We start from the raw sequence: 230,686 nt of genomic DNA, 5'->3' as shown, positions 1-230,686 counted from the left end.
ACGAGCAGCCATTCGATTAAACTGCCGGATTAAGCCGGCCATTTCAGAGGAAGAATTCCGGGGTGTTTTAAGCTTTTTCAGCGTACCATCTTCAAGCAATTTAATATGCTGGCGCAAACTTTCAATGGGCAAAACAAAAAGCCGCTGCCCCCAATGAAGGGCAAACATAGTCATGACGCCAGCAACGATCAGCATCACAACCAGCAGAACAACCAGATGACGGGATATCAGCGCATTGACTTTTGATTCGTCGATTTGAAAATACACGGGATAGTTCAGTAACGATTGCTCCAATGGTAGCCAGCTGGCCGACGAAATATTATCTGGATTAACAACAAAGCCGTCATTTTCAGGCTCACCCAGCAGCAACGGAATTTCTTGCAACGAATCCAATAAATTACTTTCAGAAATAACTCTATCCCAGGGTATGTGGGTCAATAAAAAACCTTCTGTTAAACCGTTGTATACCAGTGGCACAACCAACTCGAGATGAGTGCCCTTCGCTTCTTTAATAATGACTGACGCAGTTTGATCAGGGTTATCACTCAACAAGGTGAACCATGAGCGAGATGAATAATCAGCCAACCCTCCTGAGTAACGCTGATAAAGTACGCCACCCGAAAAATCCAGGAGCTTTTGTTGGTACAACTGCTGCTGCAGATACAACTCACTAAGCAAGTCGTCAGCGCTGGGCAGAAGGCTCTCGGGCTGAATAACAGTCTGGGTGAGCAGCGGAATTGAGCGTTGATCTAATAGCTGATTACTACGCACCTGTACATATTGGCGTAATGACAGAACCGCTTCCTGAACCCGCACATTCTGCTCACCTTTAAGATTTTCAATTAATAATCGCTGGACACTAGTACCGGCTACCGTCAAAACCAGCACCGTAAGAATCACCATGCTACTGACAATAAAACGACTGAAGGTTTTATTAATTTCGGGATATTGTTTATCCATGTTATTACTCCAACCGGATATTACCGTCAGGAGTAAAATAGCCCATAACGTAATCGTTTTGATTCAGTGCTTCATGGCCATCAATACCAACTTTCGAAAACGGCTGTTGGTAGTCTTTCACCAAACCCGGCTGAGACGTTTTTAATTGATACATGGCATCACGCAAAGCCAGCCGATCCTGATCAATATCACCGCTAAAGGTAATCTGGTTTGCTGCATTCAAAAACAAGGTCATCAGATCATAGCCATGAATAAACCCGGTTGGCGCTTTGATATCCTCAGGGCTTTCTATCTCTTCAAAATGCGCTTTAGCCGCCGAAAAAACGTCTTTTGCATACGGGGTTAACTGTCCGGCAAACGAGAACCGGGTTTGTATAAACTTAAGATCCAACCGCGACAACCCATCCTTCCCGATATCTTCGGCAAAATTCCCGCCGGTGATTCCCCAGTGGCTTCTGACAGGCAAACGTTGCGACTCAGGCAATGACAATAAAGCCCTGGAAATAGCCTTACCTTCCTGCGCGTTGGCTACCATAAAAATCACATCGGCGCCGCTACGATTAATATCGCGTAAAATTATTCTGGCTGAATCTTCACTGAGCCCCCAGTGAAACCAGTGCAAGCCAGCGGGTTGAAGGCCATGTTCTTTCAGTGTCAGCATCATGGTTTTATTGTTAGAGCGCCCCCAACCAGTATCTTCAAGTAATAAAAACGGAGATTTGAAACCTTCATTCAATGCATGATGAGTGATGGTTTGGCCAGCTTTTGTATCATCAATCGAGAGCCTGAAAATCCAGCGCTCATCGTCAAGACCATTCGTACCGCGACGGGTGATTGGTCCCGCAGCTGCCCATGGAGTGAGCATCAGAATGCCGCTGTTGTTAATAAAATCCTTGTGCGCTAATAACGGTGGTGAATGCAAGCCAGATACGACGGCAAGCCCCTGCTCATCTTTCAGAAAGGTTTTTAAATGCGCCAGACTACGACGGGAGTTTCCCCGGTGATCTTTAATAATGATCTCTACCGGCACCCCCTGAATTTGATTGTCCTGGCGACTCAGCGCCAGTGAGATTCCCTGCATAATTGAGCGTCCAGAAGCAGCCGCTCCGGTTTGATCGGCATCCAGATAAATGCGCAACCGCTCATACGGTGCAGCATGAAGCGACAGAGACAACAAGGGTAACTGCATTGCTAACAGCCACAACAGAGATCGAATACATAAGATCATGAATTAGCCATCCGTGTTCATTTTGTCCTGTTAACTAAAGCCTAAGCTGACACTGACCGCAACTTTCCAGGCGCAGGAACAGTCGGTATCATTTGCCCTGCTTTATCGGCATCACTTAAATCAGACATCAGGAATTTTTATGGCCAAAATCATCAGTTTCAACATCAATGGCATTCGTGCTCGCCAACATCAGCTTGAGGCTATTCGCGACACACTGGACCCGGATGTCATGGGGCTGCAGGAAACCAAAGTTCATGATGAACAGTTCCCGTTGGCGGATGTTGAAGGCCTTGGCTATCACGTGGAATATTTTGGCCAGAAAAGTCATTACGGTGTCGCGCTGGTCAGTAAAACAGCCCCTGTGTTTGTGCAAAAAGGCTGGCCCTGGGACGATGAGGAAGCGCAAAAGCGTCTGATTCATGCGCGCTATGAGATAGATGGCAAAATGTATGACGTGCTGAACGGTTATTTCCCTCAGGGTGAAAGCCGTGAACACGAAACCAAATTTCCAGCCAAGCAAAAATTTTATGCCGATTTGATGCGCTACCTGTCTGAAAATTTCACCACCGATGACAATGTGGTGGTGATGGGCGATCTCAATATTTCACCGGAAGATACAGATATTGGCATTGGTGAACCCAACCGCAAGCGCTGGTTAAAAACCGGTAAATGCAGTTTCCTGCCGGAAGAACGTGAATGGTATCAGACACTGCTTGATTGGGGGCTACAAGACACCTATCGCAAACACTACCCAACATCTGCTGACACCTTCAGCTGGTTTGACTACCGCTCTAAAGGTTTTAATGATGAACCTAAGCGTGGCCTGCGGATTGACCACATACTGACAACGCCGGGATTATATGAGAGCTGCACCGCAGCGGGTGTTAGTTATGATATTCGCGGCATGGAGAAGCCGTCGGATCATGCGCCTATTTGGTCTGAATTTTCCAAGTAAGCTACGAATACAGTAAAAGAGCCTCAAAATAACTGAGGCTCAGGCTCCAGTGTTACGCCAAACTTTCCAGCAACATCCTTCTGCACTGCTTTATAGGCACTTTCAACATCATCCAGCGTAGCGTGGCCATTGGTGGTCAACACCAGCGCCTGTTGTGCGTGCATGGTGATATTTCCTGATGTTTTGCCCTTCCAGCCCGCTTGCTCAATCAGCCATCCGGCAGCCAGTTTCATTGAACCATCCTGCTGCGGATAGCCTGGCACGCTCTCAAAACGCTGCTTTAATTCAGCCGCCTGTCCGGCACTAACCACCGGGTTCTTAAAAAACGAACCCGCATTGGCGATTTCGTCTGGGTCCGGTAATTTTGACGAACGAATATCACACACCTGCTGAATCAATTGCTGGGCAGTGAACCCAGGAAGCTGTTCCGCCCAGCTGGCCAGTGGCCCGTAGCTGACGTTGGGCTGAAATCGTTTTTGCAAACGAAACGTCACCGACGTGACAATAAAATCGCCGTTTAACTCGCGTTTAAAAACAGAATCGCGATAACCAAAGCGGCAATCATGGTTAGACAGCGTCACCAGCTGCAGGCTACTGAGACAAATGCCCTGAACACTGTCGATCACATCGGCCACCTCAACGCCATAAGCACCGATATTCTGAATGGGGGACGCACCAACCGTGCCCGGTATTAACGCAAGGTTCTCAATGCCATGGCCATACTCCAGGCTTTCCAGTACCCAATCATGCCAGTTTTTACCGGCATCCACTTTCAGCCAGACTGAATCCTGATCCTGACGCAGCAGCGTTACCCCTGCCATGCCGGATTGCAGCACCAGCCCTTCGACCCTTGGCGGCATCAATACATTGCTACCACCACCCAGTACTTTCACTTTGAGCTGCTGACGACGAGCATCATGCAGCAGAGAAATCAACTCAGACAGCGAGTTAAAACTCGCAAACTGCCGAGCGCAGCCCGGCAAACCCAGAGTATTAAAGGATTTGAGGTCTTTATTGAACTCATAGTTAAGACTGGAACCGGAAGAAGGTGTCATATCAGAATTGCTGGTCAGAGTTGCTGGCGGACATCGGTTAACAGATTGCTGCAGGCATCTTCCAGCAAATCCAGCACATGTTCAAATCCGGCATCGCCACCGTAATAAGGATCCGGAACTTCGATTTCAGGGAAGGCTTTGCCAAAGTCATACAGAAACAGCTGAGGTGCTGAGCGGCTGCCGGGCGGACAAATGGCCTGCAAATTCGTCAGGTTTTCTTTATCCATCGCCAGCACATAGTTGAATTGCTCAAAGTCGGCTGACACCGCCTGACGCGCTCTCAGTGGCGACAGGTCATAGCCACGTTTTGCGGCGGCGCTGGCAGAACGGGAGTCCGGTGATTTACCAATATGCCAGGCTGCAGTGCCAGCAGAATCCACCTCAACCTGATCACTCAGACCAGCATCATCTACCATTTTCTGAAACACACCGTGAGCGGTTGGTGAGCGGCAGATATTCCCCAGACAAACAAACAGCACCCGTTTCATGGTTATTCGCTGTCACTAGAAGTTTTAGAGGTCTGAGAAGCCTGAGCTTTTTCCAGCTTCTCTTCTTCGCTCATTTTACGCGCTTCACCGTCCAGCATCACCGGCACGCCATCTTTAATCGGATACGCCAGACCATCAAATGTGCATAACAATTCATTGGTGTCGTTATCCAGTTTTAATTTGCCCTGACACAATGGGCATACCAGCATGGCGACTAATTGTTTATCCATGGAGCTCTCACTACCTTTATTCACTATTAATTTTTAATCACGATTCATTTTAATCGCAAATGATCGCCTGCTTAATCAGAAACAACTGACTTATCAGAACCACTAAGCAGGCGTTGCAACAGTTGATGAGCCTGCTGCTGGGCCATTGTGGTTAACCGTGCATCAACCGCCAGATACCACATATTCTCTTGTGCAAAATCGGTACATTTCACCCAGTCTTTCTCGGTCATAATCACCGGAAGATCATCATTAAATTGCAGATCTGTCGCAACAAACTGGTGATGATCAACAAAACTGTGTTCGATAATATCAGCCCCGAGCTGCTGCAGGGTATCGTAAAAGCGCTGCGGATTACCGATACCAGCCACCGCATGACAACGCTGACCGGACAGACGAGTCAGCGCCTGTTGCTCACCGGTTTTGGCATTAATCAGTTGTGTTGCTTCAACACTGAAGTCTTCACCATTTTGCAGTACCAGGTCGACTGCTGCTGCACGTGAACGCGGTTCACGTAACGGCCCAACGGGTAATAACCAACCATTGCCGAATTGGCGTTTGGCATCGACGACCAGAATTTCAGCATCACGCCCCAGCCGATAATGCTGCAGGCCATCGTCGCTGAAAATAATATCCACCTGACCATCCAGTGCTTCAGCCGCCTGTCGCCGGTTTGGATCCACCACAACCGGACAACCTAATCGTTGCTGCAGTAATTTAGGCTCATCACCACACACCTCAGCGGTTGTGTCGCCCCCCACGAGGAGCGGGTAATCTGAACTACGGCCGCCATAACCTCGACTGATAACACCGGCGCGAAACCCCAGTGCCTGAGTGTATTCCACGAGCTGGGTAATCAATGGAGTTTTACCGGTTCCGCCAACGGAGAGGTTGCCAACCACAACAACCGGCGTGGCTAAGGTTGCGGTGGGGTTATTGAGTGCACGGTAGCGTTTCAGCCAGACCAGCGGCCAAACGATCAGCCACAGTGGCAGCAATAACCAGTTCCACCCCGGCCGGGCCTGATACCAATTATGCTCAATGGTGCGTGTCAGCCAGTTCAGCATCCGGCTTAATCCAGATCCTGAAGCTGATGCAGCTGGGCGTATAAGCCCTGCTGCTGCAATAACTCGTCGTGGCTGCCATCTTCTTTGATTTCACCTTTATCGACCACAATAATGCGATCCACGCTTTCGATGGTGCTCAGGCGGTGGGCAATCACAAAGGTAGTACGACCTTTCATAACTTCTTCCATCGCTGCCTGAATATGACGCTCTGACTGGGTGTCCAGCGCGGAGGTGGCTTCATCAAGAATCAGAATCGGTGCATCTTTCAGTAATGCCCGGGCAATAGCAATACGCTGGCGCTGGCCGCCGGAAAGCAACACCCCGCTCTCGCCCACTTCGGTATCAAAGCCGTCTTCCAGCTTTTCAACAAACTCGTCAACGTGAGCCGCTTTAGCCGCAGCAAAAATTTCATCATCGCTTTTAGTGCTTAAGGCACCGTAAGCGATATTGTCTTTAATAGAACCGTTAAACAGAGTGACATTCTGACTGACGATAGCCACCTGTTGGCGCAGGTTATCCAGAGTAAGATCACGAATGTCGATACCGTCCAGGCAAATACGCCCTTCACTTACGTCATAGAAACGTGGAATCAGGTTGGCCAGAGTTGACTTACCACTGCCGGATTTACCCACAAAAGCCACCGACGTACCGGCTTTTACATCCAGCTTGATGTTATTCAGTGCGTTAGTTTCGGCATTTTCGTAACGGAAGCTAACAGCGTCAAAACGCAAGTCGCCACGACAACAATCAAGCTGCTGATCACCCTTGTCGACTTCCTGATCGGTATCCAGAATGGTGAAAACGGACTCTGCTGCAACCACCCCTTTCTGAATCACCGAGTTGATATTGGTCAGCGCCCGAATTGGCTTGGCAATGAGTGAAGCGGCGGTGATAAACACCATAAACTCTTCACTGCTCATGCTGCCAGCGGATACCCGCTGGAACATAAAGTACACCATAGCACCCAAACCCAGTGCCACAATCTGCTGATTCAGCGGCACATTGACGGCGTTGGTCAGGGCGAATTTCAACGCTTGTTTGCGGTTGTATTCGCTGGTTTTCAGGAAGCGTTGCTCTTCATACTCCCGACCACCAAAGGTACGCACTTCACGAAAACCATTAATGGTTTCGTTGGCCACCTGAGTCACATTACCGATGGATTTCTGAATCCGGCGGCTGTATTTGCGGAAAAAGCGACTGGCCAGCCCAACTAAGGCACCAATCACGGGCACCAACGCAAGAAAAATAAAGGTCAGGGTGTAATCGAGGTAAATCAGGTATCCCATCAGGAAAATCACCGTCATACCTTCCTGAACCAGAATCGTCAGTGCCTTGGTTGAAGCACCGGTTACCTGTTCAATATCAAAAGTAATACGCGAAATCAGACGGCCACGGGATTCTTTGTCGTAGTAGCTGGTGGGCAGGCGCATCATCTGTTCAAACAGTTCTGTACGTAAGGTATGCACCACGCTACGACCAACAATCGCGGTAAAGTATTTACCCAAAAAGGTCGCTACTCCGCGATACATAAAAATACCTACCAGAGTGGCAATCAGCAGCAAAATGCGCTGTTGCTGAGGGTCATTAAGCGTGGCCTGAACTTCCCCCATCATCCACGCCATTGCTGGCGCGGCGGTGGCAAATAACATAAAGCCAAAAATGCTTACCGCAAAGGCAAATTTATGTGGCCACACATACGAAAGCAGGCGCTTGTATAAGCGCCCGGTGGTGTAATTTTCAGCCATGTCAGCAGTGGTTGTGATCGCGGGTTTAGCCGTGTTTTTCAAAGGGTCGGACATCTCAAATGGTCGGATATTTCAAATTATGGAGCTTCAGCAGGCTGACGCGTGGTAATGCTCAGATTAACCAGGCCTAACTGGCCGGCGGCGTCCATCGCTCTGACCACCGCTTCGTGTGGCGTTTTGGCATCCGCGGTAATAATAACCGGCGCCGTTTCGCGATCACCCAGCAGCTTTTGCAAACCGCGTTTGAGTGTATCCAGCTGAGAATTAATCAAGGCCTGATCGTTCACCGAGTATTCACCGGACGCTGAAATCAGAATTTCAAGCGCCTGCAGCGGTGCATCGCTTGCTTCGGCACTGGCCTCTGGCAAATCAATGCTCAGATGATTTTCTTTGGTAAAGGTGGTCGACACCATAAAGAAAATCAGCAGCAGAAACACAATATCAATCAGCGGTGTCAGATTAACCGCTATTTCTTCCCGGTTCTGACGTTTAAAGTTCACTTAAGCGGCCTCATCGTTATCGACAACTTCACGCTCGCCGTGCAACACATCAACCAGTTTAATGGCTTCCTGCTCCATAAAGACAACCACTTCATCAACACGACGCTGCAGCATGCGGTGCGCAATCAGTGCAGGAATTGCAACTACCATACCCGCTGCGGTGGTGATCAATGCTTCCGAGATACCACCTGCCAATAAATTAGCCTGACCGGTACCGGCAATCACAATCTCTGAGAAAACCTTGATCATGCCAATCACGGTACCTAATAAGCCCATCAATGGCGCAACCGCGGCAATGGTACCCAGTGCATTCAGGTAACGCTCCATTTCATGTACTTCATGGGAAGCGACTTCTTCAATGCTTTCTTTCATTATGGTACGGCCATGACGGGAGTTCAGCAGGCCAGCTGCCAATACGCGCCCAAGCGGAGAAGAACCACGTAATTCTTTGATGCGCGAACTGTCGAGCTGGTTATTCTTCATCCAACCCCAAACCCGCGCCAACAAATCATTAGGAGCAATTTGTTGCGGGCGCAATGTCCAGAAACGTTCGACGGTAATTGCCAGGGCTAAAATTGAGGCAATGATGATTGGAACCATCATCCAACCACCGCTCTGGATAATCTCCAGCATAAAGGCTACTCCTGCCAGTCAGTTTGCGCGTTACTGTATCACAGCGTTTAAAAATTCTTAACAAAATCAATGCTTACACTGATCAAAGGGATATTTACTCAGAACAGCAACCATTCAGAACTGCAACTACCAGGGATACAACTACTCAGTGATATAACCATGGCTTTTGCCAGCCCTGGCGCTCAGTCAACACATCTCCAGCGACATTCATCATCAGCGCCCCTGCATCAGCCGTGTTATGAATCTTTATGGATGCATTTTGATAACGTGCCCTTACCCGCTTGTGCGGATGTCCATAACGATGATTAAAGCCAGCGGAAAACCATACTTGTTGCGGCGCCACGACATCAATAAACAATTGTGATGAGCTGGTCGCTGAACCATGATGCGGAGCAACTAGGATGTCGGACTTCAACTCATTACCGTAACGAGCGACCAACTGAGACTCCACTGCCGCATCAATATCACCCGGCAGTAAAATTCGGTGACCAAACCACTCCAGCTGAACCACACACGATTGATTGTTATCGTTTTTTAGATCCAGCTTATAGAGCAAGAATCGATAATGCAGGTCATCGCTCAGGGATTGCAAATCTTGATTCTGATGGCAGGACTGTTGCCGTGAATCCGGCTGACCATAATAACGCTGAGAATTCGGATAACTGGCGAGTAAGGCAGCATCACCACCCGAGTGGTCGTTATCAGAATGACTGATCACCACCACATCCGGCTCAAGCCCATGACTTCTCAAAATGGGAATCAGAATACTACTGGCCGCATCAAATTTTGCCGAATACACCGGGCCGGTATCAAACATCAGTGTTTTATCACCATCGCTGGCTATCACACTCAACCCTTGGCCCACATCCGGCATAATCACAAAAGGTTTTGTACGAGTTGATTGGTTTAAAACGGGGAGCAACATTAACGGCACAAGGGCCAAAACCGCATTCATAGGAAAACTGACTGGTTTTAACCAAAGCCACACAAGAAACAGCCACAGAAGTCCGAACCCCGGATTGATGGTGGCTTGCAGCTGAGGCAGGTCCAGACCATCATTCCACTGCAACCAACTCCAGAATGTTTCCCCAGCCTGTTCGATAATCACAGCCAGCCATTGTTTCAACGTAACAGCCGGAACTAGTAAGGCCAGCAAACTCAGTGGCAGCAACACAAACGTCACCAGCGGGATCGCAACCAGATTCGCCAATACATGACCAACATTCAGCGGTGAATTCCAGTGCAACACCAGCGGAATGATGCCAATAAAGATAAACAATTGCGGCGCAGTCACCGACGACCAGAACCCGGTTTTCCGCCCTGAGAATGAAAGCAGTAAAACAGCCACGGAAATAATGGAATATTGAAACCCTGTTTGGGTAAAAATTAATGGCTTATGTAAAACAATCAGTGCAACAACCATCGTAAATACCACTGATACATTCACCTTGCGGGTTGAAAACCACAGCAACCATACGCCAGCCAACATTAAAAAAGCCCGATAAACCGCAATGCCGCCACCTGACACCAGAGCGTAGCTTCCACAAACCATCAATACCCAGGCCAGATACCAATACTTTTGCCAGCGCACGACATTCCTGCGTGGTAATAGCCAACGAAATACAGCCGTTATCAAACGCCAGCCAATGCCTGCCATCAGTAGCGCTATGACAGCGACCATCCCCATGTGTAAACCGCTCACTACCAGCAGATGCAGCGTTCCGGTTGACCCTGCCATTCGCCATTCCTGTGGCGTGAAGGCACTACCCTCGCCCAGCACCAGGCCTTTCAACCAAGCTGCGACAACTATCGGGAACTGCTCATCAACCTGCTTCATTAACAACAAACGAAGTGATTGTGGCGACAATGAGACAGATGGTGATTGGATAATGGCCAGCTCACGGATATAACCAATGGCATCAATGCCATTGAGTAGCATATAGGCCTCATAGTCATAAGGCAGTGGATTGGCAAAACGCCTCGCTGCCCGCAACACCACTTCTGCACGCACAACTGCACCAGGGACAAGATCATTTAGCCGCTCATCATCATTGGGATACCAGTTAAGTCGCACACGACGCACATGAACATCGTCAGGCGCCTCGATCACAGACTGAACAGCCATCATGAAACGCCAGCTACGCTCGGTTTGTTCGGCCTCTTCCACGATCAGCTCAAGCGTGGCACGACTGCGATCCAATTCCAGCGGTAGGCGATGCTCCAGTGAACTTTCCAGCCACAGTGCGCCTCTCATCAGCCCAATAACAATCAACAAGAAACACACGATAGCTGGCAGAAAATATGTTTTTTGGCGCATTCCGGTCAACATTGCCAACACCAGACCAATCAGAATCAAGGCACCCGGTGCCATAAATGCTGAAACCTGGGGTGCCATCAACACGCCCGATATAACAGAAAGAATTAACAGCAAGGCTGCCGTTTCAAGAGGTATTCTCATCCTTAAGTGCCTCTCACTGACAAGGCAGGCATATCCATACCCACCGCTGGTATTTTGATAGTTATCTCGGCATAATCCGCGCTCAGAATCCGGCCCCTGCCGGTAGGTTGTTTTTGAGCCGCTGGATATGCCAAAGAAGTTATTAAAAAAGCTTTTCCCAACGCCGGAGCAGGTTCAGGCCAATCCGTCATTGGGCTTCCTGCGCCCTTTGTTCAGCAAGCCTAACCTGTGGCACCTGAATCGTCGATCAGTCGCTCGTGCGTTTTTAGTGGGATTGTTCGCTGCGTTTCTTCCCCTTCCTTTCCAGATGGTTATCGCGGCCTTTCTGGCGTTTTATATTAACGGCAATGTGCCCATTTCTGTTGGCCTGGTTTGGATCAGCAACCCGTTCACCATTCCACCCTTGTTTTATGGCACTTATATTTTTGGCACCTGGTTGCTCGACAGCCCGGTGCGGGAATTCAGCATTGAATTATCGTTGGATTGGGTGCTGACGGAGCTGAATGCCATTTGGAAGCCCCTGTTTGTTGGCTCGCTAACTGTTGGGGTTTTTCTTGGAGTGCTGGGTTTTTTTGGCATTCACATCGCCTGGCGAATGCACGTGATGAGCAACTGGCAAAAGCGCCGCATTAATCGCGAACGACGCTCCTGACGCTGCCTCACTTCTTACATCACCTGCATCTCTTACACCATCAGCTGCAAGGTTTGATCTGTCAACAAGTACCGGCGCTTCATACGCTTTGCCAGTTCAACATCGTGCGTCACCATCACAAAGGCGGTGTCTGACGCATTCGCAAGATCCAGCATAGCATTCTCCACCTGCTGCGCAGTTTGCTGATCCAGGTTGCCCGTCGGCTCATCCATCAACACCAGTCGCGGCTTATTGACCAAGGCCCGGGCAATGGCCGTACGTTGGCGTTCACCGCCCGAAAGCTCTGCCGGCTTATGGCTCAGGCGATGTGATAAACCCATCTGGACCAGACTCGACTCGGCCTGCTGTGCCGCCAGCTTACGCTTCATACCACCTAATAACAGCGGCATCATAACGTTTTCAAGCGCCGAAAATTCAGGCAACAAGTGGTGAAATTGATAAACGAAACCGATTTGCTCATTGCGCAACCGGGTTCGTTCTTTTTCCGACAGGTCAGTAATGGACTGCCCGGCGATGGCAACCTGCCCATCATCCATCTCATCCAACCCTCCCAACACATTCAGCAAGGTAGTCTTACCGGAGCCAGAAGCACCAACAATGGCGATGCTTTCACCCGCGGCAACCTGCAAATTAACATCCTGCCATACGGTGACCTGCTGCGGGCCGGATTCATAGGTTTTACGTAAACCCTGCGCATCCAGAGCTAGATTGTTCGCATTAAAATTACTCATAACGTAACGCCTCCGCCGGCTGAACCCGGGACGCCCGGTAAGATGGGTATAAAGTCGCTAAAAAACTCAGCGTCAGAGAAGCTGACGTCACAATCGCCACATCCGACCACAACAGTTGTGATGGCAGGTAAGAAATAAAGTAGACATCGGCACTGAGAATCTGGAAGCCAAAGGCTTGCTCGACCCAGGCAATCAGCTCGGAAATGGATAGCGCACCCGCCACCCCGAGAACCGTGCCCAATACAACCCCCACAAGACCAATCGAAATGCCCTGCACCATAAAGATCGCCATCACAGTTGAGGGTTTTGCTCCCATGGTTCGCAAAATAGCAATATCAGCCTGTTTATCCGTCACCACCATCACTAGCGTCGAAATAATATTAAATGCCGCCACCGCAACAATGATCAGCAACAACAAACCAATCATGGTTTTCTCAAGTTTGATCGCCTGAAATAAATTGCCATGGGTTCGGGTCCAATCACTACCGGTAAAATACCCGTCCAGCTTGCTAGCCAGTGTCCAGATACCCCGGGGAGCATCAAACAGATTTTCAAACTTCACCCTGAGTGCTTGCGCCTCGGCCTTGAGCCGCGCCAGCTTGGCGGCATCCGCCAGGTGAATCACAGCGAGATTGGCATCTAGCTCAGCGCCCACCGAGAAAATACCAACCACATTCAGACGCTTAATACGTGGAATAACACCCGCTGGAGATAACGTCGCTTCGGGTAACATCAGCGTAATTTTATCGCCAACAACCACGTTCAGACGCTTGGCCAACAGATCACCGAGCAAAACACCATAACTTTTAGGCGTTAACGCCTCCAACTCACCATCCGTAATATGGTCTGGCAGAATGGATACTTTACTTTCTGCAGCCGGATCAATGCCGGTTACCATCACACCCTGCACCCGACCGGCATAACCCAACATGCCTTGCAGTCGAGTCAGGGGCGCAGCCGCAACAACCCCCGGCTGTTGCTCTACCTGCTCAGCAAGCCCTTGCCAGTCATTAATGCCGCCTCGCTCGTATAAAACACCGTGAGGCACCATGCCGAGAATCCGCTCACGCAACTCACGATCAAACCCATTCATTACCGATAGCACCAGAATTAACACGGCAACACCCAGTGTCATTCCAACCATCGAAGAGGCTGATATAAAAGAAATAAAATGATTGCGGCGTTTGGCCGCCAGGTATCTCAGCCCAATCCATAAGGGCAATGATTTGAAAATCCGCATTGATAAGTAGCTAATACTGAGAAATAAAGGGCGCAAGTTTGCACGACATCGTTAACGATAGCGACACCTGAAAGCGGCATTCGACAAAAATTTGCATAAAGCGCTACTACCCACGTGATTTCGAAATTAAAATCCCGCATCAATATCAGTACAAATTTGCACCCAAGAGAATCTGCTTTGAGCCAACTCAACAACACCTTGAATCCTCAATCGCCACTGCGCATGCCAGCAGAATGGGAATCCCAGCAAGCCGCACAGCTTACCTGGCCACAACAACAAAGCGATTGGGAAACAGTATTTTCAAGGGTTGAGCCGGTATTTCATGCAATTGTTGCCGCCATCAGCAATCACCAGAAAGTGATCATTGCCTGTGGCAACAGCACTGATTACAAACGATTAACTCACTATTACAGCAACATGGCCAACGTCGTCATATTCCGGGTTGATAGCGAAGATACCTGGGCCAGAGATCACGGACCAATTAGTTGTTATGAGAACAATCGACTATTACTCAGGGACTTCCAGTTTAATGGCTGGGGGAACAAGTATGCGCACCAAAACGACAATCAGATCACTCAAAAACTCAACACTCTAAACGCCTTTGGTAAAACAAACCTCCAGGCGTCCAATTGGGTATTAGAAGGCGGCAGCCTGGAAAGCGATGGCCATGGAACCTTACTCACAACCAGCCAGTGCCTGCTTAATCCAAATCGCAATCCCGGCCTCAGCAAAGAGCAGATTGAAGACAAGCTGAAACAGGAATTAGGATTCTCTCGTATCCTGTGGCTTGAGCATGGACACCTTGAGGGTGATGACACGGATGCGCACATCGATACTCTGGCGCGTTTCTGCTCTGCAAACAGCATTGCTTATTGCCAGGCATCACCATCTGACGATCACTTCGAGTCGCTTAATGCCATGGAGCAGGAACTGAGACAGCTCCGTACACAAGATGGAGAGCCCTACCAACTCATTCCGCTCCCCCTGCCCAGCGCTCAGTACAATGACGATGGTGATCGCCTGCCTGCAACCTATGCCAACTTCCTGGTCATCAATGACGCAGTGCTACTGCCAATCTACGGTGTCAACGAAGACCAATTGGCGGTTGAACAAATTGCTAACGCGTTTCCGAATCGCAAAATCTACCCAATCAATTGTCGCCCGGTGATTGAACAATTTGGCTCCTTGCATTGCCTGACCATGCAAATTCATACCGAAATCTCCACTCAGTACACAACTAAATGTTGAGAAACGCGATTGAGCGTAAATGGCTGTAAAGTCTGGTAAGTTGGCGCGAAAGAGCCTTGTGGTTAGGCTGGCAAGAACTAGGATTGAAGTGATATTTCAGAGATTGCCGCCATGAAAACCAGATTAACACTGAGCGTTCTTACCCTTGTTTCACTATCCATTTCCGTCAACGCCGATATTCGTGAAATTCCGAGCGAAGAGCTGACAGAGTCTTATATAGAGAATACAACGGTCATTGTACGAAAACAGGAAAAAGCGGAAACGACCAACGAAGCCAAACGGGTTATTAAAGTATCCCCTCTTGAGGATGATTTTTCGGAAGGGGAAGATCTGGCAACACGCACCAAGCAACCGCTCGACACCCTTCCGGCAAATGACGAATACCTGGGTGAGCGCCAGAGCAACGCACTGGCAAACCAGGCTATTTACAATTTTCAATCTCCGACTCTTGACCCATTGCAAGCAAGCCGTAATGAAGCCTTACAAGCAGCGTCTATCGAATTGCAGGCACTGACCGGAGAAACCATCGATCTGGCCAATCCGACATTTCCGTCACAAATACCAGAATCAATTGTTCCGCCCATCGGAACCGGAATCAGCAGCTCCCCGGGCAGTTTTGTATTCTCAATTCCTAATAGCAATGGCTACCCAAGCGATAATTTTTCCACCCCAGGCGGCGAATACCAAATCAATATCACACCCGACACCATCGACTTCCAGCTGAACGTACCACAGCAGTAAGTGGTACTTCAGTACAAATTAAACAATACAAAGAACAACTTTTTTCCCATCGACAACCCTCAAAAACCCAGGAGAAAACAAAATACCCTTAAAATTCAATAACTTAAAGCAAAATCCTCAAGTTAATTGTATTTTTAAGCGTTCTGGCCATTTGTTGTTAATTCCAGTATTGTTCATTTCACAATAATTATAATCTCACTCACCAGAGAGCCCAGAGTATGCAGTTCTTAAGCTTTTCAGCATCGGATCTCCGCACACCACCTCACACAGAACAACTCGGCCAATATCGGGTTGAATACAAAGCCTATTGCCTGCCGGAAAATCGTCAAAAAACACCTGTTGTGTTTCTCGGCGGAGCATTTCAGAGCTTTACCTCGTTCCGGAACGAAGTTGAGCTGGTTCATACAACCAATCCGGTCATTCTGATTGATCTCCCATCCCAGGGAAGCAACGAGCAATTGGCACCAGAACTATCACTGAATGACTATGGCCAATTGATTGCGGATTTTTTTGATCAAAAAGACATTCAGAAGGTGATACTCCTTGGTATCAGCTACGGGTCTGCCATGGCCACACTATTCGCGGCCGCGCACCCACAAAGAATTGAGCGCCTGCTCCTTTCTGGCATTACCTGCTTCCGCCGTGAAAGCCTGATTACACTACTAGAAGACAGCCTTAGTCTTTTAGCCGATGGAAACATGAAATCCTTTGCAACAACGGCTGTTTGCAATCTGATTAACCATAACCGCCTGCAAGAAACCGAAGTCAGTCCAACGTATCGCAAGGCAATGTATCGCCAAATCGCACGTCTGAATGAGAACGAACAGCAACGTTATGCTCAGAACACTCAGCGCCTGCTCGACTTCCCTGGATTTGATCACTTCCCGAGCTGCCCAACACTCATAGCGACGGGAGAGTTCGATAACTTCACACTGCCATCTGAGAATGCAGCCGTCGCACGCCAATGCAAGGCAGCAACCTTTGCCGTGATACACAATGCCGACCACCTGGCTCAATTCGAACGCAAAGAAGCCGCATGCAGTCTGTTTCATAATTACATGTTGGGAGAGGATATCGGCAACATTGATGGCGTGTCCGTTTACAACCCACTAGCCTATGACCCTGCTGACCAACGCCTGCAAGATCGCCAGCGCCCGCTTGAACAGCCTTTTGAATTAAAGGATTTGGAATCTGGTCAAAACTACACCGTCCGTATTCGCAACCTCAACTTTGCCGGATGCGAGCTGGAGCTTGTGACAGCAGACCTGGCCTTAAATGAAAACTGCCAGTCGCTATACCTGAATCTGCCTGAAACTGGGAATGACTATCACGTCCGAATTATGGATCGCAATAAGCGTAGCTTGCGCTGCCTGATTATTCAGCGCGATCTCAAGGCGGCGGATGCGTTATTAACCTACCTGAAAGAACATCTGTTGATGGTTCGTGAGCAACCATCAGGCACTATCGATGAATCTCTGATCGATAGTCAGCTGGCCTAACAAGCCAGCTGACTCGCATTACTTAACCCTAATAGAACAGCATTTAACCCGAACATCACCTGGCCCAAACGTCACTTAGCACGCACATCAAAACCCACCGCTTTGAGTCGATTCTGCAGCTCGTGACAACGCGATGGCACATTCACTTTCAGCTGAGGAATATCACGTCGCAAAGGATAGTTCTTACGCAAACGATCGAATGTTTCGCGCAAGCTTCCCCCTTCAGCCTTGATCATCGCCGAGCGCATCACACCATCATCCACGCGGATCTCATAGGCAGCACGAATGGCTGTTCGCAATGCCTGATACTTAGGCACCTGATCACTGAACGACACCATTTTAATACCCGGCTCCGGTAAAAATTGAGCCAGCTTGCGGCGCACCGGCAAACCGAAGAACTCGCACAACCCCTGATAAACAAACTCAGTGCCACGCATTTTGCCATCCAATGAATAACCAGCAATATGTGGCGTCGCTAACATACAGCGGTGCATCAGATTAATATCGAGTTCAGGCTCATTTTCCCAAACATCCAAGACAGATTCGAACTCTGCATTCTGCTTCATGTGAACAAGCAACGCCTGATTATCCACCACCGCCCCGCGACAACTATTAATCAGACAAGCATCAGGCTTCATCAGAGACAGCTTCTCATCATCAATCAGATGATACGTAGGATGCTCACCATCACGGGTCAACGGTGTATGCAGAGAAACCACATCTGCCTTAAGCGCCTCATCCAGGGAGACCAATTCTCCAACGTCTTGAGGATCTTTAAACGGGTCGACCGCCAGCACTGTCAGCCCCATCTCTTCCAGCCGACGGCGCAGAAGGCAGCCAACGTTTCCAACTCCAATAATTCCCACGGTCAAATCAGTAAACGCGATACCACGGGAATCAATCAGAACACTTAACGCACTCAACACATAGTCAACAACCGCCTGAGCATTACAACCAGGAGAGCTTTTAAAACCAATGCCCTGCTGTTGCAAATATGCCTGGTCAATATGATCGGTTCCTATGGTTGCAGTACCAACAAACTTAACCGGCGTACCAGACAACAAGGTTTCATTAACCTGCGTCACTGAGCGTACCAGCAGCACATCAGCATCGGCCAAATCCTGAGTCGACATAGTTCGACCAGCAACGCGGGTAATGGAGCCAATATCGGCAAAGAATTCTTCAACGAGAGGGATATTTTCGTCAGCAACAATGTGCACGGCGGGAAGCCTTTGTTTTTATGGGAGGCGTATTGTTGCAGGAGGATTGCGGGGAGGCAAATTTTGCTAACGAAGCGCTACTTCCACATTCTTTTTGCCGCGCTAACGCAACATCCTGTTGCTGCTTTCAAAAGAATCTGCAAGTAGCAGGGCGAGAAAAACAGATTTAAGCGTTAGCTTCGAGAACAGCGACAGGACGTCGCGGAGGAATCGAAGGTGCAGGGACGCACCTCCGATTCCGGTGGCAGAAGCAAACGGTTAAGGCTGTTTGCTTTTGCGGATAGAAAATGAATCAAGCCAGTTTGTCGGTTGCGACGCGGTAGCTCGGATCTTCAATCACATTCACGTCACACAAGTTACCCGCTTTCTTAAGCAGCACGCGACACTCTTCTGATAAGTGACGCAGATGCACTTCCTTACCCGCAGCAATGTAACGCTCAGCAATGGTGTCAATCGCTTCAATCGCCGAAGAGTCGGCAACACGTGAGTTTTTAAACTCGATAATCACCACATCTGGGTCTGTTTCAGGCTCAAAGATATCTTTGAACGCAGACACGGAACCAAAGAACAGCGGGCCAAATAAATCGTAAACCTTAGCGCCATCTTCCTGAATAATGGTGCGCGCACTGATGTGTTTTGCGTGTTCCCAGGCAAACACCAGGGCTGCCACAATCACACCGACAATCACAGCAATGGCCAAGTCCGTCACAACCGTCACACCCGACACCAGCACAATAATAAAGGCATCTTGTTTAGGAATTTTGCCCAGCATACGGAAGCTTGACCACTCAAAGGTGCCAATCACTACCATAAACATCACGCCAGTTAATGCCGCAATTGGAATTTGTTCAATCAGAGGCGATGCAAACAGAATAAAGCTCAGCAGGAACAAAGCTGCAGCGATACCAGACCAGCGACCACGACCACCCGAGCTGACATTAATCATACTCTGACCAATCATGGCGCAACCGCCCATACCACCAAAGAAACCGGTGGCCAGGTTTGCTGTACCCTGTGCCACACACTCTTTATTACCGCGACCACGAGTATTGGTCATTTCATCGATAACCGTCACTGTCAGCAAAGATTCGATCAGACCAATGGCAGCGAAAATCACTGAATACGGCAAAATAAACCAGAAGGTTTCCATCGTTAGCGGCACATTCGGAATGCCAAAATCTGGCAGGCCACCGGCAATCGACGCCAGATCACCAACCGTTTTTGTATCCAGATCAGCAACCAGAGCAATACCACTAACCGCAAGAATACCGGCCAATGCCGATGGGAATGCCGAAGTGATTTTTGGCAGGAAATGCGTAATCGCCATCGTCAGGCCAATCAAGCCCAGCATGATGAATAATTCAGAACCGGCTAACCAGGTGCCATCTGTCCATCCCCATTTACCACCGGGAGTTGCCGATTGCAGCTGAGGTAGCTGTGCCAGGAAGATCACAATCGCCAGACCGTTCACAAAGCCCAGCATCACAGGATACGGTACGATACGAATAAACTTACCCAGCTTAAAGGCCCCGGCCGTAATCTGAATAATGCCCATCAGCACCACTGCAGCAAACAGATACTGCGGGCCCATACCAGAGCCAAAGTCTCTCTCAGCCTCAGCGACAAGAGACACCATTACAACCGCCAATGCACCAGTAGCACCAGAAATCATGCCCGGACGACCACCCATCACAGCAGTAATCAGTCCCACCATGAAAGCGGCGTACAAACCGGTTAATGGGTGTACACCGGCAACAAAAGCAAAAGCCACCGCTTCCGGCACCAGCGCCAGTGCAACGGTCAAACCTGACAAGGTGTCGTTTTTAAGATTAGGAGAAAAAGTCTGCATAAATTCGCGCAGCAATAACATCAGAGAGGTTCCCTTCTGTTGGAGTATTTCGCAAGGGCCAGCCCCCCGCCATCAAGGGGCGCGACTATACCAGCTAGACCGCCCAAGCGGAAATGATCGTTATTCGCGTAAAAAAGCATAACGCTCTCGCATGGTATCGAGCTTTTGCTGAACCTCCGGGCGAGAAGCAGCAACCTCTTCAAAGTCACGCACCAAAAGCGCCAATGTCGATTCGGTATTAGCACTCAATGGCTTCCCATTCAAAGACAACTGCTCAAATAACTGGATCAATGCCTGTTCAGCACCCGGCAACAGCTCATCACGATTGTTTTTGATGATATAACGATAATAACGAGTAATGGGCTTAAGAAGATAAAGCGGCGCCTCCAATTGAGCACCCCGCTGTAAGTAATAATCTGCCATCAGTTCAGGTTGACGCACAGCAATGGCCTTTAACATTACCCGGAGCCATTCGTTATTATTAAGTGAAGGGGTTCCCAAGCGCTCAGAATCGACCAAATTCGAAAGCTCATTCAACTGAAGAACCAGCGTCTTTGCTGATTGTTTAACCTGTTTTTCATTATTTTTATTCGGCCGTTGTTCAGTGTGTCGAGAAAGCGCCACTGGTACCGAAGCGATATCTTTAGCAGGCATTCTTACAACTGCCTCAACAACCCTCTTCCACTCTTCAGGTTTTATGGGCTGCCCTTGTTGCTGGTCAGCAAACACAAAATCCAGCGTCTTAGGGATTAACGTATCCAGCTCCTGAGGGGCAACCACATCCAGCTGAGCAAACAACCAACGGCGATAATCCGCTGTTGGATACTGGCTGCCAGAGAGTGCATAAAGAATATTGTACTGCCAGTGGTTGCATTCACTATTGATAGCGGAGGATTTTGCCAACGTGACCAGCTCCTTATTCCAGGAAGCAGATGGCGTTCCTTTATTCACAACCTCTAAAACAGCTTTTCGCTTTTCCTGGCATGGTGTCAGGTCATGAGCAGCGGAAGGAAAAACAATAAGCAGGCCAAGTAAAGCTACGCAGCGCAGGAGAGCTGACATACAACATCCTTATTTAAATCAGAAAGAACACTGATAGTAATAACTCCCCTTATTATTCGCAACGCCATTCATTCGAACAAATCTCACAATGTAGATAACGGTATAACACAAGTAACATCTAACAAAGAATAAATTTGAACGGACACAGACCCACAGCATCTTAATAAAAAGCGCGGCATAATCCGCCTTAACCACACTGGCACACTATTTTGCAGCCCCCGGAGAGTCACCGCATGTCCGCACAAAGCAAACTCTTTTCCCGCTATGTGAACCATCTCCCACCCGGAGAGCTGAGTTGGATTGGTGTTCGACCTGGCCGACGAATGGCCATGCACTCACTGGAGCATGCCCGAGCGGTCGAAAGCCTGGGGCTCGAGGGTGATCATCGAATGGAAAAGACACCTGGCAGTGCACGTCAGGTCACATTAATCAGTGAAGAGTTTATTCAACAGATTGGTCATTATCTCGGTGGAAAATCGGTGGCACCGTCGCAATTACGCCGTAATCTAGTGGTGAAAAATATCAACCTGAATGCCCTTCGTTATCAGGTATTTCAAATCGGCGAAGCCGTATTTGAAGCAACCGCTCTTTGCCACCCCTGCAGTCGTATGGAACAGGAACTGGGCAAAGGCGGCTTGAGCGCCATGCTGGGACACGGCGGTTTATGCTGTAAGGTACTGGTTTCTGGTAACATCCGGTTGGGCGATGAAATCCGTCTCTACACCCCACAGCAATCGTTGTTATGACGTAACAACGGTTTCTTTTTTCACGGATAGCTTCTGCTGAACAGAATCCAATAAGACATAAATTGCTGGTAACACCAGCAAACAAACAAAGGTTGTGAACAAGATACCAAAGCCCAGAGATACCGCCATTGGCGTAATAAACTGGGCCTGACGCGAGCCCTCAAACACCATGGGTGCCAGGCCACCAAAAGTCGTGAGTGTGGTCAGCAGAATTGGGCGAAAACGCCGAACGCCAGCCGCCCTCACAGCCTGCAGTGCATTTAAGCCCTTTTGTCGCTGTTCGTTGGCATAGGTCACCAGAATCAGAGAGTCGTTAACCACCACGCCTGCCAGTGCTACAATACCCATAATACTCATAATCGACATTCCCATGTCTCGCCCTGCCAAATCCAGCAATACATGCCCGATAATCGCGCCCACGGCACCAAAAGGGATTACCATCATAATCAATAGTGGCTGGGCATAGCTGCGGAATGGAATCGCCAGCAATACGTAAATCAGCAACATTGAGAAAAATCCATACAGCTGCAAGCTACTGACGCTTTCCTGAGTGTTGGCCTGACGCCCCTGAAAACTGAATTCAACCGATGGGTATAACGACCTCAAATCATCAAACACCTCATCCGACAACACACTAATCACAGCAGGTATTTGTGATCGTGGCTCCACCTCAGAGGTCACTCGCACAATTTGCTGGCCATCACGGCGAGTAATGGTCGCAGGTGCTCGTTCTTTAACTAACTCAGCAATGTCACCCAGCAGCACATAACCACCAGCCGCGGTTTGAATTTGCAAACGCTCAATATCGGCTGCATAAGAACGTTCAGCCAACGGCAGCCTGACCAATACCGTGACTTCATTGCGCTCACGCTGCTGTCGTAAGGCCCTGGCACCGTACAATGCCGCACGAACCTGAGAGGCCACATCATTGGCGTCCAAGTTCAGGCTTCGACCCAGTGCATTCAGCTTGATATCCCACTGTGGCGATCCGGATTCAAAGCTGTTAGCCACATCCGTGACACCTGACAATTGCTCAAGCTGCTCAGCAAGCGCCGCCGATGCGGCTCTGAGGTCACCGGAGTTACTACCCCGTAACTCGACTGTCAATCCAGAGCCTCCGGATGGGCCACCACCGCGCTCAGCATCAAAGGTCAGACTTCGAATACCGGGAATTTCGCCAATCACCTCACGCCAACGCTTCACCGTCTCATTAGCACTAATGGGGCGCTGTTCGATATCCACCAGCCTTGCCTCAATTTCCACACTGGAACCACTGATACTGCCTTCGACACTAACCACCAGAGGGACACCCGCCGCTTTATACGGTTCAGCAATCTCATACAGGCTTTCTTCAAGGTGGGTACGAACGGCTTTTGCCTGTGAAAAAGGAGCGTTACTAGGCAGCTCAACAGTCGCCACCGCAAATTCGCCTTCAAGCCGCGGAAACATACTGAACCCCATTCGCCCACTCATGGGGTAAGAGAGCACAATCGCGCCAATCGCAAGCGCAATCGCGAGTGTCAGCCCCGGATTTTTTAACGCCTTATCCAGCACAGGCAAGTAAGAATTATTAATAAAAGCATGAAGTTTGTGATCGACCTTACCCTGTAAACGATCCAGCTTAAGACCAAGGCCCGACTTAGGCGTTTGTTTCAGGTTGGCCAAATGGGTAGGCAAAATAAATAATGCCTCCAGCCAGGAAATCATAAAGCAGCTGATTACCACAATCGGAATGGCGATAAACAACTTCCCCATAAACCCTGGCAAACTCAGCAATGGTAAAAACGCAGCAACATTGGTCAGAATGGCAAAAGCCAACGGCATGGCAACTTCGCGGGCACCCACAATTGCCGCATCATGGAATGGCATGCCCTGCTGCATGTGCTCGTAGATATTTTCTCCGGCAATAATGGCGTCATCCACCACAATGCCAAGCGCCACAATAAAGGCAAACATCGACACCATATTGATGGATACATCCCACATCGGCAGCAATAACAGCGCACCCAAAAAGGCGGTAGGAATGCCCATGGTGACCCAGAACGCCAAACGGTATTCAAGAAACAGGCTTAACAAAACCATCACCAGAATCAGTCCGATAGACGCATTCTTCAGCAATAACCCCACCCGCTGACGGTAAGTTTCACCATCATCATCGGTAACAATCAGCTCCACGCCAGGTGGTAGCTCCGTTCGGATTTGATCCAGTTTTTCGTATGCAGCCTCAACCACCGTCAATGGCGTCTGGCTTTCAGCGCGATGAATATCAAACCGAACGGAGGTTTTTCCGTTATAGGTGACCAGTTGGTTGGAGTCGGCAAAGCCCTCCTGCACAACTGCTATATCTCCGAGACGCAGCTGAACCCCTTGCTCATCCGTCAACAAAGGGATCTGCTTAAAATCTTCAGCCCAGTAGGCACGATCATTTAAGGTAACCAGAATATCTCCTGCACCCGTCTTTACCGCTCCGGCACTCTGCTCCAGTGCATTATCAGAGATTACACCGGCAATCTGGTTTAACGACAAACCATAACGCTGCAAATCAACCTGGCGAATATCAATCTGCACCTCCTCATCCGGCAACCCCTGAAGCTCAACTTTACTGATCTGTGACGACGTCAACAGCTGATCCTTGATGCGTTCAGCCAGCCGTTTTAACTCAAAGCGATCCAGCGGTCCGAACAACGCAAGTTCCATCACTTCAATAGAGCCACTCACCAGACTGACAATTGGCCGCTCTATCTGCGCTGGAAACGTGCTGATACGGTTAACAGCCTGTTGAATATCCTGGTAGGCCTGCTGTTTATCGACGCCGTTTTCAAGCTCGACACTAACACGTGCCGAACCTCGACTGATATTTGAGGTTACTTCTTTGAAACCATCCAGCGAGGACAGCTCATTTTCAATCGGCAGCACCACCCCCTGCTCCATTTCGGAAGGTGTTGCACCCGGGTAGGCGACGTAAACACTAACAGCATCGGCCTCGTACGGCGGGATAAACTCCTTCCTGATGGTCAGCGACATCAAAAAGCCGCCAATAATCAGAAAGGCCATCAGCAGATTGGGGGCAACCCGATGCTCAGACATCCAGGCAACCGGCCCCCGGCGCGAGGCACGCTTCTGATGATCAGTCATAACTCACACCTTCATCTTTGCCAGAATCAACATCATTGTCAGCAGCCTTATTTGTACTGCTATCGTCGCCCAACACACGAACCGGGGCACCGGCCACAGCCGCATCCACCTTACTGATCAACAGCTTATCTCCCGGCTGAACTCCTGACGCTTCATCACTATCTGCCAGATCGCTAGCCACCCAACTCAGCTCACGTCCGCGGTATAAAACATCCACCGTTCTTTGCTGTAACTGGCCATCATTTACCACCCAAATCTGGTTGTTATTGTCGATTAATTGCGCCGCAATTTCGTAGCTGGGTTGATTCAAACGACCAAACAGCTGCACTTCGACAAAGTCATTCAGCAATACTTTGGCTAATTCAGGGTTTTCCAACGCTAAAGGATCGGATAATGACAGCAACACCTTGACCTGACGGTCGGCACTATCAACGGCCGGCAATACATTCAGAACCTGTGCCTCACGCACTTCTGACGCCAACCAGCCAGATTGGCGAATAAGCGCAGGCTGTTGCGGATCAAGCAGAGGCAGGAAGGCCGCGGGGATTTTCACTTCAATCCAGAATTCATCGGTATTCACCAGTTCAAAAGCACGGCCCGATACCGATACCTGGCTGCCAACTGAAATGTGGCGTTGATTAATTTGTCCGTCAAATGGCATACGAATACGGGTTCTTTCCAGATTTAAAGCAGCCTGATCAAGGTTAGCTTTGGCCGTCTGAACTTCGGCTTGTGCCTGAGCAATCTGAGGCTCACGTAACACCAGAGCTTTATCTTCCGCCGACAATTGCGCTGCCGCCAACTCATACTCCTCACGGGCAAGTGACGCCTGCCCCTTCTCTATTTTCAACGCCGCTACAGCCTGAGCATAAGCTGCTTGCCGCTGAGCCATGGCCAACCGATAGTCACGCTCATCAATTTCGGCCAACAACGCACCCTTACTCAGCCGCGCACCCGGGATGGCATCCGCCGCAATGGACTTAATCCGGCCAGACACTTCGGGCATTAAGTCAACTTGTTGGGACGCCATCACACGCCCGCCGGCACTCCAGTAAGGCAGTTGTTGCGCCACACGAATATCCGCCACCTCAACCAGACGAGCTTTTACTTCCGGGGTCACTCGTTCAGGACGCGGGGCACTTTTGATAATAAATGCCGCAATGGCCAGACCAACAAGCAAGACAGCCACAACAATCATGGCGGATTTCAATGAAGATTTTTGTGGTGCACTCATGATGAAACATCTTCCTGTGTCTTAGGCATAACGGGAGAGTCAGAATCAGACGGTAAAAAACGACCATGACTAACGGATTGATACAATGCGATACGGGCCTGAACCGCTGATAGTTTGTTTTCCAGCACCTGACGCTCCAGCGACAACACATCTCGCTGAGCGGTCAGCAACGCTAAAAAATCACCCACCCCTTTGGCATAACGACTGGCCTGGAACGATTGCGTCTTACGCTCCAGTTCAAGTTGTCGATTCAGACTGGCGTTCAGGCTGACAAATTCCTGCTCACGAATCAGTTGCTGCTGAACCTCATCCGCTGCCGCCAGCAGAACCTGCTGATAGTCTGCCAGGGATACCTCAAGCGCCGCCCGTTGTGCAGCAACCCGAGCACGTCGCTCACCACCATCAATCAGCGGCAACACCAGATTGGCAGCTACATTAGCGACCCAGTCGTCAAACACATTGCTGAAATCAGGGTCCTGACCGCTATAACTGGCGGTCAGGGTAAAACGCGGGTAGCGATTGGCTTCCGCAATGGCGACACCGGCATTCGCAGCAAGCACATTAAACCAGGCTTGCTGTACATCCGGACGCTGCCCTAACGCCTCAACCGACACAGCGGTTTGTTTATGCTTATTTGGATTAAGCCCTTCACTTTGATTAAACCCTTCACCCGACTCAAACAGCGCCGGCAACACATTAACCGTTGAGTGACTGGCTAGTGCCTGCTGCAATACGTCGTTTACAGCATCACTGGATACAGCACCACCTAACCAGAGCTGCAATTGATTCAGGTAAATCTGACGGCGTGAATCCGTTCGATACACATCGGCCTCAATGGATTCGAGCAAGGACTGCTGCTGCCAGACATCCGACACCTGAGACCGGCCTCGCTGAAAGCGCGCATTAATCGCTTTTAAGCCAGATTCAACCCGTTGTTTTTGTTGCTGCAACAACTCCAGTTGGCGACTTTCTTTTAAGTAGCCGTACCAGGCATTGCTGATTTGACTGGCCACCGTATTCGACTGAATACGAGCCGCGGCCTGAGTCGCAGACAACTCAAATTCACCCTGTTCTCGGGCAGCCGCAACGGCGCCCCAGAAGTCAATTTCATAGGAAGCATTTAGCCCGGCCGTCCAGTTCTGTGTTACACGGTTACTGGTAAGCGCGCTGTTTTCATTTCGGTTACGACCCGCCTGGATATTCACATCCGGGTACTGGCCACTGGCATCGATACGCAATAGCGCCGCACTTTGCTCAATACGCGCCAGAGATGCCTGTAAGGAAAAGTTATTCGCCAGAGCGGTATCAATCAGCGAATTCAGTGCCGGATCATCAAATGATCGCCACCACTCGTCTGGCACAGATTGAGAAGGAGTTGTATCGGACCAATCTGATAACAACGGGTGATTTTCAAGCTGACCATCAGAACCAGGATTATCAATAACATCCAGCTGACTACACGCCATTAACGGCAATGCAACAAGCCCTGCAAACAGCTGTCGGCTTATAAACATAGAGGAATCTCATTTCAACAAGCCAGAAATGATAAGCAGCTGCGTACTCGCTGTTGATGCCTTTTACGGTACTTTACTGAGGTTATACAAAGCTTATTTCTTTACGCTCAATAGTCCTTGATAATCATTTGCAATTCATTACTATTCGCACCTCAAAGGATAATCAGAGTCTCTCACCGTTATGCCCATCGCCATCTTCCTGCTCTGGCCAGCACTGCATTTGATGTACGGCGTCAGCCAACACCGCAGCGATAAAATTGACCGCCGTCGCCGCATCGCCGGTCGCTTTTTGCTGGCCGCAGCATTTGCGCTTGCTTATTCACCGTATGGCTGGGAAAAGGGCTTGTTCTACGTGCTGTTCAGCCTGATGGGCGTGGCTGCAATTTTTACCCAAGTCAGAATCTGGCGACCGGTCGTTGTTCCGTTTCTGACAGTGGTCAGCCTGATTGTCGGCGGATTAGTGTTGGCAGAGTTACTAACGGGAGACGCTCATGGACTGGCTTAAATCCCGGTTAAACTCAACCGCCAGCCGCATAACCGCAGCGATTTTGGGCGCTTTCCTCACGACCATCACCCTGACCATTGCCATCACTTTGTCCTGGCCATTTGGAGACAAGGTGGAACAAATTTTTGCCGGTGGCGTTTTCTTTTTTGTGTTCTGGGCCAGCCTTTTTTATTGGGCGCTTTTGGCGACCAATGGCCTGAAAGCCTGGGCAAGAGTAGGTGGGTTATTTATCGCATTTGGTCTTTACGACCTTCTTTCACTGACCGTATTCAGCTGAGACAGAGATTCATGGAACAACGCACACACAAAGTGTTTTACAGTGCCCACACCTGGCTGGGCATACTGGCAGGCATAATGTTATTTGTCGTCACTTTTTCGGGCTTTCCGGCAATGTTTGCTCACGAGCTGGAGAATTGGCAATCAACCACGCTGAACAGTCTCAAGCCAGCTGAAACCATTGATCTTGATCGCTTACTGGCCGCCGCCAACAGTGAAGAGTTTGGTACCAAAACCTTCTTTGTCGCACCAGAAACTGATAAAGGTTACGGCATGGTAGCTCGCTTCGATGGTGAAGACTCGGTAATCCGTTATGTCGAACTGGAGAACTACCAACAGATCGACATTGGTGGCTCCGAGGTATCTCATATTTTTGAACACCTGCACACCGACCTTCACATCCCACGCCCATTCGGTCGTTATTTGGTTGGCCTGGCGGGTATGGTGATGCTGCTGTCAATCATTGCTGGCATCGTTATTCACACCAAATGGCACAAAGAGTTTGTCATGTTGCGCCCCAAACGCAGTTGGCGTTTGTTACTGACAGACCACCACAAACTACTGGGTTTATGGACTCTACCGTTCTCTTTTATCCTGGCGTTTACTGGCACCATTCTTGGCCTTTTGGGACTGATATCCCCCATTCTGGCACTGGCCAAATTCGATGGCGATGTAGAGAAGGCGACGGTTGCCGTATTGGGTCCGACTGCTGAAGTTGTTGGTGAAGCAGCACCTGCTGTTTCGTTAAATGAGCTGTACCAGCGCACATTAACCATTCAACCCGAACTGGATGTCACCTTTATTCAGGTTGATGGCTATGGTGACACAGGTGGCGTGGCGAAGTTCTCCGGCAATCACAAAGATGCCCTGAGCAACCTGCAAAGCATCACCTTTCAGCTCAAAGACGGCGCCCAGATCCACGAATTGGACGGCGTTGAAAAAGGTCCGTTCCAACGGATTTTCGCGGCCGTCACACCACTCCATTACGTGTTATTTGGCGACATTGCCCTGAAGTTCTTCTACGCCATTTCAACCCTGGCGCTGTGTGCACTGATCATCAGTGGCAATATGATTTGGCTGGCGAAGAAAAAACAAGGCCAGGCTAACATCGATAACAACGACAAACCTCATATATTGGCGCGCCTGACATTGGGTATCTGTGCCGGACTGGTCGTCAGCTGTGGCATTACCCTGGGGGCCAGCCAGTGGTTGCTGCCACTGAATCTGGGCGAAGAACAACACCACACCGAAGAAGCGATTTTCTGGGGCGCTTGGTTTATCGCCATCCTGCCAGCCATGATCGGCAGCAACCTGCATGCCCGCACAAGAGGCTACTTAGCTGCCATCGCGATTGCACTGCTATCGGTCATCGTTGCCGATGCGTTAATCAGCCAGCGCTGGCTGGGTGGTGGCAATGAAATTGTCGATGGCATTCATCTGACACTGATCGCTATGGCTCTGGTATGTGGCTATTTCTGCTGGCGCCTTCCCAAACCAGCCGCAAAAGTTAAACCTGGTCGCAAGGCTAAGGTAGCGGAAGAATCTGCTGAAGAAAAAGAAATACAGACTGCCTGAGCCCGATTCTGACAACTGAGAGTCTGACATCCGAGACTCTAATAGCTGAGACTCTGACAACTGAAGCTCTGACAGTTGAAATTCGGCCATAAAAAAACGCCACTGATGTGAGTCAGTGGCGTTTTTTTATATCTGGATAACGTACGGCGTTACAGGCCTTTTACCGCATAAATACCCGGCGCATTACGCCAGTAACCGCGATAGTCCATACCGCAACCAAACACGTAACGATCTTCAACATCCATACCCACGATATCGATGCACAGATCGGTATTTTTACGGTCATGCACCTTATTAACCAAAACGGCAGTAATTACTTCTTTTGCACCCTGCTGTTTGCAGGACCGGACCACTTCACACAGCGTATTTCCTTCGTCAAAAATATCATCCACGATCAGTACCGTGCGATCCGTCATATCAATTGACGGCGGTGCCTGCCATTGCAGATCGGTTGAGCCGGTCGTTTCACCACGATAACGCGTGGCGTGCATATAGCCCTGCTCCAGCGGGAAGTTCAGCTTAGGCAACAAACGACCAGCCGTTACCAGGCCGCCATTCATAATGCCGTACACCACAGGCATCGAATCTTTTAAACGATCAGTAATGGCATCCGCCATTGAAGATAATGCTGCTTCAACTTCCTGCTCGGACTTCAGCAGATCAGCTTCTTCCATCACCTTGTTTAATTCTTCCAGAGTCAGTGGCTGGCTCATCGTGTTACTACCTATGGAGTTATCAAAATTCAGAGGGCGCGTATGTTACCACCGCGAAAACGTGACGCAATTGCTTCAGGGACTATTTACAGGATTTAGCGCACTGTCGCGCTGTGATACTATCGCGCGCTGTAAAAAACCATCCTGAATGCGCCATTCTGATTACACAGTTTTAAATTAAGGTACTCACATGACAACCGATACAGCCAACAACCAGTCATTAACCCCCACACTGGAACTGGCTTTTGATCTGATCCGCCGCCACTCAGTGACTCCGGAAGACGCAGGTTGTCAGGCACTGATGATGGAGCGTCTGGCTGCAGCAGGCTTCAAAAACGAAGAACTACGTTTTGAAGAGGTTGATAATTTCTGGTCACGCCGTGGCACCGAAGGCCCGCTGGTGTGTTTTGCTGGCCATACAGACGTGGTGCCCACCGGCCCGGAATCAAACTGGGACAACCCACCGTTTGAACCCGCCATTATCGATGGCATGTTACACGGTCGTGGCGCCGCGGATATGAAAGGTTCATTGGCAGCGTTTTTGGTTGCCACCGAGAACTTTGTAAAAAAACATCCGAACCACAAAGGCTCCATCGCTTATCTGATTACCAGCGATGAAGAAGGTCCGGCCAAAAACGGCACTGTAAAAGTCGTTGAAACACTGGAAGCGCGCAACGAAAAAATCGACATGTGTATTGTTGGTGAGCCGTCATCCACCAGCGCTGTTGGCGATACCGTAAAAAACGGTCGTCGTGGCTCACTTGGCTGCGTATTAAAAGTGCACGGCAAGCAAGGTCACGTGGCCTACCCTCACCTGGCAGAAAACCCGGTGCACACAGCGGCCCCTGCGCTGGCGGAACTGGCAGCTGAACACTGGGATGAAGGCAATGACTTCTTCCCGGCGACCAGTTTCCAGATTTCCAACATCAACGCAGGCACCGGAGCCACTAATGTGATTCCGGGCGAGCTGGAAGTGGTTTTTAACTTCCGTTTTTCCACCGAACTGACGGCTGAGATTCTGCAACAACGTACCGAAGCCATTCTCGATAAGCACGGCCTGAAATACGACATCGAATGGAACCTGAGCGGCCAGCCATTCCTGACCGACTGCGGCCCATTAGTGGATGCCAGCGTTCAGGCAATCAAAGAAATTACCGGCCGTGATACTGAATTGTCGACGGCTGGCGGAACCTCCGATGGTCGTTTTATTGCCCCCACCGGCGCCCAGGTGCTGGAGCTGGGTCCTATTAATGCCACGATTCACCAGGTCAACGAACACGTATCTGCCGATGACCTCAACACCCTGACGACCGTCTACGAGCGCATGCTGGAACTGCTGTTAGCAGCTGATTGATATGACTGATGGCTTAGCTTCTCTTCTGATCTGCCCGGTGTGTCAGGCGCCACTGAGCAGTGACGACAACAAACACTGGTACTGTGCTAACAACCACAGCTTTGATCGTGCCCGCCAGGGGTATCTCAATCTATTACTGGCACATAAAAAACGTTCGAAAGCACCTGGTGATGATGCCCAGATGGTGGCAGCCCGTCAGCGCTTGCTGGATTCCGGTGTATATCAACCCATTTCAGACTTACTGAACAACGCCGTTCAGCAAGCAAGCGCAAACAGCCCCATGCAACTGTGCGATGTTGGCTGTGGTGAAGGGTATTACACCGAGCGACTGGCAAATCATTTAACATCAAACAACATTAACAATCGTTGCTATGGTGTTGATATTTCTAAAGAAGCTGTCAAAAGCGCGGCTCGCCGAAGCAAGCAGTCCGGCCTTAAAAGTGAGCAAGCGGAATGGCTGGTAGCCTCGGGTGCTGCACTACCATTTCAACCCCAATCACTGGATGCCATCACTTGTTTATTCACTCGCCTGATGCCCGAAGGGTTTCGCAGTGTATTAAAACCGTCTGGTACCGTGTTCACCATCAACACCGGATTAACTCACCTGCGCGAGATGCGCGACATCCTCTACCCGGAAGTGAAAGACAGTTGCTTTAACCCCACAAAGGTCATGTCGCAGCATGGCTTCATCTGCGTTAACGAGCAGCCGCTTAATTACACCATCGAATTGACATCCAGCCAGCAGATACACGACCTGCTACTGATGACCCCTCATGTCTGGAAGGCCAATACCGAAGCGCGCCAACGGCTGCTTGAACACGAACAGCTTTCCCTCAGCATTGATGTGGTTCTGCATCAGTTTGTACTGTCCGAAGAGCCGGACGATACCAACGGAGAATCGGCATGACCCAGGTGTATTTTTATATTCTGGGTGGGCAAAACATCACCGACCAGTGGCTGTTTGCTTGTCGCCTGACCCAGAAAGCCGTACGCAAGGGTAACAACATCCTGCTGCAGGTCGATAACGAACAACAGGCCAAAGAGCTGAGTGATTTATTGTGGTGTCACCACCCTGAAGCGTTTATCCCACATTCATTGAGTGGCAGCAGTCAGGCAAACCCAGACAATAGCCCAGGCCAGGTGTGCATCAACTGGCACACAGACCCGGAGCATCAGGACTTTCCAGCCCATCAACATGATGTCCTGATCAACCTGAGTGGAAAAATGCCTGACTTTTTTGGACGCTTTTATCGTTTTATCGAAGTCGTGGTACAACATGACGACGTACTGGACTACACTCGTAAACATTACAAATTTCTTAAAGATCGTGGTTATCCAATTACCCACGAAGATATGAGACTGCGTTGATGAGCACCACTGACAAGCCTCGCGACTTATTAGACGAACTGGAAACCCTGCAGCGTGTTCTTGACGATGCAGCAACGGATCAGGTTGACCAGGATAAAATCATACCAACACTCGACCCCATGACTGACATTCCGGTTCTGGATGATCTGTTTGGTATCGATGACACGGCCGACCTGACACTGCCAAGCCAAACTGACAGCCAGCCAACACCGTTGACTGCAGTGCCTGCGGTACAAAAACAGGATGCAGCACCGGCACTAAAAAGCGTCAACAGCGGCCCGGCATTGCGTGCTGTTCCGGATCCGGCTCCAGAGGCAAATACCAACAACGAAGCCCAATCCCCGATCCCCGAGCATTTCGACCGTAGCTCAGTCACCATTCCGAAAGACAATGTGACATCCACTTCATCGAGCAATCCATTCTTGCCCAAGGCCATTCTGGAAAAGCTGGCTCAGGAACGCGAGGCTGCGCAATACAGCGCCGAGCAAGCCCAGGCGACCATGGCCAAAATCATGAGCAATGCACCAGAAGAGCCGTTTCGCTTTGACCATGAAAAGCAGCGCGCCTCAACCGATGAAAACGGCATCAGCTCACTCGAAAAGGCCGCCGTTATTGATGAACTGGTGAAAGAGATGCTGCCCGAGATTGAAGCCCGGTTACGCAAGGCATTACACGATAAGCTTTAGAAGCAATCGACGATTCACCCTTCCTTTTAACAGCCTGCATTTTGCAGGCTGTTCCGTTATAATGCGGCCCATTTTTTGACAACACCAATTCGATTAAACGAACGAGTAGCAAACGAGCACTATGGATAAGACGTATCAACCCAACGCCTTAGAGCAAAACTGGTACCAGCAGTGGGAAGAGAAAGGTTACTTCAAGCCTTACCAAGACCACCTGACCGGCGAAGGATATTCCATCATGATTCCGCCGCCGAACGTCACCGGCTCGCTGCACATGGGTCATGCGTTCCAGCACACCATTCAGGATGCCCTCACCCGCTACAAGCGTATGAACGGCAACAAAACTCTGTGGCAGGTCGGTACCGACCACGCCGGTATCGCCACCCAAATGGTGGTTGAGCGTAAACTGGCAGCAGAAGGCCAGCCTGATCGTCACGCGTTAGGCCGTGAAGAATTCACCAAAAAGATCTGGGAATGGAAAGAAGAATCCGGCGGTACCATTACCCGCCAGATGCGTCGCTTAGGTAACTCAGTAGATTGGGAAACCGAACGTTTCACCATGGACGACGGTTTCTACAAAGCGGTTCAGGAAGTCTTCGTTCGTTTATACAAAGACGGCCTGATCTACCGTGGTAAGCGCCTGGTTAACTGGGACCCGAAATTACACACCGCCATCTCTGACCTTGAAGTCGAAAACAAAGACGTGAAAGGCAAGATGTGGCACCTGAAATACCCACTGGCCGACGGCTTAACCTACACAGACGAAGACGGTAACGAACACGCGCATATCGTAGTTGCGACGACTCGTCCGGAAACCATGCTGGGTGATACCGGCGTGGCCGTTAACCCGGAAGATCCACGTTACAAGCACTTAATTGGCAAAGACGTGGTACTGCCGTTTGTTGAGCGTCGCATTCCAATCGTTGGCGACGAACACGCCGATATGGAAAAAGGCACCGGCTGTGTGAAGATCACCCCGGCCCACGACTTCAATGACTATGAAGTTGGCCAACGTTGCAAGCTGCCAATGATCAACGTACTGACCTTTAACGCTGATATCCGCGACGAAGCTCAGACCTTTAACACTGACGGCAGCGTGAACAACGAACTGTCTGGTTTTATTCCTGAGAAATACCGTGGCATGGAGCGTTTCGCCGCGCGTAAAGCCATCGTTGCCGACTTCGAAGAAGCTGGCCTGCTGGTTGAAATCGTTGAAAACGACATGGTTATTCCATACGGCGACCGTGGCGGCGTGGTGATTGAGCCAATGCTGACCGACCAATGGTACGTTGACGCTAAAACCATGGCTAAGCCTGCGATTGAAGCGGTTGAAAACGGCGACATTGAGTTCGTGCCGAAGAACTACGAAAACATGTACTTCTCCTGGATGCGTGATATCCAAGACTGGTGTATTTCCCGTCAGCTGTGGTGGGGTCACCGCATCCCGGCCTGGTACGACGAAGAAGGTAATGTTTACGTTGCCCGTACCGAAGAAGAAGTGCGCGAACAAAACAGCCTGGCCGCCGACGTTGAACTGGTTCAGGACAACGACGTATTGGATACCTGGTTCTCCTCTGCCCTGTGGACCTTCGGCACCTTAGGCTGGCCCAACCTGGATGATCCCGAAGTACTGAAACGTATGCAGGACTTCCACCCGACTGACGTTCTGGTTACCGGTTTCGACATTATCTTCTTCTGGGTTGCACGCATGATCATGATGACCATGCACTTCTGCAAAGACGAAGATGGCAAAGCTCAGGTACCGTTTAAAACCGTTTACGTAACCGGCCTGATTCGTGACGAAGTCGGTCAGAAGATGTCAAAATCCAAGGGTAACGTACTCGACCCGCTGGATATGATCGATGGTATTTCCCTCGACGACCTGATGTATAAGCGCACCGGCAATATGATGCAGCCACAGCTGGCTGAGAAAATTGGCAAGCGCACGAAAAAAGAATTCCCGGAAGGCATTGCCCCACACGGTACCGACGCGCTGCGTTTCACCCTGGCGGCCATGGCTTCCACCGGTCGTGATATCAACTGGGATATGAAACGTCTGGAAGGTTACCGTAATTTCTGTAACAAGTTATGGAATGCCTCCCGTTATGTGATGTTGTCGGTTGCCGGCGAAGAAGCGGTTGATAAAGCGGCGGCTGACGGTACAACCATCGCCATCACTGACGAAATGAAAGCTAAGTGTGGCGCCAACGGCGAAGATGCGATGCTGTCTCTGGCGGATCGCTGGATTATTTCCCGCCTTCAATTTGCCGAGCAGGAAGTACGTCGTCACTTTGATCAATACCGTTTCGATATGGCGGCGTCTGCGCTGTACGAATTTATCTGGAACGAATACTGCGATTGGTACCTGGAACTGTCTAAGCCGGTTCTGTGGGACGAAAACGCGCCAATCGAAGCTAAGCGTGGCACCCTGGGTACTTTGGTTCGTGTACTGGAAGCGGTATTACGACTGGCTCACCCAATCATGCCGTTTATCACTGAAGAAATCTGGCAGCAGGTTAAAGAGCTGGCGGGTAAATCCGGCGACAGCATTATGCTGGCGGAATTCCCACAAGCTCAGGAAGCCCTGATCGATACCGACGCGGAAGCCGACGTAAAATGGCTGCAGGATGTAATCACTGCGGTACGTAACGTGCGTGGCGAGAAGAACATTCCACCAAGCAAAGCGCTGGAATTATTATTCAAAAACGGCGACGACGATGACTTCCGTCGTGCGGAAGAGAACCAGGCCTTCCTGATGAAGCTGGCCAAGCTGGAGAAGCTGACCTGGCTGAACGAAGGTGATGAAGAACCAATGTCGGTCACCCAGTTGGTTGGCGATATGGAAATTCTGATCCCAATGGCTGGCTTTATCGATAAAGACGCCGAAGTAACGCGTCTGAATAAGTCGATTGAGAAGCTGGGTAAAGATCTGGATCGTGTCACCAACAAGCTGGGCAACCCGGGCTTTACCGACAAGGCACCGGCTGCAGTGATCGAAAAAGAGAAAGAAAAAGCCGCTGATTTCGAGCGTGACATCGCCAAGCTGAAAGAGCAAATTGAGAAAATTCAGGCGCTCTGATGCAACTACCAGAGCCTCTGCTTCAACAAGTATCAACATACTTGCAACAGCAAGGGGTTTTGGCAGCTTGGCTTTATGGCAGTTTCGCCCAAGGAACTGCCAATCAACAAAGCGACATTGTCCTGGCCCTCCTGCTGCCGGAATCATCGAATTCCTGGCAGCAACTTCCAGAGTTTGACTCAGCCCTGAGTGACTTAAATCAGCGCACTGTTAACTCTATATCCATCATCGAAGCTCCTACACCACTGGCTTATGAAGCCATTGAGGGAAAGCGCCTTTTTGGTGAAGGTCAGGCTATGCTGATTGAGCAAAGAGTCTGGTCAAAATGGGAAGATTTCAAATACTGGAGTCAGCAAGAATGAACGAAGCTTATATCACCTCCATACACCAGCATGCGCAAGAACAACTCGAAACGTTGCAAGAATTGTCTGAATCTTGACTGGACTCGCATTGAAGCGGTTATCGTCAATCAGAACTACAAAATACTCGGCGAATTTATTGAAGCAGGCCTGAGCTACCTGAGCCGTTAAACCCTACCCTTATCATCCCTTTAACAAAAACTGCCCCACCCCCATATTTATTCCCGTATCAGCTGTCGATTTGCCACAAAAAGCGCGGTACACTCAACCGAGTAAAAACTCTAATAACATCAAAGAAGCTGATCTCCTATGACTCCTTCAGAAAGACTTCAGGCGACGTATAAGAAGCAATACGAAGCTTCACGTAAACATGCCTACCCAAGCATTCAAGAGCGCAAAGACAATCTTGAGAAACTGGCCCAGTTGCTGGAAAGCAACAAAGAGCGCATCTGTGAAGCCATCAACAAAGACTTCGGCGGCCGCTCCGTTAACGAAACCATGCTGCTGGAGCTGATGCCACTGCTTGGCTCGGTAACGTATGCCAAGAAGCGTCTTAAAAAATGGTCCAAGGCCAGAAGCCGCCATGTTGGCCTGACCTTCTTTGGTGCCAGCAACAAACTGATCCCCCAGCCAAAAGGCGTGGTTGGCGTTGTTACCCCGTGGAACTACCCACTATTCCTGGCATTAAGCCCAGCGATCAGCGCCATGGCCGCAGGTAACCGCTGCATAGTGAAGATGGCGGCCAACTCGCAAAACCTGTGTCGACTGATCGATGAACTGGTTTCAGCCTCGTTCGACGAAGAAACACTGGCGGTTATCCCGGGCACATCGGCCCGCGAATTCTCGTCCATGCCATGGGATCACATGGTATTCACCGGCTCTGCCGCCACCGGCAAAGTGGTGATGGAAGCTGCCTCGAAAAACCTGACTCCGGTAACACTGGAGCTGGGCGGCAAATCGCCAACCATTATCGCTCCTGACTATGATGTTGCCACGGCTGCTGAGCGTGTCACGTTCACCAAATTCCTCAATGCTGGCCAAACCTGTGTTGCACCAGACTACCTGTTTATTCAGGAAGGCAAAGTCGACGAGTTTGTGCAGCAGGCCAAAAAAGTGGTTGCCGGTCGTTATGACGGCGTGAACAACGACGATTTAACCGCCATCATCGATGAAGCAGCGTTTAATCGCTTAACCGCGACCCTGGCAGACGCCAAAGAAAAAGGCGCGGATGTCATCCAGCTGATTCAGGGCGCTGATCAAAACGTTGAAGGTCAGAAAATTGCACCACACATCGTTGTTAATCCAACTGACGATATGATTGTGATGCAGGACGAAATCTTTGGCCCGATTCTGCCGATCAAAACCTACAAATCACTGAATGAAGTGGTTGAGTACGTGAATGAGCGCGATCGTCCACTGGCTCTGTACATGTTCTCGAACAACAAGAGCACTCAGGACGACCTGTTATTCAGAACCCTGTCGGGCGGTGTGTGCATCAACGACTGCATGTTCCACGTTGCGCAACATGATATGCCATTTGGCGGTATCGGAAACAGCGGCATGGGCCACTACCATGGTGAAGAAGGCTTCAAAGAGTTTTCTAAACTGCGTCCGGTATTCAAGCAGTCCAACCTGACGTCTAAGATCATTTTGATGCTGTCGCCACCGTACGGTTCGCTGTTTAAAAATGCGGTTAATACCCTGCTGAAGTTCCGCATCTAGTTTACGGGCTTCTGACGAGCAATAAAAAACCGCGCAGTTTTTACAAGCTGCGCGGTTTTTTTATTGCCTGCACCCCAGCAAAGTTTATGAGGGATGCGATTTGGCGAAATGCTTATTTGTAGAAGGCTTCTACTTCGCCCTTCAGCTTCATCAGCATTGGGTTGCCAAAACGATCCTTAGCGGTAGGCGAAGACACTTTAATCCAGCCTTCGCTGATGCAGTATTCTTCGACGTTCGTGCGCTCTTTGCCGTTCAGGCGGATGCCTACGTCGTACTCGAAGAACTCTTCTGCGTAGAACTTGCTTTTAGGGTTAACAGACAGGTGGTCTGGCAGTGCTGGCTTGTCGCTCATCGTTACAACCTAGAGTTTAAGGTAATGGGATAGTGTAAAAACGAGTGGCATTGTAGGGGGGAGCAGTTTACGACACAAGGGACCACCCAAATAAAACACTACTCCTAACTACATAATTCCATCCATAGCGGTCACAAGAATCAACCCCCAGCTTTAAGAAACTCCCATATATCTTCAACCCACCCTAAGGGCTCTTTTTGACATATCGATATATATCGCTCCGCAAACTCACACTTAATTTGGGGGGATGAAAAGAACTTCTCTAGTTGTTTTCGTTCAGACACTCTCCAGTCCAGAGCAAAACCAGATGCTGATGCAGTAGTAATTTCTGGAGCTGACAGTATGTTTTTCACATCATCATTTTCACTACTATAAGTCTTTAGTGTTTCTAGAAATACCTTAGGATCTAACACATCTTCGATTTCTGTAGGAAGAGTACTCTTAGTATCTGAAGTTTTTTCCAATCTCGTAATATATTCGTCATCGTAGTTCTGAAGTCGCTTAATTACTATTTGTTTTATCGACTCCTTTGCAGTGTACTTTTCAAAACTTTCATCAGTATCAACTAAAAGAAACACTCGACCAACAATACTCTGACGCTCATCCTCCAGAGCCAAATACAAGTATTCATAGAACTGTTTTACGTATTTACTGCCGCCAACAGAAACAATTCGAACATCTTCATGATCAGAGAAAAAATGATCAAGGTATATTCTATCTGATGCTCCCTCACAAATAATCCACTTCATATTTGAATAGACAATCGTGGAAATTACCGATTGAACAGTATCATTTATTGTCTTTAGCTCAATATTAGAGGGCAAAGCTCCGCTAGTAGATTTTCGCAGCTCTTTAATATCTTCTCTATATCTCTTTAAATCGATATAGCTAGAGCTCCTCCCAGACTTTGAATCCGCAATATATACTGCACCACCGGCAGAAACCGATGGTAAATATCCGTACCAGTGGCTTGATACAATCGTCTGAACTCCACTTTTTGATATCCCCTCAATTTTCGAAAACTGATCAAAACAAGCAGACATGTGCAATGAAACTTCAGGCTCATCAATTGCTAATACTACCTTTTTTCCACTAGGATCCTTTCTTGCTTTTAGTATAAAGGCCTCAGCCAAATCAATAATAGCTCGACGTTTCTCACCTGAGCTACAATCATAAATTGGAGTTGACGCGGAACCAGATTTCAAATTTAGAACTTTTGAATCAAAGTATGTTTCAATAATTTTTGAGGATAAGTGAGATAGGTTAAATCTCGTCTGATACACAGACGGCTTCTTATACTGGTACTTACTCAAATATACCTCTATTTCCTTAAGAAACTCATCTAACCCTTTATTAATTCCCTTTAATACTCCATCGTCAATCAGATCCTTAATAATGTTATCGACTGTCGTCCCCATCAAGGCCTGAATTGTACTGCCCTCAATCTTAGTATACTGCTGATAGTCCAGTTCGGATGGAATGTATATATACTCTATATTTTCCCTTACGTGAGAAATCGCATCAGTGAGAACGTCATTTAGACTATAACTTTCTTGGCTTCCTTCACCGTCGTCTTCCTCCAAATCATTCCAATATGGAGAGTTATCAAAAAAAGCCATTGAAAACTCTGTCTGCCCCTTAATCTTTCTTACCCCACAAGGGAATAAAAAAAATCTTGAGCTGGAAAACCCTGCTTCCTTCAAGTGACTCACATGAGAAACCATTGGACTGAGCAATTTATGAAATGTTGGATTGTAATCATGAACATCTAATTTCCAAAGCAACTCATTTAAACGCTCCAGGCTCTTATACGTATTGGTTCTGTGATTGATCTTCCTCTTTTCGATGAGGAAGATTGGACAAACTTCTGGTGGTGACTTATCTAACCCACTTTTTAAAGATGTATGATTGTAATTCCAATTATGGACGTGTCGGTTAAAAAACAAGTCAAGCGCTTCAAGGATTGAGCTTTTTCCAACTCCATTATCACCAATAATCGAAGTAAAGTTATCACCGCGACTAATTGGCACATATGACCATCCACTATAGACTTTAAAGCTTCTAATCAATACTCCAACTATCATTCAATATTTCCTTAGCGAGATCTTTTCGCGATAATGAAAGGCAAAACTAATTTTGGCGCATAGCGTTTAATGTTACGATCATCCTTCCCCCACTCTAAAGCACGCCCGAAATTGCGTAATTCCGATTACTTTCCTACGTTGCTCTAAGGAAATAAATCATCGAAACACGATTAACTTGGATTGAGGAATTAGCCTGTATTTGAAGATCATCAAATACAGAACACAGGCTCGCCCCCCAATAGAGGCTACCCGCTTAATAGAGGTAAGTAGTGTGACCATCACACGAGATCCTTGTTATTCCCTGTCCACCTCTCCTCTCCAACCTCAAGAGCAGTACAACCTTGGCAGACTCATTCAATATTGACCTCGATACTACCAAAGTTTTGTATCAATAAAACAGTGACCAACATCAAAGCAAGCACAACTGGTCAAAGTAACGGAACATACCAATCTTCTCTGACACCTAATTCCCCCTTTAACAACACCAGCACTAACGACACAATAACGCTTCATTCTCACTAACAGGCCAAAACATGACTCTGCCAATTCTCACTGTACTGTTCGCCATCCTGTCGATCATCATCACCAAAATTCCTGTTTCGATTGCCATGAATCGCCAACAAGGCGGTTACGACAACCGCTACCCACGCGATCAGCAGGCACAACTCACTGGTTTAGGAAAACGTGCGTTATCTGCACACCTGAACAGCCTGGAAGCGCTGCCGGTATTCATTGCAGGTTTATTTTGCGCACTGCATTTTGAAGCAAGCGCGTCGCTGATTAATGCCTGCTGCATCCTGTTTATTATTGGGCGCGTGTTATACACCGTGTGTTATTGGGCCAATATTCATCTGATGCGAAGCCTCAGCTGGGGCATCGCCTTTGTGAGCAGTTGCGCCATGGTGGTTGCGCCGTTGCTCAACTGAATATTCCGACACTAAAAAGCCGCTCAGTGAGCGGCTTTTTAGTTTTCGCAGCAATCATTGTTGCTCTAAGGCGACTCAATAATTGCGGCACGGATATGAGTCTCAATGATTCGCTGCCATTCACCACTCTTTTTGAGCACTTTCAGCCGACGATTAAATTCAGGCAGCACCGCCGAACAAGGCGATGTTTTTGAGAACAGTGCGTACACATCGTTGATCACCACCGGCTGTGGCAATATCGAAATCACATCAGACAGCTCACTGCGCTGAACTTCCGCAAGGCCATCGAAGTACGCCAGCACAATAAAATCGATACGGCCGCGGTTTAACATCTGAAACATGGCGGAATAGCTGCCCGGTTCAAACAGCAGTAAGTGCTCTTTGGCGAACGCGTCAAACGCTTCACCATACGACGCTCCCAGCGGAATCGCACCCGCTTTGCCGACCAGATCATCAAGCGATTGAAATGGAAATTCGCGGCCTTTACGGACAAAAACCCGAACTTCATCCTGAAAAATCACATCACTATAGAGGTAGGTTTTTGCACGTTGGGCATTGCCATAAGCACCCGAGACAACATCGATTTTTCCTTTGGCAACACTTTCAAGCAGGCGCTTCCAGGGTTGCGGTGGTGCAACGTCAACCGCGTGACCCATTTGCGCTAAAGTGCGAATCAGAATGTCGGGAACGATACCGACCAATAAGCCTTCTTGCCGATAGGAGACCGGCTTCCAGACATCGGAGCCGTTAATAATAACGGAGTCGCAACTCTTTGCCTGGCTATAAGGCGTTAATAGAACGCCGGTCACAACCAACCAGACGAGGCTGAACCACCAGCGCCGGGGGTGTTTCACACAATCCATTGTTGTTATGCCCTCCTGCCACCATTACAGACTCAGCGCCGAAGCATCAGAGTTTGAATACATCATACGTCACACCCCACCACACTCAATGCCAGCTTTGCGTTTAATTCAACTCAGTCATTCCTTTTCTTACATTTTAAGAGAATCAAATCTTGCTGTTGGCGTGCTACATTCCTGCACCACCTATTCTGAGTATAAGAGACATCATGGACGCTGACATTCTGCAATTAGCCGAACATCCTAACGCTTTTGGTAAGTGCTTTACGGTAAAGGCTCAAGAGATCGATGGCTTTGGTCACGTTAATAACGCGGTGTATCTGCAATGGCTGGACGCTACTGTATGGGAGCACACCCGCAGCGTGGGATTAACCGAACATGCCTGTATGGAATTAAAACGCGGCATGGCCGTGGTTCGCCATGAGATTGATTATTTATCGTCGGCGTATCTTAACGATAAGGTTGTGGTGTTTGTCTGGCTGATCAATAACGATGGCAAGCTGCGCGCCAGCCGGGTATTTCAGGTGGTGCGCTTAAGCGATCAGAAAACCATCCTGCGCGCCAAAACTGATTACATCTGCACCAATCTGGAGAATGGCCGCCCTGCCCGGATGCCGGAGATTTTCAAAACGACGTACGCCGATACCCTTGAGGCCGAACCCGCTTAACACGCAGTTTTGATTAAAGCGTGAGTGAAAGTGGCATCGGTTGATACCACTTTCACAACACAGGTCGTTTACTGCTTAGTCACACCAGAGAGCGTTAAGCTGTCTGCATTCGAACTGTCACCAACACTGCCATTACAGTCCCATTTGGCTTCTCGCTCGTTATTCACAGACGTCAAACTCCACTCCAGGCCACATCCATTACTTGCATGAATATAAACATCGTTAGAATCCGCTTTGGTGGTTATCACCAGTGGGTCAGCATTACCCGCACAATCCCACTTAGCTTTTCGATCAGAGCCGCTGGTGACCCCACCCCACTCTAAACCGCAAGAACCACCATGAGAATACAGCTTACCACTGACCGAGGTGGTGCCGTTTCCGTTGTCGACCGGACTATCTGTTGCAATAAACTGAACCGGATCAGCACTGCCACTGCAATCAAACTTAGCAATACGTTCAGGCTCAGCAATAAAGCCTCCCCATTCAAGTCCGCAATGATCAACCACGGAGTGAATTGTCATGCCATAAGTATCACCTTGCTGCATGGTAGCTGGGGTAATGGCTTCCGGGCGCAGCTCAACCATGCTGAATGTGTCCCAGGATGGGTCGCAATCAAACTTGGCATCACGTTCAACACCCGAACCACCTTCCCATTGCAGGCCGCAGATATTGCTCACCGTCGTAATGATAACGTCATCCAGGCCGCCATCGGCATGACTGGTGAGGTAAACTTCATCCTTACCACTGCTACAATCCCATTTCGCGTTGCGCTCATTATCATCTTGCAGACTTCCATCCCACTCCAGACCACACGTTCCATCCAGGGTTAAAATGTAGCCACGAGTTGCCTGATAACCATTATGATCGACCCAGGGGTCGGCATTCACAACAAATGTCAGTTCATCACCCGCTGAGTTACAGTCAAATTTAGCATTACGCTCGCCATTTGATTCACCGCCATCCCATTCCATCTTACAAGTGGATGAGCCTATCTTAGTCGCCAGTTTAAATGAGAAGCGATCTCCAGATTTCATCTCATTAATCTTTATAGCAGAAAGCGCAGCTCCATTTCCTGCGAAGCTGATATCAGCCCAGATAGGAACATGGTCAGACATTACGTCACTGTTGCGACAATAATCACTGGTACACAATCCAGCATTCGACGTACTGCCATCTTTAGCAAAAATAAAGTCCAGAATCAGGGTCCAGTCACCGTCCAGCAATCCTGCTTCTGATGTGATTCGCCCAGAAGTCGACAGGCTATCGTGAGCATCGGCGTAACCTTTATCAAATACAGGATTGAGTGAAATATCGTGCAGGCCAATTGGATCTGCAAACACATGGCCAATGGCATTAAAATCGCCACCCAGAACTTTGCTATAAGGCTTACCTTCCGCATGCTGCACCATCTCAGCGTGTTGCTTCTTACGGATAGAATCGCCCTCAATGCCAAAGCTATGATGCGTGTGTATGGAATATACATGCACCACATCGCCACCAACATTAATATCCGCATAAACGGCATTACGCCCAGCCTGAGGGTTATTCGACCAACTACCATCCGATTGGGCATTAAAGCGGATCATACCGACATTCCCCATCGGGTAGCGGGAAACAATCGCATTGCCTGTCTGACAGCTAGAGCTCGGGCCATCTTCATTAGCATTCACATAATAACCATTGAAAGCTTTTGCGTACTCACGGGCGGTGTTGCGACCCGCACCGCAAGAAGCACCGCGCTGGGTTTCGCTCAATAAAATAACGTCTGGGCCCTGCGCACCATATTTATCCTTCAGCCACTCAATCTGGTTTTGGATATTCGCAGCGGAAGGTCGCTTAACGTTGTAGCTAACAACAGTCAGCTTGTCTTTTCTGGCAGGTGCGTTGTCAGTAAAAGCATCCCCCTCAACACAAGCACTACTACCATTACATAAGCGAGTATTTTCGTCCGTTCCGCTACCCCAGTTAAATTCCTTATAGGTATAGCCGCTCAGGTCATTCATGTTGATAACGTTTTCAATTAATTTTTTCCCGGGAAAATCAGCCATCACCATGCCAACAAAGCCAGCCTGACCATTAGCGATATAATCAGCCGTCAGGGTATTGGTACCTTCAAACGAAATAGTACAAATACCAATAAAGCAGCTGGTGCGCGGAAAATCTGGATACGAATTCGCCCAGCCCGGTGTGGTTAACCCTGTAGCCAACCTTGGGGCAGACGTGTCGGGGCTTGAGTGCCCACTGGCGACAAAATAAGGGAATGAGCCACCTGCGCCACTCAGATAATTCATGTACAGAGTATCGCGACTACCGGATTCAGACTTTTCCATATGGTCTTTAACGGCTATCCACTTGTCGTATAAATCCCAATTCGTGTCTAATTTATAGTCATCTTGCTTATCAATAGCGCCATACGACAAACCGTAAGTACCACCACTGAATTCTTGCAAAATCACGAATTTGCCACGGATTTCGTTCAGTGTTGGATTATTGTTAGTTGGAACCCAACGCTTACCGCCATGCTCAGCCAGATATTCTTCAAGTGTTTCTGCATAGCTACGGGTATTGTTTTCAGGAGTATGTTCTGAGCGCAAACGAAACAGGACCGTTTCCGTTGGATGGGCTTCAAGGAAACCATCAATATCTTTTAATACATCATCAAAGTAGGTGTCCTGAGCGATAATGCCGTGATGCATACGAAAGGTGTCGTTGATATGACGGGTACGCATATCGAATACCCGAACACCTGAATCCAACTGCTGACGTAAAGTCATCGTTTGGTTTTGCCAGATGTCGCCGGATTTAATCGACATCGTGTCATGAGTGCCTGGCAGGTTGATTTCACTCACTTTCAGGTTACCCGATAAACGGCTCATCCAGTCAACGTTATTAGCAACCGCTCCGGAGTCATGGCTGTAGCCACCATCATTGTGCGCCGTGCTGATCTGAGCAAACCCCACCAGCCCAAGCAATGATGCAGCAAGCATTGTTTTTTGTAGTTTCATGGTATTTCTCTCGGTTAAGTAACATCCATGATGTTCCATGCTGCACCTACACTCCCGTATTAGAACGAGCACGCCCTAATATCCATGCCTAAGTAGATTAATACAGCACTGATGAATGATGTGACGGCCGCATTCATTGATTGAATGCGGCGCAGTTTTCTTATTTTTGTTTTAACGGACTTTTAAAACTTAATCATTGCCAAAGGTCCATTGCTGGTTTGTGCCATTGTGAACACTCCATAACCCTGCGGCATCTCCATTTGATGAGCCAAATGCATCCAGCACGAAGTTGTGATTGAAGCGTGGGCGGAAGGTATCACCAATGCGATCCCATTTTTGATTGTCGCTCCAGCTGGCACATTGCCACATATGAGGACGTGCGCCATCACTGAAGGTACTGGCATGATCCAGGCAATAATCCGGATTTTGCTTGCTGCGCAACAAACCGGTGTTTGGCTCATATTTCCATTTCTGCCAGGCCACACCAGCACAGTCATGAACAATCGCCTTGGCACCATTTGCCGGATCAACTCCTTCAAAGTCCAGACATTGATTTGAACTGGCAACCCGCAGCTCGCGGTAATCGCTTGGGGCAACGACACCGTAGATTTTCAGCTCATCGTGAGCTGGGCCACAATCCCATTTAGCGGTACGTTCACCGTCGTCATCAGCACTGCCACCTTCCCACTGCAAGCCACAACCATTCGACGTGATAATCACCCGATCTGAGGTGCCATTTTCAAGGCTGGTGATGACCAGAGGGTCCGCATTACCATCGCAGTCAAACTTAGCATTGCGCTCGTTGTCACTTTGCAGGCTTCCATCCCACTCCAAACCACACAACTGGTCGCCAATCTGGGTTTTGATATAACCCGCGATACTGACATTACCATTGGCTTCGATCTGAGGGTCCGCGATTGCAGTGAACATCATCGGATCAGGCGTACTCTGGCAATCAAACTTGGCGTCACGCTCGGTTGCTGAACCTCCTTCCCACTGGAATTCGCAATCAACCGCCGTGGCTTTCATAAAGAATTTGTAGGTTTCACCTTGTTTCACGGCTTTCAGGTCTGCAACGCCGCCGTCGTAACTTAACTGGTGAGCCGAAGTTACCCAGGTGCCTTCACTCACGGTATCGCGGTAGTCAAGCCAAATAGCCCCGGTACCAACGGCCGCCTTAGCACGCTTAAGGGCTTCGTTTTGCTGAGCATTAGTAGGAACACCAAAGTGCCACTGGGAGCCCAGTGCCTGACATGCCGCCTGGCCAGCAGCATAAGTATTCTCTGTACCCATGCCCGATACTGCCCACTGACGACCGTCCATTGTTTTACAAGCGTATTTGCCATCATCAGCACAGTTAGAATCGCGGAAGCGACCGTCGGCACCATGATACGCACAATCGTGATTAACCTGGGCCGCTTGTGGGTAGCCTTGTGCCCAGCTCCAGATTGTTGCCGCAGCACGGTCATCACCAATGGTCAGATGATCCGCACCCAGTGCCGATGCACCACAACGTACCGCCTTAGCAGCCAAAGCAGGTGTGATAGTGCCTTCACCGACAAAGATGGCGCCGATATTGGTACCGTCATCAAATAAACGGTGATGGGTCTGCTGACGACTCATATCGTCAATACATTCCGATTCATCCAGCGCGGCAAAGTCATCTACAGCTCCCATGCCGTTGTATGAACCATCATGGGAATAATAGGTAAACGCACCCTTCGCGCCGCTCATAACCAACACTTGCTTGCCAGCCGCAAGAATGTCTTCCTCAGACAAGGTTTTAACCACTTCGTATGTGCTGCGCACTTCGTTACGTGGAGCTGCTTTATAAATCAGGTCATGCAGGGGTTCAAAGGCATCGACCAGCTCGTCGTATTCCCCTTCCGCTTCATCCTGCACGTAGATTGCGATCACTTCCTGAGGGTTTTTATTCAGCCAGTTACGAATCTCTTCGGTAGCGTCGCGCACGTAACGCTCCAGGCCGCTACAGCCGAAATGACTGGACTGGGCATGACACAACAACAGCGCCTTACCATTCGGAATGTCTTTGGTTTGCCAGATCCAGTGGGCATCCAGCTCAAGTTGTCGAACCCCGGCTTCCAGCTGCTCGGTAATACTCAGGCCATGATTAGGGTCGAGGTATACGATGGAACTGTAAGCAGAACTGTTAAAAGCATTGTGTGCCTGAAGTCGGAAGCCCTGACTGTATGGCACCGCATTATCCAGCAGGCTCTGACGAGTGAGTGTTTTGTATTCCCAGGTGGTGTGATAATTACTTAATTCGGAGTTATCGGTATCAACCGACGCCGGTGCGCCGCTCATGGCGATTGTGGCACTGCTTGCACTCAGCAATAAGCCACCAGCCAGTGCTTTGTTCAGGATGCTCATATTCCAGCCTTTTTATTGTTTTTATGAGAATAAAGCTACTGAGCAGTTGATTCACTGCTATAGCTTGATTCCGGGATTTTAGTCCGATCAACCACACAAGAAATATGGCCTATCCCGTCAATCCACTGGCCTTTCACGACAGTTTTGGAAACAACGGAGGCGAAAACCTTTAACAAAACGATACGAAAGTCTTTCTGCAAACACTCCGGCAACTCTCTAAGATAAGTACAAATACGTATAGGAATTTCCATTGACCCATCTACTGAGAGCAACAGTGTTTCTGGTCATGATGTCGATGCTTACGGTTCAGGCTGAGACGCAACGCAATACCATCCACATCGTCAGCGACTTGTGGCCCGGGGCAACACTTGAAGACGGCAGCGGCCTGTATTGGGAGCTGGTGAAACAGGCGTTCGCTCTGGAAGACATTAACGTAACAACATCCCATATGCCCTATGCGCGCTCAGTCGAACAAGTCGTGCATGGCAACGCCGATGCCTGGCTGGCGTCTTACCCTGATGAAGTGCAGGCAGCCGTTTATTCAAAACATCATATCGATGTCGATGAAATCCTGGCCATCAGCGACTGTGACATGCCACTGCATTCTCAGGATGATCTGCGCAATCGCACACTGGCGTGGCTCAGAGGGTACCGTTTTGATCGTTACCTGAACGTTCCGGTCGACATTCACGAGGTTGATTCGCAGGAGCATGCTTTAAAAATGCTGTTATCCGGCCATGGCCTGAATGCATATCTGACTCCAGCCACTCTGTATGAACCCTCCATACAAAAATCCGCCTTTATCGATGCTGAGCTCAAAGTAACGCCCTTGATGCAATTGCCGCTATTGATTGGCTTTCGCAACACCCAACGTGGCATCAGAATGCGCGATGCTTTCGATCGCGGTTTTGCACAGCTCTTACAACAAGGTGAAGTTGCACGCCTGTATCAACGATACAACTGGGGGCTCTATCAACCTCAGATGCCGGATGATTCACTCCGGTTAGCCAAACCATCCGATACCCACCCAGCTCATTAATAATGGCTGACATCTGCTTACAAACTTAAGACATAAGCCAGATATTCGTTATCGTACCCCCTGTCTACACTGGTTCTTAATCATCAGGAGAACCACGAATGCACCCACACAAAAAACAAAACCAAAAACAAAACCAAACTCTCAGACAGGCGTTAATCGCCGCTACTCTGTCTACAGCACTGGTCATGGTTGGCTGCGGCTCATCATCAAGCAGTAACGACAACAAACCTCAAGCGGGTCAGGGCAATGGCAACTCGAATAACAACAGCGACAACAATACCAACAACAGCAGCCCATTGTTTTCAGTGCGTGGCGACTGGGCCATTATGGACGGTGACATCACTTCAAACATTGTTAACCAGCTGAATAAACTGGTAACAGATTACCCTCAGGTGAAAACCATTGTGATGGCCAATGTTCCTGGCTCCAGCGATGACGAAATGAACCTGAAAGCCGGTCTGCGTTTGCGTGAATTGGGCTTAAATACCTACCTGCCACCCGGCGGTGAAATTGCTTCTGGCGGTGTCGACTTATTTCTTGCCGGAAAAGAACGTTTTGCGGCACCTGACGTACTGGTTGGTGTTCATTCCTGGGCCGGCGATGGTGTCAACGATGCCAGCACCCTGCCACGGGATCATGCGTCACATAAACCCTATCTGGATTACTACCAATCCATCGGTATTGATGAAGACTTTTACTGGTTCACCATTGAAGCTGCTACTGCCGAGAATATTCACTGGATGACCGCAGCTGAACGCACTCAGCATGGCATTACCACCCGCAACGCCAGTGATAAAGAACTGAATATGATCACTGACCATGCCAGTACGGACGCAGGCATCAAAGCCCTGTTCAACCAATACACCTGGGTGGAAACGGCGAATAAAAAGGCGATTCATATTTTTGCCGCCGATCAGGTATCACAGTTACAAATGGCCAAAGCCCGCGCCGTGATGCAACATTATTTAACGAATGTTTCCGGCCATACCAATAAAGATAAGATGAGCAGCAAGCTGGGAGATAACCAGGCCAGTTTGTTTGTATTTAATCGCCAATCGGATTCTGAGGCCGCTTTTGAGGGGCCTTTAGGGCAATCACCACTGGCACAACACGGCCAGGATTTGTATGCCACCGAGGTTTTTGTTGAAGGCAGCCATGGTTACCTGAAGCGCAGTGAAATTGATGCGCGCGATGCCACCTACGAAGAAGTGTTACACCTGATGCAGGGGCACGGCATGGCGCCCGCAGAAAAAGCACTGCAAGATCGCACCGTTACCCTGGCCAATCAAGCACTGGCTGATAAAACCTGGAACCCAACTCAGGAAGACGTTAACGAGTGGCGCGCTGAAACCGATGACAACGGCTACGACTCCACCAGTTACGAATACCTCGCCGCGGCTGTTGAAGGTTATTACGGTATTTGGGGATACTCAGATGCCGGACTGGACGGTTATGTCGGCACCAAGCGTAATGTGCAGCAACAACGTGATCCGCAGGGTTACGCCTTCATCGAGGAAGTCTGGCCGCCCTATATCACCACAACCATGCCGGTGAGCAGCGACTTTGGCGCAAATGAAACCTTCACCATGCAATACGATGCCAACCTGGAGTACACCAGCCAGTCACAGTATTTATCCAACGTGACGCTGACCGGTAGCAACAACAGCCATATTCTCGCTAACGCGTTAAACAACACCCTGAAGGGTAACGCCGGTGATAACCGCATTGATGCAGCCGCTGGCAGCAATGATGTGGTGGTGTTTAACGGCCTGAGAAGTGAATACCAGGTTTCACAACAGGGCGTTGAGCTGCACGTTGAAGATACCGTCTCTGGCCGGGATGGCCACGATGTGTTGTTAAATGTCGAGTTTATTCGCTTCAGCGATGGACAAGTCAGTGTAAACGACCTGTAATCAGGTCGTTCTTTCTCTCTTACAGGAATCCAGCAGTCAGTCATGAGCGAGTTTGCAGGCAAACACATTCTGGTGGTTGAAGACGATGCCGAAATCAGCCGTTTGTTGACGGTGTTTTTAAAAACCGAAGGCTTTCATGTGCAAGTCTGCCAGCGTGGAGATCAGGCGCCGAATATTGTGCGCCAGTCCTGTCCTGACCTGCTGATCCTGGATATTCTGCTGCCGGGCCAGGATGGCCTGGCAGTCTGTCAGCAGGTACGTTCTTTTTATCAGGGGCCAATTCTGATGCTCACCGCTTGCGAAGACGATATCTCCGAGCTCACGGCTTTTCGCAGTGGCGCTGATGATTACGTGCGCAAACCGATCCGCCCGGATGTGCTGCTGATGCGCATTCATGCGTTGTTAAAGCGCTGTAGCCACCAGAGCGTTCAATCGGAGCACTATCGCTGTGGTCCCATTGATATCATTCCAGGACGTCGTGAAGTATTGCTCAATGGTGAAGCCGTGGAGCTGCAAAGCGGCGAGTTTGACCTGCTGGAATTGCTTGCACGCCATCAAGGCCAGGCGGTCAGTCGCGATCGCTGTTACAAGAGCTTGCGTGGTATTGATTACGACGGTGTCGATCGCTCACTCGACATGCGCATTTCCTCTCTCAGAAAACGTCTCGGTGACCAATCGCCGCAACGCTGGATTAAAACCATCCGGGGTACCGGTTATATGTTGGCCAATGATGAAAACCGTTAGTTTTTTCCGCTATTTGTATGGCACCGTTGCCCTGGCGCTGGTGCTGACGTTAAGCGCCCTGTTTACCGCTATCTATTACCTGGAAGAACAAAACAGCTGGCAGGATTTTGCCCGCGATATTCAGCAGGTGCTGCTCATTTCGCAAATGAAATGCCAAACCGAAGACCTTACCAATCACTGTGTTCAACAGATCTTTGCGATAGAAGATTTTGATATCAACCAAGAGGCTCCTCCAACTCAACCTGAGACACTGGGGCACTGGCCCTATTTCGATAATCGTATCCTGGTGATGCCATTCCAGATGGGCTATCAGGCGCAGCTCGATAATCAGCCTGACATCTGGATTCGTGATGCGCTGGAGCACCTGCAGGAGTCGGCTGACGATGATCCATTCGCCGATATTATCAGCACCGCAGCGGCGATGGCGTTAATCCTGCTGCTGGCCATTGCTGTGTTTTTATATTGGCCGGTTAAGCGCCTTATCAACTGGCTGAAACAACTCGAAACTGCAGCTGACGCGTTGGCGCAAGAAGATTATTCCGTCAGCTTACCGGTACTGAATATTTCACCATTCGATCAACTGTCTCACCGGTTTAATCGTATGGTGTTGTTGATTCGCAGCAATCTGGAAGAAAAACGCCTGCTGGCAAACGCCATGGCACATGAAATGCGCACACCGCTGAGTCGCGCCCGACTGGCACTGGGATTACTGCAGCGCCAACCTGGCGACGAATTACAAACCGAGCTGCTCGGTGACCTCGATCGCTACCTGGATGAACTGGAAAAAGTCACCGATAACAGCCTGCAACTGGTGCGATTACAGAATTCTGAAACCAACATGACCAGCCTGTCACTCGATCAGTGGTTGCAGGAAAAATTGCATAGCAGACAAGGACAGGGGCAAAGCATTAGCTGGCAAGCCGACATCGATGCCTGCACCCTGGTTACCGATGAACGTTTTTTAACGCTGATCATCGACAATCTGCTGAGCAATGCGGAACGTTACACACACGACCAGATTCATGTGTCACTTAAGCAACGTTATGGTCGTGTTTCTCTGATTATTACAGATAACGGCCCTGGGATTCCGGCATCTGAAATTGAAAAAGCGCTGCAACCCTTCAGCCGATTGGATGAAAGTCGCGACCGACGCTCGGGAGGCATTGGCCTGGGGCTCGCGTTGGTCAGCACTGCCTGCCAACGCCTGGATGTTCAGCTTTCACTTAACGATGCCCAACCTGGCCTGCAAGTGGTACTGAATTTTCCGGACAATCGTTAATTGCCCGGCAACTGGGCTGGCGCTCACCCCACCATCAACTGGCGACTCCAGATCACCAGCAAATAACCAACACTGTAAGCAATCAGTAATAACGGCGTGTATTTCAGGTAATTGATAAAGGTCAGGCCTTTGACCTTGTTCATTGCTACCACGCCCGCAGCCGAACCAATTGACAACATAGCACCACCCACGCCGACCGAGAACGTCAGCCCAAGCCAATCATTGGTGGACATTTCAATGCCGGATTTCAGCAGCGCTGAAGTCAATGGCACGTTATCAAAAATAGCGGAAATAATGCCCAGCAGATAATTCGCCAGCGCCGGTGCCAGGTGCTGATAAATCAACAGAATAGAATCCAGTGCTTTCACTTCTTTCAGAATGCCCACCAGCAACAACACCCCTAAGAAGAACAGCAAGGTATCAAATTCAATTTTACGAATGTAATCCAGCAGCGGCTCTTGTTTGTCGATAAACTGAGCCACCATAAACATCAGCCCCAAGCCAAACAGGAAGGTTAATACCGGCGGCACCCCATAAAATACATTGGCAAAAATTACCGTCAGAATGGTTAAGAAAAACAACCCGGTAATGGTCCAGTCCACCACATCCAGATCGGCTTTATTTTTTTCGATCGCCAACTGTCCTGTTAAACCAAAACTCAGCAGGACACAAAGTGTCATCACTGAAATAAAAGCCGGAATAATCAATCCCAATAAATCGGCAATCGCTACCTTGCCCGCCAGGAAAATCATCAACGTTGTGACATCACCCGTGATCAGTGACACGCCACCGGCATTTACGCCATACACAACAACAACCGCATAACGTAATTTCTGGCTATTGCTTAAATTCAGGCTATTAATCAACGCCAGACAGACCAGTGTCGCGGTAATGTTGTCGGCCAACGACGAGAATAAAAAGGCAAACCCGCCAATAAAAAACAACAAGGTTTTTAAACCAATCTGACTGGGCAACAAAGCTGAGGCCATGGTCTGGATCACGCCCTTCTCTGACAAATACGCCACAAAGGTCATGGCCGCAAACAAGAACAACCATAACGAGGCGATATCCAACAGGTTTTCGTTAAAGGTATGGTGCACTCCCACAGCGAGCTCAGGATTACCAGCATCGTGGGTGCCGATAAAATACACAAACCAAGCCAGCGTCCCCCAAAACAAGGTGGACTTGGCCTTATCGATTTTAATGACTTCTTCAAGGATGATGGATAAAAAACCAATGGCGGCAATGATGATAATGGCAATCGTCATGAGTCTTCTTAATCTGAAATAAAAGCGGGAAAAGTCACCCCATTGCGAGGCGATGAAATAAGCGCACAAATTAGACGCCTATTTATCACGAATGGCAAGCAGCTCCTGCTTACCCCATTTTGATTACACGACTAAAGCATCGAAAGCGACGTTAAATAACCTGTGCTGCGCTGGTCATTCACGGCACAATTCGATCACTAATAATAAATACAGTTAGGGGCAAACTATGGGCTGGGCGTTAATTACCGGTGCTTCCTCGGGCATCGGTGCAGAAATCGCAAAATCACTGGCAATGCGACAATACAATCTGATTTTGGTGGCACGGCGCGAACATTTGTTGGCAGAATTAGCGTCTGAACTATCCTCTCAGTTCGGTATCAAAACGGAGGTAGTCGCTGCAGATATTTCGCAACCGGACTCTCGCGCTGAGTTAAAGGCCAGATTACAAAGCCTCAATATCAGCCCGGAGTTTCTGGTGAATAATGCCGGCATTGGTCAGGTCGGTCAGTTCGAGCAAACCGACATGGTCGACTATCAACGCACCATCGACTTAAATTGCACGGCGTTAACGGCGCTGATTGCTGATTATTTGCCCGCTATGCAGCAACAACGCCACGGCTATATTCTTAATATTTCTTCGGTTTCCGGGCTGATGCCCGGCCCTAATCTGGCGCTGTATCATGCCAGCAAAAATTTTGTGCAAGCCTTGTCGGAGTCACTGTGGCAGGAAAATAAATCAAAGGGTGTAATCGTCACCGCCAGCTGCCCCGGCCCAACCGAGTCCGAATTTCACCAACATGCAGGCTCTGACAAAATTGGTATGTTCCATCGTATTGGCCTGATGTCCGCCAAAACCGTGGCCGAACAAGCGGTTAACGCCACCTTAAAAGGCAAACGCCGTGTGGTTCATGGCTGGTTGAATAAGGCCATGGCCATCAGTGAAAACATAACTCCCCGAAAGGTATTTCTCCCGATTACGGCGATGGTGATGAGCTCATCGAAATAACGACTCGCCCATCTGGCACGCATAAAAAAAGCTTCCCTGACGACGCTAAACTAGCGACACCGGGGAAGCTTTTTTTATTAATGATTCATCAGCCCGGTGAACACACACAGACTGATCTCATTCACAACTATGGACGTACCAGTTCAAAGGTTTCCCAATCATCCGCAACAGAAGCACCAGCACTTAAACCCACACCACCCGCAAAGTCGGCACGTAAGAACTTACCGTTGTCTGCTTTTAGCGCAATTTTGCCGTTACCACGATCCACCAGCTCAAACTGTGCTGCTGCACCTTTGTCGTGGTTAGTCGCCTTCAGCGTGCCAACCAGGTAAGAATCCAACTCAACGTAGTGACCATCACGTGCACGCAGCAATACTTTACCGTTTTCTGTTTGTTCTAATACAAAGCTCTCCCAGGTACCAATGTCATCAGAACCTGCCGAGATAAAGCTGCCGCCACCACTCATGGCGCGCATGTAATGGCCGTTGTGAGTGCGCAGGTGCACCACATCACCAAAGTATGGGAATGGCGCACGCTCGACACCGCTTGCATCAAAGTGGAATTCACCAACCGCCGCATAGTGATCTGAAAGATCCCACTGGCCCCATAACGCATCAACGGTTGAGCGTGGCGCAATGATGGTTTGTGATGCCGACTCTGGCTGCTGATTATTGCGGCCAAACAAGGTGTAATCCAGATACTCCAGGTAAGGTGCTTCTGCCCAGTGATTGGTATTGGAATCAAAGGTCAGATTATGACCCTTATTCTGAGGCTCCTGGGCATCCAGGACTGCTTCCATAAAGTCACGATCTTCCGGCAGACCAATTTTATTAACGTTAAAGTCACCGGCCATGATCACTGGCTCATCGGCAGGCAGATTCAGGCTACGGATATAATCCCCCATTTGCTGCAGCTGAGCTTTACGGGCATTACGATTGTCATCGTCGTCCGATGATTGGGTGTGAGTCGCAAAGACGTGGTAAACCTTGCCCTGTTTCTGAATTTTGGCGTAAATCACACCGCGCGTAGCCGCACACTGGATTGCATTACACTCATCAAAAACCTCAGCATCTTCTACTTCAACTGGCCAGCGTGACACAATGCGCGTGCCGGATTGCAGTAACTTACCGCCTTTAAAAATGTCCCCGGTCTGGTACGGGTACTCATCACGCAAAGTGCTCAGCAAGGTATTACTGGGAGCCAGATCAAAGGCCTCGGTCAAAACCAATACATCGTAGCCAGCCATCACTTCCGGCATTTGTTGCAGGCGCGTGCTCACTTCTTTTGAGCCAAAAATGGTAGTCGCCCAGATGTTGTAGCTCAGAACACTGAAGTCACCCGCATCTCCTGGCGCTGGTTTTTGCTGTTGCGGTTGAATGGCGTACTGAAGTGAACCGCCGTCATCCAGATCGGTTCCTTTAACGGCTAACTGCGCATCGGCGGAGGCAAGGTTAACACTAAAACGGTGAATGTCTTCGTCGCTTTGTTGTGCCACTTGCCAGTCACTCGACTGGGCCGCAAAACTCAGATCGGTACCCTGAGTTTGTTGTGTCAGCGTGAAACTGTAATCCGCTGCGGATAAGCGAATATCCAAATCGGTATTGCTGTCGCTATCGCGACCTAATCTGGCCACTGTACGTGTCGCTAATGGCGGTATTTCACTGGCAACGGCCTCTACCCGTGCATCGCCCTGCAGGGTCACAGTTAACGTATCTAAAGTGCTGTTGGTGAGAACAACGTCGGTATCGAGGGCTTCAGGGGTATTGGACATCGCACCCGCCATCATCGACGCACACAGAATAGATGTCGTCAAAGCGGATTTAACCAGTACCGCGTGGTTAAAACGTTTCATGGGCTCCGGCCTCTTGTTTGATAATTATTCCTGTTTAGAGATACGAACTTTAACGTATTAGCTCACGCAATGTTACATTTTTATGACTTTTTTATTAATTTGACCCAAACCGACATATAGCCCTGAGCTATACCTGCGTTAATAAGGCTGGTATAACCCGCCCTGTCATACGTTTTAATTCAGATCAGGAGCCATGCTCGTGCCTCAAGCGCCACAGCCATTAAAAGCCTATAAAGTGAATGAATACCTGGTGTTTGCTACCCGTGGCACCGAAGCCAAGATACTGGCGGCCCCCTTAATTCGTCCGGTAGAAGAATGGCGCGAAGATGTCGCAGGCTGGGTCGCGTTGCGTGCCGAACGAGAGCCAGAGATGGATGACATGAAAGACCCACACAAAACCGAAGCCTATATTTACAATCCGCAGTAAGCTCCCACCTCAATAAACCTTACTTTTCATCGGGTGTTATCGCATTAACACCCCGCTATAATCCGCGCCCTCACAAAAACAACCCGATATTATTGGGTCGAATACAAGCACCGGATTTACGCTCCGGCCAGCAAGGTAAATGAAAATGACTGTTTCTTCTCAAACCGACAACACGCCTGTGGTTGTCTGCGCCATGTACAAATTTGTCACCCTCAACAACTTCGAGGCATTACGCCAGCCATTACTGGACGTGATGCTACAACACGACGTTAAAGGTACATTATTGCTCGCCAGCGAAGGCATTAACGGCACGGTTGCCGGCTCTCGCCCTGGCATCGATGCCTTACTGGCGTGGTTGCAACAGGATGAGCGCTTAGCCGGGATTGTTTACAAAGAATCCTACGATGAAAGCAATCCGTTTTACCGCACAAAGGTCAAATTGAAAAAAGAAATCGTCACCATGGGTGTGGAAGGCATTGACCCAAAACAAGTGGTTGGCACCTATGTCAAACCTCAGGACTGGAATGCGCTGATTTCAGACCCGGATGTAGTGTTGGTGGATACCCGCAACGACTATGAAGTGGAAGTGGGCACCTTCAAAGGGGCAGTTGACCCGAATACCAAAACCTTCCGCGAATTCCCTCAATACGTGAAAGACAATATGGACCCGAACAAACAGAAAAAAGTGGCCATGTTCTGTACCGGTGGTATTCGCTGTGAAAAATCGACCGCTTATATGAAAGAACAAGGCTTCGAAGAGGTGTATCACCTGGAAGGCGGCATTCTGAAATATCTGGAAGACGTTCCGGCTGAAGAGTCGATGTGGGAAGGCGAATGTTTCGTTTTTGATAACCGGGTAACCGTTGATCATCAGCTGGAAAAAGGCAGCTATGACCAATGCCACGCCTGTCGCCGCCCGATTACTGAAACCGATAAGCAATCAGAAAGATACACCCCGGGTGTGAGTTGTCATCACTGCTTTGACGAATACTCTGAAGAGCAACGCGCCCGCTTTGAACAGCGTGAACGTCAGATGCAACTGGCGAAGCAGCGCGGTGAAGATCACCTGGGTACTGATTTACAGCAAGTGATTGATCAGCGTCGCAAAGAAAAGCTGGCGCTGAAAGAACAACAGCGTAAGCTGAACAGCCAATAAAACGGTCTGATTTTTCACTGGAACGAACATGGAGCAGAAAAACGGATGAAACGGAATAACGGGCGCCTTGCACAACTGGCAACGTCAGTGTTGGCATTGGTAACAACATCCTTGTTAATGAGCGGCTGTGACAAGTCTGAGGTGGGCGATGTTTCCCTCGGACTGTTCACCACCAAAGATATCAAGATCAATGTGCTGCAGGACCCGGTCGTCACCGGGGTGACCTGTCATGTTGCCAGCATTGAGGCCGACCTGGATTTTTCGGACCCCAGTGATGCCTCGATTTCCTGTCGTCAGACCGGGCCAATTACCGCCAATATGATTGCTCAGATTGATCGTTCGGCTTCTGGTGAAGTTATTTTTCGCAAGTCCAAAAGTGTTTTATTAAAAACACTTAAAACCCGCCGTATCTTTGATGCCAGCTCACAAACACTGATGTATGTGACCTACTCCACCAAAGAAATTAACGGCAGTTACAAACACAGCCTGAGTACCGTGCCACTGCACAATACTCAGGCCTGGCAAGCACCATCACAGGCTGCTGAAATCTCTCAATAGCCAGAATCAATCAACACTTCCTCCAATTCTTGGCTATTCTGAACAAAGAGTAAGCGAATAGGAGGAAGCCTGTGACGAAACGTCCCGGATTTGCGCTAAGCCTGCTGTTGGTTCTGCTGTTAACCCTGATCCTGGGCGCTGCCTCAGCCTATGTTCAGGGTATTTTGCCCAAGCTTGGGCTGATCACCGACTACCCTCAGGTGGTGGGCTTACCTCCCGGCTCTGTTACCCCAAACCGCCCGCCCTATTCGGCTCATCACCCGGCCGATTCCGCCAGACCCGATGAAACGTTCTCATTTCCGATTCAATATGGCGAAGTTGGACCCAGTGAACCTTTGTTTGCTCAGAGCGAAAAATACCCGTTTTTATGCCAAACGGAGGATTCACGCCTGGGCCAACCGCTGATCGACAATCATCATGGTTGGGGCGTGCCGGTCTTTGCCAGCACGTTATCCGGAAAACGTACCAACCAGGTCATTGGCTACAGCAAAGATTGCCTGCTACCAACACGCCATCACTACCTCTATTTCCGGGAAAAAGACCATCGCCATCCACGTCGTCAGGACGATCATCATTTAGGCATTCCCAGAGATGTTCACCTGTTAATCCGCGCCGAAAGCGGCACCATTAATCGCCATCTGTACAGCATCTTGCTACCCACCAGTTTTGCCGACCACATTGATAAACCGGATCTGTCTCGCTGGAATGGCAAAGTGGTTTATTACTTCAGAGGGGGCATCAGCATCGGCTTTCAGCAGGGGAAAATGCGTATGCACCGCATGGCAAAAGACATGCGTTACGCGCTGGAGAAGGGTTACGCCGTGATCTTTTCAAGCGCCACAGAAACCGACAACACCTACAACATTCAGCTTCAGGAAGACACTGCTCTCAGGCTCAAACATCAGTTTGTCAGTCGTTATGGCGAACCACAATTCACCATCGGCTTTGGTGGCTCAGGTGGCGCGATTCAGCAGTTCTTATTATCACAAAATCACCCGGGTATTCTTGATGGCTCTGTTGCCGTGGTTGCCTACCCGGACATGGTGACACAACTGCCCTACACCCTGGATTGCGAATTACTCGAGTACTATTTTGATCATCTCGCCAGCGACAAGGTGTTTTGGCGCAATCCGGATAACCGTCAGGCGGTCATGGGGCTGAGCAACAATTACCATAAGTCACCCATGCTGGCGGGATTGCATCGTTTTGCTCAGGCGATAAAGTTGAACTGGCCGCAACAACAAGCTCCCGGCTCTGAATGTAATGCCGGCTGGCGCGGCTCAGTTGCGATGATTAACAACCCGAACTTTCATACCGACATGCATCGTTTCAGTGAAGCCGTTCGCAGCGTAACGCAATGGACTCACTGGCAGGAAAACGCCCATATTTACGGCACTGATGACAATGGCCATGCCCCATCGCTGTGGAGTAACGCGGGTGTTCAGTACGGCTTGGCAGCACTGAAACAAAACACTATCAGTATCGAACAATTCCTCGAACTCAACAGCCGTATCGGAAGCTGGAAACCGGCATCAGAGATGAAGCAGGAACACTATTGGTATCGCAGCATGGACAGCGATTTGTCACGCTTCAGTCCTTATGGCGAACATAATATGAGTCACAACGGCAAAGTGCGTAATCTGGCACCACGTTATGAAGGTAACCTGGCCGCCGCCAAAGCCGCTTACCAATCTGGCATGGTGTTTCATGGCAAACTGAACACACCTCTGATCGATGTACGCCAGTACCTTGATCATCAACTCGATATTCACCACGGGTTTGCCAGTGGTGCCATTCGTCAGCGCATCATAGAGGCTGGCTACCCCGCCAGTAATCACGTTATCTGGATGAGCAAACCCGGCTTTAATCCGATGTGGATGGCTCTCGACAGCATGGACGAATGGCTTAGCCGTGCTGCACCTCCAGACTCCGCCGAAGACAGTTGTTTTGCCGCAGACGGCTCGTTGATTGCCAGTGGCAGTGACGTCTGGAATGGCCACTGGAATAACAAACCAAACGGTAGCTGCCAGCAGCAAATGCCGTTTTACCAAAGCAGTCGTAATGTCGCTGGAGATGCCATTAGCGGCTATACGCTGCATTGTCAGAAAATCCCGGTTGTCGAAGCATTAGCCAAAGGCATGTACCAACCGTTGGATATGACCCCTTACCGCCAGCAATTACAGCAAATTTTTCCGACCGGCGTGTGTGATTATTCTCAGCCAGATCAGGCAAAACCGTGAAAAAAGTATTCACTAGCCCGATGAAATTGCTATTGGTAATTTCATCGGGTTCTTTCATGGCGGTGTTAGTAGCGGTATTAATCGCTGAATTTTTCCTGCAACAAAAGCTGAACATTCCATCACCCTATCCAATCGTTGAGTCACTCCCGCAACACACACACACTAAAAAAATTGAAGCTTTTTCTGGCCCTCCTCCCTGGCAACAACCTCGCCCGGAGGAGGTATTTAATTTTCCCATTACCTATGGTGACACCGGGCCATCTGATTCCTTATTTTCTGGCCCTAAGCAATATCCTTTTTTATGTCAGTCGCTGGAATCAGGATTAGGCCAGCCAATCGTGGATAATCAGGATGGTTATGGTACTCCGGTATTTCAGGAAAATTCTTCTGGAGAAATCACGTCAACCGTCATTGGTTACAGTAAAGACTGTTCACTGCCAACACGCTGGCAATTAAAACAATTCAAAGACGAAAAATTATTTATTCGCATCGAAACCGGCACCATCAATCGTTTTATTTATGCCCTGCTGATTCCGACAACTTCCGAAGACACAGAACAAGCCCCTGACTTTTCGCAGTGGAATGGTGCACTGATCTATCATTTTAAAGGCGCTATTGGTATTGGCTACCAACAAGGTAAATTACGACTAAACCGAATCATCCGTGATATGAAACCCGCGTTAAAAAAGGGATATGCCATTGCGTTTTCAACCGGTAATGAAACCGACAACCACTACAATATAACGCTGCAGGAAGACACCGCGTTAAGAGTGAAGCAGCAATTTATACGTCGTTATGGCCAGCCGAAATACACCATTGGTTTTGGAGACTCCGGCGGTGCATTGCAACAGTATTTATTATCTCAAAATAACCCAACACTATTACAAGCAGGCGTTGCGGTAGATGCCTACCCTGACATGGTTAGCCAGATTACTTATGGTCTGGATTGCCCGTTACTGGAATATTATTTTGATTATCTGGCTGCCGATAAAACGTTCTGGCACAAAGCACAACATCGCAGCTGGGTGTCTGGCTTATCGTTTAATAATAATTACACGCCTCGTGGTGAATGGCTGGAAAGGTTGACCAATTGGCTGCGTTTCAACCAACACCCCAAAAGATCTGGTGCTACTGAGTGTAACTACGCCTGGCGTGGCTCCGTACAACTGGTGAACAACCCACGTTTTAACAGTCATCATGCGCGCTACAGTGACAAGGTATTAAACGACACGCACTGGAGTCATTGGCAAGACAATCAGTTTATTTATGGTACCGACGAACATGGATACGCTCAGATACCCTGGAGTAATGTTGGGGTTCAATATGGATTACAAGCCTGGAAGCGTGGGCACATTAACGCTGAGCACTTTTTTGATTTAAACCAGAAAATTGGCAGCTGGTTACCACAAAAGGAATTACAACCAGAAAACTTCTGGCTACTGAGCCAACAGAAGTCACTGTTTAGCTTTTCACCCTATCAAACTGAAAATTTCAGCCATAAGGGTAAAGCGTTAAATTCTGCGCCCAGGATACCGGGTAGTCATAGTGCGGCCATAGGAGCATACAACGGCGGACATATATTTACCGGGCGATTGAATATGCCATTGATTGATGTGCGCCGTTATCGCGATGACATACTGGATATACATCACTCCTGGTCTGCAATATCGAGTCGACAACGCATCATCCACCACGACAAGTCGGATGCCAGCAGACAATCGACTGCCTATCATTCTATCTGGATCGCTGACAAATCATTTAAGCAGGCCCATTGGCTGGCATTAGAAGCGATCGAACAATGGCTATCACCCGGTTCAGTCAACAGTGTTGAATCTGTCGCAAAACAAAACATGAAGCCCTCCACGGCAACCGATCGTTGCTTTGACAAGGACGGTCAAGTTATTGCCAACGGACATTCCGTATGGGATGGGGAATGGAATCAGCGGCCTGATGGCCACTGCACCCAGCGATTTCCATTTTTCCGCAGCAGTCGTCAGGTCGCCGGAGAATCTGCCGCAGCTACCATTCTTTTTTGCCAACGCATCAGCATTGATGACGCCATTACCGCGGGAATTTATTCTCCGCTAAACATCACGGCAGAATACCGTACAAAACTGCAATCGATATTCCCCCAAGGGGTCTGTGATTATTCAAAACCGGACAGTGCAGCCCAATAAAAACGCGATAACACCAATCCGTAAAAGTTCCCGCTAAGTTACAAAAAAGGTCACATAACAAGCCAATCTGACGTTGAATAACATTTTTTTTCATTCCCCGGAACTTGTGTTTTTGGCTTCGGTCAGAGCAACAAATCGCCGGAGAGCAATCGCATGAATCAGAAAAATAGTATGAATCCACTTAAAAGCCTTATGACTCAGTTTGTGCTGGGTGCCACCATTATGATTGCGTTTATTTTGTTGCTGACCCTGAGTCAACGCGAATCCACGCAACTGCAAAAACAATTAACAGACTGGCAGGCTCAGGCGGATAAAATTCAGTTGGACATTGCGAACCTGCAACAACAAGCCCAACACTACAAACTGAACGCTCCCCGTGACTTTGAGAGCTACAATCGCGATGTCGCGGTGTTCTACCAGCAGTTCCGTCAGCAACTAACCACACTCGACAACAGCTTTAGTGAAGCCAACAACAACGTCACCAAACTGAGTGAAAGCATTGCCTACAGCTGGTTAACCCAGGAAGGCAGCCCTTTGTTACGTGCTATTCAAAAGCAATCGGCCTGGCATCATTTCTGGTTGTTATTCGTTGATGATCTTGAAGCTCAGTTGGGTGACCCCAAAGAGCCACGCCTGGAATGGGGTGCCGAATATATCATCAACAACCAGGAGCGCCTGAGTCTCGAAGCCACGTCATTAGCCAATCAGATTCATGAGGCTTATGTCTGGTTTGGCATTACATCTGACAAAGTCAATCTCGGTTTAATTTCGGTGGTGATGGCCTATTTATTATTGACCCTGGGCTTGTTTGCGCTGCGGATTTTGCGTCCTGTTTTATCGACAACCCGGGCATGTGAAGCTGTAGCAGCCGGTGATTATGGTAAAAAGGTGGATTTAAATGGCTCTGGCGAAACCCGTCGTCTGCAACAGGCATTTAATGAACTATCCGCTCGCTCAAAGCTGATGATGGATATGCTGGGCGATATTAATAAACCTGGCGACGTCAGTGAAAAGTTGCAAAGTATTTACGACAGTGGCCGTGAAGCATTAGGTAGCAACTGGATTGGCCTGATGGCATTTAACGAACAAAACGTAGAGCTGAACACATCCGTACCCACCACGCTGGATTACAACTTCCGTCATCGTCATGTGTCACTGCACAAAGCATTTGGCAAAGAATTAGCCAGCACGCTTGAATCAGGCTGGTTAAACATCGAGTCATTACGACAGTTATCTCTCACCCGTCACGACGAACGATTTTTGCGCGAACTGCACAAAAACACCATGGCACATCAGGTAGTTGGGTATCCTTTCCGATGTCCAAAGCATAATAACTTTATTTTATTGTTCAGCAGCAATAACCCGGAAGGGTTTTCGCAACAACAGGAAGAACTGATTCGTGCCTTAGCCAAATTAATGGCCGATGCCATTATCGCGGGTATGGATCAACCGGCCAACAACGATTTTATTGTGGGTGACATTCAGCCGATTCAATAACATAAACAGGCAGCACATCCCAGGTTCCCATGGGTTACATCGTGGGAATCTGCTTAATCACCAACAGTGAGTGGCGTATATGCAGTTGTCCGCTATAGCCGTTATAGTCAACATCGCGCTCAAGATCGCCGGATAGCTGATAGACACCCCACTCGCTTGAGCCTGAAAACTTCTGAGGGTTTTGCTTCAGATAGTGCAGAGCTTGTTCAGCATCCGTAAACGCCAAACCTCCTGGATATTGGCCCCAAAACATAGGGCCAAACTTCAGTACCTGCTTCTGCTGTGCCAGAGCCTGCTGATAAGAGCCGTCACCTAACGTGTAGATCGGTGTGCGGATATCCTCTCTCACTACCGGTGTTAATGCATCTTTAACACCCAGCCAGATAACAATCGCAAATGTGATGGCGAATAACGCTACATACTTTAGAAATTTCATTCCACTCTCGTTTTAAGAATAATTCTCAACTATTATATTTCTGTCATCATAACCCGTTATCCTGAACATCGTTACTACGGCTGTGTATTTTTTCTAAGGAGTGCTCCGAGTGTCGTTAATTGATCGCTGGTTTCAACCAGCTCATGCCAGCGCCCTGGCTGTTTTTCGTATTGGCCTGGGCTTAATTTTGCTATTGGACATGATTCGCTACGGCTTTCATCTCGACATTGAGCGTTATTATCAGGAGCCTGATTTTTTATTTTATTACTGGAACATTGACTGGATTCAGCCACTGTCTTCATCTGGCATGCAATGGTTGTATGCGTTACTGGCCATCGTATCTCTGGGGGTCACGCTCGGATTGTTTTATCGCGCCAGCATGATGGTGTTTATCCTTGGTTTTACCTATACCTTTTTGCTCGATGAATCGCGCTATTTAAATCATTTTTATATGGTCTGGTTGTTTGCTGTACTGATGTTATTTATGCCAGCCAACCGAATATGGTCGATTGACAGCTGGCGTAAATCGCCAAAAGACCAGACAGTTCCCGCCTGGTGTTATTGGCTGTTAATTTTTCAGCTTGAAGTTATCTTAATTTATGCCGGACTGGTTAAACTTAATCCTGATTGGTTAGCACTGGAGCCATTAAGAACCTGGTTATCTTACCGCAGCCACATGCCATTTTTTGGCGAGTTATTTGTACAAGACTGGGCTGTTGCCACCGCCGCTTATGGTGTCATTGGCCTGCATTTATTGGGCGCACCATTGTTATTATGGAAACCTGCCCGCATCTGGGTAATGTTGGTTTATGCCGCGTTTCACACCCTCAATCACTTTGTCTTTACCATTGGTATTTTCCCGTGGATGACACTGTTCACCAGCTTATTGGTGTTCGGTCCTGACTGGCCGTTGCGCTTTTGGGCAACCATTAAACGCCAGCCGTTCTTCGCTGAGAGCGGTACAGAACAATTAGCTCAGAACTATCAAAAAAGTCGCTGGATTGTGACGGCAATTGTTGTCTGGAGTTTGTGTCAGGTGCTTATCCCGCTGCGGCATTTGGCTTACCCCAGTGATGTCGCCTGGAGTGAAGAAGGCCACCGTTTTGCCTGGCGAATGAAGCTTCGCAGTAAACACGGGCACAGTGATTTTTTAATTCATTACAAGAATGGCGAAACGTATCGTGTTTACCCACAACAACACTTAAATAAACGCCAGGTACACCGCATGCCTTGCCAGCCCGATATGATCTGGAAATTTGCCCGTTTTCTGGAGCAACATTACAGTAACGGCCGCCCATCTTTAGCATCAGACAACCCGATTGTTTCCATTACAACCAACTCAGTATGCTCACTGAATGGTCGCCCACGACAGCGTATCGTTTCGCCAACCACTAATCTGTTGAGTGTCGATTATAATATCACGCCGACCGAGTGGATCTTACCGCTGACAACACCACTACCGAGCCGATAATTCTGAGAGGTAAATTCTGTGAGCAACGCTGAGAACCAGAATCAACAGGAGATGATCATTGTCTACGACGGTGAATGTCCGGTGTGCCAGCATTTTGTCCGAGGCATTCGTTTGCGTCAGCTCAGCGGACAACTAGAGCTGATCAGCGCTCGTGAGCAAGATCGTCCGGAAGTACAGTGGCTGCAGGATCAGGGGGTTAACCTGAATGACAACATGGCGGTGATTTATCAGGATACGATGGTTCAGGGCGCCGAAGCCATCACCTGGCTGACGGCCATGACCAGCCCATCACATCACCTTAACCGCCTGCTGTTTTTCTTTTTCCGTTCCCCGGCTTTAGGCAAAGTTTTGTATCCGGTATTACGCAATGGACGCCTGTTGTTATTGCGACTCTTAGGGCGCAAAGCCATTCAGGTGAAGGAATAAATCAACACAATAGAAACAACACAAAAAAACACCACCGCCAACGGGGAGCAATGCCACTTGCGTAATAACATCAATCCACCGACCGCAACAGCAAGATCCCAGACATTAACGATGGAACTACTGATCACGGGTGTAACCAACGTCGCCAGCAATAAGCCCACAACCGCGGCATTGACCGTTACCAGCGCCTGACGCACGGCCACTTTTTCAGAAAGCTGAGCCCAGAAAGGCAACACGCCCAATAACAATAAAAACCCCGGCAGGAAAATTGCCATTATAGCGACCAATGCCTGGAGGGCTGGTGTCGCTCCGGCTGGTACTAAAGCTCCTAAATACGCAGCAAAAGTAAACAAAGGGCCTGGTACCGCCTGGGCGGCACCATAACCCGCCAGAAAAGCTTCATTTGTAAGATGGCCGACAGCTACAGTGCTACTTTCCAACAAAGGCAACACCACATGACCGCCGCCAAATACCAATGCGCCGGCCTGATAGAAATCCCGGGCCATCACCAACACACCGTATTGATTCAAGACGGGTAATGTCAGCAGCAACAAAAGCGTAAACAACAACAGGAATATACTGCCCAGTTTACGACCGTAGTTCAGTGTTAATAACGCCGAAGCCTGCGCCTCAACACTGGGTTTTAAAATAAAGCCAACAACCGCAGCCAGAAGAATCATCAGGATTTGTGTCAGCGCTACTGAGATACCCAAAGCAACACCGTCCATGAAAGTCATCAGCAATAAACCACTGGCAACCATCAGCGCAATAGCTCGTGTTAGCCAGGTTTGACACAACTTCTGGGCCATTCCCCAAACGGCATCGGTGACAATCACCACCGCCACCAGTTTTAATCCATGAATAACACTGGTTAACCAGTCACCTTCGATGCTTGTCATCAATCCGGCAGCAACAAATAACACCAGAGCTGACGGCAACGTGAAACCCACAAAGGCGCTGATAGCGCCTCGCCAGCCTGCTCGGGTTAAGCCCAGCGCAAAACCCAGCTGGCTACTGGCTGGCCCGGGTAAAAACTGACACACCGCCAATAATTGTGCGTAGTGAGCGTCGCTGAGCCAGCGTCGACGTTCAACCAGCTCTTTATGAAAGTAGCCCAGGTGAGCAACCGGGCCACCAAACGAGGTGCAGCCCAGCTTGAGAAACGTGATAAAAACTTCCAGCCAAGTACCGGAAGTGTCAGCCGAAGAAGGAGAGTCTGAAGAAGCCATAGCCATCATTGGTTAAATGATCCGGCGGCTAATGTAACAATACCTCATGGCAAAGCAACTATCTCCGCAACAACTATCCCCATCCCCGCAGACACTATCCCCGCAGCAACTGGCTCAACTGTTGCTGTAGCTGAGCGGCCAGCTCCTGATTGGTCAACTGCCCTGCTTGCTGATCAAAGTGATCGAAGAATGACGGCAATGAGAAGCTGCCTTTCACGTCCAGCGCAAAATAAGGCGCCGATCCAACGGCCTGATTCAGGACGTTTTGTGCACCGCCCGGCCCTGGTGATGTCGCCAACAAAACAGCGGCTTTGTTCTGATAAACATCACGATCAATGCGTGAAGCCCAGTCAAAAATATTTTTATACGCCGCCGTGTATGACCCGTTGTGCTCGGCATATGCAATCAGCAGTACATCCGCTTGCGCAATTTTTTCCCGAAAAGCATGAGCCGGAGCAGGAATACCGCCCTGCTCTTCACGGTCTGCGCTGTAAATCGGCATTTCGAAGTCGTTAAGGTCCAATACTTCATAACTGGCATCCGACTGCTGAGCCAATTGTTCTGCGGCGGCTAACTGCTCTGCGGCATAAGTCACCAGTGTTTTGTTGATTGATTGGCTCGAGTTGCTGGCGGCAAAAGCTAATATTTTCATGGCTTGCTCCTGAGTAATGAATATTCGATCTGGGGTTACTATAAATTGACCTTGATTGAAGATTAATAGCCGCAATAAAGAATGATTATTTCCATATGACTCCCAATAAACCCATAATGACTGGACTAACACTCAGGCAGCCAGAGCAACACGATGAATTACAACCCACATTTATTAGACGGCATGGTGATATTCTCGCAAGTCGCGGCTGCCGGCAGTTTCACCCTTGCCGCAGAGCATACCGGCCATTCAACGTCGTACATCAGCAAAGAAATCAACAAGCTGGAACAGCGCTTGGGAGTACGACTGATGAACCGCACGACGCGTTCACTCAGCCTGACAGCAGAAGGCGAGCTGTATCTGCAGCAATGCCAGCAGATCATTGCCGATGCCAATCAGTTGATTACGGCTTTGGCCGGCCAACAGCAGCAGGCGTCGGGCAATTTACGCATCAGCTGCCCGGCGAGTTTTGGTGGTGCACAGATGCAGCCGGTATTCGCAGATTTTTTACGCCAATACCCCCACATCACCCTGGAACTGGATATCAGCAACCGCAAAGTCGATGTCATCGCGGAAGGGTTTGACATTGTGATTCGGGCAACCCCACAACTGGAAGATTCCAGTCTGATCAGCCGTAGAGTCATGCAGTCCCGTGGCATCACACTGGCTTCTCCCGCTTATTTGTTACGCAAAGGCAAACCTGAGAAGCCAGAGCAACTGGCCGATAATCATCCGGATCAGCACGAGTGCATTACTTACAGCCACTTGAAACAACCCAGACTTTGGCACTACCAAAATCGTTATGGCAAAGATATTCAGGTTGCCGTAAACAGCCGGGTATTAACTAACGGCTCCGAAATGATTTTGTCCTTATGCCAACAAGGCCAGGGGATTGCCCGCCTGCCGGACTTTCTATTGGCCGACCAGCTACAAACGGGCGAGCTGGTGGAATTATTTCCGGATTATCAGGATTTATCGATTGATGTTTTTTTGATTTACCCCAGCCGAAAACACTTATCAGCTAAGGTGCGTGCGTTTATTGATTTTGTGGCCGAGCGATTTAATCCTGATGCGCATCAGTGAACATGACTTCAGTCGTCAACGTTTTCATCTGGTATAATCCGACGCTTAAATTTCAAAATGCTCAACTCAAACAACAATAATGAAATACGACAACCTGATCCCCCTCTCTAAAGACTTGCTTCATCCTAAATACATCGGTGCCTGGCTGATGGTGTTTATTATGTGGCTGATCGCCTGGCTACCCCTTTCAAGCAAACAATCGCTGGGCAAAAAGCTGGGCAGCGTTTTGTATCGACGCATGAAAGCCAGAACCCGGATTGGCCGTAAAAATCTGACCGCTTGCTTTCCGGATAAGTCCCCCGAAGAAATTGAACGGCTGTTGGAAGAGAACATGCAGCAAATGACCATCGGAGCGCTGGAAGGACCACATGCCTGGTGGCGTGATATGAAGCCCCATGCAAAAACCGTTAATGTCATTGGTTTAGAAAAGCTGATGGCCGCTCAGGCTAAAGGTAACGGTGTATTAATTATGGGGGGGCACTTTGCCGCAGTGGATTTTATTATTCCGTTAATTGCAGCCAAAGTGACAGATCGTTTTCATCTGGCCTATATGTATCGCCCACACGACAACCCGGTGATTGATCGCATGATCGTCAATGGCCGTAATCGTCACGATGTGATGGGTTTTACCAAACGCCAATTAAAAGACATGATTCAGTTTCTGAAAGACGGTGGCATGACCTGGTATGGCTGCGACCAGAACTTCAGCAAAAGCTCAGATCGCTTCGCCCCTTTTTTTGGTGTTCAGGCCGCTAATATTTCAACCCCCAGCTGGATTGCCCAGGAAAGTGGTGCCGCAGTCGTATTTATGCGTATGCACCGACTGGAGAACGGTGGCTATGAATTTGAGATCAGTGATGAGCTGCCTGACTTTGGTAAAGATCCTCAAGCCGATTGTGAGGCCTGGAACAAAGAGCTGGAAAATGCGGTTCGGATGCGTCCAAGTCAGTATTTCTGGGTGCATAAACGCTTTAAAAAACGCCCTCCAGGCGAAGCGCCGTTTTATTGATTCAGTGCAATCAAACGGTATCATTGCCAAATCCGTAACACACTGTTGCCTTCATGTAAGACTTTTATTCGTAAACTTTGGATATTATGGTCTTTGACACAATATCCAATTCGTTGCGATTCCCGACATGAAAGTCAATCATCACATTCCATTCCAGACAGCCATGCTAAAACCCCAATACTGGGGAGCATGGCTCGTCGTCTTTTTTATGTGGCTTATTTCGTTTCTCCCCCTTCGTGTCAAACATGCCCTCGGCAACGTGCTGGGGACACTGCTATACCTCACAATGAAGGGTCGTACTAAGATTGGCCGCAAAAATCTCAGCGCGTGTTTTCCGGAGAAAACACCTGACGAAATCGAAACATTATTGAAAGAAAACATGCAACAAATGGCGATTGGCGCTTTGGAATGTACCCACGCCTGGTGGGCCGATATGCGCCCTTATATCTCCAAAGCCAACATTATCGGCATTGAAAATTTGCTTGAACCTCTCAGTCGCGGCCAGGGCGTGTTAATGATGGGCGGGCATTTCGCCGCTATTGATTTTAATCTGCCACTGGTCGTCAATGAGCTGACCGAAGAGAAACGTCTTGGTTACATGTATCGCCCCCATGACAACCCGGTGATTGATCGTATGATTGTGAATGGCCGTAACCGTGAAAATGCGCGTGGCTTCAGCAAGGATCAAGTTAAAGACCTGATCAAATGGATCAAAGATGGCCAGGTTGCCTGGTATGCCTGTGATCAGAATTTCAGCAAAGCATCGACATTATTTGCTCCATTCTTTGGTGTCCAGGCGGCCAACCTTGCCATGCCAACCTTGATTGCACGACGTAGTAACGCCGTGGTTGTATTTCTACGCATGCACCGTCTGAAAGATGGCGTCTTTGAAATTGAGGTCAGCAAACCTCTGGAGAATTTTGGCGACGACCCACAACAAGACTGCGAAATGTGGAACCAGGAATTAGAAAAAGCAGTACGAATGCACCCATCACAATATTTCTGGGTGCATAAACGTTTTAAGAAACGTCCGCCAGGTGAGCCTAAGTTTTATTAACTAAGCGATTCTATTAAATGTGCTTAGCATGCGTTACAAATACTCTTCAACTGTAGCGATATAGTCCAGCCAGGTTTTTGCCGAGGTGGCTGAATCTGGCTGTTTTAATGCACGCTGAAAGTAACGCCTGGCATCCGCGTAGTGCTGTAATTCAAAATGACTGCTGCCAGCCAACAACAAGGCATTCGCACTATCGTTATCTTCCAGGCCTTTATCCAATGCCTTCTGAATCAAAACAGTAGCCTGGGCATGCCGATTATCCTGAACAGCCAGACGCGCCGCGCGTAATAATAACGAGCCATCGCTCATTGCTTCTGAAGCCTGCGATAAAGCAACAATGGCGTCCTGACGCTGGCGACTTAATTGCCACGCAGAGGCCAATAAACGCCAGTTAGACTCCGTCATTTCGATATTCTGTGCCAACAGCTGCTCTTTCAGAATACGAGCGCCCCGCTCCGGTATGCCCTGATTAATCAGCAACTGAACTAACAACATCAGGTTCTGATCTTTTGTCAGTTTGTCTGCAGCATAAGCGGTTTCAAGTACTTTTAAGGTATTTCCCGGCTGCTCCAATAACTGAAACATGGAAGCACGTTGCACCCAATAATCTTCATTATCCGGTTTGATCGCAATCAGCTGTTTTAAAGTATCCGCAGCACTCTGGTATTGTTTACGCTCGTAATACGCCAATGCCAGAATCTGCAACCAGTTTTCCTTAGGCTGATTACCGGACTTTTTTTCACGTGCGAGCGCTTCAGGTACCCAGGTAATCACATTGTTGTAATCACCTTTAATATGATAGGCCATACCCAGAGTGGCGAAGGTAATGGGTTTAATCAGGGACTTGTCCTGATCTTGTTTTTTTTGTGTTTGTTGTGCTTTTTTTTCATCGCCCAGCAGCTTTGGCATCCGCGAGCTTAATGCGGCAATCGCGTCATCGGTTTTTTCAATGCTTAAATACAACTGCGCCACATTGGTCGCCAATGCGGACTCCTGACCAACGGCAAATACATCCAGTTTTAACGCATTCTCAAACTGCTGAATCGCCGCCAGTGTATTTTCCTGAGCCAGGTAAAGCTGACCATACAACTGATGAACCAGTGCCAGGCCAAAAGATGGTTTGAGGCGGCTTTGCAGTTTATCCAACAGTTCCTGAGCATTGATGTAATCTTCCTGCTGCAGGTATTCCTGCACATCATTCAATGCTTCATAGGTCGCCGGAGAAATTGAAGTATCCGCGGCCTTTAACGACACGGAAAACAGACTGGCAAAAAACAGGCAGAGAATAATCGACAATTGTTTCATGCTTAGCGACCACTCAACTTAAATTCGAGGGTTTGAGTTGCGACCTGAGGCACCGGCTGGCCATCCTGAAGACGCGGTTTAAATTTGTATTTAAACAAAGCACGGCGCGCTTCACGCTCGAACACACCGCGCGGCTGAGCATCAATAATTTCGACATCATCAACGGTACCATCAGCATTAATCTGCAGGCGAGCTGTCACATAACCTTCAATTTTTCGGCGTTTGGCTTTTTCAGGGTAAACCGGATTCTGACGAACCAGCGGAATGACATCACTGTCTCCAAACCCCATACCAACGGCTGCGTCCCCCAGGAAGGATTGATTACTCAACTCAAGATCGGTCTGAACATCGGGCATGGTAAACGGCAATTTCTGCATGTTTACATTCTGCTGATTGACGGACGTTTTTGGCAGTTGTGGTTTCTTTGGTTTTGGCGGTTCTTTTTTGCGTCGTTCTTTTAACTGTGTTTTTGTATCTTGCTTAGCACGAACAAAATCAAGAAAAGTGGATTCAGTGCGTTCTTTTTTCAGGTCAGCTGTACCCGACACCATGCTGTACATGGCAAAAAACAACGCCAGGCTTACACCACCGGCAGCAAAAAAAGCAAATAGCAGCCGCATTAATCGACCGCCTCGGCTGAAATCGAGATATCGTGTATGCCCGCCAGACGAATCTGATCCATGACTTTCACTAATAAACCCGTTGGCGAAAACTCATCCGCCTGAATAATCACCGCACCTTCCGGGTTCTCGGCTTTCATGCGTTCAATATTCGGGCGTACAGCACGCACATCAATGGCACGACGATCAATCCAGATCTCACCATTAGCGCGAATTGCCACCAGAATATTACTGCCCTTTTTCTCTTCGGCCGTTTGCGCACTTGGGCGATTAACTGACACACCACTTTCTTTGACAAAAGAAGTCGTCACGATAAAAAAGATCAGCATGATAAAAACAATATCCAGCATCGGTGTAATATCGATATCGTTTCCGTCTGCATCATTGTCAGTATGACGTCGAGCCATAATTTAAACCTGAAAACCCTGTTAATCTGTTGGCAGCTGTTCAGCCAGCTGATGAATGCCGCGTTCACTTAAACGTTTAAAGCGGGTACGAAAATACAGCCCTGTCAGCGCGACTACCAAACCAGCCATGGTCGGAATGGTTGCCTGAGAAATACCATGTGCCATAGCACGGGCGTTACCGGTGCCGGTGATCGCAAGCACATCAAAAACATTCACCATTCCCCACACAGTGCCAAGTAATCCCATTAAGGGACAAATACCAATCAACATGCCCACTGTCGATAGAAAAGCATTGGCTGACTGATGTTGGCGACTGATCATCGCACTGCGGATTTTACGCGCCGTCCAGCTGTTGTGATCACGGCGTTGCTGCCAGGTTTCAGCAAGCTTCTTGTTTTGTTTTGGCATATCAATATAGAAAAACCAAAGCCGTTCAAGAATCAGCGCCCACAGCAAAACACTCAGCAGCAGAATGCCATACAGCACCGGGCCGCCCTGGGCCATAAAATCGGACAGCCATTGCAACGGGCCATTTATATTGCTGCTTGCAAACATCCGTTACTGGACCTTTTTAGCTTCTTTTTCTAAGCGTTGCGCCATCAGCCCGGCAGACTGTTCGTCCAGCAGCTGAATCAAACGTTTACTTTGAGAAGCAACACCATTGTGCGCCAGCAATAATGGAATCGCGGCAACCAAGCCCAGAACGGTTGTGATTAATGCCTGAGAAATACCCGATGCCATTAACTTAGGGTCACCTGTACCAAAGTTGGTAATGGCCTGGAACGTTGCAATCATGCCGGTTACCGTACCCAGCAAGCCCAACAGGGGAGCAATACCGGCAAATAATTTAATAATCGATTGCCCGCGCTCTAGTGCTGGCAATTCACGCAACACCGCTTCATCCATTTTGGCTTCCAGCACTTCTGCTTCAATATTATCCGGCAGCTCGCCATAAGCCATCAACACACGGCCCAGTGGATTAGTATTCTCTGGTTGATCCAACTGTTGCTGTTGTTTTTTAACACTTTGAGAAACACTGAAAAGTGCAGCCAAACGCCAAACAGCCAGCAATAAACCAATAATGCCGAGTGCAATAATAATAAAGCCAACTTCACCGCCCTGCTTCACGCGCTCGATTAAATCTGGATTTTCTAAAGTCAGATTAACCAATGCACCCCGGCTTGGATCTAACGCGAACGGTGCAACACCCGATGTATTATTTAGATAACCTTCAATAAAGCCAGCAACCGCTGGCTGACGACCTAATACACCCAACTGTTGCAGTTCACTGTCGTAAGTCAGATAACCTGATTCGTTAATGGCATTAAATACACCAACACGAGTAATGATTTGCTGTGTCGCTTGGCCTTGCGCATCGATCACGCTGGCATCGAACGAAACAATTTGTCCATTCAGCGTCATTTCCTGCTGCAAGGTGAACCATAAATCTTCCAACTCAGCGATGTTTGGTAACTCTTTAGCTTCTGCCAGTTTTTCCAGATCCGCTTTGCGCTCGCTAACCTGCACCGAGGTTAAACTATCCGATAATACCGTTTGCAAGTCCGTTGCGACCTGGCGCACCACTCCAAACATTTCGCCTAAATTACCCACGCGTAAGCGCAGTTCTTCTTCTTTATCGGTTAATTTTATTTCGTTGTTATCAAACGTATTTTTTAATTGCTCAGCACGGGTTTGTTGTTGTTTCAGTTCAGCACGTGCTTTTGCCAATAAGGCTTTTTGTGTGGCGACATCTTTTTTGAAGGCCGCTTCACGCGCTGCGTTAATTTTCTTTTCTGCCGCCTGATACGCACTGGCATTATTCAGTAAGGCGTTTAACTCTTCTTGTTGAGAATCAGCCAGGGAAACGCTGGCAACCAACAGCAAAGAAAAAGACACAATTAATTTTTTTACCGTATTCATTGGTCTTCCTTATTGAGCCGTTACGCCGGATTGCACAATCGGCATGGGCAGGGTTAATAACTCAGGCGCAGCCGTTTGTTGCGCTACTTTTAATGCTTTGCGCAAATCCTGTTGATAAGCCGCATCCAGGGTATTCCAATCACGCGTATTACGATCCCAGATCCACGCCTCTGTGCCATCATTGCTCAAACGATACAAGGCCACGCGGCCAATACGCAGGAAATCGTAAGCGACGTTATTCAGCTGACCACGATAGGCTTCAATATTGCGACCGTAATCCACTTCGACCTGATAAGCCTCCAACACGCGACGAAATTTTTCCGAGGTGGTGACGTCCGCACGCGACATCATGTCTTTTAATAGCGCAACCCGGGATTCACGCTCATTCGGCAAAAACGGTGTATCCAGTTCAACAAAACTTTCCAGGTTATCCAGCATGCGTAACATCAATGGCAGCACACCCTGCTCTGTGCGTTCAATTTCACTGATTTGTCGATCAAGTGACGACAGCTCTTGTTCCTGATTGGCGACAATGCGGCTCATTTGCTCGTTGTATAACCGCAGCTGATCTGTTTCCGCTTTGAGCTGGCGGTATTCGTTCAACAGACGCTGAGATTCATCATCCAGGCCTTCCACTTTTTTCTGGCTGGCACGACCTGCAGCATCAGCACTGGCAATCGCTTTTTCACTTGCAGACAAGGTTTCAGCAACAGAAAAGGATGGCAGCGCCATCAAAGAGATAATAAAAGAGGCAAAACAGAGTGTTTTGCGGTTAAAAACCTGCATTGGCATAGCGGTTTCCATCGATAAAATCAGCATAAAAAACAGAGGCGGCATTATGCCGCCTCGTGATTTGAAATACAATTGATATAAATTCTCATTTATGATTTCTAAATGAGTCTGATCAGAATTCAGCCGTCTGCAAACCCAGTGTTTCAGCAATCGCTTGTGTGCCTTTGGGTGCAATAACCGCCGAATAGCCGGTCTGATTTTTCAGATATTGCTCAGTCACCCGAACCACATCATCCCAATTAACCCGCAGCATACGCTCGCGGAATTGCTGACGAATCATGCGGGTGCGTCCGGTTTTATCCAGATGAAATGCCTGCTTGGCTTCACCCGCTGGCGAGCCAGGACGATCCATACTGCCAATAATCCCCAACACAGCCTGCTCAACCAGATCTTCATTCGCAGGCTGTTGCAACAGCCAATCAATCGACTGGCGGAAATCAGCAAAGGTGCCTTCAACCCGCGGGTCGCGATAGGAGAAAAATTTAAAGCAACCCAGCGCCGAATCTTGCGAAGCACCGGCACCGTAAGCGCCACCCTGTTCACGAATAGCAGTATGCAAGAAGCCATTGCGTAAAATGCCCCCTAATACGGCCAGCGGTGCCGCATCTTCATGATCCAGAGTGACCGTCGGCAGAGCCAGAGAACAGAAATTCACTTGCGAGTCGACCATCCAATAACGCGCGGCTTCCTGCTCTGGCATTTGCCATTTAAAGGCACCTGCGGTACTTGCCGATACCGACGTCCACTGATCTGCAACACTGCTCAAGTGTGCCGGAGCGTGGTTTTCATCGTGCACCAGCAAGGCTTGCTGTGGATCGGATAATTGCTGATACAAGCCTGCCAATGCCTCACCGATCAAGGCCGGATTTTGCCGAGCCTGCTCCAAACGCTGCTTCAGGCGCAAGGCCTGCGGCATGCCACCCAATTCATTGGCAACATTAGCTGCCAGACTGATCGGTGATGCTGCCAGCGACATGGCTAATGCATGACCAGAGCCGGTAATGCCTTGCTGTTTACGAGACGTCGCGTGGGTTAATAAATCCAGCAAACGCTTGTCTTCATCAAAGCGTGCCTGTTGCCAGGTTTCACGATTCAGAGCACTAAAGGCATCGGCGTTGTTTGCCAGCGCTTTGCCTGTCATCACCAGGTAGCTTTGCAACTGGTTGCAATCGTCTACCTGACCTTTGATTGAAGCATAAGCCGACAAACTGCCCACCAGCGCGGTTTGTTTTTGCTGCTGAGCCAGGTAGTCGTTATTACCTGCGCCCACTTCGGTCCAGGCATGACTGAAAAACGGCAACCAGGTTAATTGCTCTCGGCTTAAAGTTGGCAAATCGAGCAATAATTGCTGATACAAAATACCATTGGTACCGGTCTGATATTCACTGACCGGCAGCTGTTCATTAGCTGAGTGCTCAGCGGTTGGTGAAACATGGCTTAATTCTGGCTTAACATCATCCAATGTCACCTGAGGTAAAACACCCGGATCATCCTGCTGCGCCTGACGCTCTTTTAATGCCTGAGTTTGTTCAACAATATTGTCTTTATCGGCTTCATTCAGTGACAACAAGTGATCCTGCAGCCGTTGTTGCTCAAGACGCAGGGCCTCTTCGTTTAACTGGGCATCCGGCTTCAAAGTAAAACGAACCCGGTGGCGGTTATTCAGTAATAAACGCTGTACTGCGTCCTGAACAAAGTTATCGGCAGCTGCTTTTTGTTTCAGACGCTCCAATGCCGGATCCAGATTCAGCAGGCTGACCGGATCACCGTAGTGGGTTGCCGCCGGAATGGCGTTAAAGATCAGCTGTAATCCATAAGGATAATGGTCACCACCAATTTCACGCTGATGCAGCTCCAGCTGATGCAAGGCGGCATCAATCATTGAGCGCTCCACACCATGTTCAGCAACCTGTTGTAACGTATCGAGCACCAGAGTTTCCAGCGCTTGTGCTTGCTCTGGTTCGCTACCCTCGATGCCACACATAAAGCTCATTTCACGGTTGGAATCTTCCAGACCACACAAAGGTGAAGGCGAGCCGCCCAAATCGGTTTGCTCCAGCGCTCGGCGCAAGGGTGACGCACTGTTATCCAATAAAATCTGACTGAGCAGGTTGGCCTCTAACTGAGCATCCAGATCGGTGGAATCGCCCAGCAACCAACCCATCACATGGTGGGTTTTTGCAGACAAGTCATCGCCGTCTACCCCATAGGCCTGCTCGACGGCAATGGGTGCCGGATAGCGCTTCTCAGGGGCAACACGCCATTGTTTTTCCTGGCGCTCAAAGCGAGACAACGCTTGTCCATCGATCTTTTGTTGCAGATCCGACACATCCAGATCACCAAAGGTCATAAAGATGGCATTAGATGGGTGGTAATGGGTTTTATAAAACGCCAGCAACTCGTCATAACTGAGATCGGTAATATCTGCTGGCTCACCACCACTGTTGTAGTGATAGGTGGTGGTTGGGAATAAATAGCTGGAAATGCCCTGCCACAACTGGCTGACCGGTGACGACATCGCGCCTTTCATTTCGTTAAACACAACACCTTTGTATTCCAGCGGCGATGCTTTATTGCCTTCTTCGCTGAATTCAACCCGATGACCTTCCTGAGCAAAATCCAGTGGATCTAAGCGCGAGAAAAACACCGCATCCAGATACACATCCAGCAGGTTGTTAAAGTCTTTAAGGTTTTGTGAAGCAAACGGATAAGCCGTCCAGTCAGAGCTGGTCATGGCGTTCATAAAGGTGTTCAGCGAGCGCCGTGTCATCATAAAAAACGGATCGCGTACCGGGAATTTTTCGCTGCCGCACAAGGCCGTGTGTTCGAGAATATGTGCTACACCGGTTGAATCATGTGGCATGGTGCGCAAGGCTACTAAAAATGCCTTTTCATCATGATCAGACTCGAGGTGATAATGCACTGCACCGGTCTTCTGATGTTCAAAATGATGAACGGTCAGATTCAGAGACTCAACCACCGTCGAATCAATCAGACGAAAGGCCGGATGACTTGTACCAGAACAGTTTTGATCAGACATAACTTCTCTATCAATTATTTCTTAAATTTCGGGTATCTTAGCAGAAAGGTAACGATTAACGATAAAGACTCAATCAAGGGCCATGAAATGACGCATTCCAGTGCTAACAACAATCAAACCGGGAGTGGAAACAATGAAACCAACGGCAACCAATTCGATTGGCGCGCGGAGTTCCCGGTTAACGACGAATGCATGTACCTGAATCATGCCGCGGTTGCTCCCTGGCCAGAGTCTGCCCGCAAAGCAGTGGCTAATTTTGCCGCTGAGAACGTTGCCATGGGCGCATCTCATTACCCCGAATGGATGCAGGTTGAGAAGTCACTGAAGCGTAATCTTGAACAATTAATCGATGCGCCCAAAGGCAGCGTGGCATTGGTCAAAAACACCTCTGAAGCCCTTTCCTTTGTTGCTTATGGCCTGGAGTGGCAAGCCGGTGATGTGGTAGTGATTTCTGATCAGGAATTTCCCAGCAACCGCATCGTCTGGGAATCGTTACAAAACCAGGGCGTAAAGGTAGTTGAAGTGGCACTGCCCTACTCAGACCCAGAGGCCGAGTTATTGGCGGCCATTGCGCAAAAGCCCAAGCTGGTGTCCATCAGTGCAGTGCAATACGCCAGTGGCTTACGCCTGGATATCAATCGCATTGGTCAGGCCTGTCGTGATAACGGCGTGCTGTTTTGTATTGATGCCATTCAAGCGGTTGGCGCACAAGCTTTTTCGGTGCAGGAGAATTTGTGTGATTTTGCCATGGCCGACGGCCATAAATGGATGCTGGGTCCAGAAGGCCTGGGGCTCTTTTATGTGCGTGCAGAGATTATGGACCAACTACAAGTGCGTGAATTCGGCTGGCATATGGTTGAAGACATGGGCAACTACAATGCCCGAGAGTGGCAATTAGCCAGCGACGCCCGTCGTTTTGAATGTGGTAGCCCCAACCTGCTGGCCAGCTACGCGCTGGAAGCCAGCACGGGCTTGTTATTAAAAGCTGGCTTACCCCAAGTGGAATACGCCATTAGTGAACGTGTTCAATATCTGAAACAAGGCCTGGCTGAACTGGAAGCCAATTTTGTTAACCCACTGCTGGACGAGCGTCCCAGTGGCATTCTGACCTTCCACTTTTGGGGAGCCGACAGCCAGAAGCTGTATCAGGCCTTGATGAAAACCGGAGTGATTTGCGCTAATCGCGGCGGAGGCGTTCGCTTCTCACCTCACTTCCACACCACTCAGGATGCGCTCGACGACGCACTGGAAGCAGTGGAAGAAATGCTACCGTTTTGCCAGAGCTAACGGATCGGGAGCGGTAAAATAAAAAACGCCATTGAATCACTTCAATGGCGTTTTCTTTAAACTCAACAAGTACGGAGCAAACGGATTACATCGTATGCGTTACCCGATCGGACTTTAACGCGCCAGCCAGGAAGGTCTCAATTTTATTACGAGCAATATTGTCATCACCGGTAAACTGGACACCAATACCAGCAACCTTATTGCCTTGAGCACCTTTCGGTGTCACCCATACCACCTTGCCCGCAACCGGGATTTTTTCAGGCTCATCCATCAGCTTTAACAACATAAATACTTCATCGCCCAGCTGATATTGTTTATTGGTTGGGATAAACAATCCACCGTCAGTAATAAACGGCATATACGCAGCATACAACACAGATTTATCTTTGATTGTCAGCGATAAAATACCACTGCGACCACCCATCGGATTCATTCTGTCTCCTGACCTTAATTATTATTTCAGCAATGCATTACGTCACTGCAGCAGTGCTCGCCACTGCAACAACAGAGACTCATTCAACAGCTGCTTATTGTGGTGGGCGGCACCGGATAACAAACCGCCCTGTATTTCCTGAACATTGCGTTGCAAGGTTATCAGCTTTGTTTTGTTGAGGGTAGCACCGTCACCACAGGCGTTAAGCAACTGTGCTAACCAACCACCATGAAGCAGCTGATCTTCTGCCACAGACAACGTCAATTTCAACGCATCAGCCAGAACACCGGCGTACCAGTGAATCACATCATCCAGCTCCATTTTGGTATACGCCGCCACTACTTTATCTAAAGGTGCACGGCCCTGTGTCCATTGGCCAAACAGATCCAGCCACTGCTGTTGTTGCTCGCCCAGGTTGTGTTCCAGCCAGAGTTGCGCCTGCAACGGTGCTTGCGGGTTGTAACGCAACGCCTGTGACGCCTGATCGGGTGAAACCCCTGACGCCTGCAGCCATTGCTGAGCCTGCTCGGCACTCGGTGCTAGCAATTGAATACGCTGACAACGACTACGAATGGTGGGCAACACCGAACCAAAGCGCTCAGCCTCCAGTAATAAGAAGCTCTCGCCCGCGGGTTCTTCCAGCGTTTTTAAAAGAGCGTTAGCCGCATTCGTGTTCATTACCTCTACCGGGCGAATCACCACCACCTGACAACGACTGATTTGTGGCGTTTGCGCCAGAAACTCATTCACCTTACGAATGCTATCGATACGAATCTGGCGGCTGTTATCTTCTGGCTGGCACACCATAAAATCCGGATGACTTCCCGCTTGCCAAAGCTGGCATGAGTGGCAGTGACCACAGGATTCAGTTAGCCCATCGGCCTGACCCGAAGAGTTCTGACACAGCAACCAGTGAGCCACCCGCAAAGACAACTCGTGTTTGCCAATACCGGCAATGCCGGTAAACATCAACGCATGAGGTAAACCGGATTGCTGCTGGCGCCGGACCAAATCCTGCCAAATCGGTTGTTGCCAGGGCAAAAGCTGTGACGACGACTCGGATGCAACCCCAGATATCATCCCTGCTGCTCCATTAAACGAGACAACTGCTGCTCAATTTGTTGCTGAACGTCCGTCAACGGCAACGAGGCATCGATGCGGGCAAAGCGCTTATGCTGATTGGCTAAATCGGAGAAACCTTGCTGTACCTTACGGAAGAAATCGAGCTTTTCAGTCTCAAAGCGGTCCACTTGTTCTCCAGCATCATCCGCACGACCACGAGCCCGGGACATGCCCAACTCAAGCGGTGCTTCTAATAAAAACGTACAGTGTGGTTCGAGATCTTTTTGCACCAACGCTTTTAAATTCAGAATCACTGCAGTATCCAGACCACGACCATAACCTTGATACGCCAGTGTTGAATCGGTAAAACGGTCGCACAACACCCATTTCCCTGCCGCTAATGCCGGTTCAATCAACGCTTGCAGATGTTGAGCACGAGCGGCAAACACCAACAACAATTCAGCCAAGTCCGACATGGGTTCATCGTGGTGTGCTTTTAACAGCTGATTACGGATGGTCTCCGCGATCTGAGTACCACCGGGTTCACGAGTCACCACCACATCAATATTTCTGGCTTTCAGCCACTCGGCTGCAAATTGAATATTGGTGGATTTTCCTACCCCTTCACCACCTTCAAAGGTAATGAATTTGCCTTGATTTTTCATAAAAGGTTCGTCATAAAATTTCCAGATTATTGAGCAGCAGGGGCTGAACGATAATTCTTTTTACGTTTATAAATCTGATATTTGCGTACGGCTTTATTATGCTCAGCCAAGGTGGCTGAAAAATAATGACTGCCATCCCCTTTCGCCACAAAAAATAAGGCATCGCCATCAGCCGGGTGCAATGCCGCTTCAATCGCCGCTTTGCCTGCAAAAGCAATAGGTGACGGCGGTAAACCTTTATGGCGATAGGTATTGTGACGATTACTGGGATCACGTAAATGCACGCGCCGTAAATTGCCATCAAAGTTTTCACCCAAGCCATAAATCACCGTCGGATCGGTTTCTAAGCGCATATTTTTTTGCAAACGTCGCACAAAAACCCCGGCAATTTGAGGGCGTTCATACGCTGCACCGGTTTCCTTCTCAACAATTGACGCCATAATTAATGCATCATACGGTGTTTTATAAGGTAAATTTTTTGCACGGGTTTTCCAGGACTCAGTCAGTTGTTTTTGCATACGCTGATGTGCCTGACGGAGAATCGCACTGACTTTTTCACCTTTTTGATAAACATAGGTATCCGGGTATAACCAGCCCTCCGGGTTGCCGGTTATATCAAGAAGATTAGCCACATTGTTTCTGTTCAGTGGTGTCACATCCTGCTGCAAATGCCGGGCATTATTTAATACCGTAAACGCATCATTCAGCGTCGTACCTTCGATAAACCGTAATTTATAGGTTACCGGCTTAGCACTTGCTAAAAAGCTCAGTAACTCAGCGCCAGTTAATTGAGGTGGCAACTGATATTCCCCGACTCGCAACACCTGCTGCTGATTTAATAACCGCGCCTGTATTTTTAATAATACCGCCGAAGGCAACCAACCGGCTTGCTGCCATTCCAATGCTTTGTGCGATAGCGTATCACCACGTTCAATGCTGATTAATACCGTATCGTGATTGGTTGTTTGAACATTCCAGATCACTGAACCCGCTGCCAAAGCGATGGCAAAAGCAGCAATTAATAACAATAGAATTTTTTTCACAGGCTTTCGCTTATTGTCTGAATAAAAACCGATTGAATAGTTGCGCAGAGGTGCTGCGCTTTTTCACATGAGCGTGGTGAAAAATCATAATCATCCAACTGATTTACCCAACTGAAACCATTCAGGCTGTTGCTGTACAACACACCATCAGAGTGTTTAGCACGGGCTAAATCAATAACTCCTTGTGATAACTCCATACCCAACTGCTCTGCCTGATCAAACAACCAACGGCGCGCAACGCCATTCACGCCAGCATTATCCAACAATGGAGTCACCAGCTTCCCTTGCTCAAGCACGTACAGATTCGACATACAGCCTTCAATCACATCACCCTGCTGGTTGAGCATCACACATTCCTGCCAATCGTCGGAGAATTGTTGTCTTGCTAACACCTGCTCCAAACGATTGAGATGTTTGATACCCGCCAGCAGTGGCTGCTGGGATAAAACAACCGGGCTAACCCCGACCTTGATCCCGTGGTGTGCGGCCAAAAACCCCGGTGCCGGGCGAATAAAAACACTCAGCACCACCGCTTGATCAGCATGATAAGCATAACCACGCACAGGCGTGTGACTGGTGGAATTGGCCGCTCGTTCAACCAGCAATTTTACTTGCCAGCCATATTGTTGATGCGACGTTACTACCGCCATCAATTGCGACACCAACAACTGACGGATAGCACGATCAATAATCTGCAATGAATCAATCGGGAAATTTAATCTGACCAGCCCCTCAGACAGGCGCTGACGATGCAGCTGCCACAGAGGAATATTCCCCTGCGCATTGATTCGCAGGGTTTCAAACAAGCCATCACCAAATTCAGCGCCACGAGCAACAACCGGCAGCTGTTGCCAGTTATCCACCTGCCAACTGGCCTGCAATAAATCAGTCTTCAAAACGTTTGATCAACAAACTGCCGTTAGTACCGCCAAAACCAAACGAGTTTGATATAGCGGCACGGATCTCCATTTTACGCGCCTGATGCGGCACATAATCCAGGTCACAGCCATCATCCGGGTTATCCAGGTTGATGGTCGGTGGAGCAATACTGTTGCGAATTGCCAGCGTGGTAATCAGGGCTTCAATGGCGCCGGCTGCCCCCAATAAATGACCCGTCATCGACTTGGTAGACGACACCGCCAGTTGGTTAGCATGATCACCAAACACCGCTTTAATCGCGTTGGTTTCAGCCACATCACCCACCAGCGTGGAGGTACCATGGGCGTTGATGTAATCAATATCTTCGGGTTTCAGTTCTGCGTCATTCAGTGCATTGAGCATGGCTGCCTGAGCACCTGAACCATCTTCTGGTGGTGACGTAATATGATGGGCATCGTCACTCATGCCCAAACCACAAACCTCAGCGTAAATCGTCGCTCCACGCTGCTGTGCGTGTTCCAGAGATTCCAGAATCAGTACCGCAGCGCCATCACCAAGCACAAAACCATCACGGTCTTTATCCCATGGGCGACTCGCTTTTTCAGGCTCATCGTTACGGGTACTCATGGCACGTGCAGAAGCAAAGCCTGCCATGCCTAAAGGTGACGACCCACACTCAGCACCACCAACCACCATCACATCGGCATCGCCATACGCAATGGTGCGAGCGCCATAACCAATATTGTGCGTGCCTGTGGTACACGCCGTAGTAATCGCAAAGTTGGGCCCTTGCAATCCATGACGAATGGCAATATTGCCCGCGGCCATATTGATCACGGATCCCGGAACCAGAAACGGTGAAACACGACGCGGGCCACTTTTCGCCAGTTGCGCATCATTTGCCTCAATCATGTTCAGGCCGCCAATACCTGAACCTACAGCGACACCAACACGGGTTTTGTTGAGAGATTCAGGAAACTGAGCATCGTTAATGGCCTCTTCTGCAGCAACCATGGCGTATTGCAGAAACAGATCAACCTTACGGGCATCTTTTGCCGTCATCACCGGGTTCGGGTCAAAGTCTTTAACCGCACCGACAATCTGGGTGCTGTAACCGTCAGCGTCAAAATGTTCAATCTTAGCGATACCACTGCGACCAGCACAGATAGCTTCCCAGGTATCATTAACATTGTGGGCCAGCGGGTTAACGGTTCCCATTCCGGTAATCACGACACGTCGTTTGCTCATAATCCTAATTCACTGTGTTGTTTCATAAGGCCGCTGTTTCAGGCAAGCCAATGTTTCAGAAAAGCCGATGTACACTCAGACCTCAACTGAAGGTCAAATAACAGGCACAAAAAAAGCCGCGTCCGAAGAGGCGGCTTTCAGACATTGCGAATCTTACAGATTGGCAATGATGTAGTCGATGGCTTCCTGAACGCTGGTCAGCTTCTCTGCATCTTCATCAGGAATTTCAGTTTCAAATTCCTCTTCCAGAGCCATAACCAGCTCTACAGTGTCCAGAGAGTCAGCACCCAGGTCATCAACGAAAGAAGATGAAGGCTTCACTTCTTCTTCTTTAACACCCAGTTGCTCACATACGATTTTCTTTACGCGTTCTTCAATGTTACTCATGGTTTTTTCCTACCGTTTATTAACTCTAATTGGCCAGTAAATGGCCGTTATCCCATATTCATGCCGCCATTCACATGAATGGTCTGACCTGTAATATATTTGGAATCTTCACCAGCCAGAAAAGCCACCGCTCCAGCGATATCTTCAACCTGACCCAGCGCTTTGCTTGGAATGGACGCTAGAATGGCCTCTTTTTGCGCTTCAGGCAAGACGTCCGTCATATCCGTTTGAATAAAGCCTGGGGCAATACAATTCACACGAATATTACGACTGGCAATTTCCTGCGCCAGAGAGCGGCTAAAGCCCTCTAACCCTGCCTTCGCAGCAGCATAGTTTGCCTGCCCGGCATTACCGGTGGTACCGATAATCGAGCTGATATTAATAATGCTGCCGGCTTTTTGTTTAATCATTGGCTTCGCCAATGCTTTGCATACCCGAAAAACACCGCCGAGATTGGTATTCACAACCGCATCCCATTCATCATCAGACATGCGTAAAAATAAGTTGTCACGGGTAATCCCAGCGTTGTTCACAACAACCGCAGGAGTACCATAATCCGCCAGAACATGCTTAATGGTCGCAGCGGTTTGTTCAGCGTCGGCAATGTTCAGCACCACCGCATTGTTGGCTGCATCAATCGTTGCCAAACGCTCACGAATGGCAGTTGCGCCGGAGTCGCTGGTCGCCGTGCCAATCACCTGATAACCATCATTCGCCAGGCGCTCTGCAATAGCAGCACCAATACCACGACTGGCACCCGTGACTAACGCCAACGGCTTTTGATCAGACATATTAATTTCCTTGAATTTTTTCTACGGCAGCCTGCAGTGAGGCCAGATCTCCACTACCTACAGTAGCCAGAGACTTATCAATTCGTTTATTCAGACCCGCCAGAACCTTGCCAGGGCCAAATTCAACAGCCAGCTCCGCTTTTGCACGCGATGCCTGCACCGCACCTGTCCAGTTAACCGGGCTGTATAACTGAGCCAGCAATTTGGCAGGAATTTGTTCTAGCGAAGCCGCTTGATTATCTACATTGTGATAAACGGGAAACTCCGGAGCACGCCACTGAATCGCATTTAATGCTTCACCCAGCTCCTCGGCTGCTGCCTTCATCAGGCTGGAGTGGAACGGGCCGCTCACGACCAGTTTCATAGCACGCTTAGCACCAGCTTCTTTTGCCAATGGAATCACCGCATCAACCGCGGCCATGGAACCAGCAACAACAATTTGCCCAGGCGCATTAAAGTTAGCTGGTTCAACCACACCGCCAGTGTCTTTTTCGGCTTGCTGACAAACGGTACGAATTTGCTCTTCATCCAGATTCAGGATTGCAGCCATACCACCTTCACCCGCCGGTACGGCCTGATCCATTAATTCACCGCGTTTTTTAACCAGCTTAACAGCGTCAGCAAAATCAATCGCATTGGCAGCCACCAGTGCTGAATATTCACCCAAAGAATGGCCCGCACCTGCGGTCACATTCAACGCCGGAGCCAGATCTGCGATCACCCGCCAAACAGCGGTGCTGGCAGTCAACAATGCTGGCTGCGTGTTGTACGTCAGGTTTAATGTTTCCGCCGGACCATTGCTGACCATTTCCCACAAGTCAAAACCAATGGCATCCGATGCTTCCTGAAATGTTTCTTTAACCTGGCCGTACTGTTCCGCCAGATCAGACAACATACCCACCTGTTGAGCACCCTGTCCTGGAAAATACGCAATTACATCGGTCATTGATTCGCCTTACATCAAGTTTGTCAGCATTGATTAGATGCCCCGGATTCTATGGGACATATTATGGGATGAGGATTGTTACAATAAATGGTCAAAAATGCACAAGATTATTGAATCAAATTCGTTAATTGATTGATTTACAACCGATTTAGTCTGACGGTTTAAGGCGCACCAACTCCGCCTTCAGCAAACTCAAGTCCACGACACGGATTTGCTCGATCAGGTAATTCATGGCGGCGGCAAAGGCGATATCATCGGATTTACCATGTGTTTTCACCACAATACCGTTAACACCCAACAACAGTGCACCAGCATAACGCGTTGAAGTAAAACGCTTCAGGACCCTTTTAAGCAAACCAAGCCAGAGCGGCCTCAAAAGCCAGGCGATGGGCGAACGATCAAACACTCGCTGTAATTCGATGGAGACCCAGCCAGCCAGACCTTCACTGGTCTTGAGTGCAACGTTGCCTGAAAAACCATCACACGCCAACACATCCAACTGCCCGGAATAAATACTGTCGCCTTCACAGAAGCCAACATAATTCTGAGACATCTGCTGCGTCAGGCGCTGGCCCGCAAGCTGAACCTCAGTTGTGCCCTTGCTGGCTTCCTGACCAATATTCAGCACACCAACCTGAGGCGAGCGCTCCCCCTGAGCTTTACACCAGGCTACTCCCAAGCGCGCAAATTCACATAACTGCTCGGCACTGGACTCCAGATTAGCGCCAAGATCGAGCATTAGCAGGGGTTTATCACGAGTTGGAATCTGAGTCGCCAAGGCAGGCCGCGAGATACCATTCACCATGCCGAGGACAGAACGTGACAACACCATCAAGGCACCGGTATTACCCACCGATATGACGCCATGAGCGTTACCATCACGCACTTGCCTTACGGCCTCAGCCATTGAAGATTGTTTACCGTGGCGCAGAACGCGCGCAGGCTGATCATCCATGGCGACAAAATCGACACATTCTATGATCTGAATACGTTGAAGATAACGAGAAAAATAGGAACGAGCACCTTCTGCAAATTCAGAGGTCATCGTTAAGATAAGGCTGAGATCCGGATTGGATTTCAGTATTTTTTTACAGGCTTTAAACGCAACGCGGGGACCTAAGTCCCCGCCCATTACATCTACCGCGATGGTAAACATATTAGTCGTTGCCAGTCTCCACGACTTTCTTACCACGGAAGAAACCGTCTTTAGTCACGTGGTGACGACGGTGAGTTTCACCAGTAGTAGGGTCTACAGACAGAGCAGCGTTGTTATCCAGAGCATCGTGAGAACGACGCATACCACGCTTAGAACGAGTTACTTTGCTTTTTTGAACCGCCATGTTTGGCTCCTGACTATCTCTATTTCTGTTTAAGCTGAGCTAGAACACCAAACGGATTAGGCCGTTTGACGTCTGAATCTTCTGTTGCCGTTATCTCCGGCTTAGGCTGTTTAATCTGACATTCGCTCTCAGGATGTGTCGGAAAGCTGGGTAACGCCAGAAGGACTTCGTCCTCTATTGTTTCCCAAAGTTCCAGACGAGCATCTTCGTCCAGCTCAACCGGCTCCAGTCGCCTTGGCAACTGTTTTGCCTGTTCGTCATTAAACACAAGCCCCAACTGGAAGCTGCTCTCTACAGGAAGAGTAACCTCCCCGAGACAACGCTGACATATCATAACAACTTGTGTTTTACAGCTACCGGTTAATACCCGATTACGTTCCTCATCCCGGTCAAATTCAACTTCACAGGAAACAGGAGCGACGCAGCGTTCAACTGCATCTAACAATCTTGGTAATTTTTCGCTGTCGATTTCAGCTGTAAATTGTTGATTTGCTTCAACTAATTTAGCTGCATCGACACGCTGGGGTAGCCTAGCCTCTGCCATAGTGCGCGACATAATAGGTATGCAAAGCTCCAGTGTCAAAATTATTTATTCAACGGAGCGATATCTGCTCCGCATATTAGGTATTTAATAGAAAATTAACGCAACTGCGGTGCTTGCCCGCCCAATTGCATTTGCTGCATCATTTGCGTCGCTATCCCCTGACCAATACTTGCTCCCAGACGACTGACCAACTCTTCCCACGGATCTGGCTGATAGGTGAAGTTCACCAGTTCTTCCGTGCCCATTTTGTCACGCGCCAGCTGACTGCTTGACGATAAGCCATCAATCAGGCCCATCTCCAGCGCTTGCTCGCCAGACCAAACCAGGCCGGAAAACAATTCAGGCGATTGCTTCAGACGATCACCACGACCATTTTTAACTTGCTCAATAAACTGTTTATGAGTGACCTTTAAGACACCCTCCCAAAACGCCTTTTCTTCCGGGTTTTCCGGAGTAAACGGATCAAGGAAACCCTTATGCTCACCCGCCGTATATTGACGACGCTCAACACCCAGCTTTTCCATCGCATCAACAAAGCCAAAACCTGAACCAACCACACCGATAGAACCAACAAGACTGGCTTTATCCGCATAAATTTCATCTGCAGCTGCGGCAATGTAATAAGCACCCGAAGCACCCAAATCCATAATCACAGCATAAACCGGAAAGTCTTCACGGGTTTGCTTCAGACGTTTAATTTCATCATAAACGTACCCCGACTGAACCGGACTACCACCTGGACTATTGATACGCAGGATCACACCCAATGCGCTTTCATCATCAAAAGCATCACGCAAAGCACTGATAATGGCATCCGCGCTAGCATCCTGATCGGCAGCAATCACACCATTCACTTCGATAACCGCAGCATAAGAAGAATCGCTTGCCGTCTTCTCCAGACCTTCCGTTGGTACTCGCACCAGCCATAACAACGAAAACAGGTAAATAAAGAAGATAAACTTAAAGAAGATGCCCCAACGACGCGTCCGTCGCTGCTCGCCCTGCACATCTAACAGGACTTTTTCAATCAACTTCCACTCTTTTGTATTGTTATCATCAGGTCGCTGATGACTTGATGAATTTTGTCCAGAAGGCTCATTCATAGAACGCTCATCCATTCGTTTTTATCCAGAGATTTAATTCTTCAATTGAGTGGCACAACGCCTGAGGCTTGCAGTCCAACAACACATCATCATCATGTGCTCCGTGACTCATCCCCACAGAATGCATGCCAATTTCACGCGCCATAGCCAGGTCATAGCTGGTATCACCTACCATTAATGCAGCCTCAGCACTGACCTGCAACTCGCCCAGCAATTCCTCAAGCATTAATGGGTGAGGCTTAGAGCGTGTTTCATCCGCACAACGACTGGCCACAAATTGCTGCCCAACCGGCCGATCATCAATCAACAGGTCAGCAAACATGCGATCCAACCCCTTACGGCTTTTTCCAGTAGCTACCGCCAATTTGCGGCCAGCCGCTTTTAAATCGGAAAATAACTCTGCAACACCCGGAAAAAAATCCATAGCAACTTTACTGTCATATACAAAGTTGCGGGCATATACCTGCGTCATTTGCTGCAACTGAGATGAATCGATCATTGGCCATACCGTTTTTAATGCCTCTGGCAGCCCCAAACCAATAATATTCTGCACCGCAGAATCTGGCACAGATGGCAACCCCACCTCAACACCAGCACGCTGCATGCTGTCGACAATTCGCCCGGTTGAGTCAACCAGCGTGCCATCCCAATCAAATATAATAACTTCGTATTTCAAAGATACGCCCTACTCTATCAATCCTGTTTTGTCAGCTCACACTGCGCTTTTGCTAAAATCTGTTGAAACTCATCATCCGGCCAGGCCTCCAGCTTCAGGAAGTCGCCACTACTTGGGTGGCGGAACTCCAACTGCCAGGCATGCAACAACAAACGATTAATGCCCTGCTTTTTATCAATATCCACTGCGACTTTATCGCGATATTTCTGATCACCAGCAATCACATGCCCTTCGTATTGGCAGTGCACACGAATCTGATGCGTCCGGCCAGTAACAGGCTCAGCCTCAATCAACGCGTAATGAGGGCCATGATTTAACAAGCGGGTACGGGTATGGGCTTTTTTACCTTCGTCATCGACAATCACCATTCGCTCGCCAGACTTACGCTCAATGCGCAATAAAGGTACTTTGACATCCTTAATTTTGCGATCCCAGCCGCCATGCACCAGCGCCAGATAACGCTTAGCAATACCAGCTTTATTCGCCAACATCCGTTGCAATGCCGTTAACACCGAGCGCTTTTTGGCAACCAGAATCAGGCCAGAAGTATCACGATCGAGGCGGTGTACCAGCTCCAGAAAGGTATGCTCCGGGCGCATTTGCCGCAGCGCCTCGATCAATCCCAGATTCACCCCAGAGCCACCATGCACCGCCAGCCCACTGGGTTTATTCACCACCAACAAGCCATCATCCTCATGCACAATGGCGTTTTTCAACAATTCACTCAGCACCGTTGATACCGGTGGCGGTGCATCGCGTTCAGCCACTCGCATCGGCGGAATCCGCACCAGATCATCCACAGCCACGCGGGTATCAGCCTTTGCACGCTTCTTGTTGATGCGCACTTCGCCTTTACGAATTACCCGGTAAATGAGTGCTTTGGGCACCCCTTTGAGTAAAGATAACAAAAAGTTATCAAGACGCTGGCCAGCGTTATCGTCTGTAACGGTTACAAACGAGACTTTTCTCGTATCGAGTTCAGATTGAGACATGAAGGTAAAACTATCACTCTGGCTGTTATTTCAATAATTGAAGGGCAGAAACTTAATAGGCTGCGCACTTAACTCAGCCCCTGATACAACTTGGCCCTTAGTTAAACGCCACTTGCAGACTCGGGTTTGCTGCCGCACACCTTTGCTGCTATATTCGCTCAGCTTGCGTAAGCCTCCAACGAACAAGACACACGGAGCAGCAAAGCAGTGCCGGAAAAGCGGCAAGTATAGGGAAGAAGCATTTTGGTTAAAACTCTTCCCGGGAATTAATACAGAATGGAAAAAACTCCACCACGGCAACTGAGCCAATTGCCAGCCCGTGCGAAGTGAGTTTCAACGTTGCCTTAAATCGTCAGTTTGAAGAAATTGATCATCAGCAACCCACCATTCTCTGAGATAAACCAGGCAACCTTGCCGGCATCTCTGATTAACAAATTATGGACAGTGTTGGTGCCCAGCCAAGAGCATAAGAGGCACCACTGCAACAATGGATCAGTGACCCGATTGGCGCTGACAAAGCAAAGCACCCATAAATATTTTGCTAAGCCGCACTGGTTTTCTCGGCCTTTGTAAAAAGCGAGAAAGCGCGGCATTGCCAGCAAGTACGTTGCCCTTAATTGAGCAAAACGTGCAGCATGAAAAGAATGCTAATCAACGCAACTCAATCTGAAGAATTGCGTGTAGCCCTTGTAGACGGACAAAAACTTTACGACCTGGATATTGAACCCGGCACTCGTGAACAGAAAAAAGCCAATATCTATAAAGGCAAAATCACCCGTATTGAGCCCAGCCTGGAAGCGGCTTTTGTCGACTTTGGTGCCGAGCGCCATGGCTTTCTGCCGCTGAAAGAAATCGCCCGCGAATACTTCGTAAAAGATCCAGGCCCTGGCCGTATCAACATCAAAGATGTGGTACGTGAAGGTCAGGAAATCATCGTTCAGGTTGATAAAGAAGAGCGTGGAAACAAGGGTGCCGCCCTCACCACACAAGTCAGCCTGGCTGGTCGCTATCTGGTGCTGATGCCAACCAACGCTCGTGCAGGTGGTATTTCACGCCGTATCGAAGGCGATGAGCGCACCCAACTGCGTGAAGCCATGAAAGGTGTTCAGGTGCCGGACAAAATGGGCGTTATCGTCCGTACCGCTGGCATTGGCCGCAGCTCTGAAGAGCTTCAGGCTGACCTGGATTATCTGGTTAATGTCTGGTCCGCTATACAACGTGCCTCAGAGAACCTGAGCGCTCCTTACCTGCTCCTGCAGGAAAGCAACGTTATTATCCGTGCGATTCGCGACTACTTGCGTCAGGACATCGGCGAAGTACTGATCGATACCCAGGAAGCCTTCGACGAAGCCATTGCTTTTGTGCAACAGGTGATCCCGCAATCCGAAGGCAAGTTCAAGCTGTACCAAGACAGCGTACCGCTGTTTAACCGCTACCAGATCGAGACTCAGATCGAAAGCGCCTTCCAGCGTGAAGTGAAACTGCCCTCCGGCGGCTCGATTGTCATCGACCCGACTGAAGCCCTGGTATCCATCGATATCAACTCTGCCCGTGCCACTAAGGGTGCAGACATTGAAGAAACGGCACTGAACACTAACCTGGAAGCCGCCGATGAGATTGCCCGTCAATTGCGCCTGCGCGATATGGGCGGCTTGGTCGTGATCGATTTCATCGACATGATGGCCAACAAAAATCAGCGTGAAGTTGAATCTCGCCTGAAAAAAGCGTTAGAAATGGATCGCGCCCGTGTTCAGGTTGGTCGTATTTCCCGCTTCGGCCTGGTAGAAATGTCGCGTCAGCGCCTGCGTCCTTCCCTGGGTGAAACCAGCGGACACGTTTGCCCACGCTGTAGCGGCACCGGTGTTATCCGCGACATCCAATCTTCCGGCCTGTCTATCTTGCGCCTGATTGAAGAAGAAGCCGCCAAAGAAAATACCGGTCAGATTCGTGCCATTGTTCCTGTTCCGGTTGCCAGCTTCCTGCTGAACGAAAAACGCAACCTGATTGCCGCTATCGAAGCACGCCATAACAGCAAAGTACTGGTACTGCCAAACCCACATATGGAAACGCCGCATTACGAAGTATTGCGTCTGCGCCCTGATGACAGCCTGATCGAAGAAGTCAGCTACGAACAAAAACTGGATGCCGGCGAAGTGGAATATGGCGTTGATATCGCCAAGCCAGAAGCTGCAGCACCACAGCAAACTGCTGCGGTAAGAGGTGTACAACGCAAAGCAGCTCCAACACCGGAAGCCCAGAGCTTTTGGTCAAAACTGGGCAGTGCTCTGACATCACTGTTTGAAGGCTCTTCTGACAAAGAAGAAAAAGAAACCGAGCAGAAAAACAAGCCAAATAATAAAGGTCGCAAAGGTCAGAACAACCAGAACCGTGATCGTAAAAATGGCTCAAACAATCGTCGTAACGGTCAGCGCCAGGACAAACGTCAGGATGCCCGTTCTGAAAAGAGCGATGACAACCGCAATCGCAACCGTCAGGATCGCGATGGTGAACGTGGTCAATCAAACGACAATCGCCGCAAGCAAAATGACAATCGTCGCTCGGAAAATCGTAACGACGACACGAAACGCAAGTCGGACAAAAACGAGACACGCAAACAAGAGCGTAGCGGCCAGGATCGCACTAACCAAGACCGCAACAAGGATCAGGACAACCAGGAAGGCCGCGCACCGCGTCGCGATCGCAGCAAAGGCGAGAACCCACGTCGCCGCCGCGAGCCACGCGAGAAGTCGAATGAGCCATCCGAAGTGGTAGTAACAGCCTCTGGTGAGAAAAAAGAAGCACAAGCGGCTATCGCCAGCGAAGCAACCATTCTGGAGACACCAAAGACTGAAAGCGAAGAGCGTAAGCCTCGTCGTGAGCGTCGCAGTCGTCGCCGTAACAAGTCTGATAAACCCGAAGCTGGTAGTAACTCGGAAGTGAAAGCTACTCCTGAAGCAAAAACGACTTCTGAAGTAAAACACAGTGACGAAGCACCAACTGCGGATGCACCGGCAAAAACAGAATCTTCGGTAGAGGCAGCAGCGCCAGAGCAAGCGAAGGCAGAAGCAGCGAAAGCTCAGCCAGCACAAGAAACGACTGAGACAGTCAGCGCCGAGCCACAAGTCGAAGCGGCTACTGAAGAGAAGCCACGTCGCCGTAATACTCGTCGCCGTCGCCGCCAGGGAGATGATTCACAAAACAGTGCATCAGATGTCAGCCAGACTCAGGAGACAAAAGCTCCGGAAGAAGCCAAAGCAGCAGAACCGACAGTAAAAACTGAAGCTCCTGCTGAAGTAAAAGCTGAGCCCACCCCCGTAACTGAGCAAACTGCGCCTGAAACCGAACAGCCGAAGGCTGAATCGGACAACTCTGATGAAGGCAATAACAAAGGTCGCCGTCGTAGCCGTCGTCGCAGCGGCGGACGTGCATCGAATGACCCACGCAATGCACAGGCCTCTCAGGAAACGGAAGCTGAGTAACATCAGCCCTCCCCGTTTCCGGGGAGGCGCCGCTTGAACTGAGCATAAAAAAACTCGCCGCAGCGAGTTTTTTTATGTCTGGCGTTTTGATTAAGTCCGATTAATGTTCAGGCAAATGAACATCCGCAAACAACGCTTCCAGCTCCTGACGGTTATGACAGTGCGATGCTTTTTCAACCAAGTCTCGTGTCAGATGAGGAGCAAACGCCTGAATAAAGTCGTACATGTAGCCGCGCAAAAACGTCCCTTTACGGAAACCAATCTGCGTCACACTGGCGGCAAATAAATGACTGGCATCAATCGCCACCAGGTCTGAATCTGCTTCAGGATCAATTGCCATACTGGCGACAATGCCAATACCAATACCCAGACGCACATAGGTTTTAATCACATCCGAATCTGCCGCGGTAAACGCAACCCGCGGGGTTAAGCCACGGGTTTTAAACGCCTCATCCAGCTTTGAACGCCCGGTAAAACCAAATACATAAGTCACCAGAGGATATGCCGCTACTTGCTCTAATGAAGGTCTGGGGTTCTGAGCGAGCGGATGATTACGTGGCACCAGAATACTTCGATTCCAGCGGTAACAAGGCATCATGATAAGGTCAGAGAATAGCTCCATGGCTTCCGTCGCAATCGCAAAATCCGTCGTACCATTGGCCGCCATCTCAGAAATCTGCATCGGCGTCCCCTGATTCATGTGTAAAGAGACTTCCGGATATTTCTGCATAAAGCTTTCAATAACAGGCGGCAAGGCGTAGCGGGCTTGTGTGTGCGTGGTCGCAATCGACAAACTGCCTTTGGTTTCATCACTGAATTCCTGCGCAACCTGCTTAATACTCTCGACTTTGCGCAATATTTCACCAGCCACCTGAAGAATGGCCTCTCCCGCCGGAGTGATTCTTGTCAGGTGTTTGCCGCTACGGGCAAAAATTTCCACGCCAAGTTCATCTTCAAGCAAACGGATCTGTTTGCTGATTCCTGGCTGGGAGGTATATAAAACCTGGGCAGTCGCTGAAACGTTCAGGTCATGATGCGCAACTTCCCAAATGTAACGCAGTTGCTGTAACTTCATAATTCCTCCGAGTCTGACCTTTTCTTTCGTTATAAAAATATAAACAAATATTCTTTTCCAGAATAGATGCCAGGTAATACATTTACACAAATTGTGTTTTTTAGAGCTACTGGTACTACTGTAGACCATTATCCATGGATATTTTGTTATATATAGCCTCCGGCGCACTGGTTGGCCTGATTGTCGGTGTTACTGGTATTGGTGGCGGTGCTTTAATGACTCCCCTGTTACTGATGTTCGGTTTCCCGCCCCACATTGCGGTGGGCACTGATCTTATGTATGCCTCGCTGACCAAAGCCGGTGGCGCCATCAGTCATCACAAACAAAAACATGTGGAATGGTCTCTTGTACGTCTGCTCGCGATTGGTAGCATCCCTGCAGCATTAATCACAGGCTTTGCTCTGGAAACTTTATTTGAAGATTCCGAGCAATACGGAGCCCTGCTTAGCAGTGCACTTGGGATCATGCTGCTGATCACGGCTTGCGTCATCATTTTGCGACCTAAAATTCAGCAATGGTCAGCCTCAACGTTTAACGGATCTCTCAGCCATCACCGTAATAGTGCCACCATCGCAATGGGTGTGTTTCTTGGCGTGTTCGTCACCTTGTCATCGGTTGGCGCAGGCGCCATTGGTACCGCGATTCTGATGTTGTTGTACCCGGCATTACGCTCAACCAACATTGTCGGTACCGATATTGCCCATGCAGTGCCACTAACATTGGCAGCCGGCCTGATTCATATGTATCTGGGCAATGTCGATTTTTATTTACTTGGGGCGCTGCTGGTTGGCTCACTTCCAGCAATTCACTTGGGCAGCCGCTTAAGCCGTAAGGTACCTGAGAAAATGTTAAAACCGTTGCTGGCAGGAATCTTATTCACCATCGGTGCCAAATACGCATTTTTCTAACAGGTCGATGCAGCTCATCAACCTCCTGCTGTAATCAACACGCGACAGAAAAGTCAGCCTGCATCCGGACGGAATAGCAGGCAAATTTTCTGAAGCCATCTATGCTCTATTGATCAAATACAAATCATGGAGATTAGAATGCAAGCAGAACAAACCCTCAGCGTGGATCAGGTTGCAGAAATTCTGAGCATGAAAGCGGTTACGATCAAACGCTATGCACGGGAAGGCTTATTAGACAGCGAGCAGAGCAATGGTGAATTTCGTTTTCTGCCCGATAATGTAGAAAAGTTTAAAGCCATTCAGGAAAAGCTGCGCTAATCAAACAAGCCGCACTAATCGAATAAACAACCACTCTGCCCGGCTCCCGATTCACCGGGCCAGACACTTTCATCAAGCTCCCACAACTGCTCCAGAAAACGCAAAAAGTATTGTACGTCCTGATTACCCGCCGTGTGCAGGAAAAAGTATGGCGTTCTGCCTTCTGATAGCCATTGCTTTAATTTCGTCCCCCACTGCAATAAATAACGTTCGTTATCAGGCCAATGACTGTGGCCAATAAACCGCACAACGGGTGAATGTCCGGTTGCAATCGGGTGAACCGGCATTCTTGGCTTTTTGGCTCGTGCATCCAACACGGCTTCAGTTTGAGCAAGATCGTTAAACAACCCCCGGCTATCAAACACAGTACGAGCGATGTGCAGCTCACTGAGCTGGCGTAACAACCGTTGCTCATTGCCGGACTTATCAAAAAAACCCGAATGACGAAATTCGACAGAAATATCCGCGCTGCTCTGTTGTTTAAGCTGTTCGAGAAATACAAACAGCTCATCCATTCTTGCCGGGGTCAATTCTGCCGGTAACTGAACAGAGATCACTCCAAAGGAGTCACCCAGAATCGATGAGAAATCGAGCCAGCGAGACTGATGCTGGGCAAAAGCCTGCACAAGATTCTGCGCATGACTTATTTCCCGGGGCAGCTTAAATGAGAAACGAAAATCGTCACCAACGGATCTACGCCATTGCTCCGCCCGCTTATTGTCAGGCAAGCCATAAAACGTCGTATTACCCTCCACGGACGAAAAAACCTGAGCGTATTCCGACAAGGCTTCACCGGCCTTTTGCCAAGGGGATAATAAATTGCCGCACCAGGCATCCAGATACCACATCGGCAAGCCCAACTTCAGCTGGCCGCGCTTGATTGCCTGATTAAAGTCAGTATCCATGAGTCATGTTCATATTTTTCGTTGTTAATAAACGCATTTAACCTGCGAGGTGTGCATTTGGATCATGATTTGTCATAATCCAACGGCATTATACCTAAAGCTTGTATGCAGAACTCAACCATGTCGAATTAGGAAGCATGATGACAGACACGCGCGTTGAAGATTTAAACATTGGTTCGATCACCCCACTGGTAACACCGGACCAGCTAAAAAAAGAAATGCCTATCTCAGACTCAGCCGTCGAGAGTGTTCAGCAAGGTCGCCAGGCAGTAAGAGATATTCTGGATCGCAAAGATCATCGTATTTTCCTGGTCGTTGGCCCATGCTCCATTCATGATGTCGATGCCGCCAAAGATTACGCACACCGCCTGAAAGCTTTGTCTGAAAAAGTCTCTGACACCTTATATCTGGTTATGCGTGTTTATTTCGAAAAGCCACGCACCACCGTTGGCTGGAAAGGCCTGATTAACGACCCTTACATGAACGACACCTTTAAGATTCAGGAAGGCCTGCACATTGCTCGTCAGCTATTACTGGATCTGGCTGAAATGGGTCTGCCACTGTCAACCGAGGCACTGGATCCAATTTCACCGCAGTACCTGCAGGATCTTATCACCTGGTCTGCAATTGGTGCACGCACCACGGAATCCCAGACACACCGTGAAATGGCATCCGGCTTATCCTCCGCGGTAGGCTTTAAAAACGGTACTGATGGCAGCCTGACCGTCGCAACGAATGCCCTGATGTCGGTTGCCAGCCCTCACCGTTTCCTGGGTATTGACCAGGCAGGTGCCGTGTCGATTGTTGAAACCAACGGCAATAACTACGGCCATGTTGTATTACGCGGTGGCGGCGGCAAGCCAAACTACGACTCTGTCAGCGTTTCTCTGGCGGAACAAGCTCTGGAAAAAGCCGACTTACCCAAAAACATCATGGTTGATTGCAGCCATGAAAATTCCAGCAAAAAGCCAGAGTTACAACCGTTGGTAATGGACAACGTTACCAACCAGATCCTGGAAGGTAATGACTCAATCGTTGGTCTGATGGTTGAATCCAACATCAAACACGGTCGTCAGAATATTCCGGCCAACCTGGATGATCTGGAGTATGGCTTATCGGTTACCGACGGCTGTATCAGCTGGGATGAAACTGAGAAAGCGATTCTGAGCATGCATGAAAAGCTGAAAGCTGTGCTACCAAAGCGCAATGCTTAAGCCATTGATCAGCTGAATATAAAAAAACCCGCTTCGGCGGGTTTTTTTATAAGTAATCAGAGCTATCTGAGCCAATCAACCATTAAGCAGATCATCTCGTAAACCTTTCTGTACCGGGTCTTCAGATAGCCAGATGCCGAATAATGCCTGCTTAAATTTCAGCCCTGTTACAGTCGACTTCGCTTCACCATTACGATAAACAGTTACTCCGGTATCAGGCTGATATACCAAATCGAAAATATCGCCCTGATCAACAGCATCCTGAAACGCAGCCACTAAAGATTCAATATCAGCCTCAATATCCGCGATATTACCGCCAGTAGACCGCACAAAACCGTCACGCGTAAAATCAGCCATACGCTCTGGAGTAATCAAGTCCGACACGATATGCAAACGAATGGCCATCGAATCATCAGCGGCAATAATGCCAGCTGCATCAGAGCTGGTTTCAGACAGATACAACGCAGTCACGTACATATCAACAAAAAACTTTGTACGGGTACCCGCGCCATTAAGCTTAAGAGATTCTTGGGAATGTGAGATCGTTTCCGCCACATCCACACCCGATACCTGCTTTGCATGAACAGTGCTGGCAAGCATGAATGCAAGGCCAAACGCAAAACGAGTGACAATACGTACCATGAGATTTTCCTTTATGTTTGTTTTTATCATTAAGCCGGAAGCCGCTTTATAGTGCCCGAGACCGCTAATTGCAAGCTGCAACAGGCAAGTTATTGTACGAAGGCACCACTTCTTTCAGGTAATGTCCTCTCACGCTACAACCAGTGTGGTAAAAATACAAGGCACGCAACAATGACTGCAGCAAAAGCACACAATAACACAGCAGCGGCTGCAACATCTTTGGCTTTACCGACCAACGGGTGATGGCCCGGATGCAAAGCATCCGCCAAAGCTTCAAGTGCGGTATTTAACGCTTCCATTGCCATGACCAACACGATAGCAAAGACCAGAGCCAGCCACTCTGACGTAGAAACCCCGGTTGCAAAAGCAGCAACAACAACAGCAACAGCGGCCAATAGGTGAATCTGCGCATGCGCTTCACTGGCAAATAAATGCTTGAGCCCTCGAAAGGCGAAGATAAAACTGGCAAGACGAGTTTTCAGCCAAGACATACGGTCTCCTAATGACGTCACATCCGCCCTATATGTGGCATCCCCCACACTTCAGACACAACAAAACCCCCAACACTTACAGTGTCAGGGAGAATCATGAAAAACAAGGGTTAACCACACACAGGATTAACGAAAATCTTTCAGGTTTTTGGCGACAAACTTAAGCGTCATTTCAACCAGATTTTCACCCGCATCATAAAAGCGATCATCAAGCTCAGCGATATCATCCGCGTGTTCGCTTTCAATCTGATCAAACATTTCGATGCGTTCATCTTCATCGTCCGGCACATTGCGGTCAGTGAAAAAATCGACCAGCCGATGTAGCAAAGAGTGTGTTTCTTTGGCCTTGATGCTCTCTAGCGCGAGCAAGGTATCATCAGTTTTGGCTCCAGCTTCATGATGAATAAACTGAACAAAACCACCATTTTCCATTTCGCGCAGCAGATGATCGATGCAAAACACAACTTTCTCGGAAGCACTCAGAGATTGATATCCCTGCTCCGCTTCTTTGTCATAAATTACATCGGTGATTTGCAGGAATGAGTCGGTCTCATCAGCGACATCCAATGCCGCCTGAATCTCCATGTTCATAGGGTGTTACTCGTTTCTCTCTGTAGTAAAAGTGTTTAAATTAAAGCCAATTCACCATAGCTTACCGCAATTTATTTGACAAAGGTTTTACAAAGAATCATTTATATCGGCCTCAATGGCGACAAAAACCCACGTCACCTAAGCCAGACGTGGTTATATAACGCTACCGCCTGAAAGAATTTCATAGTAATTTCAACATCAGCATTCATACCCTGACCAAGACCCAACACCAACGTAAACACTCCTAACAACAACTAAAACCTATGCAAACGTCTTTCTCGCAACGCTTTCCACACCTGTCTGACATCGTTTCGACCCCTATTGCTGAACTGCCAACGCCAGTGCTTCAGGCTTCAGAGCTGAGCCCACATGCCTTCATCAAATCAGACAACCTAACGCACTCTCAGTATGGTGGTAATAAAATACGTAAACTCGATTGGATTGGGGCGGATGTTCAAAGTAAAAATGCACGCCATGTTGTCACCTTTGGCGCTATTGGTACCAATGCTGGAGTCGCAACTGCCATGATGTGCCAGAGGCTCGGAGTTCGCTGCACCATTTATCTGTTCGACCAACCTCTGAGCGAAACCGTCAACGCTAACCTGAAACGCATGCAAGGCTATGGTGCCGAACTGATTTTTTGCGGCAGCCTGCTGCACACCATGATCCGCTTTTATACCTCACCGCTTCGTCTACTGCCCGGAAGCTATTTTCTATGGGCTGGCTGCTCTAACCCCCCGGCTATTCTGGCTTATGTTGATGCTGTGTTTGAACTGCAACAACAAATAGCAGATGGAGAGCTGCCAGAGCCGGATAAAATTGTCGTCCCTGTCGGCAGCGGTTCTACTGCTGCCGGGCTGTATCTGGGTTTGGCCTTAACCGGGCTGGGCAGTGAATTAATACCTGTGCGTGTCGCCCCATTAAAACTCGGGCCATTTGATGCCTGTACGGATTCAATCATTAACAAGATGATCCATCAGGGAGCACAACAACTTGGCATTAACACGCCATTACCACAGTCCAAACTGAATCATGCTTATTACGGCAAAGGCTATGGCCACAGCAATGAGCAGGTGAAAGACGCAATAGCCAAATTTAAACAATCTGGCATCACACTCGAAGGCACTTATTCAGGGAAAGCTGCCTGCGCATTTCTTGATAATCTACAAAGCAGCACAGGGCCAGTACTATTCTGGAATACCTACAATTCCAGCCAATACATACCTACACCCGCGTTAAGCCACCTTCCGGCTTCACTGACAAAGCGTTTGCAAAAAGGTGACTCTCAACAAGGATAAGTTAACGGTTCCTAGTCAACAGGTGTAGTGATCAATAGGTGTAGCGGCTAGCAGATTAAGCTTAACGAGGCTGGGGAAGAGGCCCTAACAACTCAAGAATTTTTTCAGCGGTTGACTGTGGTTGCTCCATTGGGAAGCAATGTGTGCCAGGGAATAACTGCCAACGAATCGCTGGATTCACCTTCGCCGCCCGGCGCGCTGATTTCGCAATAAAGCCATAACTGTCTTCGGCCACCAGAATATCGACTGGCACCTTAACACTGCGTACCGCATGCCATAGGCCCCGTGGATACGAGCCAAAAATACCGCCTTCCCAGGAAGGGTCACAACACAACTGACGCTGACCATTGACGTCTTTACTGGCCGTCTCAACGAAGGCACTTAACACCTCTGGCTGCCAGTTTTTATACAGGGACTTCTGCGATAAGTCGGCAAACATTTCATCGGTGTCCGCCCAACTGTTACGACGACGGCTGACCGAACGCACCAGTGCACTTCGCTTCCAGACTCCAGTTGCTCGCATGACTTGCTGACCCAGAATGATTTCTGGCGAAAACAAAACCGGATCTAACAAAATAATCCGCTTAAACAGTTCCGGATAACGCGCAGCCGCCAGCAGTGTCACCACACCACCCAACGAGTGGCCCACACCAATAACAGCGCCATCACCATGCGCTTGTGTTGCTTTGCCGCATAATTGAGTAAGGTTTTGCCGCAACGCTGCTGCAACCGAAGCCGCCATGCCCTGCCAGTCAGGCATCCGCTGCTTGGGTTGATCAGATCCACCATGGCCCGGCACATTGGTCAGAATCAATGGCCATGAATCTGGCAAACCGGCAGCAACACCACTCAAGGTCAATGCAGAGAAACCATTGCCGTGAAGAAAGTGAACCGGAGTTTCTTCGCTTTGGCCAGCACGAAAGTAACCATGTATCTGGTGGTCATGAGGATTGGTTGGGTCCGTTAATCGCCACTGAGATAAGCTTTCTGGCTTCAGCACAACATCACTTTGAGAATGAATGGTCATAAAACAACCTGAGACAGCAAAAAATGGTAGCCGATACTAAATTTGCTATTGATAAAACACCAGAGTAAATGTGCGCGTCTTGCCTGATGAATCCGCTCAAGAATCACCTGAAGGCTGGATTAGTCAAAGCGGACATTACAATAGCAGGAGCGATCAGTTGGCACAAAAAGCACACTGTTCAGATATTGCACAGAAAGGTGTTTGGTTTATGCTGAAAATACTGTTAACGGAAGAAACCGGAGTACTGACAATGACGTCTGCAAGCGCATTATCTGCTATCGAAGCCAATCGTAAGTTCACTCATCGCAAGGACGCTGAAGCCCGTTTATCCCAAGCTCAGCGCGACCTTGATGCCAGAGTCATCACACCGGAAGACTATCAACAAATCTGCGAAGACTGTCTGAAAATTATTCGCAGCAGCCAGAACTGATTTTTCTCAGGCTGCGACTGGGGTACCACTGTGGAAGCGGAAGGTCTCATCCGGTGATTCGATCAGCTCCTGCTCCAGTTCGCGGAACATCTGAACGCGCTCATCAATTGGTTCATCCGAGTATTGCGCGGCCAATCCCAAATAATCCTGATAATGGCGGCCTTCAGAGCGCAGCAAAGAGCGGTAAAACTTCTCAAGTTTCTCATCCAAGAACGGCGCTAACTTAGCAAAGCGCTCACATGAGCGGGCTTCGATAAAAGCGCCCACAATCAGAACGTCGACCAATTCTGAGACACCACCACCCTTTCTTACTGCATCACGCAGGCCAGAGGCATAGCGTGATGAAGAAATATGGCGGTAACGGATGCCACGTTCGGTCATGATGTTCACGACTTGCTCGAAGTGCAGCAGTTCTTCACGCGCCAGCTGACTCATCTTTTTCAGCAATTCTTCACGCTCAACGTGTTTATACATCAGGTTCATGGCGGTATTGGCGGCTTTCTTTTCGCAGTTGGCGTGATCAATCAGCAGGATTTCCTGCTCATTCAGCGCCTGAGCAATCCAGCTGTCGGGCGTTTCACAACCCAGAAACTCGTGAATTTCAGCCATTACTGCATCAATACTCATAGAAAACCTGCACCGCAAAAGAAAATAAAAAGCGGGCGGATTTTAAGGAAAAGCAGCACGGGCGACAATGACCAGGCGCAAGAATGATCAAATCCCCATTGCAGCCCAGCCCCTGCCACCGATAAAAGTACTATGCAGAATAATTTTTCTCGGCGCGGCGGCAAAAATTATTCTGTACAGGATCCGTGAATATTCCGCCTTCAAGAATAAAAAGAAAAACGCCGTATCTAAGAAGATAGCGCCTGCGATACTTGCCAACGCAGATCACTCAGATTAATCCCCAGCGGCACATCCAACCGCAAAGCCGCAAGAATGCGTGTCAGCAACGCCGTTTGCCAATGCTGAGTCAACTTATTTGCGGCTTTTCGATTAGCCGCATCACTGTCCAGCTGCTGCAGATTCACCAGAATGTTATCTAACGATTGGTATTGATCGAGCAAATGACCTGCGGTTTTTGGCCCGATTCCTTCGACGCCCGGCAAATGATTAGTACTGTCGCCGGTCATGGCCCAGTAATCCACCAGCTGACTCGGCTGCAGACCAAACTTCTGCTCCACCATTAACTCATCGTAAGTAAACCGATCAAAATGATTACGCACCTGAATACGACCGTTCACCAGCTGACAAAAACCTTTATCGGTCGACAGAATCATCACCGCCAGTCCGGCAAATGCCGCTTTATTGGCCAGCGTGGCAATCACGTCATCGGCTTCCCAACCTGCCAGATCAAGACAGGGCAAACCATTGGCGCGGAAATAACCACTGATGCTGTCTAACTGCTGCGTCAGTGCTTCCGGCATCGGCGGGCGGTTGAGTTTATAATCGGGCCACATCTGATGACGCCAGGTCTGGCATTTCTGTTCAAACACCATCACCACATGAGTAGCCTGAAATTGCTCAGCATTACGGGCAATGGCCGTCATGCAACGGGCCTGAGTGGCTTCAATCTGCAAATCCCCTTCCGGGGCCGCCGCGTAAATCCGGCGAATCAGGTTCATGGCATCAACGATTAATAATTTCATTCACTCAGCTCCTGTTGCCCCTGCCACAACTGATAATAACGACCCTGTTGTGCCATCAGAGCGTCGTGACTGCCCTGTTCAACAATCTGACCGGCTTCCAGCACCGCAATAATGTCGGCCTCAACAATGGTCGATAGTCGATGCGCAATAATCAGCGCAGTATGACCTTTAGAGACCTGACGAATAGCCTCCATAATGCCGCGTTCGGTATCAGAATCGAGTGACGACGTAGCTTCATCAAACACCATAATCGCCGGTTTTTTCAGCAACATCCGGGCAATGGCAATACGTTGTTTTTCACCGCCGGAGAGTTTCAGCCCCCGCTCCCCAACCCGCGTGTCCCAGCCTTTTTCGGCGTTATCGAGTAAGGTTTCCAGATGCGCCATACGAATCACCGCCATCAATTCCTCATCACTGGCATCAGGCTTGGCGTACAGCAGATTATTTTTCAACGTGTCGTTAAACAGCACGGTATCCTGCGGCACAATGCCGAGCTGCTGACGTAAGGCCTGTTGTGGCACATCAGCGATGGATTGACCATCGATGGTCACCGAACCACGATTCACGTCATAAAAGCGGAACAACAGCTTGGTCAGCGTCGATTTTCCCGCACCGCTGGAGCCGACTACCGCCAGTGTTTTACCGGCAGGAATGGTTAAATCCAGTTGCTGCAAAATAGCCCGTGGGGGTTGATAGCCAAAATCGACCTGTTGAAAACGAACTTCTCCAGCAGAAAGATTCAACGGCTGCGTGCCTTTGTCTGCCACCGTTGGCACTTCATCCAGCAACTCAAACATACGTTCAATATTGGCCATCGATGCTTTTATTTCGCGATAGACAAAACCAAGAAAATTCAGCGGTAAAAACAGCTGAAACATAAAGGCATTGACCAGCGTGAAGTCACCCAGTGTCATTTCACCGATGACCACATAATAAGCCGCAAACATCAGCATGGCCGACATCGCGATGGAGATAATGAGTGCCTGCCCGCCATTTAAACCAAACAGAGTCAGGCGATTTTTACGTCTCGCCTGCTCCCACTCGGCTAACGCTTGGTCATAAGCGTCACTTTCACGCTGCTCGGCGGTGAAATATTTCACCGTTTCGTAATTTAATAAGCTGTCCAGCGCCCGGGCATGCGTGCTTGAATCCGCCTGCGCAGCCTGGCGAATATAATGAGTACGCCACTCGGTCATTTTCACCGTGTAACCAACATAGGCAACAACCGCCAGCGCAGTGATCAGCGCAAAGACTGGCGGATAATTCAGCAATAACACACCAATTACCAGCGCCAGCTCCAGCAAAGTTGGGCCGATATTAAACACAAAAAATCGCATCAAAAAGCTGATGCCATTGGTGCCGCGTTCAATATCCCGCTGTAAGGCACCGGTTTGACGATCCAGATGAAAATCCAGACTCAACTGATGCAGGTGGCGAAACAACTTCAGCGACATCCGCCGCATAGCCCGTTCGGTCACACGACCAAACAACACATCCCGCACTTCGCCCATCAACACATTTAGAAAACGCACCGCACCATACGCAAGCAGCAATCCCAGCGGAAACCACAACCACCAGTTATCCGCCGCCGTGCTCTCCAGTGCAGACAAATGATCGACCTGATACTTCAGTAAAAATGGCATGGCGACACTGGCCAGCTTAGCCACCACCAGACACAACAAGGCTAAGATCACACGCCCGCGATATTCCATCAGATATGGCCATAGGCTTTGTAGCCAATGACGAATCCGCAGTTGTTCCGGTGCCTGGGTCGGGCCTTGTGAAAAGTGTTTCATCAAACTGTTACTCAGATGTGTTGCGATAACGGGCTGCTCGGGCTGGCATAGCATAGCAGAGCAAAACAGCCTATCAGTTCAGACGCGAAGAGTAAGGATGAGACGATTGTGATTCAACGGATTTACCACATTAAACGGGCATTACCGGAATTATTTGAGCTGGAGGAGTTAATTGAACAAGGGCGCGAACACCTGAGAGTGTCGGTTCCGGCACATATTCAGCACACCTATAAACACCAGCAAACGGTGCCGTTACCGTTTTATGTGTTAGAAGCCGGCTCAGACGCCCCTCTGGCACCAACACTGGTGCTGGTGGGCGGTGTCCATGGTATCGAGCGCATTGGCACTCAGGTGATTCTGTCGTTTTTACGCACTCTGCTGCAACGACTGGCGTGGGAACCGATTATTCACGAGCAGCTGGCACAAATCCGGCTGGTGATGATTCCGATTGTGAACCCCGGGGGCATGTGGCAAAACTCACGCTCTAACCCCAATGGGGTGGATCTGATGCGTAATGCCCCCGTCGACGCTGACGACAACACCTTTCTGGTGGGTGGCCAACGGCTCAGCAAACATCTGCCCTGGTATCGCGGCCGCAAAGACAATCAGATGGAAGCCGAGAATCAGGCGCTGACTCAGGCCATTCGTCAGGTTCTGAGTCACCAGAAACACGCCATCAGTCTCGACTGTCATTCGGGTTTTGGCGCAAAGGATCGCATCTGGTTTCCCTATGCCAAGCGCAAAAGCCCGTGGCCTAATCTGGCAGAAGCCTTTGCACTGACCGAATTATTTGAAACAACCTACCCTTATCACGATGTTTATCTGTTTGAGCCACAATCACAGTCGTACACCACTCATGGTGATATCTGGGATTATTTATACGACGACTACCTGGCAACACAGCCGGATGGGCTTTATTTACCGTTAACGCTGGAGATGGGCTCGTGGCTGTGGGTGCGCAAAAATCCACGCCATTTATTGCGTTATCACAGTTTGTTTAACCCGATTTTGCCACATCGGCATAACCGGATATTGCGTCGTCATTTGACCCTGTTCGATTTTTTATTATCGGCGGTACGCAGCATGCCGACCTGGGCTCCGACTCATATGGAAGAAAAAAGACAGCGCCATCATCAGGCGCTGAAACGTTGGTATCCAGACAGAGCCCATTCAAATTTACCGCCACAAGGAGCGTAAACTTGGGTAATGGCAGAGTCGGTGGAACACAAATGCAGAAAAATTGCGTATGATAACGCCCTGTTTTAATTGACGAAGTTTGGTTTCATGTTACGTCCTGCTCTGGTTGCTACGACCTTATCTCTGGCCACAAGCCTGCCCGCTCACGCTGAGTTTAATTTCGACATTGGCCTGGGCAGTGAATACCTGAAAAATGGTATCTCGCTGACAGAAGGCAAACCCGCCGTGCAAACCGGACTGACCTATATCCATGACAGCGGCTTGTATGGTGGTTTGTGGGCATCCAACATTGACCAAAAAGATAACGACATTGAAGCAGAAGGCAGTGCTTTTGCCGGCTGGTACCTGCCACTGACCGAAAGCTTAGCGCTGGATGCCGGAATCACGCACTACGATAATTTTGGTGGCGATGATTCCGAAGGACGCGGCTACGCAGAAGGTTTTGCCAAGCTGTTAGTCAATGATGCCTGGACCTTTGGTGTGCGCCAGAGTGACGATTTTCAAGGCACAGACGAAGAACACCGCTCTCTGGAAAGTGCCTACACCTACCAGACCGGAACCTTTTCCATTGAGTTCTACGTCGCTCAACACCGTTTTCTGAAAACCACAGAAACAGCCAATTACGGTGGCAGTCGTGATGATTATTGGCACTTCCGCGTTGGAGCGGGCCGCAGTTACAACAACTGGGATTATCGCCTCAAGCTGGAGCGCACCAATTTAGGTGGCGATTATGATGCCGGTACCGCCATCACATTCAGCCTGCATCGTTTCTTTAATTTCTGACCTGCCTATGCACAGTCGATGTCAGCCGGAGCAACTGTTATGACCCAAACCGCAGCTGACATCATCTTACTTCGCGGCTTAATCAGAAGCCGCTTCCACTGGGATCAGTTTCCCCAACAATTACAACAAGCTTTCCCGCAACACCGCATTCTGATGCCAGAGCTGGCTGGAAATGGCGAACGTTTTCAGGAAAATACCCCAAGTTCCATACACGCCATGATGCTGGATGTGCGCCAGCAAGTAGCTTTAGATCAGAGTCAGCAGGCTCAAATTCAAGAAATTCAGCCAGCTCAAAAGACTCAAACTGCAAAAATAGCCGAAAAAGCAGCTGCAGGAACAAAGCCTCCCGCGATTATTATTGCGATGTCGATGGGGGCCATGATGGCAACCGAATGGGCAACACACTATCCAAAAGAAGTGCAGCAACTGCATTTAATCAATACCAGTGCCGGACGGTTTTCCCTCCCCTGGCAACGCATGCAAACCCGTGCGTTTTTTTCCTTATTGCCCTCCATCGCTAATCAACAGCGATTGGAAAAGAAAATTATCGACTGGACGATTAATGTTCAAAAAGACGCGCAACTGACTCAACGCTGGCAAGATTTTTCACAGCAACATCCATTGTCGCTGCGCAATGCGGTCACTCAGTTATTAGCGGCCAGTCGCTACCGGGGCCAACCACACGCGCCAATTGATCACTGTTATTTTTATCACAGCCAGGGGGATCGGTTAGTTAACCCAAACTGTACCGCGGCCATTGCTCAGCACTGGAACAAACCCCTCGAACGCCACGGTTTTGCCGGGCATGATTTATCCATGGACGACAGCGCTTGGCTGATTAATAAACTCAAAGAAAATATTTTTTCGCAATCAGAAGTATTTTCCTAAACCAACAAAATATTGTTGTACCAGCCCATTACCCACCAACGGGCTATCGGACACTTCGTCATCGTATTGGAAGTGGCGCAAGCCAACATAGGCGCCCCACTTATTATCGGCCTGACCACCCCAGTGAAAATCGTAGGTGGCAATAACTTCCAACTCGGCAGAAAACCCGGCACCAGCGTCATAAACATCCTGCGTGGCACTGTTACGGATTTCGTCACGATCAATACCAAAGTAATAATCGTTAAAATCTTCCGTCTGGTATTGAGCACCAACCGTCGTCAGGATACGAAAACCGGCCACATCATCACGGCGATAAAATAACAGCTCTGCTTCCTGCGACTGGTGCGCGCCAGAAATATCCTGTAATACCGCTGCCCGGCCAACCCAGCCTGCACCTAAACGACGCCCAACCTGAAAGCCAATTTCCAACGCACTGTCACGCTGGTCTAAATCATAAGCCGACAGAACATCGCTATCGTCAATTTGATCATCGCTTAAACTGGTGTGAGTTCGCAGATTACCAATCACTGAGGCAAAGTTGGTACCGTCGCGATAAACCCCATAACCAATACGGTTGGCTTCAATAAAAAAATCACCATAACCGCCAAACACCAACAAGGCCGGATTCACTTCGACATCAACATCACGAAAGGCACTGTCACGAGCAACCGCGCCAACAGACCACAAGCCGGAGGCTGGCTCGGTAACGGTGTGCCAGAAACCGTCCTCACTATCTTCCGCCTGCGCCATGGGGATTACCGTTGCCATCATAAGGGTTCCGGCCAGACTGGCGGACTGAAGCGTTTTTGTAACGGTTGTTATTTTCATGAGTGGCCTTTAAAAATGATCGCTGCGACAAAAATAAGTCGTCGAATAAGTGACTGAATAGTTTTCAGACGCCAGTCACAAGCAAAAAGTTCAGATCAGCGATTTAAAACCTCGATCCAGCGCGGTTTAACCTGATCGGCTAACCAGTCACTGACATCACACACCGACAACTGGCCGCGCAACGCATCAATAACCGTCTCTACCGCCTGAGGCAAATCATCAACCGGGTAGCGATTCTGTTTGGGATATTGCTCCTGATAACACAAATCATCCGGCACCACTGGAATCGCTCCAGCGCTGCTGGCTTCCAGCATGGAAAGCCCCTGAAATTCATGTTTAGCCGTACTGGCAACCACCTGAGCCTGGTTCAGCCAGTATTGGTAATCCGCTTTTGATACCCGGCCATTAACCAGAATATGTCCGGCAAACTCATCTTCAATCTGCTTCAGTACTTCAGGCGTTTTCGGAGCACGATGGCCTAACAGTGCCAATGAAAACTCAATCCCCTGCTGTTTCAGCTGCCGCAAAATTTGTTGAAAGAAGTGTGGGTTTTTGTCGTATTCCCAGCGGTGGTTCCAAACAATTAAGTTCTGAGTTTTGGCAACCGCTGAAGTGGGAACAGCTCTGACCGGCACCGGCAACCAGCCGCATTTCTGCTGTAATTGTGCTGCCAGACCTACTGGTACCTGATCCGGTAGTTTTTTCATCAACTGCTCAACACCCGTAAGAAACGACTGCTGATTAAAACGGGAATTAAACCAGATCCGATCCGCTGCCAAAGCGCCATAGAGCTGCACCATTTGTGGATCTAACGACGAGTGTTGTCCTTCTCCGGTCGGGTAAGCAAATTGATTTTCGTGAAAATAATAATCGAGCGGCAAGTGCGCTAATGCCGGAAACAAACCACGAATGGTGCTGACATCCACCATCGACGTCGCCAAAATACGGTTCGGCTGCCAGTGCTGCAGCAACTCGGTTAACTCGTTCAGCCAGGACAGCGGATTACCACGAATACGCCAGCGAAAATAACGCCCGGGCAACTCCAGCACCCGCCATTCCACTCCGTGCTCGCCACCGATTTCCTGCTGCAGCCAATCGGCCCAATAAGCGTGACTGTCGGAACGATAAGCCGACAGCAATAGAATTTTCTGTTTCATGCCGGGCTTTATACCGTATTACCTCAGCACTCTCTATATTGCGCCAACAGTCTCTCTGCAGGTGCAACAGAAAGGTACCATTACCAAGCCGAGCCTGCCTGGATATACCAAACGGTTTCCTCCGGGCCGCGGGCGATATCTATCCCCATGTGAAAACCATACTGACGGGTCACGTTGTAGCGAAAGCCCGCCCCTCGCATTACCTGGTTGTCTGCCTCACGAATTTCGTCGAGTGCTTCCGACACTCGCCCGGCACCAGCAAAGGCCAATACACTCCAGCGGTAAGTTAACTGCCAGGTCAGTTCACTTTCTAATAACGCCATATGAGTCCCCTGATAACGCGCTGCCGGAATACCTCTCATATCCAGACCAGGACGAGCAAACGGTGGCAGACGCTGATCAGAATCAACCGCTTCACTATCAAAACGTACCCCCAAGCGCCATTGCTTCGCCAGCGGCCAATAGTTTAAGCCGGAAAAACGATACCAGTCGTAGTCGATATCACTGGCAATGGCATCACGGTACGCCACATAAGAGAAGTCATAATAATAGCCATCGGTGGGAGTAAACACGTTGTCACGCAGGTCCAGCTCAACACCAGCACCCAAGCCTGACGTTGTAATCTCACGGGTCGCCAGATCGTTAAGTTCTTGCAACAGGATACCCGTTGGGCTATCAGGTTGATCATCGAGTACATCACCGTCGAGACTCAGATCAGCATCCAAATAACGCTGAATCAGCCCTACAAAGATTGGTTTATCCTGAACCTGAAACTTCAATGTCTGAAAGACCGCCAGCGCTTCGGTTTTAATACCAACCGGCTTAGGTAACTCGACACCGCCGAGACTGTAATAGTCAACGGTGACATCGGCGACCCCGGCAGCTCCCCGGTAACGAATCCGCCCCTGATCAAAAAAACCCATGTGCCCGGCACCTAAAAAGGTGGAGCCGTTGCCGGTATAAGCTGCTGCAATGGCGGATACACTGGGTGGCAATAAGTGTTTACCTGCGTTCTCCCCCGACATGGCTTGCTTACGTGCCGCCGCTTCCTCGTCAGTTTCATGAAAAAACAAACCGGCAACACCCAACCCGGCGCCGACAGCCGGTTCAGTGATCACAATGGGAATCGGTAAGAAGCCAAACGCATTCTCCGACAGATATTGAGACATATCCGGATGCCCGTCGATTGGGTCAATAAACTGTTCAACATCCAGAGACCAGCTATTGGCCGCCAGAAAAAGCAATGCTGCGCACGATATACGTTGCCACAGATAACGATAAGACATAAAAGGAATTCCCTGAAGTTCGCGCGCGATCTAATCAAAATGTTGGCCAACACTCTATGCACTATCCGCAAATTCAGCGTCGGAAATATTGATACTCCGGGCTGAATTTTACGATCGTGTTAAAGACATCCACATGAATGGCTTCACTCAAGGCACAACTGCTGGCTACCTGATATGCAGCCTGATAGAGATCCGATTGCAAAAAATCCGCATCCGTTGGCAATTCTGATACCTCAGGACGAAACCGATAAGCCGCACGGCAAAAAGCCAGTGCAATTAATAACAGGCTTTCTTCAACCTGTGGCTCTGGCAAACCTGTTTGTGCCAGTGCTCGCTGTATCGCCACCACATCCGCTGAGGACTGATCCAGCGTGTTAATGACATTCAGAATCTGTTCATTGGTGGCCATAACATCCTCTCGACACAGGCATGACGCAGACCGCGAAAATCGTTACAATCGCCCGCTTTCCGCTTAGGTACTTATTCCTGCCAACGAGGTTACTGAATACAACGTTGGCATGTCAGCATTGTAACCTGAGTTGATTGCCTGAGCAGGCTTAATCGCCATATCTGATTCTTATTCCAATAATGCTCAGCAGCACCGTTTCGCTTGATTTGATAGAGGCCTGCCAATGAGCAACCCACCGATTTCCGAAGGCGCAAGCTTTGAATCTGATGCCAGTAACTTTGACCCTAGCAGCAGTGAGCTGCCCTCTAACGGCCGTGTTGGCATGGTTAGTTTGGGCTGTCCGAAAAATTCGGTCGACAGTGAAAAAATCCTGACTCAGCTGCAACTTAATGGCTACGAAATCAGCAACAACTACACCGATGCCGATGTGGTTGTGGTGAATACCTGCGGTTTTATCGACTCCGCCAAACAAGAATCGCTGGATGCCATTCGTGAAGCCATGACTGAAAATGGCAAAGTGATCGTGACCGGCTGCATGGGTAAAGGCGCCGATGCGGAACTGATCAAAGAAGAAAACCCGGGCGTATTAGCCATTACCGGTGCTCATGCCTACGAAGAAGTGATGGATGCGGTACATGAATGGGTACCACCGACACAAGATCACAATCCGTTTATCGATTTGGTGCCGGAAGAAGGCGTAAAACTGACCCCGCGTCATTATTCGTATCTGAAGATTTCCGAAGGCTGCAACCACAGCTGTACCTTCTGCATTATCCCGGATATGCGCGGCAAATTAGTCAGCCGTCCGGTGGGTGATGTGCTTGATGAAGCCAAACGTCTGGTGGCAGCCGGCACTAAAGAGTTATTGGTGATTTCTCAGGATACTTCGGCCTACGGTGTGGATGTGAAATACCGTACTGGTTTCTGGGATGGCATGCCGGTGAAAACCAAGCTTTACGATTTGTGTAATCAGATGAGCAAACTGGGTGCCTGGGTACGTTTGCATTATGTGTACCCGTATCCAAGCGTGGATGACATCATGCCGCTGATGGCCGAAGGCAAAGTGCTGCCGTATCTGGACATTCCCTTCCAGCACGCCAGCCCACGCATTTTGAAGCTGATGAAGCGCCCGGCTCATGCGGAAAACACCCTGGAACGCATTAAGAAATGGCGCGAGCAAGTGCCTAACCTGGTATTACGCTCGACGTTTGTGGTGGGTTTCCCGGGTGAAACCGAAGAAGACTTCCAGATCCTGCTCGACTGGCTGGACGAAGCCGAGTTAGATCGGGTTGGCTGCTTTAAATACAGCCCGGTTGAAGGCGCTAAGGCCAATGAACTGCCGGATCATATCCCAGAAGATATTCAACAAGAGCGCTGGGAACGCTTTATGGCCAAAGCGCAAGAAATCAGTAACCGTAAATTAGCACGACGTATTGGCCAAACCATGACGGTATTGATCGATGAAGTCGACGAAGAAGGCGCAATCGGCCGCACGTATGCGGATGCGCCAAACATCGACGGCATGGTGTATCTGAATGGCTTTCAGGATTGCCAGCCGGGTGACATGATCGACGTGGTAATTGAGCACTCTGATGAATACGATTTATGGGGCAGTCCACTATCAGCCTGAGATCTTAAACAACCGAGGCAAAATCAGCCTGATACCCAAATAAGAATGAGGGCTAAACGCCCTCATTCATCCAGCAGGAATGTTCTTCGCCGACCTGGCGCATCACCAGTAGCACCTGCCCTACGTCGATACCAAACTTCGACATCATGGTTTCGTTCACCACCACACCCTCAGCAACCTGATACATACGATCCGTCATGGTCAGCGATAGGGTTTCTGGTTTGCCAGAATCGTCAACGCCAGTCTGATAATTCAGCTGATAATCCATATGAATGGCATTACCGGAAAACTCCATGCGTGTGGCTTGTGGCACATCTGTGGCGGATGCTGAATAAGCGACAACGGTCTCATCCTCCATCAGCGGTGCCAGCGTCCAGGTACGGTATTCAATTCCGTCGTTAAAACGAAATTCTTCGGCTAAGGTGCCGACTCCATCGCTATCCCAGCTGGCAATAATCTCGGCATTAAAGTGGCGAATCTGCTGTCCGGAATAATCACGTACCACCCCATCTGCGCAAATCTTTCCTTCAAAAAAGGTGCGAGGGTTTAACTCGTGGGGGAATGATTCATTGGTCGACACTTCAACACTGCCACAAGCGGCTAATGCAGAAGACGACAAAACAAGAAGATAACGGTATAACATAAAACACCTATACATGATTTATACAACCAATATACAGGTGTTTTATTGTGAATACAGATCAGGCGGCGTAAAGATTGATCAACCAACCAATAAACAATACCTGGGGCACTGAGATTAATGGCAAAAACAGCGCTATTTTCCAGCTCTGAGTGGTATCCCGCAGCGCCATAATTTCAGTGTAATCCGTCGCGGCACCGGCCATCAGGAAGGTAAAGGCATTGCCCGGCGCACCGGCCCGGTTAACCAGATCAGCGGCAATCGGGCTGGAGCCTTCAGAGCACACTTCAATCACTGTTGTTGCCAGCAAAGTCAGGAATAAGCCAGACAGGCTGGCACCAAACCACACACCAAAGCTGTCTTCTGGCACAAAAGCACGAATCAGAGCCACCAGCACAATGCCGAAGAATACCCAGCGCAGCACCATTTTTGATTCTTTTAACCCCTGCCAGAACATGGCCGCTAACGCCTTAGCGCTCCAGTCTTGCTCACGCCAGGTTGATTTTAAGGTTGGCCAAAATGGAATTTGAGTGAATTCCTGTTGATGAGGGTTATCGGGTAAGGTGCCGCGTTCGACCAGCCGATCGAATAGCCAACCACTGATCCAGGCGATCACCATCGAAGCCACAATAAACAGTAGCGTCAGTGGCAAGCCAATCAAGCCCACCAAAATTAACGTCAGCGTCAATGAATTCCACGGACTGGCAATCAGAAATGCCATCACCTGGCCAATACTGGCGCCACGCTCATACAGCTTCATGCCCACCATTAAAATGCCGTGATTACATAAATCCAGCATCAACCCAGCCAGTGTGGCGCGGAATAAACCTCGTTTTGTGCCACCACGGCCTAACACCGACATAATCAGTTCTCGTGGAATCCGACCCAGCAAGCCAACAAAAAAAGCGGCTGACAAAATCCCCCACCACATGGCGTTAACCATCTCATAAGACGTGTGAATCATGGTTTGCCACCAAACCAGAGGCTGTGCCATATGCTCGTGGCCACTTTCGACATAACCACTGCCCACAAAACCACTTTCCAGCCACAAAAACAGCAGATAGCCCAATACAACGGCGGGCGCACAAACCACAAATATCCAGTCTGTTTTCGGCTTACCACCATCAGAGGGGGCACAACAGCTGCCCGACATAGCTTCTGGTGCTGTCTGAGCATTGGTTGCAGAACCCTTGGCTACCGAGCCACAGCATCCAGGCGCAGATGTCGTAGTCATCTTATTTTCGGATGGGCAACACGAGGATGCAGAAGTGTTTTCAGGTTTATCGCAACACGACATTGTTTTCTCCGGAAACTCATTGCGAGTCGATGATACCGGGCTTTCTTACTCTGTGATAACCCGCTGAATCAAGGTTCAGTCCTACCATAACAGCAAAACGGTGTTTACCTTCTATACTTTTGAATAATCCAGGGTGTTCTGAATAATCTAGGGTGCTCTGAACAATTCAGAAGCGCTTAGATTTCAGAAGCACCTAGATTTCAGGGTTCCACCGGAGCACCAAAAATTTCATGCTGACTATTCGCAAAATCGCACTGATATTATCGGGCATCTACCTGCTGCTATTGTTCGCTGGGTTTGTGATTTCGCGTGCCGTGTGGTTCTACCCACAAGAACTGGACAAGATACAGCATATTCAGCAACGGGAAATAAACAGCATTACCGGCCTGGTCTCTCTACACCTGCTACAACAGCTGAGTGTGACCATCGATTATGCCCAATGGAATGATGTCTATGCCTTTGTTGCTTCCGACGGCAAACTGGATCAGGCACCTAATATTGTGGCCGCCAACTACACCAGCCTGGGCCTTTCAGCCAGCGCCATTTTGAACAACGATGGCGATATTTTACTCAGCCAACAATTACAGAATGGCGATTTCCTTAGTGAAGAATCATCCCCTATCAGCCACTGGGTACAACAACAATCGAAAGACCAAACCATCCAGCAGCTGGCACAAACAGCCGGTATTTATCGGGTTGATGAAAAACTGTATATCATCTCTATTGCGGAGATCAGTAACTCAGCCGCGGACATCACCAGCAATGGATATTTTCTGTTTGCCAAACCATTATCAAAATCATTCTGGCATCAAATACAAGACATTACCGGAGTCACTTTTGCCACTTACAGCAACCCAGCAAGTGACTGCACACCCGCCGACGTAGCTATTACAGAATTGCAGCAATCAGTAAAACGTTGCCTGACCAACCCACTGGGCAAAGCACCGGTTCAATTAGAAGTTCGTGTTCCCAACAGCCTGATGCCCCAGTTGATTCCCAATGAACTTTACCTCACTTATATTCTGGTCGCGGTTATTCCGCTGATCCTGTATCTCGCTTTTCTGGGCCTGGTGACCGAGCCACTGCGCTACGTTACTTATCATTTACGCCGCTCTAATATCAAACCCTTACCAGAACTGAATCCATTGCCATTTATTCAGGTTAAAGAACTCAAAGAATTACGCTCCACCTTTAACGACCTTCAGTCACGGGTGCAAAAACAACGCTCTGAACTGACCGAATTATCACTGACCGATGAACTGAGCGGCATTTGTAACCGGCGGGCATTTGAAGACAAGCTGCAACAAGCCTGGCGCCGCAGCCAGCGACACCAACAAAACATCGCGCTAATCCTGATCGACATTGATCACTTCAAGCAATTTAATGACATTTATGGCCATCAATTAGGTGACCAGGTTATCCGGCAGGTCGGTAAGGCATTAGAGTCGTGCACTCAACGTCAGGATGAATACGCCTTCCGCTACGGCGGCGAGGAGTTTGTTTTATTGTGCTATCTGCGCAATCAGGACGATCTCAGCGCTCTGAACGCATTGATACAAAACAAGATTCGTGCATTGGATATTCCACATAAAGGTTCAACCACCAGCGACCGACTGACCGTCAGTTTTGGCATTGCCTGGCTGAAAGAAACTGGCAGCTGGCTGCAAAATCTCAACACCGATGACTGGTTTCGCGCGGCAGATGCCGCTCTTTATTCGGCCAAGGATGCAGGGCGGAATTGCTGCCGCTGCACCCTGATTGATCAACATACCGAAATTACAGAGTCACCTGTATTTCAGCTACCACCGACAAAGCCTTCTCCTTAGCCGCTTCGACCGTCTGGTCTTTTGCTAAGGCTACCCCGAGGCGGCGTTTACCCTGAACCTCTGGCTTACCAAATAAACGCAGCTGAGTATCTGCCACCGCCAGCGCTTTACCCAAACCAGCGTATTGCATTTGCTGTGATTCACCGGCAACCAATAACACGGCCGACGCGGATGGGCCATGTTGGCGAATATTCGGAATCGGCAATCCCAAAATAGCGCGAGCGTGTAATGCAAATTCCGACAGGTCCTGCGAAATCAGCGTCACCAGCCCGGTATCATGAGGGCGTGGCGAAACTTCTGAGAAAATCACGTCTTCGCCTTTAATAAACAGTTCTACACCAAACAGCCCCAAACCACCGAGTTCACTGGTTACCTGCTCAGCTATTTGCTGAGCCTTTTCCAGCGCAACTTGTGACATGGCCTGTGGCTGCCAGGACTCCTGATAATCGCCGTCTTGCTGGCGATGACCAATGGGTTCACAGAAGCTGGTAATGGTCTCACCCTGTTCGTTGTGGTGGCGAATGGTCAGCAGAGTGATTTCAAAATCAAAGTCGACAAAACCTTCAACAATCACTTTGCCTTTTCCAGCACGGCCACCTTCCTGAGCATAATCCCAGGCGGCTTTTAATTGCCCGGCTTCGCGCACAAAACTCTGGCCCTTACCAGAAGAGCTCATAATCGGCTTCACCAGACACGGAAAACCAATGCGCTCTGCCGCTGCCAGAAACTCCGCTTCGGTGGCTGCAAATTCATAAGAAGACGTAGGGATATTGAGTGTCTCTGCAACCAGACGACGAATGCCTTCACGATTCATCGTTAGCTGAGTGGCCCGTGCCGTTGGCACAATATTCACACCCTCAGACTCCAGCTGCGCCAGCGTATCAGTGGCAATAGCTTCAATTTCAGGCACCACCAGTTGCGGCTGCTCCTGTTCAATCACACGACGCAGTGCTTCACCATCCAGCATACTGATCACATGGCTGCGATCCGCGACCTGCATCGCCGGTGCGTTGGCGTAACGATCCACCGCAATAACTTCACAACCCAGGCGTTGCAACTCAATAGCGACTTCCTTGCCCAATTCTCCGGCACCGCATAGCAGCACTCGGGTGGCAGTTGACGAAAAAGGGGTTCCGATAGTGGTCATGTGTTACTCATTATTCTGAATACAAAGAAATAAAAATGTTCGTTGAAAATCGGCTGATTCAGGAAGCAATAAAATTGCCTGAAGCACGCTCCCGCTCACCGACTTTTTTTAACACCGCCTGCTTCTCTTCGTTACTGTAACGACTCCAGCCGGTAATTTCTGCGGCACTGCGATAGCAACCAATGCACACATCCTGATCATCCAATGCACAGATATAGACGCACGGGCTTGGCACATCTGCGCTTGGCTCAGCTTTGCTGTTCGTGGGCATGGCTTTGCGGTTCATGGACTCGTCTGTGGTCACCGTTACATCTCCAGCGGCTTTAATTGTTGCGAAAAACGCTGAGCATTATGCACATAATGCGCAGCACTGGCTTCCAGCATTTTTTTCTGTCCGTCGCTGAGCTGACGCTTGATTTTAGCCGGAGAACCTACCACCAGAGAGCCATCCGGGATTTCCATACCTTCCGGCACCAGTGCATTTGCACCAATAATGCAATGTTTGCCTATTTTGGCGCCATTGAGCACCACGGCATTGATACCAATCAGAGAATAATCCCCGACGGTACAACCGTGCAGCATCACTTTATGCCCTACGGTTACACCAGTACCCAGTGTTAAGGCATAACCCGGATCACTGTGTAATACCGAGCCATCCTGAATATTAGTTTGTGCTCCCACCGTGATAGGTTCGTTATCACCACGTAACACGGCGTTAAACCAGACATTGGATTGCTCCAGCAAACGAACATTACCAATCACACTGGCATTATCAGCCACAAATACCTGCTCGCCCCTCTCGGGGATTAAATCGCCTAACTGATAAAACATACACGGTTACTCATAGTTGTTATTGGTTATATCCGATACTCAATATCGGCATCCCAGAGATGGTTCATCATCTCGGTGATCATCATTGCCGTCAGCCCCCAGATGTGAAACTCCTGGTAATCAAAGCTGGGAATTTTCACTTGCTGGTGCTCAAAATAACTGGAAGGAGGTTGCTGAAACAGGCTGATTGGCGTGCAGAATACCGCATCGAGTTCAGCTTCATTCGCGTCAAATTCAAGCCCGGGTGGTATCAGTGCCAACACAGGTGTGACCAGATAACCAAAGCGCGACACGACCTGATCCATAACACCAATGACACGAACGTCGCCAGGCCTGAGGGCAACCTCTTCTTCGGCTTCCCGCAAGGCCGTGGCAATGATGCTTTCATCTTCCGGGTCACGTTTGCCTCCCGGAAACGCCACTTCTCCCTGATGAGTGGATAAATGACTGGCCCGGCGCGTGAGCAATAAACGTGGCTCATCTTCATCGGTAATGGCCACCAAGACCCCGGCTTCGGCCAGATCCGGTTGCTGAATTTCGCGCGGGCTTCGACTGGCGAGGCGCCCGGCCAATTGCTGATATAAGTCGGAGTTATTCATTTCGCTATTGTAAGCGAAACCATAGCCAGCAATACAGTTAGATCATTTATTCATTAACGATCGTTTATCAATGACTCAATGACATACTTATAGATAACAACTCACCAACGGTTTCAGCTTTAACTCTTTGTTTTAAAACAATTTTCCAAATGAAGCAAAAAGCGTCAAAAAAACATTGCTATATTTTTCAACAACTTAGATCGTAAAAAACAAAGAATTACAAGATTTTGACGCCTCGAAATACCCAGTAGACTAGTTTTGACACTTTTCAAGTTTTTGACCTTCGGGTGCAGGAGAACAGGATGGGACTTCCTTCTTTTGATGACATGCTGAAACTGGCACAAAACAATCCAGAGCAACTGGAACAGCTGCGCCAGCAACTGGTCAGCAACCTGATCAGTAGCGCCCCGCAAGCTTACCAACGTCGACTGCGTGGGCTGCAATTTCAGATTGATGCCGAACGCCAGATTGCTTCAAATCCGATGTCTTCCTGTATTCGTATTTCTAAAATGATGCACGATTGCTTGTTTGAGCTGAAACAAGTGATTGAACCAGAAACACAAAAGCAGCCACCTTCACGCTCCTCTGCAAAACAGGCAGCTTCCGAAATTCAATCAGCCGCACAAATCCTGCCCTTTGCTGTCCGGGCCTGATGACCGATCAAACGTGAAGCATTATTCATAGGCTGTTTCCGCCAGGCTGGGGTTTCTCTTATACTGACGGCCTGATCAACCCGGATACCCCTGCCATGAAATATTGCAGTCAATGCTCAGCCTTGCTGACTCGCATCATCCCTGAGGGCGACAATCGTTTGCGTGATGTCTGCCCGGAATGCAGCACCATCTTTTATCAAAACCCAAAAATTGTGGCAGGCACCCTACCGGTTTATAAGACCAACGAAGGCAACCAGGTTTTATTGTGTAAGCGGGCAATTGAGCCAAGAAAGGGCTACTGGACCCTGCCCGCAGGTTTTATGGAAAATGGTGAAAGCACAGAGCAGGCTGCGTTACGGGAAACCCGTGAAGAGGCAAATGCGGATGTGTTATTGGAACAACCAATCTCTATGCTCAGCATCCCGCATATTGATCAGGTACATCTGTTTTATCTGGCAATAATGAACCAACCCGAGTTCTCTTCAGGCGAAGAAAGCCTGGATGTTCAGCTGTTTTCCGAAGACAATATCCCCTGGGATAACATCGCGTTTTCAACCGTTGCAAAAACCCTGCGTTATTATTTCAAACATCAACGCGATGAACATCAGTTGAAGCAATGTTTAAGTGGCACCATTGAGTTATCAGAGTCACTCAGGAAGCTCGAAGAACAAGAAAAGCTGAAACTGTCATCCGAGTCATAATTCAGCCAGCTTCCAAACATCATAAGCAGGTTCTTCATACGGATGAGCCTGTTTGAGTGCAGCAACGGCCTCTTTGATCAAGGCATCCTGACACACCAACTCGACCCGAAACTCGTCTACCTGTTCCAGTATGCCGGCGTTACCAATAAAAGGATCGGCGCTCGCCATTGGGCGGAATTGCCCCTGCCCTAAAACCTGCCAGCAACACTCCTGATAATCACCAATCTTCCCGGCTCCTATCGAAAAAACCGCGGCCTTCACCACATCAAGATGAGACTCCGGCACAAAAAAAGCCAACTTATACATAACAACATACCTATATTACTAATTATAAAAAGAACAATAGTTAAATTTTTATTCGCAATCTTAACGTCCTCTACTAGCCTTATTAGAAAGTCTTATCCAGCAGTTAAGAAACGTTAATGACCGACAAAATCTTCTCAATACAGAAAAAAGTGTACTTTACACTTGGGATTATATTTCTTTTGGTAATGGTTACGGTGATCAGTATTGCCGTTTCATCCGAAGAAAAAATGGCCCATGACATGGTGCAGGCCCAGCTGAGAGATAAAGCATCGGGATATCTGGATACCATGAATATCCTGATGATTTCCGGTGCAATGCACAATCGGGAAGCTGTTCGGGAGAAGTTAACCTCTGATAAAAGCATCACCGAAGCGCGAATGATGCGCTCTCCTCAGATTGATGCCCTGTACGGCAAAGGGGCCGCACACGAATACCCCCAGGATGAACTGGACCGGCGCGCCATGAGTGGCGAAAGTGCTTTTGTTGAACACTTTGGTAACGAAGGCCACACCATGACCTTTGTGCGCCCGGTGATTGCCCAACAAAACTACCGGGGAACCAACTGCCTGGCCTGCCATCAGGCACAGGAAGGCGATATCCTCGGCGCCATCCGCATCACCTACAACCTGGATGAATTAGACGCCAACATTCAGACAAACATGATGAAGATGGGTGCGGTTCAAATTGCCATGTTCATGATTGCGTTGTTTGTGCTGTCCTTCTTACTGCGCAAATTTATGTTGCGCCCTATTCGTCATATCCACCGTAGCTTAAGTGCGATGGAGCAGGATTCGGATCTAACTCACCAGGTCATCGTCGATAGCTCAGACGAGTTGGGGCAAACGGCCAAAGCCCTGAACGCCATGACCCAACGCTTTTCAGATTCACTGCAACAAGTGGTTCAAAGTGTCGAACAACTGGAAGGCGCGGCTCAACATATCGATACCACTTCACGCCATTCCAAAAATGCGGCCGATCAACAAAATATTGAAACCGAACAAATCCAGCAATCGATCTCAACCTTGCAGACCAGCATTACTCAGGTGATGAACAATGCAGAACAAAGCAGCGCAGCCTCGGTTGAAGCCAAAAATGTTGCCAGTGATGGGGTCAATAAAACCGACCAGGCTTCACTGACCATTGAGAACATGCACCAGGCGATGCAACAAACCGCGGAAGTTGTGACCTCTCTGGATGAAAAAACGGCCAGCGTGGGTGGTGTCCTTGAGGTGATTAAAGGCATTGCCGAACAAACCAACCTGTTGGCCCTTAACGCGGCAATCGAAGCCGCTCGCGCCGGAGAAAGTGGCCGCGGATTTGCCGTGGTTGCTGATGAAGTCAGAACACTGTCACAACGCACACATGAGTCTGCCCAGGAAATTGAGACCATGATTGAGCAGTTGCAACAAGAAGCCGATAAAGCTGTCAGTTCGATGCAAACCGCACAAACCACCGCAACCGAAGGCTTGGATCAGGTGCGCGAAGCCGCATCAGCACTGCACCGCATGACACAACACGTCGACCAAATGACCACCCTGAATGCGGAAACACTCAGTCAGATGCAGGAACAAGTCAGCATTGGTGATGATGTGACCCGCAGTATCAATACCATTGGCGAGCACTCCCGCAACACCGTCAACAGCGCTGAAGAAACCACTCAGGTTTCCTCGAACCTGGTTTCTCTGGCCAACAACCTGACCCGGTTAGTGAAGCAGTTTAAGCTGTAAGAGTCTTAGATCAGGAAGTCAGCGTTTCAAGCGAAATCAGATTGTCCAGAGCCACCTGGTTTTGCTCTCCGCAAATCTCCGCATCTGCTTTAAAATTCAGGCAAACGGCCGGCCGCTCAGGCTGGCCAAAAATCCGGCACAGATTATTATCGTCCAGCTGTATACATCGCTGCCCGGCAGGTTTTCCCTGTGGCATACCCGGAATCGGCGTTGATATCGATGGTGCGATACAGCAAGCCCCACATCCCAAACGACACTCCAACAATCACCTCCCGGGCATTCCCAAACACATCAATAGCGATACTTAAAACGATCAGAAGCCGGACTGTTTTCCAGCTTCCACATCATCAGATTATACCTCACGGCATAACGATGCAGGCGACGATATTCTTCTGGCTGTTTTTCGATATTGTCATAGGTTTTCCAGCGATGATTCAGTGCCCTGACGGAGTACTTTTCTTCAACCACCTGCAACTGGGGTTTCTTCAACCCGGGAATTTCTAATGAATCGGCTAACTGAATGCCAATAAACTCCACGTTACCACTGCCATGATGTTCACGGGCGTCCTGAGTTGGTGCGGACAAATCGGGGTTAACGGAGTCAGGCGCAGCAGTGACTGAAGCACTGCCACCCCCTGCCACCAGCAATGCCAACGAGATAACACCAGCCTGTATTGCAGAAAAAAAATCATGTCTCATAGATAACTCCTGTTGAATATCTCCATCAGTATAGGAGCCTTGCTATAAAACAGAGTGTTTTCGTCCGGCAATTGTCGCTTCCGGGTGTTGTATAGCAACAGCGGCTGATATAGCCTTGCCAGCCTGATTTAGGGAATTTTTTATGACCAGGCTTTCCACTTTACGGGCTGCTTCAGCACTGCTGATCAGCCTGCTTCCGTCAGCGTTTGTGCAGGCAGAACCCACCAATTTTCGTGTTGGTGCCGGGCTGTTTTCGGCACATATCGACCCGGCAGAAGACTACATGCCCAAAAATGATAATTACGGCTTGTCTGTATTTGCTGAAATGCCACAGTCGGATTATCTCGCGTCGCGCTTTATGCTGTATCGCACCCAAACCAAAGACACACAGTTATCGGGCTTTGAAACCCAGATGATGATTGGTTACGGCTTATCCAAACCCGGTTTTCGTATCTATACCGGACCTGGCTGGCACCGCGAAAAGATTGAAGTAGAGCGCAACAATGACACCGCCCATCGAATTTTTAATGGTTGGGGCTGGCATCTTGGCCTTGGCTATCAGTACCAGGCTGTAACGCTGGATTTATCCGCTTCCCTGCGCGATAACGCCGACTATTACAGTGAGAACAAACGTATTGGTTCGGATAAAGAGCCCAATGCCTATGTCAGTAATTTATTAATCAGCTACCGCTTCTGAATCGGAGAATTTATGACAACCGCTGTTGCCGTGCGTTATATGTCGCGCGCAGAAATTGAACGTCTTATGTACAGCCTGACCGCTGACAGCGATAACGACCAAGCCCAACTGTTTGAAGCACTGGTTCGCCGCTTACTGGAACTGACCGAACAATAGCCACATGGTTCTGTAACCACCCTAAAACACCCACAGCTATCACACGACCACATGCAAGTGCCCCCTCAACTGCCAGAACCACCACACTTCTCTCTGCTTTATCAATCAGAGAGTTGTGTGGTGATTAATAAACCGGCTGGCATCAGTTTTCATAGTGACAATGATCAGGCCGGGTTAGTTGTTCAACTCAGTGAGCAACTGCAACAAAAGTTATGGCCGGTACACCGGCTGGACAAAGTCACGTCGGGTATTTTGTTGTTTGCCACCAATGAGAAAAGTGCCGCTTTTTTTTCCCAGCAGTTCTCACAACGCCAGATACAAAAACGCTATCTTGCTGTCAGCAGCCTGAAACCAAAGAAAAAACAGGGCTGGGTCAAAGGTGATATGAATAAAAGCCGAAACGGCAGCTGGAAGCTACTACGCTCTCAGGAAAACCCGGCAATCACCCGTTTCGTCAGCCACTTTGATGACCAGCAGCAAAAGCGTTTGTTTTTGTTATCCCCCACAACCGGCAAGACCCATCAGCTCAGGGTTGCGATGAAAAGCCTGTCGGCACCGATCGATGGCGATCAACGCTACAGCGGCCAGCCCTCCGACAGAACGTACCTGCATGCTTATGCATTACGTTTTCAGGAAGAAAACGGTGAACAGATCACCTTGCTCTGCCCACCCGGAAAATCCGACTGGCCTGCAATCCCTCAGGACTGGCAAGACCCCAAGCAGCTTTTTCAGGATTGAAGGCACTTCCGCTTTTCAATAGCGCTGATCCGGTTCACTGAAACGGATTGTTCCACGTCAAGCGGAGTCCTGACTCGACCGAACCATTATATTTCTATATTCTTAATCAGTAATTTTAAGAACAGGAATATCGTCATGCGTTTTCGTCAGGGCCGGCTGCACTTTCAGTCGTTTTTTTTCAGCTCCCTTATTGCCACCCTGCTGAGCAACCACAGCCTGGCCGAATCGGAAACCGAAACCGTTTCACTGACCCACATTCCGGTCTCTTTCAGCCTCGAAGCCACACTGGAAGCCGTTAATCAGAGTACGGTTTCAGCACAAACACAAGGGCGTATCAACGCCATCCATTATGATGTGAATGATGTGGTAGAGGCCGGCGCCCTGCTGCTGACGATCGAAGATACCCAACAACGCGCCAGCCTGGCTCAGGCAGAAGCTGGGCTGGCTCAGGCCATTGCCCAGAATGAAGACGCGCAAATCGTTTTACAGCGTAATCAGAAGCTGCATCAGCAAGGCACCTTGTCACAGGGCAAGCTCGATAGCTCTGCAGCCCAGGCCAAAAGCGCGGCAGCGATGGTGACGGCAGCCAAAGCCGGAGTGCAACAAGCCCGTGAACAACTCGCTTATACCCAGGTACGTGCACCTTATGCGGGCCTGGTGAAAGACCGTCATGTTGAAATCGGTGAGCTGGTGGCTCCCGGCACTCCCTTGATGACGGGAATGTCGCTGGCGCATGTCCGTGCGATTGCCGACTTACCGCAACGGCTGGCCCAGCGCTACGAATCGGCATCACAAATCAGCGTACAAATTGAAGATCAAACCATTCAACCGGACACAGTGACATTATTTCCATTCGCTGACCGTAAGCACCACAGTGTGCGGCTGCGCGCTAATCTGCCCGCAACAGAAACACTATTAACTCAGAACACCACCCTGTCAGCCAGGCAGTTATTACCGGGTAACTGGGCTCGATTGATATTCACTTACGATCAACGTCAGGCCATCGTCATACCCGAATCAGCCATAATTCGCCGCTCACACATGGCGGCTGTTTTGCTGCAACAACAAGAGCGCACAGTGTTGCGACAGGTTCGCCTTGGCAACCGCCTCCAAGGTAACCCTGTCCAAGGCAACCCCATCCAGAGCAACATTGAGGTGCTGTCGGGCCTCAACGAAGGCGACATCCTGTTTGTTGATGGTTATGCCCGACTGGCTGAAGTCAGCCAGAACGAGCAATAACCGTCTGTTGTGAATAAGGATGACACTATGAATCAATCGAATCCATTAGGCCTCTCGGGTGTAATCGCACGGGCTTTTCAGAATTCTGCCATCACCCCACTGCTGGCAATCATTGGCCTGCTATTGGGCTTTTTCGCCATCGTTGTAACCCCCAAAGAAGAAGAACCACAAATCGACGTGACCTTTGCCAATGTCTTTATTGGTTACCCGGGCGCCAGCCCGAAAGAGGTGGAACAATTAGTCGCCATACCGGCAGAACAGGTGCTGTCTGAAATCAAAGGGGTCGATGATATTTTTTCGATTTCTCAGCCAGGTCAGGCTGTACTGACGGTTGCCTTTGAAGTGGGTATACCGCGTGAAGAAGCCATTCTGAATCTCTACAATCAGGTTTACAGTCACAATGACTGGTTTCCAGCCAACCTCGGCGTTATGCCGCCAGTGATCAAACCCATGGGCATTGATGACGTACCCATTATGAGTATCACTTTATCGTCAGCAGATGACGAGGTTGATGGCGAACAACTGACGCAGCTGGCACACGCATTAGAAACGGAACTCAAGCGCGTTCCCGGCACCCGGGATATTTATACTCTCGGCGAGCAATCATCGGTGGTGCATGTCGAGCTGGACCCGGCCCGAATGAATGGCCATGGCCTGGCGTTCAGCGATGTTCGTAACGCCTTAATGAGCGCCAATGCGGGTGGCCAACAACAACCGTTAATCCAACACAATCAGGTCATTCAGGTAGAAGTTGGCAGCTTCCTTAGCTCAACGGCTGAATTGGGGCAACTGATTGTCGGCAAAAACGCCGGTGGCTTGGTGTATTTGCAAGATATTGCCAATATTCGCCTGCAACCTGATACCGCAGAGCAATACAGCCGCCATATCCCTATCAGCACTCAGACCGATGCCAGCAGTCGTAATGCTGTCACCCTGGTTATTGCCAAACAGCCCGGCATGAATGCCATTGATATCACGGCAGACATTTCACAACGCCTGCAAGCCCTCAAAAACCATCTGATTCCAGACAACATTGATGCTGATATCACCCGGGATTATGGCCTCACTGCAAAAGATAAGTCCGACAAACTGATTGCCAAGCTGCTGTTTGCCACAGCCGCCGTTGTGGTTCTGGTATTGGCCACCATGAGCTGGCGTGAAGCCGTGATTGTCGGAGGTGCCATTTTAATCACGCTGGCGATTACGTTATTTGCCTCCTGGGCCTGGGGTTTTACGCTTAACCGGGTGTCTTTGTTTGCGCTGATTTTTTCCATCGGCATTCTGGTCGACGACGCCATTGTTGTGGTTGAAAATATCCATCGCCACATGCATCTGAATGCGAATAAAAAGCTGTTGGAAATTATCCCGGCGGCGGTCGATGAGGTGGGTGGCCCCACCATTCTTGCCACCTTTACGGTGATTGCGGCATTAATGCCAATGGCGTTTGTAACCGGGTTAATGGGTCCTTATATGAGCCCAATCCCGATCAACGCCTCCACCGGCATGCTGATCTCTCTGATTGTTGCGTTTGTGGTTACCCCCTGGCTGTCGTACAAGCTACTGAGCGCTCAGCAACCAGCAAGCCCGAAGCCATCAGCGAACAAGACATCACATGAGGCATCACATAAGGCCGAGGACATAAAAACCGACAAATTGTATCGCTTATTTGACCGACTGATGCGGCCGTTTATCGAAGGCGCTCAGGCAGCCAGAAAACGCTTACTGTTGTTTGTTGGCGTGATGGCATTAATCGCCTTCGCCGTTTCCTTACCCGTATTCAAAGCCGTCGTGCTGAAAATGCTGCCGTTTGATAATAAGTCGGAATTTCAGGTCATTGTCGATATGCCCGAAGGCACTCCGGTTGAACAAACATTGGCTGTGCTTGAGGAACTGTCCCAGGAGCTTAGCCGCGTTCCCGAAGTCAAAGACCTGCAACTTTATGCAGGCAACGCAGCGCCGATTAACTTTAACGGCCTGGTGCGCCAGTATTACCTTCGCCGTCAGCCAAATCAGGGGGATATTCAAGTCAACCTGCTGGATAAATCGCAACGACAACGCCAGAGCCATGCGATTGCTCTGTCGGTTCGTGAACCGTTGCAGCAAATCGGCCAACGCCTGAATGCCAACGTCAAGGTTGTTGAAGTCCCCCCTGGCCCACCCGTCATGGCTCCTATTGTTGCCGAAGTGTATGGCACCCATTACCCGGACCAGATCAAGGCAGCCAAAGCACTGCGTAGCCTGTTTGAAAATACCGACGATATTGTTGATGTTGATGACTGGGTTGAAGCCGATCAACCGAAGTGGCTGATCGATATTGATCGCCAGCGGGCAGCACACCTTGGAGTGAGTCAAAGCAGCATTGTTCAGGCTGTGAATACCGCATTAGGCGGCGAAGATGTCAGCTACCTGCATGTTGAAAATAATAAATACCCCTTACCCATCAGGCTGGAGTTAAGCGAGGGCAATAAGGTTAACCTCAGTCAGCTACTGGTGATGAAAGTCCGGGCAGCCGACGGCAGTTTTGTTTCGATTGGTGATCTGATCCGGGTGCATGAGACAACAACAGATAAAAATATTTACCGCAAAAACCTTCAGCCGGTGGTATTTGTCACAGCCGACATGGCGGGAGAACTCGACAGCCCCTTATATGGCTTATTTGCCGCTATTTCTGCTATGCCTGATGCCGGACTGAACTGGAAACAGCACTTCATAAAAGAACCCGCAATCCCCACAGCCACGGAAATAAAATGGGACGGTGAGTGGCAAATCACCTACGAAACTTTCCGTGACATGGGTATTGCTTATGGGGTTGGAATGATTCTGATCTACCTTCTGGTTGTCGCTCAGTTTCGCTCCTACCGGGTACCGCTGATCATCATGGCACCGATTCCTTTGACCATTATTGGTGTCATGCCAGGCCATGCCTTATTTGGCGCTCAGTTCACCGCCACCTCCATGATTGGCATGATCGCGTTAGCAGGCATTATTGTGCGCAACTCAATACTGCTGGTGGACTTTATCAACCAACAGCTGGAGGAAGGCATGCGTTTTGAAGATGCCGTTGTCACCTCTGCTGCCGTGCGTGCCCGCCCTATTGTATTAACAGCCGTAGCAGCCATGATTGGTGCCTTTTTTATCCTTGATGACCCTATTTTTAACGGACTGGCCATTTCCCTGATTTTTGGCATCCTGATTTCTACCTTGCTGACCTTAGTGGTGATTCCACTGCTGTATTTCGCAGCCATGCGTAACAGCCAGCATATAACGGAGTCATCACAGCAGTAGCCACTTCAGGCGATTACAGGCATTTCGTGATTGGTTACGATGTGCCTGTTGAATTAGTCTAAGCTTATAAGATACTTTTTGTGCTCTTTGATCAGCAAGACTGAAGGACGTTATGCCGGATAACCAATACAACCTGCCGCCTCATGCTGCCAAAATGCAGCACTCCCTGGTGTGGCGCATCATCCTGTATTTCGCACTCTCCTCATTCGCTTTATCCATCATCATTGGGATTGTCCTGGCAACCTGGAATTATCACCGGCAAACGGAAGAGTTTCAGTCGCGCATGGATTACATTCAGGCCGGTTATACCGAATCATTAGGCTCCAGCCTGTGGTTCTATGATGAGACTCAGATTCACACCCAGGTTAAAGGCATCATGAACCTTGAAGCCATCAGTTATGTACGGGTAACCGATAACCTCAACCTGGATATTGAAAGTGGCACGCGACCACACCACCAGGACATCAAAACGATCGAACTGGTTTATAAAGATAAATCGTTAGGTAATCTTCAGGTCGCCTTTGACCGCCAGGCCGTATTGGCCGAAGCATCACAAAGTGCATTTCTGATGATCAGCGCACAATTAGCCAGTTTATTATTATTAACCAGTCTGTTGGTGTTTGTGGTACACCGGCTTATCACTTCTCGTATCCGCCTGATGGCACTGGAAGTTAACGACCGGATCAATACGGATCATTCAGAAGCACTGTCCATTCGGGAATCGGCCGCCAAGGATGAAATTGACATTCTGATTCATGCCTTCAACACGCTCAGCGATAAAATGAACAATGAGCTGAAACAAAAAACCCGGGCGCAGCAACAATTAAAACGCGTCAATGCAGAACTGGAAGCTCGGGTTGATGAACGCACCCAAAGCCTGCAGCTCACCATTGATGAACTTAATCACGCATTAAAAGCGTTAAATAAAACGCAAAGTAAATTAATTGAAGCTGAAAAGCTGTCTTCTCTGGGGGGGATGGTCGCCGGTATTTCTCATGAAATTAATACCCCTCTGGGCCTGTGCATTACCATTCACTCGTATATCGATGACCACTATCAAACATTAAAAGAAGGCTTTGAAAGCGGCCAGATCACCAAACAGGACTTCTCAGATTTTGTTGGCATTATGGATGAAAGCCTGAGCATCATGGATAAAAACCTGCAACGTGCAGCACACCTGATTAAAAGCTTTAAGCAGGTTTCTGAGGATCAGACTGGTGAATTAATTCGTGAATTTTCCGTCAAAGATTATCTGCATGAAATTCTCGAAACCCTGTCACCTAAATTTAAAAAGACCCAACATAAAGTGCATATCGATTGCTCAGAACATATGCGCATGAGTACCTACCCCGGTGCTATTTCACAGGTCATGACCAACCTGCTGATGAACTCTCTGATACATGGTTTTGAGGATAAAGAACAAGGCAATATCAACATCATTATCGCCGAAGAAAAAGGCAATGCGGTGATTCGTTATTCCGACGACGGCAAAGGATTAACCGAAGAAGCCAAACAAAAAATCTTCGATCCGTTTTACACCACCAAACGGGGACAAGGTGGCACCGGCCTGGGCATGCACCTGGTGTATAACATCGTTAACCAGCGATTAAACGGTGAAATTGATATCGAAAAAAACTGTGGCTGTGACGGTGCCTGCTTCCGCTTAATTATTCCGAAAAAACTCGACGTTGTGACGGATTAAATCGATCAGACAATAAAAAAGCTCTGACACATGCGTGTCAGAGCTTTTTCGGTTTTTATTGTAGTAGTTGTATTAGTTCAGACAGAACTACAACTGCGACGCCAACTCACTGGCTAAACGGATAGCACGTTTTGCATCCAGCTCACCAGCAAACTCAGCACCACCCACCAGATGCAGGTTGAAGTTTTTGCTTTCGTCCTGCTCCAGTTGCTGATGCAGCTTGTTCACGGATACCTGACCGGCACACAGAACAACATGATCCACATCCAGCACGCGGGTTTCAGTCACTTCTTCGCCTTTTTTGCCGGTGGTGATGGTCACGTGCAGGCCTTCATCATCCACTTTGTCGTAGCTCACGCCACCAATGGTTTCAACACCTTTCATAGCAACCACGGCACGGTGAACCCAGCCAGACGTTTTATTCAGGCCTTTACCAAAAGACGACGCCTTACGCTGCAGCATGTATACCTTACGCGGAGATTCTTCGATTTCCTGAGGCTTCAGGCCACCTCGTACTTCGTTCTGACCATCAACACCCCACTCTTTCATCCAGGCATCTTTATCCAGGGTCAGAGACGGGCCTTCATGGGTCAGGTATTCGCACATGTCGAAGCCAATACCACCAGCCCCCATCACAGCCACTTTTTTGCCCAGCTCCATGCCTTGATCCAGCACCTGCTGATAAGTCACCACTTTAGGGTGATCAGCGCCCGGCATATTCGGAACGCGAGGCTCAACACCGGAAGCAATAATGACTTCATCGAAGCCTTCAGCTTTCAGCTGCTCAGCATCGACCCAGGTATTCAGACGCAGATCGATGTTATGAATCTCGATCATTTTGTGGAAATAACGAATGGTCTCGTGGAATTCTTCTTTACCGGGAATACGAGCCGCGTAGTTAAACTGGCCACCGATGTGCTCACGCGCTTCAAACAAGGTAACGTTATGACCACGCTGTGCTGCAACGTTTGCACAGGCCAGACCCGCAGGACCAGCACCCACTACCGCCACTTTTTTAGCCTGAGAAACGGTTTTGTAAATCAGCTTGGTTTCATGACCGGCACGCGGATTCACCAGACAGCTGGCACGCTTCATTTGGAAGGTATGATCCAGACACGCCTGGTTACAAGCGATACAGGTATTAATTTCGTCAGCCTTGCCCGCTTCCGCTTTATTCGCCCATTCGGAATCGGCCAGCAGCGGACGCGCCATAGAAATCATGTCTGCCTTACCGCTGGAAATAATATCTTCAGCCGTATCTGGCATATTAATACGGTTCGAGGCCACAACCGGAACATTCACCGCCGCTTTTACCTTGGCGGTTACATCAACAAATGCCGCACGAGGTACTGAGGTGACAATGGTCGGAACACGGGCTTCGTGCCAGCCAATACCCGTGTTGATAATAGTAACGCCTGCTTTTTCCAGCTCCTGAGCCAACTGAATCACTTCATCCATCTCAGAGCCATCTTCGACCAGATCCAGCATCGACAAACGGAACATCAGAATAAATTTTTCACCCACGGCCGCACGGATACGACGTACCACTTCCAGCGGGAAACGCATACGATTTTCGTAAGAGCCACCCCATTCGTCGCTGCGCTTGTTAACGCGTTTGTTCAGCATCTGACAAATGAAGTAACCTTCAGAACCCATGATCTCGATGCCATCGTAATCGGCTTTTTGTGCCAGCTTGGCACAACGCACGTAGTCATCGATGGTTTTTTCGATTTGTTTGGCACTCAGCTCTTTTGGCTTGAACGGCGTAATCGGAGATTTCACCGCAGAAGGTGCAACGTTAAACGGCGTATAACCGTAACGGCCTGCGTGCAGGATTTGCAGCAGGATTTTACTGTCGGAAGCGGCTTCATGAACGGCGGTGGTCACCTTCTTATGAAAAGGCACCTGCCATCCGGAGATCAGCTTAGAACCAAACGGTAATAAGTCACCACGACGGTTAGGAGAAAAGCCGCCGGTTACCATAAGGCCAGTACCACCACGGGCACGTTCAGCGAAATATTCTGCCATTTCATCAAAATGCCATGGGCGATCTTCCAGGCCAACGTGCATCGAACCCATAACAACACGGTTTTTCAGCTTGGTGAAACCCAGATCCAGTGGTTCAAAAACGTGGGGATAGTGACTCATCGTGATTATTCTCAAAAAGCGATTTATTTATAAGAGCCTGGGCGCTGAAACATTCACAACCACCCGATTTGAGCTCAATTATTTATTGTTGTCAGTTTACTGCTATTCAGGAAGCGGTAAATGATCAAGATTAGCAGAATTATGATTATCTTGATCATTCAAAAGAATTAAGGCCTGATATTATCGACAACAGTGGTCTGATTTCAGGCCTTAAGAGCCAGTGCGGTTTAATCGTCAGAAATCTGAATATTCGGCATTTGTGCGGCTGAATCAGCCTGCTTCGCCAAAGCGACCGCCAGGCGACGTGCAGCATGGCGATACATCATGCTGACTTCAGAGCAATCATCCGCTGCAACCACCGGTAAACCCGCATCACTTTGCTCACGAATGTACTTCGACAACGGCAGTGAACCCAGCACTTCCGTCTGGTATGTCTCAGCCAGACGCTCAGCACCGTCTTCACCAAAGATATGTTCGGCATGACCACAATTTGAGCAAATATGCATACTCATATTTTCGATCATACCCATGACCGGAATATTCACCTTGCGGAACATTTCCACGCCTTTCTTTGCATCGGCTAAGGCAATGTCCTGTGGTGTGGTGACAATAACAGAGCCGGATACCGGGAATTTCTGGCTCAGCGTTAATTGGATGTCACCGGTACCCGGCGGCATATCAATCACCAGATAATCCAGTTCACCCCATTGGGTTTGGGTCATAATCTGCTGTAATGCACCAGCGACCATTGGCCCACGCCATACCATCGGGGTTGATTCGGTGACCAGATAAGCCATCGACATGGTTTTAATGCCATGAGCTTCCACCGGCACAAACCATTTCTCATCAATGGTTTTTGGGCGAGTACCATCTTCAACACCCAGCATAATTCCCTGGCTGGGGCCATAAATATCCGCATCCAGCAAACCCACTTTAGCGCCATCTTTGGCCAGTGCCAGGGCAAGGTTCACCGAGGTTGTGGATTTACCCACCCCGCCCTTACCAGAAGCCACAGCAACAATATTTTTCACCTGAGCAATGGCTTCAATGGCCTTGGTCGCCGGGTTATCGGCCACCTGCCAGGACACATTGACCTGAGCAGATTCGCATTCATCGATATTCTCAAGGGCGATCACCAACATCTGCGCAATACCATCTTTCAGATATTCAGACGGATAGGCAAAAAAGATATCAACCACCGCACGGGTGCCCTCTATCTCAATATTTTTGACAGCACCGGCGCTTACCAGGTCAGTATTCAGGTATGGATCGGTGTAGGTTTTCAACGCTTCTTCAACCAAAGCGTGGGTGAGTTCAGTCACGGGCAGATTCCACTCATCATTACGGTTGGGCGAATTTTTACGTATTCAGTTGATAATTACCACTGACGTATTGTGTGTGTATTTTTCAGCCATCAAGATTCCAGAATGCACATATTTTGATGCAAGTCATTATGGACCTTCCTGAGCAGCAACTACTCTTACTGTTTTAAGGCTCAGTATTTATTCTGAACTGATTCGCATCGCACAAGACAAACGGAGCAGGTAAGGTTTCGCCAAACATTGCTCCTGATGACGAGATTGGTGTCGTAAGACATGACCATCACTAAGCTTATTCTATTTTGTGATTAAAACTAGCTAAGTCCTTCTTGTAGGAAATATCAAAAATTTGGGATAATGCGCGCCCGAATTTAAACCGTGACGGCTCGTTTCATCCGCCGCCATTAATAACCCGCCGCTAAGTGCGGATAGGTAAGAGTACACCGATGACTGATTATCTGCTGATTCTGGTGAGCACCATTTTGGTGAACAACTTTGTGTTGGTTCAGTTTCTTGGGCTATGCCCCTTTATGGGCGTGTCTAACAAACTGGAAACCGCCATTGGCATGGGGGCCGCAACCACGTTTGTACTGACGTTGGCTTCGGTTTGTAGTTATCTGGTTTACACCTATATCCTGCTGCCATTTGATCTCGCCTACCTGAAAACCATCAGCTTTATTATGGTAATTGCCGTGGTCGTCGGTTTTACCGAAATGGCTATTCGGAAAACCAGCCCACTGTTGTATCGCGTTTTAGGTATATTCCTGCCCCTGATTACCACCAACTGTGCGGTATTAGGTGTGGCGCTGCTGAATATCAAACGTGACAACGGTTTTGTTGAATCCATTCTTTATGGTTTTGGCGCGGCCGTAGGCTTTTCTCTGGTGATGGTGCTGTTTGCTGCGATGCGAGAACGCATTGCAGTTGCAGATGTACCTAAACCTTTCCAGGGCTCAGCCATTGCCATGATCACCGCAGGTTTAATGTCTCTCGCGTTTCTGGGCTTTACCGGCCTGGTCAGTATTTAAGGGAGATCTGAGGAAAACCTATGTCGACCGCTGTTATCGCCATTATTATTGCTGTTGTTGTTCTGGTTGTGCTGGCCGCGTTTTTTGGCGGCGTTCTGGGCTTTGCAGCGGTACGCTTCAAAGTTGAAGGCAACCCGATTGTTGATCAGATCAATAGCCTGCTGCCACAAACCCAGTGTGGCCAGTGCTCCTACCCCGGCTGTAAACCGTACGCCGAAGCCATTGCCAATGGCGACAAAATCAACAAGTGCCCTCCCGGTGGTGAAAGTACCATTCAGGCACTGGCCGACTTATTAGGCGTAGAACCAGAACCACTGGATGCTGAACACGGTGCAGAGAAAGACGTACCCAGCGTTGCTGTGATTCGTGAAGACGAATGTATTGGCTGCACTAAGTGCATTCAGGCGTGCCCTGTGGATGCCATCCTGGGTGCGGCCAAACAAATGCACACCGTGATTTCAGATGAATGTACCGGCTGCGACTTGTGCGTTGAACCTTGCCCGGTGGATTGTATTGATATGGTGCCAGTCAGCACCGATAAAAACAGCTGGTACTGGCAAGCGCCAACCTCTGGAGTGGAATTGATTGCAACGGATAAACATCCAGCTCAGGTGATTACCTCAATGGATTCAGCCAACAACGCTGAGAACGACCATCACGACGACCGAGGCGCCGCATGACCAACCTGATTCGTCTGTATGATTTTGACGGTGGCATTCACCCGACCGAAAACAAAACACAATCTACCCAGACTCCGATTCAACAAGCGCCTATCCCGGCAGAACTGGTATTGCCCTTACACCAGCATATTGGCGCCGCCGCTGAGCCTTTGGTAAAGGTCGGTGATAGTGTATTAAAAGGCCAGATGCTGGCCGAAGCCAATGGTTTTGTCAGTGTGCCTCTGCACGCGCCAACATCGGGTGTGATTAAAGCCATTGAACCGCGTCAGGTACCCCATGCATCAGGACTTGAAGAGCTCTGCATCGTACTCAAAACCGATGGCAAAGATGACTGGTGCGAACGCCGCAGTGCATTCGATAAGTTTGCCACCCAGGATCTGGCCGATATCAGCCCGGCAGACCTGACCCAACACATCAGTGACTGTGGTATTGCCGGCATGGGCGGCGCAGGCTTCCCAACCGCCGTGAAACTGCATACCGGCAAGCGCGACATTAGCACCCTGATTCTTAACGGTGCGGAATGTGAACCTTACATCACCGCTGACGATATGCTGATGCGCGAGCGCGCCCGCGAGGTGATCTCCGGCGCTCAGATCCTGCTGCATATTCTTGATGCCAAGCGTTGCATGATTGGTGTCGAAGACAACAAACCCGAAGCGATTGAAGCACTCAATGCAGCATTGGTGGATTTACACGAAGAACATCATATTGATGTGGTGGCGATCCCAACCAAGTACCCTTCCGGTGGTGAAAAACAACTGATTCAGATTCTGACCGGCGAAGAAGTGCCAGCCGGTGGTATTCCAGCGGATCTTGGCATTGTGTGCCAAAACGTCGGAACCGCTGCGGCGATTTCTCAGGCGGTATTTGAAGGCACTCCACTAATCAGCCGTGTGACCACATTAACCGGCGACGCCAACGAGCAACCGGGCAACTGGGAAGTATTATTAGGCACCCCGGTTAATTTCCTGCTCGAACTGGCGGGTTATCAACCTCAAAAACGTGAGCGAGTGGTGATGGGTGGCCCAATGATGGGATTCTCCCTGCCATCACTGGACCTGCCCGTGGTAAAAACCACCAACTGTCTGCTGGCGCCAACAGAAAAAGAACTCCCTGCCAACGATATCGCCATGGCGTGTATTCGTTGTGGTATGTGTGCTGATGCCTGCCCGGCTGAATTATTACCGCAGCAGCTGTACTGGTTCAGCAAAACGCAGGAATTTGATAAAGCCGAACAACATAACCTGTTTGACTGCATCGAATGTGGTGCCTGCTCGTACGTTTGCCCAAGCCATATCCCATTGGTGCAATATTACCGCTATGCCAAAGGCGCGGTTCGCGAAGAGCGTGCGGCACAAGCCAAAGCCGAAAAAGCCAAAGAACGCTTTGAAAATCGCGTTGCTCGTCAGGAACGTGAAAAAGCGGAGAAAGAAGCCAAGCGTAAAGCCCGCGCGGAAGCCGCGAGTAAATCACAAAGTGCGAAAAAAGCGGCTCCGACTGCTGGCAATGCCGCTCCTGCAGCCTCATCTGCCGAGCTGGAAAAACTGCAGAAGCAACTCGACGGCGCCCAATCGGCTCTGAAGAAAACCCAGGAAAAACTGGACGCAGCACGCGAAGATGCCGCTCAGGCTGAGAAAATCCCGGCCTTTGAAGCCGCACTAGAAAAAACCCAGAGCAAAATTAAAGATCTGGCAAAACAGATTGCCGAAGCAAAAAAAGCCGCCAAAGCGGCGCCAGCTGCTGCCACAGACAGTGACAAAGGCGATCCAAATTCTCCGGAGCGACTGAAGAAGAAGTGGGAAACCGCTCAGGCTCGTCTGGAAACCGCACAAAAACGTCTGGCGGATGCCAAAGAGCAAGGCCTGGATACGGTCGCAGCCTTAGAAGAAGGCATTGCCAAACAACAGGTTCGGGTTAATGAAGCCAAAGCCGCTTACGATGCCAGCCTGTCGTCTGACAATAGTACAGCTCAAACAGCAACAGCAGCACCGGCATTTAACCCGGAGCAGTTAGAGAAACTGCAAAAGCAGCTAAGTGCTGCCCAAACAGCAAAAACCAAGACCGAAGAAAAACTGGCTGCAGCCAAAGAAGATCCGGAAAAGGCTGACAAAATCGCTGCGTTTGAAGCCGCTTTGGCAAAAACTCAGGACAAAATCAAAGATCTGGCCAAGCAGATTGCGGTTGAGAAAAAGGCGCAAAAAGCCGCCGAAAATGCAGCGCCTGCTGCTGCAGAACACGTGGCCCCTGACCATGTTGCCTCAGATAAAGGCGACCCGAACACGCCAGAGCGCTTACAACGCAAGCTGGATACCCTGCAGGCACGACTGGATACCGCCATCGATCGATTGAAACAAGCCGAAGCTGAAGGGCTGGATACGGTTGAGAAACTCAAAGCCGGTATTGAACGCCAGCAAACTAAAGTCGATGAGGTGAAAGCGCAGCTGGATGCAGCTCAGAACGGTGGTGATTCAAGCAAGGCTATCGCTGCAGAAACTGCCATGGCCAGTACAAGTGAAACAAACAGCGAACAGCAAGCAGCGTTGGAAAAGAAAATCCGGGCGCAGAAAGATCGTGTTGAAAAGTCGCAAGAGCGCCTGATCATGGCTCAAGAACAAAACCTTGAAACCGTTGACGCGCTGCAGAAAGCACTCGATAAACAAACCGATAAATTAGCTGGCTTTGAGGCAGAACTTAACGCTCTCTCTAACTCAAAAGCCAGCTCAGAAACCGACTCACAAGGAGAAGCCTGATGGCTTTGCTGACGTTGTCGTCACCCCACACTCACGGCCCGAACAGCACCAATAAAGTGATGTTAACGGTGATTCTGGCAACCTTGCCGGGATTAGCCGTTACCACGGGTTTGTTTGGTTTTGGCACTCTTATCAATGTGGTTTTGGCCTCGCTGACGGCGATTGCCAGTGAAGCCATTATTCTGAAAATCCGCAAACGCCCTGTCGGCTTCTTTTTGCAAGACAATACGGCGTTACTGACCGGCGTGTTACTGGGCCTCGCCCTTCCCCCGTTTGCTCCCTGGTGGATCACAGTCATTGCCAGCAGTTTTGCCATTGTGTTTGCCAAACAGCTGTATGGCGGATTAGGTAACAATCCATTTAACCCGGCCATGGTAGGTTATGCGCTGGTACTGGTGTCTTTCCCGGTACAGATGACCACTAACTGGGCATTATCTTCACAAGTTACCGGTGCTGGCTTCGCCGATATCGGCAGCACACTGGCGGCTATTTTCGCTTCCACACCTGCTGATGCCTTTACTGGCGCTACACCGCTGGATGCTTACAAACACTTAATCGATAAACAGACCGCCGACGTTGTACTGCAGGAGAGTACCTTCAACGGCTGGCTGAATGGCGGCTGGGAGTGGGTCAATCTGGCGTATCTGCTAGGCGGCTTATTCCTGGTCTGGCGCAAAATCATCAGCTGGCATATTCCAGCGGCCATGCTGATCGCATTGTCTCTGTGCTCGTTATTGCTGGGCTGGGATGAAGATATGTATACGCCAGTGTCGCTGCACTTACTGAGTGGTGCCACCATGCTGGGGGCCTTCTTTATTGCCACCGACCCGGTTTCAGCATCCACCACCCCACGCGGCAAACTGATTTATGGTGCTGGCATTGGCATCCTGCTGTACATCATTCGCACCTGGGGGGCATACCCGGACGCCGTTGCTTTTGCGGTGATTCTGATGAATTTTGCTGCGCCGTTTATTGATGCTTATACCCAACCACGCACCTATGGCCATAAAAAAGCCAAGCGTGGCCTGGCGGCGAAAAAGAGTTAAGGAGGCGAGTCAGCGATGAATGAATTATTACTTTCCATCCGCAATAACGCTGTTGGCCTGGCTTTATTTGCATTAGTGACCGCCGGTGCTATTGCCGTCGCTCAGGTGGGCACCAAAGAGCGCATTGAACACAACATTCGCCAGGCCGAAGCCCGCGCACTGAATGAGATTGTGCCTCAAGATCAGTACGACAACGACCTGCTCAATGATGTATTGCCGATTGACGACCGCTTTAATCAACAATTGTTAGGCCCACTATCCGATAAGGCCCAGATTCATCTGGCCCGACGTAATGGTGTGGTACACACCGCCATTATCCCGGCCATTGCTCCCGATGGTTACACCACCAATATTTCCATGATTGTCGGTGTTAAAGCTGACGGCACGTTGGCTGGTGTACGGGTGATTGAACACAAAGAAACACCCGGATTGGGCGATAAAGTCGACATCAAAAAGTCCGACTGGGTGACAGGGTTTGATGGCAAATCCTTATTTAATCCGGACGATGCGGGTTGGAATGTGAAAAAAGACGGCGGCGAATTTGATCAGTTTACCGGCGCAACCATCACTCCTCGCGCCGTGGTTCGTGCAGTTAAGCGCACATTGAGCTTTTTTGATTTGCACAAAGAACAGATTTTAAATACTCGATTAGTAGAGCCAGCCAGCAATAAAGCAAACCAGAGCTCAATAAATGAGGAGACCCACTGATGGCGACTAAATCCATGCGCGACATCAGCCTCGATGGCTTATGGAATAACAACCCGGCACTGGTTCAATTGCTGGGCTTATGCCCACTACTGGCTGTGACTGGTTCTGTGGTCAACGCTTTAGGTTTAGGCCTGGCGACCATGCTGGTTTTGGTTGGCTCCAACTTATCGGTCTCTCTGATTCGTAATCATGTCTCTGAAGCCGTGCGCCTGCCCGCTTTTGTGATGATTATTGCCTCGTTTGTAACCGTCACCGAGCTGGTCATGCAGGCGTTTACTTATGAGCTGTATCAGGTGCTGGGCATTTTTATTCCGCTTATCGTAACCAACTGCGCGATTCTCGGCCGCGCCGATGCCTTTGCCTGTAAAAATCCGATCCTGCCGTCGGTCGTCGATGGCTTTATGATGGCACTGGGCTTTACCGTGGTGCTGGTGTTATTGGGCGCCATGCGTGAAGTGCTGGGCCAGGGCGTGATCTTCTCCGATATGCAGTTATTATTCGGCCCGGCTGCTGCCAGTTGGAAAATTGAACTGGTAAAAGATTACCCGGATTTCTTATTTGCGATTTTACCGCCCGGTGCGTTTGTGGCGATGGGTTTAATTATTGCCATTAAAAACATCATTGACGATCAGATTAAACAGGCCGCCGAAGCCAAGAAAGCTCCAATCGAAGTTGGCAGCAAACGTGCTCGAGTGACGGGTAAAATCAGTTAATTCTTACTGAATATCACGCATAAAAAAACCGATCATCAGATCGGTTTTTTTATGCGCATACTATTGAGGATCAACTGGCGTCTTTTAAAACCATCGCCTCACCCTGCACTTTTTTAATGGCAACTGGCACACCGTTTAAAGCCGTATTACCGGTTAATTCATCAATCAATAAATCGTCGGTCAGATCATTGGCGTTTACACCCGGTTTTTGCAGCGCATTCTGCATTTGTACGCCGGATAAATTGTGGCCATAACCATGTGGCAGACTGACAACACCCGGCATTAATTCATCGGTAATTTCTACCGCGACGTTAATAGCTCCCGTACGCGACTCTACTGCTGCCATATCACCATCAACCAGATTGTGTTGCGCGGCATCTTGCGGATTAATCATTAAAGTACAACGGTCAGCGCCTTTAATTAATCGCTGACTGTTGTGCATCCAGGAGTTATTCGATCGAATATGGCGACGGCCGATTAGCAGCAGACCATCTTGTTGCGGAGCCAGCAATTCATCTTTCACCCGCTGCAACTCGGCCATAAAAATATCCGGAGTTAATTGCAGCTTTTTATCTTTATGGAATAAGCGCTCAGGCATGCAAGGTTGTAATGCACCCAAATCAACGCCCTGGGGTTGTTTCTGCAATGCGTCTAAATCCAGTCCGGACTTACCCGCTTTGAGCATTTTATTGAGTAAACCCTTAGGCTTTAACCAACGAATGGTTTTATAAGTCAGCCAATTGGTAAGTCGTTTTTTAACCGATCCGGTATTCAGCCCTTCAGCCAATGATAAAATAATTTGCCAGTCTTCTTTTTCTCCGACAGCGGGCTTAAATAATGGCTCAGAATATTTCGCCACATTACGCACCGCAAAATTATTAAAAATCAGATCATAGTGATCACGCTGCAGATGACTGACTGGCGGCAAAATAATATTGGCATGGCGAGTCGTGGCATTAATGACCGTATCAATGCACACCATAAACTCTAGTGACTCAAACGCCTGGTCCAGTTGGCGGCTGTTCGGCGTTGAAATCACCGGATTACCCGCCAGCGTTAACATTGCTTTAATTTGGCTACCACCCACCGCCGGATCAACCGGCGTGAGAATTTCTTCGGCTAATGTTGCCACCGGAAATTCGCCACCAAACTCCGGAAAATTCCGTACACGACTGCGATATACATCGTAATGCCCACGACTGCCCCGGGCAGCCAGAATAGCCGGCAAATCGACCGCCGGTGCTGTAAACATCGCTCCGCCCGGACGATCAAAATTACCACTGACAATATTCAAAACATTAATCAGCCATTGGCATAAGCCACCGTATTGCTGAACGGAAACACCCATACGGCCATAACACACGGCTGATTCAGCGGTTAACCACTGAGTCGCAATGGAACGTAAGCGCGGCGCTGAAATACCGGTTTTTGTCGCCGTGATTTCCGGTGAGAAATCTGCACTTAATAATTTCAAATCCGCACTGACGACATAATCCGGCAGCGCAGGCAGCTCGTTTTCATGAGTAAAAATATGCAACAGCGACAACAGCATCAGCACATCTTGGCCCGGACGAATAAACAAATGCTCGTGGCTGAATTTAGCGGTTTCACTGCGACGCGGATCAACCAGCACCACTTTACCGCCGCGTTCATCAATCGCTTTTAAACGATTTTTAATATCCGGCACTGTCATTAATGAACCATTTGACGCAACCGGGTTGCCACCAATCACCATCATAAAATCGGTTCGATCAATATCAGGGATGGGTGTGACCAGCTGATGGCCGAGCATAAAATAACTGGCCACATGATGCGGTAACTGATCCACCGAGGTGGCTGAAAATTTATTACGAGAACCAATGGCTTTGAGCAACATAGGGCCGGTCAATAAATTACCGTAATTATGAACGTTAGGATTACCGAGATAACTGCCCACCGCGTTTTTACCGTGACGTTGCTGTACCTTTTTCAACCCGGCCACGGATTCTGCAATGGCTTGATTCCAGCTAATTTCTTTCCAGCTGCCATCCGCCATCTTCTTCACCGGCTTGGTTAAACGATCCGGATCGTTGTGCAAATCCTGCAGCGCCGTTGCCTTTGGGCAGATGTAGCCACGACTGAACGGGTCATCTTTGTCACCTTTGATTGACAGTATCTGTTCATGCGGTGCATGGCCCTGCAGGGTTATTTCAATGCCACAGGTGGCTTCACACAAACAGCAGGTACGCTTATGAACACGTTGAGGTTGATTCGCTTCCATCATCGAGGGCCTTATCACGGTGTTTTTCTTTTTTTATTAAGAACACTATAAATGAGTCACATGCGGCAAGCTAACGGGCATTTGTGCCAAATCTACGCAGTGTTGCACGATTACTCTAACGACAGCCACCAAAACACAGGTATCAAAACACCTGCTCCTTGCCTTAATGAAACCAATTCTCAATTACATAACGATTGACTATGCGACCAAGGCACAACATTCATACAACTTATAATGAACATAAGGCGAATAAGAACACTTTATAACCTATTCGACCAACGACCTTCTTAACCCTTAAGACACTATGGCCTATAATTGCCGGTCGAAATTCCGTGTGAATATTAACGTTTTAGCGCTTTGCTAAGAGGTCTCTTTGTTAAGAGTTTCTTGGTATCGCTGCTAAGCCTCAATAAGATGAAGGATGAGAGATTCGTATGAGCTTGTATTCTGAATACCTACAAGAGATCGAGACGCGTAAAAGCGAGCTTGGCCTGAACCCAAAACCAATCGACAGCGCTGAGCTGCTGTCTGAAATCATTGCCCAGATCAAAGACACTGGCAATGCAGAGCGCGAAGCTTCTCTGAACTTCTTCATCTACAACACCCTGCCAGGTACGACTCCTGCGGCTGGTGTTAAAGCTAAGTTCCTGAAAGACATCGTTACTGGCGCAGAAACGGTTGCTGAAATTTCTCCAGAGTTCGCTTTAGAGCAACTGTCTCACATGAAAGGCGGCCCTTCTGTTGAAGCTCTGCTGGACATCGCTCTGTCTGACGACGCTAACAACGCTGCTGCGGGTGAAGTTCTGAAGTCTCAGGTATTCCTGTACGACGCAGACACCAAGCGCTTAGCTGATGCTTTCAAAGCGGGCAACGCCATTGCTAAAGATATCCTGGAAAGCTACTCAAAAGCTGAGTTCTTCACCAAGCTGGACGACATCCCAGAGAAAATTAAAGTTATCACCTACATCGCTGCTGAAGGTGATATCTCTACTGACTTATTGTCTCCAGGCAACCAGTCTCACTCCCGTGCCGACCGTGAACTGCACGGCCAGTGCATGATCACTCCAGAAGCACAGCAAGAAATTAAGAAGATGGGTGAAGACAACCCAGACGCTAAAGTCATGCTGATCGCTGAGAAAGGCACCATGGGTGTTGGTTCTTCCCGTATGTCTGGTGTTAACAACGTTGCACTGTGGGCTGGTGAGAAGACTTCTCCATACATTCCTTTCATCAACAACCGTCCGGTCGTTGCGGGTACTAACGGTATCGCACCTATCTTCCTGACTACTGTTGGTGTAACCGGCGGTATCGGTCTTGACCTGAAAAACTGGGTTAAGAAAACCGACGCAAACGGCGAAATCGTACGTGACGCAAACGGCGATCCAGTACTGGAAGAAGCATACTCTGTTGCTACCGGTACCGTTCTGACCATCGATACTAAAGCTAAGAAACTGTTAGACAGCGAAGGCAATGTACTGTCTGACGTAGCGGACGCTTTCACTCCACAAAAAGTGGAATTCATGAAAGCTGGCGGTTCTTACGCGGTAACTTTCGGTAAGAAGATCCAAACTTTCGCTGCTGAAACTCTGGGCGTTGAAGCTCCAGTTGTTTACGCTGCTTCTAAAGAAATCTCCAACGAAGGCCAGGGCCTGACTGCAGTTGAGAAGATCTTCAACCGCAACGCTGTTGGTGTTACTTCTAAGACGCCACTGCACACGGGTTCTGACGTTCGCGTTAAAGTGAACATCGTTGGCTCTCAGGACACTACTGGTCCTATGACTTGTCAGGAACTGGAAGCAATGGCTGCTTCTACTATCTCTCCTGATGTTGATGGTGCATTCCAGTCTGGCTGTCACACAGCTTCTGTATGGGACAACAAAGCTAAGGCCAACACGCCTAAGCTGATGGCGTTCATGAACGCATTCGGTGTAATCACTGCACGTGACCCGAAAGGCGTTTACCACTCCATGACTGACGTAATCCACAAAGTACTGAACGACATTACTGTTGACGATCGCGCGATCATCATCGGTGGTGACTCTCACACCCGTATGTCTAAAGGTGTGGCGTTCGGTGCTGACTCCGGTACGGTTGCCATCGCACTGGCAACGGGTGAAGCAGCAATGCCAATCCCAGAGTCTGTGAAGGTAACCTTCAAAGGCAACATGAAGCCACACATGGACTTCCGTGACATCGTACACGCTACCCAAGCGCAGATGCTGAAGAAGTTCTCTGGCGAAAACGTCTTCCAAGGCCGTGTGATCGAAGTACAAATCGGTACTCTGCTGGCTGACCAAGCCTTCACCTTCACCGACTGGACTGCAGAAATGAAAGCGAAAGCTTCTATCTGTATTTCTACCGATGAAACTCTGATCAAGTCTCTGGAACTGGCTAAGTCCCGTATCCAGATCATGATCAACAAAGGTATGGAAAACGAAGCTGGCATGCTGCAAGGTCTGATCGACCTGGCTGACAAGCGTATCGCTGAAGTTAAATCTGGCGAAGCACCTGCTCTGGCTCCAGACGACAACGCTAAGTACTACGCAGAAGTTGAAGTTGACCTGGACGCAATCGACGAGCCAATGATTGCTGACCCAGACGTAAACAACGAAGACGTATCTAAGCGTTATACTCACGACGTGATCCGTCCTACTTCTTACTACGATGGCCGTAAAGTTGACCTGGGCTTCGTTGGTTCTTGTATGGTTCACAAAGGTGACATGCAAATCATCGCTGCCATGCTGCGTAACCTGGAGAAGAACGGTCCTATCACGTTCAACGCACCACTGGTTGTTGCGCCACCAACGTACAACATCGTTGACGAACTGAAAGCAGAAGGCGATTGGGACATCCTGTCTAAATACGCTGGTTTCACTTTCGACGATGACAACCCGAAAGAAGCTGCTCGTACTTCTTACGAGAACATCCTGTACTTAGAGCGTCCTGGATGTAACCTGTGTATGGGTAACCAGGAAAAAGCGGAAGCTGGTGACACTGTTCTGGCTACTTCTACCCGTCTGTTCCAAGGCCGTGTTGTAGAAGACAGCGCTGAGAAGAAAGGTGAGTCTCTGTTAGGCTCTACTCCAATGGTTGTTCTGTCTACTATCCTGGGTCGTTTCCCGACTCTGGAAGAGTACAAAGCAGCCGTTGAAGGTATCAACCTGACTTCTTTCGCTCCACCATCTGAAGACCTGGCTCGCCCAGCTATCCCTCTGAAAGCTGTTTAAGCTTTAGAGGTGACTAGCCCGCTTTCTGCCGTTTACTGCAAACAGCAAAAAGTGGGCTAAGCTCAGATATAACGGTTGGGTTTTGAGGTTCTGAAAAGAACTGCTTCTAAGCACAAAAGATCAATGACGACAGAGTGGATTTAGGCTTCAGCCTATGTAGCTCACTGAACTGATCGGCTTCTACTGAAAACAAAACGCGATCGAATAAAAAAACCGGCACTCGCAAGAGGAGCCGGTTTTTTTGTATCTGCGCAATCAAGCATGACGAAGGGAGTGCCATTCATCCGCCAAATCCCACATAAAATCAATTTTCTTCTTCACACGAGTTTCATTGAAGAAGTCAAAAAAGGGGTCGGAGAACTTAACCTCCTTTCCTTCACAAAAGCCATCGAAAGTAGCCATAGAATAATCAAAGCATCCTTTATAGTGATAAAGTTGCGGCAACTCGTCTAGATACCTTTTTAAGTTAAACTCTGCCTCGTTAGCATCTTTGTAAAATCGAAACTCTTTCTCACCCCTGTTAACACTTCTCAGATCGAATCCGCCATTTCCAAAATATCTTTCCAAAATAGATGGATCTACTACGGGAAATCCATTAACAGATATTCCCACCCCATGAGGTGAACTCGACATATAGCAAGCAATCACCTTCTCTGGATTCAATTCGAAATTTGCAGAAGAATCATATTTTTCTTTAAACCTTTGATATTCATCAATAAAGAACTGTCGCTTCCTACCCAAATTAGATGTTTTAATTTTTCTTATATTATTTCCAAAGCCTTCACTTCCAACCCTATAGACAAAAGACTTAGCTTCGATAATTAAGTATGTTTCACCAATCCTTAAAACAATATCTGCTTCTTCATTATCCCTGCCTTTTTCCTGCTTGAATCCAACTTTAAGAATTCTGCAATACTTGTCGCGTAAAATCGCATTATTATTAATTTGTCCTGATAAGATACGCTCAAACTCATTTTCAAAAAAACGACCTTTATTTTGCATTTTCTGATTATTAACAGCTAACTTCACCTCTGAATCAACATAAAAATCAACAACTCGAGTAAATTGACCAGTTAACAGAGCAGGAAGGCACAAATGAATCAGGCCATCCTTTTCATACAATGGCTTTACATATAAATCTGATTTCCTAATTGTACTTTTATTATTCGTGAACAAAGATACCACCTGCTCCGCCTTTATTTGACCAAAACTCGTACAACGAATTAAAATCTCCACAATCTCATCTTTTGAAAAGGCATAATAAAATCCCTTCTCACTCTGACCTTTCAGAGAATTAAGAAAAGAAAGAGCCAGATTTGAAGCAACAATCCAAAAAACTATCAAGTCAAAAATTGAAACCTCATCATAATTACTAAATTTAACATCCATAAAATCTTTATAGTAAAACTTGATCTGGCATCCCAACATATAAACTTGTTTATAAACAGAATCATTTACCTTTAAAAAATCTACCTTCAGACAACCCATAGACATATCAATTCTTGATGGAACGCATCTAATACCATGATTCAAAGAAGAGCCGTCTTTCCCATAATCGGATCGTAATTGTTCCATTTGGTCTTGAAACCTTTGCAGTGCAATACTCTCACCAAAATCCAATTCACTATTACATGTTAGAAACTCAAAAGAGCTTGGCAACTCGTGCATTTCTAGTCGGCCATTTTCAATCTTCTTCCACTTCTCTTCCAAATAAAGCCTCTTGCTCGCTGACTTTAACATACGCTCATACACGGAATATTCTTTAAGACCTGAATAATCAGAATGTGCTGATGTTTTAAGCATCAGCCATATACCATCACTGATAGTCTCAAAAGTTGCATTTAGACTGCTTTCATCAGGACCTCTACCATCTCCAATATCGCTAAAAACCTTTACCGAGATAATAGTTTGATACATTAGCAACTCAATTTCAGAGAGCCTGCCATGCTTTTCAATAATACTCTTAAATTCTTCATCAACATCTCGAAGTAAGTTACCAATAACAACACCACACCGCTTATACCCATCTTCACAGCCCACTGTTGCATTCACCCATTTCCTTTCATCGAAGAAGTATGTAGTTGGTAGATACTTCATAAAAATCCTTAATAAAATAAATTATAGCAATCAAGAAAACACTAAGTTCTCTCCTCAGTGTAACAGCTCAAATTTCCCCTTCTAGCAGTAGCACTTACAAGGCTAAAGAAACCAGCAAACGTATTATCGCCTGGCAGATATAAGCGCATTACAGATAAACTGCAGTACGACAATAACGTTCTCACATACCTCTGCACCATAAAAATATTGCGCAGAATAGCCGTTTTATTGGCTCAATTGCGCACGCCTTGCACCCCAACATACGAGCTCGGCTATCCACCAGGGCATAGATAGGAAAACGGCAAAAATCAGAATGATAAAACCAACGATGCTAACCAAAGGCCTTCCCTTATATTCTCCAATCACATCAGCAGACTAGCTGGCGTCACTGAGCGTTTTTAATGAGGATCCATTCTACGCCAGTTAAAACAGACAATGAGCCGCTAATTCGAATTTTACGGCTCAAGAATCGGCCTATTATGAGCCGCAAATACAAAATTTGTGGCTCAAGACGAACAACTGTAGTGCGACACCCCACCCGCATGAAAATACTCAGCCGGTTTCTGACGATAAAACTTCGCTTCTATTTCCGGCGTTTGCTCATCATAAGGATGCGTTAATACCTGCTGCAGTTCTTTCACTAAGCTGTAATCGCCCTGCGCGGCCTGCTGATACGCAGGAACCACCAGCCATTCGCGCCAGGTGTATTTGGGATTGGTTTGTTTCATTTTCGCAGCAACAAACGCTTCTTTCTGATTTTCCAGCACCGTATCACGCCACTGCTCTAACCAACTTTGCCATTGCTCATTTAAGTGTTCAGAATCTTCGAGATAGAAGGTTTGTTTCAAAGGCTCAATGCTGGTCGGCACCGATGATAATTCGCGGAAGAAGCGTGTGTAATCAGCCTCCGATTGATGCATCAGGGACAATAACTGAGTCGTCAGTGCCTCGTCGTAGCTATCAAGCCCGAGTTTCGCCGCCCACATAGTTTGAATAGCGATGCGCTGTTCTTTTTCAAAACCCCGGCGAACCTCATCCAGTTGCTGTACATAGGCATCATCGCCCTCACTTTCCAGCAAAGTTCGTACGGACTTCCAGAACATATGGAAGTTAGCTTCAGCCGCTGCGGGTTGATTAAAGAAGGAGAAATGTTCACCGCCGCCGGTCCAGGGCTGGAATTGCGGATCAAATTGCTCACAAAAACCAAACGGCCCATAATCAAGAGTGTAACCACCCGCCGGGCAGTTATCGCTATTAAAGTTGCCCTGACAGAAACCCACACGAATCCAGTTCGCTACCAACGCCGTTAAGCGGCCACGGAAACATTCCGCCAGTTTAATCACCTGATCCGGGAAGGATAACGTCGTATCAATGTCGTCTTTATATTCTCGTTCAATCAGGTGCTGAACAATTAATTTCAGCTCGCCCGCCGCATGATCATATTCTTTATTACGGGTACGGCGGGCAAATAATTCCACCTGGCCAACCCGTAAAAACGACGGTGCCACCCGGGTGGAAATCGCCACTGGATTATCGACAAGAATATCCGGCTCGTAGGTTTGTGATTGTTCGGAATACCAAGGACGAGTCACGGTTTCGGCTTTCGAGGTAAATAAGGTTAGCGAGCGTGAGGTTGGAATACCTAACGCGTGCATATGCTCCTGAACTAAAAATTCGCGCACACTGGAACGTAATACCGCACGACCATCGGCACCACGACAATACGGTGTACGACCACCGCCTTTTAACTGCATCTCCCAGCGTTTGCCGTTAAACACGCCTTCAAATATCGACATCGCCCGACCATCGCCATAGCCATTCCCGGTACGAAACGGACACTGCTGAATGTATTCCCGGCCATAAATCGACAATGCATAACCGGTTGCCCAGCCATAAGGGTGCATGGGTGAAAATCCGGCTTGCGATACAGCCTCCAGCACAGGAGAAATATCCGCCGCAAAAATCTTGGCAAAGGCTTCATCTTTCACCAACGAATCATCCAGACCCAGCTCAGCAAATAAGGTGTTGCTATGGGCGATGTATTCCGGTTCTGCAATCGGGGTTGGTACCACCGGTACATAGTGCCCCGAGAACACCTGCCGAGGTTGATGTTCCATACCATCTTCACGGGCGTCCGGGTTGATGTTCAGATTTTCCAACAGAGAATAATCCGCTTGTGCACTGAACTCGCTAAAGTTGGTAATCAGCTTGGTATCCGATACAGAGGATGAAGACGACATAAGGGGCAGGCCCGGTAATAAACGATGTCGATTAGTTTACTCAGCTGATCACGTGAAAGACACCGACCTGACATATCTTTGTGAACGCTTAAAGCCCCTAGAAAAAGTAGTAATTTTGATTGAGTGCACACTGTATTTTTCGGATAATTGCGCTCTCTTACCCCATCGATAAGGACATCCCTTGGGCATATTCTCCGTATTCTCAAAAGACAAAAGCTTTGCTCTGCCGGTTATTGGCAGTGTGCGCCTGAATCAGCTTGGCTTACACCTGTTCCGTATACGCCTGGCCGATGTATTTTTAACCTTACGTCGCTTTCAGGTCATGGGGCCGTTTCGGCCACAGGAATACAAGCAATTCAAACAAGATGGCATCCTGGCACTGGAGAACTTTTTGCCAGACGATGAATTCCAGAAACTACTGAACGAAGTTCAATATACCATCACAACTACCGACCAACACACTCCGATTCAAAGTTACGGTGAAGAAGGTTTTGGCGACAAACACAAACATGCCTGGGGATTTGATCGTTACGATGGCGGCACGCTGAATCGGTTTTATAACATCACAGCCGAGCAACCTTCTACACAAGCATTTATTCATAATAAGCGCCTGAAAAAAATCACCAAAGCTCTGGCTGGCAGCTATCACGATGGCTCAAAATATTTTTTGTATAAGTTATTTCATGGTAAAGAAGAGCAAAACGCAGATATACAAAAAGTGATTCACCGCGACACATTTCACAGTGCGATTAAGCTTTGGTATTTTTTAGAAGATGTTGAGCCAAAACATGGGCCATTTCATTATGCACCGGGCACACATAAAATGACGCGAGAGCGATTACAATGGGAAAAGCAACGCAGCATTAAAGCCAGCTCAGAAAATAAAGGCGGCGCGTTCCGGATTGAAAAAGAGGAGCTGGATGCACTTTCTGAAGAACCACTCAAGGCTTATCCCGTTAAAGCTAACACTCTGGTCATTGCCGATATTCGTGGCTTTCACTGCCGTGGTCAGGCACTGGAAAATCAGGCGCGTTTGAGTATTTATGCCAACATTCGCCCCTCCCCTTATTTACCGGCCCTGCCGTTGGCTTTAACCAAGCGAATTGCCGGATTATTTAAATAATAAAAGAACGCGAAATGTATTATGACGTGTGGTGAAAGAGGACTTTCTGATGAAGTTACGGTACCGTTTAATAAACCAGAGGCGCCCTAGAAATCTTCTTTTAACAACAATCGCTCATCCTGATAAATGACCTCGCCCGATTCCAGCAAATCGTTGTAAGCCTGTTTAATTTTATTATGCAGCTCTTGTCCGTTCGGGTGTGATTTGAGCACCACAATCGGCCAGCCCTGTAATGCTTCCAGCGTCTGACTCCAGATGTTTTCATGCTCGAGGTGTTTCTTTTTAATTACTTGTCGGAAAGGATCTTCCAGCGTAATCAGGTAATCAACCCGCTCCAGTAATAAAAGCCGTATCGCCTGCTCAACGCTGTTTACAGCAACCACATTGTAATTGCCCGCTTCCAGTTTTTCCGCATAACTGCCTAACGGATAGCCACGTTTAATGGCAATGGATTTTCCTTCCAGCTGATCAAAACCTACTACGGGGGAAGATGGCCGCCCGTAAACTCTGAGTTCTACCTTGGTTTGTGGCACCGGAAATAAAAGCTGGCTATCGGTTGTTGGATTATTGCCATAGGCCAGAATTGCAACATCGTCCGGAAATGAAAACTGGCTGATACGCGCGTAAGGAACGGTTTCAATATTGATCTTTAACCCGGCCTGTTGATACAGCTTTTGTGATAAGCGGGCGTGAAATCCGGTGATTTGTTGATTGCTGTTGTCCCAATAAGGTGGAAAGTACAGGGTGTAATGGGTGATCACAGGCTCATCGGCAACATCCTCTGCCATCACCCAACCGCAGCTAATCAGCATCAACAACAAAATGTGCCAACGGATGTTAAACATTGCTATAAACCTTATACCCACAATGAATCTAAGTTTAAGTTTAAGTTTAAGTCAAAGTTAACAAATAGCCAGCCCTAATAAACTGGGGTTTATTCAAAAGCAATTAAATAGATAACGGTATAAGCTTAGCGATAAATTTGCTCAGCCCAAACCGTGAGTCCCGCCGCCACACTGCCAAAGTGGTCACCATCCACCACCGGGATATCCCCCAGTTTTTGCTCAACGGCTGCGCGTACAACCGGAGATTGCGCCGTACCACCGGTCACGTAGATACAATCAGGCTGGCAACCGCCCTGAGCCAATGCCTCATCCATCAGCGCCACCATCTTAGCAACCGGCCGCTCTACGGCATCTGCATACTGCTGCCGTTGAACCATGTGCATCAAGCCCGCTTCAGCGTAAGTCAGGTCGACCTCTACTTCGCTGTTTTCGGACAAGCTGATCTTCGCCTGCTCGGCACTGCGGACCAGATGATGATTCTGGCGCTCCTGGCGTAAACGAATAAAACGACGTATCAGTTCAGGTTCGGCGTTATCACGCACCAGCTGATCAAGATACAAGCCGGTTTCCAGGCTGTTAAACGTTGTCTGGGCACTGACATTATTGGTGGCAACCGCATTAAAAAAGGTTTGCTTCGGGACCGGCTTACCCGTTTTCATCAATGACTCAGAGCCGAACAAAGGCAACAACTGATGACTGGCCAGTTGGATGTCCAGATCGTTGCCCCCTACCCGCTCACCGCTGTGGCCAAGAAAGTCGGCACTGCGGTCACTTTTCTGGCGATAGTCAGGCCCCATTCGCACTAACGCACAGTCGGTTGTACCACCGCCGACATCCACGACCAAAACCGTCTGATTGTGCTGTAGCCGTTGCTCGTAGTGCAGGCCTGCAGCGATGGGTTCATACAGGAATTCAACCTGCTGAAAGCCTGCACGCTGGGCCGCCACTGTGAGAATATCCAGCGCCTGTTTGTTACTTTCACTGGCATTCAGCCCCTGAAAGTTAACCGGACGACCAATCACGGTATGCGTCAGCGCCGTATTCGCTTGTTGGTCTGCTCGCAGTTTCACGTTTTGCATCATCGCCGTCACGATGTCTTCAAAAAATGCCAGCTGTGGTGGTTGCAGGCCGCTGGCACCCAGAAATGACTTAGGTGACTTCACAAAATAGCCGTCTTCGGGCCAGTCAAAATACTGCTGGAAGGCTTCGCGACCAAAAAACAGGCTTTGCTCATCCTTATCGAAGCCTTCTTCCTGCCGCACCCGACGTGCCTGTGACAAGCTGGCGCTTCTCAGATTAACAAACTGCTGCTGTTGGTTTTTATCGCGGATATTAAGGCCGACCGATTCACAGATCAGCTCTCTCGACAAGGCGTACAAGGCGGACGGCAGGAACGCTTTGTCGCCTTCTAACGGCAATAACGAAACGCTATTGCTGCCAGAAGGGGTGATGCCAATTGCGCAGTTAGAAGTACCAAAGTCGAAACCAGAAATCATGAAGGGCAGCAACCTGTGATCAGGGAAAATCAAACGGCCGCGGACATTACCACAAGCCTCTGAAACAGCCAATTAGATGGCCCAAATACGTGTGTTTACTATCAAGAGTTACAATTTGTAATAAATTTGGCTTGAACCTGTGCGTTCAGTTGGTAGTCTGAAAGTGAACCACCGGAGCTGTTATGTCCGCCAAACTCTTATTGTTTATTGTCGCCAGTTTTATGACAGCCACGTCTGTACTTGCCTCATCGCTACCAAGCGACCCTACAGACACGCATACCGATTGGCTCTCTTATCGGGAGATTTTTACTCCCGTTGTGCCGGTTACCGTTCCTGAGGGTAAGAAACAATTAGGCCAGAAGCTGTTCAGAGATCCGCTATTATCCATTGATCAGTCATTGAGCTGTGAGAGCTGCCATTACCAACAATACGGCTATGGTCTTAACAGTAAGCTGACAAAAGATCGGTTTGGCGATCATTCACTGCTGAACTCTCCGGGCCTGGCCTACAGCAGCCTGATGCTCTATCAGAACTGGTCTGGCAAATTTCCAACTCTGGAAGACCAGTTGAATGCTGTCATTACCAACCCGAAGGCCATGGCCATGAACTGGCCCGAGCTGATTAAGCGCTTAAAAGCAGCACCACATTACCCGGCACTGTTTAAGTCGGCCGGTTACAAACAAATTAATCAGCAAACCATTACCGATGCCATGGTTGCTTACGAAACATCACTGACACAGCCTTCCCGCTTTGATGCGTATTTATTGGGAGACCTGGACCGGCTTTCAGAAACAGAAAAACAAGGCTTATCAAAATTTAAGCAATTCGGCTGTGTCAGTTGCCATCAGGGCATTGCGATTGGTGGTAATTTACGCCAGAAGATGGGGGTGATGCGAGACTATATTCCGCAACATGAATTAGGGTTAACCCTACACGATGGATTTTACAGCATTACCCGTAATGCAGCCGACAAACACTTTTTTCGTGTTCCGACACTTCGCAACGTAGCCTTAACAGCCCCCTATTTTCATGATGGTTCAGCGGCGACAATGGAAGAGGCTATAGAGGTAATGTTCCGCTACCAGCTGGGCATTGATCCCACCGAAGAAGATGTTGCAGACATCGCCCAATTTTTACACAGCTTAAGCAGTATTGAATATGAGCAATAATAAGCTGATTATTTTCGTTGCCGTGACGGTGTTTTTATCGTTTCCATTATTATGGCTGCTGCAGGACAGTTCCAACATCAGTATTGTGGAAGGAAACAAACGCTTTACCGCGCTGGCAAAATTTCGCCAACACCACGCGTCACTGTCGGAAGCCGTTTTACGCGTCCGAACGGGGATGGATCAGAATTACGATCACCTGTCACAGATCCAGTATCAGACTGATCAATATTTTACCGTATTGGAACAGCTCTTTATGCATGAAGATGCAGCACAACAGCATCTTCAACGAGTTCAGGAGCTACACCAGCAGCGACTCAATGCCATTGAAGGTTTTAAATCGACCCAGGCCAGGTTAGCAAACTCTCTGCGCTTTTTACCGGTTTTGCAGCAACAATTATTATCGGATTCGAGCAGTATCGCCGCCGAGCATCAATATTTAACCGCGCAGATCAGTTTGAATCTGACGAACTATCGGTCCCTGTCAGATCAAAGCAGCATCCATCAGGGGAAACATCTGTTATCTCAATTGAGCAGTCGCTTTCCGGATGATAATAATGCGGTTAATCATTTTATTACGCATGCACACAAGCTGCTTGAATTTCAGCAACAGGAGTCCGGCTATTTATCTCAGATTTTGAGTTCGCCGCTGTCTGAAGAACTGGAGTCCCTGGCGTGGCAACTTCAAAAATCGCATACCCGAAAACTACTGGACTCTGAAAACCTTAAATCATTTATGATTTTATATTCAGGCATTCTGGCATTAATGGTGGTCGCATTTATTGTCAATCGTTACCAACTGCGACAAAGTCTGAGTGAAAAAACCATCATCAGTGAAAAAGACCAGCTGACTGGCCTGCACAATCGCCGCTACTTTATGTCTCAATTAAAAAGCTCACTGCAGCAACCGACAGCGAGTGGCGCGCTGATATTTATTGACCTGGATGGCTTTAAAGCCGTTAACGACCAAATGGGACACCATCATGGCGACATTGTTTTGTGCCAAATTGCAAAACGTCTGGAGGGATATTGTCTTTCGTCCACACGGACAGGCATTACACTATCACGCTTAGGGGGCGACGAATTTGTATTATTAATACCAACGCTGCACGACTCAAATACCGATAGTGACATTGAGCTAATGTGTCAGCAGCTCATCAGTTTGTTAAATGAGCCATTGCCTTACCCTTATGACAACTTTTCCTTATCAGGTAGCCTGGGAGTGGCGTTTTACCCGCAACATGGCATCACAGTTACCGATATTATGCACGCAGCCGATCAGGCAATGTACCACGCAAAAAAAATGGGAAAAAACACCTACCACCTCCATCAGAGGCATCCTATTTAATACCAGGAGAGCTGCGCCACGGGTAACCTTTTTTCGCCTGTTCAAATGCGTATTGATACAGATGGTTCATATAAGCCTGGCCAGATTGCTCTTCGCCATTAAATTTAAAATCAGGGCCAATATAAGCCAACTGATAGAGGTAATTATCACGCTCTGAAATCAGCTTCATTTTATACAAATCCCCCACTCCCTGATTTTTAATCAGGGTATTGATACTGCGCACTGAGAGTGCGTACACATCGGCATCAGTGGCCTGGTATTGCGGTTTCACCTCAGAGTTACGGATGATATAAAGATTACGAACAAACGGGTTTTCTTCGGTGTATTCGCTCAGGTCGATATCAACCGGATAAATGAAAACCTGAGAGGTCACACCACCGTCAACGTGTAATTCCTGAAACCGCCCTTTTTCAGATTCAACGTTAAATAATACCGGCGGCATCATTCCCGGGATTGCCGACGACGCTAACATAACCTCGCGGAAAACCATCAATGAATTAGGATGGCCACTGCTGGCCAGTGCTCCCATATCCCAGATAACCGGACGTTCGGAATCCAAGTTGGTGGTGCCTATCAATAAACGTCGCCCTTTTTGATGCTCGGCAGCGATCAGCTCCAGCACTTCCTCATCAAAAAACTGTTCAACAATGGTTCTCAGTGGTGTTGTATCAGTAATGGCTGGGCCGCCAAAAAATCCGGCAATGGTTTCCCAGAAGCCAGAGACGATTAATTCATCCATCGACATACTGGTAAATAAATATTCCAGCTCTTTATCGTATTCAGGGCCAAGAAACGCAAAGGGAGCAATCAACGCACCAATACTCACCCCCGTCACAATATCAAATTCTGGCCGGGTACCCCGCTCACTCCAGCCAGCCAGTAATCCCGCGCCAAAAGCACCGTTTTCACCACCGCCAGATAAAGCCAGATAGTTGATACTGGTTTTGTCTTTAAAATCAGGCTGTGCTTTTTTAACCCGGGCATTGGCATCGATCATTTCACTCAGGTTCTCTGGTTTCGCATCGCCCCAATAGCGGATGGTCTGCTGAATACCCTCAACCACAACCTGATCCTGCTGACTCTCCGGAACAGCAATTCGTGGCGGCGCACTGGAACAACCCGCCAAAACAACCAATAAACCCATAAGTAATGGAATACCAAACGATTGGTTCAGGCACATCACACGACACCCTCTGAAGTAGTCATTAATCACCATGATAAAACGCTGATATAGATATCATCGACCAAGGAATAATACCAATATATTCCTTAATATGAATCCGATTATTATTCGTACAACTACGTAATTTTTACGCAGAAACCCTTAATACCTTAGTTGTAAATTACAACTAAGGTTGAAGCCCGTTTTGTCGAATATTGAATAGGCAATCAGTACATTTGCGGCTCTCGAAAAAACAAACAAGACACGAGGTACTGCCTATGGCATTAGAACGTCAGCACGGAACGGAACACCCATATTGGCCTGCGGGCCCATTCAAAATCCGTTTACCGTTTATCCATTACCGTTGGGAATTCCCGGAGATGATCCAGGGATTCATTATGTTTGTTGTGGGTCTGGCTATGATTCCACTGCTGCAGAAATACCTCGGTATGCCTTATGAAGCCGCACTGGCATTTACCTTTATTGCCGGCCTGGGTTATATCCTGCCGGCACTTTTGGGTGTACCTATGGTGCCTGGTTGGATTACTCCGGCGATTCCGGTGGTGCTGCTGTTCCTGGGCGGGTACGAGCCTGGGCCAGAAGCCATTAAAGCCATGTTCGCACTGCAGATCGAAGTCACCATTATTTTCCTGGTACTGGGCTTGACGGGCTGGGGCTCGAAGCTGGTTAACGTGATTCCGAACTCACTGAAGTCCGGCATCATTATTGGTGCGGGTATCGCGGCACTGATGGGTGAACTGAAAACCGGTGGCCGTGTTGATTCCACCCCTATCTCACTGATTGCGGGTTCGGTAGTAGCTGCGTACATCCTGTTCTCTCTGTCGTTTAAAAACGTGATGGAACAGAATGCTTTTGCTCGTAAAATTGCCAACTTCGGTATGGTTCCGGGCATGATCATCGCCATGATTATCGGCTGGGTTGTGGGCGAATACCCGCTGCCAGAGATTGAGTGGGGCATCACCAACCCTGACTTTGGCCTGATGGCAGATTACCTGATCTTTGCGACTGGCTTCCCGGAAACTGAAATGTTCCTGCTGGCGATTCCAACCGCTTTGATTGCTTACGTTATTGCCTTCGGCGACATTCTGGTTGGCCGTACTCTGCTGGAACGTGTTGACCGTGAACGTGACGATGAAAAAATCGAAATCAACGTTGACCGTGTTCACGTGGTTACCTCAATCCGTAATGCTCTGCACGCGTTCCTGGCGCCATGGCCTGGCCTGTCTGGCCCGCTGTTTACGGCAGTACACGCTACCGTTGCCGAGCGTTACGCCATGGGCAAAAAAGCGATGGATTCCATCTACTCAGGTGCCGGGACTTTCTGGATCGCTGGTTTAATGGCTCTGCTGTGTTTACCGCTGGTGACCATGTTTAAACCGGTACTGCCAATCGCCCTGTCACTGACCCTGATTTTGACCGCCTACATTTGTATTATGGTGGGTATGGAGCAGCTGGATAACCCAACCGAGCGTGGTGTGGCCGGTATTGTTGCTGTGACTCTGGCTATGCCAGATCCAAAATCAACCGTATACGCAATCGTCATTGGTCTGCTGTTGTATTTCCTGATTGAGCGCCCGAAACTGCTCGGCAAGCATGATCCGGAAGATGAGGTCATTTTCTCTGCTCAGAAAGATGATGCCTGATTAACTGCTCCCTCCGCAGTTTTGGCCCCGCCCTCTGATGAGTGCGGGGCTTTTTTGTTCAGGACGATAACTTACGAAACAGCCACTCTAACGGACCTCGTTGAAAATACTTTAGCCAGGCAACACTGAAAATAATTCCGCACACAAAGAAAATAGCAGCACTAAACAGACTGAAGTCAATTGTCTGATCATTCAGTCGCCCGATGGCTTCTAACAGTCCCATTCCTAACAAAACATGAGCGGCATATAGCGTTAAGGCTAACTGACCGGTTTGAGCCAGCCATAAGATCAGTAAAGAATGGGAAAAACGCTCGGCAACCAAGCAACAAGCAAGCAGCATCATCACTGCAGTGCTGGCTGCAGACAGCATATATTGTGGCAATGGCGGAATAATGCTGACACTCAGCAATGGCTGTAATTCCAACGGTGACACCAGCCTTAATCCGTAAAAAACACTTTCAACAACAATAAATACCAACAGTGCACTCAGGAAAAGTTTCTTTCGTACCTGGCTGTTATTTAATTCCTGATGACCAAGCCAGATACCGAAGATTAAAAATCCTGCCCAGGGAAAAAATGGATGAAACCCATTAAAGAAAAGGTGGCGAATCATGCCATCGAGTGTCCAGAAATTCTGATAACTGAGAGCTGGCCAGTGCCAGTTTTGATCGTAATCGAACACCAACATCAACACTGGAAAAGCCATTACCAACGCCAGAGAAAGCCACAACAAAACACGTTTGGAGGCCATAAAAACATATGCAGCCAGCAAAAAATAAACGCCATAAAAGTGCAGAATATCAGCTTCCCAAATTGGCGTATAAGCCAAACCCAGACCAATCAGTAGCAGCCCTCTTTTCAGCAATTCACGGCGTTTTGTGCGAATCAAACCAGTATCAGGGTTTGCTCGTACCTTACGCGTGAGCAGCGCAATGCCAACGCCAGCAAGAATGACAAATAACGCTGAGGCCCGCCCTTCAAATAAGCTGGCAAACATAAGTCCGGCATCTGAGCCTGTACCAGCATTCATAGCGATTTTAAAATTCACAATCACCATGCCAAAAATGGCCAGAGCACGTGCCACATCAAAGCCTAATGTGCGTTGCGCAACTTCGTTCATGGATGATATTTCCAATCGACTTGAGAATTGATTGAGCAGATTAACCGACGTTACGTTAACGTTTCCTTAACGTCAGTGCGTATCTAACAACGGAAGTTGCCATTCAATACAGGCATTGTTGTTAGCAAAACACAGCGGGGGGAATTGATTATTTGCCAATGAAAAAATTTCGTTCTGATTGGCGGATTCTGGTCTGAAGCGCTTAGGAAAAACAACCAGACCGGAATTTTTTACTTCGGAAGGAAAACTGGGGACGTACTGGTAATAACCCAGCAATTCTTTTTTTTCAAAAACCAATAACGAAAAAAATTGTTCGTAGTCTGCGCCTTTTACCCGCTCTAATCCAATTAGGGTACGATCCTGATATTCACCAAAAAAGTACAAGGAAACAACATGATCATCATGGCTGCCCTGCATCAGGGGTGAACGATGTTTATGCAGGTATATTTCAGCGGCTTGTGGGCTAACCCAGGTTGGCTGAGCGCTGTGCAAAGGGACTTCAGCCCCGTGTAGCGGTTCTTGGGTATTGTAAGAAGAATCCACCGCATGGGCGGGAAGAAGCAGCAAGAAAACCAGAAAAATAAACAACAATTTCACAGAGCATTCCTTTAGCAGCAGAAAGCCAGAGCTGATTTGCTCTGGCTTTCTTTTTCTGAGCCATCAGTCAGGCTGAGTTAATTCCAGCTTGGTGCCCAGGTATTTTTCCAATGGTGGCAGGTTAAACGCATCGTCTTCAGAGACAAAACTGATCGAGGTGCCTTTAGCACCCGCACGCCCGGTACGGCCAATACGGTGAACGTAATCTTCCGGGTCTTCTGGCAGGGTAAAGTTGATCACATGACTGACGTTATCAACGTGAATGCCACGCCCCGCCACATCGGTCGCCACCATAATATTAACGTGACCGTCGCGGAAACGCTCCAGTGTGCGAATACGTTTTTGCTGGTTCACTTCACCAGACAAGAGCACGGAAACGTGGCCATTTTTATTCAGCTTGTCGCACAAATTACGGGTTAAATCGCGGCGGTTAGCGAAGATAATGCAACGTTCAGGCTTGTCGCGTTCAAGGATTTTCGCCAGCAGATCGTATTTATCCGATTCGGCAACCAGATAGAGGGTTTGGGTAACCCGGTCAGTGGTGACCTGTTCCGGCTCAATCACGACTGTCAACGGGTCGAACATCCACTGATCAATCAGGATACGCACGTCGTAGTTAAAGGTTGCAGAATACAGCAACGTCTGACGTTCATCTTTTGGCGGCGTGGCGCGCACGATACGGCGTACATCCGGGATAAAGCCCATGTCCAGCATACGGTCGGCTTCATCCAGCACCAGCACTTCGATCTGATCCAGGAAAACGTCCTGGCTGCGCATAAAGTCGATCAGGCGGCCTGGCGTCGCCACCAGAATATCAACCACTTCATTGCGTAGTTGAGCGCGCTGCTCTTCGTAGTTCATACCACCAACAACGGTACATACGTTAAGACCGGTGTATTTCGCCAGGCCTTCGGCGTCTTTACCAATCTGCATCGCCAGTTCGCGGGTTGGCGCAACAATTAACGCCCGCGGTTCGCTGGCATAACGCTCTTCAATTTTGTCGGTCAGCAACTGATTCAGAATGGTCAGCAGGAAAGCGGCGGTTTTACCAGTACCGGTTTGTGCCTGACCAATGGTGTCGCGGCCACGCAACGCAGCAGGCAGACTTTGCGCCTGGATCGGAGAACAGTATTGAAAGCCCAGCTCATGCACACCGCGCATCACGGATTCGGGCAAGTCCAGATCGTGAAAGCGAACCTTGCCTTCCATCGGCTCAACTTTAAAGTCAGCCGGATTCCATGGGGTGTCTTCGATGCGAGGCTTACGCTGACGGCTTTTATTGCCAGCGCCTTTTTTCTTTGCGGCCCCTTTATGAGCCAGATGTTCCGCTTTGTGCGTGTCGCGAGCGGGCTGATTGCTCTTTTTGTGGCTTTTGGCCTGAGGATTCTGGTTTTTCTTGCCAGCTTGTTTCTGTGCGGCTGGCTTTTTATCAGCCCCACCGAATAATTTTTTTAACAAAACGAACTCCGCTTACAGACGCTCTAGCTCAAATAACTCGGCGCTGAATTGATGATGACGCTGATAATAATCTAATAACGCCTGTTTTAACACTTCCGCCCGGGGAGGCAGGCCTTGCGACAGGTAGGTTTGCGCCTGTTGCACTACATTCTCGCTGAAACGCTGTAACCCAGCCTGCACTTCTGCCGGGTCACCATCGAGATTATCGGTGCTGACATGAAACTTACGGCCGCACGCTTCTGATAACAACCACTCCACCGCCTGAGGTTTTACCTCAACCTGCTCAAACTCACGCTGGCGCTCAGCACTGCGGCCATCCGGCTCATACCAATAGCCAAAGTCCACCAGCTGGCGGCGCTCTTTGCCGGCAATACACCAGTGGCTGATTTCATGAAGCGCCGATTCGTAAAATCCGTGGGCAAAGATCACCCGGTGATGTGGATGCTGATCATCGGCGGGCAAATAGATGGGTTCATCGTCACCCGCCACCAAAATGGTATTTTCACTCTCCTGAAACAGCCGGTTAAACAGGCGGATCAGGTCTTCTATCTTTAACAACAAACCGTTCACTCTTACAACATTGAGTCAAGCTGACTCCCTTTGGCCGCCATTTTAAATGACACTGATTGCAACTTATAGGCACTCACCTCAACTCATAAGCATTCTGCACAACGTTTAGCCAGTTGATGTTTTGGCTGCCATACGGTACAAAACTTATCCAAAGCTTATTCAAGACAAATAACTTCAGGAAATACCCATGATCCAGCAAGGCCAACCCTTACCCGACGCAACTCTTAATGAATTCAACAACGAAGGCATGCAAGCGCATAACACCAGCGAGTTGTTCGCCAATAAGCGCGTTGTTCTGTTTGCTGTGCCCGGTGCGTTCACCCCGACCTGCTCAGAAGCACACTTACCGGGTTACATTGCATTAAACGCAGACCTGAAAGCCGCCGGTGCCGATATCATTGCCTGCGTTTCTGTAAACGACGCGTTTGTGATGAATGCCTGGGGCAAAGCACAAGATGCAGGCGATATTATGATGCTGGCCGATGGCGATGCCAGCTTCACCAAAGCACTGGGGCTTGAGATGGACACCGCTGGGTTTGGTGGTGTTCGCTCACAACGCTACGCCATGATTATCGACAACGGCGTTGTGACCGAATTAAACGTTGAAGCACCGCAAGCGTTTGAAGTCAGCAATGCTGAAACCATGCTGGCGGCGTTGAAGTAATAACTGTATCGGGCACCGGAATCTTTAGGTTTTTGGTGCTCAATCAGATCTTCGATAGAAAATAAAAAACCTTCATAGACTCGCCTGTAAGACGATAACAAAAAACAATTCCTTCTACGTGCCTCTCAAGGCACAATGCCCCCGCCCCAATAGTTTACCCCTCAGATGTATAGCCAGAACATGACCACCAGCCATAACCCAGAGTTTACCCGCCAGGAATTACGCGCCCTGCGCAAGCTGACACTGCCAATCCTTGCCACGCAGTTGGCACAGATCGGCATGGGTACTATTCAAAAGATAAATCCTTATAAAACAATTAGATAGTAGATCCCGTCAAAAAATGACGCTCTTTTTACGCTCTCAACAAGTCATTTTCCCGAGCTTAGAGCCCTTCTACTTCAGCAACTCACCTCTGACTAACAACCAGCCACCAATCAATTGGTGACTTTCTTGATTAGAAATAGAAATTGTAGATAACGGTATAAAGCTCAATGAATTGCTGTCAATAATCATAAGGGCACTGTGTTTATCACAACCGAAAAGCCAACCCGAAGTTGATAAAGCGCATATTCTCTTCAAGGTGATTGATGCCATTTTCCACATCATCATTTTCTAACCTTGAGTCGATCTCCAGCACTTCATGGCGGAAACCTATATCAAGGTCTAGTCGATCAAATATTTGCCACAACAGGCCGAAATGATAACTGTATTTGTCAGAGTACAGTTTTTTGTCATCATCGATAAAATCTTCAAGATCAGCATTGCTGAACTCAATGTTCCCCCGCCCAGATACAGCATCAAAGCCATAACTGAAGAACAGACCGGGAGACAAAGCCGCCACCCCATCAAACCGAATGCCCAGGCCATGGGAAATAATGGTGGATTCAAAGATTCGATCATCGGCAAATCGGCGATCAAAGGTCAGGCTATAAGGGCGCTGATAATCGCTGTACTGGTAGAACATTCCCCAGCTATCAAACAGCTGGGACAGCTGAACATCCAGACCCGACAGATCAATACCGACCTCATGTTCACGAATCACCGTTAGAAAGCTGATCTCATCACCCGGGCGTAACACACTGACTTGGTTATCTTCATCGATGTATTCAGCCAGCTGATTGATTTCAGCGTTTCCGATAAACGCAGTGCTTTCAAAGTTGTAATAGACGCTATTGTCGCCCAGAAATACGTATTGCAGGGTGCCAATGTAACGTTCAAAAGCTGACTCCCCTTCTGCTTCGCGCTCGATTATCTCTTTTTGGTCCGCAGAATCTCCTGGAGTCCACCAATACTCCAGGCGTTTGACATATGGGATGCTGGGTGATGGGTCCAGGCTGAATTTAATCAGGTTTCTGCCCGTAGTTTCGGTCGTCGCGTTGACAATTTTGCTGGGCTGCCAACTGGAGTAAAGGTATTGAGCATCAACATTCGCATAGGCGCTTGATGTTGAGCTTTGCTCGATTAGCTCATCCTGAGTCTGCGCCCACCCCAAATCTGCATTGAGTAGCAACAAGCCAATGACAGCGCCATATTTCATGCAAGACCCTTCTTTTAAACCATTTAACGATAAGCACAACAACACTGCGCTTCAAGTACATGTAAATGCATCCAACCAATCCTAAAAAGTAAGAACTGTAGACCTCAATGATTGTTAAAATCGCATTGCACCATTGTGTTCGTAATTTTTTACGTGCAGAATTGCGCGCGTTCTAAACTAACCACATACAACCGTACACTAACATGGAAGTCTCAATGCAGCACGAATATAGCCATAAGTTTCCGGCAGTCAGAGGCATGCAAGCCGGTCGGCCATGCTATATAGCAATGTGCCCAATGCGCTTGATTCCAAAGCTTTTTGTCTTTGATGAAGATGTCGTTCCACCTGAACTTCGAGCACAGCGCAGACTAAATGAGAGTCGTGTACCAGACATAGCTCAATACCTTATTGAAAATCCTAGTTCTTACACTCTATCAGCCATTACAGCATCTATTGATGGCCATGTTACGTTTGAACCATTGGCAGATACAGGTCCCGCTATCAACCTTGGGATGCTGTCGATAGCAATGGAGACACAGATTCTTGTGAATGATGGCCAGCACCGACGCGCTGCCATAGAGCAGGCCGTAAAAGAAGCACACGAGCTTGGCCACGATAACATCCCAGTACTCTTTTTTGTCGACGACGGACTATCAAGAAGTCAGCAAATGTTCGCCGACCTAAATAAGCATGCCGTTCGCCCATCAGATTCTCTCAGCACCCTATATGACCAACGAGATGGCGGCTCTGCTCTCGCTAGATATGTATATGACTCAGTACCTTGCTTCACTACACTCACTGACCTTGAAAGCAATAGCCTATCAAAACGCAGCAGCAAACTTTTTACACTTAGCAGCATTAAACAAGCGTCTCGCACATTGCTGGGTAAGGCAGCAAAAGACAAAATATCCAAAGAAGAAATGGAGGTCGCTGCAGAGTATTGGGACGCAGTTTGTAGTAACATGCGCGATTGGCAAGCAGCCATGGAACGCACGATTTCGACATCCGAATTACGCGCGCAATGTGTCCATGCTCACGGCATAGGGTTAGCTTCTTTAGGAGCCGCAGGTTCAGATCTTATTCGCCAGTATCCCCATACTTGGAAAAGCAAGCTCTCTGGCCTAAGAGAGGTTGACTGGAGCCGCTCCAACATGAAGCTATGGCGTGGCCGCGCTATGGACAATCATGGAAAACTAAGCAAGACACGAAATAACACTGTATTGACTGCCAATGTCATACGGAAAGCACTAGGAGTAACTCTTGGTGCAGAAGAACAACGAATAGAAGACCAACTAAACTCATGAGTCAAAAAGAAACACTGTTCTCAAGTATGGATGAAATGCTTGAGGCGTACGATTTTGCCGGACGCCCTGCACTTGACCTGATACAGGAAATTCAAAACCTGTACCTTGAGAACGATAAACCATGGGTTATTGGATTCAGTGGCGGCAAGGACAGTACGACTGTCCTCTCACTGATTTATGTTGCCCTGACCCGCCTCCCTGAAAAGCAACGCCACAAGCATATCTACGTCATCTCATCAGACACCCTAGTAGAAACGCCCATGGTCGTCGATATGGTTAATCACGCGATTGAGGCAATTAATCAGAGTGCACAAAAGCTGAGCCTACCTATGTCAGCTCATGTGGTTTACCCAGCCTGGGGGGAAACCTTCTGGGTCAACTTATTAGGAAAAGGGTACCCAGCACCAACGCAGAACTTTCGCTGGTGTACTGAGCGAATGAAGATCGACCCTGTAAGTGAGTTTATCAAAGATAAAATTGCTCGTTTCGGTGAAGTGATTGTTGTACTTGGAGCGCGTAGCCAAGAGAGCGCATCACGTGCTCAGGTTATTGCAAAGCATAAAATTGAAGGCTCTTCACTCTCACGCCACTCATCCCTACCGGGCGCATTTACCTATATGCCAATCGAAGACTGGACCTTCGATGAAGTCTGGATGTATTTACTTGGAGCACCAGCACCATGGGGCGGTGATCATTTCGAACTGTTCGAGCTATACAAAGATTCAAGCGCCGGTGAATGTCCATTAGTCATCGACACCAACACTCCATCGTGTGGTAACTCACGCTTTGGCTGCTGGACCTGCACCGTGGTTACTAAAGACCGAGCGATTGAAGGCTTAATTGACTCTGGTGAAGTCTGGCTTAAGAAATTGAAAAGCTTCCGCAACAAGCTCTATAAAACGACACTGCCTGAGAATAAGAATGAGGTTCGTAATTTCAAGCGCCGAACAGGTCGTGTCTCCTATGCACGTGGCGCGGTAGATAACGATAACATTACAGAAATTAAAACAATTCCTGGCCCCTACCTGCTCGAATATAGGAAGAAGTGGCTAAAAGAACTTCTGACAATCGAAAAAAAGCTGGTAGAAGAAGGCCGTAATATCCAACTTATTCGCCCAGAAGAACTCCATGCAATACGCAAAGAATGGATGTTCGACCCGAACGAACCAGACTGGTCTGACGAACTTCCTAAGATCTATCGTGATGTATACAAAGTAGATCTTGATTGGGTTGAGCACGACGCTGGCGCTTTCTCTCAAGCGGATGCCGACCTAATTGCACAGCTTTCACAGGAACATTCAGTACCTACTGAACTTGTGATGAAATTACTTGAATTGGAACTCTCAATGGATGGCCTGAGCCGCCGCAAAGGCCTATTCGGTAAAATTGAAAGTCTGCTCAAGAACGACTGGGGTACCCTAGAAGATATTCAAGCGGCTAAAGCGGAAGCAACACACTCTTCAAACCTGAAAGCAAAGCTGAGGCAAGAGCTTAAAGGCGAAAGTGAAGACCTTCACCTGAAATCAATCTACGACGAACAACTGAAAGCTCTGACCAAAGAGTATGAGGCGCTGAAATAATGATACTTAAAAGCCTCTATCTACAAGACTTCGGTGTATTCCAAGGCAGCTTCGAAAACAACCAGGTCGACCTTGAACCTCGCACCAGGTACAACAAGAAACGACCGATTATTCTGTTTGGCGGACTGAATGGTGCAGGTAAAACCACTACCCTTACAGCCGTTCGCCTTGCCCTCTATGGTAAACAAAGCCTTGGTCGTGCAGTTTCCATACAGACCTACCATCAATTTCTGATCGATTCGGTTCATAAGCCTAAAGGCGAAATAATGTCACCGAATATGGCAGGGGTAAAAATCGATTTCACCTTTGGGCGACAAGGCGAAACCATTGATTACACCGTAAAACGCATATGGAGCATCCGGGGCAACAGCGTATCGGAAAATGTCGAAATCTATCAGAACGGCGAATACCTACAAAATCTGACAGATCAACAAAAACAAGCTTTTCTCAATGAGCTGATCCCTATCGGCGTTGCAGATCTCTTCTTTTTTGATGGGGAGAAAATTGCAGAGCTAGCTGACGACAATAATAACGTGACACTGGCTGACGCAATTAATCGGCTTTTAGGCTTGGATATTATTGATCGCTTAAAAGCTGACCTAGGCGTCTATCTACGAGACCAAAAGCGTAATCAACTGCCATCTGATATTAAAAAAGAAATTGAGACTCTTGAAGCAGAGTACCAAGCTCTCTACGCAGCTTATCAAGAGAAGCTTTCTGATATAGACATTCTCAAAATCGAAGCAACCGAACTTGAAGCAAAGAAAGAGCGCCTGGCAGAGAATGTTAACGAACTTGGCGGTGCCTGGGCTAGCAATCGACAAGAGTCCGAACAAAAAGAAAGCGAGTTACGAGCACGTCGCAATGAGTTGCAAAGTCAAATTCGTACGTTAATTGCGGATGCCGCTCCCCTAGCACTGGCGAAAACACAACTGAACATGCTGCTCGACCAACTGACGAAAGAACAACAAACAAAGCGTCAGCTGGTTCTACAAGTTGATCTTCGCAAACAGTTAAATAAAGTAAAACAGTCGCTAATTGACGCTCTTGGAAAAGCAAACAAGGAAACAATCGATGCCTCTATCGAAGCAAGCATGCCTACAGCGCCAAGCAATGAAGCCGCTATTGTCCATGACATTTCAGACACCGAGTTCAACCGACTTCAACACTTGATAAATGATGTTGTACCCATGCAACAGGCAAAAGTTAAGGATTTGTCGTCTGAGCTTGAAATCGTCGAAGAAGAACTCGAAAGCATAGGTCTAAATATTTCACGCGCCCCCGATGAACGTCGGATCGCGAACTTTGTCAATGAGCTGACTGATATTGGAAACACCCTGGGCCAGCGGCAAGTACAGATAAAGCAAGAGACCGAGGTCGCACGTAACACATTGCGCGAAGCGATGGATAAATTACGCAAGCTGCGTGACAAAGAAAAAGAATTCACCAGTACAAGCAATCTGAATCAAGCTGTTACACTGGCTGACCGCAGTCGCGGCTTGCTTGAAAGCTTTGCAACGAAAACGCGGGAGCAGCGTATTCAGCAACTCGAGCAGGAGTTCATCAAGTCATTCGTCAAGCTTGCACGCAAAGATGACCTTATGATTACTGCCAAAATTGATCCAGATACATTTAATGTGTCGTTAGTTGACGGCAAAGGCAACATCATCGACAAAAAGAAGCTATCAGCAGGTGAAAAGCAGATCTATGCGATTGCCATGCTTGAGGCACTAGGTAGAACATCTGGTCGCAATCTGCCGATCATTATCGATACGCCACTTGGTCGACTGGATTCACGCCACCGCGAAAATCTAGTGAAAAATTACTTCCCAACGGCAAGCCATCAGGTACTGATTTTGTCGACAGATACCGAAGTCGATGAAGAGTTCTACAAAGAGCTGTCTCCTGAGATATCGCACGCGTTTGAGGTTGCCTACGATCCCGATGAAGGTAGCTCCGAATACCATGAAGGCTACTTCTGGCGCCACTAAGCTAGCGATTAGTTGAAATAGCTCCAGAGTCACTTAAGAACTGAGAAAGTAGAAACAACGAGAAACACCATGCTGCCACAGAAAATGAAAATCTCAGAAAAAGCCTTCACTTCACTGCGTCGCCTGCAGAACAATACAGGCCTGACTGTAAACATAGGCGCTCGCTTGGCGTTTTTTGCTTCCATTGAACGTGGTTTCAGCTGGAATGGCGAAGATATCCAACTCACTCAGCGTGAGTTGGATAAGTATAGTTGGCTTGGGGACCACGGTGATTTGGTAGAGATGCTGTTAAAACAAAAGTACCCAAACCTTGAAGCACAAGAGTATTACAAGGCATGGGCAAGTCATGTGGATGATGGGTCCGTAACAGTTGAGTCAATATCTTCTATTACAAGGGCTCTATAGAGCCCAAACTGACAAAGCATACTTCTCAGCTAAATATTTCTGCCTCTCATTAATGGATTCAAAACCCCAGATTCCACTGTGATACCAATCATTACGCTTAGAAATCAATTCTTTAGGAAGTGTTAGGCCGCTATCTGCGTACCCTTTTGTACCGTTCGATGTAATTTTATCAGATAGTGCTTTATTCTTAACAGATCTATTTATATCACCTTCAAGAATCATGAGATTACCCAGTCTATTTAAGTAACTACTAAACTCTTCATACTGATCAATTCCATCCCAATCTGCACCCGGCTTCTTGGGCATTATATGCTCAAGATGCTGAGCAATACTCTGAGGATCAGGAGAAAATCCAACATCCTCAAGGTTGTATTGCTCTATTTTATAAATCACATAAAAAGCTTGCTTTGTATTTCTAGGCGAATATGTTTTGAAGTTCTCTACAAATACATTATCGGGAGATTGCTTCTTGAAAAACTCTTCGACATCGGAAAAATCAACATCTGCCCGTACAAGTTTTGAAAGTTTAGTTAGATCTCCTTGCAATGCAGACACAGTTTTTTTATTCACAACTCCCTCTCTAAATAGGTAGTTTTCAAGAAGCATAAATGACCTCTCTACAAGAGCGGTATCCTCTTCATACTTGTCCATTACCGATATTAAAAATGGAGTACAGTGCTCTTTCCAAACGGGGCCTAAAATAGCAGATTGTGAGAAAGACATTTTTGATGTCCAGCGAGATAGATTTCCTTGCAGAAAAGAGCTCCAAAGGAAAGCATCCTTGGAAAATTGGCTTATTAACTCTATAGAATTAAACCTTCCCTCATCCAAGCCTCGAGAGACCTTCTCGAATATTTTATCTTTCTTAACCATCTCATATCTTGACGAATATGAAAATTGTATCAACTGAGGTAGTTCCAACATCGCTTGAGATTGATCTTCATAGCTATCGAGTAACTCACCCCACTTCATAACAACCTTTTCCTCTTTTTGAGGACCATCCTCTGCAGCATATTCAATAAGTTTGTTCCTTATCAAATCAGCCTGGGTCAATCCCAACCCCCGTTCGTTTAAAGTCTCAAACAAACGATATGCCAACTCCGTATTTTCAGCTTTAACCTGCAGAAGATACATATTTTGAGACAACGCATCAATTAAGCTTGAGACATATGTTGATTTATCTTCTTCCCCATCGACAAAAGACTTAATTTGATTGTAAAAATAGAAAAAGCAGTCTTTAACGTTACTCTGAACCTCACTATTACCATTAAATTCAGATTCCCAATACTTCAACTTACCTTCCCACTCTAAGTTTTCATTGATACTCTTATAGTAAAACTCATCATCCCTATTCAACTTGACTCTAGGCTCATAATTAGCACTACTCGACAAAAATATTTCTGACAGAACTACATCCAGCCTTTTTCTAGTTCGTGTTTCACTTATGACATCTAAAAATTGACTTAGGCATGATGCTAGAATTGTAAGAGTCGTTAAGCGCTGTTGCCCATCAATAATGGCCCAACGATCCCCCGGGTGACATGAGTCTTTGCCAATCAAAACAACTGCACCTAAAAAATGCCCTACAGCTTTTTGAGAGGATATCAACTCACTACCCGTCTCCTCAAAATCCTCCTCCAGAGTTGTAAGTAAATCATCCCACAACTTCTTCCATTGATTCTCCCCCCATCTATATAGTCTTTGATTAGCAGGAACTGAAAAAAAGGATTTCTCAAAGAATTGAGAAACAGACAATGGAATAGTGGTTAATTGTTTAGCCGGGTAGAACATTTATAACTCCAGAAACTTTTTATGAGAATTGGGATTGAAAAGCTTGCTTTTATTTATATCACTAAACATCCCCACCCCATTCAACCTTCGTAAAGAATCAAGTCCATCAAACGATATCGAATGATAAAATAAAAGAAGAACTTCATTTTCATTCATAACCGATTTCAATATATCACTGTATGAAACTACAGAAACAGGTGACTCAGATTTTTCTATATACTCAATAATTTGATTCAAAAGTGTCATTACAGGCTGAATCACAGGCTTATTTTTTGAATAGAACCTTTTGTATGCATGCTGAACTATCTTTAATTCATCGCCACCTTCGAATTTAATACGGTCACCATCATATGCTCGATTTAACATATCATAAGCAGAGCCAAACACCTTCCTACCGACATCTTCATTCAACTCTAATGAATTTACTTTTTTATTATATACTTCTAACATAGAAAAAAATGTATTCTCAATTGCCTGAAGTTCAAGGTACTCACCTTGTTGACGTAATGCGTTGGTAGATGTCTTCAACTCATCCGACTGCATCTTCATTGTCAATAGAATTGCACACAAAGATGCAAACGCTAGAAGAGGGTTTAAAGTACCACCAACAAAATCACCGAAAGTTCCCCAAACTCCCTGGTCACTACTAAGGTAGCCACCAAACTTAAAAAAGTAGATACCCAACACAAGTGCAAGTGCCAATGCGGCAATAGTAAATAGACCTAAACCAATCCTCGTGATTGTCATTTCAACTCCCAAAACGCTAAATCTTTAATCTTAGCCACTTTCTTTTTACCATCCACACATAAACTATGATGCTTTTCCAACTTGCGAATCTGCCCCATAAAGTACTCCTCGTCATCCTTCTTCTGGGTATTGAAGATCGCTTTGATCTCCTGTGGCTTGATGTTCGCCACTTGATGAATTACCCACGAAAGAATCAAAGTCGAATAATCGTTATCACCCGTTTTGAAGTGCGTTAATTCTTGTGTCGACAAGATAGTACCGACGCCAAATTCACGCCCTTCTTTGAGAATTTTCTTTAAACTCTCAAAGTCTTGAGACATAAAATTATCGGCTTCATCAACAAGGATCATCTTAGATATCTGGCGGAAATCACCATCCAACTTAGAGCTACCCTGTTGGTGCATCTGGGTATAGAACAGATCAAGCATCAGGGCTACCACCAGATTCTGAATGCTTGGATCATATCCAGATAGGTTAATAACAGTGACACCATCGACGAGGTCATAGAGAGATTTGGTCTTACTACTATCAGGCTCGAATATTTCGAAGCTGATCAGGTCATCCAGTGCTGCATAAAGCGAGTCCTGTTCAATCTTATCCTGAGCCTGAAATTCTGCCCAAACGTCAGCGAGGGTCGGTGGCAAACGGCCCCAGGTGCTCTTATCCTGCGGATAAATACCTGCAGCCTCATAAGCGGCCATCACAAGCGTCCGAATCTTGTTTTGTTGCTTTGTACCTAGATTAAATGCTTTGGCCGCCGTTGTTTTAAACAGGTTGGCCGTGTGCATCGGTTGCATTGGCCTGTCACCGAAGATAGCCAATGGATTGAACGGCAGATGGAACAGGTCGTAAACTTTTGCTCCTGTCGCCTCAACAAAGTCATCCTTTACGTAGTCTGCTTTGTAGTCAAAGATGAGGATACCAATTGGTGTCCCGCCAACATTATTATGCTGATTGCGCACCAGCTGGGTAATGACAGATTTAGTAAACTGGGTTTTCCCCGTGCCCATCGTGCCAATAATACCGGTATTGGTATTGAATAGTTTTTCGGTATTTGTAGGTTCCCAAAGTACGTCCTGATTGTTAGAAACATCAGTTCCAAACTTAATAACCAACGGTCCGGTTGGTGCTGGTGACGCGAACGATTCTGAAGCATCGCGTTTCAATTCTGACTCTGCGGCTTCGGAGCATTCGATGACTGATTCCGGACAAGGAGTACTCAAGTCCACTTCAGATGACTGAGCATCATCATCCCCTGCATGTAACTGACTTCCGCACTCACTCGCGAACGCTTCTCCAAGGATATACTGATCTGGCACTGCTAGCAGACGACCTACCTGAAGTTCATTTTTCAACGCTTCATACGGCTGATGAACCAGACCAGCAAGCTTGGTCATCGGGATATCTATTTCAAGAATATCCTCGACTTCTTCGTAGCGCTCGGCAATACATGACTCTGTATTCAGGTGAGCTACAACCATGCCTGCTGGGTAGTTTTTCAGATGTGCGAGTCCGTAATTACCTTCCAACCACTCCTCCCGCGCTGACAATAGCGCTTCAAAGTAATCATCGCTGAATACTTTATAGAGCTGGTATTTCTCGACCTGCATCAAAACCTGACGAACAAACAACCCACGATATAGCCTGCCCGCAAGATTCTCCTGGCCGAGCAAGTTTTCCATATACTCTTTAAGTTCTCTGGCCTGATTACGAGCCTTGTCAAAATTAGGGCGAGCTCCCGCTTTGGACTCTACAGGCAACAGGTAAAGTTTTCCGTCTTTAAAGCCCGCAAACAGTACATCATCTGAAATCGCACCTTGTTTGATACCAAGGTTATGCCGAGAGAAGTCTGAGTCACTCATTGCCAGGCCAATATTACCTGCAACCCGAATCATCTCGGCGACTGATAACGGCACCCAGCAGATATCAGATTTAGATAGCATGGCAGAAACAGCTTTGTATGAAGCGATTACACCTTCTTTGCCCAATTTTTCTTTCTGTGGGTCATTTACCATCTGCAATAGCCACTCGCCATTGAAGGCATTGAACTCACGAATCAGGCTTTCTCCCGATGCGCCCAACACACTGCGGTACAGCTGTGACTGCTTCGTAACGGTAATGGCATCATAGCCAGCTGAGCTGGTGTACTGGTCTGAGTAGTGGATCAGAATGACGTCATCTGATTTGGAAAAGAAATCCAGCGTTACTTTCGGGTCAACAATAGTTACCCAAACAGAGCTGTCGTAAGACTTATCCAGTAGCTTCTTCACCGAATCACTGACGGCAAGACTAATAGCCGAGTGCTCGTGGTAAGAGTCGTTGTTCAATTTTGAAGGACGCCACATCGCTCCAAACAAGCGGGCGATTTTTAGATGCGCCTTATCCGAATAATCAACGCCCTTCAAACCAAAGGCAGTAAAGTAGGCGTCGTTCTCGCTACGCGATGATTCACCATTCAACAAGCCGCCACACGCTACACCAGAAAGGTGCTCATCGATATTGTTATCACGAGCATCCACTACCTGATTGTTCTTAAAGAATGTCAGATGAGCATAAGCTTGCTGTTCTATCTTACGATTGAGGAACTTACTGAAGGTCAGGCGGGTGCGCAGAACATCAACAATCGTGTCGGTATTACGCTTAGCCTTACCTTTGTCGAGATCATATCTGTCTTTAATATCATCGTAGGTCGCCATTTCGGCAAACAGGTCGAACTCGGTTTCAATTTCGTCATCGTCATATAGATTTACATGGATATAACGACCTTCTTCCAGATGCTCAATGTAATACGCTAGCAGGCCACGGAAGAGTTCACGGTTTTCTGCGTTATTGACCGAATTTATCAGCACAGGAGCCGATGAAACAGTATCGAACAAACGTGAGAAGGTTTCAGTAAACTCCTCAATCTTACGCTTTACCAATTTGCCGATGTAATCAAAGCTACTGTCCTCACGAGGAACGATCTCTAACCAAAAGGCGTTTTCATCGACGGTCTGGGTGTAACTATATTGCTGTTTATCATCAAACAGATGCGGAATCAGCCCTCGAGCGGTCAAGCGCTTGAGAGTCACTTCTGGCAGCGTACGGAAGCTCAGGTCATCACCATCCGCCAATATGTTCTCGATGAGGTATAGATAGTAAGCAAGTATCAACGGATGAAACGGCGTAAGGTAGCTTTTAACGCGATTCTCTTCAGCATCACGAATATTAGCTGTACCGAGTTTCATCACTAACTTAGTAGCAGGGGACAACGTCTTGCCACGCTCGACAGTTTCGAGGTAACTGAGATATTCGCTCACATACGTTTTAGCCCGTTGAACCAGCTCTGGCCCCCACCCCTCGAGCGAGGGCAAAGTGCGGCGATTTCCAGATTTGAAGTGAGCGAGAAATGCGAGATAGCTTTGATGCAGGCTCTGCAGTTCCGGAAAGGCTGTCAAACCAACTGCAGGTAAGCCTTTCTCTTTTGATGCATCCCAGCACACCAGTTCTGATGCAATAAATTCCCACTCAGCATCAAGCAGCTGTTTGCGCAGAAATAACTGCATGACTTCTTGGTTTTCTACTACAACAGTGCCTTTTGATTCTTTGTATACACCATAGTAGTCGTCATTAAACATATGACGGGCGCGTGATGTATCCATTAGAAGTGGAAGGGTCAGCGACTCTTTAGCGGACTCTCCTTCTACATGAACAGGCAACTCAGTGGCACCGCTTTTCAGAATAAATCGGACTTCATCTGATTCATCATAGATCTGCCGATAATCTAGTGTTCCGACCTCATCTACGTCGATAACTTCATCATTATCGTTCAACGTGACGGATGATTCAAGCTCAGGGTTAGTCACCAGTAACTGAACGTCGGACTGAATAACAAGTGTTTGGCCACGACCCGTCGCTTTGATCAGATATTTATTAACAATATCGTCAAAGCAGAACCTCCCCTCGGGCAGCACCAGACATTGGAACTTGAATTGCTCACTGGATAATTCTCGCCTTGTTCTTACTGAAAAGAACAAGGGCTCCTGAGTCATCGCTCCTGAGATCGTGAACGTCGTGTTATTCCCTCGAGGTTTATGACTCAATTCCAGTAGTTTCACTGCTTTTTTTGGCTGAATCTCAAATTCACTCTTTTCGGTTCGAGCGCCAGTAAACTTAAGATCAATCTGGAATGTACTTTGATCTTCAGGAACCTGTAAGAGAACATTTTGCTCTCTTTGCCCCGCTGCCGTTTCTTTCTTACTACGTCGTTGAAGATTCCCAGTTGCGGCCACAACATCGACCAACTCTAGTGCCTGTTTCTTCTGCTTTTGGATTTCAGAAACGAATTCGTCATAAGTGCGATTTTTCCATTCATCACTGTTTACAAAGTTATCCTTTACAAACTTTCCACCGAACTGAGTTAAACGATCTTCAATTTCGGCTGGATGATGCTCTATTTCAAATTCAATATCAGACCTGAGCTTCCGGTTTTCTTCCAATCGGCGTTCGATCTGGCGTTGATTTGGGGACGTTGTCGCACCGCCCCATGAGTCGGTCAAATGCGGGTCATTAAACAGCCCTAACTCATCAAATCTGAGATCTCCGTCGATCATCGACTCGTAAAGGCTGCGATAGCCAAAAATGCTTGCACCATCAGACGCAACAATCTTTGTCTGCAGATCAAGTAAACACTTGGAAGTATCACGATTCGTCATACTCTCATCGATCAACCCTTCCAGAAGGTCCCGAATCTTAGCGACGGACCAAATAGCACCTGTATGCGCAAGGTCGAACGTACTGTTAGTAATCGTATCGAGTGAACTGTTATGAACCATTATCAGAGCACGTCTATCATCAACAACGCGGTCTCTGAGTTTTGCTAAATAGTTATCGGTATAACAGCCCTGTTCTACTGACTTTTCCTCCGCATGCCCGGCAATAAGCAACTGAATATCATTTACATCCAAATAGCTGAGACTGGTACCTTCATCATCAACAGTTCCATCAGCTGAATCATGCAAGGCAGACAGTAATCGTACCGTGTTATCCGGATCGGTTGATCGGAACTGAAAGCGATCACCAGGCTTAAGCCTGCTTGTCAGCCAGTCCTTCAAATGGCGTACGAGAAAACCTTCAAATTGTTTTTCGGACATATACCGCATCCCCGCTGTCACTCATCCGTTCAAGATTTCCTACTCGCTCGTAAAATTCTATTAATGCTTGTTGTGATTGCTGATCAAACCAGACGCCCCGGTGCTTAAATTCTTTAATCAATTGTTGATACTGAAGCTTATCCCTGGCACCGACGGCCAAATTCGTCAGTAGAAGCAGGTAATCCTGATTCATAATAAGAACACGACCACCTCGTTTTCGATTCTGAATAAAATGACGTGCGATCTCAGTTTCAAATGAGGCTACGACCTTTCTGTTAACCGTCAATTGACTTGAACGTGGCTGGCTGAATATTTCGGTAGCCGTCTTCGTAATAGCCTTAAAGATGTCTTCACTGGTATTTAGATCACCCTTCCATGACCCACGCCCTCGTGTACTACGGTAACTTTCGAGAAATATCTTGAGGCCGGAATTGAGTTCATCTAACTCCTCGCCAGACAGCGCCTTGATGTACTGATAGTGCTTCCACAACGGATACCGTTTGGCTTCCTTGTTATCAGGTTGGTTGAAGTATTCCAGCGCGGACAATACTGGGAAAAGATCTTCCACGTAATCAAGTAAAGAACTTAAAGCCTCACGCACATAAGTGCGCTCGTTACTTGCACGCTCGGTATCCATTATGAAGTACAGCGGTTTGCTGGCAGGCTCTGTACGCCAACTGCGTAGATTCATAGCCAACTGAGCACTGTACAGAAAATTGTACAACCCTACAAAAGCTTTCAGGTTCTGCATCATATAACTTGGATAACAGCACAACAGAGCTAAATCTTTAGCAAAGACATCCCCCATAAAAGGTAAGTAATCTTCGGTAGCGCATGCTGTCGAAAAACCAGAAGAAAATGACTGAAACTCAGCCAATAACTCAGCCTCCAAGAAGTTCAGATTCTCAGGCTTTCCCGGCTTCACCTCAGGCCTGGATAGAAGCATATTTCCCAGAACAGTTCCAACATGTCGAGTATTACCTGAGGAAGCGTTCCCAGCCTTAAACAGCATGAATTCTGGCGATACCTGAAAAAGCCCTTTTGCATCATCGCTGAAGTACATATGCCGTAACAGAGTTTCAAACTCATCATCCGCAACTTTGCTTGATAATCTCTTTATGCAAGCTTCTGTGTACTTCTCGAGCGAAGCTCCTTTTTTTAATGCTTTCCGCCAGGCGATAGAGAGTATCTCACCGGCAACTGCCATAACATCAGGGTCACTAATCTTCTCACCTCGCTGCTGGCGAAACGTCAGAAAATGGTTCACAAAATTTCGATCTTTTATCGCTACCACTGCTGCGGCTTGTAGATTTTCCTTAATACTCATCAGCAAGCCTCCACAATGAATTCATCGTCTTCTAACAGAAGCGACCATTCGTAGGTATCTTTGATAAAAGTCAGCGAGCCGTTCCTTGACGCAACCTGTGCGACTTCGTCGATCACCTCTTCAAGAATCACGATGGTGTTTTTATCGTGCCTGTTTGGCCTGTAACCCGACATTATGCGTTCTGCCAACTCAAGAAATGAAATAGTCACAGGAAAAGTCTTAATCGACTCATCTCCGACCTTGATTGCAGCATTAAAGCTGTGAATCTGGCTGGAAACAGGGCTTTCCAGAGCCTTCGTATCCATGGCTATCCGCAGTTTGGTAGTTATGGTCACGCCATTTCGCTCAGCAAGGTAAATACCATCGTTGCCAAGCCCGGTAAGAAGACGATTTGCAAACTTAATCAGACTCGCTATCAGAGTCTTATCGTAGAATTCACGAAGCTGCTTTTTATCATTTAATGTCTGATGTAGCTGCCAAACATGAATATAATCTTCGAAGAGCTTACAGCGAAAATCGCCTGAGAAGGCTTTGTGGTAGTTGTTACCAACATCAACGCCTATCAACACATAAAAAGCTCGAACCCAAGAGTTCGGGGGCATTTCATGGTTTCCATATTTTTCCATGAATGCACTTTTGAACTCATCGAATTCTGAATCTAAGACACTGAGAGAGCGTTGAACAACAAACTCGTCGATTCGTTGTGATCTCAGTAAGCAAGGATCAAGACTCCTCAAGCTATTTGATAAGCCATCCCCCGGTGACAGGAAGAGGTTATCGAACAATACTGAATCACCTGCAATCAGGTTATAGATAAAGTCCAATAGCGCTCGTGCAGACAAGAATTGATCATATTTCAATCGAGCGTGTAGCAGGGTCTGTACAATTAATGCCTGAACTTCAGGCTCCTGAAGAATACGGTAATTCTGATAGACAAGCTGATGATATTTATCCGCGTCTTTCAAGTAGGCACGATACAGAGGATTCTTTTCATCGGCAGCAGTGACCTTGGCCAGAAGTTCGGAAACAAAATCAGAACCAACCTTGCCTTCATCCAGGCTGAACTTAGGGTAGTCTTCAAAACTCAGAAATTGATAGTTATCAAATGAGCGCTCGCCACTGATAAAACGACCAATCGCTTGTTTAATTTCTTCATGGCGTTCATCCCCGCTGTTCTGGAAGTTGAATAACATCCCAATGTTAATTCCAACAATCAGTGGTTTATCACTCGACTGATGTCGGTCAAACAGCTCGTTTAGCGCTTCAACCGCACTTTGATCTGGCTTGAAACTATGGGTAGCATCAAGATGATAAAGGAAATCATCTTTGTACACGGAATGATGACGCCGGAGGATTTCAGATTTTCCGTCACCACTAGACCCGCAAATGAAAATAATTGATTGAGCAGTACCTGTCGCTTTTAGAGCATCTAAGAAGCGGCTTTCTATTTCGGTTTCTACGTATAGATAAGATCGTAGGTCTTCAACTTCGTCTGACGACTTGCTGAGTGTTGAAACAGCCTCAGCCGATGACCGGGCTAGTGTTTCTAATAACTGAAGGAAGTTCATGCATCATCCATGTGACAAAATATAAAAATATCAACGCCAATACTTGTAACCAAGCCCTGACAAACAGGCCCTTACCGACACTGAACTGCACTACTACAAACACGTCGGCGCTTTGTATGCCAAACATATACACTAAATTGGGTTCTGAGGCGTCGAATGCTAAGGATTTTTTGCCCTACCATTTGATTATCCGACTCGCCCCTATAAAACTTCGAACATTACCATATTTTGACAAATAGATCATTGTCACCTTCCGGAAACCCCAATACCGTAGTCGCAGCAAACTCATCTATCATTACTTCAACCTGATTACATTCCAGAATCTCGTAATCTTGATAGCGTTCACTTAAAAAAAGAACTTGCTGATTTTCAGAACCGCGCCAGAGTAAATTGATATTGCGTACCTCTTGCTTGTAACGACCCGAAACTAAGATATCTGTGTACTCAAGACTTATAGACTTAACAGGATCAGCCTTTATCTCTTCAATCTCATAGCCACTAAACAACATGGAGCTCAGGCCGCTACTCCTGAGTTGCTGCAACAACCAGATCAGGTTGTCAGTCTGCTGCAGAGGTTCCCCTCCGAGAAACGTTACGCCTTCGATATCGTTGGAGTTCAGGATTTGCTCTAACAGCGCCTGCCGGTCGATTAAGTGCTCCGGACGACTAGACCACATATCTACATTCCAGCAACCTTTACAGGCTAAAGTGCAGCCCTGAAGCCAAATCACAAAGCGCTTCCCTGGGCCATATATCTGACTTGATTCCTTGATGTTAGCCACATTGAAGCAGTTTCCAAACGTCAACTCACTGTCCTGGTTAGTACAAGTTGTATTTGGCCTTTTGCATTGCGGCTTTCTTTCACGGAATAACCCTGCGCTCTAGCCTTCTCGATTGCTTGCTGCCTGGTCGCTTCGACTCGCGCTTTTCTTTCCTCTTCCAGTCGGATTCGTTCCTTCTCTGCCAGATCTTCTAAATGCGCTTTATACGCAGTTTCATATTTGTCTCCGAGCTCAACCAGAAATTTACTAACGGCTGTGTATCTGCGATTCGTCAGCTGGCTAACAACACGCCCGTTCATTTCGTCACCATCATGCAGGAGAATCCAGCGCTCACCTTGACGACGAAATAATTGACGGCCGTTATAGTCACTACGGTTAGTTAAAATATCACCTGTTTGAATTTGGTTTCGTTGAGCCAAAGACATTTGCATTTCACTGCTGACTTTCTGAGGCTCTACACCCAATGCTTCTAACGCCTGTATCAATACTGACTCAATCAAAAAAGGCGTTGCTGTTTTAATTACTGCACTCATGCAGGCTACCTCCCTACTTTCTGCAAGCGAGTCTTCTGTATCGTTTGCTGCTGGTGGTATTCATCCGTTTTTTTTAGCTGACTCACCCCACCCTCAAGATTGAGCAACTCATCCAGTGCTTCAAGGCAACTCTCCCCTTTAAAACCACTGGTTTTGGCATGTACAGAGCCCTCTTCATCAATGGTGATGACCACTTTTTGTTCAGGCATTAATCTGCTCCCTATCACAGACGATTTTCGCCGCCAGCCTTTTAGCATCTTTTCTAGCTTCGGCTAACTGCTCAGTCGTTGAAATCACCAAATATCGCTTACCCGCATGTGTCCGCAACTCGGTATCTTCTGCCGGTAACTCTTCGTCTGGCCAGGTAAATATGGAAGACGCTTTGCTCTGGTTTTCTATCCCAAGTAGCTTCTCTAACGCCAGACTATCTTTCTTGGGTTTGTAGCTAAATTCAGACCCGTGATCAGCAATTTCCACGTTTGCGGCTTCTAAATCCAATTGAGCTTTTTCCAGCATTTGCTCCGCTTCTTTAATCTTTCGATCAAGCTGATTTATTGAGCGCTCCCTGGACTCCATTGCTCCCTCAAAGGCTTTATAATGTTTTTTCCAGGTGCTGTTTTTTATTTCACCCTTCCATTGCTTGGCTTGCTCAATCGTCATACGAGACATGACTATAACTTTATCTAAAGCTTCAGAGTTACTGCCCTCCTCAGTATCTACCGGAACTTTTCCATGGAGAAAACTGGGTAATTTCACACCAGCAAGTTGTTTGTCATTTAGATTACCAAAAGCTCCAGCCCATTGAGAGAGGAATTGCTTATCGATATCCTCAAGCTGCATTTCCTTTTCTGATTTCAGCTTTTCCCGGGCAGATTCTTTACTATCAACTACCTCTGATTTTTTGCTCTGTTTACATTCTAAATCTTTCTTCTTTTCTAACCATTGACTATGTTGTTCAGCCTCATCAATTTTCGCAGCGGTTTCACTTCCCCTCTTGTCGATTTCTGCCATCAATTTATCAATTCGACCCGTGTACTCCAGCCGACCTGCAGGAGTTGCTGCAGTGACAGACCAATCTTTTAACGCATCGAGCTCACGATTTATCGACTTGACGGATTGATTCTGCCCCAGCAAAAATGACTTTATGAAACCAGTTAGCCGATCCGGTATGCTTTGCTGCTTTTCATTAATAGAGATCAACTTACCTTCAAGAGCTTGCAAGCGCTTCTTCCAATCTGTCTCTGCGTCATCCCAATGCGAGTACAGATCATCTTTTACCGCTTGAGAAGGAGCATAAGGAGGATGAATATCGACTTCATAGTCAACCTGGTACGCCATAAAATCTTGTTGCCAGTTCACAGAATCGCCCGCTAAGGCTTGAGCACTTTCATTTAGGAACTGGTCAATATCACCCGTACTAATTGCCTCTAATGTGCGGGCTCTTTTTTCTTTAAGATTTTGAATATCACCAGGGTTATCTGCAAACCGGACCTGCTGGTTGCTAGCAATATCTTGCATGGCAAAATCAGATTTATAGTGCCAAGCAGCGTCATCTATAGCCAGGTCGTAGGCATCATGAATAGACTGACTCTCTCTTTTTGACAGCCTTAAACACCAATTTGCTTTACTGAAATCGGCTTCATCCGGTAACAGCCAATTACCTTCTTCAGACAATATGAGAGATGGGATAGAAGAATCGGTTAGAGCAACACCGTCACGTGCTGCGATAGCAATATTCTTGCTTTGGCTTGAAAGCAACATACGATAATCACTAAGCCCAGCACCAGGTTCTTCCGCGTCGTCTCGATAATGGTCTCGATAACTGATTGCAGTCAGGCTCTGTAAAGACGCCTGAATACAACTCCCAAGGCTTCCAACCAAGTGATGTGAATGATTCGTTACAATGACTCCATCAGGGTGAGTGTTTTGAAACGCGCCGGACGCCTCATTCAAGCACTCAGAGCTTGAGCTTTCCCAAAACAATTTACAAAAACTACGAAAACAGTCTTCTATCTGTTTTTCTTCGAGTTCGACAGCCCAAGCTTTTGAATCAGATGCCTCAAAAACAGCGCTGTTCATGATCAACATACCCGTCGGCGCAGTCGTCGAGTGGTCAACCAACATTAAAGCTCCTTTCTGTTCTACCCCAGTTCGAATCAGACAACGCCCAGATAGAGCATCTATTGCAGTTTTGTTTCGCTTTGGCTCACCCACCAGCAGGTAAACTCGAACGCCACGATCAGCAGTCTGCTGCAACAGCTCGATTATTTCTTCGCTTTTGATCAGATCACTGGCTATCAATAGAGTCAGGCGAGCACTATTGATTGCTGTACGGAGTGCTTCAAAGCCTTCTAGGTCAATAACACCAGAGGTCGAAAAATCACAATCAGAGTCTTGATGGCAAAAAAGCGCAGGTAACTGTTCGTCCCGATAATCAATCGAGAATTCATCTTGCCTTATTTTTATCTGCTCCATCACGCAACCTCCATGGACTGGGCTTCTTCAATGGCTTTTTTTAAGTATTGAGGAAGCTCATTCTCTTCTTTAGGAGTGAAACCCGGTGTACCAGCAATAACAAAACCACCATCCCTCTCCAGCATAAAATCTAGGCCACTACTGCATTCCCAGTAGTAATTATGCTCGGAGCCAATAAATATCCAGTAGCGGCCATGATTGTCATGATCTTTTCGCAGTGTTTTTCGTTGCCAATTATCAGGTAGGGTCACGTCTTTTCCGTGCTTTGACTCCAGGGTTAACAACAAACCTTCAGCGCCATCAAGACAATCAGCTACCGATGCCAGATTTCTCCCTTGTCTACCGGTGTGGACATAACGGTCTGAATAAATGAGTTGTCGTATGTCATCGTCATCCGTCAATTTCCGTATCAATTGATAAAGATCCAGCTCATCCTCATTAACTAAGCTAATGGGCAGACGTAACTTCTTACTTTTGGCTGGGGTTAAATCCGCCATGGCAGCCACATGCCAAAACGCAGCAGGCTCCTGCTCTCGACTAAAACAATTCACTAAGCTCGTACCCGTTTTAAGATTTAACTCATAGTCATGTAACGCTGGATGATCCAACCATTGTGCCTGCCGCTGAATTGCCTTTTCAGTTGGCTGGTAAGAGGTCTCATAGAATCTATCCAACCAACATTTCTGCCACTGCTCGGCATCTGTCTGGTCTAGCGGCATGACTGGAAGACGCTCACCGGACACCCGCTTAAAATCGCCTATTGAAGTCGTTATATCGTCAATATAAAAATTGGAAATTTGGAAGTTATTCGTTGAAGCCTGGCGTGCCTGAGCCTCTTCTAATCCCAGCATTAACCGTTGAAGATCACTTCGCCAGCTACCATCAAACTCTTCAGCAATAAAATCCATTATCGGATCGAATTCATCCTGGAATCCATCAATGCTTAATTCAAACGCCTCAGGTCGCTCTCTGTCTTTGTTGCTATTGCCGAATAGCAACACATCCAACTGACCTGCAAGCTTAATTTGAGAGTTTGATCGAGAGAGAGACCAGTTTAGCTCGGCATCGGCGTCTCCTTTGGGAGAGCAAATAACCTCAGGCTCCAACTTTACTAGCTCTAAATTGGTTTTGCGCTGTTCGGTTTTTCGGCCATTAAACTCCTCGTCAATGACCTCAACATTAAGGTTGCCATCAACATGAAATCCATTCCTAATGGCATCGTTACCTTTTAACCAAACTTCTGTTTTTTCAGGCTCAAAGAAGGCGGTATCTCGTTGTATACAAACTGGCCTTTTTTTCAGCAGAGGATCATCATTGGTGTACCAAATATGGTAGAGACCCCGCTCAGTGATTTCATACATGCCAGTAGCTTTAACTTGCAGCCCTGTTTCGGTTAGGAGTCCAGAATCACTATCCCACAATGATTCACGCGACAAATAAGATTTAAGCCTTTCGGGTAGAGTTTCGTGTTTGTTCTCTACGACTTTCAACAAAGAGACTAAATCTAGACGCTCATGCTGAAACGTTATTTTTGCGATAACAGGATAGCGGCGCAGCTCAATATTGCGTTTTAAGCTTAATTTCAGCTGATTTGATTTCTTTTTACTCATTTACTGCATTCCACTTGAGCAGACTTGGCTAATTCACGCAGCTCTTCGGTCCACGATTTTTCTCTGAAATATTTATGATGGCCAACGACGACCATTTGGTAACGAGCCCGGGTTATGGATACATTTAATCGGTTCGGTGAATCCATAAAGCCGTCTCGCTTAGTGTTTACCATGGATAAAAATACAACATCGGCTTCCTGGCCCTGGAAGTAATCAACCGTCGCCAGTTTGATAGCGATACCCTTGTACACAAACCTTGCGTAGCGTGATTTGTTTCCCGGTAGCTGCTGAAGTGCTTCTCTCAGCGCTTTTTCCTGCCCCTTGTAGAAAGTGAGTATCGCAACATCATAGGGCTCCTGTTTATCGTTTTTCTTTTTGCCTTCGGCCCAATCACAAAAGGCCTTTAGCTCTCTAATAACAGACTTTACTTCCTTATCATTGGCATTGCGGTAAGTACTTCCGGATACATCCAGCCAGATATTTCGTTTACGAAATCGAGAGTAGCCCCAGGCACGATCAGCCTCCGTTCTACTGCCATCCGACAGCTCTCCCTTCTTGTAGAATTGTTGCCTTGGGAACCCCGAGATATCGGGATGCATACGATGCTGATAGTTTAAAGTCGAGTGACGCTGTTGTTTTTCAACATCAGATAACCCCTGATTCAGCGTTGTTGGTTCGTCCTTTCTTCTCTTGGCTAAACCATCACCCGATAACGCCTCAAGAATGGAAGGAAAAGCGATATCCTTGAGAATATGAATGCGACCGTCGGCGTCAATTGATTTAGGGAACAGTCTTTTTAGCGTATTGGAGATAGTCCGCGTTTTTTTATCATAGTTTTTGGAGAGCCGGAGCCAATATTCGCGCTCCAAGCGCCAACATACCTCTTCAGACCATTTCGTAGTATTTAAACGGTCAAGTAGCTGATTGTGTATGTCAACGGTATTCGAGTAGTCACTCGTTTTTACACTGAATGGCTTTTGGGTATCAGCTCCCCTTAATCGATGCTGAAATGCTTGGCAGGTGCCCGACCAGTTCGGATGCACAACTAACATATCATCGGGAATCAGGGACTGGATAATCGACAACACATTTTCGTCTACAAAGCATAAATTTGATTGGTAAAGAGCTTTCGGGGATTGCTCTACCTCATTCACATCGATATAAAGCTCTTCTCCTGATTTTCTTCTTTGGCGCTGACCAATCAATAAAATATTCTCTAGCCCCGCATTAAGCTCAGAATCCTTTAAACGCGCTCTAACTTCATGATTTAACGCTGACAACGTAGAAGATGTAACCGGCACAAGCATAGGCTGCTGATAAGGCTTGTTTCTATGTCCTCTTAGCTCTTCAAGTAAAAAACAAGCTTGTTGAACCTCTTTAGGCAGTGTCTCGGCGGGGGCTTTCCCACGCGGAGGTTTCAGCATTAAATCATCAAGATTGGCAATAATCTGCTCTCTATCGGTAAAAGGAGAAAGCTGTTTAACATCACCGACCAAAACCCAGCGCTTTGCAAAGCGTGCTGGAACCAGGAATTCCTGAAACGTCGTTTTGCTGCACTCATCAATAATCATCACGTCAAAGGGTGGCTCTCCCCGATCCAACGTAATGTCACGGTCATTAAAGAGCCGCAGAATGCCAATGGTTGTGCCACACACTAGATTGGATGAATCAACCATTAATTGCTTACTGATCTGCTGACAACCCGCAGCCTTTTGTAGCGTCTCGAGCACATTATCGAATTGATATTCCTCAACACCAATTGCGTTATTCTCATTCCCTACTCTAAGAGGAAAGATACGGCTCGAAAGCTCATTATTTTCTTTGATACGTTCTAATACGTTATTAATGGCAGCATGCGTTGAGGCCGATAACAACACTCGTTTTCCATCTAAGACCAACTGCATAATCAGTTCAAGAATGGTTGTGGTCTTACCGGTACCCGGCGGACCATCGAGTATCGCAAAGTCTGGTGTAACCAAAGCCTTTGCCACAAATTCTCGCTGTCGGTTACAACCATCAAAATTTGGATCCGTCAGCACACGCCATTTAATTTCACCTTCAGGCCTAGGTTCAAAAGACTCCCATGCCGTTGATTTTCTATCTTGCAGTAACTGGATCAATGGCGCATAACCCAGTTTAGGCCGACTCATCAGTTGATTAATCGCCTCTTTCTGGCGTTTTAGTTGACTGGTATCGACGCTCACACGCAGTTCATTTTTCTTATTCGCAGAAGGATATTCACTTTTCCAATTTTTTTTCCCTTTCACATTTCTGGCAAGCAACAATTGTCGTTCTTCTGGCTTGGCCTTCACCACCCTATAGCCGTCATCATGCTTTCTCTGACTTGAGTCTAAGATTTTGATGTTTTGATTATCGCCAAAAAAGTAATCCAGGTCAGATCTGCCACTCTCATCTCCAGCAGTTTCCTTCTCTATCAGCTGTATCCATTTTTCTTCTATTCCGCGAGGCTCGACCTTGAAGCATAATCCCGGCAATCGTGAACTCGTTAGCAGCTGATCCTCGTTTAGAGACGCTGTACCCAAAGCTTCGAGCCTAAACCGATCCTGGTCAGCTATGAGCGACCAGTCTTCCTTTTGTAATTTGCCATTATCAGATTTCAGGTAATCCACAGTGATGGTACCCAGCTGCCTTGCCGTTACATCAGAGATTTCGCAATGAGTGAGCTTCGGCTTGTTTTTACTAAATACAAGCCAACCATTGCCGTCTTTGCGATGAGAGAGCCGCTCAACATCTGATTCTCTTATAGAAATAGAAACAGTATGAACCGCTGCCTGGCCATCAATTGTCACGCGGCTATTCGCTGAGATATAACCCTCAACGGTCAGTTGTTGATCACGCACTCCAGTCACTTTGCAGGAATGACCATCAACCTCAACGCTTGTTATATCGCTCAGATTGGTAACCAAGGGGCGGACTTCTAGCTGATAACCACTCCATTGGATCACTCTATGATCGGCCAAATCTGGAAGATATATTTCAAACCTCCCATCTTCTTTCCGGAAACCTTCTCCTCCGATTTCGAACTTCAGCCGTTCACTGCCTTTACCAGCAATTACTGGGTCTTCCAGCTCGGGCATAAACTCAGTTTGATCCGGAACTTCACCATCAACCGATATAATTTCAAACCAACCTTGCTTCTCACAAGAAAGGACAATTTCACTAATCGGTGTGACTTTCCAGACACTTGTGGTTGGTATTAACCGATAAGACTTATTAGCAAGTGGCTTCCAAAGACAACTAACCTCTTTGCTTTCAAGTGCTTTGATGCTGTTTTCTAAATAGTGCCGAAAAGGAGTCAAAACCTTGATAGTTTGATTGGCCAGTTCGGATGCATCAAAAGCACTGCCTTCCAGTGCGGTAAAAAACGGATTGTCCATATACAACTACTTACTTGGTATAAATGGGTTTTCGCCTTCTTGTTTTAGACGGGGCTTTTTATCCTTAGATGGTTCGATAGGTTCTGGCGACGAAGAACTTGCCAATACCGCACGCCCTTTCGCCCAGGCTCGCGTGGCGGATATGACTTCTTCCATGGTCTGGGATAATGGCGCAGTGGCAGCTAATGCTTTAAGAATATGTTCCTTAGCGAGCTGCTCTTGCTCATCAAAAGCGAGAAACATCGCCTCTTTTACGGCTTCTTCGAGCTCTGCTCCGGTATAGCCTTTACTGGCTACTGCCAACTCCTCTATCTCGTCTGCGGTGAAATCGTCAAAACGGTCACGTCGCTTTAGGTGAATGGACAATATTTCCTTGCGGTCCGGCAGTACTGGTAAATCAACAAAGAAGATTTCATCAACTCGGCCTTTACGCAGTAACTCTGGAGGTAGTTGGTCAATATGGTTGGCTGTAGCAACCACAAACACCGGCTTGTCCTTTTCTTGCATCCAGGTCAGAAAAGTTCCCAGCACACGAGACGTGGTTCCACCGTCCGTTGAACCAGAGCTCTGCATCCCAGACAGACCTTTTTCAATTTCATCAATCCATAAGATACTCGGTGCTAATGCTTCGGCAGTCTGCAGAGCTGCACGAATATTAGCCTCAGACTGGCCAACAATTCCGCCGTAAATCTTCCCCATATCCAAGCGAAGTAAGGGTAGTTGCCAAGCATTGGCTACGGCTTTAGCCGCAAGACTCTTGCCCGAACCGGGCAGCCCCAGTAACAAAACGCCTCGCGGTGTCTCCAGCCCATACTCTTTTGCTTCTGGAGTAAATGCTTTACGACGCCGGTTCAGCCAAGCCTTCAAATTATCCAAACCGCCAATATCATCCAGTGTTGCTTGCGGATGAAAATACTCCAGATGGCCACTTTTGCGAATCACCTGCTCTTTTTCTTTCACGACAAATGGGATTTCTGTTCTTTTCAAGCGTTTGAACTGACAGGCAGCCTTTGAGAACGCCATTTGTGCTTCAGTCGTTGAGAGCCCTAATGCTGCCTCAATTAAGGAATCAGACTCATCGTAATCACTATCAGCAATGTCATAGCGCTGTTGAGCTTGCTTCATGATCTTTCTTAGATCTTCGGCATCTGGCAATGGCATTTCCATCACCTGAGTTTCTTTCTCCAACTCAGGTGGTAGGCAATGCATAGGTTGAGACAATACCAAGGTACAGCCAGTAATCTCGCGACTGGCAACTGCGATAGCAAAACTGCGTAACCGACTGATCAGCTGATGATCTGCCACTGTCAGAAAAGGGTGGAAATCTTCAAGCAACAAGAGGAATTCTTGGTTGTCGCCACGACTGTATTCCAACAACCACTCTAAAACCTCATGAGGCTGCCCCTGATCCCCATCAGCGGTCTCAAATGCTCCACCCTGGGCAATGTACTTACGAAGGCCATCTGACGCGCTCCAGACGTATAGATCGCGTTCTAGCTCATTGACTGTTTGTATACAGCAAGCACGAATACGCAACGTTTCATGGCTAATAATTTGCAACAACGCAGCTGACGACTGCACATTGACTTTGAAACTTTCGAGAAACGACACGATAAATCCTTTTTAAGGCTCCATACCCTGAGCGTTTTCAGGGCTTATTAATTTTGCAGCTAACCTGCTATCTACCAGGATGGCGGCCATACTAACGCATCAAACTGATAAAATTAACGATTAAATATAATCACTCACGCAACAATCGCCGCAAATGCACACTCACCCATAACCCTCAAAAATCGCTCACAAAACAACCAAAAACAGCGTATTTTTCACCGTTCACAGATTCTGTGAACGGGAAACGCGTTGCATCTTCCGACCCCTTCTTCCGTTAGAGTAAGTAATATCATCTTTGCACCCCCTCTGCCGTGTACACCCCCCAAAAAACAATTCATTTGAGCCCATACAAATTGTGACTCTCTGATGAATTTATGAATTTTGTCTTATTTTTCAATGCGTTACCAAAACCCCTCCCGTTCACAGTAAAAAATTCACCGGAAACGTTTCCACGTTTCCCGTTCACACGAGCGTTTCCCATTCCGTTCACGGGAGAAGGGGTCGGAAGATAGAACGAAAATTTGGGAAAATTTCCGTTCACAACCTGTGAACGGCCCGTGAACACGCCGTTCACGAATTTTTTCCGCTGTGAACGGACATCTGGAGAAGGGGTCAGGAGATAGAAAGCTGACCAAAAGGCCAGCTAAATTGTCAGTAAACGAAAAAATAGGCCATCAGCACCCTTAAATTGAATTACCCACGGATTATTATTAACAAATTTAGAACAATAACTTGAACTACAACCGGTTAACACACCCCGATGAATAACAAACCAAACCTGCCCCTCCTACTCTCGCCCTCACTCTCTGGACAAACCACCAGAACACAGAAAAATCTGATCAGAGTCGCCAGGGACATTGAGAAAGTCATCAAATAGAGCCATCTCGGGGAGTGTTTTCAAGGGAACTCTGACGGGGAAACGCTGGGAAACGCTGGGAAACGCTGGGAAACGCTGGGAAACGCTGGGAAACGCTGGGAAACGCTAGGAAACGCGCGCCCTCTTGTGCTATTACGCTAGAGGGCTTATTTCACCACTACGGGCTTTCACAATTCAATATCACTACCCATTCAATATCACTAGGGCTGTAAATGCTCTGCAACTTTATCAAGGCTCACCCCAAAGTATGTGCACAACCTATCCAGAACATCTGTATTAGTCGTATACCCTCTTTGGTTTGCAATTTTAGACAGTGTCGTACGATGGATTCCTGTCCCCTGAGCAACCTCCTCCAAAGTTACTTTACGCCCTTCTTCAAACTCTTTATTGGCAATCAATTCTTTCAGGCGAAAGCGGATCATCTCAAAACATCTCCAGTTAATAATTCGCGGAGTTTACTACACCACATGAAGCTCATCTAGAATAACAAAAGCTTCATTTGTAGATAAAGAAGTGCAAATGTAGCGTACATTCATCAACAATACCTTTAGAATCGCTCATACTCTTCAAATGATGAGTAAAAGCAACATATGATGATAAAGGTATACGAAATGACTGATGATTATTTAACCTTTCCGAACAGTAAACGCGTAGCTGAATTCACAGAGCATGATGAGCGAATCAGAGCAGCTCGCTCAGAGACACCAACGCTAGAAGAGTTCACTGAGATTTGGCTGAATGAGATGAAGGTTGAGTGGCGCGATAGCCATGCTATATCCGTGATGAGCAATCTCAACACTTATGTCCTGCCGGTGCTTGGCAAAATAGATGTCAGCGCCATCACCAAAGCCCAGATTCTTAGCTTCCGCTCCACTCTCGCCAAAGAACCAAAGCAGAAGAAAGAAGCCTTAAAACCAGCCACCATCAATAAGATCATGACGCCTTTAAGAATGATTTTGAATGAAGCCGCTGACCGCTATGATTTTAACTCACCATTTAAAGGGATTAAATCGCTAAAAATCCAACGAGTCGATGTTGAGCCATTTAGCCTGGAGGAAGTAAGGCTTATTTTGGATAACGTCCGCCCAGATTTTCACGCCTATTACACGTTGCGCTTCTTCACAGGCATGCGAACAGGTGAAATAGATGGCCTGCAATGGCGTTACGTCGATTTCGAGCGTCGATTGATTCTAGTGCGTGAAACGGTGGTTGATGGCCGCATCGAATACACCAAAACCGATGGCTCTCAGCGCGACATCCAAATGAGCGATTTGGTTTATGAAGCATTACAGGCTCAGTTCAAAGTAAGCGGCAACCAAAAATTCGTGTTCTGCACTCAGGCATGTACACCGTTGTCGCACAATAACGTTACTAAGAGAGTCTGGTACCCACTGCTTCGCTATCTGAAGTTAAAAAAGCGTCGTCCCTACCAGACTCGGCATACTGCAGCGACGCTGTGGCTGGCTTCAGGTGAAAGCCCGGAGTGGATTGCCGCTCAAATGGGGCATACCACCACCGAAATGCTCTTTCGAGTCTACTCTCGTTATGTCCCAAACCTGACCCGCCGGGATGGCTCTGCCATTGAGCGCCTACTTAATGAGCATATTGGCCCATCAAATAAGCGCCTTAATCAGGTATCCGGGATTAATAATGGAGAAGATGACGATGCATCCTGATAACTTTAATCTGGTTTGGGTTTCAAAAGAGGCCCGTGAAATTGCCAGCAAACTCGTTGCTGAGCACTCTATTCTCCAAGGCTATGGCATGGCCAGCTATTTGAGCCTTCCTGGAGGCTATGATAACCACAGCGCGGTCCAGCTATGGGTCCACAACAAAATCCAGAAATGGCCGCCAGAGTACCTGTCAATTCCTGAGCTAAATAAAGCTTTCTTAAGCTGCTTCCCAGATCATCTGCTGAACCCTGCCAGCCACTAAGATCATTTAACGCAGGGCATTAAGCCCTGCTGGAATGGCATTAAAGCTCAAAAGAGCTTTTCCACCCCAACATCCAAATCAATCCCTGTTTAAACATCACCTCACCACCGGCAACTCATTCCAATTGGTCGTATAAGCAGGAGAGAGATAATTTCGACTCATTCGCCACGCCTCCATGCTTTTATCCGCTTTGCGAACAGCAGACCTCCCCAAGCAAACACCGCCAGGAAAGCGCTGATTCAGCTGATCTAACGTTGTCATCAGCTGAGGATTTCCAGCTTTGGAAGGATCGTTAAAAAGATCTCCTTGATGAATCTTGTGATGATCCAGATCCACGAGCATGACACCCGCTTTAGCGTACCGATAGCCGGGTTTCCAGATGTGTATTAACAGGCGGTTGGCTGTTCGGGCTATTTCAAGGCTGTCAGAAGTCGGCTCTACAAACCGATGATTAACACTGCCCGAATACTGAGCTTCATTCGGATTGAACCGTCCGGTTCGGATAAATACCTGCAAACCACCCGCCTTCAACCCATCTTGGCGGAGCTTCTCTCCAGCTCTGACAACGTGGTGAGAGATAGCAGCCTGAAGCTCTCTTAAATCGGTAACACGCTGTCCAAAAGACCGGCTACTGATAATTTGCTGCCGCGCGGGGATGTCTTCTTCAAGGCTAAGGCATGAAAGCCCCCGTAATTCACGAGCGGTCTTTTCGAGCACAACACTAAAGCGCTTTTTAAGCCAAGCGGTATCTGCCTGGCTTAATTGCAAAGCCGTATAGATCCCCTCGACTCTGAGTTTCTCGGATAATTTTCGTCCGACTCCCCATACACCCGATACTTCTAACTTGTCTAAGGCTTCCTGAATTCGCTCCGGGGAATCCAATACAGCAACGCCACTCTCTGAGCGTTTAGCCAGGTGATTTGCTAACTTCGCCAGCGTTTTGGTGGGCGCGATGCCAACACCAACCCGAATACCGGTCCAACGATAAACAGACTCTCGTACATCCTGCCCATACGCCATCAAATCAAAATGACGCTCGAACCCTGTGAAATCGAGAAAAGCTTCATCAATGGAATAAACTTCAAGCCTCGGTGACTTGCCCTCCAGAACGGTCATTACCCGGCTTGATAGATCGCCATACAAGGCATAGTTCGATGAAAACCAGCGGACACCAGCCAACTCCAAATCAGCCCGACATTGATGAAAAGGTGCGCCCATTTTGATTCCTAAGGCTTTTGCTTCTGCCGAGCGAGCGATGATGCAGCCGTCGTTATTGGATAAGACAACGATCGGAACGCCAATCAGGTCAGGGCGAAACAATCGCTCACAACTGGCATAGAAATTATTGCAATCAACCAGGGCAAACATCAGTGGCGCTTAAAATTCCGAACAACACTGACAACAACCCCAAACACATCCAGGTTTTCGCCTTCAGGGATAGTGATCGGCGGATAGGCGGGGTTGCACGCAACCAAACGAGGGACAGGCCGCAACTCAAGGCGCTTACAGGTTAACTCACCACTCCAGCCCGCAATGACGATGTCTTCGTGATTCGCTTTCAGAGAGCGGTCGACAACCAGAATGTCACCGTCCTCTATACCGGCATCCACCATAGAGTCCCCCTGGACCCTTACGAAGTAAGTGGCTGCAGGGTGCTTGATACATAGCTCGTTCAAATCAAGCGTTGATTCAATATAGTCGGTCGCTGGTGACGGAAAACCAGCGGACACACGCGATGCATAGAATGGCAGGCTCAGAACAGATGGCGAATCTGCCCGCCCAAGTACAGACAAAACCATGAGCAATCCTCAATAATACTGTTTTTATATACAGTATATTGAGTTCAATTGCTCTTGCAAGTAAGACCGCCAAAAGAAACTGGGGCACCTCTGAATTATTCAGAGGTGCCCCAGCTCTGCCGTTCAGCGTTAGCTTCGGCGTTTTTGCTTCTGAGAATTAGAGGAGTCCTGTTCGTCCGTATCCTGCAAACCAAAGATCCATCGCCCTGTCTGTCGGCGATACTTAAAGACAACAATGACGAGTGATACGGCTAAAAAGCCAAGAAGAATACCGGCAGGCGAGTAAAGAATGCTGTATGGCATGATGAACTCCAATCTGGTCGTTCTCTGATTCTAACAGCAAAAAAATCAAATGGATGATATGAACGTCACCCACACACGTTGGTCCAGGCTGAATCGCCACCATTAGCACTCAGGCAGAGTACCAATGGTTGCGTTACAAGCGCCTAAGCTGAGGCAATTTCCTCAAGCTTAGTCAGAATTTCTTTTCTGATGATGCCAAAATCAATAGTTGAAGCGCTGGTTTCAGCAGCTGGTGCAACAATCGTGAGATTGACCTTTGAACCATTGCGATAAGGTACCGCTTTTAATTCAAAATACACCTTCTTCCCGCGATTCATAATGTACCGCCCCTTGCTCTCTCTTTTGGCGAGGCGATCAAAGTTAGCAGTCATGCTTTTAACATCGTAAGGCGAGTCGATTTCCAGTGAATAAAAGACCGTGCCGGTTTTCAGTGTTTCTACGACTTGCTGAGGCGTATAGGTTGGAACATCAAACTTGCCAATCAGCCCTTCCTGATAAGCATCCGATGCGACAGGCTTCATCATCACGGAGTAGCTGTCCGGCGCATCAGAAACGGCATAATCAATGGTGTATTTAATACCCGAGCCTGGCGATACGCCACTGACAGAAACATTCTGAGTACGGCGGTGAATCTGTAGCTGGCTATCTGACAGCTTATTAAAAGTCAGTACCTCTTGCGCCTCTTTTGGTCCACGCTTGAAGCCTTTGAAATTAATATCTCCAATAAATTTGTACCCAGAAACGATATCCGATGTCTTAGGCACAACATATCTGACGGTCTCAATATCGTCAGATAAGGGAACTGCAGGTTTAACCGGGGTTGTTTTACACCCAGTCAGAAACAGGCCGGTTAATACCGCCATGACAGACAGCTTAACGCTACGATTCATACTTAACTCCATTTTCAATTTGAACGCTGATCTCGGTGAGAAAGCGCAGCACCACTTCAATTGTGTGCAACCCCACACCTAAGAGAGTACTCATTATGAGTACGCAATGAAATATACAATCTTAGATACCCACACTCAATGGCGCAAACAAGGGTAATTATGTGAGAAGTCAGAAAACGGCCAGGAGATTGGTACTCATTTTGGATATAAAAGCAATCGCATCGACAATAATCCGATGCAGAAAACAATCACCTCAGCACGGTATCAAAGGCTTATAAAGGGCTTAATTGACCGCCGCCAACAGCAAAAGATCAGCATTCGCGAACTGGCCGAACGGCTGGACGTTGCTCACTCCTTTGTACAGCGCATTGAAAATCTTGAACGTCGCCTGGATGTCTATGAATTTGTGACATACTGCGATGCCCTGGGTCTTGACCCGCATGAAGGTCTCGACATTCTGATGTTCAAATAAAGACACACAACACGGGCAAGCCTCCTCCTCTTCCATAGCAACTATGTGATTCAACATGCGAGCGACGCTCAAACTAGCCTCTCGCCAATGCCTGGAACATAATTTGATCACCAGCAACGAAGGGGTAAAAAATGACTCAACTCGCCATACACACCCGAGATCACCGCACGGAATCACTAATTAAGGTGTATTCTGCCAACATGCTACTCAATGCTGTTTCCGAGGTAGCACGCAAACACCGAAGCCAGTTTTACGAAGAATCCCTCAAAGTTCGTGAATATGCCGCAAGCCGCATTACGGAAAAGCTTGAACAGGTTAAAGCGGATTACCCGAAGTTTTCACAAGTAGCAGCCAGCATAGAAGCTGCCAAACAACTCGAAGCAGAGTGCTACGAAAAAACCGGTCATCGCCCCCTCTGCTCTCAAATAGAGATTTCCATATGCGACGTGATGACGGCAGGTGAACATGAGGATGTCGTGGTCGATCCTGAATTTATCGGCAGAATCGACATTCCTATTCAAAATGACCAAGTATTAGATATCTGGAACAAACTCACCACCAGCACCGGTTAACGCATAGAACATCACTGAGCGATTAGCGGGATCTTTGAACATCCTATTTTGTCATGGCAAAAAATTGAACAGAAATGCTCAGCTTTATGACCGCCGCCTCTATAAGGCGGAGGTCATACACCAAAATTGGCACATTTAAGCGATTCCCAGAAAGTGGACACACCCCCGCTATACAGGAGAAACAACTATTTTTGGTGAAAAAAATGAATACGCTCTTTTTGGTCATGGCAGAGTTTGAGTCTGCAGAAATAAAGCTCGATCAGGTATGTGAAAGCCACTTTGGAATGAAAATCGCACAAGCTCGGCGGAAAGCCTCCCTTCATGATTTACCGGTCCCGTTTTACAAAAAAACCGGAAAATCGGATTACTATTGTCGCGCTATGGACTGGGCTGAATACATTGACAGCAGAGCGCACGATGCTCGGCAGCAATGGGCTAAGATGAACGGCATCGCTTCATGAGGCTTTCGGTAAGTTCTATACAAACTTAGAGACTATATGCAACCAAAGCATTCGCCCAAAAGCATCTATAGTCTCTTTCCTATAGGCCAAGGGCATTGGCCATTTCGCTTTCAACACCGTCCGTAGTCACTACCGCATCTTTAAGCATCAATTTACCTTGCAATAGCCTGCCCGGTGAAAATATCAATCAAGGAAGATCTCTACCTGAATCCAAGCTAAATACAGGCCCACAAGATTCCTGATAGAATTTTTTGGATAATTTATCGCTGCCAATCTCGAACCCGCAGCCAGCTTGACATCTAACCACCCTTTTTACCCTATTGGAGTATGGCTCTCTTTCATCAGTTTCATAGAGCACCAACCCGTCGCCGCATTGCGGACACAAACCAACCGGGTTAGTTTTTGCATGATCCGAACAACAACTACCACAGCCTTTACAAATGTAACGCCCGGTATCACACCGTGCCTGGCAATCTCTGTCATCAATCAATGAGTAGCAATCAAATCCCATACAATGATTAATGTAATGGCCTACACCATGATCAATACATGAAATATTTGGACACTTAAAAACAGTTAAGCGGTAAGCCGGTGCCATATCCTTCTTAACAAACTGCCCTTGCTCAAAGACTGTATGCTCAACACGAGCATACTTCAGTTCAGGCAGCATCAACGACTGACAATCTCGGCAGTGCAAAACACTCCAGATCTCTCGCAACCGGTTAAAGAATCCTGCTAGCTTGATAGGAAAGTCTCTGGCAGAAGGCTTACCAGCTTCCATATATGAAATGTCATAATGGGCAAACCAGTCATAGATTGAATAGCCAAAGTACTCTGTGGCTTGCCCGCCATTTATCTTAGGATTTAAACAAGAACGTCCTCGGCAAAGGTATGCATCCTGCTTGCGCCAATACACTGCCTCACACGAGAGTGAAAAGTTTTCCCTTCGCAGCCCTCCATCCAAGAAAGTAGACTGAATAGACAGAGTTCCACAAGAAGGAAATAAGCTAAGTATTTGATCAATCTGATTGCTCAGGTCAAGATGGCAAGCCGAAATCGCCTGCCAAAGCTTCCCTAAAAATATGCGATATACATCATCATAAGCATTGTCCGACATAAGTAACGCAAACAATTCTTTTAGTACAAAAGCATCCAACCTAGTTTGCAAGTAGGAGGATTGTTCGAACAGGCTAATAAATTTAATGTCTTTCTGAAAAAGGTAAGCCAGAAATTGACTATAAACAAAAATATCCCCTATGACAGGAGCCGACATCAGCCCCCCCTTAGGTTTTATCTCTTCATCCACATAGCTCTTTAAATATTCGGGAAACTCATATTTCTTTAAATAGACCCCTTGAATGTACTGAGTCAGGGCTACCCTGTTACGATCAGCTATACTGGTATAGCCAGCTAAACCCAGAAACATCAATAGATCATTGGGAGCACGAGATGATATAGCCTCCACATTTTCTGATAACTCCCCTCCTTCAGCTCTGACAGCCTGAGCAAATTCTTCCGCATTCTGCGCAATATAATCACTATCGAATAACTCCCAGTCGACCTCCAGCAAAAACACTTGACCTTCTTCTTTCATAACCCCTTTAACAAGCGGCATGATCTCGGAAAATTCATTCCCAAAAGGTTTTAAAATGCGATTAATTCCAATAATTTTAAGTAGTTTTGCAATACATGCCTTCGCCAAGTTTACTTCCTTAGCAAATAAGCCTGTTAAATAATCAGGATAATGTAATGTTGAATCACCTAAACCATGCAGGAAATTATCAAAACGCGATTGAGTTGAAGCGGACTCAAGTGGCAGGTTCATCGAGCCGGTTAGCACCCAGTAGGCCAGCATATCAAGTGTAGCCTTGCTCTTAACAGATCCAATCAACTCTTTCGCTCTTTCATCACTTTCGCAATTAATGCGAGCAACGATATCTGCGGACTTATGTAAAACCAGTTTCCGACTAAAGCAAGACCAATCGCAGACATCGAGAATGTTAAGACCAGTCTGCTCTTCTATCTTGCAAACCACATCCCAAGAAGAGCCAGAACCAATCAATATATTGATTACTTTTTTCAGTTGCTGGTCATCAAGCTGCTCCAAATAATCACTAGCCTCTTGCATCCCCATCGCACGTAAGGATCGAGTTAGGCCTTGCGAAACCAGCTTCCTCTCTACGCGATTGAGAATTCCCCAGTATTCATCTGCAATAGTAGCTAATTCGGTAAAAGTGGAATATTCAACAGGACTCGCAGAAGAAGCTGACCACCTCCCTTTGGATTCCAGAATAGAATAAGTGACTAGCAAACCTTCTGAAGGAGCTGCTTCTTCTTGCCACTCACTCTTATGTAAGAAAAAGTCTTGCCCCGAGACATCCTCGACAAAGCCGTAGTCATTATCTTTTCCGGTTTTGTTGTTATACCCCCCGAACCACTTGACTGTACCTATGCCATGCTTCATGACTTCTCTGCACCTAATACGCAGGTGACTTTAAGGAATGAGGGCGAATTGGCCAATAAACGGTATTCAAATTTATCTATCGACCCAGGAGCACCAAAAAAAGCCTCAATTTCAGGAATAAGGTAAGGTAAATCTACATTTTGCATGATGAGTCTTATACAGATAGTAAAGAGCGGCAAATAAGCCTTTCAAGAAAAGCCCAATATTTTGACACTATTATCAACTACCAATATAAAGTTAGTCAATGAGCCACCTGGGGATAACCAAGTGCAGGCCATACACAGTCAATAGAACTTAGTTTTCACAGACCCGGTCAAGCCACTCCCAATTTTCCCATTTATTATAAGGTTCAATGCGATCAACCTGGGTGTACCGCCTCAAGGAGTTCCAGTCTCGGTGGCCAGTTACTGCGGCAACACGAGAAACACCCCACCGCTCACCTTGCCAGCCATCACGTTCAAATAACCAACTTGTACATTCGTGGCGCAAGTCATGGAACCATAAGTTATCTTCACCAAATAACCCTGCCTCCTTTAACAGTGTATTGAAGCGGGTGCCGACTGAGCGAGAGCTGTTCGGGAAGTAGCGATCTTCGCCTTCAATCTCAGGAACACTCATCAAAACCCGCCAGGCCTCTTCAGGTACAGAGACCCAAACATCATTACCAATCTTTTTGGTAGGATGCTTCATATCAGGAACCAAAACCCGCTTGTTCTGAAAGTCAGTCCCTGACCGGGTCAGTCGTACAATCTCACCCTGACGCCGACTGGAAAACATGGCAAATGCGATAATTTTATCCATTGGCATCAATACGCCCCGATATTTACGATTTCCTCCTTTCAATGCCATTCGTTTTTTCCAGGCCAAGCCAACCAGGCGATTTATCTCCTCGATCGTCGGTCTTCGCTCACGATCTTCAGAGCTGCCAATAATCTTTAATCTGGACATGACTTGATGTGCCTTATCGACCTCATCCATCTTCACCGGAACACGAAACAGCTCTTCCGCAACAGAAAAAACACTTTTGATATATTGAACGTGTTGCATAGTCGTTGACGGTCCTGCACCCCAGCCACGGCAATGATCAATGATGTCTGCAGCAAGTACCTCAGAAGCCACAAGAGCGCCAAACTCAGAATGCTTAAGTTGCTCAAGTACTGCGCTTTTAGTTTTCTGCCAAGGACGTAAGGGGTAAACAGCAGCTATGTACTCATCTATTAACTGAGAAACTAACATGCGACTGGTAGTGGATTGACCACTAAGAATATCGTCAAGAACGCCTGGCTCATTAAGCTCGGCTTCTCGTTTAGTTCCCCAATGCTCAGCGAGTTTTTTCTTTGGCCAGGTTTTAGATTCTCGGTGAACTACCTCGCCATCCCGCTTAATGCGGATTTCGGCATAATATGAGAAACTCCCGTCTTTTTTGGCGCGCTTTCGGATTGTTGCCATAGAAACCCCTGATACATTGACAGCCAGTGCGTCATTTCAATTCAAAAGAAAAATGACGCACTTTTTACGCACTATACGCTCAAAAACGCCCTAAAACACGCAAAAATGACACAACAAAACACAAAGACGCACCCGGCCTCAAACCCCGAAAAATCCTTTAAAACAGAGGAATTACGCGCCCTGCGCAAGCTGACACTGCCAATTCTTGCCACGCAGTTGGCACAGATCGGCATGGGGACGGTAGACACGTTAATGTCGGGTTATATCAGCACCCGTGATCTGGCAGCAGTGGCGATTGGCACGTCAATCTGGCTGCCCGTCTGGTTATTTCTGGCTGGGGTTTTGGTGGCCCTTTCGCCATTGGCGGCACAGTTTAATGGCGCTGGCAAAACCACACAGTTACCCAAGTTATTGTCTGCGGCCCTGGTTACCGGCATTTTATTTGGCTTGATATCAGCGGCGACGCTCATGGGGTTATCGCAATTATTGCCCATTATCGTCGACGACCCAATCACTGCTGATATCTCCCGCCAGTATCTGTTTGCAATCTCGTTGGGTATGCCTTCGGCCGGTATTTTTCTGGCTTATCGTTTTTACGCTGAAGCGCTCAATCAACCGGCCCATGTTACCCGCATCATGCTGGTTGGCTTGGCACTGAATGTTCCGGCAAATGGTTTGTTTTTGTACGGCTGGTTTGGCCTGCCGGAATTAGGCGGTGTGGCCTGTGGTATCGGCTCAACTCTGATTTTTACCGGCATGGCCATCGCCATGGCGCTTAACACCCGCAAACATCGGTTAACTACTGAAACACCATTGTGGCAGGAAGTTCGCCAGCCAGATTGGAGCCAGGTCAGAGCCGTGATTGCCTTGGGGCTACCGATTGGCACCGCGATTTTTTTTGAGGTGAGTTTATTTTCGGTGATTGCATTATTCCTGACCGAACTTGGCCCTGTGATTGTTGCCGGACATCAGGTGGCACTGAATGTGTCATCGCTGACCTTTATGATTCCACTCAGCCTGGCGATGGCACTTACTGTGCGTGTTGGCCATCACCTTGGCAGCAATCAGCCCGAACTGGCTCAACGTGCTGCCTGGCTTGGCGTGAAAACAAACCTTGGTGTTGCGGCCTTTAATGCGACTTTGATGGTGACTTTGTCTGGGTTTATTTCCGGCCTGTATTCCCCCGACCCGGAAGTGGTGAAAATTGCCTCAGGCTTATTGCTGTTCGCAGCGGTTTTTCAGTTATCGGATGCAGTTCAGGTTGGTGCAGCTGGTGCTCTTCGTGGTTATCAGGATACCCTGCCGGTGATGGTGATTACCTTTATTTCGTATTGGGCCATTGGCCTGGCGCTGGGTTATTACCTGGCGTTTTATCCGCAAGGCTTTAATGACAACCAACCATTAGGCGCAGAAGGGTTCTGGACGGGGCTGGTGATTGGTTTAACCGCAGCAGCGATTGCGTTGGGATACCGGCTGTATCGGGTGAGCAGTCAGCGCATAGACTGAACTGGATAACAGAGGTCGGAGAGCCACCAGTGCGGCTCTCACAACTTAATTACAACAACCTCATGCGGGTATGATTACGGGCACGGATTCGAAATACGCGCGTGAATGGCATCAATTTTTGCCAGTGCTTCGCTATCGAGAATTACCTGAGCACTGTCGATATTTTCTTGCAGCTGCGCCATGGTGGTAGCACCAATAATATTCGATGTAACAAAACTGCGTTCTGTCACAAATGCCTGCGCCATAACCGCCGGAGACATTCCCAGTTCAGCGGCCAAATCACAATAATCCTGCGTAGCGCTCTCGGCCTGCTCCCCCAGATAACGAGTAAACCGATCAAACAGGGTTAAACGGGCATTGTCGGGCTTCTGATCATTCAGATATTTACCACTCAACACACCAAACGCCAGCGGTGAATACGCCAGTAACCCCATATTTTCACGGTGAGATACTTCCGCCAGTCCCACTTCGTAGCTGCGGTTCAGCAGGTTGTAAGGGTTTTGAATAGACACCGGGTGCGGCCAACCATTGGCATCGGCAATCTGCACCACTTTCATCGCGCCCCAGGCGGTTTCATTCGACAGGCCATAATGGCGAATCTTACCTTGCTGAATCAGCTCATTCAGCGCCGCCAGCGTTTCTTCTAATGGCGTCGCATCGGCATCGTCCTGATGCTGATAGCCCAACTGGCCGAAGAAGTTGGTTTTACGCGCTGGCCAATGCACCTGATACAGGTCGATATAATCGGTTTTTAAACGATCCAGACTGGATTCCACAGCCTGAACAATATGCTCACGCGTCAATTGTGGCCCGCCCCGCACATGCAATAACCAATCAGCCGGCCCGGCAACTTTCGTCGCCAGAATGACTTTGTCGCGGTTACCACTTTTCTGAAACCAGCTACCAATGTAGCGCTCTGTGGCTCCCTGAGTGTCTGGGCGCGGCGGCACCGGATACATTTCGGCCACATCAAAGAAATTAATGCCGTTTGCCAGCGCATAATCCATTTGCTCGTGTGCCTGAGCTTCGGTATTTTGCTCGCCCCAGGTCATGGTGCCCAAACACAGTTTACTGACCTGTAACTGGGTATTGCCAAGTGAACGGGTTTCCATTCGCTTACCTCAAATAATGTTTTTCAGAGATAGAGTTGTCATGATTTAACGCGCCTGATTATGACGATTTCAGGGTATGACGGAACCACTGTCGAAGCATAACAATGTTCGGCCAGTGCAACACTGGCGTCTAAAATGGCTGTGGTTTTAATGACTGTAGCTTTACCGGGCATGCAACTGGCGACGTAATTGATTGGCCTTCGGCCGATCGGGTATCAGATCAAGCAATTGAATAAATTGCTGACGCAGCCCAGAATCATCAGGCTGCTGTTCTAACAAGCGCAATAACTCGGTAGCAGCCCGTTCGTACTGCTCAGCCTGAACCCAATGATTCACCGGTGATTGATCAAACAATCCGGAAAGCACCACAGCGGCTCTGGCGCAAGCCTGCTGAATACCCGGGCCACGCAACCAATCAAAGTTACTGACCTGTTGGAGCTGTTCAATTTTTTTCTGCCAATGGGCTTTCTGTTCGGCCAAGGTTTCTGACTTTCTGGCGTCCAGATACACATGAATCAGCAATGCACGGACGTCTTCATCATCCGGAAATTGATTGAGGTATCGCTCCAGCGATTCAAGATGTTTCTCCAGCTGTTTAAGGTGTTGCGGAGAAGCTGATGACGACAACCTGTTATTTGGCTGCTGCATACGCCACTGCTGTAATTGCTCCATCAGTGCTGTGATCTGCTGGTCGCGACAGTGTGCCAGCAGCTGCTTGATTTGTGATTCCCCCACCACGCCAGTTAATCGCCCAACTTCTTCGCCCTGTCGAAACAACAGCAAGGTCGGTAAGGTCTGAATACGATAGTGTTCCGCCAGCTCCAGCTGTTCATCCGCATTCACTTTACACAGCATCAACTCGGGCGTTTGCTCGGCTATTTTTTCCAGTAGAGGCATCATGGCGAGGCAAGGAGCACAAGACGGCGCCCAGAAATCCACCAGTACCATTGGCTGGTTCAACCAGGGTAAGTTTCTATTTGCTTGCGGGTGATTCAAGACAAAATTCCGGTTAATTGATATGGCCGATAAAAGTGGAGGCAGAGTATACTGCGGCCATGAAAAAAACATCCAACGCTCATCACCATCACACCCCGCCTTTAGGGGTTAAAAAGAACCTGCTGATTGGCACGTTGATCAGTGTTTGGCTGGTCGCCACGTTATTAGGTTTGTGGTGGTTTCAACAACAAACCATTCGCCCTTTTATCAGTGCGGATGATGATCCTCGATTGTGGCAGGCGCAACAGGTTGAAGCATTATTCCAAAGCGCATTAACCCAGTTGCCTGAAAACGCAGCCGACGTGGTGTTACTGCATTTCTGGAATCCGGATTGTTTGTGCAATCAGGTCAGTCAGAGGCATTTTAATGGCATTTTGCGTGATTTTGATGCCAGCGAGCTGAGCGTTATCGCCGTTACCTCCACCAACACCAGCCAGGAACAGATTCAGGATTTTCGTCGCCTGAATGGCGAGCGTCTGTCACTCATCCGAGTTTCCCCGGCTGAACTTCCACTCTCTGCCAGCCCGGGCCTGGCACTCTTTAATAAGGTGGAAGGCCAATATGAGATGGGCTATTTCGGTGCTTATGGTTTTGGCGCTTTATGCACCGTTGCCAACGACGATTTCTTTCCGAATATTATCCGTAACCTGCAACAAGGACCTTATGGCCCCTTTATGAATGTTGCTGGTGACGGCTGCTTTTGTCCATGGAGCCCAAAGTCTGAATAACCGACTTGCGTTTCGGCCATTCTGACCTAGTTTATAAGGATATTATTAAATCGGTCAGAGGTATCAATGAAGCATCAGCCACAATGCAAAAACAGCGGTTTTACCTTAATTGAGCTGATTATTGTGATTGTTATTATCAGCACGCTGGCCGCCTTCGTGATTCCCGAATTTATTGAATTTTCATCGGATGCCGATCGTGCATCCACCGAGGCATTAAAAGGAGGATTGCAATCCTCCGCGAACCTGTATCATTCTAAGGCCCTGATTGAAACCGGTGGTGTTAATAACGGTTTCACCTATCAGGGTGTGTTTTTTGATCAGGGTTACCCCTTGGGTATTTCATTCAGTGACAGCGATGGCATCCCGGAAATATTAGAAATCACCGACATCAGTGACAACTATGTTTTTGCGACTGTTTTTAACGATCGTACCGCCGCCAACCAAATTGCACGAGGCTTATACCTAACCAATAAGCTTACCAACACATCTCCCACAGCAGCGGATGTGCTGGCAACCAATTGTTATGTCACCTACAAAAGCCACGTTACCGTGGCACTGGCACCCGAAATTATCATGGAATTATCGGGCTGCTGACAGACAACCTGTGCTTAATCCAGCAAGCTTTCAACCAGCACTGAATCAGCGCAGTTGTCTGCGTAAACGGTTCATCGCCCGGGCAATCACTTTCTGTTGCTGAGTGTTGTAACGCTCAGGTTCGGCATATAAAGCTTGCATCATCATCACGTCCAGCGAACGCAGCGAATCCGCTGATTTAGGAAAGGCTTTGGCTAATCGTTGCAAATAATGCGATGGTGTTTCTCCGATTTGCGTTTCAATGCCCAAGGCTGCGGCTTTTTGTTGCAGTTGGTGCCAGGCTTTGAGTTCAACAGAGCGGTATTTAGGCCGCTGATTCCACCAAACCAACATGGCGCCTAACAGGAAAAACGCGGAAAAAGCCAAACCAAAGCCATACAGAATTTTTTCGTAAGACTGCACGCCTAGCCAATTCTGAAATAACTGTTTCTGACGCTGGTTATCATAAGACAACACCCAGCTTTGCCAGTAATAATTAATACTGTCCATTTGTAACCGCAGCTGATTCAACCAATCGATCGACTTCAGTTTATGAGCAGAAAAAAACTGATCATCGAGAAAGGTGCCCTCTTCCTGAACGGCTTGCTCCAGACCCAGTTCAATCCGCTCGGGAGACACAGCCGCCGTCGGGTCAACCCGCACCCAGCCTTTGCCTTGCAACCAGACTTCCACCCAGGCATGCGCATCGTATTGTCGCACCGACAGATACTTTTCTTCGGCATTCCACTCGCCTCCCTGATAACCCGCAACAACCCGTGCCGGAATACCGGCTGCCCGGGCCGCAAACGTCAGAGCACCGGAATAATGGGCACAAAAACCACGGCGACTATCAAACAAAAAAGCATCAATATCGTTATCGGCCAATACCGGTGGTTTCAGAGTGTAATAATATTCCTGCTGGCGAAATTGCTGCCAGATATTCTGCACAAACTGCTCGTCATCAGGCAGCACCGCACGCAATTGCTGTGCCCACTGCCGCGTTCGTTCATTGCCGTTTTTGGGCAATTGGGTATAACGCCAGCGTTCCAGTTTCGATAAACCGTTCTCATCCAATGTAACGGTTGGCCAGGACTTAGCCCGATAACGAATACGCTGATGCACATCCCGGCGATGAATCAGGCGATCGTCAAAGGTCATGCCGGTGCCAGATTCCACCGCCGCCACACCCCGTAGGGCAAACAACCATTTCTGATCAGTGGCTTCCTGAATAATTTCGTATTCTAACACACCTTCTGCACTCTCAGGGGGCTGCCAGCTGCGTGGCGCCCATTGCACACCAACCTCTGCACCCGGTTGCCAGCTACGACCGTCGTAGTTATCCAGAATCAATGCTCGCCAGTACAGTTCTCTGCGCGGGGGCACCTGATCATTGGCAAAGGATACCCGGAATGCCAACTCATCTGACTGACTCAAATTGGCAATATCACCCGGAGACATACGTTCAGATAACCCGGTTTTTGCCGAACTGGATTGCAGGCCAACACTCCAGAGCGGCCCAAGGCGTGGGAAGATCAGGTAAATCACCAACATAAAGGGTAATGAAGTCAGCAAAATGCCGCCTGACAAGCGCGCTGACTGCCAGCCAAACTGGCGCCGACGATTCTGATGCAAAGCAATTAACGCCGTGGTGATTAACCAAACCCCGGAAATACCCGCCAAGCCCGCCACAATGCTTTGATCAAACAAAAAACCAACGGCTAACAAGAAATAACTGAGAAACACCACGATATGGCCATCGCGTAACGTCTTCATCTCCAGCAATTTCAGAATGCAGGCCGCTACCAAAAAGGCGGAGGCACTTTCTAACGAAAACTGTTTATCAAACGATAACACCACCGCCACCGTGGCTCCGGCCACCAATACGGCTTTCGCTATTTTGCCGGGATAAGAAAAACGCCCCTGATACACCAACCAGCGCCAGCCAAAGATCACGGCCACCACGACCCACATCCAGACTGGCAAGTGATGACTGTGCAGCACTAAACTGCCCGCCACCGCCAGCAACATCCAGATCAGTGCTACCCGTGGAATTTGTACCGCACTCATGATGCACCTGCTACTTTGTCGTGCGGTAAACCTGAGAGCGGGCCGTGCGGCAAACCGTAAGTTGCCAACGCCTGTAAACATTGATCTTTGTGGATTTCACTATTGGCGGGTTGGATTTCTGTGCCTGGCAGGCGTAAGCCGTATTTCCAGCCGTTTTGCTGCGCCTGCAACACCCAGCCGGTTAAGCGGGATAGTCGTGTTTCGGTGTTGGCCGGTGCCAGCACCTCCCAATCCAACCAGCAGGTTGCACCCTGATCACTGTCGAACTCTTTGGTTACCAATCCTTTGCCACGCGCCAGCTGTTTCCAGGCAATCTGCTTTAAAGAATCCCCCGGTTGATAAGGTCGTAAACCATGAAAATCCTGATTGCCCGACTCACGCGATGGCGCGCCTTCGAGTTCTTCGCCGCCATCGCCGGCGGCAAAAACAAAAGGCACCCACTCGGGCTTAGGGTAAACCAGCACGGAAAAATCCAGGCTGACCCAGGTCCAGGCGGTATACATCCCTACCGGAAAGCGGGTTTCCATCCGAAATCGCCCCGGATTCAACCAGCCGCGCTGCTGAGTACGATAACTCAGGCCAGCATCTTCGCTATCGCCTTTTTCCACATCCACACTGATTTCCGGCTGTTCCGGAAATCCGATATCCAACGATTCATGGGATTTTTTTTCGCTGGCCAACAAGCGCACCGGCAGTTCGATGACATCGCCAGCAAACACCGGATAAGCGTGACCCGCGGCAATGGTAAGGCCGGATAAATTGCGATAAGTAAAATGCATCGCTGCCAGAGCGACACTGAATAGCCAGAACGTCAGGGCATAAATCAGGCTGTTCTGATAGTTAATGGCCGTCATCAGCATAATCACCAATGCCACCGTAAAGAGCAGCCCGGTACGATTCGGAATGATAAAGATAGAACGATGCGACAGCTCAATTTGCCTGGCTGGCGGGATACGACGATCCAGCCATTCACGCCAACGCTGCCGCCAGCGTTCGGGGATCGGTAACTTCATCAGCAGCTAGACCAGCACCGGCACTGAATTTAATACCTGTTGAGAAACACTGTGCGCACCACCATCAGCCGCTTCCGCCAGGCGATGATCCACCACAGAAGGTAATACAGCCTGAACGTCTTCCGGCACCAGGTGAGAACGCCCGTGAATCAGTGCCCAGGCTTTGGCGCTGCGCAACAATGCCAACGAACCCCGGGGTGATAAACCATACTGATAACCGCCTTCGTAGCGGGTAAAAGCAATGATGCGCTGAACATAATCCAACAATGAGGACGAGGCTTTTACTTCATTCACCTGTTGTTGCAGCTGCTGTAATTGTTGAGGGGTAATGGCTGCTCGCAGGTTGTTTGCCATGGCACGACGATCTTTGCCTTCTAACAGTTCACGCTCGGCTTTTTCGTGCGGATAACCCAGCTGAATACGCATCAGAAAACGGTCCAGCTGAGACTCAGGTAACGGGAAGGTACCGGATTGTGACACCGGGTTTTGCGTGGCAATCACAAAGAAGGGCTCGGGCAGTGGGCGGGTTTCGCCTTCAACCGTCACCTGTCCTTCTTCCATCGCTTCTAATAATGCACTTTGCGCCTTAGGAGTCGCACGGTTAATTTCATCCGCCAGTAGCAGTTGCGAAAATACCGGGCCAGGATGAAAGCGAAATCGCCCTAAGTCACTGCCTGGTTCTTTTTCAAAAATACTGACACCCAATACGTCCGCCGGTAATAAATCGCTGGTGAACTGAATACGGTTGTATTGCAGCCCCAGTACACTGGCTAATGCGTGGGATAAGGTGGTTTTCCCCATGCCGGGTAAATCTTCAATCAGCAAATGTCCTTTTGCTAACAAACATGCCAGAGCCAGCTTCAACTGATTTTCTTTACCTAATACAACTTGTTCCAGTTGTGACAGCGCCTGTTGAATAGTCGCTTGGTCAATGGCTTGAGACATGGGTTACCTTATCGTTATTGGTTTACGTTCTTGGTGTATCGTGTCAATTGCAGAGATAGACAAGAATAGGTGAGCCAGGTTCCATTGAAAAGTCAGGGACTGTCAATCTGAGCAGGCCATCATAATTATGCCCATGAAAATAGTTGCCCTAAAAAACAAAACCCGCCGATGCAATAAATGATGCAACATCGGCGGGTTTGATAAACTAACCTGAAAAAGTTCGTAGCAATTACAAAGCGTTTAAACCGGCAGCAATATCTTTCTGGATATCGGCAACACCTTCCAGGCCCACAGCAATGCGCAATAGCCCCTGAGAAATACCGGCGCGCTCACGCTCTTCATCAGTCAAACGACCATGAGTTGTGGTAGCCGGATGAGTAATGGTGGTTTTGGCATCGCCCAGATTAGCGGTGATCGAAATCATACGAGTGGCATCAACAACCTTCCAGGCACCTTCCCGTCCACCTTTCACCTCAAACGACAACACTCCACCAAACATGGACTGTTGCTGTTGTGCCAGTTGATATTGGGGATGCGATGGCAGGCCACAATAATTCACTTTAGTGACATTCGGTTGCTGCTCTAACCATTGGGCCAATGCCAACGCATTTTCAGTATGCGCTTTCATTCGCAGTGATAACGTTTCAAGGCCTTTGGTGAAAACCCAGGCATTAAACGGGCTCATGGTTGGTCCGGCGGAACGCAACACACCAATGACAGGCTCAATCAATTCAAACGAACCAACTACTGCACCACCCACACAACGGCCCTGGCCATCAATGTATTTAGTAGCAGAATGAACGACTAAATCAGCACCCAGTTTTAATGGCTGCTGAATCGCGGGCGTGCAAAAACAATTGTCGACCACCAGCAACACATCATTCTGATGTGCCAGATCAGCAATGGCCGGAATATCGGCAATTTCAATTACCGGGTTGGAAGGTGATTCCAGGAAAAACAACTTGGTGTTTTCCTGCAAGGCACTTTTCCAGTCATTAATATCGAGCAAATCAACGTAGCTGACTTCAATACCGAATTTTTTCAGGAATTTCTCAAACAGCACATTGGTACTACCAAATACGCTGCGTGAAGAAATTAAGTGATCACCGGTTTTTAAATGCGCCATACACACGGCATAAATAGCTGCCATACCAGAAGCAGTTGCAGCACAGGCCTCACCCGCTTCTAAAGCGGCTAAACGCTCTTCAAATGTGCGGACTGTTGGATTGGTATAACGAGAATAAACGTTACCTTCAACATCACCAGAAAAACGCGCAGCCGCCTCGGCAGCCGAATTAAATACATAGCTACTGGTCGGAAAAATCGCTTCACTGTGTTCACATTCAGGCGTGCGAACCTGCCCGGCTCTCACCGCTAGTGTTTCAAATTCCGCATCGGTTAAATCCGATTGGTAACGTGCATTAAATTCAGAAAAATCGGTCATATCTTTTTTGTTAACACTTGTGTTTCAGTCTTCAGGACTGTGATTCGTTATGCAGATCAATAGCGACATTTTCAACCGCTTCACGCTTAACTTTGGACGCATCATTGCGCAATGCATGCAAACGTGCGAAATAATTTTCGTCAATATCACCGGTAATATATTCACCATTAAATACTGAACAGTCGAAGTGTTTGGCCTCTGTATCACTGCCTTCAAGACAAGCTTCAACCAGATCATCCAGATCCTGATAAATCAGCCAGTCAGCGCCAATCGCTTCAGCAATTTCTTCTGTGCTGCGATCGTGTGCAATAAATTCTTCTTTGGCTGGCATATCAATGCCATACACATTGGGGTAGCGTACTGCCGGGGCCGCCGACGCAAAATACACATTTTTTGCACCCGCTTCACGGGCCATTTCAATAATTTGTTCGCAGGTTGTACCACGAACAATCGAGTCATCCACCAGCAGTACATTTTTACCGCGGAATTCCAACTCCAGCGCATTCAGTTTTTGCTTAACCGATTTTTTACGCTGCTGCTGGCCAGGCATGATAAAGGTGCGACCGATATAACGGTTTTTCATGAAGCCTTCACGGAATTTCACACCCAAACGGTTGGCCAGCTCCAACGCTGACGAACGGCTGGTATCCGGAATCGGAATCACCACATCAATATCATGATCCGGGCGCTCACGCATAATACGCTCAGCCAGTTTTTCACCCATGTGTAAGCGCGCTTTATACACGGACATACCATCAATAATGGAATCCGGACGGGCAAAATACACATGCTCAAAAACACACGGTACCAACTGAGTGTTTTCAGCGCATTGCTGGGTAAACAATTCACCTTGTTCAGTAATTACCACCGCTTCACCCGGGGCAATATCACGCTCAATTTTGAAGCCAGCAGCATCCAACGCGACAGACTCTGAAGCCACCATATATTCGGTGCCATTTTCAGTTTCACGGCTGCCATAAATAGCCGGGCGAATCCCGTTAGGATCACGGAATGCGATAATGCCGTAACCACAAATCATGGCAACAACGGCATAACCACCACGCACACGTTTGTGTACACGTTTTACCGCTTCAAAAATCATGTCCGGGGTTGGCTTCAGCTGATTCTGGCGCTGCAACTCGTGAGCAAAAACGTTTAACAATACTTCTGAATCAGAAGTGGTGTTTACGTGGCGCAAATCGGCACGGTAAATATCTTCTGCCAACTCCGCCGTGTTAGTCAGGTTACCGTTGTGCGCCAGCGTAATACCGTAAGGTGAGTTCACATAAAACGGTTGCGCCTCGGCCGAGCTAGATGAGCCCGCCGTTGGGTAACGCACATGGCCAATACCCATCAGGCCAATCAGACGCTGCATGTGACGAGTACGAAACACGTCACTGGCCAGTCCGTTATCTTTTCTCAGGTAAAGCTTACCTTCATGACTGGTCACGATACCGGCGGCATCTTGTCCACGGTGCTGTAAAACCGTCAGGGCATCATAGATCACCTGGTTTACATGGGTTTTAGCAACGATACCCACTATTCCGCACATGCGCGTCTAACCTCAAACAAGCTGTTATAAATTTATGAAGAAAATGACATCAGTCGATCAGTGGCTCCGGGCAACGTTTTTCTGGCCCAATCAGCAACCGATTCAAGATGAGGTATGAGTGTTGATTCCTGCCACCAGGTATCATCGGGAACCAGGGTGTATTGCAAGCCATAAACAGCCGCCACCAGAATCACCAACCCACGAATAAAACCAAACACCATACCGAAAATGCGATCTGTTCCCCCAAGGCCGGTCAGACGAACAATCTCTCCCAGCAAATGGTTGATCATGGCACCAATCACCAGGGTACCAGCAAACAGAATAGCGAAAGAGACAATCCAGCGCAGAGAGTTGGTATCGATACTCCCTTCTAATAAGGTCGCAAGATTGCCACTGAATAGACGTGCAACAATAAAGGCGATTACCCAGCTGGCTAAGGATAACGCTTCCTTAACAAAACCACGTTTTAAGCTGATTAAGCTGGAGATGACCAGAACTGCCAGGATCACCCAATCGATAACTGCCATTTAAGCTGTGCCTCAGACACGTTGCAAAGGCGCGCAGTATAACAAAGTCGTGATCGACGAAGAAACCAGAAATCGGTATGTAGCCCAGAGAAAATATCGCATTTCAGGCAAGAATTTACTTGCTTTCTGAGATGCACACGCCAACCGAATGGTCAGGATTCAGCTTTAAAACGCTTGATGTGGAAGTCGTCTTGTTTTAATTCAGCCGACAGCTGTTTCTGGATCGCTTCAATTTTACTGCGCTGCAATTCCGGACCAACGTACACCCGGGTCAACCCTTCTGCGGCAAACTCCTGAACATAGGCTTTATAACCTTTAGCACGCAGTTGATCCCGCAGAGCATGAGCATTGGCACGTTTTTCAAAAGCGCCCAGCTGAACCGACCAGGCATACGCCTGCTTTTGATCATCCAACGCAGCACGATCACCTTTGGTGCGAGGAGCTGCTGAATCGTCCTGCTTAACCACACGCACCTCTGGCAAAGTGACCTCTTCTTCGGTTTTACCTGCTGCCAGGTCTTCCAATTCAATACGCACCCGGCGCTCATTCTCCAGTGGCTGCCAAGGCTCCATTTCAGGCTGAGCGGGGATATCAGAACGCAATTGAATCTGACTGCGTGAGCCATCCAGCACCACTGGCATCGCCACCGCCAATGCCACAACCGTGACAAAGGCGCCGAGAATCCGTTTTTTCAGGTGCTGTTCCATGGTGTTAATCCTGCTGTTGCAAATAATTTAAGGCGGCTTCTACGGTATAGAAAGATCCGGCAATCAGCCAGTGCTGACCCGCCAGATGATTTTGCTGCAGCAGCTGTTCCAGTGCATCGGCAACCTGGTCAAACTGAGTGACCAAGGATGGTAATTCGCCCGCCTGTTTAGCCAGTTGAGCGGCCGACAATCCACGCCAGCAATCTAACCCCGCCAGCCAGTACTGCGGCATATCCGGCAAGGTATTAAGCAATTCAGCAACCGGCTTGCCTTCAAGCATACCAATAATGGCACCATCCACCGGGCCTAAACGCTCGGCAATATAACCCGCCGCTTGCTGATTATGGGCCACATCCAGTGTCAGCTTGAGTTCGCCCCCAGCTACTGGCACCGTGACCGGCTGCAACCGGCCGGGAACCGATGTATTCGCCACCACATCGGCTACAACGGCTCGATTAGGCAAACGCCCCAGCAATGACAAAGCCTGAATGGCGGTGGCGACATTATGATAAGGAATATTGGCTTTTGGCAGATTCCATTCAGCCTGACCTTCATGCGTCATAAAACTCAGCAGTAGTTCGTCGTGTTCTTCGACAATATCGAAATGTCGACCGCGTGCGCACCACTGCCCGCCTAACGATTCGGTTTGTTGCTGTGCCGTATCAGGGGGATTCGGCTGACCGCACACCAGATATTTACCGGAGCGAGCTACGCCACACTTCTCAAAGGCAATTTGCTCAACGGTATCGCCCAGCCAGTCCTGATGATCCAGACCAATAGACGTCACCAGTGAGATATCGGCATCAACGATATTCACCGCATCCAAACGGCCGCCCAAACCAATCTCCAGCACACAAGCATCAAGCGGTTGTGACCTTGACTGAGACTGAAAATACGCCAGCGCCGCCAGCGTACCGAATTCAAAATAGGTTAATCCGGTGTCGCCACGCTGTTGTTCGACCAACTCAAACGAATGAATCAGATCGTTATCGGAGATTTGCTCACCATTAATCTGAACCCGTTCGTTGTAACGCTGAATATGCGGCGAACTGTACACCCCAACGGTCATCCCCTGGGCCATTAGCAAATTCGCCAATAACGCTGAGGTTGTGCCTTTACCATTGGTTCCGGCAACCAGAATGACCAGAGGTGCAGGTTTCAGGCAATTTAATTGCTCACCCACACCCTTGATACGATCCAGCCCCAGTTCAATTTCGCTGGGGTGCAGTGACTCAAGATACTCAAGCCACTGATTTACAGTTTGTGTCATCGTATTAATTATCTATAACGCAGCTAGCTATCGATCCATCGCTGCGCGCATTTCACGCATCAACTCAGTTACTTCAACTTGCGCTTGCGCTGGATTATCGGCATTAGCAGCAATACGATTCACAATCGCACTGCCGACAATCACACCATCAGCAACCTTCGCTACCTGAGCGGCCGTTTCGCCATTGGTGATACCAAAGCCAACACCTACCGGCACAGAAACGTGCTTACGAATACGCTCCAGATTACGCGCCACATCGTCGACATCCAGAGCTTTGGAACCCGTCACCCCCTTCAGAGAAACGTAGTACACATAACCACTGCCGGACTGACCGATTTTCTCAATGCGCGCATCAGTCGTGGTTGGTGCAATCAGATACACCATATCCAGGTCTTTGGCTTTGAAGATATGCTCTACTTCGCTGGCTTCTTCAGGTGGCAGATCCACCAACAACACACCATCGACGCCCGCTTCGGTGGCACGGTTTACGAACGTGTCGTAGCCCATGGCTTCAACCGGATTCAGATAACCCATCAATACGACGGCAGTATCAGCGTCTTTTTGGCGGAACTCGGCCACCATTGCTAATACATCCGTTAATGAGGTGCCATGCTCCAGGGCACGCTCACACGCTAACTGAATGGTTGGGCCATCAGCCATCGGATCAGAGAAAGGCACGCCCAATTCGATAATGTCGCAACCTGCTTCAACCAGAGCATGCATCATTGGCACGGTCGCTTCTTTAGTTGGATCACCGGCGGTGATGTACGGAATCAGCGCCTGGCGGTTTTGTTCTTTTAAAGCGTTCAGAACAGTTGTAATACGGCTCATTTTTATTTCCTTAAGCGGTAATGCCATCAAGCGATGCAATAGTATGAATATCTTTGTCACCGCGACCCGACAGGTTCACAACAATCACCTGATCTTTATCCATAGTCGCGGCCAGTTTCATGGCGTAGGCAACGGCATGAGAAGATTCCAGCGCAGGCATAATACCTTCCAGTTGAGTCAGCTTATAAAAACCATCCAATGCTTCGGCATCGGTTGCAGCAACGTAATTAGCGCGCTTCACATCTTTCAACCAGGAGTGCTCAGGGCCAACACCGGGGTAATCCAGACCAGCCGAAATTGAGTGTGTACCCATGATCTGACCGTTATCATCTTCCATCAGGTAAGTACGGTTGCCGTGCAATACACCCGGGCGACCTTTACACAATGGTGCCGCATGATCATCACCATCCAGACCTAAACCACCGGCTTCGACGCCGTACATAGCAACGTCTTCGTAACCTAAATACGGGTGGAATAAACCAATCGCATTGGAGCCACCGCCGACACACGCCACCAGCGCATCCGGCTGACGACCTAATTGCTCGTCACATTGGCGGATACATTCACGACCAATCACGCTCTGGAAATCACGTACCAGCATTGGGTACGGGTGTGGGCCTGCTGCGGTACCGATCACGTAGAAGGTATCGTCAACATGGGTTACCCAATGGCGCATGGCTTCGTTCATGGCGTCTTTCAGGGTTTTCGTGCCGGATTCCACCGCTTCTACTTCGGCACCTAACAGCTTCATGCGGTACACATTCAGCTTCTGGCGCTCAACGTCGGTGGAACCCATAAATACGCGACATTCCAGACCAAAACGCGCGGCAACCGTTGCTGATGCCACGCCATGTTGACCCGCACCCGTTTCGGCAATGATCTTTTTCTTGCCCATAAATTTAGCCAGCAACGCCTGACCAATGGTGTTGTTAACCTTGTGCGCACCGGTGTGGTTCAGGTCTTCACGCTTCAGGTAAATTTTGGCACCACCACACTCCTGAGTCAGACGCTCAGCAAAATACAGCGGCGATGGACGGCCAACATAGTGCGCTAAATCAGAGTCAAACGCGGCCTGAAATTCCGGGTCGTTACGCAGCTTTTCATACGTGCTGTTTAAGTCATCCAATGCACTGGTCAGGGTTTCAGAAACGAAACGACCACCATGAATACCGAAGTGACCACGCTCATCCGGCAGTGTTAAATCAATGTTTGTTTTTTCTGGTGTTTGCATCGACACGATACACCTCATCTAAAAATGCGTTTATTTTGCCGGGGTCTTTAATGCCTTTTTGTTCAACACCATCCAGTGTCGCTTCCACACCACCGCTAACATCAACGGCGAAGGGTTTGACCTGATCAATGGCAAAGGCAACGTTATTGGGGTTTAAACCGCCAGCAAGAATAATGGGTTTTAAATCGTCAGATTGTGGAACCAGTGACCAATCAAAGGTTTCTCCAGTTCCGCCTGGAACGCCAGGCTTGTAGCTGTCTAGCAGAACAGCCAGGGCGCCTGGGAAGCGCACGCAAGACGCCACCACATCCGACGCTTGCCGGACCCGGATGGCTTTAATGTAGGGACGGTTGAATTGAGCACAGAAGGCCTCGTCTTCATCACCATGAAATTGAAGTAAATCAATTCTAACGGCATCCAAAACAGATTGCACCTGTTCTACTGTTGGATTTACAAATAACGCCGTAACAGAAACAAAAGCCGGTACATCAGCGACAACATCGGCGGCCTGCTCAATGGTGACGGCGCGCGGACTGGGCGGATAAAACACCAAACCCAAGGCATCAGCACCCGCATCAACCGCTGCCAGCGCATCTTCAGCCCGGGTCAGGCCACAAATTTTAGTTCGGGTACGAAAAGACATAAGAAAATACGAACATCAGAAATAAAAACCGATGCTCATAATAACAGATAGCGACTTTCAACGAGCGTCCGTCAGAAAAAGCATCAAAGAGACTTTAGCCCCGCCTCTTCTCGTTGTTTATTGGCAAAGGGTTGCTGAAAGCCTGTTACATCCAACAGAGGTTGCAGTAACGCAGGGCCATAAGGCTCACAAGGAATCTCAAACTGTGGCGGAAAGTCTACACCAACAAAATACAGTCCTTCTCCCGGCGCAGTAATACCCGCTTGCTTACGGTCACGAGTTTCCAGGACTTCTTTCATCCACCCAACGGGTTGATGCTCTTCGCCAATGGGCAATAACACCCCAACGATATTGCGTACCATATGATACAGGAAGGCGCTGGCTTCGAGCTCCAACATGATCAGGTCTCCCCAGCGCTTCACCTCAATGCGATGCATAATTTTTACGGGGGATTTCGCCTGACAATCTTTTGCCCGAAAGGCACTGAAATCATGCTCGCCCAGTAAATACTGAGCGGCTTCATTCATTTTTTCGGCATTAAGTGGATAACGCCACCAGGTGAGCTGATCGTATTGCAGAGCCGACTTAGCAGGCGAATTATTAATCAGATAACGATAACGCCGAGCCCTGGCTTTATATCGCGCATGAAACTCTGGGGAAACTTCATCAATCCATTGAATAGAAACACCATCCGGCAGATTGGTGTTCACACCCATCAGCCAGCCATAGTTGCTGCGTTTGGCAGGACTATCAAAATGGATCACCTGACGCGTTGCATGAACACCGGTATCAGTACGCCCGGCGCATGAAACGGTAACTTCGTGATTAGCGACTTTAGAAAAAGCCGCTTCAAGTGCAGCCTGAACGGTGGGCTTATTATGGTGGGATTGTTTTTGCCAACCGTGGAAGTGAGTACCATTGTACTCGACCACGGCGGCATAACGTCGTACTTCTGTCATCAACTTGCTTTTATTTGATCAGGACAGGTTGTCCATTAAATCACGCGCATCCTGCTTCTGTTGATCACTGCCTTCCTGCATCACTTCCTGCAGCAACTCACGAGCACCATCTGCGTCTTCCATGTCGATGTAAGCGCGAGCCAGATCCAGTTTAGTCGCACACTCGTCGGTACCTGCCAGGAAATCAAACTCATCTTCAGCAGCCGCTAACTGCTCAAGATCGATATCCTGCTCATCAGATGAAGGTGAGTCTTCGGACTCATCTGCACTTTCAACATCACCTGTACTTTCAACATCATCAATAACCGGAATGTCATCCGCCGCTGAGATATCATCCAGCACAACCGGAGGCTCAGAACCGTCGTCCTCTGATGCATCAGTTTCTGCATCCAAAGTCGGAGCTTCAAAATTTTCAAGCTCAGCATCCAGTTCAGCAAGTTCAGCGGCAAAATCCACACCCGCATCATCCGAATCACTTAAAGATTCCAGATCAGAGACATCAAAGTCAGAAGGAGTTTCATCGGCAGTCAACTCAGGAAGACTCTCTTCAGAATCCGATAAAAGTTCGTCCGCCGCACTCTCTGTGGATTCTCCAACCGCTGCGTCTAACTCATCTTCAAGGGTTTTCAGGTCATCGTCATCAGACTCGGCAAAACCGGTTGATTCATCCATTTCAAATGACAAATCAGGAAGCTCCGAACCGGCATCAACATCAGCCGAATCCATCAGATCTTCAAGAGCTGTTAAATCGGCATCATCGCCGGCAGAGTCAGATGCAAAAGCCTCTAAGCTCACAACATCGTCGTCAGATGAAGCTTCAGAGATTTCTTCCGGCGACTCAGTCAGATCAAGACCAGAATCAGCTTCTTCTGACTCCAATGAACCAAGATCAAACTCTAGTGAGTCATCAGCTTCTTCATCATTGAGCGATTCAAGAGAGGTAAATTCATCATCACTATCATCTAAATCGCCAGATGCATCTAACGAGCTCAGATCAAACTCCAGAGCATCATCAGCAGAGTCTGCTTCAATAGACGAATCATCTACTGCTTCAAGATCTTCCAGTGAAGCAGCGTCTTCAGAAAGGTCATCCAGATTCAATTCATCACTTTCTGAGCTGATATCAAATTCAAGTGTTTCACCTAAATCCAGTGTTGGCACGTCTTCCAAAGAGGCCTCATCATCCAGACTTGCCAGTTCGTCCTGGGAATCAGCACCAGACAAATCAAATTCCAGCGCATCAGACTCATCTTCCTCATCTTGCACTGCTTGCTCCAGAGAAGCATCAAGCGACACTTCAGGAGCAGCATCAGGCTCATCACCCAAATCAAGCGCGTCGCCAAAATCCAGGCCTTCACTGAATTCTTCACCTAAGGAGTCATCCAAAGAAGGAAGATCACTATCCAGCGATAACAAATCATCTTCTTGTGCAGCTACCGGGGATACCGGCATAGACAGGCGAGAGCGCATTTGCTCTGCTTGCTGAGTGGCTTCATCATCACCAAGTGTCATTAATTGAGACTCTTGTTTTGCAAATGATGAAGCGTCATCCATCTCAACATAAACTTCTAACAACTTCAGCTGAAGATCAGAGCGGCTTGGCTCTTGTTCAATAGCAGCCGTCAGCAGATCAACAGCCTGTTCGAATTTTCCATAGGCGATGTAAATATCAGATTCACTGATCACATCTTCGGTTTGAGCCACAGAGCCAAAATCATCACTCTGTTCGTCTTCAAATTCACCAACATCCAAATCGTCTAATGCTTCAGATTGATCAGCATTAACATCCA

At 48.2% G+C, this 230,686-nt stretch carries 200 protein-coding genes (2 of these 200 cut by a window edge); 80 read left to right on the top strand and 120 right to left on the bottom strand.

Going from position 1 to position 230,686, the window contains the following annotated elements:
- On the bottom strand, positions 1-960 hold the 5' portion of the coding sequence (locus KFF03_RS08925; protein ID WP_255860761.1) for a sensor histidine kinase. Its footprint begins 834 nt before the window's first position; 960 of the gene's 1,794 nt are visible here — the first part of the coding sequence; it begins with the start codon at positions 958-960; the stop codon falls past the left edge of the window.
- Between the two features lie 4 nt (positions 961-964).
- A complete protein-coding gene (locus tag KFF03_RS08920) occupies positions 965-2,188 on the bottom strand; it encodes an ABC transporter substrate-binding protein (RefSeq protein ID WP_255860760.1) in 1,224 nt (407 codons plus the stop codon).
- Positions 2,189-2,327: 139 nt separating this feature from the next.
- Between KFF03_RS08920 and xthA the strand changes: the two genes are divergently transcribed.
- Positions 2,328-3,143 (top strand): exodeoxyribonuclease III, encoded by an 816-nt coding sequence (gene xthA, locus KFF03_RS08915; RefSeq protein ID WP_255860759.1) that lies wholly within the window; start codon positions 2,328-2,330, stop codon positions 3,141-3,143.
- A 23-nt stretch (positions 3,144-3,166) separates the two neighbouring features.
- On the opposite strand, the gene murB is transcribed toward xthA, so the two are convergent.
- The 8 genes from murB to KFF03_RS08875 form a co-directional block, all read right to left on the bottom strand.
- Positions 3,167-4,198: a UDP-N-acetylmuramate dehydrogenase gene (gene murB, locus KFF03_RS08910; protein WP_255860758.1), complete on the bottom strand. Its 1,032-nt coding sequence runs from the start codon at positions 4,196-4,198 to the stop codon at positions 3,167-3,169.
- A 14-nt stretch (positions 4,199-4,212) separates the two neighbouring features.
- Entirely contained in the window at positions 4,213-4,686 is a 474-nt protein-coding gene (locus KFF03_RS08905; RefSeq protein WP_255860757.1) for a low molecular weight protein-tyrosine-phosphatase, read from the bottom strand.
- Positions 4,687-4,688: 2 nt separating this feature from the next.
- Positions 4,689-4,916, bottom strand: a complete 228-nt coding sequence (locus KFF03_RS08900; protein WP_255860756.1) for a Trm112 family protein — start codon at positions 4,914-4,916, stop codon at positions 4,689-4,691.
- A gap of 71 nt (positions 4,917-4,987) precedes the next feature.
- The gene (gene lpxK / locus KFF03_RS08895) at positions 4,988-5,980 is read right to left on the bottom strand and encodes a tetraacyldisaccharide 4'-kinase (protein ID WP_255860755.1); all 993 of its coding nucleotides are present in this window, start codon (positions 5,978-5,980) and stop codon (positions 4,988-4,990) included.
- Positions 5,981-5,985: 5 nt separating this feature from the next.
- Positions 5,986-7,779, bottom strand: a complete 1,794-nt coding sequence (gene msbA / locus KFF03_RS08890; protein ID WP_255860754.1) for a lipid A export permease/ATP-binding protein MsbA — start codon at positions 7,777-7,779, stop codon at positions 5,986-5,988.
- 23 nt (positions 7,780-7,802) lie between these two features.
- Positions 7,803-8,225 (bottom strand): biopolymer transporter ExbD, encoded by a 423-nt coding sequence (locus tag KFF03_RS08885; protein ID WP_255860753.1) that lies wholly within the window; start codon positions 8,223-8,225, stop codon positions 7,803-7,805.
- Positions 8,226-8,858: a MotA/TolQ/ExbB proton channel family protein gene (locus KFF03_RS08880; protein ID WP_255860752.1), complete on the bottom strand. Its 633-nt coding sequence runs from the start codon at positions 8,856-8,858 to the stop codon at positions 8,226-8,228.
- A gap of 145 nt (positions 8,859-9,003) precedes the next feature.
- A complete protein-coding gene (locus tag KFF03_RS08875) occupies positions 9,004-11,316 on the bottom strand; it encodes a DNA internalization-related competence protein ComEC/Rec2 (protein WP_255860751.1) in 2,313 nt (770 codons plus the stop codon).
- A gap of 127 nt (positions 11,317-11,443) precedes the next feature.
- Here KFF03_RS08875 and KFF03_RS08870 point away from each other — a divergent pair, with 127 nt between their 5' ends.
- Positions 11,444-11,968 (top strand): DUF2062 domain-containing protein, encoded by a 525-nt coding sequence (locus KFF03_RS08870; protein WP_255860749.1) that lies wholly within the window; start codon positions 11,444-11,446, stop codon positions 11,966-11,968.
- 32 nt (positions 11,969-12,000) lie between these two features.
- On the opposite strand, the gene KFF03_RS08865 is transcribed toward KFF03_RS08870, so the two are convergent.
- Positions 12,001-12,699 (bottom strand): ABC transporter ATP-binding protein, encoded by a 699-nt coding sequence (locus KFF03_RS08865; protein ID WP_255860748.1) that lies wholly within the window; start codon positions 12,697-12,699, stop codon positions 12,001-12,003.
- Positions 12,692-13,933, bottom strand: a complete 1,242-nt coding sequence (locus KFF03_RS08860; RefSeq protein ID WP_255860880.1) for a lipoprotein-releasing ABC transporter permease subunit — start codon at positions 13,931-13,933, stop codon at positions 12,692-12,694. Before KFF03_RS08860 ends, KFF03_RS08865 begins: the two co-directional genes overlap by 8 nt.
- A 183-nt stretch (positions 13,934-14,116) precedes the next feature.
- Between KFF03_RS08860 and KFF03_RS08855 the strand changes: the two genes are divergently transcribed.
- The 3 genes from KFF03_RS08855 (at position 14,117) to KFF03_RS08845 (ending at position 17,427) form a co-directional block, all read left to right on the top strand.
- Positions 14,117-15,187, top strand: a complete 1,071-nt coding sequence (locus tag KFF03_RS08855) for an agmatine deiminase family protein (protein ID WP_255860747.1) — start codon at positions 14,117-14,119, stop codon at positions 15,185-15,187.
- Positions 15,188-15,298: 111 nt separating this feature from the next.
- On the top strand, positions 15,299-15,928 hold the full coding sequence (locus KFF03_RS08850) for a hypothetical protein (RefSeq protein WP_255860746.1): 630 nt from the start codon (positions 15,299-15,301) through the stop codon (positions 15,926-15,928).
- A gap of 218 nt (positions 15,929-16,146) precedes the next feature.
- Complete coding sequence (locus KFF03_RS08845; RefSeq protein ID WP_255860745.1) at positions 16,147-17,427, top strand: alpha/beta fold hydrolase; 1,281 nt, start codon at positions 16,147-16,149, stop codon at positions 17,425-17,427.
- A gap of 71 nt (positions 17,428-17,498) precedes the next feature.
- Here KFF03_RS08845 and pdxB read toward each other — a convergent pair whose 3' ends face one another.
- From pdxB to KFF03_RS08830, 3 genes are all read right to left on the bottom strand, one after another.
- Positions 17,499-18,647 (bottom strand): 4-phosphoerythronate dehydrogenase PdxB, encoded by a 1,149-nt coding sequence (gene pdxB, locus KFF03_RS08840; protein ID WP_255860744.1) that lies wholly within the window; start codon positions 18,645-18,647, stop codon positions 17,499-17,501.
- Positions 18,648-18,939: 292 nt separating this feature from the next.
- Positions 18,940-20,517: a SulP family inorganic anion transporter gene (locus KFF03_RS08835; RefSeq protein WP_255860743.1), complete on the bottom strand. Its 1,578-nt coding sequence runs from the start codon at positions 20,515-20,517 to the stop codon at positions 18,940-18,942.
- Positions 20,518-20,616: 99 nt separating this feature from the next.
- Positions 20,617-21,558 carry a hypothetical protein gene (locus tag KFF03_RS08830; RefSeq protein WP_255860742.1) on the bottom strand — a complete coding sequence of 314 codons (942 nt, stop codon included), beginning with the start codon at positions 21,556-21,558 and terminating at the stop codon, positions 20,617-20,619.
- Between the two features lie 233 nt (positions 21,559-21,791).
- Here KFF03_RS08830 and KFF03_RS08825 point away from each other — a divergent pair, with 233 nt between their 5' ends.
- Positions 21,792-22,304: an MOSC domain-containing protein gene (locus tag KFF03_RS08825; protein ID WP_255860741.1), complete on the top strand. Its 513-nt coding sequence runs from the start codon at positions 21,792-21,794 to the stop codon at positions 22,302-22,304.
- Here KFF03_RS08825 and KFF03_RS08820 read toward each other — a convergent pair.
- From KFF03_RS08820 to KFF03_RS08810, 3 genes are read right to left on the bottom strand one after another with little or no spacing between them, the layout of a single operon-like run.
- Positions 22,299-25,439: an efflux RND transporter permease subunit gene (locus KFF03_RS08820; RefSeq protein WP_255860740.1), complete on the bottom strand. Its 3,141-nt coding sequence runs from the start codon at positions 25,437-25,439 to the stop codon at positions 22,299-22,301. The genes KFF03_RS08825 and KFF03_RS08820 overlap by 6 nt on opposite strands.
- Entirely contained in the window at positions 25,432-26,673 is a 1,242-nt protein-coding gene (locus KFF03_RS08815) for an efflux RND transporter periplasmic adaptor subunit (RefSeq protein WP_255860739.1), read from the bottom strand. Before KFF03_RS08815 ends, KFF03_RS08820 begins: the two co-directional genes overlap by 8 nt.
- A complete protein-coding gene (locus KFF03_RS08810) occupies positions 26,670-28,187 on the bottom strand; it encodes a TolC family protein (protein ID WP_255860738.1) in 1,518 nt (505 codons plus the stop codon). The genes KFF03_RS08815 and KFF03_RS08810 overlap by 4 nt, the downstream gene beginning before the upstream one ends.
- 181 nt (positions 28,188-28,368) lie before the next feature.
- Between KFF03_RS08810 and KFF03_RS08805 the strand changes: the two genes are divergently transcribed.
- Genes KFF03_RS08805 through KFF03_RS08795 form a run of 3 tightly spaced genes read left to right on the top strand, consistent with a single transcriptional unit; the run spans position 28,369 to position 30,543 of the window.
- Positions 28,369-28,692 (top strand): DUF3325 family protein, encoded by a 324-nt coding sequence (locus KFF03_RS08805; RefSeq protein ID WP_255860737.1) that lies wholly within the window; start codon positions 28,369-28,371, stop codon positions 28,690-28,692.
- Positions 28,679-28,969 carry a hypothetical protein gene (locus KFF03_RS08800; RefSeq protein WP_255860736.1) on the top strand — a complete coding sequence of 97 codons (291 nt, stop codon included), beginning with the start codon at positions 28,679-28,681 and terminating at the stop codon, positions 28,967-28,969. The genes KFF03_RS08805 and KFF03_RS08800 overlap by 14 nt, the downstream gene beginning before the upstream one ends.
- Before the next feature lie 11 nt (positions 28,970-28,980).
- On the top strand, positions 28,981-30,543 hold the full coding sequence (locus KFF03_RS08795; RefSeq protein WP_255860734.1) for a PepSY domain-containing protein: 1,563 nt from the start codon (positions 28,981-28,983) through the stop codon (positions 30,541-30,543).
- A 149-nt stretch (positions 30,544-30,692) separates the two neighbouring features.
- On the opposite strand, the gene KFF03_RS08790 is transcribed toward KFF03_RS08795, so the two are convergent.
- Positions 30,693-31,256 carry a hypoxanthine-guanine phosphoribosyltransferase gene (locus KFF03_RS08790; protein WP_255860732.1) on the bottom strand — a complete coding sequence of 188 codons (564 nt, stop codon included), beginning with the start codon at positions 31,254-31,256 and terminating at the stop codon, positions 30,693-30,695.
- Between the two features lie 190 nt (positions 31,257-31,446).
- On the opposite strand from KFF03_RS08790, the gene dapE reads away from it, so the two are divergent.
- From dapE to KFF03_RS08755, 7 genes are all read left to right on the top strand, one after another.
- The gene (dapE, locus tag KFF03_RS08785) at positions 31,447-32,610 is read left to right on the top strand and encodes a succinyl-diaminopimelate desuccinylase (RefSeq protein ID WP_255860728.1); all 1,164 of its coding nucleotides are present in this window, start codon (positions 31,447-31,449) and stop codon (positions 32,608-32,610) included.
- 1 nt (position 32,611) lies between these two features.
- Complete coding sequence (locus KFF03_RS08780) at positions 32,612-33,517, top strand: putative RNA methyltransferase (RefSeq protein WP_255860726.1); 906 nt, start codon at positions 32,612-32,614, stop codon at positions 33,515-33,517.
- Positions 33,514-33,978 carry a DNA polymerase III subunit chi gene (locus KFF03_RS08775; protein ID WP_255860725.1) on the top strand — a complete coding sequence of 155 codons (465 nt, stop codon included), beginning with the start codon at positions 33,514-33,516 and terminating at the stop codon, positions 33,976-33,978. The genes KFF03_RS08780 and KFF03_RS08775 overlap by 4 nt, the downstream gene beginning before the upstream one ends.
- Positions 33,978-34,664 carry a hypothetical protein gene (locus KFF03_RS08770; protein ID WP_255860724.1) on the top strand — a complete coding sequence of 229 codons (687 nt, stop codon included), beginning with the start codon at positions 33,978-33,980 and terminating at the stop codon, positions 34,662-34,664. Before KFF03_RS08775 ends, KFF03_RS08770 begins: the two co-directional genes overlap by 1 nt.
- A gap of 121 nt (positions 34,665-34,785) precedes the next feature.
- Positions 34,786-37,740, top strand: coding sequence for a valine--tRNA ligase (locus tag KFF03_RS08765; protein ID WP_255860723.1), 2,955 nt, complete (start codon positions 34,786-34,788; stop codon positions 37,738-37,740).
- Complete coding sequence (locus KFF03_RS08760) at positions 37,740-38,102, top strand: nucleotidyltransferase domain-containing protein (RefSeq protein ID WP_255860722.1); 363 nt, start codon at positions 37,740-37,742, stop codon at positions 38,100-38,102. Before KFF03_RS08765 ends, KFF03_RS08760 begins: the two co-directional genes overlap by 1 nt.
- Positions 38,103-38,408: 306 nt before the next feature.
- Positions 38,409-39,821, top strand: a complete 1,413-nt coding sequence (locus KFF03_RS08755; RefSeq protein WP_255860721.1) for a coniferyl aldehyde dehydrogenase — start codon at positions 38,409-38,411, stop codon at positions 39,819-39,821.
- Positions 39,822-39,933: 112 nt separating this feature from the next.
- On the opposite strand, the gene KFF03_RS08750 is transcribed toward KFF03_RS08755, so the two are convergent.
- Together KFF03_RS08750 and KFF03_RS08745 are read right to left on the bottom strand one after the other, a co-directional pair.
- Positions 39,934-40,173: a DUF3297 family protein gene (locus tag KFF03_RS08750; RefSeq protein WP_255860719.1), complete on the bottom strand. Its 240-nt coding sequence runs from the start codon at positions 40,171-40,173 to the stop codon at positions 39,934-39,936.
- Positions 40,174-40,313: 140 nt separating this feature from the next.
- Positions 40,314-42,257 (bottom strand): AAA family ATPase, encoded by a 1,944-nt coding sequence (locus KFF03_RS08745; protein WP_255860717.1) that lies wholly within the window; start codon positions 42,255-42,257, stop codon positions 40,314-40,316.
- Between the two features lie 533 nt (positions 42,258-42,790).
- Here KFF03_RS08745 and KFF03_RS08740 point away from each other — a divergent pair.
- Positions 42,791-43,183: an MAPEG family protein gene (locus tag KFF03_RS08740; RefSeq protein WP_255860715.1), complete on the top strand. Its 393-nt coding sequence runs from the start codon at positions 42,791-42,793 to the stop codon at positions 43,181-43,183.
- 65 nt (positions 43,184-43,248) lie between these two features.
- Here the strand turns inward: KFF03_RS08740 and KFF03_RS08735 are convergent, their stop codons facing one another.
- The gene (locus KFF03_RS08735; protein WP_255860713.1) at positions 43,249-44,037 is read right to left on the bottom strand and encodes an ABC transporter substrate-binding protein; all 789 of its coding nucleotides are present in this window, start codon (positions 44,035-44,037) and stop codon (positions 43,249-43,251) included.
- Positions 44,038-44,252: 215 nt separating this feature from the next.
- Between KFF03_RS08735 and KFF03_RS08730 the strand changes: the two genes are divergently transcribed.
- Positions 44,253-44,711: a thioesterase family protein gene (locus tag KFF03_RS08730; protein WP_255860712.1), complete on the top strand. Its 459-nt coding sequence runs from the start codon at positions 44,253-44,255 to the stop codon at positions 44,709-44,711.
- Positions 44,712-44,779: 68 nt separating this feature from the next.
- Here the strand turns inward: KFF03_RS08730 and KFF03_RS08725 are convergent, their stop codons facing one another.
- Positions 44,780-47,716, bottom strand: coding sequence for a phosphatidylinositol-specific phospholipase C domain-containing protein (locus KFF03_RS08725; RefSeq protein WP_255860711.1), 2,937 nt, complete (start codon positions 47,714-47,716; stop codon positions 44,780-44,782).
- A gap of 189 nt (positions 47,717-47,905) precedes the next feature.
- On the bottom strand, positions 47,906-50,107 hold the full coding sequence (locus KFF03_RS08720; RefSeq protein WP_255860710.1) for a ricin-type beta-trefoil lectin domain protein: 2,202 nt from the start codon (positions 50,105-50,107) through the stop codon (positions 47,906-47,908).
- 250 nt (positions 50,108-50,357) lie between these two features.
- On the opposite strand from KFF03_RS08720, the gene KFF03_RS08715 reads away from it, so the two are divergent.
- The 4 genes from KFF03_RS08715 (at position 50,358) to KFF03_RS08700 (ending at position 55,082) form a co-directional block, all read left to right on the top strand.
- Positions 50,358-51,146 carry an ABC transporter substrate-binding protein gene (locus tag KFF03_RS08715; RefSeq protein ID WP_255860709.1) on the top strand — a complete coding sequence of 263 codons (789 nt, stop codon included), beginning with the start codon at positions 50,358-50,360 and terminating at the stop codon, positions 51,144-51,146.
- A gap of 98 nt (positions 51,147-51,244) precedes the next feature.
- A complete protein-coding gene (locus tag KFF03_RS08710; protein ID WP_255860708.1) occupies positions 51,245-53,059 on the top strand; it encodes a hypothetical protein in 1,815 nt (604 codons plus the stop codon).
- A gap of 42 nt (positions 53,060-53,101) precedes the next feature.
- A complete protein-coding gene (locus KFF03_RS08705; protein WP_255860706.1) occupies positions 53,102-53,803 on the top strand; it encodes a response regulator transcription factor in 702 nt (233 codons plus the stop codon).
- Complete coding sequence (locus tag KFF03_RS08700) at positions 53,787-55,082, top strand: ATP-binding protein (RefSeq protein WP_255860705.1); 1,296 nt, start codon at positions 53,787-53,789, stop codon at positions 55,080-55,082. The genes KFF03_RS08705 and KFF03_RS08700 overlap by 17 nt, the downstream gene beginning before the upstream one ends.
- 23 nt (positions 55,083-55,105) lie before the next feature.
- On the opposite strand, the gene nhaD is transcribed toward KFF03_RS08700, so the two are convergent.
- A complete protein-coding gene (nhaD, locus tag KFF03_RS08695) occupies positions 55,106-56,350 on the bottom strand; it encodes a sodium:proton antiporter NhaD (RefSeq protein WP_255860704.1) in 1,245 nt (414 codons plus the stop codon).
- A 226-nt stretch (positions 56,351-56,576) separates the two neighbouring features.
- Here nhaD and KFF03_RS08690 point away from each other — a divergent pair, with 226 nt between their 5' ends.
- Positions 56,577-57,356, top strand: coding sequence for an SDR family oxidoreductase (locus tag KFF03_RS08690; protein WP_255860703.1), 780 nt, complete (start codon positions 56,577-56,579; stop codon positions 57,354-57,356).
- Between the two features lie 127 nt (positions 57,357-57,483).
- Here the strand turns inward: KFF03_RS08690 and KFF03_RS08685 are convergent, their stop codons facing one another.
- Positions 57,484-59,208 carry an endonuclease/exonuclease/phosphatase family protein gene (locus KFF03_RS08685; RefSeq protein WP_255860702.1) on the bottom strand — a complete coding sequence of 575 codons (1,725 nt, stop codon included), beginning with the start codon at positions 59,206-59,208 and terminating at the stop codon, positions 57,484-57,486.
- 199 nt (positions 59,209-59,407) lie between these two features.
- On the opposite strand from KFF03_RS08685, the gene KFF03_RS08680 reads away from it, so the two are divergent.
- From KFF03_RS08680 to KFF03_RS08655, 6 genes are all read left to right on the top strand, one after another.
- On the top strand, positions 59,408-59,635 hold the full coding sequence (locus tag KFF03_RS08680; protein WP_255860701.1) for a hypothetical protein: 228 nt from the start codon (positions 59,408-59,410) through the stop codon (positions 59,633-59,635).
- A 145-nt stretch (positions 59,636-59,780) separates the two neighbouring features.
- Positions 59,781-60,791: a rhodanese-related sulfurtransferase gene (locus KFF03_RS08675; protein WP_255860700.1), complete on the top strand. Its 1,011-nt coding sequence runs from the start codon at positions 59,781-59,783 to the stop codon at positions 60,789-60,791.
- 117 nt (positions 60,792-60,908) lie between these two features.
- Positions 60,909-61,349 carry a CreA family protein gene (locus KFF03_RS08670; RefSeq protein ID WP_255860878.1) on the top strand — a complete coding sequence of 147 codons (441 nt, stop codon included), beginning with the start codon at positions 60,909-60,911 and terminating at the stop codon, positions 61,347-61,349.
- A 71-nt stretch (positions 61,350-61,420) separates the two neighbouring features.
- Positions 61,421-63,589 (top strand): DUF6351 family protein, encoded by a 2,169-nt coding sequence (locus tag KFF03_RS08665; RefSeq protein ID WP_255860699.1) that lies wholly within the window; start codon positions 61,421-61,423, stop codon positions 63,587-63,589.
- Positions 63,586-65,766: a DUF6351 family protein gene (locus KFF03_RS08660; protein ID WP_255860698.1), complete on the top strand. Its 2,181-nt coding sequence runs from the start codon at positions 63,586-63,588 to the stop codon at positions 65,764-65,766. The genes KFF03_RS08665 and KFF03_RS08660 overlap by 4 nt, the downstream gene beginning before the upstream one ends.
- A gap of 171 nt (positions 65,767-65,937) precedes the next feature.
- A complete protein-coding gene (locus tag KFF03_RS08655; protein ID WP_255860696.1) occupies positions 65,938-67,263 on the top strand; it encodes a HAMP domain-containing protein in 1,326 nt (441 codons plus the stop codon).
- 34 nt (positions 67,264-67,297) lie between these two features.
- Here the strand turns inward: KFF03_RS08655 and KFF03_RS08650 are convergent, their stop codons facing one another.
- Positions 67,298-67,699, bottom strand: a complete 402-nt coding sequence (locus KFF03_RS08650; protein WP_255860694.1) for a hypothetical protein — start codon at positions 67,697-67,699, stop codon at positions 67,298-67,300.
- Between the two features lie 109 nt (positions 67,700-67,808).
- Here KFF03_RS08650 and KFF03_RS08645 point away from each other — a divergent pair, with 109 nt between their 5' ends.
- Both KFF03_RS08645 and KFF03_RS08640 read left to right on the top strand, forming a co-directional pair.
- Positions 67,809-69,170, top strand: a complete 1,362-nt coding sequence (locus tag KFF03_RS08645; protein WP_255860693.1) for an HTTM domain-containing protein — start codon at positions 67,809-67,811, stop codon at positions 69,168-69,170.
- Between the two features lie 18 nt (positions 69,171-69,188).
- Positions 69,189-69,596: a DUF393 domain-containing protein gene (locus KFF03_RS08640; RefSeq protein ID WP_255860691.1), complete on the top strand. Its 408-nt coding sequence runs from the start codon at positions 69,189-69,191 to the stop codon at positions 69,594-69,596.
- Here KFF03_RS08640 and chrA read toward each other — a convergent pair.
- Positions 69,581-70,834: a chromate efflux transporter gene (gene chrA / locus KFF03_RS08635; protein ID WP_255860689.1), complete on the bottom strand. Its 1,254-nt coding sequence runs from the start codon at positions 70,832-70,834 to the stop codon at positions 69,581-69,583. The genes KFF03_RS08640 and chrA overlap by 16 nt on opposite strands.
- Positions 70,835-70,919: 85 nt before the next feature.
- Positions 70,920-71,477, bottom strand: coding sequence for an NADPH-dependent FMN reductase (locus tag KFF03_RS08630; protein ID WP_255860687.1), 558 nt, complete (start codon positions 71,475-71,477; stop codon positions 70,920-70,922).
- A gap of 153 nt (positions 71,478-71,630) precedes the next feature.
- Here KFF03_RS08630 and KFF03_RS08625 point away from each other — a divergent pair, with 153 nt between their 5' ends.
- The 3 genes from KFF03_RS08625 to KFF03_RS08615 all read left to right on the top strand — a co-directional run bounded on the left by KFF03_RS08625 (position 71,631) and on the right by KFF03_RS08615 (position 74,626).
- On the top strand, positions 71,631-72,560 hold the full coding sequence (locus tag KFF03_RS08625) for a LysR family transcriptional regulator (RefSeq protein ID WP_255860686.1): 930 nt from the start codon (positions 71,631-71,633) through the stop codon (positions 72,558-72,560).
- A 79-nt stretch (positions 72,561-72,639) separates the two neighbouring features.
- Positions 72,640-73,569 (top strand): lysophospholipid acyltransferase family protein, encoded by a 930-nt coding sequence (locus KFF03_RS08620; RefSeq protein WP_255860685.1) that lies wholly within the window; start codon positions 72,640-72,642, stop codon positions 73,567-73,569.
- A 127-nt stretch (positions 73,570-73,696) separates the two neighbouring features.
- Positions 73,697-74,626 (top strand): lysophospholipid acyltransferase family protein, encoded by a 930-nt coding sequence (locus tag KFF03_RS08615; protein WP_255860684.1) that lies wholly within the window; start codon positions 73,697-73,699, stop codon positions 74,624-74,626.
- Between the two features lie 33 nt (positions 74,627-74,659).
- Here the strand turns inward: KFF03_RS08615 and KFF03_RS08610 are convergent, their stop codons facing one another.
- From KFF03_RS08610 to KFF03_RS08580, 7 genes are all read right to left on the bottom strand, one after another.
- Entirely contained in the window at positions 74,660-75,931 is a 1,272-nt protein-coding gene (locus tag KFF03_RS08610; protein ID WP_255860682.1) for a hypothetical protein, read from the bottom strand.
- Between the two features lie 2 nt (positions 75,932-75,933).
- Positions 75,934-76,551 (bottom strand): energy transducer TonB, encoded by a 618-nt coding sequence (locus tag KFF03_RS08605; RefSeq protein ID WP_255860680.1) that lies wholly within the window; start codon positions 76,549-76,551, stop codon positions 75,934-75,936.
- Positions 76,551-76,958, bottom strand: coding sequence for a biopolymer transporter ExbD (locus KFF03_RS08600; protein ID WP_255860679.1), 408 nt, complete (start codon positions 76,956-76,958; stop codon positions 76,551-76,553). Before KFF03_RS08600 ends, KFF03_RS08605 begins: the two co-directional genes overlap by 1 nt.
- 21 nt (positions 76,959-76,979) lie before the next feature.
- On the bottom strand, positions 76,980-77,513 hold the full coding sequence (locus tag KFF03_RS08595) for a MotA/TolQ/ExbB proton channel family protein (RefSeq protein ID WP_255860678.1): 534 nt from the start codon (positions 77,511-77,513) through the stop codon (positions 76,980-76,982).
- A 3-nt stretch (positions 77,514-77,516) separates the two neighbouring features.
- Positions 77,517-78,878, bottom strand: coding sequence for a MotA/TolQ/ExbB proton channel family protein (locus KFF03_RS08590; protein WP_255860676.1), 1,362 nt, complete (start codon positions 78,876-78,878; stop codon positions 77,517-77,519).
- 9 nt (positions 78,879-78,887) lie between these two features.
- Positions 78,888-79,715 (bottom strand): DUF3450 domain-containing protein, encoded by an 828-nt coding sequence (locus tag KFF03_RS08585; protein WP_255860675.1) that lies wholly within the window; start codon positions 79,713-79,715, stop codon positions 78,888-78,890.
- 67 nt (positions 79,716-79,782) lie between these two features.
- Positions 79,783-82,710, bottom strand: coding sequence for an insulinase family protein (locus tag KFF03_RS08580; RefSeq protein WP_255860674.1), 2,928 nt, complete (start codon positions 82,708-82,710; stop codon positions 79,783-79,785).
- Between the two features lie 87 nt (positions 82,711-82,797).
- On the opposite strand from KFF03_RS08580, the gene KFF03_RS08575 reads away from it, so the two are divergent.
- A complete protein-coding gene (locus tag KFF03_RS08575; protein ID WP_255860673.1) occupies positions 82,798-83,997 on the top strand; it encodes an aminotransferase class V-fold PLP-dependent enzyme in 1,200 nt (399 codons plus the stop codon).
- Positions 83,998-84,082: 85 nt separating this feature from the next.
- On the opposite strand, the gene KFF03_RS08570 is transcribed toward KFF03_RS08575, so the two are convergent.
- The 16 genes from KFF03_RS08570 to KFF03_RS08495 form a co-directional block, all read right to left on the bottom strand.
- Positions 84,083-84,430 (bottom strand): PilZ domain-containing protein, encoded by a 348-nt coding sequence (locus KFF03_RS08570; protein ID WP_255860671.1) that lies wholly within the window; start codon positions 84,428-84,430, stop codon positions 84,083-84,085.
- 42 nt (positions 84,431-84,472) lie between these two features.
- Positions 84,473-85,510 carry a DNA polymerase III subunit delta' gene (holB, locus tag KFF03_RS08565; RefSeq protein WP_255860670.1) on the bottom strand — a complete coding sequence of 346 codons (1,038 nt, stop codon included), beginning with the start codon at positions 85,508-85,510 and terminating at the stop codon, positions 84,473-84,475.
- On the bottom strand, positions 85,507-86,157 hold the full coding sequence (gene tmk / locus KFF03_RS08560) for a dTMP kinase (protein WP_255860669.1): 651 nt from the start codon (positions 86,155-86,157) through the stop codon (positions 85,507-85,509). Before tmk ends, holB begins: the two co-directional genes overlap by 4 nt.
- 26 nt (positions 86,158-86,183) lie before the next feature.
- Positions 86,184-87,200, bottom strand: coding sequence for an endolytic transglycosylase MltG (gene mltG / locus KFF03_RS08555; protein ID WP_255860667.1), 1,017 nt, complete (start codon positions 87,198-87,200; stop codon positions 86,184-86,186).
- Positions 87,197-88,096 (bottom strand): aminodeoxychorismate lyase, encoded by a 900-nt coding sequence (gene pabC / locus KFF03_RS08550; protein WP_255860665.1) that lies wholly within the window; start codon positions 88,094-88,096, stop codon positions 87,197-87,199. Before pabC ends, mltG begins: the two co-directional genes overlap by 4 nt.
- Positions 88,086-89,327, bottom strand: coding sequence for a beta-ketoacyl-ACP synthase II (fabF, locus tag KFF03_RS08545; protein WP_255860664.1), 1,242 nt, complete (start codon positions 89,325-89,327; stop codon positions 88,086-88,088). The genes pabC and fabF overlap by 11 nt, the downstream gene beginning before the upstream one ends.
- A 153-nt stretch (positions 89,328-89,480) precedes the next feature.
- Entirely contained in the window at positions 89,481-89,714 is a 234-nt protein-coding gene (gene acpP, locus KFF03_RS08540; protein WP_255860663.1) for an acyl carrier protein, read from the bottom strand.
- A 47-nt stretch (positions 89,715-89,761) separates the two neighbouring features.
- A complete protein-coding gene (fabG, locus tag KFF03_RS08535; protein WP_255860662.1) occupies positions 89,762-90,505 on the bottom strand; it encodes a 3-oxoacyl-ACP reductase FabG in 744 nt (247 codons plus the stop codon).
- Position 90,506: 1 nt separating this feature from the next.
- Positions 90,507-91,451 carry an ACP S-malonyltransferase gene (gene fabD / locus KFF03_RS08530; RefSeq protein ID WP_255860661.1) on the bottom strand — a complete coding sequence of 315 codons (945 nt, stop codon included), beginning with the start codon at positions 91,449-91,451 and terminating at the stop codon, positions 90,507-90,509.
- A gap of 148 nt (positions 91,452-91,599) precedes the next feature.
- Complete coding sequence (gene plsX / locus KFF03_RS08525) at positions 91,600-92,607, bottom strand: phosphate acyltransferase PlsX (RefSeq protein ID WP_255860660.1); 1,008 nt, start codon at positions 92,605-92,607, stop codon at positions 91,600-91,602.
- 1 nt (position 92,608) lies between these two features.
- Positions 92,609-92,791, bottom strand: a complete 183-nt coding sequence (gene rpmF, locus KFF03_RS08520) for a 50S ribosomal protein L32 (RefSeq protein WP_255860659.1) — start codon at positions 92,789-92,791, stop codon at positions 92,609-92,611.
- A gap of 19 nt (positions 92,792-92,810) precedes the next feature.
- The gene (locus KFF03_RS08515; RefSeq protein WP_255860658.1) at positions 92,811-93,347 is read right to left on the bottom strand and encodes a YceD family protein; all 537 of its coding nucleotides are present in this window, start codon (positions 93,345-93,347) and stop codon (positions 92,811-92,813) included.
- Positions 93,348-93,430: 83 nt separating this feature from the next.
- A complete protein-coding gene (locus tag KFF03_RS08510; protein WP_255860657.1) occupies positions 93,431-94,438 on the bottom strand; it encodes a S49 family peptidase in 1,008 nt (335 codons plus the stop codon).
- Between the two features lie 7 nt (positions 94,439-94,445).
- Entirely contained in the window at positions 94,446-95,114 is a 669-nt protein-coding gene (locus tag KFF03_RS08505; RefSeq protein WP_255860656.1) for an HAD-IA family hydrolase, read from the bottom strand.
- 17 nt (positions 95,115-95,131) lie between these two features.
- Positions 95,132-96,106, bottom strand: a complete 975-nt coding sequence (gene rluC / locus KFF03_RS08500) for a 23S rRNA pseudouridine(955/2504/2580) synthase RluC (RefSeq protein ID WP_255860654.1) — start codon at positions 96,104-96,106, stop codon at positions 95,132-95,134.
- Positions 96,107-96,450: 344 nt separating this feature from the next.
- The gene (locus KFF03_RS08495) at positions 96,451-96,708 is read right to left on the bottom strand and encodes a hypothetical protein (RefSeq protein ID WP_255860653.1); all 258 of its coding nucleotides are present in this window, start codon (positions 96,706-96,708) and stop codon (positions 96,451-96,453) included.
- Between the two features lie 33 nt (positions 96,709-96,741).
- On the opposite strand from KFF03_RS08495, the gene KFF03_RS08490 reads away from it, so the two are divergent.
- On the top strand, positions 96,742-99,585 hold the full coding sequence (locus tag KFF03_RS08490) for an Rne/Rng family ribonuclease (RefSeq protein WP_255860652.1): 2,844 nt from the start codon (positions 96,742-96,744) through the stop codon (positions 99,583-99,585).
- A gap of 100 nt (positions 99,586-99,685) precedes the next feature.
- On the opposite strand, the gene cysB is transcribed toward KFF03_RS08490, so the two are convergent.
- The gene (gene cysB, locus KFF03_RS08485; protein WP_255860651.1) at positions 99,686-100,660 is read right to left on the bottom strand and encodes an HTH-type transcriptional regulator CysB; all 975 of its coding nucleotides are present in this window, start codon (positions 100,658-100,660) and stop codon (positions 99,686-99,688) included.
- A gap of 134 nt (positions 100,661-100,794) precedes the next feature.
- Between cysB and KFF03_RS08480 the strand changes: the two genes are divergently transcribed.
- A complete protein-coding gene (locus KFF03_RS08480) occupies positions 100,795-101,568 on the top strand; it encodes a sulfite exporter TauE/SafE family protein (RefSeq protein ID WP_255860650.1) in 774 nt (257 codons plus the stop codon).
- 138 nt (positions 101,569-101,706) lie between these two features.
- Positions 101,707-101,886, top strand: a complete 180-nt coding sequence (locus KFF03_RS08475) for a helix-turn-helix domain-containing protein (protein WP_255860649.1) — start codon at positions 101,707-101,709, stop codon at positions 101,884-101,886.
- Between the two features lie 14 nt (positions 101,887-101,900).
- Here the strand turns inward: KFF03_RS08475 and KFF03_RS08470 are convergent, their stop codons facing one another.
- Positions 101,901-102,791 carry a DUF72 domain-containing protein gene (locus KFF03_RS08470; RefSeq protein ID WP_255860647.1) on the bottom strand — a complete coding sequence of 297 codons (891 nt, stop codon included), beginning with the start codon at positions 102,789-102,791 and terminating at the stop codon, positions 101,901-101,903.
- 140 nt (positions 102,792-102,931) lie between these two features.
- Here KFF03_RS08470 and KFF03_RS08465 point away from each other — a divergent pair, with 140 nt between their 5' ends.
- Complete coding sequence (locus KFF03_RS08465) at positions 102,932-104,005, top strand: 3-deoxy-7-phosphoheptulonate synthase (protein WP_255860876.1); 1,074 nt, start codon at positions 102,932-102,934, stop codon at positions 104,003-104,005.
- Positions 104,006-104,080: 75 nt separating this feature from the next.
- On the opposite strand, the gene KFF03_RS08460 is transcribed toward KFF03_RS08465, so the two are convergent.
- The 3 genes from KFF03_RS08460 to KFF03_RS08450 all read right to left on the bottom strand — a co-directional run bounded on the left by KFF03_RS08460 (position 104,081) and on the right by KFF03_RS08450 (position 105,729).
- Positions 104,081-104,647 (bottom strand): chalcone isomerase family protein, encoded by a 567-nt coding sequence (locus KFF03_RS08460; RefSeq protein ID WP_255860646.1) that lies wholly within the window; start codon positions 104,645-104,647, stop codon positions 104,081-104,083.
- A gap of 134 nt (positions 104,648-104,781) precedes the next feature.
- Positions 104,782-105,138 (bottom strand): diacylglycerol kinase, encoded by a 357-nt coding sequence (locus KFF03_RS08455; RefSeq protein ID WP_255860645.1) that lies wholly within the window; start codon positions 105,136-105,138, stop codon positions 104,782-104,784.
- 126 nt (positions 105,139-105,264) lie between these two features.
- On the bottom strand, positions 105,265-105,729 hold the full coding sequence (locus KFF03_RS08450; protein ID WP_255860644.1) for a DMP19 family protein: 465 nt from the start codon (positions 105,727-105,729) through the stop codon (positions 105,265-105,267).
- 263 nt (positions 105,730-105,992) lie between these two features.
- Between KFF03_RS08450 and KFF03_RS08445 the strand changes: the two genes are divergently transcribed.
- On the top strand, positions 105,993-107,027 hold the full coding sequence (locus KFF03_RS08445; RefSeq protein WP_255860643.1) for a 1-aminocyclopropane-1-carboxylate deaminase/D-cysteine desulfhydrase: 1,035 nt from the start codon (positions 105,993-105,995) through the stop codon (positions 107,025-107,027).
- Between the two features lie 61 nt (positions 107,028-107,088).
- Here the strand turns inward: KFF03_RS08445 and KFF03_RS08440 are convergent, their stop codons facing one another.
- Positions 107,089-108,054 carry an alpha/beta fold hydrolase gene (locus KFF03_RS08440; protein ID WP_255860642.1) on the bottom strand — a complete coding sequence of 322 codons (966 nt, stop codon included), beginning with the start codon at positions 108,052-108,054 and terminating at the stop codon, positions 107,089-107,091.
- A 208-nt stretch (positions 108,055-108,262) separates the two neighbouring features.
- Between KFF03_RS08440 and KFF03_RS08435 the strand changes: the two genes are divergently transcribed.
- A complete protein-coding gene (locus KFF03_RS08435) occupies positions 108,263-108,484 on the top strand; it encodes a hypothetical protein (protein WP_255860641.1) in 222 nt (73 codons plus the stop codon).
- A gap of 6 nt (positions 108,485-108,490) precedes the next feature.
- Here the strand turns inward: KFF03_RS08435 and KFF03_RS08430 are convergent, their stop codons facing one another.
- The 3 genes from KFF03_RS08430 to KFF03_RS08420 form a co-directional block, all read right to left on the bottom strand.
- The gene (locus KFF03_RS08430; RefSeq protein WP_255860640.1) at positions 108,491-109,111 is read right to left on the bottom strand and encodes a tRNA-(ms[2]io[6]A)-hydroxylase; all 621 of its coding nucleotides are present in this window, start codon (positions 109,109-109,111) and stop codon (positions 108,491-108,493) included.
- 227 nt (positions 109,112-109,338) lie between these two features.
- Positions 109,339-110,133, bottom strand: a complete 795-nt coding sequence (xni, locus tag KFF03_RS08425; protein ID WP_255860639.1) for a flap endonuclease Xni — start codon at positions 110,131-110,133, stop codon at positions 109,339-109,341.
- Complete coding sequence (locus tag KFF03_RS08420) at positions 110,130-111,929, bottom strand: ABC transporter ATP-binding protein/permease (protein ID WP_255860638.1); 1,800 nt, start codon at positions 111,927-111,929, stop codon at positions 110,130-110,132. The genes xni and KFF03_RS08420 overlap by 4 nt, the downstream gene beginning before the upstream one ends.
- Before the next feature lie 108 nt (positions 111,930-112,037).
- Between KFF03_RS08420 and KFF03_RS08415 the strand changes: the two genes are divergently transcribed.
- From KFF03_RS08415 to KFF03_RS08405, 3 genes are all read left to right on the top strand, one after another.
- Positions 112,038-113,126 carry a M14 family metallopeptidase gene (locus KFF03_RS08415; protein ID WP_255860637.1) on the top strand — a complete coding sequence of 363 codons (1,089 nt, stop codon included), beginning with the start codon at positions 112,038-112,040 and terminating at the stop codon, positions 113,124-113,126.
- A gap of 87 nt (positions 113,127-113,213) precedes the next feature.
- The gene (locus tag KFF03_RS08410; RefSeq protein ID WP_255860635.1) at positions 113,214-113,909 is read left to right on the top strand and encodes a TorF family putative porin; all 696 of its coding nucleotides are present in this window, start codon (positions 113,214-113,216) and stop codon (positions 113,907-113,909) included.
- Between the two features lie 39 nt (positions 113,910-113,948).
- Positions 113,949-114,797: an alpha/beta fold hydrolase gene (locus KFF03_RS08405; protein ID WP_255860633.1), complete on the top strand. Its 849-nt coding sequence runs from the start codon at positions 113,949-113,951 to the stop codon at positions 114,795-114,797.
- Here the strand turns inward: KFF03_RS08405 and KFF03_RS08400 are convergent.
- From KFF03_RS08400 to KFF03_RS08385, 4 genes are all read right to left on the bottom strand, one after another.
- Positions 114,780-115,568 carry a MipA/OmpV family protein gene (locus tag KFF03_RS08400; RefSeq protein ID WP_255860632.1) on the bottom strand — a complete coding sequence of 263 codons (789 nt, stop codon included), beginning with the start codon at positions 115,566-115,568 and terminating at the stop codon, positions 114,780-114,782. The genes KFF03_RS08405 and KFF03_RS08400 overlap by 18 nt on opposite strands.
- A gap of 152 nt (positions 115,569-115,720) precedes the next feature.
- On the bottom strand, positions 115,721-116,782 hold the full coding sequence (locus KFF03_RS08395; RefSeq protein WP_255860631.1) for a DUF3524 domain-containing protein: 1,062 nt from the start codon (positions 116,780-116,782) through the stop codon (positions 115,721-115,723).
- An 80-nt stretch (positions 116,783-116,862) separates the two neighbouring features.
- Positions 116,863-118,068: a BamA/TamA family outer membrane protein gene (locus tag KFF03_RS08390; protein WP_255860630.1), complete on the bottom strand. Its 1,206-nt coding sequence runs from the start codon at positions 118,066-118,068 to the stop codon at positions 116,863-116,865.
- 73 nt (positions 118,069-118,141) lie between these two features.
- Positions 118,142-118,477: a hypothetical protein gene (locus KFF03_RS08385; protein WP_255860627.1), complete on the bottom strand. Its 336-nt coding sequence runs from the start codon at positions 118,475-118,477 to the stop codon at positions 118,142-118,144.
- A 322-nt stretch (positions 118,478-118,799) separates the two neighbouring features.
- Between KFF03_RS08385 and rimO the strand changes: the two genes are divergently transcribed.
- Entirely contained in the window at positions 118,800-120,107 is a 1,308-nt protein-coding gene (gene rimO / locus KFF03_RS08380; protein WP_255860874.1) for a 30S ribosomal protein S12 methylthiotransferase RimO, read from the top strand.
- A 52-nt stretch (positions 120,108-120,159) separates the two neighbouring features.
- Here rimO and KFF03_RS08375 read toward each other — a convergent pair whose 3' ends face one another.
- Together KFF03_RS08375 and KFF03_RS08370 are read right to left on the bottom strand one after the other, a co-directional pair.
- Entirely contained in the window at positions 120,160-120,750 is a 591-nt protein-coding gene (locus KFF03_RS08375; protein ID WP_255860626.1) for a DUF3833 family protein, read from the bottom strand.
- A 58-nt stretch (positions 120,751-120,808) separates the two neighbouring features.
- Positions 120,809-121,981 (bottom strand): permease, encoded by a 1,173-nt coding sequence (locus KFF03_RS08370; RefSeq protein ID WP_255860624.1) that lies wholly within the window; start codon positions 121,979-121,981, stop codon positions 120,809-120,811.
- Positions 121,982-122,274: 293 nt separating this feature from the next.
- Between KFF03_RS08370 and KFF03_RS08365 the strand changes: the two genes are divergently transcribed.
- Positions 122,275-123,870: a diguanylate cyclase domain-containing protein gene (locus KFF03_RS08365; RefSeq protein WP_255860623.1), complete on the top strand. Its 1,596-nt coding sequence runs from the start codon at positions 122,275-122,277 to the stop codon at positions 123,868-123,870.
- On the opposite strand, the gene purT is transcribed toward KFF03_RS08365, so the two are convergent.
- From purT to KFF03_RS08345, 4 genes are read right to left on the bottom strand one after another with little or no spacing between them, the layout of a single operon-like run.
- Positions 123,821-125,017, bottom strand: coding sequence for a formate-dependent phosphoribosylglycinamide formyltransferase (gene purT, locus KFF03_RS08360; RefSeq protein ID WP_255860619.1), 1,197 nt, complete (start codon positions 125,015-125,017; stop codon positions 123,821-123,823). The genes KFF03_RS08365 and purT overlap by 50 nt on opposite strands.
- Before the next feature lie 58 nt (positions 125,018-125,075).
- On the bottom strand, positions 125,076-125,321 hold the full coding sequence (locus KFF03_RS08355) for a DUF1289 domain-containing protein (RefSeq protein WP_370647464.1): 246 nt from the start codon (positions 125,319-125,321) through the stop codon (positions 125,076-125,078).
- A 2-nt stretch (positions 125,322-125,323) separates the two neighbouring features.
- On the bottom strand, positions 125,324-125,848 hold the full coding sequence (locus KFF03_RS08350; protein ID WP_255860618.1) for a gamma carbonic anhydrase family protein: 525 nt from the start codon (positions 125,846-125,848) through the stop codon (positions 125,324-125,326).
- Between the two features lie 26 nt (positions 125,849-125,874).
- On the bottom strand, positions 125,875-126,447 hold the full coding sequence (locus KFF03_RS08345) for a CoA pyrophosphatase (protein ID WP_255860617.1): 573 nt from the start codon (positions 126,445-126,447) through the stop codon (positions 125,875-125,877).
- Positions 126,448-126,749: 302 nt separating this feature from the next.
- Between KFF03_RS08345 and KFF03_RS08340 the strand changes: the two genes are divergently transcribed.
- Complete coding sequence (locus KFF03_RS08340) at positions 126,750-127,100, top strand: DUF3135 domain-containing protein (protein ID WP_255860616.1); 351 nt, start codon at positions 126,750-126,752, stop codon at positions 127,098-127,100.
- 95 nt (positions 127,101-127,195) lie between these two features.
- A complete protein-coding gene (locus KFF03_RS08335) occupies positions 127,196-127,801 on the top strand; it encodes an NUDIX hydrolase (RefSeq protein WP_255860615.1) in 606 nt (201 codons plus the stop codon).
- Here KFF03_RS08335 and KFF03_RS08330 read toward each other — a convergent pair.
- Positions 127,796-128,107 (bottom strand): YqfO family protein, encoded by a 312-nt coding sequence (locus KFF03_RS08330; protein ID WP_255860614.1) that lies wholly within the window; start codon positions 128,105-128,107, stop codon positions 127,796-127,798. The two genes, KFF03_RS08335 and KFF03_RS08330, sit on opposite strands and share 6 nt — an antisense overlap.
- A 116-nt stretch (positions 128,108-128,223) precedes the next feature.
- Here KFF03_RS08330 and KFF03_RS08325 point away from each other — a divergent pair, with 116 nt between their 5' ends.
- Positions 128,224-129,834 (top strand): methyl-accepting chemotaxis protein, encoded by a 1,611-nt coding sequence (locus tag KFF03_RS08325; RefSeq protein ID WP_255860613.1) that lies wholly within the window; start codon positions 128,224-128,226, stop codon positions 129,832-129,834.
- A 10-nt stretch (positions 129,835-129,844) separates the two neighbouring features.
- Here the strand turns inward: KFF03_RS08325 and KFF03_RS08320 are convergent, their stop codons facing one another.
- Complete coding sequence (locus KFF03_RS08320; protein WP_370647475.1) at positions 129,845-130,084, bottom strand: YkgJ family cysteine cluster protein; 240 nt, start codon at positions 130,082-130,084, stop codon at positions 129,845-129,847.
- A 41-nt stretch (positions 130,085-130,125) separates the two neighbouring features.
- On the bottom strand, positions 130,126-130,533 hold the full coding sequence (locus KFF03_RS08315; RefSeq protein ID WP_255860612.1) for a hypothetical protein: 408 nt from the start codon (positions 130,531-130,533) through the stop codon (positions 130,126-130,128).
- 142 nt (positions 130,534-130,675) lie between these two features.
- Between KFF03_RS08315 and KFF03_RS08310 the strand changes: the two genes are divergently transcribed.
- The 6 genes from KFF03_RS08310 (at position 130,676) to KFF03_RS08285 (ending at position 138,350) form a co-directional block, all read left to right on the top strand.
- Positions 130,676-131,230 carry an outer membrane beta-barrel protein gene (locus tag KFF03_RS08310; RefSeq protein WP_255860611.1) on the top strand — a complete coding sequence of 185 codons (555 nt, stop codon included), beginning with the start codon at positions 130,676-130,678 and terminating at the stop codon, positions 131,228-131,230.
- Between the two features lie 12 nt (positions 131,231-131,242).
- Entirely contained in the window at positions 131,243-131,386 is a 144-nt protein-coding gene (locus KFF03_RS08305) for a cell developmental protein SirA (RefSeq protein ID WP_255860609.1), read from the top strand.
- A 51-nt stretch (positions 131,387-131,437) separates the two neighbouring features.
- Positions 131,438-132,124: a TIGR01621 family pseudouridine synthase gene (locus tag KFF03_RS08300; protein ID WP_255860608.1), complete on the top strand. Its 687-nt coding sequence runs from the start codon at positions 131,438-131,440 to the stop codon at positions 132,122-132,124.
- 135 nt (positions 132,125-132,259) lie between these two features.
- Positions 132,260-133,363, top strand: coding sequence for an efflux RND transporter periplasmic adaptor subunit (locus tag KFF03_RS08295; RefSeq protein ID WP_255860607.1), 1,104 nt, complete (start codon positions 132,260-132,262; stop codon positions 133,361-133,363).
- A gap of 27 nt (positions 133,364-133,390) precedes the next feature.
- Positions 133,391-136,648 carry an efflux RND transporter permease subunit gene (locus KFF03_RS08290; RefSeq protein ID WP_255860606.1) on the top strand — a complete coding sequence of 1,086 codons (3,258 nt, stop codon included), beginning with the start codon at positions 133,391-133,393 and terminating at the stop codon, positions 136,646-136,648.
- A 112-nt stretch (positions 136,649-136,760) separates the two neighbouring features.
- Positions 136,761-138,350, top strand: a complete 1,590-nt coding sequence (locus KFF03_RS08285; RefSeq protein WP_255860605.1) for an ATP-binding protein — start codon at positions 136,761-136,763, stop codon at positions 138,348-138,350.
- Positions 138,351-138,437: 87 nt separating this feature from the next.
- Here KFF03_RS08285 and KFF03_RS08280 read toward each other — a convergent pair whose 3' ends face one another.
- On the bottom strand, positions 138,438-140,498 hold the full coding sequence (locus KFF03_RS08280) for an NADPH-dependent 2,4-dienoyl-CoA reductase (RefSeq protein WP_255860604.1): 2,061 nt from the start codon (positions 140,496-140,498) through the stop codon (positions 138,438-138,440).
- Between the two features lie 227 nt (positions 140,499-140,725).
- The gene (apbC, locus tag KFF03_RS08275; RefSeq protein ID WP_255860602.1) at positions 140,726-141,820 is read right to left on the bottom strand and encodes an iron-sulfur cluster carrier protein ApbC; all 1,095 of its coding nucleotides are present in this window, start codon (positions 141,818-141,820) and stop codon (positions 140,726-140,728) included.
- A 443-nt stretch (positions 141,821-142,263) separates the two neighbouring features.
- On the opposite strand from apbC, the gene rsxA reads away from it, so the two are divergent.
- From rsxA to KFF03_RS08245, 6 genes are read left to right on the top strand one after another with little or no spacing between them, the layout of a single operon-like run.
- Entirely contained in the window at positions 142,264-142,845 is a 582-nt protein-coding gene (gene rsxA / locus KFF03_RS08270) for an electron transport complex subunit RsxA (RefSeq protein WP_255860601.1), read from the top strand.
- Positions 142,846-142,865: 20 nt separating this feature from the next.
- Positions 142,866-143,525, top strand: coding sequence for an electron transport complex subunit RsxB (gene rsxB, locus KFF03_RS08265; RefSeq protein WP_255860600.1), 660 nt, complete (start codon positions 142,866-142,868; stop codon positions 143,523-143,525).
- Positions 143,522-146,275, top strand: coding sequence for an electron transport complex subunit RsxC (gene rsxC / locus KFF03_RS08260; RefSeq protein ID WP_255860599.1), 2,754 nt, complete (start codon positions 143,522-143,524; stop codon positions 146,273-146,275). Before rsxB ends, rsxC begins: the two co-directional genes overlap by 4 nt.
- Positions 146,275-147,321 carry an electron transport complex subunit RsxD gene (gene rsxD, locus KFF03_RS08255; RefSeq protein WP_255860598.1) on the top strand — a complete coding sequence of 349 codons (1,047 nt, stop codon included), beginning with the start codon at positions 146,275-146,277 and terminating at the stop codon, positions 147,319-147,321. Before rsxC ends, rsxD begins: the two co-directional genes overlap by 1 nt.
- 15 nt (positions 147,322-147,336) lie before the next feature.
- The gene (gene rsxG, locus KFF03_RS08250; RefSeq protein ID WP_255860597.1) at positions 147,337-148,029 is read left to right on the top strand and encodes an electron transport complex subunit RsxG; all 693 of its coding nucleotides are present in this window, start codon (positions 147,337-147,339) and stop codon (positions 148,027-148,029) included.
- Entirely contained in the window at positions 148,029-148,742 is a 714-nt protein-coding gene (locus KFF03_RS08245) for an electron transport complex subunit E (RefSeq protein ID WP_255860596.1), read from the top strand. The genes rsxG and KFF03_RS08245 overlap by 1 nt, the downstream gene beginning before the upstream one ends.
- 70 nt (positions 148,743-148,812) lie before the next feature.
- Here KFF03_RS08245 and KFF03_RS08240 read toward each other — a convergent pair whose 3' ends face one another.
- Positions 148,813-151,005, bottom strand: a complete 2,193-nt coding sequence (locus tag KFF03_RS08240; protein ID WP_255860595.1) for a molybdopterin oxidoreductase family protein — start codon at positions 151,003-151,005, stop codon at positions 148,813-148,815.
- Positions 151,006-151,436: 431 nt separating this feature from the next.
- Between KFF03_RS08240 and KFF03_RS08235 the strand changes: the two genes are divergently transcribed.
- The gene (locus KFF03_RS08235; protein WP_255860594.1) at positions 151,437-154,229 is read left to right on the top strand and encodes a bifunctional aconitate hydratase 2/2-methylisocitrate dehydratase; all 2,793 of its coding nucleotides are present in this window, start codon (positions 151,437-151,439) and stop codon (positions 154,227-154,229) included.
- Positions 154,230-154,484: 255 nt separating this feature from the next.
- Here KFF03_RS08235 and KFF03_RS08230 read toward each other — a convergent pair whose 3' ends face one another.
- The gene (locus KFF03_RS08230; protein ID WP_255860592.1) at positions 154,485-156,326 is read right to left on the bottom strand and encodes a hypothetical protein; all 1,842 of its coding nucleotides are present in this window, start codon (positions 156,324-156,326) and stop codon (positions 154,485-154,487) included.
- A 506-nt stretch (positions 156,327-156,832) separates the two neighbouring features.
- Positions 156,833-158,566 carry a YdiU family protein gene (locus KFF03_RS08225; protein ID WP_255860588.1) on the bottom strand — a complete coding sequence of 578 codons (1,734 nt, stop codon included), beginning with the start codon at positions 158,564-158,566 and terminating at the stop codon, positions 156,833-156,835.
- 181 nt (positions 158,567-158,747) lie between these two features.
- On the opposite strand from KFF03_RS08225, the gene KFF03_RS08220 reads away from it, so the two are divergent.
- The gene (locus tag KFF03_RS08220) at positions 158,748-159,689 is read left to right on the top strand and encodes a phytanoyl-CoA dioxygenase family protein (protein ID WP_255860587.1); all 942 of its coding nucleotides are present in this window, start codon (positions 158,748-158,750) and stop codon (positions 159,687-159,689) included.
- An 86-nt stretch (positions 159,690-159,775) separates the two neighbouring features.
- Here the strand turns inward: KFF03_RS08220 and KFF03_RS08215 are convergent, their stop codons facing one another.
- Complete coding sequence (locus KFF03_RS08215; protein ID WP_255860586.1) at positions 159,776-160,534, bottom strand: ABC transporter substrate-binding protein; 759 nt, start codon at positions 160,532-160,534, stop codon at positions 159,776-159,778.
- Positions 160,535-160,659: 125 nt separating this feature from the next.
- Positions 160,660-162,030, bottom strand: coding sequence for a molecular chaperone (gene yegD, locus KFF03_RS08210; protein WP_255860584.1), 1,371 nt, complete (start codon positions 162,028-162,030; stop codon positions 160,660-160,662).
- A gap of 182 nt (positions 162,031-162,212) precedes the next feature.
- Here yegD and KFF03_RS08205 point away from each other — a divergent pair, with 182 nt between their 5' ends.
- Together KFF03_RS08205 and KFF03_RS08200 are read left to right on the top strand one after the other, a co-directional pair.
- Positions 162,213-163,199, top strand: coding sequence for a cytochrome-c peroxidase (locus KFF03_RS08205; RefSeq protein ID WP_255860583.1), 987 nt, complete (start codon positions 162,213-162,215; stop codon positions 163,197-163,199).
- Positions 163,189-164,544 carry a diguanylate cyclase domain-containing protein gene (locus KFF03_RS08200; protein ID WP_255860582.1) on the top strand — a complete coding sequence of 452 codons (1,356 nt, stop codon included), beginning with the start codon at positions 163,189-163,191 and terminating at the stop codon, positions 164,542-164,544. Before KFF03_RS08205 ends, KFF03_RS08200 begins: the two co-directional genes overlap by 11 nt.
- Here KFF03_RS08200 and KFF03_RS08195 read toward each other — a convergent pair.
- Positions 164,537-165,724 carry a patatin-like phospholipase family protein gene (locus KFF03_RS08195; RefSeq protein ID WP_255860868.1) on the bottom strand — a complete coding sequence of 396 codons (1,188 nt, stop codon included), beginning with the start codon at positions 165,722-165,724 and terminating at the stop codon, positions 164,537-164,539. The genes KFF03_RS08200 and KFF03_RS08195 overlap by 8 nt on opposite strands.
- Positions 165,725-165,984: 260 nt before the next feature.
- Between KFF03_RS08195 and KFF03_RS08190 the strand changes: the two genes are divergently transcribed.
- Positions 165,985-167,370 carry a solute carrier family 23 protein gene (locus KFF03_RS08190; protein WP_255860580.1) on the top strand — a complete coding sequence of 462 codons (1,386 nt, stop codon included), beginning with the start codon at positions 165,985-165,987 and terminating at the stop codon, positions 167,368-167,370.
- Between the two features lie 58 nt (positions 167,371-167,428).
- Here KFF03_RS08190 and KFF03_RS08185 read toward each other — a convergent pair whose 3' ends face one another.
- The 4 genes from KFF03_RS08185 to KFF03_RS08170 form a co-directional block, all read right to left on the bottom strand.
- Positions 167,429-168,490: a DUF418 domain-containing protein gene (locus tag KFF03_RS08185; protein ID WP_255860579.1), complete on the bottom strand. Its 1,062-nt coding sequence runs from the start codon at positions 168,488-168,490 to the stop codon at positions 167,429-167,431.
- Positions 168,491-168,562: 72 nt separating this feature from the next.
- Complete coding sequence (locus KFF03_RS08180) at positions 168,563-169,087, bottom strand: hypothetical protein (RefSeq protein WP_255860578.1); 525 nt, start codon at positions 169,085-169,087, stop codon at positions 168,563-168,565.
- Positions 169,088-169,150: 63 nt separating this feature from the next.
- The gene (rhlB, locus tag KFF03_RS08175) at positions 169,151-170,545 is read right to left on the bottom strand and encodes an ATP-dependent RNA helicase RhlB (RefSeq protein ID WP_255860577.1); all 1,395 of its coding nucleotides are present in this window, start codon (positions 170,543-170,545) and stop codon (positions 169,151-169,153) included.
- A 12-nt stretch (positions 170,546-170,557) separates the two neighbouring features.
- Complete coding sequence (locus KFF03_RS08170; RefSeq protein ID WP_255860576.1) at positions 170,558-171,106, bottom strand: elongation factor P hydroxylase; 549 nt, start codon at positions 171,104-171,106, stop codon at positions 170,558-170,560.
- Positions 171,107-171,302: 196 nt separating this feature from the next.
- Between KFF03_RS08170 and KFF03_RS08165 the strand changes: the two genes are divergently transcribed.
- Complete coding sequence (locus KFF03_RS08165) at positions 171,303-171,779, top strand: peroxiredoxin (protein WP_255860575.1); 477 nt, start codon at positions 171,303-171,305, stop codon at positions 171,777-171,779.
- A 180-nt stretch (positions 171,780-171,959) separates the two neighbouring features.
- Positions 171,960-172,103, top strand: coding sequence for a hypothetical protein (locus KFF03_RS08160; protein ID WP_255860574.1), 144 nt, complete (start codon positions 171,960-171,962; stop codon positions 172,101-172,103).
- A gap of 205 nt (positions 172,104-172,308) precedes the next feature.
- Here KFF03_RS08160 and KFF03_RS08155 read toward each other — a convergent pair whose 3' ends face one another.
- A complete protein-coding gene (locus KFF03_RS08155; RefSeq protein WP_255860572.1) occupies positions 172,309-173,316 on the bottom strand; it encodes a hypothetical protein in 1,008 nt (335 codons plus the stop codon).
- A gap of 215 nt (positions 173,317-173,531) precedes the next feature.
- On the opposite strand from KFF03_RS08155, the gene dndB reads away from it, so the two are divergent.
- The 4 genes from dndB (at position 173,532) to dndE (ending at position 178,596) form a co-directional block, all read left to right on the top strand.
- Positions 173,532-174,620 (top strand): DNA sulfur modification protein DndB, encoded by a 1,089-nt coding sequence (gene dndB / locus KFF03_RS08150; RefSeq protein WP_255860571.1) that lies wholly within the window; start codon positions 173,532-173,534, stop codon positions 174,618-174,620.
- Positions 174,617-176,200 carry a DNA phosphorothioation system sulfurtransferase DndC gene (dndC, locus tag KFF03_RS08145; protein ID WP_255860570.1) on the top strand — a complete coding sequence of 528 codons (1,584 nt, stop codon included), beginning with the start codon at positions 174,617-174,619 and terminating at the stop codon, positions 176,198-176,200. The genes dndB and dndC overlap by 4 nt, the downstream gene beginning before the upstream one ends.
- A complete protein-coding gene (gene dndD, locus KFF03_RS08140) occupies positions 176,200-178,191 on the top strand; it encodes a DNA sulfur modification protein DndD (protein ID WP_255860569.1) in 1,992 nt (663 codons plus the stop codon). The genes dndC and dndD overlap by 1 nt, the downstream gene beginning before the upstream one ends.
- Positions 178,192-178,260: 69 nt before the next feature.
- Positions 178,261-178,596 (top strand): DNA sulfur modification protein DndE, encoded by a 336-nt coding sequence (gene dndE, locus KFF03_RS08135; RefSeq protein ID WP_255860568.1) that lies wholly within the window; start codon positions 178,261-178,263, stop codon positions 178,594-178,596.
- Here the strand turns inward: dndE and KFF03_RS08130 are convergent.
- The 13 genes from KFF03_RS08130 to KFF03_RS08070 form a co-directional block, all read right to left on the bottom strand.
- Positions 178,591-180,387 carry a DUF262 domain-containing protein gene (locus tag KFF03_RS08130; RefSeq protein ID WP_255860567.1) on the bottom strand — a complete coding sequence of 599 codons (1,797 nt, stop codon included), beginning with the start codon at positions 180,385-180,387 and terminating at the stop codon, positions 178,591-178,593. The genes dndE and KFF03_RS08130 overlap by 6 nt on opposite strands.
- Positions 180,388-181,146 carry a putative phage abortive infection protein gene (locus KFF03_RS08125; protein ID WP_255860566.1) on the bottom strand — a complete coding sequence of 253 codons (759 nt, stop codon included), beginning with the start codon at positions 181,144-181,146 and terminating at the stop codon, positions 180,388-180,390.
- Entirely contained in the window at positions 181,131-186,266 is a 5,136-nt protein-coding gene (gene dptH / locus KFF03_RS08120; RefSeq protein ID WP_255860565.1) for a DNA phosphorothioation-dependent restriction protein DptH, read from the bottom strand. Before dptH ends, KFF03_RS08125 begins: the two co-directional genes overlap by 16 nt.
- Positions 186,247-187,593 (bottom strand): DNA phosphorothioation-dependent restriction protein DptG, encoded by a 1,347-nt coding sequence (gene dptG / locus KFF03_RS08115; protein ID WP_255860564.1) that lies wholly within the window; start codon positions 187,591-187,593, stop codon positions 186,247-186,249. Before dptG ends, dptH begins: the two co-directional genes overlap by 20 nt.
- Positions 187,593-189,161 (bottom strand): DNA phosphorothioation-dependent restriction protein DptF, encoded by a 1,569-nt coding sequence (dptF, locus tag KFF03_RS08110; RefSeq protein WP_255860563.1) that lies wholly within the window; start codon positions 189,159-189,161, stop codon positions 187,593-187,595. The genes dptG and dptF overlap by 1 nt, the downstream gene beginning before the upstream one ends.
- A gap of 218 nt (positions 189,162-189,379) precedes the next feature.
- Positions 189,380-189,967 (bottom strand): 4Fe-4S single cluster domain-containing protein, encoded by a 588-nt coding sequence (locus tag KFF03_RS08105; protein ID WP_255860562.1) that lies wholly within the window; start codon positions 189,965-189,967, stop codon positions 189,380-189,382.
- Complete coding sequence (locus KFF03_RS08100; protein WP_255860561.1) at positions 189,964-190,476, bottom strand: hypothetical protein; 513 nt, start codon at positions 190,474-190,476, stop codon at positions 189,964-189,966. Before KFF03_RS08100 ends, KFF03_RS08105 begins: the two co-directional genes overlap by 4 nt.
- Before the next feature lie 5 nt (positions 190,477-190,481).
- Positions 190,482-190,685: a DUF2997 domain-containing protein gene (locus tag KFF03_RS08095; RefSeq protein WP_255860559.1), complete on the bottom strand. Its 204-nt coding sequence runs from the start codon at positions 190,683-190,685 to the stop codon at positions 190,482-190,484.
- Positions 190,678-192,951 (bottom strand): TrmB family transcriptional regulator sugar-binding domain-containing protein, encoded by a 2,274-nt coding sequence (locus tag KFF03_RS08090; protein WP_255860866.1) that lies wholly within the window; start codon positions 192,949-192,951, stop codon positions 190,678-190,680. The genes KFF03_RS08095 and KFF03_RS08090 overlap by 8 nt, the downstream gene beginning before the upstream one ends.
- Positions 192,951-194,561 (bottom strand): hypothetical protein, encoded by a 1,611-nt coding sequence (locus tag KFF03_RS08085; RefSeq protein ID WP_255860558.1) that lies wholly within the window; start codon positions 194,559-194,561, stop codon positions 192,951-192,953. Before KFF03_RS08085 ends, KFF03_RS08090 begins: the two co-directional genes overlap by 1 nt.
- Positions 194,558-197,959 carry an AAA domain-containing protein gene (locus KFF03_RS08080; protein WP_255860557.1) on the bottom strand — a complete coding sequence of 1,134 codons (3,402 nt, stop codon included), beginning with the start codon at positions 197,957-197,959 and terminating at the stop codon, positions 194,558-194,560. Before KFF03_RS08080 ends, KFF03_RS08085 begins: the two co-directional genes overlap by 4 nt.
- 6 nt (positions 197,960-197,965) lie before the next feature.
- Positions 197,966-199,570, bottom strand: a complete 1,605-nt coding sequence (locus KFF03_RS08075) for an AAA family ATPase (protein WP_255860556.1) — start codon at positions 199,568-199,570, stop codon at positions 197,966-197,968.
- A 1,077-nt stretch (positions 199,571-200,647) separates the two neighbouring features.
- On the bottom strand, positions 200,648-200,869 hold the full coding sequence (locus KFF03_RS08070) for a helix-turn-helix transcriptional regulator (RefSeq protein WP_255860555.1): 222 nt from the start codon (positions 200,867-200,869) through the stop codon (positions 200,648-200,650).
- Between the two features lie 189 nt (positions 200,870-201,058).
- Between KFF03_RS08070 and KFF03_RS08065 the strand changes: the two genes are divergently transcribed.
- Positions 201,059-202,123: a site-specific integrase gene (locus tag KFF03_RS08065; protein WP_255860554.1), complete on the top strand. Its 1,065-nt coding sequence runs from the start codon at positions 201,059-201,061 to the stop codon at positions 202,121-202,123.
- Positions 202,113-202,382, top strand: a complete 270-nt coding sequence (locus tag KFF03_RS08060) for a hypothetical protein (protein ID WP_255860553.1) — start codon at positions 202,113-202,115, stop codon at positions 202,380-202,382. Before KFF03_RS08065 ends, KFF03_RS08060 begins: the two co-directional genes overlap by 11 nt.
- A 96-nt stretch (positions 202,383-202,478) precedes the next feature.
- Here KFF03_RS08060 and KFF03_RS08055 read toward each other — a convergent pair whose 3' ends face one another.
- From KFF03_RS08055 to KFF03_RS08045, 3 genes are all read right to left on the bottom strand, one after another.
- A complete protein-coding gene (locus KFF03_RS08055; RefSeq protein WP_255860551.1) occupies positions 202,479-203,750 on the bottom strand; it encodes a Y-family DNA polymerase in 1,272 nt (423 codons plus the stop codon).
- Positions 203,750-204,181, bottom strand: a complete 432-nt coding sequence (gene umuD, locus KFF03_RS08050) for a translesion error-prone DNA polymerase V autoproteolytic subunit (protein ID WP_255860549.1) — start codon at positions 204,179-204,181, stop codon at positions 203,750-203,752. Before umuD ends, KFF03_RS08055 begins: the two co-directional genes overlap by 1 nt.
- Before the next feature lie 446 nt (positions 204,182-204,627).
- Positions 204,628-205,374 (bottom strand): hypothetical protein, encoded by a 747-nt coding sequence (locus KFF03_RS08045; RefSeq protein WP_255860548.1) that lies wholly within the window; start codon positions 205,372-205,374, stop codon positions 204,628-204,630.
- Positions 205,375-205,609: 235 nt separating this feature from the next.
- On the opposite strand from KFF03_RS08045, the gene KFF03_RS08040 reads away from it, so the two are divergent.
- From KFF03_RS08040 to KFF03_RS08030, 3 genes are all read left to right on the top strand, one after another.
- On the top strand, positions 205,610-205,846 hold the full coding sequence (locus KFF03_RS08040; RefSeq protein WP_255860546.1) for a helix-turn-helix domain-containing protein: 237 nt from the start codon (positions 205,610-205,612) through the stop codon (positions 205,844-205,846).
- A gap of 131 nt (positions 205,847-205,977) precedes the next feature.
- Positions 205,978-206,418 carry a hypothetical protein gene (locus tag KFF03_RS08035; RefSeq protein ID WP_255860545.1) on the top strand — a complete coding sequence of 147 codons (441 nt, stop codon included), beginning with the start codon at positions 205,978-205,980 and terminating at the stop codon, positions 206,416-206,418.
- Between the two features lie 86 nt (positions 206,419-206,504).
- Positions 206,505-206,879 carry a pyocin activator PrtN family protein gene (locus KFF03_RS08030; RefSeq protein WP_255860544.1) on the top strand — a complete coding sequence of 125 codons (375 nt, stop codon included), beginning with the start codon at positions 206,505-206,507 and terminating at the stop codon, positions 206,877-206,879.
- Positions 206,880-207,066: 187 nt separating this feature from the next.
- On the opposite strand, the gene KFF03_RS08025 is transcribed toward KFF03_RS08030, so the two are convergent.
- On the bottom strand, positions 207,067-209,343 hold the full coding sequence (locus KFF03_RS08025) for a cold-shock protein (RefSeq protein WP_255860543.1): 2,277 nt from the start codon (positions 209,341-209,343) through the stop codon (positions 207,067-207,069).
- A 294-nt stretch (positions 209,344-209,637) separates the two neighbouring features.
- Positions 209,638-210,792 (bottom strand): tyrosine-type recombinase/integrase, encoded by a 1,155-nt coding sequence (locus KFF03_RS08020; RefSeq protein WP_255860542.1) that lies wholly within the window; start codon positions 210,790-210,792, stop codon positions 209,638-209,640.
- Between the two features lie 105 nt (positions 210,793-210,897).
- Here KFF03_RS08020 and KFF03_RS08015 point away from each other — a divergent pair, with 105 nt between their 5' ends.
- The gene (locus KFF03_RS08015; protein ID WP_255860541.1) at positions 210,898-212,298 is read left to right on the top strand and encodes an MATE family efflux transporter; all 1,401 of its coding nucleotides are present in this window, start codon (positions 210,898-210,900) and stop codon (positions 212,296-212,298) included.
- Between the two features lie 74 nt (positions 212,299-212,372).
- Here the strand turns inward: KFF03_RS08015 and KFF03_RS08010 are convergent, their stop codons facing one another.
- Both KFF03_RS08010 and KFF03_RS08005 read right to left on the bottom strand, forming a co-directional pair.
- Complete coding sequence (locus KFF03_RS08010; protein WP_255860540.1) at positions 212,373-213,410, bottom strand: NADP(H)-dependent aldo-keto reductase; 1,038 nt, start codon at positions 213,408-213,410, stop codon at positions 212,373-212,375.
- A 162-nt stretch (positions 213,411-213,572) separates the two neighbouring features.
- Positions 213,573-214,406: a co-chaperone YbbN gene (locus tag KFF03_RS08005; protein ID WP_255860537.1), complete on the bottom strand. Its 834-nt coding sequence runs from the start codon at positions 214,404-214,406 to the stop codon at positions 213,573-213,575.
- Between the two features lie 59 nt (positions 214,407-214,465).
- Between KFF03_RS08005 and KFF03_RS08000 the strand changes: the two genes are divergently transcribed.
- On the top strand, positions 214,466-215,134 hold the full coding sequence (locus KFF03_RS08000; protein WP_255860536.1) for a DUF6436 domain-containing protein: 669 nt from the start codon (positions 214,466-214,468) through the stop codon (positions 215,132-215,134).
- Positions 215,135-215,200: 66 nt separating this feature from the next.
- Entirely contained in the window at positions 215,201-215,728 is a 528-nt protein-coding gene (locus KFF03_RS07995; protein ID WP_255860535.1) for a prepilin-type N-terminal cleavage/methylation domain-containing protein, read from the top strand.
- A gap of 45 nt (positions 215,729-215,773) precedes the next feature.
- Here KFF03_RS07995 and KFF03_RS07990 read toward each other — a convergent pair whose 3' ends face one another.
- From KFF03_RS07990 to KFF03_RS07930, 13 genes are all read right to left on the bottom strand, one after another.
- Entirely contained in the window at positions 215,774-217,774 is a 2,001-nt protein-coding gene (locus KFF03_RS07990) for a DUF3488 and transglutaminase-like domain-containing protein (protein WP_255860534.1), read from the bottom strand.
- Positions 217,771-218,787: a DUF58 domain-containing protein gene (locus KFF03_RS07985; protein ID WP_255860533.1), complete on the bottom strand. Its 1,017-nt coding sequence runs from the start codon at positions 218,785-218,787 to the stop codon at positions 217,771-217,773. Before KFF03_RS07985 ends, KFF03_RS07990 begins: the two co-directional genes overlap by 4 nt.
- Positions 218,788-218,793: 6 nt before the next feature.
- Positions 218,794-219,732, bottom strand: coding sequence for a MoxR family ATPase (locus KFF03_RS07980; protein WP_255860532.1), 939 nt, complete (start codon positions 219,730-219,732; stop codon positions 218,794-218,796).
- A 229-nt stretch (positions 219,733-219,961) separates the two neighbouring features.
- Positions 219,962-221,176, bottom strand: coding sequence for an O-succinylhomoserine sulfhydrylase (locus tag KFF03_RS07975; RefSeq protein WP_255860531.1), 1,215 nt, complete (start codon positions 221,174-221,176; stop codon positions 219,962-219,964).
- A 31-nt stretch (positions 221,177-221,207) separates the two neighbouring features.
- A complete protein-coding gene (gene purF / locus KFF03_RS07970; RefSeq protein ID WP_255860530.1) occupies positions 221,208-222,728 on the bottom strand; it encodes an amidophosphoribosyltransferase in 1,521 nt (506 codons plus the stop codon).
- Between the two features lie 32 nt (positions 222,729-222,760).
- The gene (locus KFF03_RS07965; protein WP_255860529.1) at positions 222,761-223,255 is read right to left on the bottom strand and encodes a CvpA family protein; all 495 of its coding nucleotides are present in this window, start codon (positions 223,253-223,255) and stop codon (positions 222,761-222,763) included.
- A 152-nt stretch (positions 223,256-223,407) separates the two neighbouring features.
- Positions 223,408-223,962: an SPOR domain-containing protein gene (locus KFF03_RS07960; protein WP_255860528.1), complete on the bottom strand. Its 555-nt coding sequence runs from the start codon at positions 223,960-223,962 to the stop codon at positions 223,408-223,410.
- A 4-nt stretch (positions 223,963-223,966) separates the two neighbouring features.
- Positions 223,967-225,232: a folylpolyglutamate synthase/dihydrofolate synthase family protein gene (locus KFF03_RS07955; RefSeq protein WP_255860527.1), complete on the bottom strand. Its 1,266-nt coding sequence runs from the start codon at positions 225,230-225,232 to the stop codon at positions 223,967-223,969.
- Between the two features lie 27 nt (positions 225,233-225,259).
- Positions 225,260-226,063, bottom strand: a complete 804-nt coding sequence (gene trpA / locus KFF03_RS07950) for a tryptophan synthase subunit alpha (RefSeq protein WP_255860526.1) — start codon at positions 226,061-226,063, stop codon at positions 225,260-225,262.
- A 10-nt stretch (positions 226,064-226,073) separates the two neighbouring features.
- On the bottom strand, positions 226,074-227,294 hold the full coding sequence (gene trpB, locus KFF03_RS07945) for a tryptophan synthase subunit beta (RefSeq protein ID WP_255860525.1): 1,221 nt from the start codon (positions 227,292-227,294) through the stop codon (positions 226,074-226,076).
- Positions 227,266-227,937 (bottom strand): phosphoribosylanthranilate isomerase, encoded by a 672-nt coding sequence (locus KFF03_RS07940; RefSeq protein ID WP_255860524.1) that lies wholly within the window; start codon positions 227,935-227,937, stop codon positions 227,266-227,268. The genes trpB and KFF03_RS07940 overlap by 29 nt, the downstream gene beginning before the upstream one ends.
- Positions 227,938-228,020: 83 nt before the next feature.
- On the bottom strand, positions 228,021-228,896 hold the full coding sequence (truA, locus tag KFF03_RS07935) for a tRNA pseudouridine(38-40) synthase TruA (RefSeq protein WP_255860523.1): 876 nt from the start codon (positions 228,894-228,896) through the stop codon (positions 228,021-228,023).
- A gap of 18 nt (positions 228,897-228,914) precedes the next feature.
- Positions 228,915-230,686: the 3' portion of a FimV/HubP family polar landmark protein gene (locus tag KFF03_RS07930; protein WP_255860520.1), read on the bottom strand. It continues 1,684 nt past the right edge of the window; only the last 1,772 of its 3,456 coding nucleotides appear in the window; the start codon falls outside the window, past its right edge; the stop codon is at positions 228,915-228,917.

The sequence above is a fragment of the Bacterioplanoides sp. SCSIO 12839 genome, from assembly GCF_024397975.1.
Classification (GTDB): domain Bacteria; phylum Pseudomonadota; class Gammaproteobacteria; order Pseudomonadales; family Oceanobacteraceae; genus Bacterioplanoides.
The sequence above is the reverse complement of the archived record's forward strand: the minus strand, read 5'-3'. Positions and strand labels throughout refer to the sequence as shown.

Bases quoted from the DNA above. Each gene is read 5' to 3' on its own strand.
- xni (WP_255860639.1), bottom strand. From the start codon at position 110,133: ATGAAATTATTAATCGTTGATGCCATGAACCTGATTCGCCGGATTTAC.
- KFF03_RS08575 (WP_255860673.1), top strand. From the start codon at position 82,798: ATGACGCATTCCAGTGCTAACAACAATCAAACCGGGAGTGGAAACAAT.
- KFF03_RS08620 (WP_255860685.1), top strand. From the start codon at position 72,640: ATGAAATACGACAACCTGATCCCCCTCTCTAAAGACTTGCTTCATCCT.
- KFF03_RS07955 (WP_255860527.1), bottom strand. From the start codon at position 225,232: ATGACACAAACTGTAAATCAGTGGCTTGAGTATCTTGAGTCACTGCAC.
- KFF03_RS08490 (WP_255860652.1), top strand. From the start codon at position 96,742: ATGAAAAGAATGCTAATCAACGCAACTCAATCTGAAGAATTGCGTGTA.
- KFF03_RS08775 (WP_255860725.1), top strand. From the start codon at position 33,514: ATGACCCAGGTGTATTTTTATATTCTGGGTGGGCAAAACATCACCGAC.
- KFF03_RS08600 (WP_255860679.1), bottom strand. From the start codon at position 76,958: ATGGCTCGACGTCATACTGACAATGATGCAGACGGAAACGATATCGAT.
- KFF03_RS08400 (WP_255860632.1), bottom strand. From the start codon at position 115,568: ATGATGGCAACGGTAATCCCCATGGCGCAGGCGGAAGATAGTGAGGAC.
- KFF03_RS08310 (WP_255860611.1), top strand. From the start codon at position 130,676: ATGACCAGGCTTTCCACTTTACGGGCTGCTTCAGCACTGCTGATCAGC.
- acpP (WP_255860663.1), bottom strand. From the start codon at position 89,714: ATGAGTAACATTGAAGAACGCGTAAAGAAAATCGTATGTGAGCAACTG.
- fabF (WP_255860664.1), bottom strand. From the start codon at position 89,327: ATGAGCAAACGACGTGTCGTGATTACCGGAATGGGAACCGTTAACCCG.
- KFF03_RS08650 (WP_255860694.1), bottom strand. From the start codon at position 67,699: ATGAAATTTCTAAAGTATGTAGCGTTATTCGCCATCACATTTGCGATT.
- KFF03_RS08245 (WP_255860596.1), top strand. From the start codon at position 148,029: ATGGCGACTAAATCCATGCGCGACATCAGCCTCGATGGCTTATGGAAT.
- rsxG (WP_255860597.1), top strand. From the start codon at position 147,337: ATGAATGAATTATTACTTTCCATCCGCAATAACGCTGTTGGCCTGGCT.
- KFF03_RS08365 (WP_255860623.1), top strand. From the start codon at position 122,275: ATGCTGACTATTCGCAAAATCGCACTGATATTATCGGGCATCTACCTG.
- KFF03_RS08760 (WP_255860722.1), top strand. From the start codon at position 37,740: ATGCAACTACCAGAGCCTCTGCTTCAACAAGTATCAACATACTTGCAA.
- KFF03_RS08160 (WP_255860574.1), top strand. From the start codon at position 171,960: ATGACCACCAGCCATAACCCAGAGTTTACCCGCCAGGAATTACGCGCC.
- KFF03_RS08605 (WP_255860680.1), bottom strand. From the start codon at position 76,551: ATGCGGCTGCTATTTGCTTTTTTTGCTGCCGGTGGTGTAAGCCTGGCG.
- KFF03_RS08060 (WP_255860553.1), top strand. From the start codon at position 202,113: ATGCATCCTGATAACTTTAATCTGGTTTGGGTTTCAAAAGAGGCCCGT.
- KFF03_RS08055 (WP_255860551.1), bottom strand. From the start codon at position 203,750: ATGTTTGCCCTGGTTGATTGCAATAATTTCTATGCCAGTTGTGAGCGA.
- KFF03_RS08710 (WP_255860708.1), top strand. From the start codon at position 51,245: ATGCACCCACACAAAAAACAAAACCAAAAACAAAACCAAACTCTCAGA.
- lpxK (WP_255860755.1), bottom strand. From the start codon at position 5,980: ATGCTGAACTGGCTGACACGCACCATTGAGCATAATTGGTATCAGGCC.
- umuD (WP_255860549.1), bottom strand. From the start codon at position 204,181: ATGGTTTTGTCTGTACTTGGGCGGGCAGATTCGCCATCTGTTCTGAGC.
- KFF03_RS08625 (WP_255860686.1), top strand. From the start codon at position 71,631: ATGAATTACAACCCACATTTATTAGACGGCATGGTGATATTCTCGCAA.
- KFF03_RS08720 (WP_255860710.1), bottom strand. From the start codon at position 50,107: ATGAGCATCCTGAACAAAGCACTGGCTGGTGGCTTATTGCTGAGTGCA.
- KFF03_RS08370 (WP_255860624.1), bottom strand. From the start codon at position 121,981: ATGACTACGACATCTGCGCCTGGATGCTGTGGCTCGGTAGCCAAGGGT.
- KFF03_RS08195 (WP_255860868.1), bottom strand. From the start codon at position 165,724: ATGTGCCTGAACCAATCGTTTGGTATTCCATTACTTATGGGTTTATTG.
- KFF03_RS08440 (WP_255860642.1), bottom strand. From the start codon at position 108,054: ATGACCATTCATTCTCAAAGTGATGTTGTGCTGAAGCCAGAAAGCTTA.
- KFF03_RS08630 (WP_255860687.1), bottom strand. From the start codon at position 71,477: ATGAAAATATTAGCTTTTGCCGCCAGCAACTCGAGCCAATCAATCAAC.
- rsxB (WP_255860600.1), top strand. From the start codon at position 142,866: ATGTCGACCGCTGTTATCGCCATTATTATTGCTGTTGTTGTTCTGGTT.
- KFF03_RS08315 (WP_255860612.1), bottom strand. From the start codon at position 130,533: ATGAGACATGATTTTTTTTCTGCAATACAGGCTGGTGTTATCTCGTTG.
- rsxD (WP_255860598.1), top strand. From the start codon at position 146,275: ATGGCTTTGCTGACGTTGTCGTCACCCCACACTCACGGCCCGAACAGC.
- KFF03_RS08445 (WP_255860643.1), top strand. From the start codon at position 105,993: ATGCAAACGTCTTTCTCGCAACGCTTTCCACACCTGTCTGACATCGTT.
- KFF03_RS08595 (WP_255860678.1), bottom strand. From the start codon at position 77,513: ATGTTTGCAAGCAGCAATATAAATGGCCCGTTGCAATGGCTGTCCGAT.
- KFF03_RS08790 (WP_255860732.1), bottom strand. From the start codon at position 31,256: ATGAGCCAGCCACTGACTCTGGAAGAATTAAACAAGGTGATGGAAGAA.
- KFF03_RS08460 (WP_255860646.1), bottom strand. From the start codon at position 104,647: ATGGTACGTATTGTCACTCGTTTTGCGTTTGGCCTTGCATTCATGCTT.
- KFF03_RS08290 (WP_255860606.1), top strand. From the start codon at position 133,391: ATGAATCAATCGAATCCATTAGGCCTCTCGGGTGTAATCGCACGGGCT.
- KFF03_RS08385 (WP_255860627.1), bottom strand. From the start codon at position 118,477: ATGGCCACCAATGAACAGATTCTGAATGTCATTAACACGCTGGATCAG.
- KFF03_RS08030 (WP_255860544.1), top strand. From the start codon at position 206,505: ATGACCGCCGCCTCTATAAGGCGGAGGTCATACACCAAAATTGGCACA.
- KFF03_RS08155 (WP_255860572.1), bottom strand. From the start codon at position 173,316: ATGAAATATGGCGCTGTCATTGGCTTGTTGCTACTCAATGCAGATTTG.
- KFF03_RS08770 (WP_255860724.1), top strand. From the start codon at position 33,978: ATGAGCACCACTGACAAGCCTCGCGACTTATTAGACGAACTGGAAACC.
- KFF03_RS08835 (WP_255860743.1), bottom strand. From the start codon at position 20,517: ATGTTATTGCTGCGCGAATTTATGCAGACTTTTTCTCCTAATCTTAAA.
- dptH (WP_255860565.1), bottom strand. From the start codon at position 186,266: ATGTCCGAAAAACAATTTGAAGGTTTTCTCGTACGCCATTTGAAGGAC.
- KFF03_RS08100 (WP_255860561.1), bottom strand. From the start codon at position 190,476: ATGAGTGCAGTAATTAAAACAGCAACGCCTTTTTTGATTGAGTCAGTA.
- KFF03_RS08085 (WP_255860558.1), bottom strand. From the start codon at position 194,561: ATGAGTAAAAAGAAATCAAATCAGCTGAAATTAAGCTTAAAACGCAAT.
- KFF03_RS07980 (WP_255860532.1), bottom strand. From the start codon at position 219,732: ATGTCTCAAGCCATTGACCAAGCGACTATTCAACAGGCGCTGTCACAA.
- KFF03_RS08465 (WP_255860876.1), top strand. From the start codon at position 102,932: ATGACAGACACGCGCGTTGAAGATTTAAACATTGGTTCGATCACCCCA.
- KFF03_RS08390 (WP_255860630.1), bottom strand. From the start codon at position 118,068: ATGTCTTATCGTTATCTGTGGCAACGTATATCGTGCGCAGCATTGCTT.
- KFF03_RS08655 (WP_255860696.1), top strand. From the start codon at position 65,938: ATGAATCCACTTAAAAGCCTTATGACTCAGTTTGTGCTGGGTGCCACC.
- holB (WP_255860670.1), bottom strand. From the start codon at position 85,510: ATGATATCTGGGGTTGCATCCGAGTCGTCGTCACAGCTTTTGCCCTGG.
- KFF03_RS08435 (WP_255860641.1), top strand. From the start codon at position 108,263: ATGCTGAAAATACTGTTAACGGAAGAAACCGGAGTACTGACAATGACG.
- truA (WP_255860523.1), bottom strand. From the start codon at position 228,896: ATGACAGAAGTACGACGTTATGCCGCCGTGGTCGAGTACAATGGTACT.
- KFF03_RS08810 (WP_255860738.1), bottom strand. From the start codon at position 28,187: ATGTTTATAAGCCGACAGCTGTTTGCAGGGCTTGTTGCATTGCCGTTA.
- trpA (WP_255860526.1), bottom strand. From the start codon at position 226,063: ATGAGCCGTATTACAACTGTTCTGAACGCTTTAAAAGAACAAAACCGC.
- KFF03_RS08330 (WP_255860614.1), bottom strand. From the start codon at position 128,107: ATGTATAAGTTGGCTTTTTTTGTGCCGGAGTCTCATCTTGATGTGGTG.
- KFF03_RS08215 (WP_255860586.1), bottom strand. From the start codon at position 160,534: ATGTTTAACATCCGTTGGCACATTTTGTTGTTGATGCTGATTAGCTGC.
- KFF03_RS08675 (WP_255860700.1), top strand. From the start codon at position 59,781: ATGACTGTTTCTTCTCAAACCGACAACACGCCTGTGGTTGTCTGCGCC.
- KFF03_RS08880 (WP_255860752.1), bottom strand. From the start codon at position 8,858: ATGCTGGAGATTATCCAGAGCGGTGGTTGGATGATGGTTCCAATCATC.
- KFF03_RS08010 (WP_255860540.1), bottom strand. From the start codon at position 213,410: ATGGAAACCCGTTCACTTGGCAATACCCAGTTACAGGTCAGTAAACTG.
- KFF03_RS08705 (WP_255860706.1), top strand. From the start codon at position 53,102: ATGAGCGAGTTTGCAGGCAAACACATTCTGGTGGTTGAAGACGATGCC.
- purF (WP_255860530.1), bottom strand. From the start codon at position 222,728: ATGTGCGGAATAGTGGGTATCGTTGCTAAAACCCATGTAAACCAGGTG.
- KFF03_RS08035 (WP_255860545.1), top strand. From the start codon at position 205,978: ATGACTCAACTCGCCATACACACCCGAGATCACCGCACGGAATCACTA.
- KFF03_RS07940 (WP_255860524.1), bottom strand. From the start codon at position 227,937: ATGTCTTTTCGTACCCGAACTAAAATTTGTGGCCTGACCCGGGCTGAA.
- KFF03_RS08475 (WP_255860649.1), top strand. From the start codon at position 101,707: ATGCAAGCAGAACAAACCCTCAGCGTGGATCAGGTTGCAGAAATTCTG.
- KFF03_RS08285 (WP_255860605.1), top strand. From the start codon at position 136,761: ATGCCGGATAACCAATACAACCTGCCGCCTCATGCTGCCAAAATGCAG.
- KFF03_RS08015 (WP_255860541.1), top strand. From the start codon at position 210,898: ATGACACAACAAAACACAAAGACGCACCCGGCCTCAAACCCCGAAAAA.
- KFF03_RS08065 (WP_255860554.1), top strand. From the start codon at position 201,059: ATGACTGATGATTATTTAACCTTTCCGAACAGTAAACGCGTAGCTGAA.
- KFF03_RS08345 (WP_255860617.1), bottom strand. From the start codon at position 126,447: ATGAATAACTCCGACTTATATCAGCAATTGGCCGGGCGCCTCGCCAGT.
- KFF03_RS08805 (WP_255860737.1), top strand. From the start codon at position 28,369: ATGCCCATCGCCATCTTCCTGCTCTGGCCAGCACTGCATTTGATGTAC.
- KFF03_RS08225 (WP_255860588.1), bottom strand. From the start codon at position 158,566: ATGTCGTCTTCATCCTCTGTATCGGATACCAAGCTGATTACCAACTTT.
- KFF03_RS08020 (WP_255860542.1), bottom strand. From the start codon at position 210,792: ATGGCAACAATCCGAAAGCGCGCCAAAAAAGACGGGAGTTTCTCATAT.
- purT (WP_255860619.1), bottom strand. From the start codon at position 125,017: ATGACCACTATCGGAACCCCTTTTTCGTCAACTGCCACCCGAGTGCTG.
- KFF03_RS08340 (WP_255860616.1), top strand. From the start codon at position 126,750: ATGGGACTTCCTTCTTTTGATGACATGCTGAAACTGGCACAAAACAAT.
- KFF03_RS08080 (WP_255860557.1), bottom strand. From the start codon at position 197,959: ATGGACAATCCGTTTTTTACCGCACTGGAAGGCAGTGCTTTTGATGCA.
- dndD (WP_255860569.1), top strand. From the start codon at position 176,200: ATGATACTTAAAAGCCTCTATCTACAAGACTTCGGTGTATTCCAAGGC.
- KFF03_RS08430 (WP_255860640.1), bottom strand. From the start codon at position 109,111: ATGAGTATTGATGCAGTAATGGCTGAAATTCACGAGTTTCTGGGTTGT.
- KFF03_RS08335 (WP_255860615.1), top strand. From the start codon at position 127,196: ATGAAATATTGCAGTCAATGCTCAGCCTTGCTGACTCGCATCATCCCT.
- xthA (WP_255860759.1), top strand. From the start codon at position 2,328: ATGGCCAAAATCATCAGTTTCAACATCAATGGCATTCGTGCTCGCCAA.
- KFF03_RS08685 (WP_255860702.1), bottom strand. From the start codon at position 59,208: ATGAAACGTTTTAACCACGCGGTACTGGTTAAATCCGCTTTGACGACA.
- dptG (WP_255860564.1), bottom strand. From the start codon at position 187,593: ATGAGTATTAAGGAAAATCTACAAGCCGCAGCAGTGGTAGCGATAAAA.
- KFF03_RS08295 (WP_255860607.1), top strand. From the start codon at position 132,260: ATGCGTTTTCGTCAGGGCCGGCTGCACTTTCAGTCGTTTTTTTTCAGC.
- rsxC (WP_255860599.1), top strand. From the start codon at position 143,522: ATGACCAACCTGATTCGTCTGTATGATTTTGACGGTGGCATTCACCCG.
- KFF03_RS08095 (WP_255860559.1), bottom strand. From the start codon at position 190,685: ATGCCTGAACAAAAAGTGGTCATCACCATTGATGAAGAGGGCTCTGTA.
- KFF03_RS08755 (WP_255860721.1), top strand. From the start codon at position 38,409: ATGACTCCTTCAGAAAGACTTCAGGCGACGTATAAGAAGCAATACGAA.
- KFF03_RS08745 (WP_255860717.1), bottom strand. From the start codon at position 42,257: ATGATAGTTGGAGTATTGATTAGAAGCTTTAAAGTCTATAGTGGATGG.
- msbA (WP_255860754.1), bottom strand. From the start codon at position 7,779: ATGTCCGACCCTTTGAAAAACACGGCTAAACCCGCGATCACAACCACT.
- KFF03_RS08410 (WP_255860635.1), top strand. From the start codon at position 113,214: ATGTTACGTCCTGCTCTGGTTGCTACGACCTTATCTCTGGCCACAAGC.
- KFF03_RS08045 (WP_255860548.1), bottom strand. From the start codon at position 205,374: ATGAATCGTAGCGTTAAGCTGTCTGTCATGGCGGTATTAACCGGCCTG.
- plsX (WP_255860660.1), bottom strand. From the start codon at position 92,607: ATGTTTACCATCGCGGTAGATGTAATGGGCGGGGACTTAGGTCCCCGC.
- KFF03_RS08795 (WP_255860734.1), top strand. From the start codon at position 28,981: ATGGAACAACGCACACACAAAGTGTTTTACAGTGCCCACACCTGGCTG.
- KFF03_RS08305 (WP_255860609.1), top strand. From the start codon at position 131,243: ATGACAACCGCTGTTGCCGTGCGTTATATGTCGCGCGCAGAAATTGAA.
- KFF03_RS08450 (WP_255860644.1), bottom strand. From the start codon at position 105,729: ATGAACATGGAGATTCAGGCGGCATTGGATGTCGCTGATGAGACCGAC.
- KFF03_RS08825 (WP_255860741.1), top strand. From the start codon at position 21,792: ATGTCCGCACAAAGCAAACTCTTTTCCCGCTATGTGAACCATCTCCCA.
- KFF03_RS08230 (WP_255860592.1), bottom strand. From the start codon at position 156,326: ATGAAGTATCTACCAACTACATACTTCTTCGATGAAAGGAAATGGGTG.
- KFF03_RS08730 (WP_255860712.1), top strand. From the start codon at position 44,253: ATGGACGCTGACATTCTGCAATTAGCCGAACATCCTAACGCTTTTGGT.
- KFF03_RS08420 (WP_255860638.1), bottom strand. From the start codon at position 111,929: ATGAAACACTTTTCACAAGGCCCGACCCAGGCACCGGAACAACTGCGG.
- rimO (WP_255860874.1), top strand. From the start codon at position 118,800: ATGGTTAGTTTGGGCTGTCCGAAAAATTCGGTCGACAGTGAAAAAATC.
- fabD (WP_255860661.1), bottom strand. From the start codon at position 91,451: ATGACCGATGTAATTGCGTATTTTCCAGGACAGGGTGCTCAACAGGTG.
- KFF03_RS07965 (WP_255860529.1), bottom strand. From the start codon at position 223,255: ATGGCAGTTATCGATTGGGTGATCCTGGCAGTTCTGGTCATCTCCAGC.
- KFF03_RS08405 (WP_255860633.1), top strand. From the start codon at position 113,949: ATGACCCAAACCGCAGCTGACATCATCTTACTTCGCGGCTTAATCAGA.
- KFF03_RS08905 (WP_255860757.1), bottom strand. From the start codon at position 4,686: ATGAAACGGGTGCTGTTTGTTTGTCTGGGGAATATCTGCCGCTCACCA.
- rsxA (WP_255860601.1), top strand. From the start codon at position 142,264: ATGACTGATTATCTGCTGATTCTGGTGAGCACCATTTTGGTGAACAAC.
- KFF03_RS08185 (WP_255860579.1), bottom strand. From the start codon at position 168,490: ATGAACGAAGTTGCGCAACGCACATTAGGCTTTGATGTGGCACGTGCT.
- KFF03_RS08570 (WP_255860671.1), bottom strand. From the start codon at position 84,430: ATGAATCCGATGGGTGGTCGCAGTGGTATTTTATCGCTGACAATCAAA.
- KFF03_RS08700 (WP_255860705.1), top strand. From the start codon at position 53,787: ATGATGAAAACCGTTAGTTTTTTCCGCTATTTGTATGGCACCGTTGCC.
- KFF03_RS08130 (WP_255860567.1), bottom strand. From the start codon at position 180,387: ATGTTCTACCCGGCTAAACAATTAACCACTATTCCATTGTCTGTTTCT.
- dapE (WP_255860728.1), top strand. From the start codon at position 31,447: ATGACAACCGATACAGCCAACAACCAGTCATTAACCCCCACACTGGAA.
- KFF03_RS08690 (WP_255860703.1), top strand. From the start codon at position 56,577: ATGGGCTGGGCGTTAATTACCGGTGCTTCCTCGGGCATCGGTGCAGAA.
- KFF03_RS08740 (WP_255860715.1), top strand. From the start codon at position 42,791: ATGACTCTGCCAATTCTCACTGTACTGTTCGCCATCCTGTCGATCATC.
- KFF03_RS08725 (WP_255860711.1), bottom strand. From the start codon at position 47,716: ATGAAACTACAAAAAACAATGCTTGCTGCATCATTGCTTGGGCTGGTG.
- KFF03_RS08515 (WP_255860658.1), bottom strand. From the start codon at position 93,347: ATGTCGCGCACTATGGCAGAGGCTAGGCTACCCCAGCGTGTCGATGCA.
- KFF03_RS08820 (WP_255860740.1), bottom strand. From the start codon at position 25,439: ATGACTGATCATCAGAAGCGTGCCTCGCGCCGGGGGCCGGTTGCCTGG.
- KFF03_RS08590 (WP_255860676.1), bottom strand. From the start codon at position 78,878: ATGAATACGGTAAAAAAATTAATTGTGTCTTTTTCTTTGCTGTTGGTT.
- KFF03_RS08580 (WP_255860674.1), bottom strand. From the start codon at position 82,710: ATGTCTGATCAAAACTGTTCTGGTACAAGTCATCCGGCCTTTCGTCTG.
- KFF03_RS08025 (WP_255860543.1), bottom strand. From the start codon at position 209,343: ATGAAGCATGGCATAGGTACAGTCAAGTGGTTCGGGGGGTATAACAAC.
- KFF03_RS07990 (WP_255860534.1), bottom strand. From the start codon at position 217,774: ATGAGTGCGGTACAAATTCCACGGGTAGCACTGATCTGGATGTTGCTG.
- KFF03_RS08350 (WP_255860618.1), bottom strand. From the start codon at position 125,848: ATGTTTTATCAGTTAGGCGATTTAATCCCCGAGAGGGGCGAGCAGGTA.
- KFF03_RS08480 (WP_255860650.1), top strand. From the start codon at position 100,795: ATGGATATTTTGTTATATATAGCCTCCGGCGCACTGGTTGGCCTGATT.
- KFF03_RS08090 (WP_255860866.1), bottom strand. From the start codon at position 192,951: ATGGAGCAGATAAAAATAAGGCAAGATGAATTCTCGATTGATTATCGG.
- murB (WP_255860758.1), bottom strand. From the start codon at position 4,198: ATGACACCTTCTTCCGGTTCCAGTCTTAACTATGAGTTCAATAAAGAC.
- KFF03_RS08470 (WP_255860647.1), bottom strand. From the start codon at position 102,791: ATGGATACTGACTTTAATCAGGCAATCAAGCGCGGCCAGCTGAAGTTG.
- KFF03_RS07985 (WP_255860533.1), bottom strand. From the start codon at position 218,787: ATGAAGTTACCGATCCCCGAACGCTGGCGGCAGCGTTGGCGTGAATGG.
- KFF03_RS08375 (WP_255860626.1), bottom strand. From the start codon at position 120,750: ATGTTATACCGTTATCTTCTTGTTTTGTCGTCTTCTGCATTAGCCGCT.
- KFF03_RS08850 (WP_255860746.1), top strand. From the start codon at position 15,299: ATGAAAACCAGATTAACACTGAGCGTTCTTACCCTTGTTTCACTATCC.
- KFF03_RS08455 (WP_255860645.1), bottom strand. From the start codon at position 105,138: ATGTCTTGGCTGAAAACTCGTCTTGCCAGTTTTATCTTCGCCTTTCGA.
- KFF03_RS08765 (WP_255860723.1), top strand. From the start codon at position 34,786: ATGGATAAGACGTATCAACCCAACGCCTTAGAGCAAAACTGGTACCAG.
- KFF03_RS08780 (WP_255860726.1), top strand. From the start codon at position 32,612: ATGACTGATGGCTTAGCTTCTCTTCTGATCTGCCCGGTGTGTCAGGCG.
- KFF03_RS08000 (WP_255860536.1), top strand. From the start codon at position 214,466: ATGAAAAAAACATCCAACGCTCATCACCATCACACCCCGCCTTTAGGG.
- KFF03_RS08615 (WP_255860684.1), top strand. From the start codon at position 73,697: ATGAAAGTCAATCATCACATTCCATTCCAGACAGCCATGCTAAAACCC.
- KFF03_RS07975 (WP_255860531.1), bottom strand. From the start codon at position 221,176: ATGACCGATTTTTCTGAATTTAATGCACGTTACCAATCGGATTTAACC.
- dptF (WP_255860563.1), bottom strand. From the start codon at position 189,161: ATGAACTTCCTTCAGTTATTAGAAACACTAGCCCGGTCATCGGCTGAG.
- KFF03_RS08325 (WP_255860613.1), top strand. From the start codon at position 128,224: ATGACCGACAAAATCTTCTCAATACAGAAAAAAGTGTACTTTACACTT.
- KFF03_RS08190 (WP_255860580.1), top strand. From the start codon at position 165,985: ATGGCATTAGAACGTCAGCACGGAACGGAACACCCATATTGGCCTGCG.
- KFF03_RS08830 (WP_255860742.1), bottom strand. From the start codon at position 21,558: ATGTCAGCTCTCCTGCGCTGCGTAGCTTTACTTGGCCTGCTTATTGTT.
- KFF03_RS08280 (WP_255860604.1), bottom strand. From the start codon at position 140,498: ATGAGTCACTATCCCCACGTTTTTGAACCACTGGATCTGGGTTTCACC.
- KFF03_RS08800 (WP_255860736.1), top strand. From the start codon at position 28,679: ATGGACTGGCTTAAATCCCGGTTAAACTCAACCGCCAGCCGCATAACC.
- KFF03_RS08815 (WP_255860739.1), bottom strand. From the start codon at position 26,673: ATGAGTGCACCACAAAAATCTTCATTGAAATCCGCCATGATTGTTGTG.
- trpB (WP_255860525.1), bottom strand. From the start codon at position 227,294: ATGCAAACACCAGAAAAAACAAACATTGATTTAACACTGCCGGATGAG.
- KFF03_RS08300 (WP_255860608.1), top strand. From the start codon at position 131,438: ATGCAAGTGCCCCCTCAACTGCCAGAACCACCACACTTCTCTCTGCTT.
- KFF03_RS08865 (WP_255860748.1), bottom strand. From the start codon at position 12,699: ATGAGTAATTTTAATGCGAACAATCTAGCTCTGGATGCGCAGGGTTTA.
- KFF03_RS08205 (WP_255860583.1), top strand. From the start codon at position 162,213: ATGTCCGCCAAACTCTTATTGTTTATTGTCGCCAGTTTTATGACAGCC.
- KFF03_RS08200 (WP_255860582.1), top strand. From the start codon at position 163,189: ATGAGCAATAATAAGCTGATTATTTTCGTTGCCGTGACGGTGTTTTTA.
- KFF03_RS07995 (WP_255860535.1), top strand. From the start codon at position 215,201: ATGAAGCATCAGCCACAATGCAAAAACAGCGGTTTTACCTTAATTGAG.
- fabG (WP_255860662.1), bottom strand. From the start codon at position 90,505: ATGTCTGATCAAAAGCCGTTGGCGTTAGTCACGGGTGCCAGTCGTGGT.
- yegD (WP_255860584.1), bottom strand. From the start codon at position 162,030: ATGATTTCTGGTTTCGACTTTGGTACTTCTAACTGCGCAATTGGCATC.
- tmk (WP_255860669.1), bottom strand. From the start codon at position 86,157: ATGAAAAATCAAGGCAAATTCATTACCTTTGAAGGTGGTGAAGGGGTA.
- KFF03_RS08920 (WP_255860760.1), bottom strand. From the start codon at position 2,188: ATGATCTTATGTATTCGATCTCTGTTGTGGCTGTTAGCAATGCAGTTA.
- KFF03_RS08900 (WP_255860756.1), bottom strand. From the start codon at position 4,916: ATGGATAAACAATTAGTCGCCATGCTGGTATGCCCATTGTGTCAGGGC.
- dndC (WP_255860570.1), top strand. From the start codon at position 174,617: ATGAGTCAAAAAGAAACACTGTTCTCAAGTATGGATGAAATGCTTGAG.
- KFF03_RS08070 (WP_255860555.1), bottom strand. From the start codon at position 200,869: ATGATCCGCTTTCGCCTGAAAGAATTGATTGCCAATAAAGAGTTTGAA.
- KFF03_RS08040 (WP_255860546.1), top strand. From the start codon at position 205,610: ATGCAGAAAACAATCACCTCAGCACGGTATCAAAGGCTTATAAAGGGC.
- KFF03_RS08845 (WP_255860745.1), top strand. From the start codon at position 16,147: ATGCAGTTCTTAAGCTTTTCAGCATCGGATCTCCGCACACCACCTCAC.
- KFF03_RS08235 (WP_255860594.1), top strand. From the start codon at position 151,437: ATGAGCTTGTATTCTGAATACCTACAAGAGATCGAGACGCGTAAAAGC.
- KFF03_RS08670 (WP_255860878.1), top strand. From the start codon at position 60,909: ATGAGCGGCTGTGACAAGTCTGAGGTGGGCGATGTTTCCCTCGGACTG.
- KFF03_RS08395 (WP_255860631.1), bottom strand. From the start codon at position 116,782: ATGAAACAGAAAATTCTATTGCTGTCGGCTTATCGTTCCGACAGTCAC.
- cysB (WP_255860651.1), bottom strand. From the start codon at position 100,660: ATGAAGTTACAGCAACTGCGTTACATTTGGGAAGTTGCGCATCATGAC.
- KFF03_RS08750 (WP_255860719.1), bottom strand. From the start codon at position 40,173: ATGAGCGACAAGCCAGCACTGCCAGACCACCTGTCTGTTAACCCTAAA.
- rpmF (WP_255860659.1), bottom strand. From the start codon at position 92,791: ATGGCGGTTCAAAAAAGCAAAGTAACTCGTTCTAAGCGTGGTATGCGT.
- KFF03_RS08165 (WP_255860575.1), top strand. From the start codon at position 171,303: ATGATCCAGCAAGGCCAACCCTTACCCGACGCAACTCTTAATGAATTC.
- KFF03_RS08875 (WP_255860751.1), bottom strand. From the start codon at position 11,316: ATGAGAATACCTCTTGAAACGGCAGCCTTGCTGTTAATTCTTTCTGTT.
- KFF03_RS08585 (WP_255860675.1), bottom strand. From the start codon at position 79,715: ATGCCGCCTCTGTTTTTTATGCTGATTTTATCGATGGAAACCGCTATG.
- KFF03_RS08610 (WP_255860682.1), bottom strand. From the start codon at position 75,931: ATGAAACAATTGTCGATTATTCTCTGCCTGTTTTTTGCCAGTCTGTTT.
- rluC (WP_255860654.1), bottom strand. From the start codon at position 96,106: ATGTCTCAATCTGAACTCGATACGAGAAAAGTCTCGTTTGTAACCGTT.
- dndB (WP_255860571.1), top strand. From the start codon at position 173,532: ATGCAGCACGAATATAGCCATAAGTTTCCGGCAGTCAGAGGCATGCAA.
- nhaD (WP_255860704.1), bottom strand. From the start codon at position 56,350: ATGACGATTGCCATTATCATCATTGCCGCCATTGGTTTTTTATCCATC.
- KFF03_RS08240 (WP_255860595.1), bottom strand. From the start codon at position 151,005: ATGATGGAAGCGAATCAACCTCAACGTGTTCATAAGCGTACCTGCTGT.
- dndE (WP_255860568.1), top strand. From the start codon at position 178,261: ATGCTGCCACAGAAAATGAAAATCTCAGAAAAAGCCTTCACTTCACTG.
- KFF03_RS08870 (WP_255860749.1), top strand. From the start codon at position 11,444: ATGCCAAAGAAGTTATTAAAAAAGCTTTTCCCAACGCCGGAGCAGGTT.
- chrA (WP_255860689.1), bottom strand. From the start codon at position 70,834: ATGATGGCTATGGCTTCTTCAGACTCTCCTTCTTCGGCTGACACTTCC.
- KFF03_RS08510 (WP_255860657.1), bottom strand. From the start codon at position 94,438: ATGAATGAGCCTTCTGGACAAAATTCATCAAGTCATCAGCGACCTGAT.
- KFF03_RS07960 (WP_255860528.1), bottom strand. From the start codon at position 223,962: ATGGAACAGCACCTGAAAAAACGGATTCTCGGCGCCTTTGTCACGGTT.